Source organism: Streptomyces sp. GL_148 (genome assembly GCF_057834205.1).
This window is the reverse complement of sequence record NZ_CM174396.1, coordinates 8,235,946-8,462,507: the sequence shown is the minus strand read 5'-3', so window position 1 is coordinate 8,462,507 and position 226,562 is coordinate 8,235,946. Positions and strand designations below refer to the sequence as shown.

At 72.2% G+C, this 226,562-nt stretch carries 197 protein-coding genes, 1 tRNA gene and 6 pseudogenes (2 of these 204 only partly in view); 107 read left to right on the top strand and 97 right to left on the bottom strand.

Features of this window, described 5'->3' with window-relative positions; translation table 11 throughout:
• From AC3IYI_RS38155 to AC3IYI_RS38135, 5 genes are all read left to right on the top strand, one after another.
• A protein-coding gene (locus AC3IYI_RS38155; protein ID WP_489408011.1) for a SigB/SigF/SigG family RNA polymerase sigma factor crosses the window boundary here: on the top strand, positions 1 to 155 show its end. It extends 772 nt beyond the left edge of the window; the window shows 155 of its 927 coding nt (coding positions 773-927); its start codon lies beyond the left edge, outside the window; the stop codon is at positions 153 to 155.
• A 9-nt stretch (positions 156 to 164) separates the two neighbouring features.
• Positions 165 to 515, top strand: coding sequence for an STAS domain-containing protein (locus AC3IYI_RS38150; protein ID WP_489408010.1), 351 nt, complete (start codon positions 165 to 167; stop codon positions 513 to 515).
• Complete coding sequence (locus AC3IYI_RS38145; RefSeq protein WP_489408009.1) at positions 512 to 1,468, top strand: anti-sigma factor RsbA family regulatory protein; 957 nt, start codon at positions 512 to 514, stop codon at positions 1,466 to 1,468. The genes AC3IYI_RS38150 and AC3IYI_RS38145 overlap by 4 nt, the downstream gene beginning before the upstream one ends.
• A 206-nt stretch (positions 1,469 to 1,674) precedes the next feature.
• Positions 1,675 to 2,106, top strand: coding sequence for an ATP-binding protein (locus tag AC3IYI_RS38140; protein WP_489408008.1), 432 nt, complete (start codon positions 1,675 to 1,677; stop codon positions 2,104 to 2,106).
• A 205-nt stretch (positions 2,107 to 2,311) separates the two neighbouring features.
• Positions 2,312 to 2,677 carry a PRC-barrel domain-containing protein gene (locus AC3IYI_RS38135; protein ID WP_489408007.1) on the top strand — a complete coding sequence of 122 codons (366 nt, stop codon included), beginning with the start codon at positions 2,312 to 2,314 and terminating at the stop codon, positions 2,675 to 2,677.
• A 104-nt stretch (positions 2,678 to 2,781) separates the two neighbouring features.
• Here the strand turns inward: AC3IYI_RS38135 and AC3IYI_RS38130 are convergent, their stop codons facing one another.
• Positions 2,782 to 3,285: a hemerythrin domain-containing protein gene (locus AC3IYI_RS38130; protein ID WP_489408006.1), complete on the bottom strand. Its 504-nt coding sequence runs from the start codon at positions 3,283 to 3,285 to the stop codon at positions 2,782 to 2,784.
• A gap of 330 nt (positions 3,286 to 3,615) precedes the next feature.
• Between AC3IYI_RS38130 and AC3IYI_RS38125 the strand changes: the two genes are divergently transcribed.
• Positions 3,616 to 3,960, top strand: coding sequence for an SH3 domain-containing protein (locus AC3IYI_RS38125; RefSeq protein ID WP_489408005.1), 345 nt, complete (start codon positions 3,616 to 3,618; stop codon positions 3,958 to 3,960).
• A gap of 82 nt (positions 3,961 to 4,042) precedes the next feature.
• Here AC3IYI_RS38125 and AC3IYI_RS38120 read toward each other — a convergent pair whose 3' ends face one another.
• The 3 genes from AC3IYI_RS38120 to AC3IYI_RS38110 form a co-directional block, all read right to left on the bottom strand.
• Positions 4,043 to 4,339 (bottom strand): WhiB family transcriptional regulator, encoded by a 297-nt coding sequence (locus AC3IYI_RS38120; protein WP_489408004.1) that lies wholly within the window; start codon positions 4,337 to 4,339, stop codon positions 4,043 to 4,045.
• Between the two features lie 103 nt (positions 4,340 to 4,442).
• Entirely contained in the window at positions 4,443 to 4,676 is a 234-nt protein-coding gene (locus AC3IYI_RS38115; protein ID WP_489408003.1) for a hypothetical protein, read from the bottom strand.
• A 151-nt stretch (positions 4,677 to 4,827) separates the two neighbouring features.
• Positions 4,828 to 5,364, bottom strand: coding sequence for a GNAT family N-acetyltransferase (locus AC3IYI_RS38110; protein ID WP_489408002.1), 537 nt, complete (start codon positions 5,362 to 5,364; stop codon positions 4,828 to 4,830).
• A 72-nt stretch (positions 5,365 to 5,436) separates the two neighbouring features.
• Here AC3IYI_RS38110 and AC3IYI_RS38105 point away from each other — a divergent pair, with 72 nt between their 5' ends.
• Entirely contained in the window at positions 5,437 to 6,555 is a 1,119-nt protein-coding gene (locus tag AC3IYI_RS38105) for an SRPBCC domain-containing protein (RefSeq protein WP_489408001.1), read from the top strand.
• 14 nt (positions 6,556 to 6,569) lie between these two features.
• On the opposite strand, the gene AC3IYI_RS38100 is transcribed toward AC3IYI_RS38105, so the two are convergent.
• Positions 6,570 to 8,033, bottom strand: a complete 1,464-nt coding sequence (locus AC3IYI_RS38100) for an MFS transporter (protein WP_489408000.1) — start codon at positions 8,031 to 8,033, stop codon at positions 6,570 to 6,572.
• 194 nt (positions 8,034 to 8,227) lie between these two features.
• Between AC3IYI_RS38100 and AC3IYI_RS38095 the strand changes: the two genes are divergently transcribed.
• On the top strand, positions 8,228 to 8,845 hold the full coding sequence (locus AC3IYI_RS38095) for a TetR/AcrR family transcriptional regulator (RefSeq protein ID WP_489407999.1): 618 nt from the start codon (positions 8,228 to 8,230) through the stop codon (positions 8,843 to 8,845).
• Positions 8,846 to 8,959: 114 nt separating this feature from the next.
• Here the strand turns inward: AC3IYI_RS38095 and AC3IYI_RS38090 are convergent, their stop codons facing one another.
• Both AC3IYI_RS38090 and AC3IYI_RS38085 read right to left on the bottom strand, forming a co-directional pair.
• A complete protein-coding gene (locus tag AC3IYI_RS38090; RefSeq protein ID WP_489407998.1) occupies positions 8,960 to 9,928 on the bottom strand; it encodes a class I SAM-dependent methyltransferase in 969 nt (322 codons plus the stop codon).
• Positions 9,929 to 10,067: 139 nt separating this feature from the next.
• On the bottom strand, positions 10,068 to 10,700 hold the full coding sequence (locus AC3IYI_RS38085; protein WP_489407997.1) for a helix-turn-helix domain-containing protein: 633 nt from the start codon (positions 10,698 to 10,700) through the stop codon (positions 10,068 to 10,070).
• Between the two features lie 98 nt (positions 10,701 to 10,798).
• Here AC3IYI_RS38085 and AC3IYI_RS38080 point away from each other — a divergent pair, with 98 nt between their 5' ends.
• The 5 genes and pseudogenes from AC3IYI_RS38080 (at position 10,799) to AC3IYI_RS38060 (ending at position 13,828) form a co-directional block, all read left to right on the top strand.
• Positions 10,799 to 11,815, top strand: coding sequence for an NAD(P)/FAD-dependent oxidoreductase (locus AC3IYI_RS38080; RefSeq protein WP_489407996.1), 1,017 nt, complete (start codon positions 10,799 to 10,801; stop codon positions 11,813 to 11,815).
• Positions 11,816 to 11,873: 58 nt separating this feature from the next.
• Positions 11,874 to 12,044: pseudogene (locus tag AC3IYI_RS38075) on the top strand (MFS transporter); the annotation flags it as partial.
• A 5-nt stretch (positions 12,045 to 12,049) separates the two neighbouring features.
• Complete coding sequence (locus tag AC3IYI_RS38070) at positions 12,050 to 12,181, top strand: hypothetical protein (RefSeq protein ID WP_489407995.1); 132 nt, start codon at positions 12,050 to 12,052, stop codon at positions 12,179 to 12,181.
• Positions 12,182 to 12,217: 36 nt separating this feature from the next.
• Positions 12,218 to 12,784, top strand: a complete 567-nt coding sequence (locus tag AC3IYI_RS38065) for a GNAT family N-acetyltransferase (protein WP_489407994.1) — start codon at positions 12,218 to 12,220, stop codon at positions 12,782 to 12,784.
• A 210-nt stretch (positions 12,785 to 12,994) separates the two neighbouring features.
• Positions 12,995 to 13,828 (top strand): SDR family oxidoreductase, encoded by an 834-nt coding sequence (locus AC3IYI_RS38060; protein WP_489407993.1) that lies wholly within the window; start codon positions 12,995 to 12,997, stop codon positions 13,826 to 13,828.
• A 160-nt stretch (positions 13,829 to 13,988) separates the two neighbouring features.
• Here the strand turns inward: AC3IYI_RS38060 and AC3IYI_RS38055 are convergent.
• From AC3IYI_RS38055 to AC3IYI_RS38040, 4 genes and pseudogenes are all read right to left on the bottom strand, one after another.
• Positions 13,989 to 14,117, bottom strand: a pseudogene (locus AC3IYI_RS38055) (hypothetical protein); the annotation flags it as partial.
• A 101-nt stretch (positions 14,118 to 14,218) separates the two neighbouring features.
• Positions 14,219 to 14,863, bottom strand: coding sequence for a dihydrofolate reductase family protein (locus tag AC3IYI_RS38050; protein WP_489407992.1), 645 nt, complete (start codon positions 14,861 to 14,863; stop codon positions 14,219 to 14,221).
• A 222-nt stretch (positions 14,864 to 15,085) separates the two neighbouring features.
• Positions 15,086 to 15,412: a hypothetical protein gene (locus AC3IYI_RS38045; RefSeq protein ID WP_489407991.1), complete on the bottom strand. Its 327-nt coding sequence runs from the start codon at positions 15,410 to 15,412 to the stop codon at positions 15,086 to 15,088.
• A 211-nt stretch (positions 15,413 to 15,623) separates the two neighbouring features.
• Complete coding sequence (locus AC3IYI_RS38040; protein WP_489407990.1) at positions 15,624 to 16,118, bottom strand: MarR family winged helix-turn-helix transcriptional regulator; 495 nt, start codon at positions 16,116 to 16,118, stop codon at positions 15,624 to 15,626.
• A gap of 170 nt (positions 16,119 to 16,288) precedes the next feature.
• Here AC3IYI_RS38040 and AC3IYI_RS38035 point away from each other — a divergent pair, with 170 nt between their 5' ends.
• The 6 genes from AC3IYI_RS38035 to AC3IYI_RS38010 all read left to right on the top strand — a co-directional run bounded on the left by AC3IYI_RS38035 (position 16,289) and on the right by AC3IYI_RS38010 (position 23,272).
• Complete coding sequence (locus AC3IYI_RS38035) at positions 16,289 to 17,419, top strand: NADH:flavin oxidoreductase (RefSeq protein WP_489407989.1); 1,131 nt, start codon at positions 16,289 to 16,291, stop codon at positions 17,417 to 17,419.
• Between the two features lie 176 nt (positions 17,420 to 17,595).
• On the top strand, positions 17,596 to 18,804 hold the full coding sequence (locus tag AC3IYI_RS38030; protein WP_489407988.1) for a sensor histidine kinase: 1,209 nt from the start codon (positions 17,596 to 17,598) through the stop codon (positions 18,802 to 18,804).
• On the top strand, positions 18,801 to 19,475 hold the full coding sequence (locus AC3IYI_RS38025; RefSeq protein ID WP_489407987.1) for a response regulator transcription factor: 675 nt from the start codon (positions 18,801 to 18,803) through the stop codon (positions 19,473 to 19,475). The genes AC3IYI_RS38030 and AC3IYI_RS38025 overlap by 4 nt, the downstream gene beginning before the upstream one ends.
• Before the next feature lie 133 nt (positions 19,476 to 19,608).
• Complete coding sequence (locus tag AC3IYI_RS38020; protein ID WP_489407986.1) at positions 19,609 to 19,899, top strand: SHOCT domain-containing protein; 291 nt, start codon at positions 19,609 to 19,611, stop codon at positions 19,897 to 19,899.
• On the top strand, positions 19,896 to 20,699 hold the full coding sequence (locus tag AC3IYI_RS38015; protein WP_489407985.1) for an ABC transporter ATP-binding protein: 804 nt from the start codon (positions 19,896 to 19,898) through the stop codon (positions 20,697 to 20,699). The genes AC3IYI_RS38020 and AC3IYI_RS38015 overlap by 4 nt, the downstream gene beginning before the upstream one ends.
• Positions 20,696 to 23,272 (top strand): ABC transporter permease, encoded by a 2,577-nt coding sequence (locus AC3IYI_RS38010; protein ID WP_489407984.1) that lies wholly within the window; start codon positions 20,696 to 20,698, stop codon positions 23,270 to 23,272. Before AC3IYI_RS38015 ends, AC3IYI_RS38010 begins: the two co-directional genes overlap by 4 nt.
• Positions 23,273 to 23,459: 187 nt before the next feature.
• On the opposite strand, the gene AC3IYI_RS38005 is transcribed toward AC3IYI_RS38010, so the two are convergent.
• Positions 23,460 to 24,449 carry a hypothetical protein gene (locus tag AC3IYI_RS38005; protein ID WP_489407983.1) on the bottom strand — a complete coding sequence of 330 codons (990 nt, stop codon included), beginning with the start codon at positions 24,447 to 24,449 and terminating at the stop codon, positions 23,460 to 23,462.
• A gap of 41 nt (positions 24,450 to 24,490) precedes the next feature.
• Here AC3IYI_RS38005 and AC3IYI_RS38000 point away from each other — a divergent pair, with 41 nt between their 5' ends.
• From AC3IYI_RS38000 to AC3IYI_RS37990, 3 genes are all read left to right on the top strand, one after another.
• On the top strand, positions 24,491 to 25,750 hold the full coding sequence (locus AC3IYI_RS38000) for an FAD-dependent oxidoreductase (RefSeq protein WP_489407982.1): 1,260 nt from the start codon (positions 24,491 to 24,493) through the stop codon (positions 25,748 to 25,750).
• Positions 25,747 to 26,967, top strand: a complete 1,221-nt coding sequence (locus tag AC3IYI_RS37995) for a cytochrome P450 family protein (RefSeq protein ID WP_489407981.1) — start codon at positions 25,747 to 25,749, stop codon at positions 26,965 to 26,967. Before AC3IYI_RS38000 ends, AC3IYI_RS37995 begins: the two co-directional genes overlap by 4 nt.
• 381 nt (positions 26,968 to 27,348) lie before the next feature.
• Entirely contained in the window at positions 27,349 to 28,620 is a 1,272-nt protein-coding gene (locus tag AC3IYI_RS37990) for an amidohydrolase family protein (RefSeq protein WP_489407980.1), read from the top strand.
• Between the two features lie 125 nt (positions 28,621 to 28,745).
• Here AC3IYI_RS37990 and AC3IYI_RS37985 read toward each other — a convergent pair whose 3' ends face one another.
• Positions 28,746 to 30,404: a carbohydrate binding domain-containing protein gene (locus tag AC3IYI_RS37985; RefSeq protein ID WP_489407979.1), complete on the bottom strand. Its 1,659-nt coding sequence runs from the start codon at positions 30,402 to 30,404 to the stop codon at positions 28,746 to 28,748.
• Positions 30,405 to 30,663: 259 nt separating this feature from the next.
• Between AC3IYI_RS37985 and AC3IYI_RS37980 the strand changes: the two genes are divergently transcribed.
• Positions 30,664 to 31,197: a DUF4232 domain-containing protein gene (locus tag AC3IYI_RS37980; RefSeq protein ID WP_489407978.1), complete on the top strand. Its 534-nt coding sequence runs from the start codon at positions 30,664 to 30,666 to the stop codon at positions 31,195 to 31,197.
• A 42-nt stretch (positions 31,198 to 31,239) separates the two neighbouring features.
• Here the strand turns inward: AC3IYI_RS37980 and AC3IYI_RS37975 are convergent, their stop codons facing one another.
• Positions 31,240 to 31,680 (bottom strand): hypothetical protein, encoded by a 441-nt coding sequence (locus AC3IYI_RS37975; RefSeq protein ID WP_489407977.1) that lies wholly within the window; start codon positions 31,678 to 31,680, stop codon positions 31,240 to 31,242.
• A gap of 218 nt (positions 31,681 to 31,898) precedes the next feature.
• On the opposite strand from AC3IYI_RS37975, the gene AC3IYI_RS37970 reads away from it, so the two are divergent.
• The 3 genes from AC3IYI_RS37970 to AC3IYI_RS37960 all read left to right on the top strand — a co-directional run bounded on the left by AC3IYI_RS37970 (position 31,899) and on the right by AC3IYI_RS37960 (position 34,560).
• Positions 31,899 to 32,291 (top strand): VOC family protein, encoded by a 393-nt coding sequence (locus tag AC3IYI_RS37970; protein ID WP_489407976.1) that lies wholly within the window; start codon positions 31,899 to 31,901, stop codon positions 32,289 to 32,291.
• 93 nt (positions 32,292 to 32,384) lie between these two features.
• Positions 32,385 to 33,584, top strand: a complete 1,200-nt coding sequence (locus AC3IYI_RS37965; RefSeq protein WP_489407975.1) for an NAD(P)/FAD-dependent oxidoreductase — start codon at positions 32,385 to 32,387, stop codon at positions 33,582 to 33,584.
• An 85-nt stretch (positions 33,585 to 33,669) separates the two neighbouring features.
• Positions 33,670 to 34,560: a LysR family transcriptional regulator gene (locus AC3IYI_RS37960; protein ID WP_489407974.1), complete on the top strand. Its 891-nt coding sequence runs from the start codon at positions 33,670 to 33,672 to the stop codon at positions 34,558 to 34,560.
• A 96-nt stretch (positions 34,561 to 34,656) separates the two neighbouring features.
• On the opposite strand, the gene AC3IYI_RS37955 is transcribed toward AC3IYI_RS37960, so the two are convergent.
• The gene (locus AC3IYI_RS37955) at positions 34,657 to 35,319 is read right to left on the bottom strand and encodes a deoxynucleoside kinase (protein ID WP_489407973.1); all 663 of its coding nucleotides are present in this window, start codon (positions 35,317 to 35,319) and stop codon (positions 34,657 to 34,659) included.
• Between the two features lie 3 nt (positions 35,320 to 35,322).
• Positions 35,323 to 35,445: a hypothetical protein gene (locus AC3IYI_RS37950; RefSeq protein WP_489407972.1), complete on the bottom strand. Its 123-nt coding sequence runs from the start codon at positions 35,443 to 35,445 to the stop codon at positions 35,323 to 35,325.
• Between the two features lie 344 nt (positions 35,446 to 35,789).
• Between AC3IYI_RS37950 and AC3IYI_RS37945 the strand changes: the two genes are divergently transcribed.
• The 4 genes from AC3IYI_RS37945 (at position 35,790) to AC3IYI_RS37930 (ending at position 41,447) form a co-directional block, all read left to right on the top strand.
• On the top strand, positions 35,790 to 37,241 hold the full coding sequence (locus AC3IYI_RS37945; RefSeq protein WP_489407971.1) for a purine-cytosine permease family protein: 1,452 nt from the start codon (positions 35,790 to 35,792) through the stop codon (positions 37,239 to 37,241).
• Between the two features lie 50 nt (positions 37,242 to 37,291).
• The gene (locus tag AC3IYI_RS37940) at positions 37,292 to 38,461 is read left to right on the top strand and encodes an agmatine deiminase family protein (protein WP_489407970.1); all 1,170 of its coding nucleotides are present in this window, start codon (positions 37,292 to 37,294) and stop codon (positions 38,459 to 38,461) included.
• A gap of 157 nt (positions 38,462 to 38,618) precedes the next feature.
• Entirely contained in the window at positions 38,619 to 39,782 is a 1,164-nt protein-coding gene (locus tag AC3IYI_RS37935; protein WP_489407969.1) for an agmatine deiminase family protein, read from the top strand.
• Between the two features lie 249 nt (positions 39,783 to 40,031).
• Positions 40,032 to 41,447, top strand: a complete 1,416-nt coding sequence (locus tag AC3IYI_RS37930; protein WP_489407968.1) for an amidase — start codon at positions 40,032 to 40,034, stop codon at positions 41,445 to 41,447.
• Between the two features lie 35 nt (positions 41,448 to 41,482).
• Here AC3IYI_RS37930 and AC3IYI_RS37925 read toward each other — a convergent pair whose 3' ends face one another.
• The 3 genes from AC3IYI_RS37925 to AC3IYI_RS37915 form a co-directional block, all read right to left on the bottom strand.
• On the bottom strand, positions 41,483 to 43,453 hold the full coding sequence (locus tag AC3IYI_RS37925; RefSeq protein WP_489407967.1) for a DUF2264 domain-containing protein: 1,971 nt from the start codon (positions 43,451 to 43,453) through the stop codon (positions 41,483 to 41,485).
• Between the two features lie 82 nt (positions 43,454 to 43,535).
• Positions 43,536 to 44,267: a hypothetical protein gene (locus tag AC3IYI_RS37920; protein WP_489407966.1), complete on the bottom strand. Its 732-nt coding sequence runs from the start codon at positions 44,265 to 44,267 to the stop codon at positions 43,536 to 43,538.
• 192 nt (positions 44,268 to 44,459) lie between these two features.
• Positions 44,460 to 45,119 (bottom strand): TetR/AcrR family transcriptional regulator, encoded by a 660-nt coding sequence (locus AC3IYI_RS37915; RefSeq protein ID WP_489407965.1) that lies wholly within the window; start codon positions 45,117 to 45,119, stop codon positions 44,460 to 44,462.
• Between the two features lie 105 nt (positions 45,120 to 45,224).
• Between AC3IYI_RS37915 and AC3IYI_RS37910 the strand changes: the two genes are divergently transcribed.
• Positions 45,225 to 46,259, top strand: a complete 1,035-nt coding sequence (locus AC3IYI_RS37910) for an aldo/keto reductase (RefSeq protein WP_489407964.1) — start codon at positions 45,225 to 45,227, stop codon at positions 46,257 to 46,259.
• Between the two features lie 57 nt (positions 46,260 to 46,316).
• Here the strand turns inward: AC3IYI_RS37910 and AC3IYI_RS37905 are convergent, their stop codons facing one another.
• The 4 genes from AC3IYI_RS37905 to AC3IYI_RS37890 form a co-directional block, all read right to left on the bottom strand.
• Entirely contained in the window at positions 46,317 to 46,580 is a 264-nt protein-coding gene (locus AC3IYI_RS37905) for a hypothetical protein (RefSeq protein WP_489407963.1), read from the bottom strand.
• Positions 46,577 to 46,882 (bottom strand): DUF6247 family protein, encoded by a 306-nt coding sequence (locus tag AC3IYI_RS37900; protein WP_489407962.1) that lies wholly within the window; start codon positions 46,880 to 46,882, stop codon positions 46,577 to 46,579. Before AC3IYI_RS37900 ends, AC3IYI_RS37905 begins: the two co-directional genes overlap by 4 nt.
• Positions 46,883 to 46,946: 64 nt before the next feature.
• Entirely contained in the window at positions 46,947 to 47,621 is a 675-nt protein-coding gene (locus AC3IYI_RS37895; protein WP_489407961.1) for a TetR/AcrR family transcriptional regulator, read from the bottom strand.
• Positions 47,618 to 48,670, bottom strand: coding sequence for a redoxin domain-containing protein (locus AC3IYI_RS37890; protein WP_489407960.1), 1,053 nt, complete (start codon positions 48,668 to 48,670; stop codon positions 47,618 to 47,620). Before AC3IYI_RS37890 ends, AC3IYI_RS37895 begins: the two co-directional genes overlap by 4 nt.
• 152 nt (positions 48,671 to 48,822) lie before the next feature.
• Between AC3IYI_RS37890 and AC3IYI_RS37885 the strand changes: the two genes are divergently transcribed.
• The gene (locus tag AC3IYI_RS37885; RefSeq protein WP_489407959.1) at positions 48,823 to 49,734 is read left to right on the top strand and encodes an NAD-dependent protein deacetylase; all 912 of its coding nucleotides are present in this window, start codon (positions 48,823 to 48,825) and stop codon (positions 49,732 to 49,734) included.
• A gap of 56 nt (positions 49,735 to 49,790) precedes the next feature.
• Here the strand turns inward: AC3IYI_RS37885 and AC3IYI_RS37880 are convergent, their stop codons facing one another.
• Entirely contained in the window at positions 49,791 to 50,852 is a 1,062-nt protein-coding gene (locus AC3IYI_RS37880) for an oxygenase MpaB family protein (protein WP_489407958.1), read from the bottom strand.
• A 98-nt stretch (positions 50,853 to 50,950) separates the two neighbouring features.
• Here AC3IYI_RS37880 and AC3IYI_RS37875 point away from each other — a divergent pair, with 98 nt between their 5' ends.
• Positions 50,951 to 51,601 carry a TetR/AcrR family transcriptional regulator gene (locus tag AC3IYI_RS37875; protein WP_489407957.1) on the top strand — a complete coding sequence of 217 codons (651 nt, stop codon included), beginning with the start codon at positions 50,951 to 50,953 and terminating at the stop codon, positions 51,599 to 51,601.
• A gap of 330 nt (positions 51,602 to 51,931) precedes the next feature.
• Positions 51,932 to 53,314 carry an MFS transporter gene (locus tag AC3IYI_RS37870; protein WP_489407956.1) on the top strand — a complete coding sequence of 461 codons (1,383 nt, stop codon included), beginning with the start codon at positions 51,932 to 51,934 and terminating at the stop codon, positions 53,312 to 53,314.
• Between the two features lie 28 nt (positions 53,315 to 53,342).
• Here AC3IYI_RS37870 and AC3IYI_RS37865 read toward each other — a convergent pair whose 3' ends face one another.
• Entirely contained in the window at positions 53,343 to 54,980 is a 1,638-nt protein-coding gene (locus AC3IYI_RS37865) for a glycoside hydrolase family 13 protein (protein WP_489407955.1), read from the bottom strand.
• 47 nt (positions 54,981 to 55,027) lie between these two features.
• Complete coding sequence (locus tag AC3IYI_RS37860; RefSeq protein ID WP_489407954.1) at positions 55,028 to 55,990, bottom strand: helix-turn-helix domain-containing protein; 963 nt, start codon at positions 55,988 to 55,990, stop codon at positions 55,028 to 55,030.
• Between the two features lie 189 nt (positions 55,991 to 56,179).
• On the opposite strand from AC3IYI_RS37860, the gene AC3IYI_RS37855 reads away from it, so the two are divergent.
• Complete coding sequence (locus tag AC3IYI_RS37855; RefSeq protein WP_489407953.1) at positions 56,180 to 57,208, top strand: saccharopine dehydrogenase family protein; 1,029 nt, start codon at positions 56,180 to 56,182, stop codon at positions 57,206 to 57,208.
• A 38-nt stretch (positions 57,209 to 57,246) separates the two neighbouring features.
• On the opposite strand, the gene AC3IYI_RS37850 is transcribed toward AC3IYI_RS37855, so the two are convergent.
• Entirely contained in the window at positions 57,247 to 57,828 is a 582-nt protein-coding gene (locus tag AC3IYI_RS37850) for a hydrolase (protein WP_489407952.1), read from the bottom strand.
• Positions 57,829 to 58,098: 270 nt separating this feature from the next.
• Between AC3IYI_RS37850 and AC3IYI_RS37845 the strand changes: the two genes are divergently transcribed.
• Positions 58,099 to 58,707, top strand: a complete 609-nt coding sequence (locus AC3IYI_RS37845; protein WP_489407951.1) for a GOLPH3/VPS74 family protein — start codon at positions 58,099 to 58,101, stop codon at positions 58,705 to 58,707.
• Positions 58,708 to 58,784: 77 nt separating this feature from the next.
• Here the strand turns inward: AC3IYI_RS37845 and AC3IYI_RS37840 are convergent, their stop codons facing one another.
• A complete protein-coding gene (locus AC3IYI_RS37840) occupies positions 58,785 to 59,909 on the bottom strand; it encodes a terpene synthase family protein (RefSeq protein ID WP_489407950.1) in 1,125 nt (374 codons plus the stop codon).
• Between the two features lie 237 nt (positions 59,910 to 60,146).
• Here AC3IYI_RS37840 and AC3IYI_RS37835 point away from each other — a divergent pair, with 237 nt between their 5' ends.
• Complete coding sequence (locus AC3IYI_RS37835) at positions 60,147 to 61,181, top strand: hypothetical protein (protein WP_489407949.1); 1,035 nt, start codon at positions 60,147 to 60,149, stop codon at positions 61,179 to 61,181.
• A 97-nt stretch (positions 61,182 to 61,278) separates the two neighbouring features.
• A complete protein-coding gene (locus AC3IYI_RS37830) occupies positions 61,279 to 62,658 on the top strand; it encodes an MFS transporter (protein ID WP_489407948.1) in 1,380 nt (459 codons plus the stop codon).
• A 74-nt stretch (positions 62,659 to 62,732) separates the two neighbouring features.
• Here the strand turns inward: AC3IYI_RS37830 and AC3IYI_RS37825 are convergent, their stop codons facing one another.
• Positions 62,733 to 62,978 carry a hypothetical protein gene (locus tag AC3IYI_RS37825; RefSeq protein ID WP_489407947.1) on the bottom strand — a complete coding sequence of 82 codons (246 nt, stop codon included), beginning with the start codon at positions 62,976 to 62,978 and terminating at the stop codon, positions 62,733 to 62,735.
• Positions 62,979 to 63,235: 257 nt separating this feature from the next.
• On the opposite strand from AC3IYI_RS37825, the gene AC3IYI_RS37820 reads away from it, so the two are divergent.
• Positions 63,236 to 64,276, top strand: a complete 1,041-nt coding sequence (locus AC3IYI_RS37820; protein WP_489407946.1) for a vWA domain-containing protein — start codon at positions 63,236 to 63,238, stop codon at positions 64,274 to 64,276.
• Positions 64,277 to 64,302: 26 nt separating this feature from the next.
• Entirely contained in the window at positions 64,303 to 64,425 is a 123-nt protein-coding gene (locus tag AC3IYI_RS37815; RefSeq protein WP_489407945.1) for a hypothetical protein, read from the top strand.
• 30 nt (positions 64,426 to 64,455) lie between these two features.
• Here AC3IYI_RS37815 and AC3IYI_RS37810 read toward each other — a convergent pair whose 3' ends face one another.
• Both AC3IYI_RS37810 and AC3IYI_RS37805 read right to left on the bottom strand, forming a co-directional pair.
• Positions 64,456 to 64,848, bottom strand: a complete 393-nt coding sequence (locus tag AC3IYI_RS37810) for a YciI family protein (RefSeq protein WP_489407944.1) — start codon at positions 64,846 to 64,848, stop codon at positions 64,456 to 64,458.
• 116 nt (positions 64,849 to 64,964) lie between these two features.
• A pseudogene (locus AC3IYI_RS37805) lies at positions 64,965 to 65,504 on the bottom strand (RNA-guided endonuclease TnpB family protein); the annotation flags it as partial.
• Between AC3IYI_RS37805 and tnpA the strand changes: the two are divergent.
• The 3 genes and pseudogenes from tnpA to AC3IYI_RS37790 form a co-directional block, all read left to right on the top strand.
• Positions 65,503 to 65,802: pseudogene (gene tnpA / locus AC3IYI_RS37800) on the top strand (IS200/IS605 family transposase); the annotation flags it as partial. The pseudogenes AC3IYI_RS37805 and tnpA sit on opposite strands and share 2 nt — an antisense overlap.
• Before the next feature lie 209 nt (positions 65,803 to 66,011).
• Positions 66,012 to 66,596, top strand: coding sequence for a hypothetical protein (locus AC3IYI_RS37795; protein ID WP_489407943.1), 585 nt, complete (start codon positions 66,012 to 66,014; stop codon positions 66,594 to 66,596).
• 172 nt (positions 66,597 to 66,768) lie between these two features.
• The gene (locus AC3IYI_RS37790; protein WP_489407942.1) at positions 66,769 to 67,062 is read left to right on the top strand and encodes a hypothetical protein; all 294 of its coding nucleotides are present in this window, start codon (positions 66,769 to 66,771) and stop codon (positions 67,060 to 67,062) included.
• An 89-nt stretch (positions 67,063 to 67,151) separates the two neighbouring features.
• Here the strand turns inward: AC3IYI_RS37790 and AC3IYI_RS37785 are convergent, their stop codons facing one another.
• From AC3IYI_RS37785 to AC3IYI_RS37765, 5 genes are all read right to left on the bottom strand, one after another.
• Entirely contained in the window at positions 67,152 to 68,714 is a 1,563-nt protein-coding gene (locus AC3IYI_RS37785; RefSeq protein WP_489407941.1) for a multicopper oxidase family protein, read from the bottom strand.
• A gap of 107 nt (positions 68,715 to 68,821) precedes the next feature.
• A complete protein-coding gene (locus AC3IYI_RS37780) occupies positions 68,822 to 70,219 on the bottom strand; it encodes a M1 family metallopeptidase (RefSeq protein WP_489407940.1) in 1,398 nt (465 codons plus the stop codon).
• Between the two features lie 113 nt (positions 70,220 to 70,332).
• A complete protein-coding gene (locus AC3IYI_RS37775; RefSeq protein WP_489407939.1) occupies positions 70,333 to 71,466 on the bottom strand; it encodes an IS630 family transposase in 1,134 nt (377 codons plus the stop codon).
• A 246-nt stretch (positions 71,467 to 71,712) separates the two neighbouring features.
• Positions 71,713 to 72,354 carry a gamma carbonic anhydrase family protein gene (locus AC3IYI_RS37770; protein ID WP_243329589.1) on the bottom strand — a complete coding sequence of 214 codons (642 nt, stop codon included), beginning with the start codon at positions 72,352 to 72,354 and terminating at the stop codon, positions 71,713 to 71,715.
• Between the two features lie 174 nt (positions 72,355 to 72,528).
• Positions 72,529 to 73,428: a LysR family transcriptional regulator gene (locus AC3IYI_RS37765; RefSeq protein ID WP_489407938.1), complete on the bottom strand. Its 900-nt coding sequence runs from the start codon at positions 73,426 to 73,428 to the stop codon at positions 72,529 to 72,531.
• A gap of 58 nt (positions 73,429 to 73,486) precedes the next feature.
• On the opposite strand from AC3IYI_RS37765, the gene AC3IYI_RS37760 reads away from it, so the two are divergent.
• Complete coding sequence (locus AC3IYI_RS37760) at positions 73,487 to 74,302, top strand: NAD(P)-dependent oxidoreductase (protein ID WP_489407937.1); 816 nt, start codon at positions 73,487 to 73,489, stop codon at positions 74,300 to 74,302.
• Between the two features lie 45 nt (positions 74,303 to 74,347).
• On the opposite strand, the gene AC3IYI_RS37755 is transcribed toward AC3IYI_RS37760, so the two are convergent.
• Positions 74,348 to 75,004 (bottom strand): lysophospholipid acyltransferase family protein, encoded by a 657-nt coding sequence (locus AC3IYI_RS37755; protein WP_489407936.1) that lies wholly within the window; start codon positions 75,002 to 75,004, stop codon positions 74,348 to 74,350.
• A 202-nt stretch (positions 75,005 to 75,206) separates the two neighbouring features.
• Between AC3IYI_RS37755 and AC3IYI_RS37750 the strand changes: the two genes are divergently transcribed.
• Positions 75,207 to 75,635, top strand: coding sequence for a ribosomal maturation YjgA family protein (locus AC3IYI_RS37750; RefSeq protein WP_489407935.1), 429 nt, complete (start codon positions 75,207 to 75,209; stop codon positions 75,633 to 75,635).
• Here AC3IYI_RS37750 and AC3IYI_RS37745 read toward each other — a convergent pair.
• Both AC3IYI_RS37745 and AC3IYI_RS37740 read right to left on the bottom strand, forming a co-directional pair.
• Positions 75,632 to 77,212 (bottom strand): serine/threonine-protein kinase, encoded by a 1,581-nt coding sequence (locus AC3IYI_RS37745; RefSeq protein WP_489407934.1) that lies wholly within the window; start codon positions 77,210 to 77,212, stop codon positions 75,632 to 75,634. The two genes, AC3IYI_RS37750 and AC3IYI_RS37745, sit on opposite strands and share 4 nt — an antisense overlap.
• 95 nt (positions 77,213 to 77,307) lie before the next feature.
• Positions 77,308 to 78,033, bottom strand: a complete 726-nt coding sequence (locus AC3IYI_RS37740) for a DUF4232 domain-containing protein (protein WP_489407933.1) — start codon at positions 78,031 to 78,033, stop codon at positions 77,308 to 77,310.
• 378 nt (positions 78,034 to 78,411) lie between these two features.
• On the opposite strand from AC3IYI_RS37740, the gene AC3IYI_RS37735 reads away from it, so the two are divergent.
• Entirely contained in the window at positions 78,412 to 80,097 is a 1,686-nt protein-coding gene (locus tag AC3IYI_RS37735) for a peptide-N4-asparagine amidase (protein ID WP_489407932.1), read from the top strand.
• A gap of 20 nt (positions 80,098 to 80,117) precedes the next feature.
• On the opposite strand, the gene AC3IYI_RS37730 is transcribed toward AC3IYI_RS37735, so the two are convergent.
• Positions 80,118 to 80,927, bottom strand: a complete 810-nt coding sequence (locus AC3IYI_RS37730) for an alpha/beta fold hydrolase (RefSeq protein ID WP_489407931.1) — start codon at positions 80,925 to 80,927, stop codon at positions 80,118 to 80,120.
• Positions 80,928 to 81,351: 424 nt separating this feature from the next.
• On the opposite strand from AC3IYI_RS37730, the gene AC3IYI_RS37725 reads away from it, so the two are divergent.
• A complete protein-coding gene (locus AC3IYI_RS37725; RefSeq protein WP_489407930.1) occupies positions 81,352 to 82,305 on the top strand; it encodes a helix-turn-helix transcriptional regulator in 954 nt (317 codons plus the stop codon).
• Here the strand turns inward: AC3IYI_RS37725 and cynR are convergent.
• The gene (cynR, locus tag AC3IYI_RS37720) at positions 82,290 to 83,195 is read right to left on the bottom strand and encodes a transcriptional regulator CynR (protein ID WP_489407929.1); all 906 of its coding nucleotides are present in this window, start codon (positions 83,193 to 83,195) and stop codon (positions 82,290 to 82,292) included. The two genes, AC3IYI_RS37725 and cynR, sit on opposite strands and share 16 nt — an antisense overlap.
• 121 nt (positions 83,196 to 83,316) lie before the next feature.
• On the opposite strand from cynR, the gene AC3IYI_RS37715 reads away from it, so the two are divergent.
• Positions 83,317 to 83,916, top strand: a complete 600-nt coding sequence (locus tag AC3IYI_RS37715) for a carbonic anhydrase (protein ID WP_489407928.1) — start codon at positions 83,317 to 83,319, stop codon at positions 83,914 to 83,916.
• A gap of 100 nt (positions 83,917 to 84,016) precedes the next feature.
• Positions 84,017 to 84,487 (top strand): cyanase, encoded by a 471-nt coding sequence (gene cynS / locus AC3IYI_RS37710; protein WP_489407927.1) that lies wholly within the window; start codon positions 84,017 to 84,019, stop codon positions 84,485 to 84,487.
• Here the strand turns inward: cynS and AC3IYI_RS37705 are convergent, their stop codons facing one another.
• The 3 genes from AC3IYI_RS37705 to AC3IYI_RS37695 are packed head-to-tail and all read right to left on the bottom strand — an operon-like array spanning position 84,488 to position 88,043.
• On the bottom strand, positions 84,488 to 84,841 hold the full coding sequence (locus tag AC3IYI_RS37705; RefSeq protein WP_489407926.1) for a UBP-type zinc finger domain-containing protein: 354 nt from the start codon (positions 84,839 to 84,841) through the stop codon (positions 84,488 to 84,490).
• Positions 84,838 to 86,355 carry an ATP-binding protein gene (locus tag AC3IYI_RS37700; protein ID WP_489407925.1) on the bottom strand — a complete coding sequence of 506 codons (1,518 nt, stop codon included), beginning with the start codon at positions 86,353 to 86,355 and terminating at the stop codon, positions 84,838 to 84,840. The genes AC3IYI_RS37705 and AC3IYI_RS37700 overlap by 4 nt, the downstream gene beginning before the upstream one ends.
• Positions 86,352 to 88,043 carry an NAD(P)/FAD-dependent oxidoreductase gene (locus tag AC3IYI_RS37695; protein WP_489407924.1) on the bottom strand — a complete coding sequence of 564 codons (1,692 nt, stop codon included), beginning with the start codon at positions 88,041 to 88,043 and terminating at the stop codon, positions 86,352 to 86,354. The genes AC3IYI_RS37700 and AC3IYI_RS37695 overlap by 4 nt, the downstream gene beginning before the upstream one ends.
• A gap of 271 nt (positions 88,044 to 88,314) precedes the next feature.
• Here AC3IYI_RS37695 and AC3IYI_RS37690 point away from each other — a divergent pair, with 271 nt between their 5' ends.
• Positions 88,315 to 88,968: a TOPRIM nucleotidyl transferase/hydrolase domain-containing protein gene (locus AC3IYI_RS37690; protein WP_489407923.1), complete on the top strand. Its 654-nt coding sequence runs from the start codon at positions 88,315 to 88,317 to the stop codon at positions 88,966 to 88,968.
• A 24-nt stretch (positions 88,969 to 88,992) separates the two neighbouring features.
• Here the strand turns inward: AC3IYI_RS37690 and AC3IYI_RS37685 are convergent, their stop codons facing one another.
• The gene (locus tag AC3IYI_RS37685; RefSeq protein WP_489407922.1) at positions 88,993 to 89,862 is read right to left on the bottom strand and encodes an alpha/beta hydrolase family protein; all 870 of its coding nucleotides are present in this window, start codon (positions 89,860 to 89,862) and stop codon (positions 88,993 to 88,995) included.
• Between the two features lie 22 nt (positions 89,863 to 89,884).
• The gene (locus AC3IYI_RS37680; RefSeq protein WP_489407921.1) at positions 89,885 to 91,096 is read right to left on the bottom strand and encodes a serine hydrolase domain-containing protein; all 1,212 of its coding nucleotides are present in this window, start codon (positions 91,094 to 91,096) and stop codon (positions 89,885 to 89,887) included.
• A 361-nt stretch (positions 91,097 to 91,457) separates the two neighbouring features.
• Here AC3IYI_RS37680 and AC3IYI_RS37675 point away from each other — a divergent pair, with 361 nt between their 5' ends.
• A complete protein-coding gene (locus tag AC3IYI_RS37675) occupies positions 91,458 to 94,367 on the top strand; it encodes a collagenase (protein WP_489407920.1) in 2,910 nt (969 codons plus the stop codon).
• Positions 94,368 to 94,436: 69 nt separating this feature from the next.
• Here the strand turns inward: AC3IYI_RS37675 and AC3IYI_RS37670 are convergent, their stop codons facing one another.
• Entirely contained in the window at positions 94,437 to 94,985 is a 549-nt protein-coding gene (locus AC3IYI_RS37670; RefSeq protein ID WP_489407919.1) for a hypothetical protein, read from the bottom strand.
• Between the two features lie 290 nt (positions 94,986 to 95,275).
• Here AC3IYI_RS37670 and AC3IYI_RS37665 point away from each other — a divergent pair, with 290 nt between their 5' ends.
• The 6 genes from AC3IYI_RS37665 to AC3IYI_RS37640 all read left to right on the top strand — a co-directional run bounded on the left by AC3IYI_RS37665 (position 95,276) and on the right by AC3IYI_RS37640 (position 104,613).
• On the top strand, positions 95,276 to 97,015 hold the full coding sequence (locus AC3IYI_RS37665) for a glycosyltransferase family 2 protein (RefSeq protein ID WP_489407918.1): 1,740 nt from the start codon (positions 95,276 to 95,278) through the stop codon (positions 97,013 to 97,015).
• Positions 97,016 to 97,041: 26 nt separating this feature from the next.
• A complete protein-coding gene (locus tag AC3IYI_RS37660) occupies positions 97,042 to 100,074 on the top strand; it encodes an SGNH hydrolase domain-containing protein (protein WP_489407917.1) in 3,033 nt (1,010 codons plus the stop codon).
• A gap of 110 nt (positions 100,075 to 100,184) precedes the next feature.
• Positions 100,185 to 100,913, top strand: a complete 729-nt coding sequence (locus AC3IYI_RS37655; RefSeq protein ID WP_489407916.1) for an SOS response-associated peptidase — start codon at positions 100,185 to 100,187, stop codon at positions 100,911 to 100,913.
• A 329-nt stretch (positions 100,914 to 101,242) separates the two neighbouring features.
• A complete protein-coding gene (locus AC3IYI_RS37650; protein WP_489407915.1) occupies positions 101,243 to 103,072 on the top strand; it encodes an IPT/TIG domain-containing protein in 1,830 nt (609 codons plus the stop codon).
• Positions 103,073 to 103,222: 150 nt separating this feature from the next.
• Positions 103,223 to 103,723 carry a hypothetical protein gene (locus tag AC3IYI_RS37645; protein WP_489407914.1) on the top strand — a complete coding sequence of 167 codons (501 nt, stop codon included), beginning with the start codon at positions 103,223 to 103,225 and terminating at the stop codon, positions 103,721 to 103,723.
• Between the two features lie 8 nt (positions 103,724 to 103,731).
• Positions 103,732 to 104,613 (top strand): carbon-nitrogen hydrolase family protein, encoded by an 882-nt coding sequence (locus AC3IYI_RS37640; protein WP_489407913.1) that lies wholly within the window; start codon positions 103,732 to 103,734, stop codon positions 104,611 to 104,613.
• A gap of 40 nt (positions 104,614 to 104,653) precedes the next feature.
• Here AC3IYI_RS37640 and AC3IYI_RS37635 read toward each other — a convergent pair whose 3' ends face one another.
• The 3 genes from AC3IYI_RS37635 to AC3IYI_RS37625 are packed head-to-tail and all read right to left on the bottom strand — an operon-like array spanning position 104,654 to position 107,678.
• Complete coding sequence (locus AC3IYI_RS37635; RefSeq protein ID WP_489407912.1) at positions 104,654 to 105,406, bottom strand: amino acid ABC transporter ATP-binding protein; 753 nt, start codon at positions 105,404 to 105,406, stop codon at positions 104,654 to 104,656.
• 35 nt (positions 105,407 to 105,441) lie between these two features.
• On the bottom strand, positions 105,442 to 106,428 hold the full coding sequence (locus tag AC3IYI_RS37630) for an ABC transporter substrate-binding protein (RefSeq protein WP_489407911.1): 987 nt from the start codon (positions 106,426 to 106,428) through the stop codon (positions 105,442 to 105,444).
• Positions 106,425 to 107,678 (bottom strand): LLM class flavin-dependent oxidoreductase, encoded by a 1,254-nt coding sequence (locus AC3IYI_RS37625; protein ID WP_489407910.1) that lies wholly within the window; start codon positions 107,676 to 107,678, stop codon positions 106,425 to 106,427. Before AC3IYI_RS37625 ends, AC3IYI_RS37630 begins: the two co-directional genes overlap by 4 nt.
• Before the next feature lie 824 nt (positions 107,679 to 108,502).
• Between AC3IYI_RS37625 and AC3IYI_RS37620 the strand changes: the two genes are divergently transcribed.
• From AC3IYI_RS37620 to AC3IYI_RS37575, 10 genes are all read left to right on the top strand, one after another.
• Positions 108,503 to 109,408, top strand: a complete 906-nt coding sequence (locus AC3IYI_RS37620; RefSeq protein WP_489407909.1) for an amino acid ABC transporter permease — start codon at positions 108,503 to 108,505, stop codon at positions 109,406 to 109,408.
• Positions 109,409 to 109,627: 219 nt separating this feature from the next.
• Positions 109,628 to 110,587 carry an amino acid ABC transporter permease gene (locus AC3IYI_RS37615; protein ID WP_489411815.1) on the top strand — a complete coding sequence of 320 codons (960 nt, stop codon included), beginning with the start codon at positions 109,628 to 109,630 and terminating at the stop codon, positions 110,585 to 110,587.
• Positions 110,584 to 111,393, top strand: a complete 810-nt coding sequence (locus AC3IYI_RS37610; RefSeq protein ID WP_489407908.1) for an amino acid ABC transporter ATP-binding protein — start codon at positions 110,584 to 110,586, stop codon at positions 111,391 to 111,393. Before AC3IYI_RS37615 ends, AC3IYI_RS37610 begins: the two co-directional genes overlap by 4 nt.
• A gap of 94 nt (positions 111,394 to 111,487) precedes the next feature.
• A complete protein-coding gene (locus AC3IYI_RS37605; RefSeq protein WP_489407907.1) occupies positions 111,488 to 112,510 on the top strand; it encodes a transporter substrate-binding domain-containing protein in 1,023 nt (340 codons plus the stop codon).
• Positions 112,511 to 112,562: 52 nt separating this feature from the next.
• Entirely contained in the window at positions 112,563 to 113,330 is a 768-nt protein-coding gene (locus tag AC3IYI_RS37600) for a GNAT family N-acetyltransferase (protein WP_489407906.1), read from the top strand.
• Between the two features lie 77 nt (positions 113,331 to 113,407).
• Positions 113,408 to 114,448 carry an LLM class flavin-dependent oxidoreductase gene (locus AC3IYI_RS37595; RefSeq protein ID WP_489407905.1) on the top strand — a complete coding sequence of 347 codons (1,041 nt, stop codon included), beginning with the start codon at positions 113,408 to 113,410 and terminating at the stop codon, positions 114,446 to 114,448.
• 78 nt (positions 114,449 to 114,526) lie between these two features.
• On the top strand, positions 114,527 to 114,916 hold the full coding sequence (locus AC3IYI_RS37590; RefSeq protein WP_489407904.1) for a GntR family transcriptional regulator: 390 nt from the start codon (positions 114,527 to 114,529) through the stop codon (positions 114,914 to 114,916).
• The gene (locus AC3IYI_RS37585; protein WP_489407903.1) at positions 114,913 to 115,791 is read left to right on the top strand and encodes an ABC transporter ATP-binding protein; all 879 of its coding nucleotides are present in this window, start codon (positions 114,913 to 114,915) and stop codon (positions 115,789 to 115,791) included. Before AC3IYI_RS37590 ends, AC3IYI_RS37585 begins: the two co-directional genes overlap by 4 nt.
• Complete coding sequence (locus AC3IYI_RS37580) at positions 115,788 to 116,720, top strand: ABC transporter permease (RefSeq protein WP_489407902.1); 933 nt, start codon at positions 115,788 to 115,790, stop codon at positions 116,718 to 116,720. Before AC3IYI_RS37585 ends, AC3IYI_RS37580 begins: the two co-directional genes overlap by 4 nt.
• A gap of 152 nt (positions 116,721 to 116,872) precedes the next feature.
• Positions 116,873 to 120,280, top strand: a complete 3,408-nt coding sequence (locus tag AC3IYI_RS37575; RefSeq protein WP_489407901.1) for a molybdopterin-dependent oxidoreductase — start codon at positions 116,873 to 116,875, stop codon at positions 120,278 to 120,280.
• A gap of 10 nt (positions 120,281 to 120,290) precedes the next feature.
• Here the strand turns inward: AC3IYI_RS37575 and AC3IYI_RS37570 are convergent, their stop codons facing one another.
• From AC3IYI_RS37570 to AC3IYI_RS37550, 5 genes are all read right to left on the bottom strand, one after another.
• Positions 120,291 to 121,637 (bottom strand): radical SAM protein, encoded by a 1,347-nt coding sequence (locus AC3IYI_RS37570; RefSeq protein WP_489407900.1) that lies wholly within the window; start codon positions 121,635 to 121,637, stop codon positions 120,291 to 120,293.
• Between the two features lie 125 nt (positions 121,638 to 121,762).
• A complete protein-coding gene (locus AC3IYI_RS37565) occupies positions 121,763 to 122,242 on the bottom strand; it encodes a hypothetical protein (protein ID WP_489407899.1) in 480 nt (159 codons plus the stop codon).
• 45 nt (positions 122,243 to 122,287) lie between these two features.
• Positions 122,288 to 123,307, bottom strand: coding sequence for an SCO0930 family lipoprotein (locus AC3IYI_RS37560; RefSeq protein WP_489407898.1), 1,020 nt, complete (start codon positions 123,305 to 123,307; stop codon positions 122,288 to 122,290).
• Positions 123,308 to 123,421: 114 nt separating this feature from the next.
• A complete protein-coding gene (locus AC3IYI_RS37555) occupies positions 123,422 to 124,876 on the bottom strand; it encodes an NADH-ubiquinone oxidoreductase-F iron-sulfur binding region domain-containing protein (protein ID WP_489407897.1) in 1,455 nt (484 codons plus the stop codon).
• Positions 124,873 to 126,054 (bottom strand): hypothetical protein, encoded by a 1,182-nt coding sequence (locus tag AC3IYI_RS37550; RefSeq protein WP_489407896.1) that lies wholly within the window; start codon positions 126,052 to 126,054, stop codon positions 124,873 to 124,875. The genes AC3IYI_RS37555 and AC3IYI_RS37550 overlap by 4 nt, the downstream gene beginning before the upstream one ends.
• Before the next feature lie 380 nt (positions 126,055 to 126,434).
• Between AC3IYI_RS37550 and AC3IYI_RS37545 the strand changes: the two genes are divergently transcribed.
• Positions 126,435 to 127,712, top strand: coding sequence for a PucR family transcriptional regulator (locus tag AC3IYI_RS37545; RefSeq protein ID WP_489407895.1), 1,278 nt, complete (start codon positions 126,435 to 126,437; stop codon positions 127,710 to 127,712).
• Between the two features lie 125 nt (positions 127,713 to 127,837).
• On the opposite strand, the gene AC3IYI_RS37540 is transcribed toward AC3IYI_RS37545, so the two are convergent.
• Both AC3IYI_RS37540 and AC3IYI_RS37535 read right to left on the bottom strand, forming a co-directional pair.
• Positions 127,838 to 129,229 carry a DUF1996 domain-containing protein gene (locus tag AC3IYI_RS37540; protein WP_489407894.1) on the bottom strand — a complete coding sequence of 464 codons (1,392 nt, stop codon included), beginning with the start codon at positions 129,227 to 129,229 and terminating at the stop codon, positions 127,838 to 127,840.
• 9 nt (positions 129,230 to 129,238) lie between these two features.
• Positions 129,239 to 130,033, bottom strand: a complete 795-nt coding sequence (locus AC3IYI_RS37535) for a DUF4142 domain-containing protein (protein ID WP_489407893.1) — start codon at positions 130,031 to 130,033, stop codon at positions 129,239 to 129,241.
• 359 nt (positions 130,034 to 130,392) lie between these two features.
• Here AC3IYI_RS37535 and AC3IYI_RS37530 point away from each other — a divergent pair, with 359 nt between their 5' ends.
• The gene (locus AC3IYI_RS37530; protein WP_489407892.1) at positions 130,393 to 132,012 is read left to right on the top strand and encodes an alpha/beta hydrolase; all 1,620 of its coding nucleotides are present in this window, start codon (positions 130,393 to 130,395) and stop codon (positions 132,010 to 132,012) included.
• Positions 132,013 to 132,130: 118 nt separating this feature from the next.
• Here the strand turns inward: AC3IYI_RS37530 and AC3IYI_RS37525 are convergent.
• Positions 132,131 to 132,373, bottom strand: a pseudogene (locus tag AC3IYI_RS37525) (SRPBCC family protein); the annotation flags it as partial.
• Between the two features lie 78 nt (positions 132,374 to 132,451).
• A complete protein-coding gene (locus AC3IYI_RS37520; protein ID WP_489407891.1) occupies positions 132,452 to 134,617 on the bottom strand; it encodes an FUSC family protein in 2,166 nt (721 codons plus the stop codon).
• 182 nt (positions 134,618 to 134,799) lie between these two features.
• On the opposite strand from AC3IYI_RS37520, the gene AC3IYI_RS37515 reads away from it, so the two are divergent.
• The 3 genes from AC3IYI_RS37515 to AC3IYI_RS37505 all read left to right on the top strand — a co-directional run bounded on the left by AC3IYI_RS37515 (position 134,800) and on the right by AC3IYI_RS37505 (position 137,662).
• Positions 134,800 to 135,534 (top strand): TetR/AcrR family transcriptional regulator, encoded by a 735-nt coding sequence (locus AC3IYI_RS37515; protein ID WP_489407890.1) that lies wholly within the window; start codon positions 134,800 to 134,802, stop codon positions 135,532 to 135,534.
• The gene (locus AC3IYI_RS37510; RefSeq protein ID WP_489407889.1) at positions 135,513 to 136,730 is read left to right on the top strand and encodes a cytochrome P450; all 1,218 of its coding nucleotides are present in this window, start codon (positions 135,513 to 135,515) and stop codon (positions 136,728 to 136,730) included. Before AC3IYI_RS37515 ends, AC3IYI_RS37510 begins: the two co-directional genes overlap by 22 nt.
• A gap of 347 nt (positions 136,731 to 137,077) precedes the next feature.
• Entirely contained in the window at positions 137,078 to 137,662 is a 585-nt protein-coding gene (locus tag AC3IYI_RS37505; protein WP_489407888.1) for a TMEM165/GDT1 family protein, read from the top strand.
• Between the two features lie 56 nt (positions 137,663 to 137,718).
• Here the strand turns inward: AC3IYI_RS37505 and AC3IYI_RS37500 are convergent, their stop codons facing one another.
• The 4 genes from AC3IYI_RS37500 to AC3IYI_RS37485 form a co-directional block, all read right to left on the bottom strand.
• Positions 137,719 to 138,498 carry a VOC family protein gene (locus AC3IYI_RS37500; RefSeq protein WP_489407887.1) on the bottom strand — a complete coding sequence of 260 codons (780 nt, stop codon included), beginning with the start codon at positions 138,496 to 138,498 and terminating at the stop codon, positions 137,719 to 137,721.
• A 151-nt stretch (positions 138,499 to 138,649) separates the two neighbouring features.
• Positions 138,650 to 139,561, bottom strand: coding sequence for an RNA polymerase sigma-70 factor (locus AC3IYI_RS37495; RefSeq protein ID WP_489407886.1), 912 nt, complete (start codon positions 139,559 to 139,561; stop codon positions 138,650 to 138,652).
• A 122-nt stretch (positions 139,562 to 139,683) separates the two neighbouring features.
• The gene (locus AC3IYI_RS37490; protein WP_489407885.1) at positions 139,684 to 140,889 is read right to left on the bottom strand and encodes an NAD(P)/FAD-dependent oxidoreductase; all 1,206 of its coding nucleotides are present in this window, start codon (positions 140,887 to 140,889) and stop codon (positions 139,684 to 139,686) included.
• Positions 140,890 to 141,017: 128 nt separating this feature from the next.
• A complete protein-coding gene (locus AC3IYI_RS37485) occupies positions 141,018 to 141,383 on the bottom strand; it encodes an iron chaperone (protein WP_243340355.1) in 366 nt (121 codons plus the stop codon).
• Positions 141,384 to 141,518: 135 nt separating this feature from the next.
• On the opposite strand from AC3IYI_RS37485, the gene AC3IYI_RS37480 reads away from it, so the two are divergent.
• From AC3IYI_RS37480 to AC3IYI_RS37470, 3 genes are all read left to right on the top strand, one after another.
• Positions 141,519 to 141,965 carry an SRPBCC domain-containing protein gene (locus tag AC3IYI_RS37480; protein ID WP_489407884.1) on the top strand — a complete coding sequence of 149 codons (447 nt, stop codon included), beginning with the start codon at positions 141,519 to 141,521 and terminating at the stop codon, positions 141,963 to 141,965.
• Positions 141,962 to 142,315, top strand: coding sequence for an ArsR/SmtB family transcription factor (locus tag AC3IYI_RS37475; protein ID WP_489407883.1), 354 nt, complete (start codon positions 141,962 to 141,964; stop codon positions 142,313 to 142,315). The genes AC3IYI_RS37480 and AC3IYI_RS37475 overlap by 4 nt, the downstream gene beginning before the upstream one ends.
• Before the next feature lie 203 nt (positions 142,316 to 142,518).
• Positions 142,519 to 143,352: a class I SAM-dependent methyltransferase gene (locus tag AC3IYI_RS37470; RefSeq protein WP_489407882.1), complete on the top strand. Its 834-nt coding sequence runs from the start codon at positions 142,519 to 142,521 to the stop codon at positions 143,350 to 143,352.
• 321 nt (positions 143,353 to 143,673) lie between these two features.
• Here AC3IYI_RS37470 and AC3IYI_RS37465 read toward each other — a convergent pair whose 3' ends face one another.
• Both AC3IYI_RS37465 and AC3IYI_RS37460 read right to left on the bottom strand, forming a co-directional pair.
• Entirely contained in the window at positions 143,674 to 144,198 is a 525-nt protein-coding gene (locus AC3IYI_RS37465) for a rhodanese-like domain-containing protein (protein WP_489407881.1), read from the bottom strand.
• A 126-nt stretch (positions 144,199 to 144,324) separates the two neighbouring features.
• Complete coding sequence (locus tag AC3IYI_RS37460) at positions 144,325 to 145,356, bottom strand: helix-turn-helix domain-containing protein (RefSeq protein ID WP_489407880.1); 1,032 nt, start codon at positions 145,354 to 145,356, stop codon at positions 144,325 to 144,327.
• Positions 145,357 to 145,586: 230 nt separating this feature from the next.
• Between AC3IYI_RS37460 and helR the strand changes: the two genes are divergently transcribed.
• Entirely contained in the window at positions 145,587 to 147,818 is a 2,232-nt protein-coding gene (gene helR / locus AC3IYI_RS37455) for an RNA polymerase recycling motor ATPase HelR (protein WP_489407879.1), read from the top strand.
• A 31-nt stretch (positions 147,819 to 147,849) separates the two neighbouring features.
• On the opposite strand, the gene AC3IYI_RS37450 is transcribed toward helR, so the two are convergent.
• On the bottom strand, positions 147,850 to 149,373 hold the full coding sequence (locus tag AC3IYI_RS37450; protein WP_489407878.1) for a cellulose binding domain-containing protein: 1,524 nt from the start codon (positions 149,371 to 149,373) through the stop codon (positions 147,850 to 147,852).
• Between the two features lie 323 nt (positions 149,374 to 149,696).
• Between AC3IYI_RS37450 and AC3IYI_RS37445 the strand changes: the two genes are divergently transcribed.
• The 9 genes from AC3IYI_RS37445 to AC3IYI_RS37405 all read left to right on the top strand — a co-directional run bounded on the left by AC3IYI_RS37445 (position 149,697) and on the right by AC3IYI_RS37405 (position 159,444).
• On the top strand, positions 149,697 to 150,296 hold the full coding sequence (locus tag AC3IYI_RS37445; RefSeq protein WP_489407877.1) for an acyltransferase: 600 nt from the start codon (positions 149,697 to 149,699) through the stop codon (positions 150,294 to 150,296).
• A gap of 437 nt (positions 150,297 to 150,733) precedes the next feature.
• Positions 150,734 to 151,903, top strand: a complete 1,170-nt coding sequence (locus tag AC3IYI_RS37440) for a hypothetical protein (protein ID WP_489407876.1) — start codon at positions 150,734 to 150,736, stop codon at positions 151,901 to 151,903.
• Complete coding sequence (locus AC3IYI_RS37435) at positions 151,900 to 152,679, top strand: WecB/TagA/CpsF family glycosyltransferase (RefSeq protein WP_489407875.1); 780 nt, start codon at positions 151,900 to 151,902, stop codon at positions 152,677 to 152,679. The genes AC3IYI_RS37440 and AC3IYI_RS37435 overlap by 4 nt, the downstream gene beginning before the upstream one ends.
• The gene (locus AC3IYI_RS37430; protein WP_489407874.1) at positions 152,679 to 153,935 is read left to right on the top strand and encodes a nucleotide sugar dehydrogenase; all 1,257 of its coding nucleotides are present in this window, start codon (positions 152,679 to 152,681) and stop codon (positions 153,933 to 153,935) included. The genes AC3IYI_RS37435 and AC3IYI_RS37430 overlap by 1 nt, the downstream gene beginning before the upstream one ends.
• A gap of 4 nt (positions 153,936 to 153,939) precedes the next feature.
• Positions 153,940 to 155,067 (top strand): non-hydrolyzing UDP-N-acetylglucosamine 2-epimerase, encoded by a 1,128-nt coding sequence (wecB, locus tag AC3IYI_RS37425; RefSeq protein WP_489407873.1) that lies wholly within the window; start codon positions 153,940 to 153,942, stop codon positions 155,065 to 155,067.
• 93 nt (positions 155,068 to 155,160) lie between these two features.
• Positions 155,161 to 155,922 (top strand): YveK family protein, encoded by a 762-nt coding sequence (locus tag AC3IYI_RS37420; protein WP_489407872.1) that lies wholly within the window; start codon positions 155,161 to 155,163, stop codon positions 155,920 to 155,922.
• Entirely contained in the window at positions 155,919 to 157,460 is a 1,542-nt protein-coding gene (locus tag AC3IYI_RS37415) for an oligosaccharide flippase family protein (protein WP_489407871.1), read from the top strand. Before AC3IYI_RS37420 ends, AC3IYI_RS37415 begins: the two co-directional genes overlap by 4 nt.
• A 4-nt stretch (positions 157,461 to 157,464) precedes the next feature.
• Positions 157,465 to 158,589: a hypothetical protein gene (locus AC3IYI_RS37410; protein WP_489407870.1), complete on the top strand. Its 1,125-nt coding sequence runs from the start codon at positions 157,465 to 157,467 to the stop codon at positions 158,587 to 158,589.
• Positions 158,590 to 158,607: 18 nt separating this feature from the next.
• A complete protein-coding gene (locus AC3IYI_RS37405; RefSeq protein ID WP_489407869.1) occupies positions 158,608 to 159,444 on the top strand; it encodes a glycosyltransferase family 2 protein in 837 nt (278 codons plus the stop codon).
• A gap of 10 nt (positions 159,445 to 159,454) precedes the next feature.
• Here AC3IYI_RS37405 and AC3IYI_RS37400 read toward each other — a convergent pair whose 3' ends face one another.
• Positions 159,455 to 160,459: a glycosyltransferase gene (locus AC3IYI_RS37400; protein WP_489407868.1), complete on the bottom strand. Its 1,005-nt coding sequence runs from the start codon at positions 160,457 to 160,459 to the stop codon at positions 159,455 to 159,457.
• Complete coding sequence (locus tag AC3IYI_RS37395; protein WP_489407867.1) at positions 160,369 to 162,429, bottom strand: O-antigen ligase family protein; 2,061 nt, start codon at positions 162,427 to 162,429, stop codon at positions 160,369 to 160,371. The genes AC3IYI_RS37400 and AC3IYI_RS37395 overlap by 91 nt, the downstream gene beginning before the upstream one ends.
• 82 nt (positions 162,430 to 162,511) lie before the next feature.
• Between AC3IYI_RS37395 and AC3IYI_RS37390 the strand changes: the two genes are divergently transcribed.
• Positions 162,512 to 163,207: a hypothetical protein gene (locus tag AC3IYI_RS37390; RefSeq protein ID WP_489407866.1), complete on the top strand. Its 696-nt coding sequence runs from the start codon at positions 162,512 to 162,514 to the stop codon at positions 163,205 to 163,207.
• Positions 163,208 to 163,263: 56 nt separating this feature from the next.
• Here AC3IYI_RS37390 and AC3IYI_RS37385 read toward each other — a convergent pair whose 3' ends face one another.
• The 7 genes from AC3IYI_RS37385 to AC3IYI_RS37355 form a co-directional block, all read right to left on the bottom strand.
• Entirely contained in the window at positions 163,264 to 164,310 is a 1,047-nt protein-coding gene (locus tag AC3IYI_RS37385; protein WP_489407865.1) for a glycosyltransferase, read from the bottom strand.
• The gene (locus AC3IYI_RS37380) at positions 164,307 to 167,606 is read right to left on the bottom strand and encodes a DUF4082 domain-containing protein (RefSeq protein ID WP_489407864.1); all 3,300 of its coding nucleotides are present in this window, start codon (positions 167,604 to 167,606) and stop codon (positions 164,307 to 164,309) included. The genes AC3IYI_RS37385 and AC3IYI_RS37380 overlap by 4 nt, the downstream gene beginning before the upstream one ends.
• A 44-nt stretch (positions 167,607 to 167,650) precedes the next feature.
• Positions 167,651 to 168,766, bottom strand: coding sequence for a DegT/DnrJ/EryC1/StrS family aminotransferase (locus AC3IYI_RS37375; protein ID WP_489407863.1), 1,116 nt, complete (start codon positions 168,764 to 168,766; stop codon positions 167,651 to 167,653).
• A complete protein-coding gene (locus AC3IYI_RS37370; RefSeq protein ID WP_489407862.1) occupies positions 168,763 to 169,551 on the bottom strand; it encodes a NeuD/PglB/VioB family sugar acetyltransferase in 789 nt (262 codons plus the stop codon). Before AC3IYI_RS37370 ends, AC3IYI_RS37375 begins: the two co-directional genes overlap by 4 nt.
• Positions 169,548 to 170,714: a DegT/DnrJ/EryC1/StrS family aminotransferase gene (locus AC3IYI_RS37365; protein WP_489407861.1), complete on the bottom strand. Its 1,167-nt coding sequence runs from the start codon at positions 170,712 to 170,714 to the stop codon at positions 169,548 to 169,550. The genes AC3IYI_RS37370 and AC3IYI_RS37365 overlap by 4 nt, the downstream gene beginning before the upstream one ends.
• A complete protein-coding gene (locus tag AC3IYI_RS37360; RefSeq protein WP_489407860.1) occupies positions 170,711 to 171,718 on the bottom strand; it encodes an NAD-dependent epimerase/dehydratase family protein in 1,008 nt (335 codons plus the stop codon). Before AC3IYI_RS37360 ends, AC3IYI_RS37365 begins: the two co-directional genes overlap by 4 nt.
• 88 nt (positions 171,719 to 171,806) lie before the next feature.
• Positions 171,807 to 172,913, bottom strand: a complete 1,107-nt coding sequence (locus AC3IYI_RS37355) for a Gfo/Idh/MocA family protein (RefSeq protein WP_489407859.1) — start codon at positions 172,911 to 172,913, stop codon at positions 171,807 to 171,809.
• Between the two features lie 417 nt (positions 172,914 to 173,330).
• Here AC3IYI_RS37355 and AC3IYI_RS37350 point away from each other — a divergent pair, with 417 nt between their 5' ends.
• From AC3IYI_RS37350 to AC3IYI_RS37335, 4 genes are all read left to right on the top strand, one after another.
• The gene (locus AC3IYI_RS37350) at positions 173,331 to 174,197 is read left to right on the top strand and encodes a glycosyltransferase family 2 protein (RefSeq protein ID WP_489407858.1); all 867 of its coding nucleotides are present in this window, start codon (positions 173,331 to 173,333) and stop codon (positions 174,195 to 174,197) included.
• Between the two features lie 125 nt (positions 174,198 to 174,322).
• Complete coding sequence (locus AC3IYI_RS37345) at positions 174,323 to 175,687, top strand: MFS transporter (RefSeq protein WP_489407857.1); 1,365 nt, start codon at positions 174,323 to 174,325, stop codon at positions 175,685 to 175,687.
• On the top strand, positions 175,684 to 176,697 hold the full coding sequence (locus AC3IYI_RS37340) for a TolB-like translocation protein (protein WP_489407856.1): 1,014 nt from the start codon (positions 175,684 to 175,686) through the stop codon (positions 176,695 to 176,697). The genes AC3IYI_RS37345 and AC3IYI_RS37340 overlap by 4 nt, the downstream gene beginning before the upstream one ends.
• Before the next feature lie 56 nt (positions 176,698 to 176,753).
• On the top strand, positions 176,754 to 177,080 hold the full coding sequence (locus AC3IYI_RS37335; protein ID WP_489407855.1) for a hypothetical protein: 327 nt from the start codon (positions 176,754 to 176,756) through the stop codon (positions 177,078 to 177,080).
• A 100-nt stretch (positions 177,081 to 177,180) separates the two neighbouring features.
• On the opposite strand, the gene AC3IYI_RS37330 is transcribed toward AC3IYI_RS37335, so the two are convergent.
• From AC3IYI_RS37330 to AC3IYI_RS37320, 3 genes are all read right to left on the bottom strand, one after another.
• Positions 177,181 to 177,492: an SCO5918 family protein gene (locus tag AC3IYI_RS37330; RefSeq protein WP_489407854.1), complete on the bottom strand. Its 312-nt coding sequence runs from the start codon at positions 177,490 to 177,492 to the stop codon at positions 177,181 to 177,183.
• A gap of 62 nt (positions 177,493 to 177,554) precedes the next feature.
• On the bottom strand, positions 177,555 to 179,153 hold the full coding sequence (locus tag AC3IYI_RS37325) for a DEAD/DEAH box helicase (RefSeq protein ID WP_489407853.1): 1,599 nt from the start codon (positions 179,151 to 179,153) through the stop codon (positions 177,555 to 177,557).
• 348 nt (positions 179,154 to 179,501) lie between these two features.
• Entirely contained in the window at positions 179,502 to 179,705 is a 204-nt protein-coding gene (locus tag AC3IYI_RS37320) for a cold-shock protein (protein WP_053678014.1), read from the bottom strand.
• Between the two features lie 336 nt (positions 179,706 to 180,041).
• Between AC3IYI_RS37320 and AC3IYI_RS37315 the strand changes: the two genes are divergently transcribed.
• Positions 180,042 to 180,115, top strand: a tRNA-Met gene (locus AC3IYI_RS37315).
• A gap of 101 nt (positions 180,116 to 180,216) precedes the next feature.
• Here the strand turns inward: AC3IYI_RS37315 and AC3IYI_RS37310 are convergent.
• Together AC3IYI_RS37310 and AC3IYI_RS37305 are read right to left on the bottom strand one after the other, a co-directional pair.
• Positions 180,217 to 180,351 (bottom strand): hypothetical protein, encoded by a 135-nt coding sequence (locus tag AC3IYI_RS37310; RefSeq protein ID WP_489407852.1) that lies wholly within the window; start codon positions 180,349 to 180,351, stop codon positions 180,217 to 180,219.
• 844 nt (positions 180,352 to 181,195) lie between these two features.
• Positions 181,196 to 181,498, bottom strand: a complete 303-nt coding sequence (locus AC3IYI_RS37305) for a hypothetical protein (RefSeq protein WP_489407851.1) — start codon at positions 181,496 to 181,498, stop codon at positions 181,196 to 181,198.
• A gap of 378 nt (positions 181,499 to 181,876) precedes the next feature.
• Between AC3IYI_RS37305 and AC3IYI_RS37300 the strand changes: the two genes are divergently transcribed.
• Positions 181,877 to 183,442 carry an oleate hydratase gene (locus AC3IYI_RS37300; protein ID WP_489407850.1) on the top strand — a complete coding sequence of 522 codons (1,566 nt, stop codon included), beginning with the start codon at positions 181,877 to 181,879 and terminating at the stop codon, positions 183,440 to 183,442.
• Positions 183,443 to 183,578: 136 nt separating this feature from the next.
• Positions 183,579 to 184,064 (top strand): peroxiredoxin, encoded by a 486-nt coding sequence (locus AC3IYI_RS37295; RefSeq protein ID WP_489407849.1) that lies wholly within the window; start codon positions 183,579 to 183,581, stop codon positions 184,062 to 184,064.
• A gap of 297 nt (positions 184,065 to 184,361) precedes the next feature.
• Here AC3IYI_RS37295 and AC3IYI_RS37290 read toward each other — a convergent pair whose 3' ends face one another.
• The 5 genes from AC3IYI_RS37290 to chrA form a co-directional block, all read right to left on the bottom strand.
• Positions 184,362 to 185,279, bottom strand: coding sequence for a MurR/RpiR family transcriptional regulator (locus AC3IYI_RS37290; RefSeq protein WP_489407848.1), 918 nt, complete (start codon positions 185,277 to 185,279; stop codon positions 184,362 to 184,364).
• Positions 185,280 to 185,434: 155 nt separating this feature from the next.
• A complete protein-coding gene (locus AC3IYI_RS37285) occupies positions 185,435 to 186,727 on the bottom strand; it encodes a M14 family zinc carboxypeptidase (protein ID WP_489411814.1) in 1,293 nt (430 codons plus the stop codon).
• 137 nt (positions 186,728 to 186,864) lie between these two features.
• A complete protein-coding gene (locus tag AC3IYI_RS37280; RefSeq protein WP_489407847.1) occupies positions 186,865 to 189,141 on the bottom strand; it encodes a HelD family protein in 2,277 nt (758 codons plus the stop codon).
• A 170-nt stretch (positions 189,142 to 189,311) separates the two neighbouring features.
• Positions 189,312 to 190,076, bottom strand: coding sequence for a carbonic anhydrase (locus AC3IYI_RS37275; protein ID WP_489407846.1), 765 nt, complete (start codon positions 190,074 to 190,076; stop codon positions 189,312 to 189,314).
• A 233-nt stretch (positions 190,077 to 190,309) separates the two neighbouring features.
• Positions 190,310 to 191,719 carry a chromate efflux transporter gene (gene chrA, locus AC3IYI_RS37270; RefSeq protein WP_489407845.1) on the bottom strand — a complete coding sequence of 470 codons (1,410 nt, stop codon included), beginning with the start codon at positions 191,717 to 191,719 and terminating at the stop codon, positions 190,310 to 190,312.
• A gap of 257 nt (positions 191,720 to 191,976) precedes the next feature.
• Here chrA and AC3IYI_RS37265 point away from each other — a divergent pair, with 257 nt between their 5' ends.
• Together AC3IYI_RS37265 and AC3IYI_RS37260 are read left to right on the top strand one after the other, a co-directional pair.
• On the top strand, positions 191,977 to 192,462 hold the full coding sequence (locus AC3IYI_RS37265) for a Chromate resistance protein ChrB (protein ID WP_489407844.1): 486 nt from the start codon (positions 191,977 to 191,979) through the stop codon (positions 192,460 to 192,462).
• Positions 192,459 to 192,893, top strand: a complete 435-nt coding sequence (locus AC3IYI_RS37260; protein WP_489407843.1) for a chromate resistance protein ChrB domain-containing protein — start codon at positions 192,459 to 192,461, stop codon at positions 192,891 to 192,893. Before AC3IYI_RS37265 ends, AC3IYI_RS37260 begins: the two co-directional genes overlap by 4 nt.
• A 20-nt stretch (positions 192,894 to 192,913) precedes the next feature.
• On the opposite strand, the gene eno is transcribed toward AC3IYI_RS37260, so the two are convergent.
• The gene (gene eno, locus AC3IYI_RS37255) at positions 192,914 to 194,221 is read right to left on the bottom strand and encodes a phosphopyruvate hydratase (protein ID WP_489407842.1); all 1,308 of its coding nucleotides are present in this window, start codon (positions 194,219 to 194,221) and stop codon (positions 192,914 to 192,916) included.
• A gap of 176 nt (positions 194,222 to 194,397) precedes the next feature.
• Between eno and AC3IYI_RS37250 the strand changes: the two genes are divergently transcribed.
• Positions 194,398 to 194,820 carry a MarR family winged helix-turn-helix transcriptional regulator gene (locus AC3IYI_RS37250; RefSeq protein WP_489407841.1) on the top strand — a complete coding sequence of 141 codons (423 nt, stop codon included), beginning with the start codon at positions 194,398 to 194,400 and terminating at the stop codon, positions 194,818 to 194,820.
• Between the two features lie 17 nt (positions 194,821 to 194,837).
• Here the strand turns inward: AC3IYI_RS37250 and AC3IYI_RS37245 are convergent, their stop codons facing one another.
• Positions 194,838 to 195,473 (bottom strand): VOC family protein, encoded by a 636-nt coding sequence (locus AC3IYI_RS37245; RefSeq protein ID WP_489407840.1) that lies wholly within the window; start codon positions 195,471 to 195,473, stop codon positions 194,838 to 194,840.
• 194 nt (positions 195,474 to 195,667) lie between these two features.
• Here AC3IYI_RS37245 and AC3IYI_RS37240 point away from each other — a divergent pair, with 194 nt between their 5' ends.
• On the top strand, positions 195,668 to 196,804 hold the full coding sequence (locus AC3IYI_RS37240; RefSeq protein WP_489407839.1) for an SMI1/KNR4 family protein: 1,137 nt from the start codon (positions 195,668 to 195,670) through the stop codon (positions 196,802 to 196,804).
• Positions 196,805 to 197,024: 220 nt separating this feature from the next.
• On the opposite strand, the pseudogene AC3IYI_RS37235 reads toward AC3IYI_RS37240, so the two are convergent.
• The 7 genes and pseudogenes from AC3IYI_RS37235 to AC3IYI_RS37205 form a co-directional block, all read right to left on the bottom strand.
• Positions 197,025 to 197,864, bottom strand: a pseudogene (locus AC3IYI_RS37235) (DNA polymerase Y family protein); the annotation flags it as partial.
• On the bottom strand, positions 197,861 to 201,277 hold the full coding sequence (locus tag AC3IYI_RS37230; protein WP_489407838.1) for a DNA polymerase III subunit alpha: 3,417 nt from the start codon (positions 201,275 to 201,277) through the stop codon (positions 197,861 to 197,863). The pseudogene AC3IYI_RS37235 and the gene AC3IYI_RS37230, both read right to left, overlap by 4 nt.
• A gap of 207 nt (positions 201,278 to 201,484) precedes the next feature.
• A complete protein-coding gene (locus tag AC3IYI_RS37225) occupies positions 201,485 to 202,180 on the bottom strand; it encodes a 4'-phosphopantetheinyl transferase family protein (protein WP_489407837.1) in 696 nt (231 codons plus the stop codon).
• Positions 202,177 to 206,985 carry an aminotransferase class I/II-fold pyridoxal phosphate-dependent enzyme gene (locus AC3IYI_RS37220; RefSeq protein ID WP_489407836.1) on the bottom strand — a complete coding sequence of 1,603 codons (4,809 nt, stop codon included), beginning with the start codon at positions 206,983 to 206,985 and terminating at the stop codon, positions 202,177 to 202,179. The genes AC3IYI_RS37225 and AC3IYI_RS37220 overlap by 4 nt, the downstream gene beginning before the upstream one ends.
• A 130-nt stretch (positions 206,986 to 207,115) precedes the next feature.
• Positions 207,116 to 209,350 (bottom strand): MMPL family transporter, encoded by a 2,235-nt coding sequence (locus AC3IYI_RS37215; RefSeq protein ID WP_489407835.1) that lies wholly within the window; start codon positions 209,348 to 209,350, stop codon positions 207,116 to 207,118.
• 171 nt (positions 209,351 to 209,521) lie between these two features.
• The gene (locus AC3IYI_RS37210) at positions 209,522 to 209,956 is read right to left on the bottom strand and encodes a YdeI/OmpD-associated family protein (RefSeq protein ID WP_489407834.1); all 435 of its coding nucleotides are present in this window, start codon (positions 209,954 to 209,956) and stop codon (positions 209,522 to 209,524) included.
• A 157-nt stretch (positions 209,957 to 210,113) separates the two neighbouring features.
• Positions 210,114 to 210,527 (bottom strand): VOC family protein, encoded by a 414-nt coding sequence (locus tag AC3IYI_RS37205; protein WP_489407833.1) that lies wholly within the window; start codon positions 210,525 to 210,527, stop codon positions 210,114 to 210,116.
• A gap of 526 nt (positions 210,528 to 211,053) precedes the next feature.
• On the opposite strand from AC3IYI_RS37205, the gene AC3IYI_RS37200 reads away from it, so the two are divergent.
• From AC3IYI_RS37200 to AC3IYI_RS37185, 4 genes are all read left to right on the top strand, one after another.
• Entirely contained in the window at positions 211,054 to 211,593 is a 540-nt protein-coding gene (locus AC3IYI_RS37200; protein WP_489407832.1) for an ArsR/SmtB family transcription factor, read from the top strand.
• Entirely contained in the window at positions 211,590 to 212,876 is a 1,287-nt protein-coding gene (locus AC3IYI_RS37195; RefSeq protein ID WP_489407831.1) for an MFS transporter, read from the top strand. The genes AC3IYI_RS37200 and AC3IYI_RS37195 overlap by 4 nt, the downstream gene beginning before the upstream one ends.
• A gap of 139 nt (positions 212,877 to 213,015) precedes the next feature.
• On the top strand, positions 213,016 to 213,540 hold the full coding sequence (locus AC3IYI_RS37190; RefSeq protein WP_489407830.1) for a hypothetical protein: 525 nt from the start codon (positions 213,016 to 213,018) through the stop codon (positions 213,538 to 213,540).
• Between the two features lie 179 nt (positions 213,541 to 213,719).
• Positions 213,720 to 214,580, top strand: a complete 861-nt coding sequence (locus AC3IYI_RS37185; RefSeq protein WP_489407829.1) for a hypothetical protein — start codon at positions 213,720 to 213,722, stop codon at positions 214,578 to 214,580.
• 10 nt (positions 214,581 to 214,590) lie between these two features.
• Here the strand turns inward: AC3IYI_RS37185 and rox are convergent, their stop codons facing one another.
• Positions 214,591 to 216,015, bottom strand: a complete 1,425-nt coding sequence (rox, locus tag AC3IYI_RS37180; RefSeq protein WP_489411813.1) for a rifampin monooxygenase — start codon at positions 216,013 to 216,015, stop codon at positions 214,591 to 214,593.
• Positions 216,016 to 216,267: 252 nt separating this feature from the next.
• Here rox and AC3IYI_RS37175 point away from each other — a divergent pair, with 252 nt between their 5' ends.
• The 6 genes from AC3IYI_RS37175 to AC3IYI_RS37150 all read left to right on the top strand — a co-directional run bounded on the left by AC3IYI_RS37175 (position 216,268) and on the right by AC3IYI_RS37150 (position 224,327).
• The gene (locus tag AC3IYI_RS37175) at positions 216,268 to 216,837 is read left to right on the top strand and encodes a DinB family protein (protein WP_489407828.1); all 570 of its coding nucleotides are present in this window, start codon (positions 216,268 to 216,270) and stop codon (positions 216,835 to 216,837) included.
• A gap of 252 nt (positions 216,838 to 217,089) precedes the next feature.
• Entirely contained in the window at positions 217,090 to 217,818 is a 729-nt protein-coding gene (locus AC3IYI_RS37170) for a hypothetical protein (RefSeq protein WP_489407827.1), read from the top strand.
• A 253-nt stretch (positions 217,819 to 218,071) separates the two neighbouring features.
• Entirely contained in the window at positions 218,072 to 219,421 is a 1,350-nt protein-coding gene (locus AC3IYI_RS37165; protein WP_489407826.1) for a discoidin domain-containing protein, read from the top strand.
• On the top strand, positions 219,421 to 220,827 hold the full coding sequence (locus AC3IYI_RS37160; protein ID WP_489407825.1) for an MFS transporter: 1,407 nt from the start codon (positions 219,421 to 219,423) through the stop codon (positions 220,825 to 220,827). Before AC3IYI_RS37165 ends, AC3IYI_RS37160 begins: the two co-directional genes overlap by 1 nt.
• Positions 220,824 to 221,870: a hypothetical protein gene (locus AC3IYI_RS37155; protein WP_489407824.1), complete on the top strand. Its 1,047-nt coding sequence runs from the start codon at positions 220,824 to 220,826 to the stop codon at positions 221,868 to 221,870. Before AC3IYI_RS37160 ends, AC3IYI_RS37155 begins: the two co-directional genes overlap by 4 nt.
• Positions 221,871 to 222,005: 135 nt before the next feature.
• Entirely contained in the window at positions 222,006 to 224,327 is a 2,322-nt protein-coding gene (locus AC3IYI_RS37150; RefSeq protein WP_489407823.1) for a family 20 glycosylhydrolase, read from the top strand.
• On the opposite strand, the gene AC3IYI_RS37145 is transcribed toward AC3IYI_RS37150, so the two are convergent.
• Together AC3IYI_RS37145 and AC3IYI_RS37140 are read right to left on the bottom strand one after the other, a co-directional pair.
• Positions 224,320 to 225,594 (bottom strand): alpha-L-fucosidase, encoded by a 1,275-nt coding sequence (locus AC3IYI_RS37145; protein ID WP_489407822.1) that lies wholly within the window; start codon positions 225,592 to 225,594, stop codon positions 224,320 to 224,322. The two genes, AC3IYI_RS37150 and AC3IYI_RS37145, sit on opposite strands and share 8 nt — an antisense overlap.
• Positions 225,595 to 225,624: 30 nt before the next feature.
• Positions 225,625 to 226,562, bottom strand: partial view of a hydroxyacid dehydrogenase gene (locus AC3IYI_RS37140; RefSeq protein WP_489411812.1) — the 3' portion only. 40 nt of this gene lie beyond the right edge of the window; 938 of the gene's 978 nt are visible here — the last part of the coding sequence; its start codon lies off the right edge, out of view; it ends in the stop codon at positions 225,625 to 225,627.

The following is a 226,562-nucleotide window of genomic DNA, read 5'->3' as shown; positions in this document are numbered from 1 at the left end:
TGGACGAACGCGACCGGCTCATCCTGCGGATGCGCTTCGGACAGGAGAAGACCCAGGCGGAGATCGGCGCCGTGCTCGGCGTCTCCCAGATGCAGGTCTCCCGCATCCTGGCCCGGACCCTGGCGCGGCTGCGCACCGGCATGCTCGCGGTGTAGGAAAGGACCATGAACTCCCCCTCCGGCGCGGAGGCGGAAGCGGGCGGGTCGGCCCCGCTGACCGCCCGGCCGTGGCAGGACCGTCCGGGCGCGCGCCTGAGCGGCAGTTGCGACCTCGACACCCGCCAGTGCCTGTCCGCCGCGCTCGGCGCCGTGACCGCGATCCCCGGCCCCGTCGTCCACCTCGACCTCTCCGCCGTCGTCTTCCTCGACACGGCCGCGGTCGCCGCCCTCGTACGGGCGTCGGCCGCCCTCAGCGGGCAGGGGCGGCGCCTGTTGCTCCACGATCCGCCGTACTCGCTCCGCAGGGTCGTGGAGATGTTCCCGGACGAATGCGCCGCGCTGGAGGTCGCAGCATGACCACTGTTCCTGAGCCCGCCGGGCCCGGGGCCTTCGTCCATCCCGCCCTCTTCTACGAGGACCTCGACGCGTATGTGGCCGGCGTGGGCGCCTTCGTGCGCGCCGCCCTGTCGGCGGGTGAACCGGTCCTCGTCGCCGTCCCGGGCCCGCGCCTGGACGCCCTGCGCGAGAGCTTCGGCGCGAGCGCCTCGGACGTCACCTGGACGGACATGACGGAGCTGGGCCGCAATCCCGGCCGCATCCTGGCGGGCTTGCAGGATTTCGCCGACCTGCACGTGAGCCGGGCGGCCCGGATCGTCGGAGAACCGGTCTGGCCCGGACGTTCCCCCGCCGAGGTCCTGGAGTCCACCCGGCACGAGGCCCTCATCAACACGGCGTTCGCCGGCCGGCCCGCCATCGTCCTGTGCCCGTACGACGTACGGGGGCTGGCACCCGACGTGGTGACCGATGCCCGGCGCACCCATCCCACGCTGATCGAGGGAGGCCTGCACCTGCCGAGTCCGTCGTACACCGACGCCGCGCGGGTCTCGGCGGACTGCGACCGGCCGCTGCCCGAACCCGAGGGCGGGGCGCCCCGGTTCGGGTTCGCCCACGGAGGGCTGGCCGAGGTGCGCGAGTACGCGGAGGCCTGGGCCCGCGGGACCTCGCTGGCCCCGTCACGCCGCGGCGACCTGGTCCTCGCCGTCAGCGAGGCCGCGGCCAACTCCCTGTCCCACGGGGGCGGGAAGGGCACCCTGCGCCTGTGGGCCACCGCCGGCGCCGGTGCGGGGGTCGTCGCCGAGATCCACGACGCGGGCCGCCTGGCCGACCCCCTCGCGGGGCGCCGCCGCCCCTCGCTGGCCTCGGCCGACGGCGGCCGCGGACTGTGGATGATCCACCAGCTCTGCGATCTCGTCGAGGTCCGGGCCCTGGACGACGGCTTCACGCTGCGGCTCCACATGGCAACGCCCTGACACAGGAGGTCACCTACACTCGGGTTCGGGCTCGGGTGTCTTCGGGCCGCTCGGGGGCATGCGGACAGTCCGGGACGACACCGACCACTACGTCGTCGGCGCTCCCGGGAACGGCGAACGGCCAACAGCGAACAGCGAACAGGGCAGAGTCGGCACGGGGGTGCGAGAGCACGGTGGAGACCATCGGACCGGAAACGGGAGATCCAGTGAGCGCCGGGCTTCCCGGCGGGGGCCAGCGGCGGCGGCTCGCCCTGACGGGTGTCGGGGGCGCGGTGGCCAAGGGCCGCGACTTCACGCGCCGGGCCCTGCGCGACTGGGGCTGGGACGGCACCGAGACCGCCGAGGACGCCCTGCTCCTCGTGTCCGAGCTGCTGACCAACGCCTCCTTGCACGCGGACGGCTGCCGGGAACTCGTCCTCACGGCCGGGGAAACCCTGCGCATCGAGGTGTGCGACGGCACGACGGCCCTGCCCCTCCTCCACCCGGCCCCGCGGCGCGGCATGCCGGGCGGCCACGGCCTGCACATCGTGGAGCGACTGTCCGACCGCTGGGGCACGCACACCCATGAGCAGGGCAAGGCCGTCTGGGCCGAGATCGAGGCGGCCCGTCTGGTGTCCGGCAGGCCCGCGGCCCGCTGACCGCGCCGTCGCCCGTGGCCCGTACCCCTAGCGAGGAGTGGCCCGTAGCCGCGTACGTACGGGCGGCCCTCCGGAGCGAATGAAGGGCCGAAGCCGGGGCAGGCGATGTCGTACGGGACACCGGCAGTGCCCCGTACGACATCGGAAGAGAGGGACGGCAGGCCCTGCCCCGCCGCCCCCTGTCTGGCGAAGGAGTTGTTTTCGCGTGACTGAGCATGTGTGGAGCTACAGGTCGACCGCGGGCCACCTGACCGGTACCGATCTGACCGGGTACACGGTCGAGGCGACCGACGGGAGCATCGGCAAGGTCGCCAAGCACTCCGACGAGGCCGGTGACGCCTACCTGGTCGTGGACACAGGTATCTGGATCTTCGGCAAGGAGGTCCTCCTCCCGGCGAGCACCGTGATCATCGTCGACGTCGACAAGGAAAAGATCTACGTCGACGGCACCAAGGAGCAGATCAAGAACGCTCCGGAGTTCCACCGCGAGAAGCACCTCGCCGACCTCGGCTACCGCGAGGAACTCGGGACCTACTACTCCATGGGCGGCTTCGGCGGCCGCATCATCTGACCCGCCGCATCATCTGCCCCCCGGAGTGCGGACCGGGCCCGGACTCGACGAGGCCGGGCCCGGTCCCGCGCCCGGCCCGGCCCCCGGCCGCGCCGCCGTCGCCCTCATCTCCGCACCACCGCGCGTACGTTCTCGATGCTGCCGCAGTCGGCGTCGAGCTGCCGCTCCCGCTCTTCCATGAAGGCCGCACCGAGTTCGGCCCTCCGCTCGTCCGGTACGTTCTCCCGGGCCCCGTTGAGAATCGTGCGCTCCTCCTCGTCGAGGTGGTGGGAGACCGCCTTGACCAGGTCCTCGAGGCGCCCGTCCCAGTCGTCGGAACCCACTTCGGACACCTCCAGCAGCGCCAGCAGGGCCTCGTTGCCCTCGGCGTGCTCCTCGGCCCCGTGCTCGACCTCCGCGTTGTCCACGTCCCTGAACCGCTTCAGCGCGCCGTACACCTCGGCTTCCTCGGCCTCGCCGTGCGCGATGAGGAGCGCGGACAGCTTCGCGAGCGCGTCCTTGCGGTCGGCCTCCACGCTGCGCATCCGGCGGAAGAGGTCCTCCATCGTGCGGTGGTCCTTGAGGATCAAGGCGACGACGTCCTGGTCCTTGTGTGCGTCCGCGGCCATGCCACGTTCCTCCTCTGCTTGAGGGTCTCGCTCCGCAGGGGCGCCTGCTCGATGCCGGTCGGTTCAAACCTCGGGCCCGGGGTGGCTCCCCCCTGCGGGTCTGCCGGCCGCCCGGCAGGACGGCTGCGCGCCGCGAGACGCGGATCCCGCTCAGCGGCCGGCCGGGAAGGCGGTCAGGGTGGCGGGCTCTGGGCCATCCGGAGCACAGGGGGGCGTGTTCCCTCCGGGACACCGGTGATCCGTCGTACGGGCGGTGAATAGTCGGATCCGGGCGGTCGGCCGCACGGGCTGCCGGCCCCGCGCCCAGGCGACACAGGGAGAGTGGACCCGATGGTGAAGAAGGCATTGCTGACGTACGCCTTGGCGGCCGGAGTACTGATCGGGCCACTGAGCACGGCAGGCTGGGCGGCCGACGGGCTCGCCGCCGGGTACGGGCATGGCAAGTCCGGCCCCGTGGGCGTGGTCGAGTCCCGCGCACCGCTCAACGTCCGCGAGAGGCCGACCGTGTACTCGGACGTGGTGAAGCAGCTGCATCCGCACCAGCGGGTGCTCCTCGTGTGCCAGAAGCGCGGGGGCTGGGTGGACGGCAACCCGGTGTGGTACCGCCTGCACGGCTCGAAGGGCTGGGTCTCGGCCCGCTACGTCCACAACCTCCAGCCGGTCCGCCCCTGCTGAGAGCCCGCGACGAGCAGTGACATGCCGTGAAGGGAGCGGCCCCCGGTGTTCGGGGGCCGCTCCCTTCACGGGTTGCCGGGGCTCAAGCGGTGGAGGGCAGTGCGCGCCGCTTGCCTCCCCTTGTACGGAGTTCACGCCTCTCGTGCGCGGTGAGCCCGCCCCAGACGCCGAAGGGCTCTCCCACCTCCAGCGCGTGGCGCAGGCAGTCGCGCTGCACCGGGCACAGGGCGCACACCTCCTTCGCGGCCGCGTCCCGCGCCTCCCGCTCCGCTCGCTGCTCGCCCGCGGGGTAGAAGAAGAGGCGCGAGCCCAGTTCCCGGCAGGCGGCGTCCTCCTGCCACAACCAGTGGTGCTCGGCACGACCCGGCAGACGCGACACATTTCCCACCTCGGAACCTCCATCGGAGACGGCCCGGATCCGGAGCGGATCCGGACCTGATTCGGATGTGTGATCTCATCTCGTCTGACCCGGGACGCTCGCTTCAAACAGCCTGCCCGCGTCGTGCCCGGCGGCTCCGCCGGGCGAGTGCGGCAGCGGCCAGTACGGCGGCGGCCGTGACTAGCGCGGTCGGGTGGCTCCGCACCGTGGTCGCGCCCCGGACGGCCTTGCCCCGTGCGGAGTCGAGCCTCCTGTCCTCCACGAGGCGGGCGACGTGCGATGCCGCCGTCTCCCTCAGCCGCTCGGCGGTCTCATGGACGCGCGTCGTCATCGCCATCACCGGGGTTTCCCTTTCCCTAGAGTCCTCCGCCTGACCGCCTCGCTGACGGGCACGCTGCGCGGATACCCGGCAACGGGCTGATGACACGGGCGAGTTGCTCTGGAATTCGGCCGCGGCGCCTCGGCTCGCGTCTACCCCCGGGCGGCGTTCAGGCCGACAGGTCGAGCTCGTAGACCTGCCCGATCAGATCGGCGCCGAAGCTGTGGTGCGGCTCCTCCTCCACGAGCCGGAAACCGGCGGCCAGATAGATCCCGCGCGCAGCCACCAGGGTGTCGTTGGTCCACAGCCGGATCCGCTCGTAGCCCGCCCCGCGGGCGAAGTCCACGCACTGTGCGACCAGGCGCGAGCCCAGGCGGTGGCCGCGGGCTACGGGGTCCACGAGGAGGATCCGCAGCTTCGCGGTGCCCCCCTGGGCTTCTGCGCCGCCGTCTCCGCCGCCTTCGCCGTCTTCGTCGGCCACGCAGAACACGCTGCCGACCCGGCGGCCGTCCAGCTCGGCGATCCAGGCCGCCTCGCGGGAGGGGTCGCGGCCGGCCGCGTAGTCCGCGACGATCCGCGCGACCAGGGCCTCGAAGCTGATGTCCCAGCCGAATTCCTTCGCGTACTGCTCGCCGTGGGCCATCACCACCCAGCCGAGATCGCCCGGCTCCCCCAGCGGCCGGATCACCGCGCGGACCTCGTTCATGGGGACCCTCTCTCTGAACCACTGAGCCACTGAGCCACTGAAACGACTGTTTCAGTAAAGCATAATGTCCGGATGAGCCCCTCCGCCCGTGACGACTCCGCCCGCGTCGACTCTGCCCGCAAGCAGCAGCTCCTGGAGCTGGCCTACGCCCACGTGCTCGACCACGGTCTGGCGGACATGTCCCTGCGGCCCCTTGCCGAGGCGATCGGCAGCAGCCCGCGCGTCCTCCTCTTCCTGTTCGGCAGCAAGGACGCCCTGGTGCAGGCACTGCTCGCGCGGGCCCGGCAGGACGAGACGGGAATGCTCGAAGCCGTGCACCGGGCCCGGCCGGAGCACGGTCTCGCCCGCACGGGCGAACTGGTGTGGAACTGGCTGGCCGACCCGGGACACCGCAAGGTCCTCACCCTCTGGGTCGAGGGCTACTCACGCTCGCTGAGCGGCGACGCGGGGCCCTGGGCGGGGTTCGCGGAGCGGACGATCGCCGACTGGCTGGAGGTCTTCGCCGCCGCCCAGCCGCCGGCCCGTCGCGACACGCCCGAGGGGCTCGCCGAGCGCACCCTGCTGCTGTCGGTCCTGCGCGGGGCACTGCTGGACCTCCTGGCGAGCCGCGACGAGCAGCGCACCACGGCGGCGGTGACAGCCCACCTCCGCACCCTGGAGGCTCCCGCCGACGACGCGCCGGTGCACCGGGTCCGGCCCGGGAACGGGTCCGCCGGCAGGACCGACCGCGCCGCCCGGACGATCGCCGCGCCGCGGGCGGCCGTCTACGCCGCCCTCCTCGACCGCGCGTCCCTCGAAGCCTGGCTCCCGCCCGAGGGGATGAGCGGGCGGATCGAGCGGTGGGATCCGCGGCCGGGCGGCGGGTTCCGGATGGTCCTCACCTACCTCGACACCTCCCTCGATCCCGCCGGCAGCCCCGGCAAGACCTCGGAGGCGACCGACGTGGTCGACGTACGGTTCACCGGCCTGGTTCCGCCGGAGCGCGTGGTGCAGCAGGCCGAGTTCGAGTCCGACGACCCGTCGTACGCCGGCACCATGACGATGACCTGGCACCTGGCCGCCTCCGGTGAGGGCACCGAGGTGACCGTCACCGCCACCGACGTTCCGCCCGGTATCGACCAGGCGGACCACGAGGCGGGCATCGCCTCCTCGCTGGCCCACCTGGCGTCGTACCTCGAAGCGGCCCGATGACCTGAGCGGCGGCGCTACTTGCCGACCGAGGTGGGGGCCGTTTCGGTCAGGAGGCCCGCCTGGTCCCGCAGTTCGAGCTGCTGCGGCCTGAAGGCGGGGATCAGAGCGGCGATGGCCCCCGACAGCAGGGCGAAGCCGCCGCCCATGAGCAGACCGGTGCGGAAGCCCGCCTCGGAGGTGAAGGTGAATCCGCCTGCCGTGGTGGTCATCTGAGCCAGGACGACACCGACGACGGCGGCGCCGACGGAGGTGCCCAGGGAGCGCATGAGGGCGTTGAAGCCGTTGGCGGCGCCGGTTTCGGTCAGGGGTACCGCGCTCATGATCAGAGCGGGCATGGCTCCGTAGGCGAGGGCGACACCGCTGTTGATGACCATGACGGCGACCATCAGCCCGGCGGCCGTGCCGGAGAAGAGGAGCGCGACGCCGTAACCCGCGGCCAGGACGAGCGCCCCGCAGACGAGGGTGACCTTCGGGCCGTGGGCGTTGGTGAGCTTGCCCCCGAGGGGGGACACGGCCATCATCATCAGCCCGCCGGGGAGCATCCACAGGCCGGCCGCCAGCATGGACTGGCCCAGGCCGTAGCCGGTGGCGGCGGGGAACTGCAGCAGCTGCGGGACCACCAGCATGCCGGCGTACATGCCGAAGCCGATGGAGACCGAGGCGAGGTTGGTCAGCAGGACCCGCGGGCGGACCGTGGTGCGCAGGTCGACCAGCGGGTCGGTGGTGCGCCATTCGAACCACCCCCAGGCAGCCAGGACCACCACGGCGGTGGCGATCAGGCCGAGGGTGGTGGCCGAGCCCCAGCCCCAGTCGGCGCCCTTGGACACGAACAGCAGCAAGGACACCAGGCCCGCCGCGAGGCCCAGCGCGCCGACCACGTCGAAGCGCTGGCCCTTGGCCGCAGCGGGCCCCTCGGGAACGAAGGCCACGATCATGACGGCGACACAGCCGGCGAGCGCCGCGGACCCCCAGAACAGGAAGCGCCAGCTCGCGTACTGGGCGACGGCCGCGGAAACCGGGAGGCCGATGCCGCCGCCGATGCCCATGGAGGCGCTCACGAGGGCGATGGAGGAACTGAGCTTCTCGGCGGGGAGGATGTCACGGAGCAGGGCGATGCCCAGCGGGATCATGCCCATGCCGACGCCTTGCAGGCCCCGCCCGATGACCATCTGGACGACACCGCCCGCCAGTGCGCACACCACCGATCCGATGATCAGCGGTATGCAACAGGCCAGGAGCATGCGGCGCTTGCCGAGCATGTCGCCCAGGCGCCCGCTGATCGGTACGCACACGCCTGCGACCAGGAGGGTGGCGGTGACGACCCAGGCGGAGTTGGAGTGGGAGGTGTGGAGGATGTTCGGCAGGTCGGCCAGCAGCGGCGTGACCAGCGTCTGCATGACGGCTGCGGCTATGCCCGCGAGTGCGAGCGTCGCGATCACCTTGCCGGTGCGAGGGGCGGCCGTGGGCGGCTGTTGCATGAAGGGTCCTAGAGGCATGGGCCGCAGGCCCGGCCGGCCGGGCCTGCGGGGCGCACGAGGTACGGAAGGGGTCGGTCCGGCGTTGCGTGGGTACGAGGTCGGCGCACACCACAATCAGTAGTCAACTATCAGTTCGCGGCGGGTGGCGTGTCAACCGGATCCGATCGTCGACTATCAGTTGTATTCTCGGCAGCGTGCCGACCGAAAGCCCCAAACCCCTGCGCGCCGACGCCGTGCGCAACATCGAGAAGATCGTCAGAGCGGCACGCGACGTGTACGCCGAGCTGGGACCCGATGCGCCGCTCGACGAGATCGCACGGCGGGCCGGGGTGGGGATCGCCACGCTCTTCCGCCGCTTCCCCGACAAGGCGGCCCTGCTCCGGGCCGTGCTCGACCAGCAGTTCACGCAGGACGTCCTGCCCGTCATCGACCGCGGACTGGCCGACGACGACCCCCGCCGCGGCCTGACCGTCGTACTCGAAGCCGCCCTGACCTCGGCGGCCGACGAACACCACGTGCTGACGGCCGCCCGCAACGCCGGCGTCCTCTCCGCGGAGGTCAGCGGCCGGTTCTTCGACGCGCTCGACCCGCTGGTGAAGCGGGGGCAGCAGGCCGGGGTGATCCGCGGGGACCTGGTGCCCGACGATCTGAAGAGGATCATGAGCATGCTGGTCAGCGTGCTGTGGACCATGGACCCGGCCGAGGAGGGCTGGCGCCGCTACGTGGCCCTGGTCATGGACGGCCTGAGCCCGGCCGCTGCGAGCCCCCTGCCCCACCCGGCTCCCCCACTGCTGCGCCGGCCGCAGGAGTGACCGCCTTCGGGCCGTAGAAGCCGGTGATCGCGGTCGGGACGGCAATGATGGAGGCCCAGCTGTCGAGGCGGCGAGGCGCCGAGGCGCCGAGGCCGGGGGCCACGCCGGCGCGGATCAGTTCTTGCGGCGTGCGGCCCAGACGGTGCGCTCGGTCCGCACGGCGAGGTCGTCGCGGCGCAGGATGCTCTCGGGGCCGTCGGTGTCGAGCAGCCGGTCCAGCGCCGCGAGGTCCTCCGGGGTGAGCGTGTCCACGATGCTGCGGCGAAGGCGCTGCAGGCTGCCGAGGGCGTACGCGCGGACCGCCTCGCTGCGGGAGCCCGCGATGTTCACGCTGATCACGCGGTCGCCGTCCAGGGCGAACCCGGCCGCGCTGAGCTTCGGGCCCCAGTCGGCGCCGCGGTGGGGCACGTGCTCGGCGTGGTAACTCTCGCTCGCGGTGTGGCAGCGCTCCTCCAGTCCGGGTCGGCCTTCGGGTGCGTCCGCGGGCAGGAAGCGGGGGAACCCAGCCAGCTCGACGACGGCGAACAGTCCGCCGGGGGCGAGCAGTTCGCGGACCGTGCGCAGGGCCTGGTCCGGGTCGGCCATGTGGTGCATCGAGGCCGAGGCCCACACCAGGTCCGGCGTACCGAGGTCGGGCCACTCGGTCTCATCGAGGTCGGCCTGCACGGTGCGGACGCGGTCCTCGACGCCGCGGGCGCACGCCTTCTCCCGCAGGCGCTGCAGGTGCAGCGCCGAGGAATCGACTGCGGTGACGTGCGCGTCGGGGAACCGGTCGAGCAGGGCGAAGGTGCCGGCTCCCGTGCCGCAGCCCAGATCCACTATGTGGCGAGGGGACTCGCTCAGGGGCAGCCACATGGTGATGTCGGCGATGTGCTCGGCGAGGACTTCCGCGTCCAGGTCGAGGATCTCCGCCTGGCCCTCGAGGTCGGCCCGGGCATGTCCGTGCTGGGCATGGCCGTGATCATGGCCGTGCTGGGCATGTCCGTGATCATGGCCGGGCTGGTCATGGCCGTGGTGGCCGCGGCCGTGCTCGTGCCCGGAATCGGTGTCGCCGTGCTGGGGTGCGTGCTGTGCGTGGGTCATGGCTTCACGGTAGGACGCCCATGCGCTTGCCGCATCGATCCTTGCCGGTTAGGCAAGAAGATGGCCTCGTAGCCCCCAGGACGCGCAAAACGCGCGCGCCGGACACCCCGTACAGGCCGGGAAGAGCCACCGCTCATCCTCACTGACCCGCCCCCTGCGCAGCGCCTTCGCCTCCTCCGTCGCCGCCCGCGTCACCGACGCCGCTGTCCCGCTGGTGGCCGCGGCGGGCATCCCGGTCGAAGATGCCCAGGATCTCGCACGGTCCCCCCTCGGCGCCCATCGCGTGCGGCATCATCGTGGGGAACTCGGCGGCCTGGTTGGTCTCGACCCGGATGCGGCGGTGCCCCAGCATCAGGATCGCGGTGCCGGACAGGACCACGAGCCATTCGCGCCCGGGGTGGGCGCGCATACGGGAGGGGTTGTCGGGCGGCGGTTCGGTCATGCGCTGGCGGATGACCGTCATGCCCGGCTCTCCTTTGATCGGCCAGCGCATCTGCCCGCGGGCGGCGTCGATCATCGGGCTGGTGACGACATCGTCGGTCGCGGTCTCCACGAGCTGGTCCAAGGTGGTGTCCAGTGCGCGGGCGAGCGTGACGAGGCTGTCGAGCGCCAGGCGGCGCTGGCCGTTCTCGATGCGGCTGAGCGTGGACTGGCTGAGCCGGGCACGCGTGGCCAGTTCCTCCAGGGACCAGCCCTGCGCCACCCGCAGCGCGCGGATGCGTTTGCGCACCAGGCTGTCCAGATCACCGTCTTCTTGCGTCATAGGCAACATCGTATGCTCGTACTGCAAGTCGCGGTTAGCGTTGCGTCCAGACGGCCCCGGACCACCGGGGCCGGCACGAAGGAACATCCGGAAAGGAACCCGAGGACATGACCGCGACGACTACCGCATACGCGACCGACGCACTGCCGGACGGGACCGTCGACGCCGTGGTGATCGGCGGCGGCGCCGCCGGTCTGAACGGTGCGCTGATGCTCGCCCGCTCCCGCCGTTCGGTCGTCGTGATCGACAGCGGCACCCCCCGCAACGCGCCCGCCGAGGGCGTGCACGGCCTGCTCGGCCTGGACGGCACCCCGCCGGCGGACCTGTACGGGCGGGGCCGTGAGGAAGTACGCCGCTACGGCGGCCTCGTCGTCTCCGGCGAGGTCTCCGCCGCCGAGCACGCCGATCCGTCCGCCGACGGCGACCTGCGCTTCACCGTCACCCTGACCGACGGCCGCGTCCTGACGGCGCGCCGCCTGCTGGTGGCCACCGGTCTGCGCGATGTCTTGCCCGAGCTGCCCGGGCTGGCGGAACACTGGGGGCGCAGCGTGGTGCACTGCCCGTACTGCCACGGCTGGGAGGTGCGCGACGAGCCGATCGGCGTCCTCGCCACCGGACCCGCATCGATCCACCACGCCCTGCTGTTCCGTCAGCTCACCGACGACCTCGTCTACTTCACGCACGGCACCGAGCTGGACGACGAGACCCGTGCGCGCTTCGCCGCACGCGCCATCCGCATCGTCGACACCCCGGCCGAAGAGGTCGTGGGGGACGGCGCCGGCGGCATCCGCGGTGTGCGCCTGGCCGACGGAGCGGTCGTCGACCGCCGCGTCCTCGCGGTGGCGACCACGCTCGTGGCCCGCACCGAGGGCCTGGCGGGGCTGGGCCTGCCGATGGAGGAACTGCCCGGCGGCGGCCGACGCTTCGCATCCGGCGCGGCCGGCGCCACCGACGTGCCGGGGGTGTGGGTGGCGGGCAACGTCACCGACCCGATCGCCCAGGTCGGGGCCTCCGCCGCGGCCGGGGCGCTGGCCGGCGCGCACATCAACGCGCTCCTCGCCGTCGCCGACACCGACGCGGCGGTCGCGGCCCTCGCCTCGGCAGGGACCGCCGCCACCGCCTGAGGCCGTTCGGCGGGCGCGCGCGAGGGCCGGCTCCCGCCCTCCCGCCCCACCCCCCGTCCTCCCCGTCCTCCCCGGCATGCTCGCCGTGGGCATCGGCATGGGCCTGGCGATGACGCCCTCCACCGAGGCCATCACCGGCCCCCTGCCGCGAGAGCACCAGGGCATCGCCTCCGCACTCAACGACGTCACCCGCGAGTTCGGCACCGCGCTGGGCGTGGCCCTGCTCGGAGGTGGGTGGGCGTCGCCGTCATGGGCGTCCTGTTCCTCTACGTCCTCGCCCTCGCCCTCGCCCTCGGCCCGAGGAATCCTGCCCCGGCGCCCGCCCAGGATCCGGCGGCGGACCCCGAGGTCCCCTCCGTGAGGTGACGGGGAGAAATATCCGGCTATGTCATCATCGAGTTCATGAGTGAAGTCGAGACCCTCCCCCTGCGACTGACCCACCTCGATGCCGTTCTCGATCTCGGCTACCGGTCCTTCGACGTGAAGGCGATGCCCTACACCTCCTGGTCGCTGTCGTCGGTGGCGGCGCACTGGGACGCCCAGCCGGACGCCTGCTGGATCGCACGCGACGAGGAGGGGCTGCTCGGCTTCGTCCTCGGATCGCTGTCCTACGACGAGCGCGAGGACTGGGGCTACCTCGAGTGGATCGCGCTGGAGGAACGCGCCCGGGGCCGGGGAGTCGCGAGTTCCCTGGTCGAGCACTGCTGCGCCGCGCTCTTCGCTGCGGGAGCGTCCCGGATCATCACCGACGTGGAGAGCGGCAACGCGGCTTCCGCCGCGATGATGCGGCGCAACGGGTTCAGCGAGAAGGTCACCGTCACCCTGTTCGTCCGCCCGAACCCGCGCGAACACGCCGGCGCGGCCTCGTACTCCCCCCAGGATCCGGCCAGGTCCCGGCTGCGCCGCGCCGCCCGGGCCGCGGGAGGCCCGGCAGGCTCAGGCGCGGCAGGCTCAGGCCCCCTCACGTAGGCCCGCTCACGTAGACCCACTCCCACGGGCGTCCGGTCCGGCATGCCCGGAGACCGCAGGGCCGCGGGCCCCGCCCGGCGCGTGCGCGCGCCCGGACGTGCGCCTGCGCGCCTCCGCGCGCCCCCGCAGCAGGGATGACCGCGCATCGGAGCCCCCACGAACATGAACTGCCGCCATCATCCGGAGCAACTCGGCCATCACGGGGGAACCATGGGACGACGCTGGCTGGTCACGGGATGCTCCTCGGGGCTCGGGCACGCGCTGGCGACCGCGGCGGCCCGGGCCGGTGACGAACTGGCCGTCACCGCCCGCAAGACCGCCGATCTGGAGGATCTGGCCGCCGCCTGGCCCGGCCGGATCGTGCCGATCCCGCTCGAGCTGCGGGACGACGCTTCCTGCGAGGAGGCCGTCCGCACCGCGGCCGAGCGCCTGGGAGGCATCGACATCCTCGTCAACAACGCCGCCGTCGGGCTGTTCGGCGCGGTCGAGGAGGTCTCGGACGCCGAACTCCGCGACCAGTTGGAGACCCTGGTCGTCGGCCCCTGGCGGCTCGCGCGCCTCGTCCTGCCGCTGATGCGGGCCCAGGGGCACGGCCACATCCTCAACGTCTCCTCCGTGGTCGGCCGGATGGCCTTCCCCGGTCTGGCGGCCTACACCGCTGGGAAGCACGCCCTCGAAGGCATGACCCGGACCCTGGCCATGGAGGCGGCTCCCCACAACATCCGCGTCACCGTCATCGAACCCGGCATGTTCGCTACGCGCTACGGCACCTCCATGGCCGAAGCCGCCCACCGGGTCCCTGCCTACGACGCCACCAACCGCGAGATGCTCGAAGGGGCCCGGGGCCTCGCGGACAGCCCCGAGACCGGACGCCCGGAGTACTTCGCCGAGCGGGTCCTGGACATCGTCGCCGCCGAGGGCCCGACACCTCTGCGGATCCCCGTCGGCGACGACGCCTACGGCTACATCGACGCCTCGGACGAGGCGGACCGCGCCGATCACGCCGCGGCCCGACTGCTCGTACAGGGCCCGCCCCAGGTCTGACGGCGGGGCCGCGGGCAGCATGCGTGAGGGGGTGGTGGCGCCGTGGCGCCACCACCCCCTCCCGCCATCTCACCTCGTGTCGCGTCAGCGGAGGCCCGCCTGACTGCGCGACGCGCACGCAGGCGCCCTTGCCGGCGATCTCGTGCATCTGGCTGATCGTGCTGCCGACCTTGATCTTGCTGTACTTGGTCTTGGTCATCTTGCCGTTGGACGTCAGGCCGTCCAGGAAGACCTGGCCCTTGATCTCCAGCTTGCCGTTCACGAAGTCGAACGAAGCACTGCTGTAAGGCTTGTTGCCCTTGCACTCGTAGTGCCGGTAGGCAACGCCGCCGGAGTCGTCGCGGCTCTTGAGATTTTACGAGGACGAACGTGACCCGCCGCCACCACCCGTCACTTTCGCCAGAACAGATGGTGCGTCACGCCGCTCGGGCTGGGCACGACGTCGAGGTGGAAGCGGTCGAGCAGCTCATCGGGTGACTCCCAGAGTCGTACTCCGGATCCGAGCTTCACCGGCGAGACCGCCACGTGCAGGGTGTCGACGAGGTCGGCGTCAAGGAACTCCCGGATGGTGGTGGCCCCGCCACCGAGCCGGACGTCCTTGCCCTGCGCCGCTTCCCGTGCCAGTTCGAGGACCGCGGCCGGGTCGCCGCCGACGAAGTGGAACGTGGTGTCGGAGAGCGTGAACGAAGGGCGCTCGTGGTGGGTCATCACGAACACCGGGGTGCGGAACGGGGGTTCGTCACCCCACCAGCCGCGCCAGTCGTGGTCTTCCCAGGGCCCGCGCTGGGGTCCGAATTTGTTGCGGCCCATGATCTCGGCACCGATGTTGCGTGCGTAGTCTCGCGTGAGGTAGTCGTCGAGGCCCCGGCTCCCTCCGGGGTCGGTGCGCATGGGCCAGCTCGCGGTGGCGCCGGCCCAGGAGAACAGCCTCTCGGGATCGACATGACCGAATGGCCTCTCGAGGGTCTGGTCCTCACCGGCACCGATCCCGTCACTCGAGACGTTGAAGTTCTGGACCCTCAGCAGCTGAGCCACGTGCTCCTCCTGTGTTGTCGACAGCGATGGTGAGACTTGCCGGGCCGGCAAAACTCATCGCTGCGTTCACGACCGGTCAGAAACTGGGTACCCAGAGTACCGACCTGCGAGGTTTGCGCGGTTTGGGCATACCGCCGATCGCGTTCGGTCCTTGACGGCGAGGGCTGCCGCAATGGGCCCACGCCGGTGGAGGGATTCGTCGCGCGATCGGCCGATCCAGTCCTAGGCGGACCTGCGGCGCAGGGCCATGCGTACCCCGAGAACGATCACGAGCACGACGATGACGAGGAGCACGACGATGAGGAGGGTCTTGAAGAGCCCGCCCTTCTTCTTGCTCTTCTTTTTCTTCTTGTTGCCGGTGGTGGCCTGGACTTGGGACGACGTCGGCGCGCGAAGTACGGTCACCACGCCGGCGCCGGCCGGGAGAGGGCTCCGCGGGAGGGCCGCAGCCGCGGGGGCCTGACGGACGGACGGTGCGGCTGCCACGGCGGTCGCCGCCGGGCCCAGCAGCAGCCCGGCGAGCACGAAGAGCGGTACGAGTGCGGACACCGCCGCACGGGACCGCTTCCTCGGAATACGATTCTCTGTCACTGCATCCCCTGTTTCTTCGATGTCCCCGCCGAGGGCCCGGTAGAAGCCGGACCGAAGGGGCCTTGCAGCATCGTCGGGGAGTGCGACCGCCCCGGCAAGGAGATGAGCGGGGGAACACCCTCTCCGGGCACCTTCGACGGCCTGCCGGCCCTCACCGTGAGGGCGTCGTTTACGAGCCGCCGCCCGCCTCTTCCTCCGTGCGCGGCCAGTACCGTCCTTCGAGGGCCTCGGCGCTGCGGTTGAGCCGGATCAGGACGTCCTCCAGCTCCCGCACTTCCTCGGGGGACCAGTCGGCGACCACCCGGGCCAGGCAGGACTGGTTGACCTCGCGGTCTTCGGCGAGCCGGCGCCCGCCTTCAGCCGTGATGCACAGCTTGCGGGCCATGCCGCCTTCCGGGTCGGAGACGCGCTCGGCCAGTCCCCAGCGCAGCAGTGCGGCCGTCTGGCGGTTCACGGTCGAGGTGTCGAGTCCGAAGGCCTCCGACAACTGTCCGATGGACATGGGGCCTTGTGTGTCGATCCGGCTGAGCAGGAGGTACGCCGACCGCTCCAGGCGTTCGGGATCACGCTCGCGCCGGGCCAGCACCTGGTGCCGCGAGAGCAGCATCAGCTCCCGCTCCAGCTTCTCCAGCACTGAGCCTCCCCGCTCCTTCCGACGCCCCATTATCGCGAAACCCGTGAAGCCGGGGAACGGCGGACCCCCGTACGGCTCGGCCTGCGGGGGTCGCCGTACGACGGCCGGACCTCGCGATATGCATGATACATAGCCTATGTACTATGCACTTCTCGTTGTCACCCGACGAGCCACAGCTTCAACCCGGAGGACCAACCCCCATGACCGTCACCACGTCCATCGCCTCCCGCGCGGCCGAGATCCTTTCCCGGCCCGTCAAGCTGAACGGCCTGACCGTCCCCAACCGCATCGCGATGGCACCGATGACGCGGATGTTCTCCCCCGGCGGCGTGCCCGGCGAGGACGTGCGGGCGTACTACGCCAGCCGGGCCGCCGCGGGCGTGGGCTTGATCGTCACCGAGGGCACCTACGTCGGTCACGACTCCGCCGGGCAGAGCGACCGGGTGCCGCGGTTCCACGGCGAGGACCAGCTGGCAGGGTGGGCGAAGGTCGCCGCGGCCGTGCACGAGGTGGGCGGCACGATCGTGCCTCAGCTGTGGCACATAGGCATGGTGCGCAAGCAGGGCGAAGCACCGTATGCCGACGCCCCTGCCATCGGCCCCTCCGGCATCCGTGTCGACGGCACCGAGGGGACCGGCAAGGCGATGACCCGCACCGACCTCGACGACGTCATCGGCGCGTTCGCAGACGCCGCCGCGGAAGCCGCACGGATCGGCTTCGACGGCGTCGAACTGCACGGCGCCCACGGCTACCTGCTCGACCAGTTCCTGTGGGAGCGGACCAACCGCCGCACCGACGTCTACGGCGGCGACGCGGCGGCCCGTACCAAGTTCGCCGCGGAGATCGTGGCCGCGGTCCGCGAGCGCGTACCGGCCGACTTCCCGGTGATCTTCCGCTACTCCCAGTGGAAGCAGGAGGCCTACGACGCACGGCTCGCGCAGACCCCGGAGGAACTGGAGGCCATCCTGGCCCCGCTGGCGGCGGCCGGCGTCGACGCGTTCCACGCCTCCACCCGGCGCTACTGGCTCCCGGAGTTCGAGGGCTCGGACCTGAACCTGGCGGGCTGGACCAAGAAGCTCACCGGCCGGCCCACCATCACGGTCGGCTCGGTCGGCCTCGACGGCGACTTCCTCCGCGCCTTCGCCGGCGAGGGAGCGGCGCTCGGCGACATCGACAACCTCCTGGACCGCATGGAACGCGACGAGTTCGACATGGTCGCCGTCGGCCGGGCGCTGCTCCAGGACCCGCAGTGGGCCGCGAAGGTCCTCGGCAACCGCTTCGACGAGCTGAAGCCGTACGACGCGGTGTCCCTCCGGTCGCTCAGCCGATAGCCGATAGCCGTGGGCAGGCCCTCGCCCGCAGGGCGGCGGGCTACGGGCGGCGGGCGGCGGGCGGGCGCCGGGCTCGACCCCGCCGCGCGTACACCCGCGTACTACCTGGGGAGTACGTCTGAAACGCTACGCCGGAGTGACGCCCGGGAGGGTGGACGCCGCCTAACGTGGGCGGTATGGAAGAGCAGCGCGAGCGCCCGGGGGTCCCTCCGTGGCAGCGATGGGTGGAGCGGACCGGGCGGGGCCCGGCCTGGCGCTCCTCGCTGCTCGTGGCCGCCTTCGCCCAGGTCGGCTCGGGGTGGGCTGCACAGGAACAGAGCGGGCGGGTGGCGCTGGACGGGTTCGCGCGGCTCCTGCTGTTGCTCGGGCCCCTGCTGCTCGTCTGGCGACACCGGTACCCGGTGGCCGTGGCGTACGGGGTCAGCGTCGTGACCCTGGTGTACATCGGCGCCGGGTTCCCGTACGGCCCGGTGTTCATCAGCCTGGCCCTGGCCTGCTTCGCCGCAGTCGTCGCCGGACGCCGCAGAGCGGCCTGGGGGGCCGTGGGGCTGCTCTGGGCCGGCCACCTGCTCATCGGGCACTTGCTCTACCGCCGGCTGCCGCCCGCCGGGGACGGGCCCGCGCCCTGGGCGCAGGAAGTGGGCATCACCGCGTGGGTCCTTGCCATCCTCGCCGTCTCCGAGCTGGTGCGCATACGCCGGGAGCAGTGGGCCCTCGCCCGGGCCGAGCGGTCGGCGGCCGAGAAGCGCCGGGTGAATGAGGAGCGGCTGCGCATCGCCCGCGAACTGCACGACGTCCTCGCCCACAGCATCTCGGTGATCAACGTCCAGGCGGGAGTGGGGCTTGCCCTCCTCGACTCCGACCCCGAGCAGGCCCGTTCGGCGCTGACCACCATCAAGGCGGCCAGCAAGGAGGCGTTGGGCGAGGTCCGGCAGGTGCTCGACACCCTGCGCACTCCCGGCGACGCGCCCCGCGCGCCCGCACCCGGTCTCGACCGGCTCCCCGAGCTCGCCGAGCAGGCTGCTGCGGCCGGGCTGAGCGTCGACATCGCAACGAGCGGGGATCCCCGGGCGCTGGCGCCCGGCGCGGACCTCGCCGCCTTCCGCATCCTGCAGGAGGCACTGACCAACGTCGTGCGGCATTCCGGTTCACGCAGCGCCCGCATTCACCTCTCCTGGCAGCCCCGCGTCCTGGAGTTGCGCGTGGACGACGACGGACCGGCCACGGGCGATCCGGCGGGCGGCAGCGGCACCGGTCTCGTGGGCATGCGCGAGCGGGCCGCGGCCCTCGGTGGCACCATCGAGGCCGGCCCGCGCCCCGACGGCGGCTTCCGCGTGCTGGCCAGGCTCCCGCTGAAGGCCGTCCCGTCCCAGGAGGATCCGTGATCCGTGTTCTGCTCGCCGACGACCAGCTCCTCGTCCGGGCGGGGTTCCGGGCCCTGCTCGACGCGCAGAAGGACATCGAGGTGGCGGGAGAGGCCGCCGACGGCGACGAGGCCGTGCGCCTGGTGCGCGAGCTGCGTCCGGACGTCGTCCTCATGGACATCCGGATGCCGGTCTGCGACGGGCTCGCCGCCACCCGGCGGATCACCGAGGACACGGCGCTGGCAGACGTCAGGGTGGTCATGCTCACCACCTTCGAGCTCGACGAGTACGTCTTCGAGGCGCTCCGGTCCGGCGCCTCGGGATTTCTGGTCAAGGACACCGAACCGGAGGAACTGCTGCGGGCGGTCAGGGCGGTGGTGGAGGGCGATGCGTTGCTGTCCCCAGGTGTCACGCGCCGCCTGATCGCGGAGTTCGCGGCCCGCTCCAAGCAGCCCGCCGCCAACGAGGCGGGACTGGGCATGGACCGGCTCACCGAGCGGGAGCGCGAGGTGATGGCGCTGGTCGGCCTGGGTCTGTCCAATGAGGAGATCGCCCGCCGCCTGGTCGTCAGCCCGCTCACCGCGAAGACGCACGTCAGCCGGACGATGGTGAAGCTCGGCGCCCGTGACCGCGCCCAGCTGGTCGTCCTGGCCTACGAGTCGGGGCTGGTGCGGCCCGGCTGGCTCGGCTGACTCCCCCAGCCCGCCCTCGTACTCCCCCGGTGGTACGCGCGGTGCAGCCGGCCGTACGACGACCCGGACCCCCTCCCGGCGCCAGTCTCGGAGTGTGACGCACACGTCCACACTTCCGAGGAGCTGAACCGAGATGAACACCCTCACCACCCTCGCGCACGACGGGCCCGGCCCGTGGATCCTGTTCTTCCCCCTGATCTGGGCGGCCGTGGTGGTCGGCGCCGTCACCGTGCTGCGCCGCACCGTGTGGCGCGGCCGCCGGGCACCGTGGCAGGCCCGCGGCGCCGCGTACGGCGAGCAGTCCCCGATCTCGGTCCTCGGCCGGCGGTTCGCCTCCGGCGAGATCGACGAGGACGAGTACTGGCGGCGGCTGTCCGTCCTGGACGAGCAGTTCGGCCGCGCCTCCAAGGGCGGTGTGGCATGAGGAACGCCACCGTGCCGGGCGGCGACGACGACGGCAGTGTCGCCGCCGCCGCCCGGGTCGTCGATGCCGTGAAGGTCTACGGTCGGGGCGACACCGAGGTCCGGGCCCTGGACGGGGTGAGCGTCGACTTCCCGGCCGGCCGCTTCACCGCGATCATGGGACCCTCCGGTTCCGGCAAGTCCACCCTGATGCACTGCGCCGCCGGTCTCGACACCCTCACCTCCGGAGCCGCCTTCATCGGCGGTACGAGCCTCGGCGCACTCGATGACCGAAGGCTCACCCTGCTGCGCCGCGAGCGCGTCGGCTTCGTCTTCCAGGCCTTCAACCTGATTCCCACCCTCACCGTCGCCGAGAACATCACGCTCCCCCAAGACCTCGCGGGCGGCCGCGCGGACGGTGCCTGGCTCGACGGCCTCATCGACGTCGTCGGACTGCGCGACCGGCTGCACCACCGGCCCGCCGAGCTTTCCGGCGGCCAGCAACAGCGCGTCGCCGTGGCCCGCGCCCTCGCCGGCAGCCCCGATGTCGTCTTCGCCGACGAGCCCACCGGCAACCTCGACTCCCGTTCGGGTGAGGAGGTGCTCGGGCTGCTGGGCCGGGCGGTGCGCGAGATGAACCGTACGGTCGTCATGGTCACCCACGACCCGGTGGCCGCCGCCCATGCCGACGAGGTCGTCTTCCTCGCCGACGGGCGGCTGGTCGACCGGATGGCGGGTCCCACCGCGGACCGCGTCCTGGACCGGCTCAAGTCCTTCGACGCCCGCCCGCTGACGGCGGCGGCCCTGCAGGAGGAGTCATGAGCACCAGCAGTGCCCGCACCGTGCTGCGGCTCAGTACGGCCTCACTGCGTGCGCACAAGCGGCGGTTCGCCGGGACCTTCATGGCCGTGCTGCTCGGCGTCGCCTTCCTCGCCGGGACGCTCGTCATGGGCGACACCCTCCGCGCGAGCTTCGACAGCATGTTCGCCGGTGCGGCGAGCGGTACCGACGCGGTGGTGCGCAGTTCGCGTGTCGTGACCGTCCCGGGCGAGGCCCAGGGCACCCGGCAGCCCGTGCCGACCTCACTCGTGGAGGAGATCCGGCGCACCCCGGGCGCGGCCGCCGCCGCCCCCGCCGTTCAGGGCGCGGGGCAGCTCGTCGGCTCCGACGGCGAACCGATCGGTGGCCAGGGGCCGCCCACGCTCGCCGGGAACTGGATCGCGGACCCGGAACTCAATCCGTACCGGCTCGCGGAGGGCCGGGTGCCGGAGCGGACCGGGGAGGTCGTGGTCAACCGGGCCACGGCGGACAAGGGCGGGCTGAAGCTCGGCGACACGACGGTGCTGCGCACGCCCGACCCCGTCCCGGTGACGGTCGTCGGCCTGGCCACCTTCGGCGGCGCGGACGGCATGGCGCAGGTCACGTACACGGGGATGACCCAGGCGGACGCGGAGAAGTATCTGACGCCGGCGCCCGGCCAGGCGGCGTCCATCCAGGTGCGCGCCGGTCCGGGGACCAGCCAGGGCGAGCTGGTGAAGGCGCTCACCGCGGTGCTGCCGCAGGGCGTCGAGGCGATCACCGGAGAGGAATCGGCCCAGGAGAACACCGACATGATCTCCGGTCAGTTCCTGACCCTGTTCACCACCATGCTGCTCGTCTTCTCGGGCATCGCCCTGCTCGTCGCCACCTTCAGCATCTACAACACCTTCGCGATCGTCGTCGCCCAGCGCACCCGAGAGAACGCCCTGCTGCGCGCCCTGGGTGCCTCCCGGCGTCAGGTCGTCGGCGGCACGCTGGCCGAGGCCGCCGTCGTCGCGTTCATCGCCTCGGCCGCCGGGCTGCTCGGCGGCGTCGGCTTCGCCGCGGGGCTCCAAGCGCTCTTTCCCGCCATCGGATTCCCGTTCCCCGAAGGGGACTTGGTGATCAGCGGCCTGTCGATGCTGGTTCCCCTCGCCGTCGGGGTCGTCGTCTGCCTCGGCTCGGCCGTGCTGCCGGCCGTACGGGCCGGGCGTACGGCGCCGCTGGCCGCGCTGCTCGACAGCGCGGTGGACCACTCGGGGGCCTCGCGGTCCCGTACGGTCACCGGCGCGGCGCTGGGCACGGCCGGCATCGGCCTGATCCTGGCCGGGGTGCTCGCCGTTCCGTCGCTGTGGCTGTCCGGGGCGGGCGCGGCGCTGGCGACGGCCTCGTTCGTCGTGCTGGGTCCGGTGGCGTCCTCGGCCGCCGTGCACGTGCTCGGCCGTCCGCTGGAGCGGCTGCGTGGGGTGACCGGCGCCCTGGCGGCGCGCAACGCACGGCGCAGCCCCAAACGGACCGCGTCCACGGCGACCGCGCTGATGATCGGCGTCGCCGTCGTCTCCCTGTTCACCGTCTTCGGCGCGTCCCTGAAGGCGACCATGGACCGGACCGTCTCGCGTTCCTTCGCCGGGGACGTGGCCATCAGCGCCCCGGCCTTCGGCGCGGGCGGCAGCGGCCTGAGTCCGAAGCTGGCGCCGGCCGTCGCGGCGCTGCCCGAGGTGGCGGTCGCGGTGGGCCTGGGCAAGGGAGTCGCGGAGGTCGACGGCGAGGGGCGGGCGCTGACCGTCACCGAACCGGCCGCGCTCGCGGTCGGCCTCGACCTGGGCACGGTGACGGGAGGGTTCGACGCGCTGGGGCCGGACGGGATCGCGGTCTCCGAGAAGGAGGCCTCGCGGCACGGATGGCGGCCCGGCAGCACGGTCGAACTCGCCTTCACCGACGGGCAGAAGCAGCCCTTCACGATCCGCGCGGTGTACGAGCGGTCGGAGCTGGCCGGCGACTACGTCATCACGCGGGCGGCCTGGGCGCCGCACCGCGCGCAGGACACGGACTCGCTGGTGACCGTCACCTTCAAGGACGGGGTGTCGGCCGCGGCGGGTGTGGCGGCGGTCGAGAAGACGGCCGATCTGTACGGCGGCCCCGAGGTACAGACGCGCGACGCGTACGCGCAGTCGTCGGCGGGCGGCATCGACATGATGCTCACGCTCGTCTACGCGCTGCTCGCCCTCGCCGTGCTGATCGCTCTCCTGGGCATCGCCAACACGCTGACCCTCGCCGTCCACGAGCGCACCCGCGAACTGGGGCTGCTCCGGGCGGTCGGCCAGACCAGGGCGCAGCTGCGGGCCATGGTCCGCTGGGAGTCCGTCCTGGTCGCCGCGTTCGGCACGGCCGGCGGTCTGGCGCTGGGCGGCGTCCTCGGGTGGGTCCTGGTGAAGGCCTCGGACGGGGCGAGCGACAGTGCGTTCGCGTTCGCCGTCCCGCCGCTGCAGCTCACGATCGTCGCCCTGGTGGGCGTGGCGGCGGGTGTCCTCGCGGGTTGGCGCCCGGCACGCCGCGCGGCGCGCCTGGACATCCTGCGCGCGGTCGCGACCGACTAGTGCTGCGGCCGGAAAGGTTTGCCGGGTCGCGGCGTTCGGTGCGGTGCATCGCAAGGCGGAGGACCGCGCCTCGTACTGGACGTACCGGCGTGGTCCGACAACACGGCGAGGTGCCGTGCCGGGCGTCGCGACCCGGTGAACCTTTCCGGTCACAGCACTAGGTGGGCGTTCCGCCGCGCGTGGCGGGTCACTCCTCGGAGGCGGTGAGCTTCTCGGCCTTCCGGGCCGCCGTCTCCGCGCGCCTCCGTGCCTTCGCGGCCGCTCGCGCGGCATCCCGCGAGCCGGCGGCCGCGGCCGCGCTCGCCGCCCGCGCCTCCTCCAGGTGCTCCGCCGCGGTCCGAACCTCCTCCTCGGCCTGCGCCACCGCCGCCGCCGTGCTGTCCGCCAGGTCCCGTGCCGCGGCCTGTACGGCGTTCAGGCGGTCCGCCTCTGCGCGGGCTTCGGCCAACTCGGCCCGGATCGCCTCCACCCGCTCGCGCTGGGCCCGCGCCGCGCTCGCACCCGGGGCCGGCGTCCGCTCGGTCGCGGGGCCCGCGGTCCGGGCCGCGGCCGCCTTCCGCCGGGGCGGAGCCGCGCCGGGCTGCGGTTCGAGGCCGGCGAAGCCGGACGCGGGGTCCGGGGCCTTCACCAGGCGGCCCGCCGCCCACCGGGCTGCGACATCGGGATCGGCGAGGACACCGTGGAGGATCCGCTCGACCTCGTTCAGCACCGGATCGCTCACCGCCTGGCCGACCTCGGCGGCCAGGGAGCGAGCCGTGCGCGCGAGGCGGCCGATCACCACGTGCTGGTCGTGCGACAGCTTCCGCAGCTGCTCGGCGTCCAGGGTCCGGTGCGCGGATCGCAGCGCCTCGCCGAGTGCGAGGAGTTCCTGGGCCGCCTCCGGCCGGAGGCGGGCCGGCAGCCCGGCCGTCCACGCCGCCACCGTCGGTTTGCGCAGCGCGGCGATCGCGGCGGCGACGTCCCGGTCCCCGGCTTTCCGGGCCCTGGCCACGTACTCGTCCCGGGCCGAGGTGAACTCCGAGGGCCGCACCGCGTACAGCTCCAGCATCACCGACTGCAGGTCCACGTCCATGCGCGACAGGATCCCGCCCCCGGCCACGCCCCGGCCGACACCCCGCAGGACACCGCGCGTCGCCGCCCCGTGCGGAGCAGCGACGAGCAAGCTGGTGGGGTACACGTCATCGGGTTCGGCCGATGCCGTCGAAGGGATGGGGCGCCGTGGAGCGTACGACCTGCTGTGTGGTGGGAGGCGGGCCCGCCGGAATGGTGCTCGCACTGCTGCTGGCCCGGGCCGGGGTGGAGGTCACCGTGCTGGAGAAGCACGGCGACTTCCTGCGCGATTTCCGCGGCGACACCGTGCATCCGTCCACCCTGTCGCTGCTGGACGACATCGGCCTCGCCGAGCGGTTCGCCCGGCTGCCGCAGCGGCGGGTGACCTCGGTACAGCTGCCCATCGGGCCGGACCGCTCCCTCGTCACGGTCGGGAACATCGGGGCGCTGCCCGGGAAGTACAACTACGTCGCGATGGTGCCGCAGTGGGACCTGCTCGACCTGCTCGCCGATGAGGCGCGCAAGGAGCCCTGCTTCCGGCTGCGCATGGACACCGAGGCGACGTCCTTCCTGAGGGAACACGGTCGGGTCTCGGGCGTGCGGTACCGCACCGCGGACGGCGCCGCCGGTGAAATCCGGGCCACGCTGACCGTCGCCTGCGACGGCCGCGGATCCTTGGCCAGGGTGCTGCCCGAGCTCGGCCTCGAGGACTTCCCGTGCCCGATGGACGCGTGGTGGTTCCGGATGCCGCGCCACGAGAGTGATCCCAGCGGGCTCGTGGGAGGCCTGGGCGAGCGGTTCTTCAGCGCGCTCATCGACCGCGGCGACTACTGGCAGTGCGCGGGGCTCATCCCCAAGGGAACCGATGCCGAGCGCCGCGCGGAAGGCCTGGACCGGTTCATGGCCCAGTTCACCGAGGCCGTCCCGTGGCTGGCCGACCGGGCGCACTCGGTCTCCTCCTGGGACGAGGTCAAGCTGCTCGACGTACGGCTGGACCGGCTGCGCCGCTGGCACCGGCCGGGGCTGCTGTGCATCGGCGACGCCGCCCACGCGATGTCGCCGGTCTTCGGCATCGGCATCAACCTCGCCGTACAGGACGCGGTGGCGGCCGCCCGCCACCTCGTGGGGCCGCTGCGCGCGGGGACGGTGGGACTGCACGACGTACGCCGCGTGCAGCGCCGCCGCATGCCCACGACGGTGGCGACCCAGGGCCTGCAGCGCCTGGCCCACGCCCAGGTCATCGAACCCCTGTTGGCCGGGCGCACCGCGTTCGGCCACCCGCAGGCGGCGAAGCGGCTGACGGAGCTCGTCACCGGCTCGCGGTGGCTGAACCGGGTGCCGGCCTACTTCATCGGGTACGGGGCCCTGCGCGAGCGGCCCCCGGCGCAATCCCTCCGCGGCGGCTCCGCGGTGCGGGAGGCGTCATGAGCGAGCGACCCGTCCTCCTCCCCTACGCCGATCCTGCCTTCGTGGCGGACCCGTTCCCGCTGTACCGGCACCTGCGCGAGGACGGCCCGGTCCGCCGGGTCGTCATCTCGGGCGGCCTGGAGGCCTGGCTCGTCACCCGCTACGAGGACGGGCTCGCGGCCCTCTCGGATCCCCGGCTCAGCAGCGACGTGCGCGACGCCTCGGACACCCGGCTCCTGAAGCAGCTGCCCGACACGGAGCGCGAGGCGATGCTGGGCAACATGCTGCGCAGTGATCCGCCCGACCACACGCGCCTGCGCCGCCTGGTGTCCAAGGCGTTCACCGCCCACCGCGTCGCCGGGATGCGGCCGCGGATCCAGGCCGTCGCCGACCGGCTGCTGGACGCGGTCGTGGCGGCCGGCCGCGCCGACCTCGTCGCGGACTTCGCACTGCCGCTTCCGGTCACGGTGATCAGCGAGCTGCTCGGGGTGCCGGTGGACGAGCGGCACGAGTTCCAGCACTGGACCGACTGCATGACCATGCGGGGCGCGGAGCCGCCGGACCCCGCCGTGGTGAACGAGGCGTGGCAGCACATGCGCGCGTACGTCACCGACCTCATCGGCGCCAAGCGGGCGGACCCGGGCGACGACCTGCTCAGCGCCCTCGTCTCCGCCCGGGACGAGGAACAGCGGCTGACCGAGGACGAGCTGGTCGCGATGGTGTTCCTGCTGCTGGCCGCCGGCTACATCACCACGGTCAACCTGATCGGCGGCGGCATCGCCATGCTGCTCGCCCACCCCGGCCAGCTCGACCTGTTGCGCTCCGATCCCGAGCTGCTGCCGGGCGCGATCGAGGAGTTCCTCCGCTACGACGGCCCGGTCAGCCCCGGCATCGCCCGCTTCGCGCGCGAGGACGTGGAGATCTCGGGCATGTGCGTCCCGCGCGGCGCGACCGTGCTGATCGGCGCGGCCCTCGCCCACCGGGACCCGGGGCGGTTCCCGGATCCCGACCGCCTGGACATCACCCGGCCGGACAACGCCCACCTGGCGTTCGGGCACGGCATCCACTACTGCCTGGGCGCGCCGCTGGCCCGTCTGGAGGGACAGATCGCCATCGGCACCGCCCTGCGGCGCCTGCCGGGCCTCACCCTCGCCGTATCCCCGGCGGAGATCCCCTGGCGCCCCGGAGGCCTCCGGGGACCTCTGGCCCTGCCGGTGACGTTCACCCCGCACGGCTAGACCCTGCCGATCTCCGCCTGATCCGACGGCCCGGAGCGGCGGATGGAACTTCTACAAAATGTTGACGCACCTCTATCGGAAAGCCGCCTCCCCGATGGACGATTCATGTAGCCTCCCCCGTCGATCTGACCACCCGTCAATGCGCGAGGAAGGCCGTTCCCACCCGCGTTCGTTGGGAGGCCACACGCCATGAACCCGCTCAGCGAGTGTCCCGAACCCGCTTCGCCCCCGTTACCGGACGTGCCCCCGCCTACGCCGAAGGCAGGGGCCCCCAGCCGTCGCGGCATCCTCTGCGGCCTCGGAATGGCCGCAGCCGCTCCGCTCACCCTCGGCGCCGGGAGGAGCCGGCCGCACGGTGGAACACCCCCGGGGCGGGCCATCGTGCTCAGGAACGCCGCCCTCGTGCTCACCATGGAACCCGCCCTCGGTGACGGCCCTCTTGGCGCGGTCGAGCACACGGACGTCCTCATGCAGGACGGCGCCATCGCGGCCGTGGGGAAGCGGCTGCCCACGGCGCCCGGCACACAGGTGATCGATGCCGCCGGCCACCTGGTGATGCCGGGATTCGTCGACGTGCACACCCACCTCTGGCAGTCGTCGATGCGGGGCGGCTGCGCGGACCGCGACCTCTTCGGATGGCTGGCCGACTGCAACCGGGCGACGTTCTCCCGGATCACGCCCGCAGACATGTACCGCTTCGTCCGCCTCGGCGCCCTCGACTCCGTGCAGTCCGGCGTGACCACGCTCGTGGACTGGGTGGACGCCCTCCCGTACGACACGACGGTCCAGTACGTACGGGCCCTGGCCGGCACGGGCGTGCGGTTCACCTACGCGATGTTCCAGGCCGAGCGTGAAGCCTCACTGATCACCCGGACGAAGAAGGAGCTCATCGACCCGCTCCCCCTCGCCACGGCGCAGGTCGCCACCCACGCGGCACGGGCCATCAGGGGCCTCAACCGGCTGCATTGGGAGATCGCCCGAGACCTCGGCGTCATGCTCAACAGCCACCTCCTCGAACGCGCCGAGCAGCGCGCCGACGACCCGATCGGCACCCTTACGGACATCGGCGCGCTGGGGCCCCGGCTGCTCATGAACCACGCGATCCACCTCACGGACGACGAGATCGCCGCGATCGCAGCGCACGACGTACGGGTCGCACACTGTCCGCTCAGCAACATGCGCCTCGCCTCGGGGATCATGCGGCTGCCGGATCTCGGCCGACGCGGCGTCAAGGCCGGGCTCGGCCAGGACGGCGGGACCAACGACTCCTCGGACTTCTTCGCCCTCATGAAGGCGGCCATCGGCCTTCAGCGCGCACGCTCGCTGGAGGCCTCGGTGTTCCCCCAGGTGCACGACGTCCTGCGCCTCGCCACGCTCGGCGGCGCCGAGGCGATCGGCATGGCCGACACGGTGGGATCCCTGAGGCCCGGAAAACGCGCCGACATCATCGTGATCGACCCCGCCTCGCTCAACTTCGCGCCGCGATTCGACTGGATCAACCAGATCGTCTTCAACGGCCGCCCGGAAAACGTCCGCGCGGTCTTCGTGGACGGCCGCCCCCTCAAGCTGGGCGGCCGCCTCGTCGACGTCGACACCGACCGCGTCGTACGGGAAGCGGAATCCGCGGCCACCCGCCTGCGCGCCGTCTCCTGAGACCGGGCGCTGCCCCCGCATCAGCAGGGACCCGGGGGCTCACCGCTCCCCCGGGTTCCTGCCCGCTCGTTTCCACGTCCCCCTGAAGGTCAGGGGCTCAGGGGTTCAAGGGTTCAGCGCTGCGATCAACGACCTTGGAGGGACTTGACGTTGTCGCCGAAGGTCCAGCCCTTCGAGCCGTCCCAGTTGACCGACCACGTCATGAGCCCCTTCAGCGAACCACCGAAGGCGTTCCACGACTGGCTGACCAGGCTCGGCGTCATGTAGCCGCCGCCCGCTCCGGGCTGGGCCGGCAGGCCGGGCACCTGCTTGTCGTAAGGCACCTTGATCGTGGTGCCCTGGATGGTCAGGCCGTTGTTCAGGCACGTGGTCTGGGCGGTGAAGCCCTGGACGGTGCCGGCCTGGTAGGAGTCACCGGAGCAGCCGTACATGCTGCCGTTGTAGTACTGCATGTTCAGCCACCACAGCCGCCCGTTGTCGGCGTACTTCTTGATGATCGGCAGGTACGAGCCCCAGATCGACCCGTAGGTGACGCTTCCGCCGGTGACGTACGCGGTTTCGGGAGCCATCGTCAGGCCGAAGCCCGCGGGCATCTGGGCCAGCACGCCGTCGATGATGCGCACCAGGTTGGCCTGGGAGGCGGACAGCGTGTTGATGTTGCCGCTTCCGGTCAGGCCGGTCTCGATGTCGATGTCGATTCCGTCGAAGTTGTACTTCTTCAGGATCGGGACGACGGTCGCCACGAACTTGTCGGCGACGGTGCTGGAGCTCAGGTCGATGCCCGCGGTGGCACCACCTATCGACATCAGGATCGTCGCCCCGGCCGCCTTGGCCTGGCACATTTCGGCTGGGGTCGAGACCTTGACGCCGGCGTCCATGCCGTCCTGCCACAAGACGGTGCCGTCCGAGAGGATCACCGGGAAGGCGGCGTTGATGACGTTGTAGCCGTGCGCGGCGATCCGGCTGTCCGTGATGGGGACCCAGCCCATGCCGGGGTGGACGCCGTTCGCGGCGCCGTCCCAGTTCTCCCAGTAGCCCTGCAGGACCTTGCCCGACGGCTTGGGCTTCATGGGGCAGGTCTCGCCCGGCGGGGCGGTGGTCGGGGGCGCGGTGGTCGGGGGCGCGGTCGTCGGCGGGACGGTCGTCGGCGGCGGCGTGCTGGTCGGCGTGGGGCTGCTGCCGCCGGGGCCGGTGAGCGACACGTCGTCCGCGTGGTACGCGGGCTGCCCGTACCACCCGTGCAGGTAGACGGTCACCGTGGTGGTGCTCGGCCCCGTGGTGAAGCCGACGCTGAGCTGGCCGTACGACGGACTGTTAGGCGTCCAGGTGGACGGGGCACCGGTGATCCCGGTGCCGGTGGCTCCCAGGTAGACGTAGCTGCCCTGGACGTAAGCACTCAGCGTGTACTGGGAGTTGGGCTGCACGCTGACGGTCTGGACGCACTGGGCGTTGTCCTGGCCGGTCGGCGTGGCCTTGAGTGCGGAGGAGCCGGAACGGACCGGACTGCCGACGACCACGCCGGAGCCTCCGGAGCAGGTCCAGGCGGAGAGACCACTCTCGAATCCGGAGTTGACCATTAGGTTGGTGGCGACGGCCCCGGTCGTCGCAGCCCCGGCCGCGACGGAGCCGGCCACGGCAATGCCGGTTCCTATGACGGCGGCGGCGCTCACCCCGGCGAGGGAGCGGTTCAGGACGCTCGTTCCGCGATTGGCGCGTCCGGCCCGGTTCACACGAGGGCCGGCGTCAGCCGTCAGGCGCGGAGTACGTGATCTCCGACGGAACATGGTGCGCTCCATTCCCGCCGAGCGCCGTGGACATGACCGACGCGTGGGGGCGTGACGCCCGGCTCTGGGTGAGGTGGGGACAGGTGGGGCTGGTCCGGACCGGATCGTAGGAGGAACCGCAGGGCCGGTCAATAGGTCTGGACCAATAACGGAGAAGTGGCCTGTCGGGATCGGGACCCGATCCGCCACATCGGCCCCATCAGCTGGAACGTAGGGTCGAGGGATGCGTGCACAGGGGTGGGCGAGACGGATCGGCGCGATGGCTGGGGCGAGCGCCCTGACGCTGATGCCGGTGGGATGCGACTCGGTCATGGAGTCCATCGGGGAGTCCCCGCCTTCAGGCAGGGCCGAGCCCTGCCCCGAGGGCGGAGTACGGCTCGCCGAGGGAGAGGTGAACGCGGCGATGGGGCTGCGGGCGTCCGACTTCCAGCTGGTCAACTGCGGCTCGGCGGCATACGTACTGGAGGGCTACCCGGAGGTCCGGCTGCTGGACGGGCAGGACCGGCCCCTCCAGGTGGACATCGGGCACGGGACGAACGGCGTGACCACCCCGACCGCCGGCAGTGACGCGCCGCCGCAACGGGTGACGCTCCAGCCGGGCCAGGCCGCCACGACGGGACTGCTGTGGCGCAACCTGGTCACTGACTCGACCGTGCCCGCCACCGAGGGGCGGGTGCTGGAGCTCGTCCCCAAGCCGGGCGCGCCCCGGCTGACGCTGCGGCTGAAGGCGTCCGTGGACCTGGGCAACACCGCCAAGGTGGGGCTGAGCCCCTGGTCGGCGCTCGCACGCTGAGTCCAAGCCCTAGCGGGGCGCGTGGCGGGGAGGGATCCCCGGTCAGCGGCGGCCGGTGGCCAGGACGATGAGGAACTGGCCGCCGCCGGCCTGGATGTCGGCGGTCACCGGCATCCCCGGTACCAGCCGGGAGAACCGGTCCACCAGCCAATCCGCCGCCTCTTGCGCATCCTTCTTGGTCGGACAACGGCCCACCATCTCGCGTCCCCCCTTGCGCTCCAGCCTCTCGGCAACGGCGATCAGCGGCGCGGGTTCGACCACGTAAAGGCGCTCTGGCCAGGGGATGACCACCTTGACCGCGCCCTTGCGGGTGTTGCACCCGCGGTGCGCGAGCCGTTCGGTGACCTTGGCCTTCCGGTCGGCGGTCCGGCTGTCGACGCTGGGCCCCCGCGGGTCGTTCACCGACTCGTCGGGGTCGACCGGTTCGTCACACACCCAGCACTGCCAGCCGTCACGCTCTGCTACATCATCAAGGAGACTCACGCGAGCAAACTACCTCCCCGGCCGCCACCCCGCTCGCACCAGGGCCCTGGAAACGTCACAGCCGGTGGCAGGTGGCGCGGGGCGGCATGGAAGCTCGCCCGCCCCCGGATCGTGAACCGCTGGGTTAACTGTCGTTGCAAGACGAGACGTTGATCCACTTCCCCGCCGCGCCGATCCTTGACCGTGTCGGAAGGCGACCACCGGGAGGAGATCGATCCATGAACGTCATCGCGTCGGCGGTGTTGCTGACCGTCGGCGATCCGGCGGCATCGAGCCGGTTCTTCACCAGCCATCTCGGTTTCCGGGAGGTGCTGGTGGCGGAGGGTTTCATCCACCTCTCGCGCGACGACGCGGCCACTGACCTCGTCGTGCTGCAATCCGATCCACAGCCGCACCCCGGGCCGAGACAGCCGTCGGCTCCGCAGGCCGAGGTGGTGGTGTCCTTCACGGTCACCGACCTCCCCGGCGAGTACGAACGGCTGCGGCGAGAGGGTGCGCACATTGTGGTGCCGCTCCGTCAGGAGCCGTGGGGCGAACTCGTGTTGCACCTCGCCGACCCCAACGGCGTGCTGATCCAGCTCGTGGAGTGGGTGGCGCCTGCCGGCGCCTGACCTTTGTGATGCAGGCCACGCGGCTGGATCTGTCACATGGATCGGGCCGCCGGTGTCTTGTGCCCGGAACCCTTTGAAAGATGGAGACACACCATGAACGAGAAGAACACCGAAGTGGTCGTCATCGGCGGCGGGTACGCCGGTGTCATGGCGGCGAACCGCCTGACCCAGCGGGGCGACGTGACGGTGACACTGGTCAATCCGCGTGCGGACTTCGTCCACCGGGTGCGTCTGCACCAGTTGGTGGGCGGGTCCGATGCGGCGGTCATCGCGTACTGGGACGTCCTGGCCGAAGGGGTGTCCCTCGTCGTCGACACGGTGGAACGGATCGACGCGGACGACCGCAGCCTGGCGCTGGCCTCGGGCGCCACGCTCGCCTACGACTACCTGGTCTACGCGGTGGGCAGCGGCAGCGCCGACCCGGGCGTGCCGGGAGCGGCCGCGTACGCGTACCCGATCGCCACGCTGGAGGACGCGCAGCGGCTGCGTCCGGCCCTGGATGCGGCCCCGCCGGAGGCTGTGGTGACCGTGGTCGGGGCGGGTCCGACGGGCATCGAGACGGCCGCCGAGCTGGCGGAGCAGGGCCGCGCGGTGACCTTGGTCTGCGGTGGGGTGCTCGGTCCGTACCTTCACGCCCGGGGCCGCCGCTCGGTCGCCCGACGGCTCGCCCGGCTCGGCGTGAACGTTCTCGACGGCCCCGGCACGAAGGTGACGGCGGTGAGCGGCGACGCCGTGCAGCTTGCCGATGGACGCGAGCTGCCGAGCGGGGTGACGATCTGGACGGCCGGCTTCGGCATACCGGACTTGGCAGTGCGCAGCGGACTGAGCACGGACGTCCTCGGTCGCCTCCTGACGGATGAGACGCTGACCAGCGTGGACGATGGACGCATCGTCGCGGCGGGCGATTCGGCGGCCCCGTCGGGCCTGCCGCTGCGGATGAGCTGCCAGGCCGCGATGCCGATGGGCGCACGCGCGGCCGACACGGTCCTGAGCCGGCTCGCGGACGAGCAGCCCGCAACCCTCAACCAGTCGTTCGGTGCCCAGTGCATCAGCCTGGGCCGACGCGACGGCATCTTCCAGTTCGGCAACCGGTCGGACGTCGCGGTGTGGTTCAACATCGACGGCCGCCCGGGCGCGAAGCTCAAGGAACTCGTCTGCAAGGTCATCCCGAAGCACCTCGCCGACGAGGCCGGCAAGCCCGGCTCGTACAGCCTGCACGTCACGTCAGGAGACTCGCGCCGGCGCCAACTGGAGGCCACGCGCGCCGAAACGCCGACCGCGTCCAGAGCGTGATCACGCCTCACCCGGAGAGCCGGATGAATGTAGAGTTCCGCGCTGTTCGATAACGCAGGGTTGTCGCCGGAGAACTGCGGAGCCGGTGGAGCTGCGGGACATCGAGATCTTCCTGGTGCTGGCCGAAGAGCTGCATTTCGGCCGGACCGCGGAGCGGCTGCAGGTCTCCCCCGCGCGCGTGAGTCAGGCCATCAAGAAACAGGAGCGGCGCATCGGTGCCGAACTGTTCAGCCGCACCAGCCGGACCGTGCTCCTGACCGAGATCGGCCGACAGCTCCGCGACGATCTGCAACCGGTCTACGCAGGCCTGCACGCCTCCCTGGATCGTGCCCGGCTGGCCGCCCGCGGCATCACCGCACAGCTCCGCGTCAGCATGCTGCCCTTCAACGTCGTCGATCTGCACCCCTACTGGAAAGCGTTCCGATCCCGGTATCCGCAATGGGGACTCCAGATACGCCAGACGACCTTCACCGATGTGTTCGGCCAGCTCCGCTCCGGTGCCATGGACGTCGTCGTCGCCTGGCTGCCCGTGGACGAGGCGGACTTCACCGTCGGGCCGGCCCTGTGCACCGACTCCCGGGTCCTTGCCCTGGCTGCCGACCACGAGCTCGCGGGACGGGACTCCGTGCCCCTCGAGCTGTTCGCCGACTTCCCCCACGCCACGGCCCTCGGCCTGCCGGACTACTGGGAGGACAGTCACCTGCCCTTCCACACCCCACGAGGCCGGACGATCGAGCGCAGCATGTCCGCGGACACCGCCCACGACCTGATCAGCATGGTCGGCATGGGCGAGATCATCCACAGCTTTCCCGGCCATGTCACCAGGTACTGGGGGGCCATGCCGAACATCGGATGGCTTCCCGTCCCCGACCTGCCGACCATGACCTTCGCCCTGGTCTGGCAGACCGAAGCCGAGAACGACCTCATCCGCGCCCTGGCCCACACGGTGCGCGATCTGGGCACGTTCCGCTTCTGACCCGCCGAAGCCGCCGGGCAGGGCGAGCAGGCCGATCGTCGTCAGGTGACTCGCCCGGATTCGGCAGAATCCGGGCTGAGTCATGACATCGCGCCGTCAGACTTGGAGGCGGCTCTCCGCCAGGGCGTCCTTGACCTCGCGCACCACGCGGGCCGCGTCGTCGGAGCTGTGCACCACGTCGGTGTGATTCATGTCGATGACGAGGACGTCGCTGGCCGAGTAGTGCTTGTGCACCCAGTCGTCGTAGCCGGACCACAGGGTCCGGTAGTACTCGACGAGGCTCTCGTCCTGCTCGAAATCGCGGCCCCGCAGGCCGATGCGGTGCAGCACCGTCTCGAAGTCCGCCTTGAGGTAGACCATGAGATCGGGTGCCTTGCGGTACGGCAGGCCGTCGATCTCGCGCATCATCTCGCCCAGCAGCCCCTCGTACACCCGCATCTCGAGGGAGCTGATCCGGCCCAGGTCGTGATTGACCTTGGCGAAATACCAGTCCTCGTAGATGGAACGGTCCAGGACGTTGTCGCCCTGCTTGTACGCCTCCTTGATCGCGGCGAACCGCGTCTGCAGGAAGTAGAGCTGCAGGAGGAAGGGGTAGCGCTTCGCCTGGATCTCCTCGGGGCTCGCCGTGTAGAAGAGCGGGAGGATCGGATTGTCTTCCACGCTCTCGTAGAAGACTTCGCTGCCCAGCTCCTTGGCGAGCAGCTCGGCGACGCTCGTCTTGCCGATTCCGATCATGCCTCCGACGCAGATCACTGGCATACCTCACTTCTCCCTGGGGATCTTCTTGTTCGCGGGCGCGTGGGCCGGGCGCCCCACCCCACTGAGCCGCGTGGCGGTGGTCGCTCGATTCCCCATGATCTTCGCGATCTTCATGATCAGCGTCATGCGGTGCCGGTCCGAGCCGAGGCCCGGACGCAGGACGCCCTCCTCGACCGGCCGGACCGGCCCGTTCCGCAGAGCCGCGTACGGCGACGAGCCACCACCCCGCGGCCGCCCTGAAGCATAAATGACTCCCGGGGGCCTTTCGGGCGTGGAGGACGACGCCCCCTCCCCCGCCCGGGCATCGCGCGGGCGCAGCGACATCCCCGGCCCGGTCTCCGTCAGTTTTCAGCCCGTCAAAAGCATTGACTGAAATTTCCGTCAGTCCCTACTGTGAGCGCACCCCGACCGGCCCTGGAAGGTCAGGGCCGCTGACGGCTTCACGCAAGCCCCCGTGTACAGGAGCCCCAATGGCCCCAGTTGACTCACACCCGCACAACTCCGCATCTCCTGCGGGCATCGAACAGCACTCGATCGACTGGGTGCCCCTCTCCGAACGGCATGGCAAGCCCTCGAGCGTCGGGGCCATCTGGTTCGTCGGCAGCCTCAACCTCACCGGCCTGGCGACCGGCGTCGTGACGCTGTCCATGGGGGCTTCGCTCGTCTGGACCGTGGTCGCCACGGTCCTCGGCTCGCTCTTCGGGACGTTCTTCATGGCGTTCCACTCGGCCCAGGGTCCCCAACTGGGCTTGCCTCAACTGGTGCAGTCGAGGGCTCAGTTCGGCTACCTGGGCGCCGCACTCACGGTGTGGGTGTTCGCGCTCGTCAACTACATCGCCTTCAACACCTCCGACGCCCTGCTGTCCGGCCAGGCCATGAACCTGCTCACCGGAGTTCCCAACGGACTCGGCTATCTGCTGGCCGCCGCGGTGGCGACCGTGATCGCCCTGTTCGGGTACGAGTGGATCCACCGCCTGAACAGGTGGCTCACCTGGCCCTTCGTCGTGGTCACCGCAGCAGTCACCGTGTCCGCCCTGTTCGGCGGAGGGCTACCGGACGGCGTCTGGGACGCCGGCCCGCTCGACCTCGCCCCGTTCATGCTCGTCTTCGTCTTCGTCGCCGGCTTCCAACTGGGCTGGGCGCCGTACGTCTCGGACTACTCGCGCTACCTCAGACCCGACGTCCCCGTGCGCAGCACCTTCTGGTGGACCTACCTGCCCAGCGCCGTCTCCGGGATCTGGGTGTTCATCCTCGGCGCCGTGGTCTCGGCCGCCGCGCCCAAGGGCACGGATCCGGTGACCGCCCTGAAGCTGTCGGCTGACCGGTTGTTCAGCGGATTCGGCACGATCGCCGTCGTCGTCCTGCTCGTCGGCCTGCTCTCCATCATGGCGATCAACCAGTACGGCGGCAGCCTCACCATGATCTCGATCCTGGACTCGTTCCGGCCGGTCAAGCCGACGCGGACCCTCCGGGTGGCGACGATCGGGATCATGCTGGCGGCCGTCGGAACGGTCTCCACCCTTGTCGGCATCGACCAGTTCAACTGGTTCTTCGCCAACGTCGTGGTGGTGCTGACGTACTTGTTCATCCCCTGGACGGCCATCAACCTGGTCGACTTCTTCTTCGTCCGGCGCGGCCTGTACGTCGTCAAGGAGATCTTCAACCCGCACGGCATATACGGCCGATGGGGCTGGCGAGGAAATCTCGCCTACGGCATCGGCCTGGCCTGCATGGCGCCGTTCATGGTCATCACCGGCCTCTACGTCGGTCCCGTCGCGGAGCTCCTCGGAGGCGTGGACTGCTCGATCGCCGTCGGCCTCCCCGTGGCCGGCCTCCTCTACTGGGCCTTCGCCCGGAGTCTCGATCTGGCCACCGAGCGCCAGATGGTCCGAGAGGAGGGACTACTGGCCCCACCCCACTGAACATCCCGCAGTGCACGGACAGAACGCACCCTTCCCACAAGGAGCACCACGTGAAGACAGAGCACAACGGCGCCACACCGGGCATGAGCCGCAGAACCCTCCTGACCCGAACCGGAGCAGTAGCGGCCGGTTTGGCGGTGGGGCCCGTACTCGGCGGCATGCAGCCGGCCCAGGCCGCATCCTGGCGCGTACCGGGGGAAGAGACCTCGCACAAGCGAACCTGGATGGCCTGGCCCTCCAGTTACACGATCTGGGGCAGCACGCTGTCCAAGATCCAGACGGACATCGCCAAGCTCGCCAAGGAGATCGCCAAGTACGAGCCGGTCACGATGTGCGCGGACGGCTCGTCAGCCGCATCGCAGGCCCGGAGCATGTGCGGGTCCACCGTCACGGTGATCAGCTCGGTTCCCGTCTCGGACTGCTGGATGCGGGACACCGGACCGCTGTTCCGCGTCGACGGCGCCGGCGGCCTGGACTCGATCGGCCTGAACTTCAACGCCTGGGGCGAGAACGCCACGAGCTTCTACGGCATCCCCGGCTCCGCCTACAACAAGGACCGCGTCGTCGCGCAGAAGCTCGCCGCTTACACGGGCGTCGCGTTCACCAAGGCCGCCGTGGTCGGCGAAGGCGGCGGTGTGGAGTACGACGGCGACGGCACGCTGATGGCGACCGAGAGCTGCTGGGTGAACAGCAACCGCAATCCCGGCAAGACGCGCAGCCAGATCGAGGCGGAGCTGCTGGCCCGGTTCGGCGCCACGAAGATGATCTGGCTGCCCGGCGTCTACGGGGAGGACGTCACCGACGGCCACATCGACGGGACCGCCCGCTACATCAAGCCCGGTGTGGTGATGGTGCAGCTGAACGGCGCCGTACGGCCGGCCGTCTGGACCCAGAACGCCCAGGCCATCCGCGACGTCCTGGTGAACGCGACCGACGCCAGAGGACGCCGGCTGCAGGTCCTCACCATCGAGGGCCCCGACACCTTGCCCCGCATAGCGGCCGGCAAGCGGGCCGACTTCCTGAGCTCGTACATGAACTGGACGGTGACCAACCAAGCGGTGATCACCACCCAGTTCGGCGACACCGCCAAGGACGCGGCGGCCAAGACGGCCATCGCGGCCGCCTACGGCAGGCCCGTCGTACAGCTCAACCTCGACTACCTCTACGGCAACGGCGGCGGCGGCGCGCATTGCGTCACCATGCAGGAACCCAACCGCTGAACAACCGGCCCGGGTCCGCCTCGAGGCCCGGGCCGGCCTCCGATCATCCACTCCCTGACTAAATTTTCAGTCACATCGGCCAATCCATTGACTGAATTTTCAGTACGGACCAGGATGTGAGACGCATCTCTCTTGCTCTTGTTCACCAGGGAGTCCCATGACCAACACCCCAGCCACGTCCCGACGCAGGCTGCTCCAGTTCGGCGTGGCGGCGCTGCCGCTCGCGGCCCTTGGCTCCGCCCTGCCGACGGTCGCCCGGGCGGCCACGGCCGACAGCGGCTCCACCGCGCTGCGGATGCCTGCGGAAGAGGGCCGGCACGTCCGTACCTTCATGGCCTGGCCGGCGCTTTCCTCCGTGTGGGGCAACAGCCTCGGCGGGGTACGCAGGGACATCGCGAACGTGGCGTACGCGATCTCGCGCTACGAGCCCGTCGTGATGCTGGCCCGCGCCGGTCAGGCCGCGGATGCCCGGTACCTGTGCGGGAGCGGCGCCTACTACGGAATCGATGTCATCGAGATAGCCAACGACGACCTGTGGATCCGGGACTTCGGCCCCACCTTCGTCGTGGGCGCCGGTGTGATCGCCGGGGTGGACACCAACTTCAACGGATGGGGGAAGGCCGGCACGTCGTACGCCCAGCCCTTCGCCAACGACGCCGTGGCCGCCGAGACGCTCCTCGGTCAGTACGGGGTCAACCGGATCCAGGCGTCGTTCGTGGGCGAGGGCGGCTCGCTGGAGACCGACGGCCAGGGCACTCTGCTGGCCACGGTGAGCTCGATGGTCAACAGCAACCGCAATCCGGGCACGTCGCAGGACCAGGTCGAGCAGGCCATGAAGGCGGCGCTCGGCATCGACAAGGTGATCTGGGTCCCTGGCCTGGCCGGCCAGGACATCACCGACTGCCACATCGACTGCCTCGCCCGCTTCACCGCGCCCGGCAAGGTCATCCTGGACAAGCCCGGCCCGGGCGCCGACAGCAAGTGGATCGCGGTCTACGAGGAGACCGCGCGGATCCTCAAGAGCGCCACCGACGCCCAGGGCCGCGCGCTGGCCATCACCGAACTCCCCGGTCCGGACCGCAGCGCCATCCGCGGGCAGGGCAACGACTTCCTGTCGAGCTACACCAACTACTACACGGTGAACGGCGCCGTCATCGCTCCGCAGTTCGGTGACGGCTACGCCGACGGCCTGGCCTACACCATCCTGCAGTCCGCCTATCCCAGCCGGAACGTCGTCCAGCTCAACATCGACAACATCGCCTCCGGCGGCGGAATCCACTGCGCCACCCAGTCGCAGCCGGTCGTACCCCCGCTGGTCTGACACCTCGGAACTGTCCGTCGGCGTCGGGCCGAGCACCCGACGCCGGCGGGCGGGTCGCGGTGGTGACCCGCTCGGCGCTTGTGCCGCCTGGAATGCGTCGGCACACACGGGCGCGCAGCGGCAGCGCTTCGCTCGGAACGGGTGCCCAATCACCCTGTCCCATCGATGACTTGCGAAATCCTCGCGTGTTACCTGCTGGTAGGGAATGATGGCCCGACGACCATCCACACGACGGGGGCTGACGCAGCGGTGACGACTTTCGACGAACGGACCCTCGTGCACGCGTTCCGGGACGACGCGCTGGGAGAGCACGACGCCGTCGGTCTCGCCGCGGCGATCCGACGGGGCGAGGTCTCCCCCGCCGAGGCCGCGCGGGACGCCGGGGCGCGGGTGCGGGCGGTCGACGCACGGCTCGGCGCGGTCCAAGTGCACGTCGACAGCCCGGCGCATGCCGTCGGGACGGGCGGTGCCTTCGCCGGGGTGCCGACCTTCGTCAAGGACAACACCGACTTCCAGGGGCTGCCCACGGGCCACGGCAGCGCCGCCTTCCGGCCGAGGCCGGCTCGGCGGCACGCACCGTTCACCCGGCAGCTCCTGAGCAGCGGCGTCACCGTTCTGGGCAAGACCCGGCTGCCCGAATTCGGGTTCAGCCCGACCACCGAGTACGACGGTGCGGAGCCGGTGCGCAACCCCTGGCACACGGACTACTCGGCGGGCGGTTCGTCCGGCGGCAGCGCGGCTCTGGTGGCCGCCGGCGCCGTGCCGATCGCCCACGCCAATGACGGCGGTGGCTCGATCCGCATACCCGCGGCCTGCTGTGGACTCGTCGGGCTCAAGCCGTCCCGTGGACGCGTCGTGCCCAGTGCCCTGGGCCGCCAACTGCCGCTCGACATCATCTCCGACGGAGTCGTGAGCCGTTCCGTGCGGGACGCCGCCGCCTTCCTCGCCGCTGCCGAGACGTACCGGCGGAGCCCCGGACTGCCGCCCGTCGGCCTGGTCGAAGGCCCCTCGGCGCGCCGGTTGCGCATCGGCTTCGTGCTGGACTCGCCGAACGGTGTCCACTCCGACGCCTCCACCCGTGCGGCGGTCACGGAGACCGTGGAGACGCTCGGACGGCTCGGACACACCGTGGAGCCGGTGGAGTTGGGCATGGATCCGAGTTTCACCGACGACTTCCTCACGTACTGGGGGATGCTGTCCTTCCTCCTCGGCGTGACGGGCCGGACCCTCGGCGCGGACTTCGACCGGCACCGCATGGACGGCCTCAGCCAGGGGCTGCGCGAGGAGTACCTGAGGAACTGGCGGCGCACTCCCGGCGTGCTGCGGCGGCTGAAGCGTACGAAGGAGGCCTACGCGGCGTCCTTCCGCGGGCTCGACCTCGTGATGTCGCCGGTGCTCGCCCACACCACGCCGCCGATCGGCCACCTCAGCCCGACCGTTCCCTACGCGAAGCTGATGGAGCGGATCCTCGCGTACGTGGCCTTCACGCCGGTCGACAACATCGTCGGTACTCCGTCGATCTCGATGCCCGCCGCCAGCGCGACGCCGGACGGGCTGCCCGTCGGTGTCATGTTCGCCGCCCGTCCCGGTGGTGAGCGCAAGCTGCTGGAGATCGCCTTCGAGCTGGAGGCCGACCGGCCGTTCCGGCGCATTCAGGACCAGTGACGTAGCCGGCAGGAGACGTGCGGGGCCTGCGGCCGCTACCCGGTGGCGCTGACCGGTGGCGGGTGCTCCACGCTCAGGGGCTCGAAGGCGATGCGGGTCAGCGATCCGTCGTCCGCCCATCGCACCTCGATGGAGCTGTGGTCCGCCGTCACCCCGATGAGCGCCTCGGCGATCGGCGCCGGATCCGGCTCGCCGGTGCCGGTGCCGGTGAGCGCGACGAGCGCCGCGTACAGGCCCGTTCCCCCGGCCTCGGCCGTCAGCCGGGGCACGCTCGCCCATCGTGTGAAGGCGGTCCCGGCCGGCGCCCTCGCCGCGTCCCGCGCCTCCCAGCCGTGGACCGGGTGGAGCTCCGAGCGCAGTGGGTCCTCGGGCCCCGTGGCCCAGCCCGTCTGTTCCACGCGGGCTCCGTACGGGGCTCCGTGCACCCGGTGCACACGCAGTTCGTGCCGGCCACGGACGAAGGTCACGCTCTCCACGCGCAGGCCGGGGACGGTCGGCGCGCCCGTCGGGAAGACCGGCCGGTGCCAGGACGCGGCCCAGCCCCAGCCGTTCCCCTGTCCGGTGCCCAGCGGGTGGATGCGCCGCCGGGCACTGCGGGCGCTTGCCACGACCACGGCGAGGTGGTTGTCCGGGGTGTTGGCGCCCGTGGTGGGGCCGCTGCGGGTGGAGTAGGCCTGGCGGGAGTAGAGCGGGTCCTCGTCGCGGGCCGCTTCCGGCTGGTCCGGCCCGACGTGGTCGCTCCCGTGGTTGTGTAGTCGTACGATCCCGTCGGCGCGGGTGGTCTGGATCAGCAGCCCGGGCGCGGTCAGCGCGAGCACCCGGTCGGGTCCCTCACTGGGCGCGGGCTCTTCCGTCGCCGTCCACAGCGGGTGCGTCGCCGGGGCGAGCAGGCAGACGAAGGCCTTGGAAGCCCAGTACGGCGAGGCCGGCCCGGAATAGCGCTGCAGGGTCGCCTCGTGCGGGCCGTGCCAGCCGAGGCCCAGCAGGCCGTCGGAGCCGACGGCGCCCCGGTCGAGGAAGTAGCGCAGTGATCCGCTGATCAGGCGGCGCGAGGTGCCGGGGGTGAGCGGGGTGTGGCCGGTGGCGGCGCCGAGGCCGACGGCGGACGCGGCGCCGAAGCGGTAGGTGAGGGAGCGCCCGAAGTGGATCGGCGCCCCGTCCGCCCCGAAGAGGAGGGAGAAGCCCTCCAGGTGGGCCCGCAGGCGGTCACCGTGCGGGGCCCGCCGGTCGGCCCGGTCCGGCGGGAGCGCCGGGTCCGGCGGGAGCGCCGGGTCCGGCGAGGCGTCGAGGTGGGCCAGGTGGGCGTCGAGCACCGGATACAGGTGCAGCGCCCAGCCGTTGTAGTGGTCGAAGGCGCGGCCTTCGCCGTCGGCGTACCAGCCCTGGCCCGCGTACCAGCCCTCCAGGAGGTCGAGGGCGCGGCTGCGGACCCTGGCCGTCTCGTCGTCGCCGCGGCCCACGGATTCCAGGAATCCGGCCACGGTGTAGGGGAAGAGGTACCAGTTGTTGGGGGCGGGCACATGGCGCAGGGCGCCGCGCAACCACGCCTCCGTCCGGTCCCGCACCGCGCTGTCGAGGCGGTCCCACAGCCACGGCCGGGTCAGCCTCAGCCCGAGGGCCACCGAGGCCGACTCGACCATGGGCTGGCCCCCCGCGTGCACGTCCCGGATGACCGGCCAGGACTCCGCGTCGTCACGACCAGGCGTCCGGGTTCCCGCCGCCAGGCCGTCCGCGTACCGCTCCAGCCAGCCGTACGGGTCCGCTCCCCCGGCCCCGGACACGCGGAACGCCGCGGCGAGGAAGGTGCGTGCGTACCCTTCGAGGCCGTCGGAGCGCACCCCGGAGGCGGACGGCCGTCCCGGCAGGTCGAGCAGGGCCCCGCGCGGCGTGGCCCACCGCCAGGCCGCGCGCAGCAGCCCGTCGGCCACCGCTTCCCAGTGCGCGCGCGTGTAGCCGGTGTGGGGGCTCAACACGCGGTCTTCGCGGGGCAGTCCGGGAAGGGTCATGCGGGGATCTTGATCGAATGGCCACAGCGGGTCAAGAGAGCGGATCAAGGCGGGTCGAAACGATCGAGCGGTGGTCGGACGGTCAGGCCGAGGCGTCCCAGGCCGTCGTCAGCCCGTCCAGCCACGCGGGCGGCAGCTCCGCCGCGTCCCACTCCTCCCGCAGCGCCTGCGGCTCGGCGACGAGCCGCTCCAGTACGGCGATGCTCGTAGCGGAGTGAACGAGCGACAAACGGCCGTGCACGGTGATGGCGCTGCCCGCTCCGAACCTCGCGAACAGCCGCCCCAGCCGGTCCCGGTGTGCCTCGGTGAACTCCGTCAGCCGCCCCGCGTAGCGGGCCCGCTGCCTCGTGCTCATCGTGGCGAGCACGGCGGTGAGCACCTCCTCGGTCGCCTCCGGATCCAGCTCCGAGACCTCCGCGAACGACAGGTACAGGGGTGTGAGCGCCACTTGTGCCCGCTCCACCTCCATGCGCCTGGCCCGCGGGCGCAGTCCGGCCGCGTCCTGTTCCCCGTCGGGGCTCACCACCCGGACCAGGGTCCGCTCGGTGACGGCGCCCAGCTCCGCCAAGAGGTCCCCGGCGCCGTCGAGCCATCCCGACTCGTACGGCTCGCCCTTGTCCCCCGGCGCGCTCCGCTCCACGCCGCTGAGTTCCTCGTGCGCGAGCGCGAGCGTGCCCGCCTCCAGCAGACCGATCAGTTCGCGCGCGTCACCGGCAGGGACCCCTGCTCGTGCGAGGAGCTGCAGGAGCGTCGTCCTCGCGTTGTCGACACTGACCTCGTCCGGCCACTGCCGTCCCTCGTCGGCCCCGCTCATCAGATCCTCTCCGTTCTCGGCCACCGCACCGCCCAGCGCTTCATTGTGACCGAGCGCCGTCGGGGAGGCCGGACCCGGCTGTCCCCTGTTCATCCCCGCTGTTGCGGGAACTGGCTTCCTGAGCTGGGACTCTATGCGGCGGTGGGCCGATGTCGAGCACTTTCCCGGCATCCGGCAATCTACCCATAACCACTACACCTCCCGTACGTACGCCCCCGTGCGGGCGGCCGCCGCGGCGGCGGCGGCGGAGCGGTCGGCCGCGGCGTCGTCGAGCGGGAGGGCCGTGGTCAGGAAGCGGTAGTAGAGGGGGGCGGACACCGCGCGGATCACCTCGTGCGGGTCGGTGCCCCCGGGCACCTCGCCGCGGGCCAGGGCGTCCCGGACGCACGGCGCCCACTCCTCGACGCGCACGGCGTAGAAGCCGTGCAGCGCTTCGGCCGCCTCGGGGTCGCCGGCGGCGGCCGCGATCACCGCCTTGAACAGGGCCCCCTGGCGGGGATTCGCCAGGGTGCGGCACACCAGCCGGGCGTTGGCCGTCAGGTCTCCGAGGAGCGAGCCCGTCTCCGCCCGCGGAACGGACTGCTGCGCCATGTCCAGCAGCACGTCCGCCATGAGGCCGCCGACGGTGCCCCACCGGCGGTAGACGGTCGTCTTCCCGACGTCGGCGCGCCGCGCGACGTCGGCGAGGTCCAGGTGGGCGAAGCCCCGCTCGGCCAGGACGTCCTCGGCGGCCCGGAGCACTGCCTCGCGCACCCGCGCCGTACGCCCTCCGGGCCGCGCACTGCCGGGCCCGGCGCCTGGCTCGGAGCCTGGTTCGGCCACGCGGTCCGGCCCGGCTTCGGCGAACTCCATAACGGGACTCCAGTTCCATTAACTGTCGGGACTTGCTACGCTCGGGCCATCTTAACGAAACCACGGTCCCATTAAATGGAGCCGCGGGTGAGGAGAGGATGCGTCATGGAGTACAGGCGGCTGGGTGCGTCCGGGCTTCTGGTCCCGGAACTGAGCTTCGGAGCGGGCACCTTCGGCGGGCAGGGGCCGCTCTTCGGCGCCTGGGGCGACACCGGCGTGCAGCAGGCGCGCCGCCTCGTGGACATCTGCATCGACGCCGGCGTCACGATGTTCGACACCGCCGACGTCTACTCCGCGGGCGCCTCGGAGGAGGTCCTGGGAGCCGCTCTCAAGGGGCGCCGGGACCAGGTACTCATCTCCACCAAGGCCGGTCTGCCCATGGGCGACGGCCCGGGCGACGCAGGGACCTCCCGGTCCCGCCTGATCACGTCCGTGGACGACGCGCTGCGCCGCCTGGACACCGACCACATCGACCTCTTCCAGCTACACGCCTTCGACGCCGGCACTCCCGTCGAGGAGGTGCTGTCCACCCTGGACGACCTGGTCCGGGCGGGGAAGATCCGCTACACCGGCATCTCCAACTTCTCCGGATGGCAGGCGATGAAGTCACTGGCCGCAGCCGACCTGCACGGCCGCCCTCGCTACGTCGCCCATCAGGTCCACTACTCCCTCGTCGGCCGCGACTACGAATGGGAGCTCCTGCCGCTCGGACTCGACCAGGGTCTGGGCGCGATCGTCTGGAGCCCGCTCGGCTGGGGCCGGCTCACGGGCAGGATCCGCCGCGGTCAGCCGCTGCCCGCCGGCAGCAGGCTGCACGACACCGCCGACTACGGCCCGCCGGTCGAGGACGCGTACCTCTACCGCGTGATCGACGCCCTGGACGAGATCGCCGCGGAGACCGGCCGGGCCGTCCCCCAGATCGCCCTGCGGTGGCTGCTCCAGCGGCCGACCGTGTCCTCCGTCATCATCGGCGCCCGCAACGAGGAGCAGCTGCGCCAGAACCTCGGCGCGGTGGGCTGGACGCTCACCCCGGAGCAGATGGCGAAGCTCGACGCGGCGAGCACCCGCACAGCCCCCTACCCCTACTTCCCGTACCACCGGCAGGAGGGCTTCGCCCGCCTCAACCCTCCGGCGGTCTGAGCCGACTGAACGGCCCGAGCAGTCCGAGGGGCCTGAGGGCGCCCTCCGCTCCGGCCTTCAGCCGACGAACCACAGGATGTTCAAGACGGACAGGCGGTGCAGGGGCCGGTTGATCCAGTACGTGAGGGACACCCGGCCGACGGAGGCCAGCCGCACGTCCTGCCCCTCGGGGTCGTCGGGGTTCCACTGGGGGAACCCCCAGGGATCGGCCACGGCGGCGTCCAGGACGTCCCAGACCGTGTCCCCGGCGTGCTCGGGCAGGGTGTCGAGAACCTTCGCGGCCGGCCCGGAGAAGCGGATCGCGTACGGCTGTCCGGTCACCGGCGCCCGCTCCGCGGCTCGGCCGCCTCCACGAAGCCGCTGTCGTCGTAGCCGGACGCGACGAAGGCGTCGACCGCCGCGGCCGAGGCGAGGCGGGCCTGCCAGTCCTGGAGGGTCTCGTACAGCGCGGCGAGGGAGAACGTGCGGCGGGACTCCTCCAGCGCGGCGGTCCACTCCCGCTCGAAGGCCGGCACCCACTGCGGGGCACGCCGGTCGGTGCGCAGCTGGTCGAGGAGTTCGGCCGGGGCTCCGGGTGCGGGGGCGTACGGCGTGACGGTGGCGTGGTCGGGCTGCGCGCTCATCGGCTGTTCCTCCCGGCGGGTCGTACCCCCACGGTACGCGCGCGGGAGGGCGCATGACGCTCGCTCACGACGACCGCATCGAGGAGTTCCCGGGTGAGCCATCATCAGCCGCTCGAACAGCGGGCTGCGCAGGAAGGAGGAATGCGGCTACCGCGGCTCTGGTGAGGGTTTGGTAGCGGTGCTCCGCCGTCTCGGCCGTGAAGTGGCCCGCGAGTTCCAGGGTGATCGAGCCGTGCGCGGCGGCCCAGATGACGTCCGTGACCTCGTCGACGTCCACGTCCGGGCGGAAGACGCCGTTCGCCGCGCAGGCTCGTACGGCTTCTCGGAGGACTTCCAGGCTGGCGGCGGCGACCTCGCGGGCCTCCGGGGTGGGGGCGAAGCCGGGGATGAGGCCGGCGAACATGACCTGGTAGAGGTTGCGTTCGGTCAGGGCGTTCTCGCGGTAGGCGCGGCCCAGGTCGGCCAAGTGGGTGGGCGGGTCGGCCGATGGAGGGACGGCCTCCAGGCTGCGGCGCAGGCGGGCGAAGCCTTCCTGGTACAGGGCCTCGGCGATGCCGTCCTTCGCGCCGAAGTGGCGGTAGAGGACCGTGGTGGAGCAGCCGGCCGCGGTGGCGATGCGGCGCATGGTCAGGGCGGCCGGGCCTTCCGCCGCGAGGAGTTGGGCGGCGAGGTCGAGGAGGGCGGCGCGCAGCGCTTCATGGCCTTGGACCTGGGCACGGGAGTAGAGGTCGCCGCTCATGCCTGCTGCCAGTCACCGAGGGGGCGGTAGATCGGGATGCCGGCTTCGGTGAGTGCGGTGCGCTTGGCGAAGTACTCGTCGCCCATCGGGTCCAGGCCGCGCAGGGGCATGGTTCCGCGCCAGATCGTCAGGTCCTGTGGTGCGAGCTCTTCGGCGCGTGCGAAGTGCCGTTCGGCTTCTGTCGCCCGGCCGGCCCGGTGGAGCCACAGGGCCAGGGCCGCTTCGGTGCGGGCCTGCTGCTGGCCGGCCGTGGCGCGGCGGGTGTGCCGGGCGACGTCCTCGTGGGACAGTCCGCTGTCGCCGGTGAGGACCCAGCGGTCGAGGGCGGCCAGCGCCGCGCCGGAGTCCAGGCCCGACAGTTCGCGGAAGAGGTCGGTCGCGAACTGGGTGTCGTTGGGGCGGGCCACCTTCCCCTCTTCGTCGATCCACAGGACGGTCGGGACGTTCAGGACGTCGTAGAGGTCGGACACGGCTCCGTCGGTGTCGATGAGTGCGGGGTGGGTGACCGCGGCCTCGGCGATCCACGGCGCGGCGTCGGCGGCGCGGCGGTCCACCGCGACGCTGAGGACGCTGAAGCCGTGCCCGGCGAGTGCGGCGTGGCGGCGCTCCCATTCGGGGAGGTCGTAGCGGCAGCCGCACCACGAGCCCCAGAAGACCAGGGCGACCTTGCGGCCGCGCAGGTCGCTCAGCGAGTGCGGCACACAGTCGACGTCGGGGAGGGTGAAGTCCGGGGCGGTGGCGCCGGCGAGGGCCTGTGCGCGTTCTTGCGCGGAGACTCCGAGGGCGATGACCCCGGTGTCGGTCGCGACCGGGCGGTCGAGGAGGCCGGCGAACGCCACCGGGTCGAGCAGACCGTCGTGTTCGGCCCGGGCGGCGGCGGAGGCGGGCACGCAGAGGTCGCCCCGGCACCAGCCGTGCGGCTTGCGGACCCAGCCGAGGGCCTCTTCGGCCGCCTCGGGGGTCAGGAGGATCCGGCCCGCCGGGCCCGCCTGTGCGGCTACTACCGTTTCCCTGCCGTCGTCGAGGATCGTGATGTGCACGCCGTCCATGGCAACCCCCTGCTGCGTCCGCGCGAAAACTGCGTCTCACAAAAATAACAACGTTATCGGCTTACGGCAAGGGCCATCGTGAGGGTGGACGATGCCCGGACGCCCGCAGTCGGCCCCGTGCCGATGTCCGGGCGCTTCCGTACCCTGGCGGCATGCGTACGCGTCCCACTTTGAGCTGGACCCCGACCGCGGACCTGCCGCCCGGCACCACGGACCCGGGGCCGGTCGCCGACGCGCTGCGGGCCGGCGGGGTGCTGGTGCTCAGCGGGGCCGGGATGTCCACGGAGTCGGGCATCCCCGACTACCGGGGTGAGCGCGGCAGCCTGAGCCGGCACACGCCCATGACGTACCAGGAGTTCACTTCCAGCGCTCGGGCCCGGCGCCGCTACTGGGCACGCGGCCACCTCGGCTGGCGCACGTTCGGGCGGGCCGTGCCCAATGCCGGGCACCGGGCCGTCGCGGCGTTCGGGCGGCACGGGATGCTCTCGGGCGTGATCACCCAGAACGTCGACGGACTGCACCAGGCCGCCGGCAGCGAGGGAGTGGTGGAACTCCACGGAAGCCTGGGCCGGGTCGTGTGCCTCTCCTGCGGAGCCCTCAGCCCCCGCCGGGAACTCGCCCGACGGCTGGAGGAGGCCAACACCGGCTTCGCGCCGGCGGACGTCGCACTGAACCCGGACGGTGACGCCGACCTCACCGACGACCAGGTCGGAGACTTCCGCCCGGTGCCCTGCGCGCTGTGCGGCGGCATCCTCAAGCCGGATGTGGTGTTCTTCGGCGAGACCGTCCCGCCGCAGCGGGTCGCACACTGCCGCGAACTGGTCGACGCGGCGACCTCGCTGCTGGTCCTGGGCTCCTCGCTGACGGTGATGTCGGGGCTCCGGTTCGTGTCCCAGGCGGCCCGGGGCGGGAAGCCCGTACTGATCGTCAACCGGGACCCGACCCGCGGCGACCGCCACGCCGCCACCCGGGTCGCACTCCCCCTGGGAGCGACCCTCACCGCCCTGGCCGACGGCCTGGGCGTCCCCCTCGACCGGCAGGCCACGGACCACGCCACGACATGATGCGGTCCGCCGACGCCCGGAACCGGGCGTCGGCGGGCGGAGCTCCCCGTCGCGCGTCAGGCCAGCGGGCCCAGTACCTCCTGGGATTCGACGAGTCCCTGGTCGCTCGCAGGCTTCCCGTCGCCGAAGACCCGTACCGCCTGGCGCGCCCGGAACTCGGCGTGCGCCTCGGCCGGCTTCGCGTAGCCGTGGCGGGTGCGGGCCTGTTCGGGGGTGAGGACCTCCTTGGTGCGGGGAGGTACGCCGAGCTTGACGGGCGCGACCACCTTGACCGTGGAGGGGGAGAGCATCCCCAGCAGGAACAGTTCGACCCGGGGGCTGAGGTGGGCGAGCGCGAAGGACGTCCGCATGACCGGTACGACGAGGACGTCCAGGAGGCGGGACTGCCGGATCTGCGCCATCTCCCGCATCCAGCGCGGCATGGTGGCGATGGTGGCGATCCGGTGCGTCCTGGCCACGACCATCCGCGCGGGCCTCATCCACCACGGGGTCGGCGGGAGGACGAGGTCGGTGTTCAGGAGGTGGTTCATGGCCTGCCGGGCGATCGGGCTGGCCTCCAGCCGCGGGCGCATGCGCTCGAAGTACGCCCGGATCCCGGCGCGATCGCGCGGGACGTCGTCGGGCGAGCAGGTCTGGAACTCCGCGGCGAGGGCGCAGGACTCCCAGTACTCCGCCTCCTCCTCGGCGGTGAGCTTGCCGGGCCCGTACTTCTCGTAGGCGTACAGGATCGAGTGCCAGCCGGTGAGCTGTATCCACAGCTGCGAGGCGGGGTCGTTGGCGTCGTAGGTGCCTTCGCCGTAGGGCAGTTGACCGATGGCCTTCGAGTGGACCTTGACCAGGACGTCCGCCGCCTTGCACACCTGATCCGAGCCGGCGAAGGCCACCATCGCGAAGTAGCGCAGCGTGCGGTCGTAGCGGGTGCGCGTGCGGTCGTAGATGCCCTGGGTGCCGTGGACCGCGGCCACCAGCGGCGGGTCGAGTTCCTCCACGACCACGGAGCGCTGGAAGCCCACCGTGGGAGCCGTCGGGTAGCTCCACACCTTCCAGACCACCGATCCGGGACCGAAGAACCCGTAGTCCTCGTGCGGTTCGACCTCTTTGCCGTGCAGTCGGGCCATCAGACCGCTCCCTCGTGTTCCTGGCAGCGGGTGCGCACCGCTCCCCCAATAAGACAGGACTGTCTTAAATTAAGACACGACTGTCGTAAGATGCCAAGGTGTCGACACCGACGCCTCCGAACGACAGGCCGCGCACGCGGCGCCCCTACGCTCCGCGCGTCCCGATCGCCGAACGCCGCGAGCAACTCCTCGACGCGGCCCTGGCCGTGATCGTGAGCGACGGCTACGCCCGGGTCTCCATCGACGCGATCGCCAAGCGGGCGCGGGTCGCGCGCTCGGTGGTCTACGGGGCCTTCGACGACCTCGACGACCTGCTGCTCACCCTCCTCGACCGCCAGCAGGAACGCGCCTACACCCGCCTGCTCACGAGCGTTCACGACACCCGCCGCACCCACGACCCGGTCGACTTCGCCTGCGAGGCGGTCCACCGGATGGCCGCCATGCTGCGGGAAGACCCGGACACGTGGCGCCTGATCCTGCTGACTCCGGCGACCACTCCCCCGGCCGTCCACGCGCGCATCGAAGCGGACCGGGAGCGGTTCCGGCGCCGGGTCGCCTCATGGATCGAGTCCGCGCCGGCCCCCGAAGGGCCCGCACCGGACCCCGAGGTCCTCGCCCACGCGCTGGTCGCCGCCGCGGAACACTTCGCACGCCTCGCGCTCACCTCCGCCGACGCGATGGATTCCACCCGGCTCGCCGGCCAACTGCGGCTCCTGCTCGGCGGCATCTGGCCCTCGCCCCCGGCGTAGGCGACGCCCCCGAGGAGTGAAGCGCGCCGCGGAGCAGCGCCGCCGCAACGCCACCACCTGCGACGTCACCTCCGTCTGCCGCCACGCCCGGTGCCCCGCGATCCACGCCGGACCGGCCGCCACCGCCCCATACTGGGCGGGCGCGGGAACCTGGCCGCGCGATCCGCCCCACCCGCCCCGGGACCAGGCCCGCAGTCCGCCCCACCCCGTGTTCCGGGGTGCTCGAACCGCCGGGAGCAGGAGTCGACCCCGCACCTGCGGCCTTCGCCTGAAGGCCCGCCCCCGCCCCGCAGGCGTTACGTCGTCGCGGCCGTCGGGTGCGCCGGGGGGATGGTCAGCCTGGACCAGACCGTCGTCGCGGTGGCCCTCGATCCGATGGCGCAGGGCCTCGGGCTGACCACCTTCACGATGCACGGCGTGGTCATCGTCTACGTCCTCGCGCTGGCCGCGTTCGTACCGGTCGGAGGGATGCTGGCCCGCAGGATCGGCCGGCTGACCACCTTCCGGATCGGCACCGCGGTCTTCGCCGCCGCGTCGGGGCTCTGCGCGCTGGCCCCGTCGGGTGACGCCGCCGAGCCGTACCTCGTCACGGTGAGGGCCGTACAGGGCATCGGTGGTGCGCTGATGCTGCCGGTGGCCACGTCTGTGATCACGGACGTGTACGAGGAAGAGGCCCGGGGCCGGGCCCTGGCCGTCTACGCCGGTCTGGCACAGCTCTTCCTCGTCCTCGGCCCGATCGTGGGCGCGGTCCTCACCCACCTCCTCGGCTGGCGCTCCGTCTTCCTCGTCAACCTGCCCGTCGGCGCCGCGTGCCTGTGGATGATCACCAGGGCGCGGCTGAGCAATCGGGCGCAGGGCGGCTCCCTGTCCGTGGTCCAGCCCCTCGCGGTGGTCTTCTCCCTGGTCGTGCTCGTCCTCGGGCTCTACCAGTGCGGCGTCTGGGGCTTCACCGATGTCAGGACGCTCACCGGGCTCGCGACGGGCGCCGTGGCGATGGGCGTGGCGGTGCGTCTCATCCTGAGGTCCCGCCACCCCCTCCTCGACCTGCGGCTGCTGGGCATCCGTCCGTACGCCGTGGCCGTGGCGCTCACCTTCCTGGTGCAGGCACCCCAGCTGATCGTGCTGGTGCACGGCACGGTGTACCTGCGCCAGGCGATGGGCCTCTCACTCCTGGCCACCGGGATCGCCCTGCTGCCCCTGGTCGCGGCCTCGGCGGCGGGCACCTTCCTCTCCGGGTTCCTACTGGACCGCTCCCGCTCGGTCCGGGTGCCCGTCCTGCTCGGTCTGACGGCCGCCACCGTCGGCGCGGTGGCCTGGACGGCCGCCCTGCCGTCGCGCGAGTACCTCTGGCAGGTCCCGGGGATGCTCCTCGCGGGGGCCGGGATGGGCCTGCCGGTCCCCGCCCTGAGCGCCGAGCTCATGCGCGCGGTTCCCCCGGGCAAGCGGGCCGACGCCTCCGTCCTGCGCCAGAGCATCCGGCAACTGGGCGGGGCGGTGGGGCTGGCGGTGGCCGGGGCCGTCGTCCTGGCCGCCAACGAGAACTCCGCGGACGAGGCGGGCGTCGTCACCGTCGCCGCCACCTCCGCGGCCTTCACCGTCGCGAGCTGCGTCCTGGCCGTCGCCCTGCCGCTGGCGGCCATCGCCCTGCCGCGCAGGCCCCGTACGGGCGGACACCGGGGCGCGGGCCGGGGACCCGGCCCGCCGTCACCGTAGGGCACGACCAGCCTGCACGGCGGTTCCTTCAGCGCAGCCAGACCGCGGCGTCCCGGGGCAGGGCCCCGTTCTCCAAAGGCCCGCCGGTGATCAGGACTTCGGTGTGCTCCGGCAGCGGAACCGGGCCGCCCGAGAGGTTCACCAGGCAGCGTACGGAGGACCCCGCCGCGGTGCGGGCGAAGGCGAGTACGCCCGGCTGGGCGGGCAGCCAGGCGAATTGCCCTTCGAGCAGGGCCGGTTGGGTGGATCGCAGGGCCAGGGCCCGGCGGTAGAAGCCCAGCATCGAGTCCGGGTCGGCGCTCTGCTCGCGCACGCTCCGGGCGGCCCACTCGGCCGGCCGGGGCAGCCAGGACTTCGAGTCCGGCGCCTCGTCCCCCCACGGGAGGGGTACCCGGCAGCCGTCCCGGCCGAGGTCCTCGCCCCCGGTCTGGAAGAACGTCGGGTCCTGGCGGAGCGCCGGCGCGATGTCCTCGACCTCCTCGAGGCCCAGCTCGTCGCCCTGGTAGACGTAGACGCAGCCGGGCAGGGCCATCGTCAGCAGGGCCGCGGACCGGCCCCGGCGCCGCCCGAGGCCGAGATCGGCGGGGACGCCGTGTACGCGGCGGCCGTCGAGCGCGTACGAGGTGTCGCCGCGCCCGTACCGGGTGACGTGGCGGGTGGTGTCGTGGTTGGAGAGCACCCAGGTGGCGGCGGCGCCGACCGGGGCGTGCTCGGCGAGTGTCGAATCGATTACCTTGCGCAGCGCCGCCGCGTCCCAGGGGCTTTGGAGGAAGGGGAAGTTGAACGCCGTGTGCAGCTCGTCGGGGCGCAGGTAGCGGGCGAATCGCTCGGGGTCGGGCGTCCACACTTCGCCCACGAAGACCGGATCGTGGTCGTAGGCGTCGAGGACCTTGTGCCAGGCGCGGTAGATGTCGTGGACGCCGTCCTGGTCGGCCCAGGGGCCGGGGCCGCTCTCGTGGTCGGGCAGCGCCGGGTCCTTGACGAGGTTGTCGGCGACGTCGATGCGGAAGCCGTCCACGCCCCGGTCGAGCCAGAACCGCAGGATCGACTCGAACTCCGCCCGGACTTCGGGGTTTTCCCAGTTGAAGTCGGGCTGTTCGGGGGCGAACCGGTGCAGGTACCACTCGCCGGGTGTGCCGTCGGCCTCGGTCACCCGCCGCCAGCCGGGGCCTCCGAAGGCGGACTGCCAGTTGTTGGGCGGCAGTTCGCCGTGTTCGCCACGGCCGGGCCGGAACCAGAAGCACGCGCGTTCGGGCGAGCCGGGGCCGGCCGCGACGGCCTCGCGGAACCAGGGGTGCTGGTCCGAGCAGTGGTTGGGGACGATGTCGACGATCACCCGGATGCCCAGGTCGTGCGCCTCGGACAGCAGCGCTTCGGCCTCCGCCAGGGTGCCGAACACCGGGTCGATGTCCCGGTAGTCGGCGATGTCGTACCCTCCGTCGGCCATCGGGGACGGATACCAGGGGCTGATCCACACCGCGTCCACGCCGAGCCCGCGCAGGTACGGGAGCCGCGCGCGGATCCCGGCGAGGTCACCGATCCCGTCGCCGTCGCCGTCGGCGAAACTGCGGGGATAGATCTGGTAGATCGCGGCGCTCCGCCACCAGGCGGAAGGTGCCGCGGATCGGGGTTCGCCGGCCACGGGGAAGGTCTCGGGAGTCGCCATGCGGCGAATCTAGGGAGGGCCCTTCGGCGGCGTCAACGGTCGAACGCTTACGCCGTCGGGTGGGCCGGGGCCGCCCCCGAGCGGAAGGTCCGGCGGTAGGTGTCCGGCGGGACGCCCACCGTGCGGGCGAAGTGGCGGCGCAGGGTGGTGGCGGTGCCCATGCCGGTGGCCGTCGCGATGGTGTCGACGGTGTCGTCGGTGGTTTCCAGCAGTTCCTGGGCGTGGCGGATGCGCTGGGTGTGCAGCCACTGCAACGGGGTGGTGCCGGTCACCGACTTGAAGTGGCGGCCCAGGTGGCGCGAGCTCATCCGGGCCCGGCGGGCCAGGTCCTCCACGGTGAGCGGCTCGTCGAGGCGTTGCAGCGCCCACGGGAAGAGGTCGGCGAGCGGATGGTTGCCGGGATCGGGCACGGGGGTCGTGACGAACTGCGCCTGGCCGCCGCCGCGGTGTGGCGGGACGACCAGACGGCGGGCGATCTTGTTCGCGGCCGCGGCGCCGTGGTCGAGGCGCACCAGGTGCAGGCAGAGGTCCATGGCGGCGGCCTTGCCGGCGGAGGTCAGCACGCTGCCGTTGTCCACGTAGAGGACGTCGGGGTCCACGGTGACGAGGGGGTGGCGTCTGGCCAGTTCCCTGGTGTGTCCCCAGTGCGTGGTCGCGCGTTTGCCGTCCAGCAGTCCGGCGGCGGCCAGCACGAAGGCGCCCGTGCACAGGGAGGCCACGCGCGCGCCGGCCCCGTGAGCCGCGCGTACCGCGTCGATGAGCTCGGCCGGCGGGTCCCGGTCGACGTCGGCCCAGCCGGGGACGATCACGGTGTCCGCTTGCGCGAGGTGGTCGAGTCCGTGGTCGGGTTCCATGCGGAAGCGGTCGATCTGCACGGCGCCCGGCCCGCAGATCGAGAAGCCGTACCAGGGGTTCACGAGGTGGGTCAGGTCGGAGCCGAAGACCTCGCAGGCCAGGGACAACTCGAAGTGCAGCATGCCGTCGGTGACGGCCAGCGCGACAGTGGTCATGTCCGGAAGTGTACGGGTCATGTCGTTCCGGACAGTGGTGGGCGGCTGGTGTTCCGCGACAGGATGTCCATGACGGAGCGGGGCGGGACGGGCCTTGAGGGCCTGCGGCCCGCGGCGTCATACGGGTACGGGTACAGGTACGGGTACGGATACGACTTCCGGTACGGGCGATTGCAGGGGAGCGGGACCATGGGATCAGGTCAGATGGTGGCGGTGTTCGGCGCGTACGGGCACACCGGGCGGTTCGTGGTGGCGGAGCTGGTGGAGCGCGGGTTCGTGCCGGTCCTGTCGGGCCGCGACGGCGAGAAGCTGAAGGCGCTGGCGTACGAGACCGGCCTGGAAGCCCGCCCGGCGACGGTGGCCGACCCGGACGCGCTGGACCGCGCGCTGGCCGGCGCGGCAGCTGTGATCAACTGCGCGGGGCCGTTCGCCTCGACGACCGGCCCCGTGATCGAGGCGGCCCTGCGGGCGCGGATCCCCTACCTGGACGTGGCCGCCGAGCTCGAGGCCAACATCGACACCTTCGCGCACTTCGCCGACCGGGCGCGGGACGCCGGTGCCGTGATCGTCCCGGCGATGGCCTTCTTCGGCGGTCTCGGCGACCTGCTGGTCACCGCGGCGATGGGCGACTGGGCCGAGGCCCAGGAGGCGCACGTCGCGTACGCCCTGAGCAGCTGGCACCCCACCGCCGGGACCCGGCTTTCGGGCGCGGTCTCGCGGGAGCGGCGCGGTGAGCGGCGCATGCGCTACGCGGGCGGGCAGTGGGAGTACCGCACCGACGCCCCGCCGACCCTCGAGTGGCGCTTCCCCGAGCCGATGGGGGCCCGGCAGGTGATCGGGGAGTTCACGATGGCCGACGTGGTGACCGTGCCCAGCCACCTGCCGATCCCGGACGTCACCACGTACATGACGGTCGAGGCGGTACGCGACATCGCGGCCCCCGGCACGCCGGCGCCGGCCGCGGCCGACGACAGCGGACGGTCCGACCAGACCTTCCTCGTCGACGCGGTCGTGCGCTCGGGCGGCGCCGAACGCCGCGCCGTGGCCCGCGGGCAGGACATCTACGCCGTCACGGCCCCCCTCGTCGTGGAGGCCCTGGACCGGGTCCTGAGCGGCCGCATCCGTACGGTCGGCGTCGCCTCCGCGGGCGAGATCTTCGACGCGCCCGACTTCCTGCGCGCCCTGGCCCCGCACATCACCCTGGAGCTGCTCCCGTAGCGGAGGAGGCACTGTCGTGGAGGGGGCTCTGCTCGGGGTCAGCCGGCGAGGCCCTTGAGGGCCGTCAGGATCTCGTCGGTGGAGCGGACCAGCCCGATCCGGGGGAAGATCTTGCCGAAGCTGTGGGCGTGGGCGTCCGCGTCCATGTCGGTGGTGGCGTCTTCGGCGAAGACCACGTCGTAGCTGTGCTCCCAGGCGGAGCGGGCGGTGGACTCGACCCCCATGCTGGTGGCGATGCCGGCGAGGACGATCCGCCTGATGCCGCGTCGCCGCAGCTGGAGGTCGAGCTCGGTGCCGGTGAAGGCGCCCCAGTGCCGCTTCGTGACGACGATGTCGTGCGCGCCGGTGGTCAGTTCGGCCGAGAGTACCGAGAACTCGGCCGGAGGCGCGGTGCTCAGACCGGGCCGGTCGGTGTGGGTGGTGGGCAGGTCGCCCCCGTCCGGGGACCAGGCGACTTTCACGAGGACCACGGGCAGGCCGGCCGCACGGAAGGCGTCGGCGAGCCGGACGGCCTTGGAGAGGATCCGCTCGGCGGGGGTGACCACGGGCTTGGCCATGATCCCCTCCTGAAGGTCGATGAGGACCAGGGCGGTGTTCTTGTCGAGCGTGATCTCGGACATGCGAGTGTCTTCCTTCGCTGGCCGTACCAGTACAGGTACAGGTCTTTCCCTCTCCCACAACGCGACAATAACGAACATACGGTGGCTTACTACTGTTTCGCGCTCTCGGCGTTACCCCGTTCCCGAAGGAAGCGGCTCCGCCGCCGGCGTCGGCCTTCCCCTGGGTGAATGTGACGTCTTGCGAACGGACGGGGGCGGGGTCGCCCACAGGTGGCCGAGCTGATCGATAATTGGCCGGCGCCCTGCCTGCACGGTTGAGAGGAGCCCTTGATGACGACACCGCGGGACTTGTTGATCATTGCCATGGACGTGGAGTCCGGCCGGACTGCCGAGCAGGGCGAGCTGTCGCTCGCGCTCGCGGGGGCCGAGGTGGTCGACCTCCTTGCCGCCCGGGCCATCGGGCTGGACGGTGATCACATCGTGCCGGGTGAGGAAGCGGCACTGGGTGATCCCTTGCTGGACGCGGCAGCGGCGTCGCTCGTACGGGAGGCGCCCTACGAGTCCGTCGCCGACTGGCTGTGGCGCAGAGGGCTCGGCCTGTCCGCGAGCTACCAGGCCGTGTTGGAGGAGGAAGGGCAGCTCGTACGGCAACGCCGCCGCGGGTTCTCCCTGCGGGCCGGTGAGCTGGTGCCGGCCGATTCGCCTGCCCGTCGTCGGGCCGAGGAGCGGTGGAGGTCGGAGGATCCTGTCCTCGTTCTCCTGGCGCAGGCGCTGGAGGGCGGCGACGGCCGGGCCGGGGACGCTCCGGACGTGGCCGACGACAGCGTCGCGACGGTGTTGGCCGCCGTCAACGACGCATTGGTGGAACTGGCGTCCGTACGACAGCGCCGGGCCATCGAGAACGCGGCCTTCGACAACATCTGGCGCAGCGGCGGATGACGACCGAGTCCGGCCCCGGACCGGTCCGGCGCAGGGCGCTGTGGGGCCCTGCGCCGGGTCCCTGATCCTGATCCTGATCAAGGAGTCGCCGGCGGGGCACCGTCGACCGCCCACCACCATGCGATCGATGCGATCGGCGGGGCCGAGAGGGGGATGCCGTCCGGTGGGCGGGCCGCGGTCCCGACTCGGCGGGGCTGGTGGTGGGTACCGTCCAGTTGCCCGGGGTAGTAGCGGGAGGTCGCCCCGCACCAGTCCCGCACACCGCAGATGTACTGGGTGAGTGCGTCCAGATGGCCTTGGATCCGCGGGTCCGCCGGGGCCTTCGCGGTCTGCTGACCCAGCTGCAGGAACCGGTGCATGATCGAGTCGCGGAGCGTGGAAGCGGCTTGCAGGCCCTGTCCGGCTCCAGGTCTGGGTCTGGATCCAGCTCCGGCTCCAGACCCAGGTCCAGGTCCGGCCGGGCCGTTCAGGAGGGCTACCAAGTTGCCGCTGCGGCTGCCGCGTTCGTTCTCCTTCGCGAAGGAGTGGATGTCGGTGTCCACGACCACGATCCCCGCCGCCATCTCGGTCAGTGCACGGATGCGCCGGTCCTCCCACAGCGCTGCGGGCAGTGCCGCACCGACCGCGTCGAGCAGCACGGGTACGGCCAGGGCGGCTCCGGAGTGCAGGCGGGTGAGCAGGTAGTCGCTCACGTCCTGCGGGTCTCCCGGCGCGGTCGTGTCGGCGCCGATGCGGGCCTCGGCGAGGAAGTAGCCGCGCATCGCGTCGACCCACCTCCTGACCTGCACCGGGGTGGCGATCGCCTCAACTCGGAGCCGGATGTCGCGCAGGGCCAGGCCGAAGGGGTCTGTGTCGAGGGGAACCTCGGGGGCCTCGATCGTCCGCTGGAGCCGGGCGACCATCGTGTGCATCTCGGTGGGGGTGAGACTCGGGAGGTCCTCGTCGCAGAGGTCGTCGAAGGCGAAGACCCACACGGCGAGGTCGCTGAGCAGCTGGGTCGCGACCGGGTCGGCGTACGGTGCGATCCTCACCGCTATCCGGTTCAGCCCCGTGGCCAGCCGCGTGCTGCGCTCCGTCCCTCCGGCCAGGCCGAAGCGGCTCATGAACTCCGCTGAGCGCGCGTCGAAGTCGTCCGCTCCCGGCCGACGGGCACGGCCACGGCCCTCGACGTGTTCGGCTTCGTCCGTCCGTGTTCCTGTCATCAGCGATCACCTCGTGTTCGGCCCATCTCATTGAACGCTGGACGTTCCCTGGGCCACAACGGCAACCGGGAGCACTCGCGGGGCGCCAGGAGCGCGACACGCGCCGGCCGGGCCGCCTGCCGACCGCCCCCCGGAACACCGCACCCGGGTTCCCGCGGGCGCGGCAGAGCAGCGGGGCCGGAACGTGCCTAGGCTGGAAGAGATCGCTGGGAAGGCAGCCGCGGATGAGGTGAGGCCATGGCAACGAAACGCGGAACCGCACTCCACCGGAGGCGTCGGATCCCCACCGCCTCCGTCGTCTCCGCCTTCGCCGCCACGTGTCTGCTGTCCGGGTACGCGGGTTCCGGCCACGGATCTGCCCTCGCGGCGGCCGCCCCGGTTGCCGCCGGCCCGCAGGACGGTTCCTGCCGGACCGCCTTGCCGGACAGCTTCTGGCACGCTCCCGTGGACACGCTTCCCGTGCACCCGAGCTCGGACCGGTACGTCTCCTCGATCGGTGCCGCGGAGCCCCTGCACCCCGACTTCGGGGCGGGGCTCATCGACGGTGAGCCCTTCGGCATTCCCATCACCGTCTCGGACACGACCGTGCCGGAATCGAAGGTCTCGCTGGACATCGCCGAGGAAAGCGATGCGTCCGGGTACCGGATTCCGCAGAACGCCGGAATCGAGAACGGCCCGGAGAGCTCCGGGGACCGCCATGTCGTCGTCTGGGACCGTGCCCTGTGCAAGTCGTACGAGCTCTGGAACGCAAGCGCGCAGGGCGGCAACGCCTGGCATGCCGGCTCGGGCGCGGTCTTCGACCTGCGGAGCCACGAGCTGCGGCCGGCCGACTGGACGTCGGCCGATGCCGCCGGCCTCGCCATCCTGCCGGGCCTGGTGCGCTACGAGGAGGCCGCGGGCGGGCTGGTGGACCACGCGATCCGGATGACGGTGCCCCGTACGGACCAGAGTTACGTCTGGCCGGCGAGGCATCAGGCGGGCTCCGCGGCGGACGCATCGCTGCCGCCCATGGGACTGCGGCTGCGGCTCAAGAGCTCGGTGGACACCTCGGCGCTGGGCCCTCAGGCCCTGGCCGTGGCCGAGGCGTTGAAGAAGTACGGGGCCATCGTCGCCGACAACGGGTCGGCCTGGTACCTCACCGGCGAGGAGAACCCTGGTTGGGACAATGCCCAGCTCAACGCGCTCAAGGGCTTCAAGGGTTCGGACTTCGAGGCCGTCGATGCCTCCGGGCTCCAGCAGTCGCCGGACTCCGGAGCCGTGGCGCCCCGCTGACTGCCGACGGCCTGATGGCCGATGGCCGATGGCCGAGCCGACCGCTGACCGCTGACCGCTGACCGCTGACCGCTGACCGCTGAGAGGAACGCCCCTCATGCGCGCAGAGACTTCCACCTCGGCGCGCAAGGGGGCCTTCATCGCGGTCGCCGTCGCCCTGTTCTGCATCCAGCTCGACTTCTTCGCGCTCAACCTCGCCATCCCGGGGATCGCCGCGGAGCTCGGCGTCACGGTGTCGGCCGCGCAGTGGACCTTGTCCGCGTACATGCTCGCCATCGGCTGCTTCTTCATCATCGGCGGCCGGGTGGGGGACGTCTTCGGTCGGCGGGGCACACTGCTGGCCGGAACCGCCCTGTTCACCGCCGGAACCGTGGGGTGCGCGCTGGCTCCCGGCCTCGGTCCGCTGGTCGTGGCCCGGATCGCCCAGGGGGTGGGCGCGGCGTTCGTCTTCCCGGTGGCCGTGTCCGTGATCACCAACACCTTTCCCGAGGAGTCCCGCGCCAAGGCCCTGGGCGCCGTGTTCGGCGTCGCCAACATCGGGACCGCGATCGGGCCCTTCGTGGGCGGAGGGTGCACTGAGGGGCCGGGCTGGCGCTGGATCTTCTGGCTGATGGCGCCGCTGAGCCTGTTCTCGCTGCTCACCGCTCTCGCGTACGTCCCGGACTCGCGCGATACGACGGCGCCGCGCGAGCTCGATCTGCTCGGGTGCGCCCTGATCGTCGGTGCGCTGGCAGCCCTCACCCTGACCGTGGAGCGCGCGGACGCCTGGGGGTGGAGCAGTGCTCGCGTCATGCTCGGCTTCGCGGTGGCGGTGGTGAGCGGCTGGCTGTTCCTGGTGCGGGAGCGGCTGGCCCGGCACCCGCTGATCGATCTGGGGCTGTTTCGCGACGTCCCGTACGTCCTGGTCACCGGGATGGGCACGCTCACGAACATGGGTTACGGCGTGACCGTCTTCCTCGCCACCCTCTACCTCCAGGGCGTACGGGGGCTCTCGCCGCTCCTGGCCGGTACGGTCTTCCTGGCCCCGGCGCTGCTGGTGGCGCTCAGCGGGCCGCTGGGAGCGCGGCTGGGCCGGCATCTGCGGCCGACCACGGTGATGGCGCTGGCCGGAATCGGCGCCGGCACGGGGATGTACGCGCTGACGCAGGTCACCGCCTGGTGGCTGTACGTACCGGTGTTCGCGTGGTGCGGCCTGGGCCTCGGGCTGGGGTGGACGTACGCCAGCGTGGCGACCCAACAGCTCGTCCCTCCGGCCAGGGCCGGGGAGGCATCGGGGGTCCTGCTGACGTTCCTGGTCACCGGGGGTGCGATCGCGCTGGCCGGAGCGGCCGCGGGGATCTCGGCGATGACGCCGCAACGGTCGCCCGAGGACGCCTACGACGCGATCCTGCGGCTGGGCGGTGTGGCCGTCCTCGCCACGGCGGTGCTCGTCCTGGCCGTACGGCGTCGGCTCGCGGCGCAGGGCCGGAGCCACTGACACCGCTCACACCGCCGGGGCGGTCGGACGTCGCCGTCCGACCGCCCCCGCTCGCCGGCCCGGGCCGGACGTTCTTACTTGGCGCCGAGGTGGGCACCCTTGAGCCACTCCGCCTCGCCTTCCTTCGCGCAGGTGGAGGTGTAGGCGGGGCCGAAGGCCGCCGGGACTGCGGCCGCGGACGAGCAGTTGGACGAGAAGCCCTTGTGGCCACCCGAGAAGTAGTCGATGTCGACACCGTCGTTGGCGAGGGCCGCGCCGGCGCCGCCCAGCAGGATGCCGGCGGCGAGGACGGAGGCGGTGACGGCAGAGCGAATACGCATTGGTTCCCCTAAGGACTCAAGGATCTGGGGACGCTCCCCTGGGTGGGTGCGTCAGCCGATTCAACGCCCGGCGGAGCCGACAGGAACGACCGTTCACTCGAACGCCGCGGGCGAAACGTTTCGACACCCCACAACACCCCTCGCGCGGCGGCGTTCGCACCTGAGCGGGACGCCCTCGTCCGCCATCGGAGCCAAGATCGATTGTCAGTGGTGGATGAGACGGTAGGAGCATCCAGTCGGAACGAGGGGGAGCTTCCATGTCCGGAAACCAGAACTACATCAACCACGTTGCTCTTGTGTTGGATGCCAGTTCGTCCATGTCGCACCTGAGCCGCAAGGTCGTCGAAGTCGCCGACCAGCAGATCGCGTACCTGGCCCGGCGGTCGGGTGAACTGGACCAGGAGACCCGCGTCACGGTGTACGTCTTCGCGGACAAGGTGGAGTGCGTCGTCTACGACAAGGACGTGCTGCGGATGCCGTCGCTGAAGCAGCTGTACCGGACCGGTGGGATGACGGCGCTGCTGGCGGCCTCGCTGAAGTCGCAGCGCGAGCTGGCCCAGACGGCGCAGCTGTACGGCGACCACAGCTTCCTGACGTTCGTGCTGACCGACGGGCAGGAGAACGCGAGCCACCGCTCCCCGGACGCGCCTGCCCGGGATCCGCGTGAACTGGTGAAGGCCGTGGCCGAGATGATCGCGACGCAGGAGGACAACTGGACGCTGGCCGTCCTCGTGCCGGACCAGATGGGCAAGCGCGAGGCCATGCAGTGCGGCTTCCCGAAGGAGAACATCGCCATCTGGGACGCCACGAGCACGCAGGGTCTCGAGGAGGCCGGGCAGGTCATCAAGGAGGCCACCGAGAAGTTCATGGTGGGCCGCGCCAAGGGCATCCGGGGATCGCGGGCGGTGTTCTCCACCGGCGGGGACGCGGTCAACAAGGACACCATCAAGGCGGCCGGCCTCGCCCCGGTGGATCCCTCCGCGTACCAGCTGCTCCCGGTGGCCCGTGACGCGGCGATCCGGGAGTGGGTCGTCGAGTCGGGGCACACCTACCGCACCGGTGGCGCGTTCTACCAGCTGAGCAAGCCGGAAAAGATCCAGGCGAAGAAGCAGATCGCGGTGCTGGAGAAGAAGACGGACCGGGTCTACACGGGGCCGGAGGCCCGAGCCCTGCTCGGCCTGCCGGCCGTGGAGGCACGGGTCAAGCCCGACCACAACGACGATTTCACGATCTTCGTGCAGAGCACCAGCGTCAACCGGAAGCTCGTACCGAACACCAGGCTCCTGCTGATGGTCTGAAACCGGCGCCGGGGCCCGATGGCGGGGTGACGGGGACCGCGCGCCGTACCGGCGTGCTGCGGTCCGTGAGCCGCGCTCTGCCCGCCATGGTCCAGGACCTGGACCGGGTGCTCGCCGTGCCGCCCAGGACGGCCTCGCCCTCGCCGTAGTGATGGGCAGGCCGTCACGGCGTGCTCGGCTCAGGCCTGGGTCGGGTCTGCGGGGATCGGGTGTACTTCGACCGGGTCGCTCCCCGGCTTTCCTCCCGGGCCGGGGCAGGCCGACGCCCGTGCGGCGATCTCCAGGGCCCGGTCCTCGCTCTTGACGTCGACCAGCCAGTACCCGGCCAGGATGTGTCCCTCCTGGGCCGGGCCGTCGGTCACCTGCGGTCGCCCGTCGCTTCCGGCCCGTACGGTCTTGACCAGCGAGGGACCGCCGAGGCCCTGGCCGTCGACCCATTCGCCGGCGGCGGTGATGTCCTCGTTGAGGGCACCCATGTGGGCGAACATGGCCTTCATGTCGTCCTCGGAGTACGAGGACATGATGGCGTCCCACTCGGCGGCAGGGACGTTCATCTGGATCATGTACTTCATGTTCCTCACCCTTTCGGGGCGGCTGCTAGGGATTCGGTCTTACACAGAGGTAGACAGCCAGTCGCCGCAAAACTCATCGGCACTCCAAGCACCACATCACGGAAACCTGATGATCGCCCCCAGGGGCGGGCGATGGTGGTGGTCGTCTGGTGCTGCCAGTCCAGGGCCCGGCGCTTGGCTTTCGCTCGGAGTCCTGCGATCTGGTCGTAGGTGCGGTGCAGCCGGCGGCTGGTGCGCTCGCCTGGCTTGCGGTGGCGCTTACGCCGGGCGGCGCGCTGCTCCAAGCGCAGGAGCTTGGCCTTCTCCTTGCCGGTCAGCCACTCGCCGTGATCGCACGTTTCGCTGTCCGAGAGGGCGAGGGGCACGGTGACGCCCACGTCGATGCCGGCCTCCGGCCCCTGATGGGGTGCGGGCTTGGCCTCCAAGGTCTGGACGCGGAAGGCGATGTGCCAGCCGAGCGCGTCCTTGATCAGCCGGGCCCCGGTGATCCGATTCTCCGCGTTGGCACGCTTGCCGACGGGCAGGCCTTTCGTCCACCGGAAGCGCACCCGGCCCGCCTTGGGAATGTTGGCCATGCCCCAGCGGCGGTGCACGCGGGTGATGTTCAGGTCCCGGGCATCATCCGCCACCAGGCGTGCAGCAGGTTCCAGGTGTATGTCACCGCGCTGGGACCCGAATCCCGATGTCAGAACCGGTCGCCATGTTGTCTACAACCTGCACGTTCACTTGGTTTTCGTCACCAAATACAGGCGGGCGGCGTTCACCGATGCCATGCTGACCCGTACCGAAGAGATCATGCGGGAGGTCTGCGCCGACTTCGAGGCCGAGCTGAAGCAGTTCAACGGAGAACAGGACCACGTGCACCTGCTCGTGCACTACCCGCCCAAGGTCCAGCTCTCCAAGCTGGTCAACTCCCTCAAGGGCGTCAGCTCCCGCAGGCTCCGCCAGGAGTACGACAGCCACGGCCTTCACCCCCGCCCTGAAGGGCGGAGCACTGGCCAAGATCAGAGGTAGACGGCCTGGAAGACGGGAGCCGCCCGCTTGCCCTTCCGTCACACCCAGGGGTCATGCTCGGCGAGCCCGCAACCCTCCGGCGGTCCCTTCCGAGTTCGCGTAGTCCACCCGCCTCCGCCGGTCCGGACCGAGGGCCGCAGAATGTGTCCATGACTGAAGGACTCGACGCGATACTGCCTCGCCGTCGCACGGGGAAGGAATCCCTCCACCTGGACGGCTCCGACCACGGGAGCCTGCTCGACTTCTGGGCGTGGGCGTATTCGGGGCTCGTCGGCAACACGCTCCGCGGAGCGCTCGCCGAGTACATCGTCGCCCTCGCGCTCGAGGTGGCCGATGAAGGCACTCGGGTGGACTGGGACTCGGTGGACATCCGGGTGCCCGGTGGACCCCAGGTCGAGGTCAAGTCGGCGGCCTACCTTCAGGAGTGGGGTCAGGCCCGGCTGTCCACCATCACCTTCTCCATCGCTCCGGCGGAAGGCTGGGACGCGGTCACCGGGGCAGTGGACCCGGCCCGCCTGCGCCGCGCGGACGTGTACGTCTTCTGCCTCCTCAAACACCAGGACAAGAAGACCCTGGACCCCCTGGACCTCACCCAGTGGACCTTCTACGTCCTCCCCACCTCCGTCCTCGACGAGCACAGGCCCGGCCAACGCACCCTGAGCCTCTCCTCCCTCCTCACCCTGAACCCGGTGCGCGCCGACTTCACCGGCTTGCGGGCCGCCGTACTCAGCTGACGGGTGAGAATGAAACCGCCATGGCTTGGTGAGACGTGAGTTGAGGAGCGACGTGCAGATACGGGTACGCATACGGGTACGGGTACGAACGGCCTCCCTGATCGTCGGCTGCTCGCTTCTCCTGACGGCATGTACGGAACGCGAGGGTGCCGTTTCGTCGGCCGGGCCGACCGTGACGAGTACGGCCGCGCCGTCGACCGCCCTCGCGCTGGCCGAGCGGTATCAGCGAGCGGGCGGGGACGAGAGCGTGTACGCCATCCAGCAGGAGGCAGGTCCCGAGGAGGCTCCGCTGCTGATCCTGCGGACCACGCAGATCGAGTCGGAGAACTCCCTCTTCGAAAAGCAGCGGGATTCCGTTGTCTCGTACCTCAGGCAATTCGAGCAGCTCTCCACGGCCAAGGGCTACCGCATGGACGTATTCGGCCGGGACGGGTCCCTGCTGCACCGATGGGATGCCCGCCCCTAGGGCCTGTCGTCAAACTCCAGGCGTCGCGAGGCAGACGGGAGTTTGACGACAGGCCCTAGGGGACGCTCTGACACCGCCCCGCCCCTCTGCTAGTGCTGGTGTGCGCCGGAGGCGGGCGGGAGTGTGGGGGCGGGTGTCGGGCGGCCTGGGTCCGCCACCGTGAACTGGCCCATCATGCCCTCGTCCTCGTGGTAGAGGAGGTGGCAGTGGTACATGTACGGGGTGTCCGGGTCCGAGGGGCCGTCGAAGCGCAGGGCTATGCGGACCGTGGCACCGGACGGGATGAAGACGGTGTCCTTCGGTCCGCGCAACGGCGGGGGCGGGGCCGAGCCGTTGATGTCGAGTATGCGGAACTGGACGTCGTGGACGTGGAAGTTGTGCGGCATCCCGTCGTTGTTGCGCAGGGTCCAGGTCTCGGACGTGCCGCGGGTGACCGTCTCGTCGACCCGGGACATGTCCATCTTCCGGCCGTTGATGCCGGACATCTTGAGATCGAAGAAGCGGCCGCGCACCGAGTCCTCACCGGTGGGGAGCGCCGAGGCCACCAGTGCCTCCGGCAGCTCGGCCGACGGTCGCAGGGTGGGCGCCGCCCGCAGCTGCATCACGTCGAAGGAGTCGTCGCCGCCGCCGAAGCGCTGATTCCAGAAGTCCAGGCCGGCGTCCAGGGGGTACGAGCGCAGGACCGTCCGCTCGCCCGGCCGTATGCGTACGACGACTTCCGCGCGCTCCCCCGGCGACAGGCGCAGGCGGTCGGCCGTGTGCGGGGCTTCGAGAAGGCCGCCGTCCGAGGCGATCTGCCGGAAGGCCCGGCCATCGTCGAAGCCGAAGGTGTAGACGCGGGCGGTGGAGGCGTTCAGCAGGCGCAGCCGGACCAGTTCGTCCTGCACGGTGACGTACGGGTCCAGCGTGCCGTTGACCATCGTCCGGTCGCCGAGGAACCCGACGTTGCGCATCAGCTTGTGGCCGTGGTCGAACGTGGCGCCGTCGAAGGACACGTCCTGGACGATGACCGGGATGTCGTCGACCCCGTACGTCTTGGGCAGGGTCAGGGCCGTCGACTGCGCGTCGTCCAGGAGGAACAGGCCCGCGAGACCGCGCTGGACGTGCGACTCGGTCGCACCGTGCGGGTGCGGGTGGTACCAGAGGGTCGAGGCCGGCTGGTCCACCGTCCACTCGGGGGTCCAACTGCCGCCCGCCGGGACCATCTGGTGCGGGCCGCCGTCCATCTTGGCGGGCAGGTGCATGCCGTGCCAGTGGACGCTGGAGGCCTCCGGCAGGGCGTTGGACACCTTCACCCGGACCTTCTCCCCCTTCGCCGCGCGGAGGGTGGGGCCGAGGTGGCTCCCGTTGAACCCCCAGGTGGGGGTCTTGGTCCCGGGCGTGAACTCGGTCTCCCCCGTCCGCATCCGCAGGTCGAAGACGCGTGTTCCGTCCGCTTCCACGGTGGACGCGGCGAGGGGCGGCACCGCGAGGGCATTGCGGAAGTCCACCGCGCCGACGGTGGACACCTTGGCTCCCGTGTAGAGCCAGGTGAAGAGCACGCCTATGACCAGGGCAAAGGTCGCGACCAGCGAACCGAGGATCAGCAACGCCCGCTTCCACGGCGACATCCGGCGCTTCCCGCCGGTCCCGTTCTTCCCGTTTCTCCACATGGGAACGACGCTACGGACGGTGCTCGCGCCGGACATCGGGGACCGACCCGGGGCCGACCCCGACACCGCCCCCGAGGTCGTTCAGGGGCGCTGTCGGGGTCGAGTGGTCAGTGGATCCTGTGTTCCGTCCAGAACGGGGTGAGGTCCCGGGGCGTTGCCGCCTGGGCGGCGCGCTTGAAGTCCGTGGTGGTGGAGACGCCCAGCCAGTGGTCGCGCACGTAGCCGCGCAGCATGGCCGTCATCGCCGGGGTGCCCAGGGTACGTTCCAGATCGTGCAGGGCGCAGGAGCCGCGGAGGTAGACGACGCGGACGAACTCCGAGCGGTGTCCGGCCGCGTAGTAGGCCATGGAGTGGGTGAGGGCCGCGGTGTCGCTGGGCCAGGCTCCCTGGTCGTCCCAGCAGGTGGTGGTGTCCAGGCCGTAGTACGACTGGTTCGCGTACTGGGCGAAGGATTCGTCCAGCCAGGGCGAGGTGAACTGGTCGTTGCCGACGATGCCGTAGAACCACTGGTGGGCGATCTCGTGGACGACGGCCGACCCCTCCGGTTCGGTCCAGAGCAGGACGAGGCCCGGGAACTCCATGCTGCCGAACTCGTCGAGGTTGTCGCTCATGACGAGGTCGAGCTCGCCGTAGGGGTAGCGCCCGAAGCGCTTCCCGAACGCGTCGACCGAGCCGACGGCGTCCTTCAGGTCGGTGGCGACGCCCTCGGGGGAGGTGGCGGCCGTCCAGTAGGCGTTCAGCCGTACCCCGCCGGGCGTGGTCACCGTCTTCGACAGGAAGGGGCCCGCCGCCCACGCGAAGTCCCGTACCCCGTGCGCGACGCTGGTGCTGACCGTGCGGCCGGGTGTGCCCGCGCGGCGGGTGGTGGTGCCCGTCGCGGGGACGAGGAGCGCGCTGGGGTGGTCGAGGACCACGCGGAAGTCGCCGGTCAGGGTGTAGAAGCTCTCGCCGAAGCCGACGTCCGGGTCGAGGTGCCGGCCCTGGGCGTCGCGTACGGACAGCAGGGGCAGCGCGTTGCCGAGGTAGCGGTGCGCGCCGTCCTTGCCGAAGCGGTGGACGCGGTCCGGGACGGTGATGTCCACGTCGAAGGAGAGGGTCGTCCGCGCCCCGTACGGGAGCGGCGCGGGCAGGTCGATCTGCAGGGCGGTGCAGTCGACGGTGAGCGGGCGCGGGGTGCCTCCGGCGACCCGGCCCACCCGGACGGGGGACGGCGCCTCGGGGGTTCCGCAGCCGTCTGTGCCGTTGCCCCACAGCCTGACGTCGACCGAACGCAGCGGAGTGCGGGCGGAGTTGCGGAAGGACACCGTCTGGCGGCCGGTCCAGTGCGAGCCGTCGGTGTCGCCGCGCAACGACACCTCGTAGGAGGGGCGGTCGGGCGTCGCCGTCGCCGTCGGCGCGGGTGCCGCGGGGTCCGGAGGGGTCTGGGCCGTGGCCGTCTGGGGGACGCAGAGCAGGACGGAAGCGAGGGCGAGCAACAGGGCCCGCCGAATCCTGAGCGAGATCATGGCAGGCACGCTAGAACGTCCGTACGCCCGGAAGGGTGAGTTCCAGTGCACTTGCCGCGGACGCCCCGCCGGGCGGCGCCCGTACGGGCCGGGCAGGCCGAGCTAGTGCCGCATCAGGCAACTTTTGCCCCGTCGACGACGGCGCGTAGGCGCCGGTGGTCGGCGTGGCGGTTTCGCCAGATGATGTAGCGGCGGATCATGCCGCCCTGCTCTTTGTGGCTGGCGTGGTCGGTGCCGTCGAGGGTGAAGTAGCGCAGGGCAGTGAACTGGGCCTCGATGCGGTTCAGCCAGGAGGAGTTGGTCGGGGTGTAGGCGATCTCGACGTTGTTGGCCTCTGCCCAGTCCGCCACCCGGCGGCACCGCTTGGTGGTCAGGTGCGGGGAGTAGTTGTCACACACGATCGCCAGGCGGACTGTCGGCGGGTAGAGGGTGCGCAGGTAGCGGCAGAATCCCAGGAACTTCGATCGGTTCTTCGTCTTCTTGATGTGGCCGTAGAGCTTGTCCTTGGCCAGGTCGTAGGCGGCGAACAGGTGCCGCACCCCGTGTGGGCGGTTGTAGGTCGCCCGCCGCCTGCGGCGTGGTTCACGGTCGGGGTCTTTGTGCCTGCCGCCGCGTTCGGCCCGCTGCCGGCCCGGGTGCGGTTGCGGGTTCAGCGGGCCGAACTCGTCCAGGCAGAACACCACCTCCGGCTCACCGTCCTCGGGCATGACCTCGCCGTCGGTGATGGCGTACAGGTGCTCGACGCGGGCCTTCTTGGCGGCGTGGTCCGGATCGCGGGAGGTCTTCCAGGTCTTTATGCGTTGAAACGAGGCGCCCTCCTCGCGGAGCAGGACCCGCAGGCCCTCGTGGCTGATGTCGTCGACCACCCCCTCGGCGACCAGGAAGTCGGCCAGCTTGGCCAGGCTCCAGGTTGAGAACGGCAGGCCGTGCTCGGCCGGCTTGGACTTCGCGATCTTCTTGATCTCCCGGCGCTCGGGCAGGGTGAAGGTCCTCGGCCGCCCGCCCGCGTACTTCGGATAGGGCGAGTCGAAGCCGTCAGCCTTGAAGTTGTGGATCACATCCCGGACCCGGTCCGCGCTGGTGAACGTCACCTCGGCGATCTTCGCCACGGGCATGCCCTGCGCGGACAACAGCACCATCTGCCCCCGGCGCCAGGTCACCACCGACCCGGTGCCCCTACGGATGATCAGCGGCAGCCGCCTGCCCTCGTCGTCATCGATCTGACGGACCCGCACTCGCGCTGCCACCGGCACAGCTTGCCGGACGCGTCCGCCGGAGTGAAATCCGGACGGCGCGTCACCTCACCACAGCACAAGGGTCTCTGATACGGCGCTAGTGCTGTGACCGGAAAGGTTCACCGGGTCGCGACGCCCGGCACGGCACCTCGCCGCGTTGTCGGACCACGCCGGTACGTCCAGTACGAGGCGCGGTCCTCCGCCTTGCGATGCACCGCACCGAACGCCGCGACCCGGTGAACCTTTCCGGCCACAGCACTAGCCGAGATTCAGAACCTCATCGTCCGCGTGCGTGCCGAACTCGGCGACGCGCACCTCCGCGATGCGCTCGTACCGGCTGATCCGGTCGGTCCACTCCGCGTCGACGCCGAACGCCACCTGCGCGAAGCCCACCCGCCCGACGGCCTCGGCCAGGCCCGGATCGCCAGGGGCCAGCAGCCGCACCGGCGCGTCAAGCGCCACGGTGTGCGGCGGCACGAAGTACTCGTCCGGCAGAACGGTGCGCGCATGGACGAGCGCGCCGACAGCGACAACCGAGCCGGCCCCCAACCGTGCACACTGCAGGACCGTCGCCGCGGTCGCCACATAGACGCATCTGCCGACCTCGCAGCCCAGCAGCGTGGCATGCGGCCCCACGAAGACGTGGTCGCCGACAAGCACCGGCTGATCGCCGGCGACCGCAGACCCGCGCAACACCGCGTTCTCGCAGATCACCGCCGCCTCCCCGACCTCGATCCGAGACCCCTCGGCATCGAGCACCGCACCGTACATCACCCGCGCCCTTGGCCCCACGCGGACATCACCGACGAGCGTGGCCGTCGGGGCGACGTAGGCGGTGGGATGGACCTGCGGTTCATGCCCGCGGTGCCGGATGCGGATTCCCTGCGCTTCAGCGATCATGAGCGGATTCTCGCCCGACTGACCGCGAGCATGCTGGCGGATTTCCGACGTCGCGTTCGCCGAGACATGTGCCATCCGCGATCTGAGGCACTACAGGACGAACGTTGGCCGATACGGAACTAGCACCAACGCGCGGATGCTGTACGGCTGTTGGTGCGTGGACGGATGGACGGGCTAGGCCGTCAACTCGGCGGCCACTGAGCGCAGGAGCGCCAGGAAGGCGGTCGTCGCGGGTGAGGGGGCCGCGCCGCGGGGGGTCGCCGCGTACACCTCGCGGCGCGGGGAGTCCTCCGCCCGCAGCGGGACCAGGGCGATGTCGGCGCGGGCCGAGGAGGCCGCCAGCTCGGGCACCAGGGTGACCCCCAGGCCGGCCGCCACGAAGCCCTGTTTGGCGATCCAGTCGGCGGCCAGGAAGCCCATCCGGGGCTGGAATCCCCGGGCCAGGACGCCGGCCATCAGGGTTTCCTCGGGACGGCTGCTCGCAGCGATCCACTTCTCCCCGGCGAACTCCGCCAGCCGGGCCGAGCGCCGTCCGGCCAGCGCGTGGCCACGGGGCACCGCCACGTACATCCGCTCGTCCAGCAGGTGGTGCAGTTCGCAGCCCTCCAGCGGCTGCCCGCAGGCCGTCCCGACCACACCGAGGTCCAGCTCCCCGGCGGCCAGCAGCGCCAGCTGCCGGGCGGATCCGCCCTCGGTACGGGTCACGCGCACCGCGGGGTGCCGGGCCCGGAACGCCGCCAGGGTGCGGGGCAGCAGGGCGGCGTCGGCGGTGGAGAACGCACCGATCCGCAGGCGGCCCCCGCCCAGGGCGCGCAGCGCACCCAGTTCGGCGCGGGCGGTGCGCAGCCTTTCGTCGACCGCCTCGGCGTGCGGCAGCAGGGCCCGGCCGGCCTCGGTGAGCCGCACCCCGCGCGGCAGCCGGTCGAACAGTGGGGTGCCCCATTCCTCTTCCAGGGTCTGCACTTGCCGGGACACCGCGGACTGGGTGTAGCCCAGGACTTGGGCGGCGGCGGTGAAGGAGCCGTGGCGGGCCACGCTGCGGAAGACCTCGTAGAGGTCATGCGGGATCGGCATGGGAGGCATGCTATTCATTCGCTTGTCGCATGACTGGGGCGGACCTAGCGTCGAAGCCATGAACACCACCGCGGACACCACGCCGCACGTCGCCTTCCTCGGTCTGGGCAGCATGGGCGCGCCGATGGCCCGCCGACTGCTCGCCGCCGGCCACCGGCTGACCGTCTGGAACCGCTCCCCCGACAAGACCCGCGCGCTCGCCGAGGCCGGCGCGGTCCCGGTGGCCACACCCGCCGAGGCGGTCCGCGAGGCGGACCTCGTGATCACCATGCTCGCCGACCCGGCGGCCCTGCACGCCGTCGCCGAGGAGCTGCTGCCCGCCCTGCGGCCCGGCATCCACTGGATCGACACCTCCACCGTCGGCCCGCAGGCCGTACGGGACTTGGCGGGGCGGCTGCCCTCCGGAGTGCTGCTCACCGACGCCCCGGTCATGGGCAGCGTGGACCGGGCTGCCTCCGGTGAGCTGTGGGTGCTGGCCGGAGGCCCGCTGCCCGGCCCGGTCCGCCGGGTCCTGGACACCCTCGGCGAGGTGACCGAGTGCGGTCCGGTGGGCTCCGGCGCCGCGCTCAAGCTGGTCCTGATCAACGCGGCCATCGGCGGCGTCGCGCTGGTCGCCGAAGCCCTGGAGCTCGGCGCCTCGTTGGGCCTGCCGGAGGAGCTGCTGCGCTCGGAGCTGGCCCGCGGGCCGCTGGCCGGTGCGGTGGCCCGGGCCTACGCCGAGGGCTCCCACTTCCCCGTGGCGCTGGCGGCCAAGGACGTGGGCCTGGCCCGCCGCCACGCCCAACTGCCGGTCCTGGACGCGGTGCACACCGCCCTCACCGCCCGCCCCGAACTCGCCGCCCGCGACCTGGCGGCCCTGCGTCCGGTCCGCTGACGGGGTGTGTCGGAGCCCGTCGGAGCAGGGCTTCTTCCGGGCGGCTTACGGCCGGCCGACTCCGGCGAGCCCGGACAGCGCCGTCTGCCAGGCCGTGGTGACCGCCCCGTGGGCCGCGGCCGTTGCCTCGGAGAGGCCGTCCGGCAGGAACAGGGGCGCGCCCACGTGAACGTGCAGGCGTGGCCGGCGGACCGGGGCCGTGAGGACTCCGGCGAGCTGCTTGGCCGTCGTCCCGGAGCTCACACGGCGGGCGCCGGCCTGACCGACGGGGCGGACGGGTGCTCCCGTGGCCCGGGCGAGCCGGGCCAGGCCGCTGCGGAAGGGCAGGGGCGCGGCTTCCCCGGAGTCGCGGCGGGCGGGGATGCCGCCTTCCCCGTACATCAGCACGCACCGCCCCGCCGCCAGCGCCTCGGCGGCGTCGGCCAGGGAACTCGCCGCGCGGGCGGTACCCCGGTGGACCGGGATGTGCCCTTCGCGGGCGAGCGCGCCGCCGAGCACCGGGACCCGCCACAGCCCGGCCGTGGCCATGACCACCGGGTCGACGCCGAGCCGGCGCAGAGCGGCGACCACGATGACGGGGTCGGCCAGACTGGTGTGGTTGGCGGCCAGGATGGTCCCGCCGACGACGGGGCCCGACGTGTCCTCGGAGACGGTCATCCGCCCGAACACCGGGGCGAGGGCGGCGGCGACGCGGCTGATCATGGAATCGAACCTCCGAGGTGTGCGGTCTTCGTGCCCCCAGCGTGTCGGCCGTGGCCCGGTCCGGCATGAGTCGCCCTACTCAACCCGCCTGGGTACGTGCTCCACGCGGCCCCTTCCGCTTCCCTGCGGGAGCGGGAGCTCGAGCGGGCGCGGGCGCGATGGCCGGAAAGGAGGGCGGCGGCCGTCTGGCAGGGTGGTCCACGTGACCCTCTACGTGCCTGCGAGTCGTGACCATGCCGGACCCCGCCGGGCCCGGACCCGTCTGGCGGCAGCCGCTGCGGTGGTGGTGACCGTTGGCGCGGGGTTGGGGCTACGGGCCGTGGCGACGGGCGACCTGGCCAAGTACGGCGGAGACGCGCTGTACACCGTACTGATCTTCGCCTTCATCGTGCTGGCCCTGCCGCGGGTGACCGCCCTGAAGGCTGCCGCGGGCGCTCTCGCGGTGAGCTGGATGGTGGAGTTCCTCCAGCTCACCGGGGTGCCGGCGGAGCTTTCCCGGCACAGTGCGGTCGCCCGCCTCGTCCTCGGGTCCACCTTCAATCCGCCCGACCTGTTCTGGTACGCGGTCGGCGCGGCCGTCGGCTGGCTGGGCCACACCGCGGCGGGGCGTCTGTCGCCGCAGACGGCCTAGCGACTGCGGGTCAGTGCCGCGGGGGCGCCCGCAGACTGGGCCCCTTCGGTCTCCAGGGTCAGCCGGTCGGGCTCCGCCAGGGTCAGCACGTAGAGGTTGTTCTTGGGGCAGTCGAAGGCGGCCGCGGGGTCGGTCGGATGGCTGGTCACCGCTACGAAGACCGCCTTGTCCCCGGTCGTCTGGCGCACTTCCAGGGCCTCCGTGCACCCCAGGTTCCGTCCGGTGGCGACCTCCTTCACCTCGCTGACCTGGCGGCCCACGAGGTCGCCGACGGACCCTGAGTTCAGCGTGACCGTGACGGAGAACGCGCCCGTCCTGGCCCTCGAGACTCCGTCCGCGTCGGGTGTCCCGGGGCCGGTGCCGGTCCACGTACCGACCCACGACCGCGGTAGCGCCGACGCGGAAGCGGACGGGGTCGCCGATCCGTCCCTGCCTCCGCCCCCGCCCCCGCCCCCGCCCCCGCCCCAAGGCATCTTGATCACGAGGGTGGCCGCGACGACGAGGGCTGCGGCGCCGACGGCCGCACCCGGCACCCAGGGCGCGCGTCGTGGCCCGGCGGGAAGGGCGGAGGGCAGCGGCGGGGTCGCCGCGAACACCGCGGGAGGTGCCGGGGGAGGCGTGGGCACGAGCACAGGCGCAGGCGCAGGCGCAGGCACAGACACGGGGAGCGGGTCGGACGCGGCAAGGATGCGGCGTAGTCCGGCCTCCCGGTGGTTCGTCTCCGCCGCCAGCGAAGACGGTAGCGCCCCACTCCAGTCCTCCCCTGCCGAGCCGACCCCGGCCAGCGCCTCGTCGGCGGTCGGCCGCTCCTGCGGATCCTTGGCCAGGCACTCCCCCAGCAGGGAACGGAGCCCCTCGGGAACTCCGTCGAGGGCGGGCTCGTCGTGCACGATCCGGTAGAGGAGGCCGGGGAGTTCCGGCTCCTCGCCGTCGGCCAGAAAGGGGCTGCGGCCGGTGGCCGCGTGGACGAGGACCGCGGCGAGCGAGAACACGTCCGCCGGGGCCTCGGCCACGGATCCGGCCGCCTGTTCCGGCGCGAGGAATCCGGGCGTGCCGATGACCGATCCCGTCCGGGTGTGGCGCGGGTCGTGCACGGCACGCGCGATGCCGAAGTCGATGAGGAAGGGCCGCTCCCGGCCGAGCAGCACGTTCCCCGGCTTGATGTCGCGATGGACGACGCCCGCCGCCCGTACGGCCACGAGCGCGGCGAGGAGTTCCCGGGCCAGGCTCCACAGGGCCGGCTCGGCCAGCGGTCCGTGCCGGTGGACCCACTCGCCCAGGGAGGGCGCGGCGACGTACTCCGTGGCGAGCCACTGCGGGGACGCCCCCGGAGCACTGAAGTCCACCACCGAGACCGTCCACGGTGAACGTACGCGGTCGTTGGCGCGTATCTCCCGCGCGAAGCGCTCGGCGAAGTCGCCGTCCCCGCTCAGTTCCCGGCGGACGGTCTTGAGGGCCAGCGGCCGGCCGGACGCCGTGCGGGCCAGGAAGACCTCGCCCATGCCGCCCTCGCCGAGCCGTGCCAGCAGGCGGTACCCGCCGATCTCCGGCGGGTCGCCGGGCCGCAGTGATTCCACCGACTCCCCCTGTCCACAAGGCCGTTGTCCGTACGCGCGGGGCGCACGGACCGGCCGGTGGAGCCACCTTAGAGGACCTGCAGGGGGCCGGATCGTCAGGACGACATGATGAAGCGCAGGGCCAGACCCGAGGCGGTCATCCAGTGGGTGACCTTGGCGAAGTCGTTGTAGTACACCGTGTCGACGCCGGGGAAGGCGACCTTGACCGGCTGGCCCAACGTGCTCCCGGGCCGGCGGTCCTGGAGCTGGACGGTCATGGTCTTCGCCGGGGCCTCGTCCATGGGGCCGTTCAGGAGCAGGGCGGCGTGCGTCTGCTTGCCCGGAGCGATGGTCTCGAACGGTGTCCCGGGAGTCGGGGCGCTCTCCTTGATCTCGGGAACCAGCCGCCGGGCGTCACCGAGCTGGACGAGGGGATAGTGGTAGACCTTGCACGCCTTCTTGCTGGTGTTGGTGAGGGTGAGGAGGATGTGCCGGACGCTCTGGCCCTTCTCGTCCTCGGTGCTGGTGGTGATCGAGACGTCGCCCGGGGCGCAGAGGGCGACGGCCCCGCCACCACTGCCGCCGGTGCCGGTCGCTCCCGGGGTCGGCTGCGCCGAGGGCGTGTCGCCGGGCTTCGGCGTGCTCGGGGAGCCGGTCTCGCTCGGCGTACCCGAGGTGCTCGGCGTGCCCGGGCTGCTCGGCCGGGCGGTGGGCTTGCCGTCGTCCGGCCCGTCGCCCCCGCTCGGCGAGCACGCCGCGGACGCGAGCAGCGCGGTGACCGTCGCGGCCCCGATGACGTACGTCTTCCAGCCCCTGTGGCTCGTGCGGGCAGCAGTGTTCATGGTGTTCCCCCGTTGTCGGCCCTACGCGGCCGCTGTCGACTCCCGATGATGAGCACAGACCGCGGTGGCCACGAAAGGTTCGGCGGCGGGCCGCCGTGGCCTCCGCCTCGCTCCGTACCGGCACCTCAGCCGGCCTGCATGAGCAGATTCCCCTCATCCACGGGGCGTCAGACACCTGTTACGAAGCAGGGACGAGAACGGCACGCTTCGGTCAGATGACGGGCCGACCGGGCGACGACCGTACGGGGGGCCGACGGCGAAGGCGAAGGCGAAGGCGACAGCGGGATGCGGTGCCCGCCACCCATACCTACGGGATCCGGCCAAGGCCGGGTCACCGCGCTGGCGCCCCCGGGCCGGGCCGGGTTTCACTGCGGGCCCATGAGACGACACAGGTTCACGGGCGCGCTCGGCGCGCTCGCCCTCGCGGCCGCCACCCTCACGGCCGCGGGCCCGGCAGCGGCGGCCGGACCCGGCGGCACGCCCACGCCGGACGCAGCCCCCGCAGCGGCGGCGACGGGCGCGCAGCCGCCCGCCGAGTTCGGAACGGACTGGCACGATCCGCTCACCGCCGCACCGCCCGTGGCCCGGCCCGCGACCCGGTCCTGCCAGGTGCCCCTCGCCGAAGCGCAGTTCCGCGACTTCACCCCGTACCGGGGCTCCTACGCACCTCCCACCGCCTGCGGCCCGTCCGACTGGGCGAAGGTGGTGCTCCGTCTCGACGGCAAGGTCAAGGGGCGCCAGTACGACCGCCTCGGCAACCTCTCCGTCGGTGGCGTGGAGCTCTTCCGCACCTCCACCCCCCAGCCCTCGCCGGACGGCATCGCCTGGTCCGTCGAGAAGGACGTCACCCAGTACCGCGACACCCTGAGCCGCCCCCAGCCCGTCGAGATGCTCATCGGCAACGTCGTGAACGACACCTACACCGGTGTCATCGACGTCAAGGTCACCCTGACGTTCTACGCGGCCGAGGGCGGCACGACAGCCGGCCGCACGCCGGAGCGGGTCGTCCCCCCGGACCGGGTCCTCCCGCTCACCACCCCGGCCGTCACCCTCCCGCGCAACACGGAGCGCCTCCTCGCCGAGGTCTACGCCACGGGCTCCGGCGGCGGCTGCGAGGAGTACTGGTACCTGACCGCCCCGGACCCGGCCCCGTACTCCTGCAAGGCCGCCGGCGGCCCCCACCGCGAGGTCCGGATCTCCGTCGACGGCAGGCTCGCCGGCATCGCCGCGCCCTTCCCCACCGTCTGGACCGGCGGCTGGTCCAACCCGTTCCTCTGGTACGTCACCCCGGGCCCGCGCGCCTTCGACGTGCAGCCTCTCCGCTACGACCTCACCCCGTACGCCGCCCTCCTCAACGACGGCCGTCCGCACCGCATCGAGGTCTCCGTCGCCGGAGTTCCGGACGGGCAGAGCGGCTGGAGCACCCCCACCAATCTGCTGCTCTGGCAGGACGCGGGCCGTGAGGTCGTCGGCGGGGCCCTGACCCGGGAGGAACAGAGCGATCCGGCCAACTCCTCGCGCTGGACGCCCGCGGCGCCCGGCGCCGAGCACCGGGTGGACACCGAGGGCGGGCACCGGCTGACCGTGGCCGGGTACCTGGACACCTCGCACGGCCGGGTCACGACCACGGTCAGCCGCGCGGTGCACCACGGCTCCGTCCACCGCTGGACCGAGGGAGAGGACCGGGACGCGCTCACCGCGACCTGGACCGACGAGGAGAGCGTGACGCGCGGGGCCGTCACCACGCGGACCAGCCGCACGTACACCATGGACGGCGAGACCACCCTCGGTGCGGGCGACCGGCTCCGCACCGTCCTCGCGCTCGGCGACCGTGCGGACACCGTGGTCCTGCGCGGGGGCCGGGAGACCGGCCGGTCCCGGCTCGACGACCGGTACACGGGCGACGCGACCTACACCGCGAACGTCCCGCGCGACCAGCGGCACGCGGTCGCCACCACCTCCGCCCGCTACAGGCTGTACGGGACCGGGGTGCCGGGCGGCTGCTACGACCGCACGGTGGCCACCGCCCAGGGCGCCGTCACCCAGGACCGCCGCCGCTGCTGAGCGCGGCCCTCCCCGGCCGGCTACGCGTCCAGGACCAGGCCGTTGAAGAAGGCGGTCAGCACGGGCGCCAGGGCCTGCGGGTCCACGGCGTGGTTCTGGCCGGGGAGGGTGTGCAGGGTGTAGTTCTCGCCGTGGGAGGCGAGTTCCTTCGCCGCGTGGGCCATGTACGTGTCACCCGCGCCGCCGTGGGCGACCAGGACGGGCACGCTCACCGAGGACCACCGGTCGGTGGGCAGCGGCCGGCCGGACATGGTGGCGGCCATCAGCCGGCCGTCGTAGGGAAGGGACGGGGCGGCGGCCTCCCAGGCGGCCCAGACCGGGGTGTTCCGCATCCTGGCGATGTCCTCGGCGGGCATGGCCAGGCCCGTGGTCAGGAAGTGGGTGAGCGCCTCGGTGGCGCTCCCCCTCGCCAGGGCGGCTTCCACGCGGTCCACGTAGTCGGCGGGCAGCGGCGGGCGGGTCCCGTCGACCACGAACGGCGGCTCGTAGAGGGCCAGGGCGGAGACCGAACTGCCGCGGGCCACGGCTTCCAGGGCCAGGACGGCTCCGGAGGACATCCCGAAGAGCAGCACCGGCCCGCCCACGTGCTCGATCAGCGCGTCGAGGTCGTCGACCTCGCGCTGCACCGCGTAGACGGGGTGGTCGGCGCTTTCGCCGCGGCCCCGGCGGTCGTAGTTGACGACGCTGAACCCGTCTGCCAGGAGGGCGGCGAGCGGTGCGTGCCGGGCCCGGGTCATCAGGGTGCCGCCGACGAGGATGAGTACCGGACCCGTGGCGCCGTGGCGCTCGGCGGCGATCGCCGTGCCGTCGGACGAGACCACCGTGAACATGTCGATTCCCCCAGCATTCGCTTCCGTTGTTCCGCGCCCCGGGCGCGGAGACCCGGTACCGGCCGCGTCCGGCCGGACCGCGAGCCCCCCACCCCCGTGGGAGGGCTCCGCTCCGTCCGTGCCATCCGTGCCGTCCGTGCAGTCCGTACCGGGCGGGAACGATCACCACACTATGGCAGGGCGGTTCACCTCCCCCATGGCCGCACGCGCCAGCAAGGGGACCGATCGCGCCACGGGGGGACCCTGCGCGCCATGTTGGGGACAGCAGGCCCCTAACCCCCACGATGACCTGGCACTTCGGACTGGACTATGCTCAGCCGCTGTGGTCTCGCATGCACATCAGGGGACAACCTCCTCCGCCCTTACCCGTCTGAGCGTCAGCGTCGCGCGGCTGGTCGGCACACCCCCGCACGGATACGCCCACTTGCCGGGCACGGCGCCCCAGCACCTCAACGACGACCTGTGCCGCACCCCCGCGGCGACGGCCATCCGGATCGCGGAGCTCACGACGGTCCAGGCCCACTGGACCGAGATGTCCGTGCTGCTGGCACAGGAGTCGGGCATCGGCACCTTCGGGGTCTGGGACTACCTGATCACCTCCGCGCCCACTCCGCTCGAGGGGATCCGGGACGCCGCGGCCTACTTCGCCGCCGTCGCCGACCCCCTGACGGACGGCATGCGGATCACCGAGGACGGCGAGCGCGTCACCATCAGCCACGTCAACCGGGCCGACATAGCCTACGAGGCGGCCTGCGGCATCCGCGGCTACGCCCTCGGCCTGTACCGGCGCCGCCTCGGCGAAGCCGCGGGGCGCAGCCTCGTTCCCCTGCACGTCTCCCTCGCCGCCAAGGCGCCGTTCCGGCACGACTCCCTCATCGAGCTCTACGGCACCCGGAAGATCGAGTTCGAGGCCCCGGCCAGCTCGATCACCTTCCGCACCGCGGACCTGAGCACTCCGACGCCGCACGCCCAGCCGGGACTGTCGGCCGTGCTGCGCCGGCACGCCGAGCAGACCCTCGCCAGCGCGATCCCGCTGCACGACTGGCTGGATCTGTTCCGTACCGCCCTGGCATCCGCCCACGACGACGGTGCGCCGACGCTGTCCTCGGTGGCGCGGCGCATGACCATCAGCGCGCGGACCCTCCAGCGGCGCCTCGAAGAGCACGGAACGACGTGGAGCGAGGAGGTCGAGACCGTGCGCCGGGACCACATCGCCCGGCTGCTCCACGACACCGACCTCAGCGTCGACTCGATCGCGGCCCGGAGCGGCTACGCCGACGCCCGCGCCCTGCGCCGGGCCGTCAAGCGCTGGTACGGCAGCACGCCCGCGGCCCTGCGCCGCGCGGGGCGCGGCGATGCCGCTCAGGCCGGGGTGTAGCCGCGGGCCCGGACGTGGTGGTGGGCGAGTCGGGTGAACGCGCCTGCGGCCGCGCTCCGGTAGGCGTTCTCACGCCGGAGGAGGGCGACCGTGCGGGTGGGCAGGGCCGGTTCGAGGGGGACGGGCGCGAGGTGGGGGTGGTCCTCCGTGACCGCGTCGGGGAGGACGGTGGCGAGGTCGGTGCGCTGGACGATTTCGGTGAGGGTCTGGACCGAATCGGCCTCCACCGCGATGCGCGGCCGTACCCGATGACCGGTCAGATAGGCGTCGATATGACCTCGCGTGGCGAAATCCCCGCTGAGCAGGGCTAGTCGACGGTCCGCCAAACTGGCTACGGACAACGCCGGTTGCGGACCGGCGGCGGGCCGGGCGGCGGTGACGAGACTGAGGGTCTCGGCGTACAGCGGGGTCGCGGTGATACCGGGCAGGTGCGGGCCGTCGAAGGCGATCCCCAGGTCGAGCTCGTCGGCGAGCAGACCCGTTTCGATGCGGTCCTGGGCCATGTCCTTGACGTCCAGGGTGATGCCGGGGTGGCGGGCGTGGAGCTCCGCGGCCAGCGGCCCGACGAGGTAGGCGGTGAACGTCGGCGTCACGGCCAGCCGGAGGTGGCCGCGCGAGAGATCGGCGACGTCGTGGACGGCACGTTCGGCTGCGGCGAGGTCGCGCAGGGCCCGGCGGGCGTGGTGGACGTAGGTTTCGCCGACATCGGTGAGGCGGACGCCCCCGCGGCCGGTGCGGTCCAGGAGCTGGACACCGACGGCGCCTTCGAGCTGCTTGATCTGCTGGGACAGGGTCGGCTGGGAGATCCGCAGTTCTTCGGCGGCGCGGGTGAAGCTGCCGTGTTCGGCGACGGCGAGCAGGTAGCGCAGGTGACGGAGTTCCAGAGCCATGGACCGAGTATAGATGGCATCTATAAGAAGTATGGGCAATGCGTCTTGGACGCTATAGGTGCAGGTCGTGCATGGTGGATCTCGTCGGCCCCACGGGTCGGCGTCATCGAAGGGAGTGACCATGCACGACCTCATCGAGGGCGTTGCGCAGTTCCGGCGGGAGGTCTACCCGGCCAAGGCGGAGCTCTTCGCCCGGCTGGCGGCGATCCACCGGCCTCGCACCCTGTTCATCAGCTGCTCCGATGCCCGCGTGGTGCCGGAGCTGATCACCCAGAGCGAGCCGGGCGAGCTGTTCGTCATCCGTACGGCAGGCAACCTCGTGCCCGCCCACGCCCCCGGCACGGACGGGGTGGCGGCCAGCATCGAGTACGCCGTCGCGGTCCTGGGGGTGAGCGACATCGTGGTGTGCGGGCATTCCGCCTGCGGCGCGATGACGGCCCTGGCCGAGCGGCACGACCTCAGCGCCGCCCCGGCCGTCGCCGGCTGGCTGCGCCACGCGGACGCCTCGCTCGCCCGTACCGGCGCCGAGGACGACGGGCGCAGGGTCGATGCCCTGGTACGGGAGAACGTGCGGGCGCAGCTGGCGAACCTGGCCACCCACCCGTCGGTGGCCCGCGCCCTGGCCGCGGGGTCGGTGACCCTGCGCGGCTGGGTCTACGACATCCGGGCCGGGGGCGTCGAGGAGCTCGGCTCCCCCCGCCCGGTCTCCCCCGCGGCCTGACCGCCGCCACCCCTCGGGTCCTCGACCCGCATTCCCCACCCCCACCCCATCCGCCGCTCTCCCCACCCCCCTGAGCGGCTCACCGAAAGGACGCCCTCTCATGGTGCACGCCCAGTTCGACAACACCGCCCGTCAGGCCCTGGCCGTCAAGGCCGTGGACGCCAAGATCCGCGAGGACCTGACCTGGCAGCGGATCGCGGACGCCGCGGGCCTGTCGGTCGCCTTCGTCACCGCGGCGGTCCTCGGCCAGCACCCGCTGCCCCGGGCCTCGGCCGAGGCCGTCGCCGCGCTCCTGGGCCTGGACGCCGACGACGCGCGACTGCTGCAGACCATCCCGACCCGCGGCTCCGTCCCCGGCAGTGTCCCCACCGACCCGACGATCTACCGCTTCTACGAAATGCTCCAGGTCTACGGCACCACGCTGAAGGCCCTGGTCCACGAGCAGCTCGGCGACGGCATCGTCTCCGCGATCAACTTTAAGCTCGACGTGAAGAAGGTCGCCGACCCCGACGGCGGCGAGCGCGCGGTCATCACCCTGGACGGCAAGTACCTGCCGACCAAGCCCTTCTGATCAGCGATGGAGCCGGCGGGTCCAGTCCTCGGGGAGCCGGTCGGACGGGCCCGGCACCGGCTGATCCAGCGGATGGCCGGACGGCGGGGTCAGCTCGGGGCCCGACTCGTAGAGCTCGTCGGCGGCGTAGTCCCAGAACCAGGCCTCACCCGGTTCGTAGCTCTGCACCAGGGGATGGCCGGTGGACTTCCAGTGGGCCGTGGCGTGCTGGGCCGGCGAGGAGTCGCAGCAGCCGATGTGGCCGCACTGGGCGCAGCGCCGCAGGTGGAACCACCAGCCGCCCACCGCATCGCATTCGACGCAGCCGCTGCCGGAGGGCGGGACGCTCGGGTCGACTCCGTCGATGGCGGTCATACGGGCTCCTCGGAGGGCTCGGGGTCGGTGACGCGATCGGTGTCGGGGTCGGGGTCGACGTCGGGGTCCGTGGCGGGGTCGGACTCCGGGGCGGTCAGCGGGAGCAGCACCTGGAAGCGGGTGTCTCCCGGGGCCGACTCGACCTGGAGGCTCCCGTGGTGCTTGTTGACCACGATCCGCCAGGAGATCTCCAGGCCGAGACCGGTGCCCTCGCCGACCGGTTTGGTGGTGAAGAAGGGGTCGAAGATGCGGCTGCGGATCTCGGACGGGATGCCGGGCCCGGTGTCGCGGAATTCCACGAGCAGCCGGTCGCCCTCGCGCGCCGTGCGCACCGTCAGCGTGCCCTCGCGGTCCGTGCTCCCGATGGCGAAGACGGCGTTGTCGATGAGGTTGGTCCACACCTGGTTGAGTTCCGCGGGGTAGGCCGGCACGTCCGGGACGGAGCGGTCGTACTCCTTGACCACCCGGATCCGGGGGCCGATCTTGCCGGAGAGCATCAGCAGGGTGCTGTCGAGGAGTTCGTGGACGTCGACGACCCGGTGCGGGGCGCGGTCGAGCTGCGAGTACTGCTTGGCGGCGTCCACGAGGTGGGAGATGCGGGTCGTGGAGTCGTCGATCTCGTCCATCAACAGCTCGGTCTCCACCGTGTAGTTCAGCCAGCCGATGGCCGCCGGCAGCAGGTCCCCGGCCACGTGCGCCGCGACCTGCTCCAGCCAGTCCGTGTCCAGGCCGGCCTGGACGAAGACCGGTGCGATCCGCCAGGCCTCGGCGACGCCGTGGTCCTCCAGCCAGTCGGCGAGTTCGTCCTCCCGGTCGGAGGCCTCGAGCGGGCTCAACGCCGGTGCCTTGGCGACGCGTTCGACGGTGCGTTCCTGGATTTCGATCAGTTCCGCGATCGCTTCGCGCGGGTAGTTCCCCTGGGAGATGTGGGCCAGTTTGTGCCGCATCTTTCCCACGCGTTCCCGCAGGGTGGCCGTGGCCCGGACGGCCGCCGCGGCCGGGTTGTTGAGCTCGTGGGTGAGGCCTGCGGACAAGGAGCCCAGCGCGAGGAGCCGTTCGCGCTGGCCGATGACCTGCTGGGTGCTCCTGGCGCCGAAGAAGAGCCCCTCCAGCAGGTGCGCGGCCATCGGGAACCATTCCCGCATGACGTCCGCGAAGGACTGCGCGGGCAGGACGAAGAACCGTGTCGGTTCGGTCACCCGCATCGAGTTGTTGTACGTCTGCGGGACCTGGTCGCCCAGGTAGGCCTGCATGGCCCCCGCGTACACCCCGCGCTGGGAGGTGCGTCCGACCTCCACCTCGTCGCCGCCGACCCGGCGGGACAGGACGACGGTGCCCTCGATCATCACGTAGAAGCAGGTGGCGGGGTCGCCCTCGGCGTAGACGGGGCCGCTGTCGAACCGCTCCACGCGGCCCTCGGCGCACAGCCGCCCGAGCTGCTCCGGGGTGAGTTTCTCGAACAGGAAGAGCGAGCCGATCTCCTGCGGGGAGCAGGGCATCGCCTGCCCGCTCACGACTCCTCCAGGTACCGGTGGACGAGCATCACGGCCATGGCTCCCTCTCCGACGGCGGACGCGACCCGTTTCGCCGACCGGGCGCGTGCGTCGCCCGCCACGAACACGCCGGGCACGCTGGTTTCCAGGTGGTAGGGCGGCCGGTCCAGCTCCCACGCTGCCGGCGGCCGCCCGTCCGGGGTGAGGTCCGGCCCGGCCAGGATGAAGCCGTGGTCGTCGCGCAGCACCGTACCGTCCAGCCAGTCGGTGAGCGGGGCCGCGCCGATGAAGACGAACATCCACTGGGTGTCGACGAGTTCGGTCCGGCCGGTGTCCACGTCGCGCAGCGTGAGCTGCTCCAGGTGGCCGTCGCCGTGCGCCGATTCGACGGTGGTGCGGGTGCGCACCGTGATGTTGGGCATCTCCTCGATCTGCTGGATCAGGTAGTACGACATGGAGGCGGCCAGGGACTCCCCGCGCACCAGCAGGGTCACCGATTTCGCGCCGCGGGCGAGGTACACGGCCGCCTGTCCGGCGGAGTTGGCGCCGCCGACGACGTACACGTCCTGTTCCAGGCAGGAGGAGGCCTCGGTGAGCGAGGAGCCGTAGTACACCCCGCGGCCGGTGAGGCCGTCGCAGCCCGGCGCGCCGAGCTGGCGGTAGGAGACGCCGGTGGCCAGGATGATGCTCTGCGCGCCGATCGCCGAGCCGTCGGAGAAGCGGACGACGCGGGCCGCGCCGTTCACCTCCAGTCCGGTGACCTCGCGTGCGGTGAGGATCTCGGCGCCGAACCGGCCCGCCTGGCGGCGGGCGCGTTCGGTGAGCTGGGCGCCGGACACTCCGTCCGGGAAGCCGAGGTAGTTCTCGATGCGGGAGCTCTGCCCGGCCTGTCCGCCGGTCGCGGACCGCTCGACCAGCACGGTGCGCAGCCCCTCGGAGGCGCCGTACAGCGCGGAACCGAGCCCGGCCGGTCCTCCGCCGATCACGACGAGGTCGTAGAAGTCGGCGGTCGGTGTGGTGGCGAGCCCCACGTGGGCGGCGAGGCCGGGTGCGTCGGGTTCGATCAGTACGGTGCCCCCGGGGGTGATCACCACGGGCAGCCGCTGTCCGTCGGCCCCGGCCGCCCGCAGTAGTCGTTGTCCCTCCGGCTCCTCGCAGGAGTACCAGCGGTACGGGACCTGGTTGCGGGCCAGGAACTCCCGCACGGTCGACGAGGGCGCCGACCAGCGGTGTCCGACCACCTTGGTGGCGGGCACGGGCCGGTGGTCGCCGGTGCGCCAGGCGGTGAGGAGGTCGTCGACGACCGGGTAGAGCTTCTCCTCGGGCGGGTCCCACGGCTTGAGGAGGTAGTGGTCGAGGTCGACCACGTTGATCGCGTCGATCGCCGCGTTGGTGTCGGCGTAGGCGGTCAGCAGGACGCGGCGCGCGCCCGGGTACACGGTGAGGGCTTCTTCGAGGAACTCGATGCCGTTCATCTGCGGCATGCGGTAGTCGGCCAGGATCACCGCCACCAGGTCGCCGCGGAGCTTCAGCTCGCGCAGCGCCTCCAGCGCGGATTCGCCGGATTCGGCGCGCACGATCCGGTACCCGGAGCCGTAGCGTCGCCGCAGGTCCCGGGCGATGGCCCGGGACACTCCCGCATCGTCGTCCACGGTCAGGATCACGGTCCGTGTCGGCTCGGTCCGTGTCGTGTCGGCGGCCTCTGTCATGGCTCTCCCGCCCCGGGCGGCCTGGACTGGCGGCGTCGCGGCGAGCCGCCCGCACCCGGTTCCCGTCCATCCTAGGGTCGATCGTCCGGGTCCGCGCGGACGGGCACGGGGGCCGGACGGCCGGGCGGGCGGGCGCGATCCGGGGCGGGGCCGATCCGGATCGAGGCAGCCCCGGATCGAGGCAGCCCCGGCGCGGCGGTCCCGGCGGGCAGCCACCCCCACCGGCGGAAATCGCGTACCGCGGCGGCGGCCGGTGGATCAGACTCGTCCCATGGCTGACATGGTGGCGTTCGGGGATGCGGTGACCGCGTGGGCGGCCGGTGACGCCTGTGGGCTCGGTGACGTGGGGGACGCCCGGGAGGCGGCAGACGCGGCGCGCGGGCTGGCCTCGCGGCTGCCCGTACGGACCGTCGTGCTGCTCGAAGGGGCGAGCGACGCCGAAGCGGTCGAGGCGCTGGCCGCGCGACGGGGCCGGAACCTGGCCGCCGAAGGGGTCTGCGTCCTGCCGATGGGCGGTGCGATGAGCGTCGCGCGGTTCGCCCGGTTCCTCGGACCACAGGGTCTGGACCTGCGCCTGACGGGCCTGTGCGACGAGGCGGAGCGCGACTTCTACGCGCGCGGCTGGGAGCGGGCCGGCGCCGGGCCGCAGGGATTCTTCGTCTGCGCGGCGGACCTGGAGGACGAGCTCATCCGCGCGCTGGGCGTGCCCAGGGTGGAGGAGCTCGTCCGGGAGGAGGGGGACCACCGAGCCCTGCGGACCTTCCTGCGCCAGCCCGCGCAGCAGGGCCGCACGGCGCAACAGCAGGTGCGGCGCTTCCTCGGTACGAAGAAGGGGCGCAAGATCCGCTACGGCCGCGTCCTCGTCGAGGCCCTCGACGAGGACCGCGTACCGGCGCCGCTCGAAGGCCTGCTCGCGAGCCTGTGACCCGGCCCGCGGCGGGTGGCCGGGTCAGCCCAGCTGCGCCAGGAAGAAGGCGGCCGCCTCCTCGCCGGCCCGGACCCGGGCGGTCGGGTCGGCGGGCTCCGGGGCGAAGAAGTCGTCGTGGCGGACGGCCGGGCCGATCGAGCGGCCGCTCGCGGTGGGGATGTACTCCAGGTAGGGCCGCGTGTCGGCCTCGTACGGGGTGATCGTGTCCGCTCCGCCCCAGCGGATGGCCACCGGTATCCGGACGGCTTCCAGGCTCTCGCGGGTCACCAGGGAGCCGAGGCCCGGAGCCACCTGGAAGACCGCCCGTACCCGGGGATCGGACAGGTCTCCCCCGCCGTCCTGCAGGGTGCGCCGCGCGGCCTCGTCCTGCGGGTGCTTCGCGCGCAGGGCCTCCAGCACTCCGGGGAACTCGGGGATCTCCGGTAGCGGCGCCTCGCCCGTGAACACGGCCCACAGGATCCCCGGATCGATGCGGGCCCCGGCCAGCGCCGCGGCCGTGTAGCCGCCGATGGAGAAGCCCGCCACTCCGACCGGGCCGAGGGGCTGTTCCCGGGCGAGCGCGTCGAGGGCGAAGGAGATGTCCCGGGGCCGTTCCCAGGCGTGGAGGAAGCCCTCGGGGTCGTAGCCGTCGACGAAGTTGTTGCCGTGGTGGTCGAGGGCCACCACCCGGAACCCCGCCGCGTGCAACGGGCTTACCAGCCACTCCATTTCGCTGCCCGATCCTCCGGTGCCGTGCGAGACGACCACGAGCGGGGCGTGTGCGTCCTGCGACGTACGGCTCGGCTCCCACACGTACAGGCGGACCGGCCGCGGACGGGCCGGCTCCCGCAGGTCCGGGCGGGACTCGTCGTACAGGACACGTATCAGCGGCTCTGGCGCGAAGGCGATCATGGCGGGATCGTACAGAGGCGGGTCAGCGCATCTTGAGCATGTGTCCGGGGGCGAGGGCGGCGGAGATGCGTTCCGCAATGGTCTGGGCCGAGTTGCCCGCCGGGCTCTTGGGGCCCTGGGTCACGGTGACGGAGATGGCGAGCTTCTCCGCGGGCAAGTAGGCCTGGATGGCCGCGTAACCGGAGAAGGACGGGTTCGTCAGGATCCAGCCGTCGACGACGATCACACCCAGGCCGAAGTGGTGGGCCTGCGTATTGGTCAGGAGGCACACGCTGTCCGGGCAGGAGTCCGTCGGGTGGCCCAGCCCGATGGTGCCCGGGTCGAGCTGGGTCTTGAAGGCCTTCGCGGACAGCAGCTCGCCGGTCCCGACACCGCGCGCGGACCGGTCCAGGTCACAGATGTTCTGGACGAGGACCGCACCGGGAGTGGTGGTCCACGAGGGGTTCCAGAAGGTGGACTCCTCGTAGGTGCCGCGCTCGGAGGTGAAGGCGTGCAGGACCGGTTCCGGGATCTGCGGGGTGTACTGGTTGCTGGTCCCGCTCAGACCGAGCGGTCCGTACACGCGCTCCTTCAGCAGCCGGTCCAGCGGAAGCCCGCTGATCTTTTCCAGGGCCTCGCCGAGCAGATTGAAGTTGGCGTGCGAATAGCTCCAGTTGGTGCCCGGCTCGTAGAGGAGCGGTTTGTCCGTCGCGATGCCGATCACCTCGGCCGACGTCCACTGGCGGAACGGTTTGGCCTCCAACTCGGCTAGGAAGGCGGGGTCGGTGACGTAGTCGTGCAGGCCGGACGTGGAACTGCCCAGCATGCGCAGGGTGATCTCCGATCCGTGCGGCACGTCCGGGAGCCAGCGGGAGACTGGGTCGTCGAGTGAGGCCTTGCCCTCGTCGACGAGTTGGAGCAGCACGGCGCCCATGTAGACGATGGCCACGGACCCCGTACGAAATTGCATGGACGGCTCGGCCGGGACTCCCGTCATCGATTCCCCGAGAGCCGTGGTGAGCACCTCGCGGTCATCGGAGGACACCCTCAGGACCACCGAGTTCAGGGCGAACTCCCGCTGGGCCTGCTGCGCGATGGTGAGGACCTTGAGCGCGTCGCCCCGGGCGGGGCCGGGAGAGTTCACGCAGGCCCCCGGAGCCGCGGCGGCCGGCTCCACGCCCGCGGCCGTCCCCGCCGGAAGGGCCGCGCCCATCAGACCGGCGATGCACAGCAAGACCGTACGAGTACGCCTCACGCTCCCAAGTATGGGCGCGCCCCGCGCGCGGCGCATGTGGGACGTCCGAGTGCGTCTTTACGAAGCCGGCCTGAGCCGGCCGGCGGAATCCGCCGCTCCCCCTGACGGGAAATCAGCACGAGCCGGACCCAATCGGACAGATGTTCCACCGGCCTCATGCCTGACGGTCAGTCAATTGCCGAGAACTGCCCCGCGGGGGCTTCCAGAGCCATGTGATGTGTGCCATGTTACATCGCACACTGCATAGCCGTGTACACGACAGAGTTGAAATCCCCGCCAACTCCCGTCGACGTCACGGTCCGCACTCACCAATCGCCGCGTTGCCAGCGCGGCCGCAGACCGGCTCGGAGGCCCACCCCCCATGCGAAGTTCCCCCACCACGAAGGGCCGTACCCGGCCCCTCATAGCCGCACTGGCCTGCTCTCTGGGCCTGACGATGCTCGCCCCCGCCGGCCAGGCCTTCGCGCGCGAATCGAAGCCCGCCGCACCTGCTCCGGCCTGGAAGTCAGGCGCCGCACCGCAGCCCTCGACCCCGGCCGCCGCAGCGGCCGCCCTCCGGGCCGAGCACGCCGCACGTCCCGACGCGGACCTGTCCGAGCGCGCCCCGCTCCGGGCCACCAAGGAGCACGCGCGCACCGAACAGCAGTCCTCCAAGGCGAAGTTGGCGCCCGGCGCGGCTGCCGCCGCCGAGGCCCTCGCCGCGGCCTGCAACGTCGCGGACTTCACCTCGAAGACCGGGGCCGCGCTGGTCCAGCAGATCAAGGCCTCCGAGATGGACTGCGTCAACTCGCTGTTCCTACTCAAGGGCAGCGACGCGCAGGCCGCCTTCCGTGAGGCGCAGATGGTCTCGGTGGCCGACGCCCTGCGCACCGTCTCCGCCACCTACCCGGGTGACAACAGCACCAAGGCCGGGCAGCTCGTGCTCTTCCTGCGCGCCGGCTACTACGTCCAGTGGTACAACGAGTCCACCGTCGGGGCCTACGGCCCGGCCCTGAAGAGCTCGATCCGGGGCGCCCTGGACACCTTCTTCGCCGCCCCGCGCGCGGCCGACGTGACCGATGCCAACGGCCCGACCCTGGGCGAGAGCGTCATCCTGATCGACAGCGCCCAGGAGAACGCGCGCTACCTCGGCGTCGCCAAGCGGATGCTGACCGGCTACAACTCCTCGTACAACAGCTCTTCGTCGATGGTTGCGGCGGTCAACAACGCCTACACGGTCCTGTTCCGCGGCCACCAGAGCGCCGAGTTCCTGCCCGCCGTACAGGCCGACCCGAGCATCCTGACGGTGCTGCGCGACTTCGCCGTCACCCACGACGCCCTGCTGGGCACGGACAAGAGCTATCTGGCGGCCAACGCCGGCCGGGAACTGGGCCGTTTCCTCCAGCACTCGGCGCTCCAGGCGACCGTACGGCCGCTCGTCAAGCAGCTGCTGGACCGTACCTCGATCACCGGCCGGACCTCCTCGCTGTGGGTGCCGCTCGCCGAGATGACCTCCTCGTACGACGCGGCCAACTGCTCCTTCTACGGGACCTGCGACCTGCCGGCGCGGGTGCGTGCCGCCGTCCTGACGGTCAACCACACCTGTAGCCCGAGCCTGCGGATCGTCGCGCAGCAGATGACCGCCGCCGAGCTCGGCGCGAGCTGCACCAGCCTGGCCAACCAGGACTCCTTCTTCCACAACGTGGTCAAGGACAGCGGCCCGGTCGCCAACGACAAGAACACCGTGCTCGAGGTGGTGGCCTTCGACTCCAGCGCCGACTACCAGACCTACGCCGGTGCCATCTTCGGGATCAGCACCAACAACGGCGGCATGTACCTGGAGGGTGACCCCGCGGTCACCGGGAACCAGCCGCGCTTCATCGCCTACGAGGCGGAGTGGGTCCGGCCGGAGTTCCAGATCTGGAACCTGAACCACGAGTACACCCACTACCTCGACGGCCGCTTCAACATGTACGGCGACTTCAATGCGGGGATGACCACGCCGACCGTGATGTGGGTCGAGGGCCTGGCCGAGTACATCTCGTACTCGTACCGGGGCGTCACCTACGACCGCGCCGTCACCGAGGCCGGCAAGAACACGTACAAGCTCAGCACGCTGTTCGACACCACCTACGACAACTCCGACTCCACCCGCGTGTACCAGTGGGGCTACCTGGCGGTGCGCTACCTGATCCAGTCGCACCCGCAGGACGTGGCCGCGCTCCTCGGCCACTACCGCGCCGGCAACTGGGCGGCCGCCCGCACCCTGCTCACCTCCTCCATCGGCACCCGCTACGACGCCGACTTCGCGGCCTGGCTGGTCAAGTGCGCGGCCGGAGACTGCGGCGGCCCCACCAACCCGCCGGTCAACCAGGCCCCGGTGGCCGGATTCACCTCCGCCGTGAACGCCCTGGCGGTCACCTTCACCGACACCTCCACGGACGCGGACGGCACCATCGCCTCCCGCGCCTGGAACTTCGGTGACGGCACCACCTCCACCTCGGCCAATCCGGCCAAGACCTACGCCGCGGCCGGTACTTACACCGTCAAGCTCACGGTCACCGACAACAAGGGCGCCACCGCCACCACCAGCAAGCCGGTCACCGTCGGCAGCGCCGGGCCCGGCGAATGCACCAGCCCCGACGTCCGCGTGCTCGGTGACAACTGCCACCGCTCCAACGTCTCCGCCACGACCGGCAACTACGGGTACTTCTACCTGGACGTCCCGGCCGGCACCGGATCCCTCAAGATCGCCGTCTCGGGCGGCACCGGCAACGCCGACCTCTACTACAGCCCCAACGGCTGGGCCACCACGAGCAACTACACCGCCCGCTCGGCGCAGAGCGGCAACAGCGAGTCGCTGACCATCAACAACCCGGCCGCCGGACGCGTCTACATCAGCCTGTACGCCGTCCAGGGCTTCGCGGGCGTCACCGTCTCGACCCAGTTCGGGACGGCTCAGGTGGAGTGCGCGGACGCCGACATCCGCGTGCTGGGCGCCGACTGCAGCCGCTCCAACGTCTCCGCGACCGCCGGGAACTACCGCTACTTCTACGTGAACGTCCCCGCCGGCACCGCGTCCCTCAAGATCACCGTCTCGGGCGGCACCGGCAACGCCGACCTCTACTACAGCCCCAGCACCTGGGCCACCACGAGCAACTACACCGCCCGCTCGGCCCAGACCGGCAACACCGAAACCCTCACCGTCAACAACCCCGCTGCCGGCTACCTCTACGTCAGCCTGCACGCCGCCCAGGACTTCGCCGGAGTCACCGTCTCCAGCCGCTTCTGAGCCAGAGCCCGTACGGCACACCGGCCCCGGCCCCCACCCTTCTTCGCAGGGGTGGGGGCCGGTTCCGTACTACCCTTCGGTCCAGAACGGCCGGGCCCGGAGGGCCGCGGCGCGGACCGCGGCCCCGTCCAGGAGCAGGGCGGCGTCCCGCAGCCCGCGTTCCGGCCACGCGCACGACAGCGCGAGCGGGCCCGGCGGGGGCAGCGGCGAGATCCACAACGTCAGGCGTACGTCCTCGCCGTCCCCCGGGCCGCCCCAGGCGGCCTCGTAGCCGCTGACGATCATCGCGGACCCCCGCCCGTCCCGCAGACCGGCCTCGTCGTCCTGCACGACTTCCGTGCCGTCGGCGAGCCGGAGGCGGAAGCGGGGTTGCGCGCGCCCGGTGAAGTCGACGGGCTCGGGCGGCGGTCCGCCGGGGTCCGGCGAGGATCCGCGGGCATGGGCTTCCACGTCGATCTCCAACCCGCCCGGGTGGGCCAGCACCTGCCGGGCGACCACCACGACCCCGTCCGAGCGCCCGATCACCACCGGCCCCTCGACGTGTCCACCGATCATCTGCGGCGGTGCCTGCCACTCGGGCGGACCGCCGGCGCTAACGTTCCCCGGATTCTCAAGCACGGCCGCAGCGTAGCCGGTTGGGGGCCGCGCCGGTGTGGCCGAGCCGAAGGTTGTGCAGGGTCCGCCCCGGCCAGGCAAGTCTTCGATGTCTGTTCACTCCCCCGTGACCTGCACCTTCCCGGCGGGAGGCGGCGCGGCCGGTCGAATGATCGGAGCACAGGTCTGGACCACATGAGATGCGCCAATCCCGTGGCCGATTGGACGTGTTGGCCGCGCTGCAACAAATGGTCTATACCTCTGGCGCTATGGTGGCCACCTGAAAAGGGCACATAAACAGCCGTGGGGGCTTTATGACCTTGTCTCATCTTCCGCAACCTCCTTCCGACGACGAGCTCTACTGGTATTTCGGCCCGCAACGACGCTGGGTCCTCATCAGCACGAGCCTCGCCTTCGTCTTCACCGCTGCGACCATGTTCACCTTCGCGCTGCGCACTCCGGCCCTCTGGGCCTTCCTCGCCGTCCTGGGGCTCAACCTCGTCGCCCTCGCCCTCTCCTCGGTGAACAGCCTGCGCCAGCGCAGGCTGACCCGCCCCTCCCACGAGGTGCTCGTACGCGCCTGGCAGCCCGCCCGACTGCCGGGCGTGGACCTCTACTTGCCGACCTGCGGCGAGCCGCTCCCCGTCCTGGACAACGCCTACCGCGCGGTCTCGGCCGTCGACTGGCCGGGCGCGCTGACCACATGGGTCCTGGACGACGCCGACCGGCCCGAAGTCGCCGCGCTGGCGGCCTCGTACGGATACGAGTACGTCGTACGGCCCGATCGGGGGCACCTGAAGAAGGCCGGGAACCTCAACCACGCACTGACCCTGAGCAGCGCCGAGTTCATCGCGATCCTCGACGCCGACTTCGCACCCCGGCCGGACTTCCTGCGCCATCTCGTGCCCTATCTGGCCGACCCGTCCGTCGGGATCGTCCAGAGCCCCCAGTGCTTCGACACCGAGGGAACCATGGGCTGGATCCAGCGGGCCGCGGGCTCCGCCCAGGAGTGGTTCTTCCGCTGGATCCAGCCGTCCCGGGACGCGAGCGACGCCGCCATCTGCTGCGGCAGCAACGCCGTCTACCGGCGCGCCGCCATCGACCTGGCCGGCGGCTTCGCCCGCCTGGACCACAGCGAGGACCTGTACACCGGCCTCGCCCTGCACGCGCAGGGGTTCCGCACCCTGTACGTGCCGGTGCTCGTCGCCAAGGGCACCTCCCCCGACGAGGTCACCTCCTTCGTCAACCAGCAGTACCGGTGGGCGATGGGCAACCTCCACCTGCTCACCTCGCCCGTCCTGCGGGGGATGGGCGCGCCCTGGCGGATGCGGCTGTGCTTCTACGAGGGCGTCGTCGGCTACCTCGCCGCCGCCGTGAACACCTTCGCGGCGCCGCTGCCGCCCCTGGTGATGATGTTCTGGTACCCGGACGACATCCGGCCCTGGCACGTCCTGCCGCTGCTCGCCCCGCTGTGGCTCTGGCACGTGCTGCTGCCGCGGATCAGCAGGACCCGCTGGCGGGTCGAGGTGATCCGGGCGAACGTCCTGACGAGCGTCGCCGCCGCCACCGCCTTCCTGCACACGCTGCGCGGCCGCAGCGCCGACTGGGTGCCCACCGGCGCCCGCGGCCCCGCCCGTTCCGGCGGGATGGCCCGCCGGGTGGTGGGCGTCTCGCTGCTCTGGCTGGTCCTCTCCAACGGCGCGGCCGCGGCGGGCCTGGCGCTGGCCGTGGCCCGCAACGGCTGGGAGCCCAACTGGGGTCTGCTCCTCTACTTCCTGGTGCAGTGCCAGATCAACGGCCCGCTGGTCCGCGACCTGATCGCCGAACTGCGGCCGACGACATCCTCCAGGCGCGAGGCGACCTCCGCCGAGGGCGGCGGACCGGCTCCGGCCGGCGGCCGCCCGCGCAGCCTCGTACGGGCCTTCGCCGACCGCTCCCGCACCGGCGTGCTCCCGCGCCGATGGCCCGAGACGCTCGCCGCTTCGGCGGTGCTCCTGCTCACCGGCCTGGTGGCATCCGGGTTGGTCAACCCCATGCTTCCCTGGCTGAGTTGAAAGGCTCCACCACCATGCACTCCCCCGTGCCACGTCCCTCGCCGTCCTCGCTGACGCCCGATGCGCGGCGCGAGCCTCCGCGCGACGCCGCCCCGCCACCCGGCCCCCCTGGTTCCCCGGCCCCCTCCGGCGGCGAGTCCGGGCCCAGTCCGCACCGCTCGGCGTTCCGGCCCGACATCGAGGGGCTGCGCGCCGTCGCCGTCCTCGCGGTCCTCGCCTTCCACGCCGGGGTTCCGGGGCTCGCGGGCGGTTTCGTCGGCGTGGACGTCTTCTTCGTCGTCTCCGGCTACCTCATCACCGGCCTGCTCGTGCGCGAGGCGGTCACCACCGGCCGGATCCGGCTCCTGGACTTCTTCTCCCGGCGGGCCCGCCGGCTCCTGCCCTCCGCCGCCGTCGTCCTCGGCGCGGTGGCCCTGGCCGGGACCTGGCTGACCGTACCGCTGCGCCGCGCCGACCTGGAGTACGACGTGGTCGTCGCGGCGCTCTCCGCCGCCAACTGGCGGTTCGTCGCACAGCGGACCGACTACCTCGCCGCCGGGCACGAGCAGAGCCCGCTGCTGCACTTCTGGTCCCTCGCCGTCGAGGAGCAGTTCTACCTCGTCTGGGCACCGCTGCTCGCCCTGATCGTGCTCGGCGCGGCCCGGGCCGTGCGCCGCGGCCGCGCCGTGCGCTGCGCCGTGGCCCTGGCGGCCGTACCGGTCGTGCTGGCGGCGTTCGCGCTGTCGCTGCGCTGGACGGACCACTCCCCCTCCCTCGCGTACCTCGCCACGCCCTCGCGGGTCTGGCAGTTCGGCGTCGGCGCCCTGGTGGCCCTGCTGCCCTGGCACCTCATGCGCGGCCCGCGCCCGCTGCGGCTGCTGTGCGGCTGGGCCGGGGGCGCGGCGATCGTCTGGAGCGCCGTCGCGTACGACGCGGCCACGCCCTACCCCGGCTACGCGGCCCTGGTGCCGACCCTGGGCGCGGCCGCCGTGATCCTCGCCGCGATACCCGGCCGGGGCGAGCGCAGCACACCGGGGATCTACGGGATCGGCCGGCTGCTCGCGGGGCGTGGTCCCCGGGCGGTGGGGCGGCTCTCCTACACCCTGTACCTGTGGCACTGGCCGGTGCTGGTCCTCGCCGAGGCCCGCTTCGGCGCCCAGGACTGGCCGGTGAAGGCCGCGCTCACGCTGGCCGCCGTCCTCCCCGCCTACGCGACCATGCGCTGGGTCGAGCAGCCGCTGCGCCGCAGCCGCACCGTCTCCGAACTCCCGCGCCGTGGACTGTCGGTGGGCATCACCGCCGTCGTCCTGCCGGTGGTCCTCGCGCTCGTCGTGGGCACCACGACGCTGAACCTGCTGGGTCCGGCAACGCCCGTCCACCTGGGCGGGCTGCCCCCGGGCGCCGCCTCCGGCCCGCACCTGCTCGCCCGTACGGGCTCCGCGCCCCTGGAGGCCGGCCCGATCGTGCCGGGCCCCGCGCAGGCGCGGGGGGACTTCCCTCCGGACGGGGAGTGCGAGGTGGCCCCGGCCGTGACGCGCAGCCCGGACTGCCTGTTCGGCGCGGTGGACAGTGCGGACCGGATCGTGCTGCTCGGTGATTCACACGCGGGCCAGTGGTTCTCGGCGATGCTGGCCATGGCCTCGCAACGGGGCTGGGCGCTGCAGGAGTTGGTGAAGCAGGGCTGCCCGCTGCCGCAGCTCGCGGTGGACAGTCCCCAGCTCGGCCGTGCCTACCGGGAGTGCGACACGTGGCGCGCCGACACCCTGGAGCGGCTGCGGCAGCAGCCGAAGCCCCGGCTCATCGTGATCTCCTCGCTCAACCGCTACACCGCCGATTCCGGACTCCTCGCCGAGGCCTGGGAGAAGACTCTCGAACCCCTGCGGGCGATCGGTGCGCCGATCGTCTACATCGAGGACACCCCCGTACCGGGTGCGGACGTCCCCGCGTGCGTCTCCGGCAGCCCCGAGGAGCCCGCCGCCTGCGCGTTCAGCCGTACGGACGCCCGGCAGCCCGATCCACTGGCCCGGCGGATCGCCGCCGGCGCCCTGCCCGGCGTACGCGCCGTGAGCGTGAATCCGGTCCTGTGCCCGGGCGAGGGACCGACGTGCCCGGCCGTACTGGACCGCATCCTGCTCTACCGGGACGACGCCCATCTGACGAACGTGGCGGTCGTCGTCCTGACCCCCCGGCTCGAACGGCTCCTCACGGATTCCGGGGCGCTTGCTGCCCGGGGCGCGACCGGGTCCGTATCCGGTCAGGCGCGGCCGGCGGGGTGGACCGAGGTGTTCCGCGACGAGTTCGACGGTCCCGCGGGCAGCCCGCCGTCCTCCGCGAACTGGCTGCACGACACCGGGACTTGCTATCCGGGATGCCCCGCGGCCCAGTGGGGCACGGGTGAGATCGAGACGATGACCGACTCGACCGACAATGTCCGCCTCGACGGCAAGGGGGCACTGGAGATCGTCCCCACCCGCACGGACGGCGCGTGGCGCTCGGGCCGCATCGAAACCCGGCGCTCCGACTTCGCCCCGCCGCCCGGCGGCATCCTGCGGATCGAGGCCGCGATCGCCCTGCCCGAGGTGACCGGCGCCGGGGCGGCGGGCTACTGGCCGGCGTTCTGGACCCTCGGGGCGCCGCTGCGCGACGGGTACACGGGCTGGCCGGGCTTCGGGGAGCTCGACATCATGGAGTCGGTCAACGGCCGGGACAGCGTCTTCGCCACCATGCACTGCGGGACCCTTCAAGGCGGCCCGTGCCAGGAGCCGACGGGCCTGAGCTCGGGCCCCCAGCCGTGCGGGGACTGCCGTACGGGGTTCCACACGTACGCCGTCGAGGTCGACCTCTCCCCCGGCGCCGAGGAGGTGCGCTGGTACCGGGACGGCCGGGTGCACCACCGGGTGGCCGCCTCCCGGATGGACCCGGACACCTGGAAGCGGGCGGTGGACCACGGCCTGTTCCTGATCCTCAACGTGGCCATCGGCGGCGCCCTCCCCCAGGCCGACGGCGCAACCCCGGGCCCGGCCACCGAACCGGGCCACCCGATGCGGGTCGAGCGGGTGGCCGTCTCCACGCGGGGGTGAGGCGTCAGTCCACGCCGAAGCCGCGGAAGGTCCCTGATCCATCGGCGACTTCGGCCCCTTCCCGGGCGAGCTCTGCCCCACCCGCCCGGGAAGGGTGGGACAGTGGAGGCATGTGTGGTCGATACGCCTCCTCCCGGGCACCGGAAGACCTCGCCGGCCTCTTCGAGGCCCGGCTCGATCCGGGCCCGGCGCCGGGGCCCTCGTGGAACGTCGCTCCCACCGACGAGGTGTGGGCGGTCCTGGAGCGCGCCGACCGGGACACCGGCGAGCTCGGGCGGCAACTGCGTCCGGTGCGGTGGGGGCTGGTGCCGTCCTGGGCCAAGGACCCGGCCGTGGGCTCCCGGATGATCAACGCGCGGGTGGAGACCGTCCACGAGAAGCCGGCCTACCGGCGGGCCCTGGCCAAGCGCAGGTGCCTGCTGCCCGCGGACGGCTTCTACGAGTGGGTCGCCGTACCCGCCACCGGGACGGCCAAGGCCTACAAGCAGCCCTACTTCATCCGGCCCGAGACCGGGTCCGTCATGGCCATGGCCGGGCTGTACGAGTTCTGGCGCGACCCGGCCGTGGCCGACCGGGACGACCCGGACGCCTGGCTCACCACGGCCACGATCATCACCACCGAGGCCACCGACGCGGCCGGCCGCATCCATCCCCGGATGCCGCTCGCCCTCGACCCCGGCGACTACGAGGCCTGGCTCGACCCCTCCCACGAGGACACGACGGATCTCCGCGCCCTGCTCCACACCCCCGCCGGCGGCCGGCTCGCGGTGACCGCGGTCTCGACCGCCGTCAACAGCGTCCGCAACAACGGGCCGCAGCTCATCGACCCCGCCGGCTGATCGACCCCACCGGCTGACGGCAGCGGCGGCGACACCACAACCCCGCATCCTCTCGGAAATTCGTACGAGTCCGGTAGCCGATTTCGGGGTTTCCAACGGTTTGGCGGGACGATCCGGCATTTGGTGCCCGCCGCGCCCCGGCCGCTGCGATGCTTCCGCCGGTATCACCGGGCCGCCGTCCTTCCAACGGGCCCCGGAATACCGGCGAACGGGCGGCGCCGCCGGAGCAAGCTGCACTCCGGTTCGCCGTACGGGAGCGTCCGGCCGCGGCTTCCCGGGAGTATGCGACTCCGGCCGCTGCCGGGCGGAGGCGAGAGGGGGAGACTTCGATGTCTTCGACTGCTGTGTTACACGGACCGCGCGCACCGTGGCGGCGCCGGCTGCTGGCGGTGGCCGCGTCCTCGGCGCTGGCCGCGGGCGGCCTGACGGTTCTGGCGCCCCCGGCGTCGGCGGAGGGGGTGTGCGCCGCCCCGGTCCTGGTGGGTGCCACGACCACGATCACCTGCCCGGCGGGGGGTTCCGGAAGCGTCACGGTGCCCGACGGCGTCTCCAGCGGCGTGGTGACCCTGGACGGCGCCGGGGGCGGGAACGCCGCCGACGGCACCGCCGGCGGCAAGGGCGCGCACCTCGTCGCGACCGTCCCCGCCACGCCCGGGCAGACCTTCAACGTGACCGTCGGCCGGCGCGGTGCCAACGGCACGGCGAGTGTGCAGTTCGGCGTTCCGGGATCAGGCGGCGCCCTGGTCGCGGTGACCACCAGCGCGGGCGCGCCCCTGCTGACGGCCGGTTCGGGCGGCGGCGCGGGCGGAGCGGGCATCGGCTCTCCCGCCTACCCGGGAGCGGCCGGCGGTGACAGCGGCAGGCCGGGCGCCGACGGCAACGGCCTGGTTCCCGACGCGCAGGGCGGTACGGGCGGCGGCCCGGGCACCGACACGGCCGGCGGGGCCGCGGGGACCGGAGGGCCGGGCGGCGACAACGAGGGCCCGGACGGCTCCCCGGGCGCCTACCCGAACGGCTCCGGCGGCTCCGCCGGCCAGGGCGTGTTCAGCCCGACGGGCGCCGGCGGCCGCGGCGGAGCCGGGTACGGCGGCGGAGGCCGGGGCGGAGGCGGCGGCAGATACGGCGCCACCGGTGGCGGTGGCGGAGGAGGCGGTGGCGGATCCAGCCTGGCCTCCGGGACGGTTCCCGGCTCATCCGTCGCCCTGACCGACGGCGCCAACGCCGGTGACGGCCGGATCGTGTTCGCCTTCACCCTCCCGCCGACGGTCACGGCCGTCGGCCCGGCCGCCGGACCCACCGGGGGCGGTACGGCCGTGACGGTCACCGGCACCAACCTGTCGGGCGCCGTCCTCACCTTCGGCGCGGGCAACCCCGCCACCGACGTCACGTGCACGGCCACTTCCTGCACCGCCACCGCTCCGGCCGGGACCGGCACCGTGGACGTCCGGGCCACCACCCCCGGCGGCACCAGCACTCCGTCCCCCGCTGGCCGGTACACCTACGTCCCCGTCCCCGTGGTGACCTCGCTAAGCCCCGCCGTCGGCACGACGGCCGGCGGTACGGTCGTCACCGTCGGCGGCACCGGCCTGGACGGCGCCACCGCGATCGTCTTCGGTTCCGGCAACACGGCCACCGGCCTCTCCTGCACCCCCACGGCCTGCACCGCGACCGCGCCCGCCCACGCCGCGGGCCCGGTGGACGTCCAGGTCACCACGCCCGGCGGCACCAGCGCCGTGACCGGCGCGGGCCGGTACACCTACCAGCTCCCGCCCGCCGACATCGACGTGGACCTGACCGCACAGCCCGGCTTCAGCCTGCTGGTCCCCTACCTCACCTACACCCTGACCGCCCGCAACACCGGTCCCGGTACGGTCACTTCGGCCACGCTCACCGCGAGCCTGCCGTCGGGCGCGTCCGCCAACACCCTGTCCCCGGGATGCACGGCCGCCGGATCCACCGTGACCTGCGCCTACGGGACCATCGCCAACGGCGCGTCCGTCACCAAGACGTTCCGGGTACCGCTGGGGCTGCTCTCGCTGGGGCGCGTCTCGGTCTCCGCCACCCGTACGGCGTCCGCGCCGACCGATCCGGGCCCGCTCAACGACAGCGCGACCGCCAGTTGCACGGTCGTCTCCGTCCTCCTGGCCACCTGCCCCTGACCGTAGCCTCCTCCCGCGCCAACGGGAGTCCGCACCCACCCGATGGCCGCCGGCCCGCCTCGTCACGAGGCGGGCCGGCGGCGCGTCCGGGCGGCGCTCAGGAGGGGTCGGCCGGCTCCCGGCCGGTCGGCTCCCCGCTCCACCCTGTCCATGTCCGCCCACGGAGCCCTGCCGCCGGCCCTGGCCCGCATCCACCCGCGCCACCGCACCCCCTCCTTCGGAACCCTCCTCGTCGGTGCGGCCGCGGCCTGCCTGCTCGTCCTCTTCACGCTCGTCTCCGGCGACTTCCTCGGCGACGCCATCCTCTGCATCGGGCTGCTCATCGCCTGCTACTACGGCACCACCGCGCTGGCCTGCGTCTGGTACTTCCGCAAGCGGCTGCGCGACTCCCCGCGCGACCTCCTGCTGCGCGGCATCCTGCCGCTGCTGGGCGGTGTGCTGATGCTGGCGGCCTTCGCCCGCAGCGCCTACGACATGTACGACCCCGCGTACGGCAGCACCTCCTTCCACGGCGTCGGCGGGGTCTTCCTCCTCGGCGCCGGCTCCATCGCCGCGGGCGCCCTGGCCCTGCTCATCGCCCGCACCCGGTTCCGCCGCTTCTTCCGCGAAGGCCGCACGTCGGTCGCCGCGCTCACCGTCACCGAGGACTGACCCCACCCATGCGCACTCTCGCCATAGCCGCCCTGCAGACCACGCCCGTGGCCCACGACCTCGAAGCGAGCTGGCAGCGCTTCAGCGACCAGGTCCGCGCCACCCGCGGGCTCTTCCCCCACGTACAGCTCGTCATCGCCCCCGAACTCCTGCTCGCCGCGGAGGGCCCGCTGCTGGGGCCCGCGCCCGACGACTGGATGGAGCAGGCCGCCGTCACGATCCCGGGACCGCTCACCGACCGGATCTGCGCCCTCGCCCGGGAGACCGAGCTGTGGCTGGTTCCGGGGAGCCTCTACGAGCGCGCCGAGGACGGCCACATCTACAACACGGCCATCGCCGTCTCGCCCGAGGGGGAGATCGTCGCCCGCTACCGCAAGGTCTTCCCCTGGCAGCCGTACGAAAAGGCCCGGCCCGGCCACGAGTTCACTGTCTTCGACCTCCCCGGCATCGGGCGGGCCGGCCTGGCCGTCTGCTACGACGGCTCCTTCCCCGAGACGGTCCGCCAACTCGCCTGGCTGGGAGCGGAGATCGTCATCCAGCCCACCCTGACACCCACCCGGGACCGGGAGATGGAACTGGTCTGCGCCCGCGCCAACGCCTGGACCAACCAGGTGTACGTGGTCAACGTCAACGCCGCCGACCCGGCCGGGGTCGGCGCCAGCGCGATCGTCGACCCCGAGGGCACCGTCCGCCAGCAGGCCGGCCCCGGCGAGGAGGTGCTCGTCGACGTACTGGATCTCGACACCGTCACCCGGGTGCGCCGCTACGGCTCCATGGGAATCAACCGCCCCTGGGACCAGCTGGCCCGGTACGGGGAGTCGATCGCCCTCCCGATGTACGGCGGCGCGGCCTTCCGTACACCGCACTGGCTGGAGGACGGGACCGCGTGACGCGGGGCGCCGTCGCGGCGGTCTCCGCTTCGGCGGTCCCTCACCACACCTTGGCGAGGAAGGCGCGGGTGCGGGGGTGCTGCGGATCGTCCAGGACGGCCCCCGGCGCGCCTTGCTCCACGACGACGCCACCGTCCATGAACACCACGGTGTCGGCGACCTCCCGGGCGAAGCCGAGCTCGTGGGTGACCACGAGCATGGTGGTTCCGGTGCGGGCCAGGTCCTTGATGACGTCCAGGACCTCGCCGACCAGCTCCGGGTCGAGCGCCGAGGTCGGCTCGTCGAAGAGCAGCACCTTGGGTTCGAGCGCGAGCGCGCGGGCGATGGCGACCCGCTGCTGCTGCCCGCCGGACAGCTGCCGAGGGTAGGCGTCCGCCTTGTCGCTCAGGCCCACGCGCTCCAGCAGCCGGCGGGCCGTCGCCTCGGCCGCCTCCCGCGGGCGGCGCAGCGCGGAGACCAGGGCCTCGACGAGGTTCTCCAGCACGGTGAGGTGCGTGAAGAGGTTGAAGTCCTGGAAGACGAACCCGATGTGGGTCCGCTGCTTCCGCACCTCCTTCTCCTTGAGTTCGTGCAGTTTGCCGCGGTGGCCGCGGTAGCCGATCAGCTCGCCGTCGACGCTGATCCAGCCGCGGTCGACCTTCTCCAAGTGGTTGACGGTGCGCAGGAGGGTGGACTTCCCCGAGCCGGAGGGGCCCAGGATCACGGTGACCTCTCCGGCGCGGACCGTCAGGTCGACCCCGCGCAGCACCTCCAGGGGTCCGAAGCTCTTGTGGACGCCTCGGACCTCGACCATGACCCGTCCCTGAGAGGGTTCCCGCCCGGGCTCCCTCACGTGTGCTCGGCCGGGTTGATCTGCGAGGTGTCGATCGCGGAGGGCGTGGTGCCCCATTTCTTCAGGATCCGCGCGTAGGTGCCGTCCTTGATCAGCTCGTTGACGGCGGCCTGGAACGCGGGGGTCAGCGCGGAGCCCTTCTTGAAGGCGAAGCCGACGTCGAGCCGGTGGTACTCGCCGAGGAAGGTGGTCTGCGCGGCGGGCTGCGCGGCCTGGTGGCGCAGGCCGTTGATCGTCGACATGACGACGTCGATCCGGCCCTGCTGGAGGGCGGTCGTCACGGCCCCGGGATCGGAGAAGACCCTGACCTCGTACGGCTTCTTCCCGGCGGCGGCGCAGACCTCCTTCTGCCCGGTGAGGGTCTTCTCGAAGGTCGTGCCGGCGCCCGTGCCGATGGTCAGTCCGCACAGCTGGGTCAGGTCGGAGACCTGCGCGGTCAGTACGGTGCTGCCCGTCCGGACCGCGAAGCCCTGGCCGTCGTTGATGTAGGTGACGAAGTCCACGGATTTCAGGCGTTCGGTGGTGACGCCGAAGTTGCCCGTACCGACGTCGTACTTGCCGCTGCCCAGGGCGGGGAGGATCGTCTCGAAGGAGGCGTCCTGCCGCTCCAGCTTCACGCCGAGGACCTTGGCCACCGCGGCGGCGATGTCGATGTCCTGGCCGGCGGGCGGCTTGTCCTGCCCGTTCGGGTAGTACGCCGACGGAGGGGATCCGACGGAGCCGCCGAGCCGCAGGCTGCCCGCCTTGCGGACCTCGGCGGGGAGCAGGGCGGCGATCGGCTCCACGGCCCGTACGCCGGCGACCGGATCGTCGGCCGGCACGGGAGAGCCGAGGGCGGCGGCCGACGCAGGGGCCGCGTCGCCGGAGCCGCAGGCCGTCAGCGTCGCCAGGAGGGGGAGGGGCAGGAGGACGAGCGCGGTGCGCAGGTGCCTGCGGAGCCCGGCGCCCTTCCCCGGCCCGGTCTTGTTCACCGGGAGGCTCATCCGCGCACCGCCGTCAGGGTCTGGTGGGGGGAGCCGGCCTCGGGCCGGGCGCCGGATGCGGCGTCCCGTGCCACGTCGGGCCCGACGTCCCGCGCGGCGTTCCGTGCCGCGTCCCGTGCCGTGTCCCGCGCGGCGTTCCGCGCCGCGTCCCGTGCCGCGTCCCGCTTCGCGACTTCCTCGCGGACGAGCGGGATCACGTACCGGCCGAAGTCGACGGCGTCGCCGAGCAGGTCGTAGCCGCGGGCCGACAGGATGTCCACGCCGAGGTCGTGGTAGTCCAGCAGCGCCAGGGCCACCGTCTCCGGGGTGCCGACCAGGGCGTTGGAATTGCCCGCGCCCCCGGTGGCGGCGGCGGTCGGGGTCCACAGCGCCCGGTCGTAGCGCTCCTCCGCCTCCGCGATGGCGATCAGGCGCTGGGATCCGGTGTTCTGGGGCGCCCGGGCCTGCGACACCCCGTTGCGGTGGGGCTGCGCCGTCCCAGCCCGTCTGCGCTGCCTGATGGCGCCCACCGTGCGGTGGGCCTTCTCCCAGGCCAGCTCCTCGGTGGGGGCGATGATCGGGCGGAACGCGACCTGGATGCGGGGCGCGTCGGTGCGGCCCGCGGCCCGCGCCGCTTCCCGTACGGCCTCGATCTGCTGGGCCGTCTGCTCCAGCGGCTCGCCCCACAGGCAGTAGATGTCGGCCTCCGCGCCTCCGGCCGCGTAGGCGGCGGGCGAGGAACCGCCGAACGAGACCTTCGGGCGCGGCTGCTGGACGGGGAACACGTCGCTGACGAAGTCGTGGAAGCGGTAGTGCTCGCCCTCGTGGTCGAAGGGCTCGTGGGTGGTCCAGATCTTCTTGACGATGCGGATGTACTCGCGGGTGCGGGCGTAACGCTCGTCCTTGCCGAGGACGTCGCCTTCGCGGCCCTGCTCGTGGTCGTTGCCGCCGGTGATGAAGTGCACGGCCAGGCGGCCGTCGCTGATCTGGTCGAGGGTCGCGAAGGTCTTGGCGGCGAAGGTGGGGTACGAGACGTTGGGCCGGTGGGCCAGCAGGATCTGCAGGCGCTCCAGCTTGCTCGCGATGTACGCGGCGGCCGGCGCCGGGTCCGGGGTGCCGGACCCGTAGGCGAACAGCACCCGGTCCCAGCCGTAGTCCTCGTGCGCCCTGGCGAGCCTGAGCGTGTACTCCTTGTCGAAGGCGGCGCCGGATCGTGCGGTGGTTTCGGAACCGTCGTGGGTGGCGGCTATGCCGAGGAACTCCACGGGCATGGGTGTGGCCTTTCGGAACGTGCGACGGATCGCGGGCTGGGCAGGGTGAACCACTCGCGGAGCAGCCTTGGGTGACGATCCGTCAGCCGAGCGAGTGCGGGACGGACCGGAACGGGGCGGTACGGGTGAAGGGCAGCAGAGCGCAACGTGCGGGCGTGACGACGCGGGGCGTCGGGGGCAGGTACGGCGGCAGCGCGTGTCCGGGTTCGCGACGGCCTAGGGCCTGTCGTCAAACTCCCGTCTGCCGCGCGACGCCTGGCACGCGCTCTCGCCGCACCAGACGCCGCGCGGCCGCCCTTCGGGCGACGACGGGAGTTTGAAGACAGGCCCTAGCGGCGGTTACGGCCCGCAGGACGGCTGCACGAAGGAAGAGCTCGGCCCGCGACGGGGTCACCGAGGGAGGGAAGGGCCGGTCGGACGGCCCGCTGCCGCGTCAGGCGCAACAGGCCGCGGACCACACCCGACCGAAGTCGATGTAGTCGCGCGAGACCAGGCGCTGATGGGCGTTCATGCGACTACTTGACCAGTACGAACCGCTCTTCGTCAAGCAAGGGCCCGAATGCCGGACGGGCCCGACGTCCCCTGGACCGCGCACTGTTGACAGGTTCGTGCGGGGCACGAAACGATCGGCGGCGGACCGGCTCCGTCGCGCTCGGAGGCCGGTCGGGCCGTGTTGAGGGACACGGCGAACGTGACGACGACCCGGTACCCGCGCCCGACAGTCCGGCAGCCCGGCAGTCCGGCAGTCCGGCGGTCCGGCATGCGCATCGATTCCGTGCCGCACAGCCGCGCCCGCGATCCCTCCCACTCCCCGGAGCACCTCCATGCCCACCGCTTCCGACGTCTCCGACGCGCCCCGCGTGTCCGACACCTCCGCCTGGTCCGCCCCCGGCGCCGAGCCGCCGCCGATCGTGCCGCGCCGGCGCGTCGGCCGTCGGCTGTCCGCTGCCGCCGCACTGCTGGTCTTCGCGCTGGTACTGGCCTCCGTCGTCCGCAACGACGCCTTCCAATGGGGCCTGGTGGGCCGGTACTTCACCACCTCCGCCGTGCTCGACGGGCTGCTGCTGACCCTCTGGCTGACCGGCGTGGTGATGGTGCTCGGGTTCCTGTTCGGCACCGTCCTCGCCGTGATGCGGCTGTCTGCCAACCCGGTGCTGCGCACCCTGAGCTGGGGCTACGTGTGGATCTTCCGGTCCACGCCGCTGCTGGTCCAGCTGCTGTTCTGGTTCAACATCGGCGCCCTGTACCCGACGCTCGGCCTGGGCATCCCCTACGGCCCCCAGCTCTTCAGCGTCACCACGGTGAACCTGCTCGGCCCCACGCTCACCGCCGTCATCGGCCTGACCCTGCACGAGACCGCGTACGCCGCCGAGGTGGTGCGCGGCGGCATCCTCTCCGTGGACCCCGGCCAGACCGAGGCCGCGCAGGCACTCGGGCTGAGCAGGCGCCGCACGCTGTACCGGATCGTGGTTCCCCAGGCGATGCGCTCGATCGTGCCGACCGCCGGGAACATGCTGATCGGCACCCTCAAGGGCACCAGCATCGTCAGCGTGCTGGCCGTGCACGACCTGCTGTATTCGGTGCAGTTGGTCTACAACCAGAACTACCAGGTCATCCCGCTGCTGATGGTGGCCACCCTCTGGTACGTCGCCGTCACCACCGTGCTGAGCGCGGGCCAGTACTACGTGGAGCGGCACTACGCCCGCGGCAGCTCGCGCGGCGGCCGCTGAGTTTTATTTCACCAAGAGGCGTTATATGTACGGCGGATGAAATCGGAACACGATTTCACGCATCCCGATATCCAGGCCGTTGACACCCCTTCTCCGGGCTGCCTAGCTTACGCCGCAGACAAAGAGAACAGATATCGGCGGCCTCCTCCTGTTCGGCTCGACGGCTGCTTTTCGATTCTGCGCCTATTTCGAAGCCGTGGAGTGTCCTTGACCGAATCACTGCTCCTCCCCGCGCCCGCCGGCCCCTCCGGGCCGCCAGGGCCGCCCGGGCCCGCCGAGCGGGTCCTCCCGCTGCGCCGGCCCGGGCGGTGGGTCGCCGGCATCGCCGTCCTGGTGCTGGTCTCGCAGGCCGCCCACGGGCTGATCACCAATCCCTTCTACCAATGGGACCGCTTCGCGTACTGGTTCACCCGCCCGGTGATCCTGGACGGGCTGCTCATCACCCTCCAGGTGGCCGTGTACAGTGCGGTCCTCGGCCTGGCCGGCGGCATCCTGCTGGCCCTCGGACGGCTCTCGGGCAGCCCGGTGCTGCGGTCGGTGAGCTGGACCTACATCTGGCTCCTGCGCTCCGTGCCGCTGATCGTCGTCCTGCTCTTCCTCTACAACCTCAGCGCCCTGTACCCCACCCTCAGCATCGGTGTGCCGTTCGGGCCCGCCTTCCTGACCTTCGACGAGTCGCGGATCGCCACCGACATGGTGGTCGCGGTGGTCGGCCTGAGCCTGAGCGAGGCCGCCTACGCCGCCGAGATCGTCCGGGCCGGCGTGCTCTCCGTCGACCAGGGCCAGCACGAGGCGGCCGCGGCCCTGGGACTGCCCAAGCGGTACCAGTTCGCGAGGATCGTCTTCCCGCAGGCGCTCCGCTCGATCGTGCCCTCCTACGTCAACCAGCTGATCGGCCTGCTGAAGGCCACCTCACTGGTCTTCTACGTGTCCCTGCTCGACCTGTTCGGCTCGGTGCAGAGCCTGGGCAGCACCTATCCCGGCGACGTGGTGCCGCTGCTGCTGGTGGCGACCGTCTGGTACGTGATCCTCACCAGCCTGGTCTCCGTCGTGCAGTACTACGTCGAACGGCACTACGCCCGCGGAGCGCTGCGCACCCCGATGCCCACCCCCCTGCAGCGAGCCCGCGCAGGCCTGCGCGACCTGCGGATCCGCCACCGGAAGGAGACGGCCCGATGACCGCGAACGCGAGTACCGTCGCCGCCACGCCCTCGCGGCCGGCCGCCGGCGCCGCCATCGAGGTGCACGACGTGCACAAGTGGTTCGGCGGCCGCCGGGTCCTGGACGGGGTGAGCCTGACCGTCGCACCCGGCACCGTCACCGTGATCCTGGGGCGCTCCGGATCCGGAAAGTCGACCCTGCTGCGGGTCCTCAACCACCTGGAGAAGCCCGAGGCCGGCCACGTCAGCGTCGGCGGCGAGCTGATCGGCGTCCAGCGGCACGGAGGCCGGCTCAAGGAACTGAGGGAACGGGCGATCCTCGCCCAGCGCGGCCGGATCGGCTTCGTCTTCCAGAACTTCAACCTCTTCCCGCACCTGACCGTGCTGGACAACGTCGCCGCCGCCCCGGTGGCCACCGGCAGGCTGTCCCGGCCGCAGGCACAGGCCCTGGCGCAGGAGTTGCTGCGCCGCGTAGGGCTCGGAGACCGTGGCGGCGCCTACCCGCGACAGCTGTCCGGCGGGCAGCAGCAGCGGGTGGCCATCGCGCGGGCCCTCGCCCTGCGGCCGGGGGTCATCCTCTTCGACGAACCCACTTCGGCGCTCGACCCCGAGCTGGTCGGCGAGGTGCTCTCCGTGATCAAGGACCTGGCCACCGGGGGCACCACCCTCGTGATCGTGACCCACGAGATCGGCTTCGCGCGCGAGGTCGCCGACGAGATCGTCTTCCTCCACGAGGGCCGCATCGTCGAGCAGGGTCCGCCCGCGCAGGTGCTGGACCACCCCGCGCACCCGCGGACCCGGGAGTTCCTCAGCAAGGTGCTCTGACCGGCCTTGCCCCGCCCTGTCCACAGCTTCCCCTGTCCACAGCTTCCCCTCCCCGCGGTTTCCCCGCATCGCCGAACACCCGAAAGGCAACGCCATGCACCGCCCGTCCCTCCTGCGCAACAGACTCGTCCGCGGCCTCGGTGCCACGACCGCCGCCGTCGCCCTCGCCGCCGGACTCACCGCGTGCGGCGGCGACGCGAAGGCCACCGGCACCGCGTCGGGCTCCGACAAGGTGACCATCGGCGCCTTCTCCAACGGCGCCGCGCAGCAGGCAGAACTGACCGTCCCCGTCGTCGAGTCCCTGCGCGCACAGCTCCCGAAGGCCGTGCGCGACCGCGGTGAGCTGGTCATCGGGGTGGGCGCCCTGCCCGCCGGGTCCCCGCCCCTCAACTACGTCGGCACCGACCAGAAGACCATCACCGGTTCGGAGCCCGACCTCGGCCGCCTGGTCGCCGCGACCCTGGGCCTGAAGCCCGTGGTGAAGAACTCCACGTGGGAGAACCTCTTCGTCGGCATCGACAGCGGCAAGGCCGACGTGGCCTTCACCAACGTCACGGTCACCGAGGAGCGCAAGAAGAAGTACGACTTCGCGTCCTACCGGCAGGACAACCTGGCCTTCGAGGCCCTGAAGGAGAACACCTGGGAGTTCGGCGGCGACTACCGCAACCTGGCGGGCAGGACGGTGTCGGTCGGCAAGGGCACCAACCAGGAGAAGATCCTTCTGGAGTGGCAGAAGAAGCTCCAGTCCGAGGGCAAGGACTTCACGGTCAAGTACTTCCCCGACGCCAACAGCGTCTACCTGGCCCTGAGCGGCAAGAAGATCGACCTGAACTTCGGCCCGAACCCGGCGGTCGCCTACCACATCGCCCAGACCGCGAGCGGCAACGCCCCGACCCGCAAGGCCGGTTCGTCCTCCGGCGCCGGCGAGACCCTCCAGGGGCTGATCGCCGCGACCGCGAAGAAGGACAGCGGACTGGCCGAGCCCGTGGCCCAGGCCATCAACCATCTCGTCGGAACCGGCCAGTACGCGCAACTCCTCACTGCCTGGCACCTCTCCGACGAGGCCGTGACCACCTCCCAGGTCAACCCGCCCGGGCTGCCCCTCACCAACTCCTGACCCCGCGGCCGTCCCCGGCCCGGGCACCCCACGGAAGGAGGGTTCCGCCCCCATGAGCACCAGCACCACCACCCCGAGCCCGGTGACCCCAGGGATCCCAGCGGCCCCGGCGGCCCCGCACGTCCTCGACAACCCGGCCTGGGCTTCGCTGTCCGGCCCGCACGCGGCCTTCGCCGTGCGGGCCGGCGGCCACGCCGCCCGCTACGCCGCGGACGTCGCCGTGTTCTCCGCGATCGCCGATCCGGCCGACCCCCGGTCCTGGGACGCGCTGGGCTCCCTGGCCGGCCCCGACGGGGTCGTCGTGCTCTCCGGGGTGCTGACCCCGCCCCACGGCTGGGAGACCGTCGGCTCGACCCCGGGGGTCCAGCTGGTCGACACGTCGCTGCGCGCCGAGCCCGCCCCCGAGGCGGTGCGGCTCGGACCGGCGGACGTGCCCGAGATGCTGGAGCTGATCGGGCTGACGAAGCCGGGGCCCTTCCTGCCCCGCACCGTCGAGTTGGGCACGTACCTCGGCATCCGCCACCGGGGCCGGCTGGTGGCCATGGCCGGGGAGCGGCTGCGCCCGCCCGGGTGGACGGAAATCAGCGCGGTCTGCACCCGTCCAGGCTTCCGCGGCAGGGGTCTGGCGACGCGCCTGGTCCGCGCCGTGGCAGCGGGCATCCGGGACCGGGGAGACGTACCGTTCCTGCACACGGCCGCCGAGAACACCGGCGCGATCCGCCTGTACCAGTCGATCGGTTTCACCGTGCGCCACAGGCCCTTCTTCGTGGCCTTCCGGGCGCCGCGCGGCACGGATGGCATTGCCGCCACACGCATTTAACAGTGCCGAATTCCTTTTCACACTCCCGCCATTCCGCGGCCCTGATTGCGGGTATGCCCTTTTCGAGGAGCGCCGACGTGAAATTCCTGGCCATCACCCTGATCACGGACGGCACGGATCCGGCGACGGGCCTCCCGACTCCGACGCGTGAGCGGTTCCGGCAGGTCGTCGACGCCGCGCTGCTGGCGGAGGAGCTCGGCTTCGACGGGTTCGGGGTCGGCGAGCGCCACGAGCGGCCGTTCCTGTCGTCCTCGCCGCCCGTGGTGCTCTCCCACATCGCCGCGCTGACCCGTCGCATCCGGCTGTACACCGCCGTGACCACCCTGAGCCTGCTGGACCCGGTGCGGGCGTACGAGGACTACGCGACCCTCGACCACCTCAGCGACGGCCGGCTGGAGCTGATGATCGGCAAGGGGAACGGCACCGCGCAGCGCGACCTTTTCGACGTGAGCTCCGAGGACCAGTGGGAGCGCAACTCCGAGGGCTACGAGCTGTTCCGGCAGATCTGGCGCGAGGAGAAGGTGACGGCGCAGCCCCGCTTCCGGCCCGCGCTGACCGGCGCCGAGGTGCTGCCCAGGCCGTACCAGAAGACGCTGCGGGTCTGGCACGGAAGCGCCACGAGCCGGGAGTCCGTGGATCTCGCGGCGCGCTACGGCGACCCGCTCTTCTCCGCGAACGTCACCCATCCCATCGGCCCGTACGCCGCGTTGATCCGCCACTACCGCGAGCGCTGGGAGCACTACGGACACGATCCGGCCCACGCGGTCGTGGGCGCGGGCACGGCGGGCTTCCACACGGCGCCCACCTCGCAGGGCGCCGTTGCCGCGTACCGGCCGGCGTTCGCCCGGTACCTCGCCGCCCACGCGGCGCAGGGCCTGCAGCCGGTGTTCCCGACCCTGGAGGACTTCGTCGAGCGGAGTTCCGCCCTGATCGGCAGCCCCGAGCAGGTGATCGAGAAGGTGCACCGCTACCACGAGGAGTTCGGGCACACGGTCCTGCACCTCCAGGCCGAGCCGGGCGGGCTGAACGAGGCCCAACACCGCGACTCCCTCGCGCTGTTCCAGTCACGGATCGCTCCGTTGCTGCGCCGCTCGATTCCGGACCCCGCCTTCGCGTGAGGTAGCGAAGGACTGTTGACAGAAGCATCCCCCTGCACCACCCTTTCACTACTTGCCTAGTGAAAGGGTGGTGTTGTCGTGCTCGAGTACCGCATCGACCGGCGTAGCGGCATCGCCACGTACCTGCAGATCGTCCAGCAGACCAAACATGCCCTGCGCCTGGGCCTGTTGGAGCCGGGCGACAAGCTGCCGACCGCGCGCGAGGTCGTCGAGGCCACCGCCATCAACCCGAACACCGTCCTCAAGGCCTACCGCGAACTGGAACGCGAAGGCCTCGTCGAGGCGAAGCGGGGCCTGGGCACCTTCATCCGCAAGTCCCTGGGCGGCGCCCCGGCGGAGTCCCCGCTGCGGGCCGAACTCGCCGACTGGGCGCGGCGGGCACGGGAGGCCGGGATGGAGCGGGACGACGCGGCCGCGCTCTTCTCGGCCGTACTGGAAGAGCACTTCAAGGGGGACGAAGACGTATGACGCACACCGTGATCGAGGCGGAGGGCCTCGGCCTGCGTTACGGACGCCGGGGAGGGTGGGCGCTGCGCGACTGCTCCTTCCGGCTGCCCGAGGGCCGGATCTGTGCACTCGTGGGACCCAACGGGGCTGGAAAGTCCACCCTATTGGCCATCGCGGCCGGCCTCGTGTCCGCGACGGAGGGCCACCTTCGCTCGGTGCCGCGCGAGGAACTGGCCTACGTGGCACAGGACAAGCCGCTCTACCCGCAGCTCACCGTCGGCGAGACCCTGCGCATGGGCCGCGAGCTCAACCCGGGCCGCTGGGACGCGAGTACGGCGGAGCGGATCGTGGAGGCGGGGGACCTCGCCCCGCACGCGAGGATCCGTACGCTCTCCGGCGGGCAGCGCACCCGGGTCGCCCTGGCCCTGGCCCTCGGCAAACGCCCGAGTCTGCTCCTGCTCGACGAGCCGATGGCCGACCTCGATCCGCTCGCCCGGCACCGGCTCATGGGCATGCTGATGGCCGACGCCGCCGAGAACGGCACCTCCGTGGTGATGTCCTCGCACATCCTCACCGAGCTGGAGGGCGCCTGCGACCACCTGCTCCTCGTCGACGGCGGCCGGATCCGCCTCTCCGGCCCCATCGACGAGGTCGGCGCGGCGCACCTGCTGCTCACCGGCCCCGCCGCCGCCCGCGACGAACTCTCCGCTCACACCGTCGTCGAAGCCCGCACGACGGGCCGGCAGCTCACTGCGCTCGTACGGCCGCGGGGCCCCGTCGACAGCAACACCTGGCAGACGACCCACCCGTCCCTGGAGGAACTCTTGCTCGCCCATCTGCGCGCGCCCGACGCGCCGGCGTTCGCTGTCGACGCCACCGAGGGGGTCTCGGCATGAGCACGCTGACGCTGAAGGGGCCGTACTGGGTCACGGTCCGCCAGCACCGGCGCGTGCTGTGGGCGGTGCCCGCCCTCGTGACCGCGAGCCTCGCCGCAGTGATCGCGCTGCGCGTGTTGCTCGGGGATCCGGACTCCGACCGGAAGTACCAGACGGCCCCTTACTACACGTGGGAGCTGCTCCGCCTCTGCATGCAGTATGCAGGTAACACCCTCCTGCTCCTCCCGCTGCTGGTGGGAGCCTTCGTCGCCGGCCCCATGGTCGCCCGCGAGCTGGAGAGCGGGACCTGGCGGCTCGCCCTCACCCAGTCGACGACGGCGAAGGCCTGGCTCGGCTCGAAGGTCCTGGTGGCGGCAGCGGTCTCGGTACTCGCTTCAGTCGCCCTGATCGGGGTCTACCGCTTGGGCTGGGCGGCGGTGGGCGGGACCTGGCAGCTCCACTGGGCCGACCGCGGTCCCTACGAGGCCACCGGTCCGGTGCTCGTCGGCTACTGCCTGCTCAGCTTGGCCCTCGGCGCCCTGGTCGGGCAGTTGGTCCGACGGACCCTGGTCGCCATGGCGCTCACCGGACTCCTCACGGGCCTCGTGCTGTTGGTTCTCGGTGCGCTGCGCTGGTCCTTCCTGCCCGTGGTGACGAGCACCGCCCCCTTCCCGGGGAACTCATTTCCACTGTTGCCGCGCTCCGCCTTGATGATGGACACCGGGTTCCTCACCGGCACCGGCGAGCGCCTTTCCGAGAATGCCTGTTTCGAGCGGACGCAGAGCGTGACCGACTGCCCCGCCGACTTGACCATCACCGCCCGGTACCTGGACTTTCACCCGGCCTCGCACCACTGGCCGACCCAGCTCATCGAAACCTCCATCCTGCTCGCCCTGGCCGCCGCCGCCCTCTACGCCGCCTTCCGCCTGGTGCACGCACGACACCCCTGAACCTCCTGTGAGCAGCCTGAAGGCCCGTTCGACCCGGGGCGAAAGCCCCGGGCCGGCGGGTCCTCCGGTGCTCCGCTCGCGACCATCGCCGCTGGTCAGCGCCGCGCCACGGCCTGTCCAATGGAAGGAGGTCCACGAGGCAGGAGGCGGCCGTGTCCGAAGAGAAGAAGGGTTTCTGCGCCCTCTGCAAGTCGCGCTGCGGCGCGATCTTCACCATCGAGGACGGCCGGCTGACCGGCGTGCGACCGGACCCCGACCATCCCACCGGTACCGCGATGTGCCCCAAGGGCCGCTCCGCCCCCGAGATCGCGCACAGCACCCGGCGGCTGACCACCCCGCTGCGCCGGACCAACCCCAAGTCCGACCCGGACCCGGGCTGGGTGCCCGTCTCCTGGGACGAGGCGATGGAAGAGATCGCCGAGAAGATCGGGGCGATCGCCGCCGAGAGCGGCCCCGAATCGGTGGCCTTCGCCGTGGCCACACCCTCCGGGACCATGGTCTCGGACGCCACCGAGTGGATCGAGCGCTTCGTACGCCTCTTCGGCAGCCCCAACACCGTGTACAGCGCGGAGATCTGCAACTGGCACAAGGACTTCGCACACGCCTTCACCGTCGGCTCGCCGATCCCGCCGCCCGACTACGCGAACGCGGACCTCACCCTCCTGTGGGGCTTCAACCCGGCCAAGACCTGGCTCGCCCAGTCCGCCGCCCTCTCCGCCGCCCAGGCGACCGGCATGAAACTCGCGGTCGTGGACCCGCGCCGCTCCACCAGCGCGCTGCGGGCCGACCACTGGCTGCGGGTCCGGCCCGGCACCGATGCCGCGCTCGCCCTGGGCCTGGCCCACCTGCTCATCACCGACGAAGGCTACGACGCAGCCTTCGTACGCGCCTGGACCAACGGCCCCCTCCTCGTCCGCGCCGACAGCGGAAGGTTCCTGCGCGCGGCCGAACTCCCCGGCACACCCGACGAGCGCGCCGGCTTCGCCGTCCTCGACGAGGAGACCGGCCTGGCCGAGCCGTACGACACCGCGCGCGCCGCCGACCGCCCGGAGCGCTTCGCCCTCCGCGGAACGCGGGCGGTCGCCCTCCGCGACGGCTCGGTCGTCGACTGCGCGCCCGCCTTCGAGCGGTACGCCGACGCCTGCGCGGCCTGGCCTCCGGCCCGGGTCGCGGCCACCACCTGGATCCCCGAGCGGGAGATCCGCGCCCTCGCCGCGGAGATCGCGGCCGCTCCCTCGGTCACCTACTACGGGTGGACCGGAGTGGGGCAGAGCGCGAACGCCGCGCAGACCGAACGGGCCCTGGCCACCCTCTACGCACTGACCGGCTCCTACGACGCCCCGGGCGGCAACCACGTCGTCCCCGCCCCGCCCTACAACCCGGCCACGTCCTTCGCCCAGTTCGCCCCCGAACAGCGCGCCAAGGCCCTCGGGCTCGACAAGCACCCGCTGGGCCCGCCGGCCTTCGGCTACATCAACTCCGGCGACCTGTGTACCGCCATCGAGACGGGCCGCCCCTATCCGGTCCGCGCCCTCGTCGGCTTCGGGTCCAACCTGGTCGTGGCCCAGCCCGACTCCGACCGCACGGCGCGGGCCCTGGGCGCGCTCGACTTCCAGGTCCACCTGGACCTCTTCCACAACCCGACCAGCACGAGCGCCGACATCGTCCTGCCGGTCAACAGCGCCTACGAGCACGAGGCCCTGCGCTTCGGCTTCGAGGTCAGCCACCGGGCCCAGGAGCACGTCCAGCTGCGGCCACGGATGGTCGAACCGCAGGGCCAGTCCCGCAGCGACACCGAGGTCGTCTTCGATCTCGCCTGCCGCCTGGGCATGGGCGCCGACTTCTTCGGCGGGGACATCGAGGCCGCCTGGAACTGGCAGCTCGAACCCCTCGGCCTGACCGTCGAGGAGTTGCGCCGGCGCCCGGGAGGCGTCCGGGTGCCCCGCGAGGAGTCCTACCGCAAGTACGCCGCCCCCGTAGCAGGCGAAGGCGACACCGTGACCGGCTTCGCCACGCCCACCCGGCGCGTCGAGCTGTACTCCGAACGGCTGCTGGAGCACGGATACCCGGCCGTACCCGAGCACCACGACCCCGCGCCCACGGACGCGGCGTACCCGCTCGTGCTGACCTGCGCCAAGCACGGGTACTTCGTCCACAGCCAGCAGCGTTCCCTGACCTCGCTGCGCCGCCGGGCCACCGACCCGTCCGTGGACCTGCACCCTCGAACCGCCGCCGCCCACGGCATCGGCGAAGCCCAGTGGGTCGAGCTCGCCACGCGCCTCGGCTCCATCCGGCTCCGCGCCCGCTTCGACGACTCCTTGCACCCCTCCGTCGTCGTGGGCGAGTACGGCTGGTGGCAGGAGGCCACCGATCTCGCCCTCCCGGGCTCCGACCCGACCGCCGCCACGGGCAGCAACTTCAACCGGCTCATCGACCACACCGAGACCGACCCGCTCAGCGGTTCCGCCCCGATGCGGGCGGCCACCTGCCGGATCGGCCCGATTCCCGGAGACGGCACCTGGACCGGGACCCGCCCCTTCACCGTGACGGCCCTCACCGAGGTGAGCTCCGGCATACGCGCCCTGCGGCTCGCCCCGCAGGACGGCGGAGCCCTGCCGGACTACCGGCCCGGCCAGCACCTGACCGTGCGCGCCGAGATGCGGGACGGCACCGTCCAGGACCCCTCGGACGGCCGCAGCTACTCCCTCACCGGACCCGCCCTCGCGGCCGGCCGCACCGACTACGGGGTCGCCGTACGCCACATCCCCGGCGGATCGTTCTCCACCCGGGTCCACGAGGAGCTCCGGGTCGGGGACCGGCTCCACCTGGCGAGCCCGGGCGGCGTCTTCGCCATCCCCACGCACACCGACAACCCGGTGGTGCTCCTCGCGGGAGGGATCGGCATCACCCCGTTCCTCAGCTACCTCGAAACCCTCGCCGCCACCGGCGGCACGGTCCCCGAGGTCGTCCTGCACTACGGCAACAACAACGCGGCCGACCACCCCTTCGGGGACCGGCTGCGCGAACTGGCCGCCCGCATCCCGGCGCTGATGATCGTCGACCACTACGCCGCTCCCGGCGCGGACGAGGTCCTGGGCCGCGACTACGACCGCACCGGGTTCATCACCGTCGACGACATCGACCCCGGCCTCATCGCCCGCCGCGCCCGTTTCTACGTGTGCGGACCGCAGCCCATGCTGGACGCCCTCACCGGTGCGCTGATCGCGCGCGGTGTCCCCCGCTTCGAGGTGTTCAGCGAGAAGTTCCGCCCGGCCCGGCGGGAGGTCACCGTGCCCGACGACGCCGAGTACACCGTCACCTTCGCCCGGTCCGGACGCAGCGCCACCTGGCGCAAGAACGACGGCCCGCTCCTCGCCCTCGGCGAGGCCGCCGGGGTCGCGATGCCGAGCGGCTGCCGGGTCGGGCAGTGCGAGAGCTGTGCCTGCACGGTCCTCAAGGGCACGGCGGCCCACCTGGTGACCCCGTCGGAGGACCTGCCCGACACCGACGTCCTGACGTGCCAGTCCCTGCCCACCTCGGACCTGGTCCTCGACCTCTGAGCCGGAGCCGTCAGGAAGAAGTGCTCTCTTCCTTCTCCTCCAGCCCCTCCAGGCTGTCCATGAAGGAGGAGACGGAGAACACCGCACGGCCGGGGCCGGCCGGACCGTAGCCGGGCGGGGAGCTCAGGCCGAACTCCTCCAGCGTCGCCCGGTAGGTCTCCAGCAGGCGGACGTGGTACTCGAGGGGCGCGCCCAGCGGATTGGCCTTGCCGAGCGGGGTCGTCGGCTCCGGGCACCAGGTGGTGAAGCGCGGGACGACGCCGTGCGACATGAAGAACCGCAGGCCCTCCTGGGTCGACGCGATCGCCTCGCTCACCTTGGTGAAACCGAAGGGCTCGGCCATCTCGATGCCCGCCACGAAGTTCGGGATCACGTTGCGCGGTCCGAACACCTCCGTGGAGTCCAGGATCCTGCGGTGCCATTCGTCGCGGCCGACGTAGCGCTCCTTGCCCGGGCAGTGGAGCTTGAACAGGTACTCGTCCCACACCTCGAAGTTGGGGTGGTAGATCTTGACGCCGTGGTCGTGGAAGCGCTGCACGGCGTCGCGGGGCAGGGCCTGCGCGACGACCTTGCCGGTCCAGCGGCCGGGGAAGCGCTCCTCGATGGCCTTCGCGTACTGGCCGTAGAAGTCCGCCTCGTCACGGCCGCCGACCTGGGAGGTGATCGAGCCTCCCGTGAGGGTGTAGGCCCGGGAGATGCCCGCCGTGTCGTACCGGTCGATGATCTCCAGCGCCTCCAGCACCTCATCGACGGGCTTGACCCCGGTGTAGGGGCGGCCGGCCGCCTTGTGCTGGCGCCAGTTGTGGTTGATGTCGCAGAACTGGCACTCCTCCTTGGCGCCGAAGTACTGGCACACCCGGAAGACCGTCAGGTAGATGAGGTAGCCCCACTGGATGGTCGGCGCGACCTCCATCACCGACTTGCCGTTCGACAGCTTGTGCCGGTAGTACTCCGGCATCGGCGGCAGGCCGACGTCCGCGATCCGTGCGCCGTCCAGGTACAGGCCGAGCGCGCCGTCCTCCCCGCCGCGCACCACGTACGGGGAGTCCGGGTTGACCCGTACGGAGACCACGGTGCGGCGCAGTTCGTACGGGCCGCCCGTGAGCACGATCTCCTCGGGGGGCCGGTTCAGCGCGGCGGCGCCGAGCTCCGGGAGGGTGCGGTGGTCGAAGGAGAAGATGAAGTACGACTTCGGCTTGACGTCGCCCGATGCCCCGTCGGCGCCTCCGCTGAGCGCGGACTCGTCGAAGGCCATGCCGCCCCGCAGGAGGTCTTCCTTGATCACGGCTTCCCGGGGCACGTGCGGGAAGCGCCCCATCAGGTCCTCGATCAGCGCGGTACGGCTGGGACTCTCCATCTGCGGCTCCATTCCAGGCTCCTGCCGGACCGCGGCGGTCCGCCCCCTTGGCGTTCCGCGCGGCGCGGCGTTGATCTCACTCTAGTGAGTGCGCCCGGGCCCGGGCGCAGCGCCTCCTGCGGGCATCAGCTGGAACTCCGGGAAGTTTGCGGGAGCCGTTCGCCGGCGGGTCCGTGGGGCAGGAACGCCGAGGGGTGGGCGCCATGGCTGTGTCCGGGCACCGAGTCCAGGGTTCCGCCGAGGCGGGTCCGGGCCGGGGTGAGGGCGTCCGCCGAGGGTGCCGTGATGATCCAGCGTTCTCCGACGAGGTACGTGCCACCGTACGGCCGGGACTCCGACAGCCACGCGGCCCGGCCCCGGGCCGTGCTGAAGGTGGCCAGCCGGAAGGCCTGCGCGCCCACCGTGCAGGCACCCTCGCGCACCTCCTGCGCGTCGACCGTCACCTCGGGGCTGCTGCAGCCCAAGGCTGCCGCGATCCGGTCCAGCGGCTCGGGGGCGGGGGGCTGGGGCGCCGCTCGACCTTCGCCTGCGCTGGCGACGCTTCCCGTGCCTGCGGTGCCTGCGGTGCAGCCGACGCAGAGGAGGGCGGCGAGCAGGGCGATCACGCGGGGCGCCCGGGGCGCTCCCACTCCCGTGTCTCGCACGGCCGGTCAGCCCGCCGCCGGGATCTTCTTGCCCGCATTGTCCACCGCGAACCAGAGACCTTGTACGCCGTGTCCGTTGGTCTGGCCCGGTGCGGTGTCTCCGGTGAAGAGGTAGACCGGCCAGCAGTCGATCGTCAGTTGACGGGTTCCGTCGGGACGTTCCACTGATCCGACCAGCCCGGCGGGAATTCCGACGGCCTTTTCCCCTTCCACGGGTGCGGCGGGCTTCCACGTGTTCAGGCAGGCGTCGAGGCAGCCGAATTTCATCGGCCAGGCGCTGTCCTTTGCGAACCGGTAGAGGGTGCGCCCCTGGGCGTCCACCATGAGCTTTCCGAGTTTCGCGTCGTTCACGGCGGAGAGCGGCGCGGATTCCTTGCCGGCGTCCGCCGTCTTTCCGGCATCCGCCGCCTTGCCGCCGTCCGCCGCCAGCGCGTGCCACGTGCCGCCGACGCCCTCGCCCTTCGCGTCGCCCGGCCGGGTGTCCTTCGCGTACCGGTACACGGGCCATCCCGCGAGGGTGAGCTGGCGGGTGCCGTCAGGCCGCTCCACCGAGCCGACCAGCCCGGCGTCCATGCCCGCCGGGGCCTGGGCCCCGTCCGCCGGGACCGCGGGCCAGAGGGTGGCGCAGGCGCCCTCGCAGTTCGACCGGGGCGGCTGGGCGGTGTCCTTGTCGAACCGGTAGAGCGTGCCTCCGGCCGCGTCCGTGACCACGCTGCCGACCTCGGGGATCTCCCGGACCGCCAGCTTTCCGGCCGGGGTCGGGTCCTCGTCGGTGGGGTCCGAGTCCGAACCCGCCCCGGCCTCGGCGCCACCCTCCGCGTCCGCGTCCGCATCCGCTTCCGCTTCCGGTCCCGCGCCGTAGCCCTCGCCGTCTCCGGCGCCGTGACCCACCGCCCGTTCCGCCCCCGCCGCCCGTACGGTCACCGTACGGGCGGCGCCGTCGTCGCTGCCGCATCCCGACGCGAGCAGAAGTACCGTCAGCACCGATCCTGCGGCGGCCGTGGTCGCCCGGTTCCTGTTGCCCATGATTCTCTCCTTCGATTTCCGTCCGGCGCGCTTCCGTCGGGATATTCATAAGGTCTGCGGGGGCCGCCGCATTCGATGGAGCGGGAATTTGTCAGATCACGCCAAAGCGTGAACTCATTCCTGGATGCGGAGCGCGAGTGCCGGACAACGGCGCACCGCGCGCAGTGCTTTCGGCCGCAAGGGACCGGGGACCGGCATGACGCCGCGCGCCGGATAGCCGTCCTCGTCGAGCCGCACCACATCGGGCAGCAGGTCCACGCAGAGGCCGTGGCCCTTGCACAACGTCCAGTCCACGACGAGCCGTTCGGGGCTCTCGTCAGCGGGCAGCGGCAGTGCGCCCAGCACGCGCCGCCCGCAGCCGCTGCCGAGCGCGTGGTCACGGAACTCGTCGGGGAAGACGGCCAGCGCTGAGGCCACGAACGAGGACGTGCCGTCCGGGTGCGAGCAGGCTCCCCGGCCGCGCACCCCCCGCATCCGTGCCTGGACCGCGTCGAGGGCCGCCCCGCCCCCGCCCGCCACGAGCCGTTCCACGGCGTCGGCGAGCGAGGGCAGGCCCCGTACGCACGGACCGCACTGGCCCGCCGACTCCCGTGCCAGCCAGCGCGCGACCCGGGCCACCTCGCCCGCCGGGCACGTGTCCTCGGGCAGCGGCAGTACCGCGCCGGCTCCCAGTACCGCGTCGTGGGCCGCCAGCGACTTCCGGGAGACCAGCGCCTCGCGCGCCGCCCCCGGGTCCAGCCAGCGGCCGTGGAAGCCGCCGATCAGCACACCCTGTCCGGGCACGGTGCCGCACAGGTCCAGTACGTACGCCAGGGACGTGCCCAGGGGCACCTCGACGACGGTCGTCCCGGCGACGGTCAGCAGGGTCGTGCCGGGTTCGTCGGGCAGCCCGGCCGTGCCGTACGCGGGCGCGCCCAGGCGGGCGGCGACGGCGAGCTGCGCGTACGTCTCGGCGTTGGACAGCAGGGTGGGCAGGCCGCCGAGGCCCCGCTCGCTGGTCCGCGTCCGGTGCCCGGAGGGCAGGGCGGGCCCGCCGTCGAGGCCGTTCACGAGGGCGGTTCCCTCGCCCGTGACGAAGCGTTCGGGGAGCCGGACGACGCGCACGCGCCGCCCGGCCGGGCCCCGCTCGGCGACGGCTTCGGTGAGGGAGCGCTCCACGTCGGGCCGGGTGACGCCGACGACCACGTCCTCGGCGCCGAGCGCGGCGGCGGCCACCAGCGCGCCGTCGAGCACGAGGTGCGGCACGTAGAGGAGCAGGGCGGCGTCCTTCAGACAACTCGGTTCGCCTTCGGTCCCGTTCACGACCACGGCGCTGCGTCCGTCCTGCCCCCTGGCGGACCGGATGACGGCCCGGAGCTTGCGGGCGAAGGGGAAGCCCGCTCCCCCGCGCCCGCCCAGGGCGATGCCTTCGGCGAGTTCGACGAGCTCCTCGGAGGGATAGCGGGGCAGCGCACCGTGCACGCTCAGATGGCCGGCGCGGTCCAGGCGCTCGACGGCGTCGAGTCCGGCCAGCAGCCGGGGCCCTCCCACGCAGCCGAGGGCGGGCCGCGTCCCGGAGCCGCCGTTCACCGTCCGCTCCGCACGCCGCCGCACGCATCGGGCGACGGCGAGACGGACGGCGGGACGTAGGGCGGGACGTACGGCGGGACAGGCGGCGAGACGGACGGCGGGACGTGCGGCCCCGCGCCCGGATCCGCCGCCGGATCCGGGCGCGCGGGGAACACCGTGGCGCCCGGCTGCCGGGTCAGGCGCGCGGTCAGCAGCTCCGCCGCCCACTCCGCCGGCCTGCGCACGAAGGGCGCCGGGCGGTGCGGCGGCGCCTGCCCGGGCACCCGGGACGGTACGGACGGCGCGTGCGGCGGGGACTGCACCGGTGGCGCGGCCGGTGCGCCGGACGGCCGCGCGGCGGCGAGCGCACGGAGCTTCGCGCGCAGCCGCAGCGCCAGCAGGCCGGCGACGGCGATCAGACACAGGGCGTACCCGGCGCTCACCCAACCACTCGCGGCACGCCCGGACTTGAGCCCGTGCACCAGCGAAGCCCCCCACGCGGGGTACGCACCCATGTGCAGGGCCCGCCACCACAGCGACCGCCCCCGGGTGGCGAAGGCACCGCGGACGGCGCCGGAGACGGCCACGGCGACGAACCCGTAACCGGCCAGGCTGCCGAGGCCGATGAGCAGCGGGCGCTGGCCGTCCGCGAAGGGCAGGACCACGGCGGCGGCGTCGGTCCGGGACCGCCCGACCTTGATCCACACGTGCAGGAGCAGGAACCCGAGGCCGGCGACGGCCAGGCCGCGGTGCGCGGCCTGGGCGACGAGCCGGTGCCCGGAGGCGAGCAGTCTGCGGTCGGTCGCCGCCATGCCCCACAGGACGGCGCCGGTGAGGGAGACCAGCGAGAGCACGCCGGCCGCGTGGTCGAGGAAGTCCCACAGGCGGGTCAGCGCGCCGGCCCGGGCCGCCACGAGCAGGGCGGTCAGGGCCGCGAGGGCGGCCGCGCCCAGGGCCGTGGGGTGCGGCCCCCCGGGGGAGGACAGCAGCGGCGGACGCCGCACCGCCCGCCGGCCGGAGGCGCTCGGCGCCGACGGGGCCGCCGGCGTCGACTTCGTCGGGGAGACGGCTGCGGGTGCCGGGCCGGACACCAGGACCGGTACCCGCCCGGATGGGGCTCCGGCGTGGCGCCGGGTACGGCCTCTCGTGCGGCGGGCCCGGTGCGAACGGCCGGGCAGGCGGGGCTGGAGCAGGGGCATGTGGTCTCCCATACGTCCGGACCCGAGCACTTCCACCTCGCGCTCGGCGCCCGGCGGTCGACGTCGTAACCGCTCCTCGGCGGGCGGGAGATGGGCGCCTGGCCCACCGGGCCGGCCGGGAGCGGGGGCCGGAGTGCAGAAGCATCGTGGAGGTATGCAAGCCCTCCACGGGATTTATCGAAACGTGATAATTTCTGGCCCTCGCACAGCCATCGCATCGAACATCCCCGGAAGATTCCCTTCCAGTGGTGCGGTTGCGACGGGGTTGACGCCTGATCCGCCGCCGCACCTCCCCGACGGCGATCGAGCCGATGCCGCGGGACTGCGGGCTTGCCACCGTCCCACGGGGCAGGCCATACCCCGGCTTGAACGAGGTAACAATGTGCGAACTTCTGAACCGCATCTGGTCCCGCCCGCGCGGCGAGTGGACCCGGGTCCTGCGCAAGGAACTGCCCACGCTGGCGGCGGGAATGGTGGAGGAACTGCGGGAGACCGTCCCCGGATTCTCGGCGCTCGCCCGGGACATCGGAGACGAGGTGGTCAGACGGAGGATGGAGGGGGCCCTACTCACCGCCCTCGGCTACCGCGAGGGCGCCGGCGGCACCGGGGCTACGGAGACCCGCACGGGAGACGGAGCCGACTCGGCCCACGCCCGGGAGCCCTCGCACCACCACGCACTGACCCGGTCCGGCTCCGGGCCCACCACCACGACGGCCGCGGCCTTCGAGGCCGAGCACGCCCGGCCCCACCCGCACGCCCACCCACCCGCACACCCGCACGCGGCCTTCCGCGGCGGGGAGTTGCCACCGCTCCAGGCCGTGCCCTTACAACGGTTCGGCTCGGTCCGCGAGGACGCCCGGCGCGAGCTCTTCGCCGCGCTCACGGGTGACACCCCGCACCGCGAAACGGCCCTCGCCGAACTGGCCGAGCTCGCCGGACCGGCCGGCTGGCCGCTCCCCGTCGCCGTGCGGGCGGTCGCCCTGGCCTCGCCCGGCGAGACACAGCAGCTCGCGGCCCTCCTCGACGACTGCCTCGGCGGCATGGTCGCGGGCCAGCCCTGCCTGCTCGTCCCCACCGCCGACCCGGAGGCCCGTACCGCCCTGGACGGCGCGCTGCGCGGCCGGCTCGCCGTGGTCGGCCACCCGGTGGCCCCCGGCGACACCGCCTCCTCCCTGCGCTGGGCGGTACGGCTGCTCGCGCTGGTCCCGGCGCAGGCCAGGTCCGGACCGGACGCCCGGACGGTCTTCGTGGACGACCACCTCTCGACGCTCCTGCTGCTCCAGGACGAGCCGCTGGCCCACGCACTCGCCGCACGCTGGCTGCGGCCGCTGGCGGACCTCACCCCGCGCCAGAGCGAGCGGCTCGAAGTCACCCTGCTCGCCTGGCTCGAGGGCGGCGGAGCTCCCGAGGCGGCCAAGGCGCTGAGCGTGCACCCGCAGACGGTCCGCTACCGGATGCGCCAGCTGGAGAAGCTCTTCGGGCCCGGCCTGCGGGATCCGCGCACCCGCTTCGAACTGGAACTGGCGCTGCGCAGCCGCCGGTTGATGGCCCAGGTCCGGCTGCGGCCGGGCCGGGGCAGCCGCCGGGCGCGCGTGGTGGCCGCCGACTTCCGCCCGTCTCCGGGCGACGGCCGCATCGCCCGCGTCAACGGCCTCTAGGTAGACGGGAGCAGGTAGACGGGGACAGGTAGACGTCAGCGGGTAGACGTCAGCGGGTAGAGCGGACGGACGAGGCGGTGCCGGCCACGGAGCGTGCTCCGTGGCCGGCACCGCCTCTCGTCGGGTCAGCGGCAGCTGCGTCCGCCGTTCACGCAGCGCACCGCCCGGGCCATCAGCTCGTCCGGCATGACGTTGATGAAGTCGCCGTGGTCGGTCACCGGCTTGTGCAGCTGCTCGGGAAAGCTGTCCACCGCGAAGCGGGCGCCGGGGGGCGTCGCGTAGACGATCCGCTGCACCAGTTGCGGGACGGCCTTGAAGCCCGCCGGGCAGGAGCCGTCGCGGGCGGCGAAGGCCACGTGGGTGCGGTGGTTGGCGCTGTCGGTGTTCTTTCCGTCCCAGCAGCTCTGGAAGGAGAACGTCCGGACCACGTCGGTGCCCTTGGGGCAGATCGGGTACTTGTCCTTCAGCTGGCGGTTCTCGAAGCCGGTGCAGCTCCACGAGGCGTTGGCGTTGGGCGGGCCGTTGGTGAAGGCCTTGGCGTCGCCCGTGATGATCCTCAGGAAGCGGGGCATGGCGGTGACCCGGGAGACGGGGCTTCCCCTGAACTGGATGGTCACCTGCTTCGGGCGCAGGATCGTGCCCACGTTGGCGTCCTGGCCGCCGCCGGGGGCTCCCGCGTCCTGCTCGGCCTTGCCGTCGCGCAGCCGGAGCACCGGCCAGTAGTAGGTGGACAGGTCGCCGTTCGTGCAGGTGGTCGCGGAGGCCGCGAGGCTGTTGTTGGTGGAGAAGGCGTCCGTGGTCCTGTTGCCGACGTAGTCGTGCATGTGATGGGCGCCGTTGCTCACCCCGGGCGCGACGATCACGTTGTCGGGGTTGAGGTGGCGCTCTTCGTTGCGGCCGCACTCCACGGAGAAGGAGCCCTTGGAGGCACCGGACTTGGGGGCGGGGCGCCGTACGTTCGGTTTCACCGAGCCGATGGGGACGAAGTCGGCGCGGGCCGGTCCTCCCTTCAGGACGCCGGTCGCGCCGCCCCGGGCGGTCTCCTCTTCGGCGGCCGGTGCCTCCCGCATCGCGCAGGTGCTCAGCTCCGCCAGCCCGTCGGGGCGGGCGGTGGTCCGTCCGATCGCCTCGGAGACCCGGCCGATCGACGCGCCGCGCCGGTCCTTCAGCTCCCCGAGCAGTGCGTCCGCCGGCGCCCGGCCGGTGGCGAGCCGCTGGTAGGCCTCGGCGATCTGGGTGTCCAGGGCGGCGAGTTCCCGGTCCACTTCGCCCCGTGCCTGATCGGGAACTTCGCGCAGCCGATCGCCCACGTCGGGGCAGTCGATGGTGGCCGTCACCGGCGCCGGGCGCGCCGGGTCCTGGCCCGCGGAGGCCACCTGGCCCGCGGTCAGCACCCCGCCGACCCCCAGGGCGAGTGCGGACACCGCGGCGAGCGCCTTGTACAGGGGACGGGCCTTGCGTTTTCGCCCTGCCCCGTCCTGGCGCGCCGGGCCTTGCGTGGAGTCGTTGTCGCGCATGTGATCACTTCACTTCCTCGGTCGGGTGTCGGTCGGAGGGGGGTCCGTGGGACGGACGGCCGTGGGAGGGACGGCGGGAGGGGTGTCCGCGAGGCCTTCGAAATCGACCAGTCCGCTGGCTTCGAGGACCGCGATGTGGTCCAGGACCGTGGCGTTGGCGTCCGTGGCGAGCTCACGGACGACGGAGTTGCGTGTCTGCGCCCGCACTTGGGCGACCAGCGTGAACACCTTGCCGTGCGCCCGCCGCAACAGCTGCACGAACAGCCGCTCGTACGTGGTCCCTTGGGCCCGGTCCAGCTGGTCGAGCCAGGCCTGCTGCTGGCCGGACGGCCGCTCCGGGAGTTCGACACCGAGCGCCTGGCCCACCTCCAGGACCCTGCGGTCCAGTTCGGCGTGCCCTTCGACGAGGTGTTCACCGGCCGTCCGCACCGATGCGCGGGTCCCCCGCTCCTGGGCCTGCCGGCCCGCGGGCAGCTCCCACAGGCCGGCGAGGCGGACCTTGCGCACGAACTCGCGGTCCTGCGGGGTCAGCGGCCCGAAGGCCGTGTTCATCACCCCGGCGCCGTCGTCATCGCCGGAGGCGGAGGCAGGCGCGGGCGCGGGGGCGGGGGCGGAGGCGGGCGAGGAGGCGAGGGCGGACCCCGCGGCCGGGGCGGCCGCGGCGGTTCTCCCGCCGAAGCTCCGTACCGGTATCAGCAGCGCGATCAGCGTGAGGGCGAGGGCGCCGATGACGATGCCCGTCCCCATCACGTGTCGCGAAGCGACCGACATGCCGCCGACGTTCGTCCGACGGATTGACAGCACTGTGCCTCCTTGGCTCCCGGGACGGCCCGGGAGGCGCACGGAGCACGCCGCTCCCCCGGACCCCGGGTGCCAAGGGACGCTAGTGCCGGCCGCGGCTCCCCCACCGAAGGCCCATCCGGACTGGACAAACATCCGGGCGACCCCCCGAAAGACTGCTACGGTGCCGCCCGCCCGGGGCACCGTGCGGCCCGCGCTCTGACGCCTGACGCGAGGACAAAAACCCCGGCGCGTCGGCCAGTTGTCCGGATTTCCGGTCATTCGCGAGGAGTAGAGGGCCCCGCCCCTCAGGTGGATTCGCCCGGACCGCGGGGTGACCCAGGGTGGGGTCGGACCACCGCCCACCCGAAAGGAACGCCCTCGTGCGCAAGAAACGACTGGCATCCCTCCTGGCCGCCGCCGGGCTCCTCGCGAGTACCGTGCCGCTGCTCGCGGCCGCCCAGGCCTCCGCCCTGCCCACCGACACCGTGCTGTCCACCGGCACCGTCCAGGCCGACGCCGCGTACCTGCGGCAGAAGCCTGACTGGCGCCGGTGCAGCGCCGATCAGCCGGCCTCGTACGAGTGCGCCTCCATCAAGGTGCCGCTCGACTACCGGCGGCCCCGGGGACGCACCCTCGACCTGGCGATGTCCCGGGTGAAGAGCACGAACCCCGCCAAGCGGCACGGGGTCCTCCTGATGAATCCGGGCGGGCCGGGCGGAACCGGACTCGATCTGCCGCTGGCTCTGGGCGAAGTGGCGCCCGCGGAGGTGAGCGAGCAGTACGACCTCATCGGCTTCGATCCGCGCGGGGTCGGCGCCAGCAGCCCCATCAGCTGCGGGCTGGCGGACGACGAGCAGGGCATCGACCGGCCGTACCGGCCCGGGTCCTTCCCCTCCGACGTGGCCTGGGCGCGCTCCATCGCCGAGAAGTGCCGGGAGAAGGCCGGCTCCGTGCTCCCGTACGTCACGACCCGCAACACCGCCCGCGACATGGACACGATCCGTGCCGTCCTGGGCGAGCGGAAGCTCTCGTACCTGGGCTATTCCTACGGGACCTACCTCGGCGCGGTGTACACGCAGATGTTCCCCGGCCGGACCGACCGCTTCGTCCTCGACAGCGGGGTGGACCCGGACCAGATCTGGCGGGGCATGTTCCAGGTCTGGGCGACGGAGGCCGAACCGGCCTTCGCCCGGTGGACGCAGTGGGCGGCGCAGCGCGCGAGCGAGCACCACCTCGGCGAGAGCCCGGCGGCGGTGTCGAAGACGTTCTGGGACCTGGTGGCGCGCGCCGACCGGGATCCGATCGTCTTCCAGGGGCAGAAGTTCAACGGTGACGACATCCGGGGTGCGCGCGGGCTGTTCTTCTATCCGGCGCAGGTCACCCCGCTGGTGGTGGCCCTGAAGGAGGCCGCCGAGGGGAAGCCGGCGACCACTCCCGGCGTCTCCGGGCCGGACTTCGACATGAAGCGGGCGCTCGCCGGCACCTCCGGGGCCCCGGCCGAGCCCGCCTCCGACAACTCCATCGCCGTCTTCTGGAGCGTGGTGTGCGGGGACACGGACTCCTGGCCGCGCGATCCCGAGCGCTACCGGCGCGACGCGGTCCGGGACAAGGCCGCGTACCCGCTCTACGGGGACTTCGCCTCGAACATCAAGCCGTGCGCCTTCTGGCCGCGGCCACTCGAGCCGCAGACCCCGATGAAGGCGCGGGCCGGCGTGCTGACCGTCCAGAACGAGTGGGACTCGCAGACCCCGCTGGTCAGCGGCCAGGGCCTGCACCGGGCGCTGAAGGGCTCGCGGATGGTGCTCGCACAGGGCGGTGAGGGCCACACGGTGTACCTGGCCGACCCCACCTCCTGCGTCAACACCCCGGTCACCGCGTACCTGACCACCGGCCGGCTGCCGGCCGAGGACATCACCTGCCGCGCGCCGTCACCGGGCGCGGACAGGCAGGGGGCGCCGGCCGAGCCGCTGCCGATTCCGTCCGGGCCCGGACGGTTCTGACCCGGCCCGGTCCTCCCCGGCCAGGACACTTCTGACCCGGCCCGGTCCTCCCCGGCCAGGACACTTCTGACCCGGCCCGGTCCTCCCCGGCCAGGACACTTCTGACCCGGCGCGGTCCTCACACCGGCCGTGGGGACGCCTCCACCGCCGCCTTGATCCGGCGGCCGAAGTCGGGGGCGTCCTTGCGCGCCGCGCTCAGCGCGAGGCCGACCGGGCGGCGTCCGAAACCGTGCCCGGTCAGGGTGTTGAAGACGCGCAACCGCGTCCGCCCTCCGGGGAGTTCCGCCAGGCCGTAGCCGCCCTCGGCCGTCAGCGGGTTCTTGCTGAGCTCCGACCAGCGGATCCTTCCCGCCGCGTCGAGTCTGCCCACTGCCGGCCCCACTGCCCGGACCCGCCTTCCACGATCGCCGAGCCTGCCTCCGGGCGCACCGCCGCACGCTCAGGCCCGGCCTGAGGCACCGGCCCCGGCGCCCGCCCCGACCCCCCGGTCGAGCAGGGCCAAGTCCGCGGTCAGCTCGTCCAGCCAGGCCATCGCGCTGTAGAACACCGGCGGCGCATCTTCGGGTCCCGGCCGTCGCGGGGCGGGGCCGGCAGGCCAGGGGTCCCTGGGCCCGGGGTCTACGGGCCCCGGGTCCGTGGGCCCGGTGGCGTGTCCGGGGTCCGCGGCCGCTGCCGCCCGGCGCAGGCCGGCCGCCACCCAGGCCCCGTACTCCCGCACCACCGCCTCCTCGCGCGGCCCGGGCGGGGCGCCGGGCGGTCTGCGGCCGCCCCACAGGACGTGGTGGCCGGTCATCATCGCCGCGTGCCAGTCCTCGCCCGGGGCGGTGGCCGGATGCTGTCGCTCCGTCTGGTACTGGGCGTACGCGCTCTCCGCCATGGCCAGCGCGTGCCGCACCCGCCGGTCGGGCTCCACCGCGCGGGACCGCCCGAAGGCGGCCGTGGCCGCCCGGACGTCGTCGGCCGCGGCGTACAGCAGCCCGGCCACGGCGCGGCCCAGTTCGTCGTGGGCGCCGCGCGGCCAGGCCAGCAGTCCGCACACCATCCCGATCACGCTGCCGACCAGGACGTCCAGGAACCGGACCTCGGCCAACTGCCAGGTGACGGGGGCGAGCTGGGCGAAGGCCATGGCGACCACCAGGGTGAACACGGCCTGCGCCCAGCCCACGCCGCGCACGGGCCCGACGCAGAACGCGAACAGCATCAGCGGCGGCAGCACGATCGCGTACACCGTGCTCGCCTCCCCGGCCAGCGCGAGGACCCCGCCGGCGGCGACCGCGCCCACCAAGGTGCCGATCAGGGCCGCCCGGACGGTGGCCCGGGTCTGCTCGGCGTTGGTGCGGGTCAGGCTGAGGACGGCGAGCATGGCCCAGAAGCCGTGCGGCAGGGAGTCCAGTCCGGCGACGGCGCGGGCCACCGCGAGGGCCAGGCCGATCCGGACGGCGTTCTGGAAGTGCACGGACCGGGGCCCGGTGTTCGCTGCCAGCCGGTACCACCAGAGCCGTACCGGCCCCTCCTCGGCGTACCAGAACCGGTCGGCCGGCCCGGCGACCGGCCCCGCCTGCGGCCCCGCGGTGTCGGCGGCCCCCGCACGCCCCCGTACGGCGATCCCGGCGGCGCCGCGCAGGACGAGCGCGGCGTCCGCCAGCTCCACCAGCGCGGCGTTGCGGAACCCGGGCCCGGGACCCGTCACGGGGGTCCGGGCGAGGGAGACCTGCAGGTCCCGCAGCCGGGTGGAGTCCGTCGCGGGCGGGCTCCCCGCCCCGAGCAGCCCGGCCGTCCCGGACGCCGAATCGCGCACGGCCCGTACGAGCTCCAGCCCGTCCGGCCCGGCCCGCGGGCCCGGCTCCGGCGGGGGCAGGGACTGGAGGCGGGCCAGCAGGGTGCGGGCCGCCAGCCCGGTGTGGGCCAGCGCCCGTTCCCGTACGCCGGGTCCCGCGGGCCGCTGCGCCTCCTCGACCCGGGAGGGCCGCAGGGCCTGCGCCCGCTCCGCGGCACGGGCGGACTCCGCCGCGGGGAGGGTGTGGGGCGGCCGCTCCAGCGCGGCGGCGCACCCGGCCGCCTCGTCCGCGGCTGCGGCGGCCAGGTCCCGGTAGCCGGGGACGACCGGGTCGGGCAGCACGGTGGCCTCGGCGAGGATCAGCAGCAGCACCCCGGCGACGGTGCCGGTCAGCCGCTGGCCGAGGGTGTCGGGGGCGTACGGCGGGAAGCTGGGCAGGATGTACAGCAGCTGCAGCCCGGGTGCGGCGCCCGCCGGGCGGGGTCCGGCCGCCGAGGAGAAGGCCACGCAGAAGCCGATGACCAGCATGCCCGCCACGGCGGCCCAGGTCCGCACCGACAGCCAGGTGCCCAGGACCACCAGCGCGCAGGCGGCGGGGAGCACCCGGGCGACGACCAGGGCCCGCTGGTGTCCGCTGCCCGGTATCCGGGAGAGCCCGGCCAGCGCGACGGCCGCGAAGAGCGCGTAGGTGGCCTCGACGGGCCGGTCCAGCCCGTACAGGAACCCGTAGAAGCCGATGCCGGCGGCGAGGGTGACCCGGACGGCCCGCCGCGCGGCCGCCGGCAGGGGGCCGGTGCCGGTACGGAGCTCCATCAGGGCGGCACGCACCCTTTCAGCGTGCCACCGGGCGCCCCTGCGGTCCTGCCGTATCGCTTGACACTTCGTCAGGGTGGGCGCAACTTATATCGGCGGCCCGATATAACTCGGCACCCGACGCAGCTCGGCACCCGACCTAGCTCGGCACCCCATACGACTCGGCGTCCCGATACGACCAGCACCCCGGAGGCCCGGTGGAGCCGTCCCGCACACGAGAACAGCCCCGGCGCCGCACGCCGCGGGCGCAGCGCACGCCGCAGGCGCAGCGCAAGTCCGAGAGCCGCGCCCGCCTCATCGACGCGGCAGCCGGCCTCTTCGCCCGCAAGGGGTTCCACGGCGTCTCCGCCGAAGCCGTCGCCGAGGCGGCAGGGCGGACCACTGGCGCGCTCTACAGCCACTTCGGCGGCAAGGAGGGCCTGCTGCTGGCACTCCTGGAGGTCTGGAAGGAGCGCACGAGCGAGGAACTGGCCGCCGAGATCGAGGCCGGGGACCCGGCCGACCCCGCCGTGCACTTCTCGGCGATGTGGGGCAGCCTCACCCGCCCGCACCCCGAGCACGGCGACTCCTGGCTGCTGCTGGAGACGGAGCTGTGGCTGCACGCCGCCCGCGGGCCCCTCATCGGGGACCGGCTCGCCCAGCGGTACACCGAGATCCGCGCCCAGCTCGGCGAGGGCCTGGCCGACTGGGCGCAGGCCACCGGAACCCCCATGACCCGTACACCAGAGGAGACCGGCGCCCTCGTGCTCGGCATCCTCCTGGGCCTCGCCATGCAGCACCGCCTCGAACCGCGCGCCGTCCCCGACGGGCTCGTCATCGAGGCCCTCGGCGCCGTCCTGGGCCTCGGCAGCCCGTCCGACCCGGATCCGCGCCACCCCGATTCCGTCCGTCCGACGAAGGGAACCGCCCCGTGCCGCCCACCGGCGAGATAGACCTCCTTGAGGACACCTGGGCCCGTGAGGTCCCGCACGCCCAGTTCACCCGGCTGCGCCGGGAGGACCCGGTCCACTGGCACGAGGTGCCGGGCCCGCACGCCGGCTTCTACGCCGTCACCCGCCACGCCGACGTCAAGGCCGTCAGCCGCGACCCCGAGCTGTGGTCCACCGAACTCGGCTCGTTCATGATCCGCGACCAGAACCCCGAGTCCCTGGAGACCCTGCGCCTGGTCCTGCTGGGCATGGACGCCCCGCGCCACTCCCGGTACCGCTCGCTGGTCAGCGCGGGTTTCACCCCCCGGGTCGTACGAAGGCTCGCGGTCCGGATCCAGGAGCGGGCGGTCGCCCTGGTGGAGCGCGCGGTCACCCCGGGCCGGGACATGGACTTCGTCGCGGAGGTCGCCGCATGGCTGCCGATCCAGACGATCTGCGAGATGGTCGGCGTGCCCGAGGGGGACGAGCGGCTGATCTTCGAGTGGAGCAACCGGATGGCGGGCTCCCAGGACCCCGAGCTCTCGGCCGGCAAGCACGACAGCGATCTCGCGGCCGCCGAGATCTACGCCTACTGCGACGCGCTCGCGGACGAGCGGCGGGCCCGCCCCCGGGAGGACATCCTCTCGACGCTGGTCCACGCCGAGGTCGACGGGGACCGGCTGTCGCCGGACGAGATCAACATGTTCTTCGTACTGCTCTGCGTCGCGGGCAACGAAACCACCCGCAACCTGCTCTCCGGCGCCCTGCTCGCCCTGATCGACCACCCCGCGGCGCGCGCCGAACTGGCCTCGGCCCCCGAGGACGAGGCCCTGTGGACCACGGCGACGGAGGAGTTCCTGCGCTGGGGCGGTTCGATCCACAACTTCCGGCGGACCGCCACCCGTGACACGGTCCTGAACGGGCGGCCCGTCGCCGAGGGGCAGAAAGCGGTCACGTACTACACCTCCGCCAACCGCGACGAGGAGGTCTTCGCCGACCCCTTCGTCTTCGACGTCCGCCGCACCCCCAACGAGCACCTCACCTTCGGCGGCGGCGGCCCCCACTTCTGCCTGGGCGCCGGCCTCGCCCGCACCCAGATCAAGGCCCTGGTCCGGGAGCTCCTGCGCCGCCATCCGGAGGTGTCCCTCACGGGGGAGGTGCGCCGCTTGCGCTCGGACTTCATCAACGGGGTCAAGTACCTCCCGGTCCGCTTCGGATAGCCGGGACGGCCGCCCCGGGACCCTCCGGCCCTCCTGGGACCTCCGGCCCTCCCAGGACCTTCGGCCCTCCCGGGGCATCCGCGGCCGCTGTTACAGTTGTCGGCAGCGAAGGGGAGTAGTCCCGAAAACCGCTGGTCGACACACTGGACGCCCCGACGGGTCCCGGCCACCGGGCCACCGCGCTTCACGTGCGGGGCGGACGAGACCTTCGGCCAAGGCATGACCCGTCCCACATCACCGTGTGGGCCGCTTCGTCGTGCCGGGCCGAGTGGTTCTTCCCGTCGCCCCCTGCTGGGTGCCGATCCGAGCCATCAGAGCCCGGCTCCAGCAGAAAGCAGCATCCCGGAATGACTCTCGACCCCGTGGCGATCTTCACCGCCTTCGGTCTGATCTTCCTCGCCGAGCTCCCCGACAAGACCATGTTCGCCTCGCTGGCCATGGGCACCCGGATGCGGCCGCTGTACGTATGGTTCGGCACCTCCACCGCGTTCATCGTGCACGTGGCCATCGCGGTCGGCGCCGGAAGTCTGATCGGCATGCTGCCGAACATGGCCGTCAAGCTCGTCTCCGCCGCCCTGTTCGCCTTCGGCGCCGTCGTCATGATGCGCTCCGGTGCGGACGACGACGACGCGGACTCGGCGGCCAAGGCCGTCACCGGTTTCTGGCCCGTCTTCACCACGGCGTTCATGGCCGTCTTCATCGGCGAATGGGGTGACCTGACGCAGATCACCACCGCCAACCTCGCCGCCACCAACGGCTGGCTGCCCACCGCCATCGGTTCCGCCGCGGCCCTCATGTCGGTCTCCGCCCTCGCCCTGATCGTGGGCCGGTTCATCGCCAAGCGGGTGCCCCTCAAGACCGTCCAGCGCTTCGGCGCCCTGTGCATGGCGGGCCTGGCCGTCTGGACGCTCATCGAAGCCTTCACCGGCTGATCGCCTGATCGACTGATCGCCTGATCAGCCGATCGGGGCTGATCGTCCGGTCCGGGTCACTCCGCCCGCGGCGCGGCCTTGAGCAGGGCGAAGACCGCCCCGCTCGGGTCCGCCAGCCAGGCGATCCGCCCGACGTCGGGCACGTCCGCGCCCGGCATCAGCACCGAGCCGCCGCTGGTCCGCGCGGTGCTCACCACGGCGTCCACGTCCGCGACCGCGAAGTACGGCACCCAGCGCGCGTCCGTCTCCCCCGCCGTCAGCGGCGCCACCCCGCCGAAGGATCCGTCCTCCTGGTCCCCCTCGGCGGTGCTGAGCACCTGGTAGGTCATGCCGGGCGCCTCCATCTCCCGTGAGCGCGTCCCGAAGAGGGCTCCGTAGAAGGCGAGCGCCGCCGGCGGATCCGGCACGTGCAGTTCGACCCAGCACAGCGCGTTGTCGGCGGAGGTCAGCTCCAGTCCCGGTGTCCGGCCCGGCTTCCAGATGGCGAACTCGGCGCCCTGCGGGTCGGTGTACTGCCCGAGCCACCCCTCCCCCATCACGTCCATCGGCTCGACGCGGACGGCGCCCCCGCCGTCGCGCACGCCGCGGGTGGTGGCCTCCACGTCGTCGGTCCGGAAGTACACGGTCCACGCGGAGGTCGCCCCCGGGTCGAGCTGCCCGACCGCGGCGACGGTCTTCCCGTCCGCCTGGAAGAACCCGTACCCGCCGGTCTCGGGTCCGAGCAAGTGGAACTCCCAGCCGAAGACGGCCCGGTAGAAGGCCGCGGCCCGGGGGATGTCGGGGCTCCCGAGGTCGAGCCAGTTGGGCGAGCCGGTGCGGTAGTCGGTACCGAGCATGGGGTTCCTCCTGCGACGGGGTTTCGCATGCGAGGTACCCGCGCGACGGCCCCTCACCCCGCCGCCGCCTCCCATCGCCACACGTACGGGTCTCCCCGGCGCACCGCATTCGGCCGGTCCGCGCCCCCGCCGGGCAGGTGCCACCCGGCGCTCACCGCAGGGTGGGCGTGGTCTCGGTGGCGACGTGGGACAGCTTCTCGGGGTTGCGGACGAAGTAGAGGCCGGTGATGCGGGTGTCCTCGACGTGGAAGGCGATGACTCCGTCGAACTCTCCGTCGATGTGGACGGAAAGGGCCGGGGTGCCGTTGACCATGGTGGAGGCGAGGGAGAACGAGATACCTCCCTTGGCGGCCTTGCCCGACATGCCGGCGAAGACGCGGGCCACGCTGATCGCGCCGACGATCGGCCGCAGTGCGGCGTGCTTGATGCCGCCGCCGTCGCCCATGTAGACGACCTCGGGGGCGAGCACGTCCAGGAGGCCCTGCAGGTCCCCGGTTTCGAACGCCCGCTGGAACGATTCCACGGCCGCCCGGGCCTCTCTCGCGGAGACCGTCTGGCGGGGGCGGCGGGCGTCGACGTGCTTGCGGGACCGGTGCGCGATCTGCCGGACGGCCGCCGGCGTCTTGTCGACGGCGGTCGCGATCTCCTCGTAGTCGAGGCCGAAGACCTCGCGGAGCACGAAGACGGCCCGCTCGGTCGGCCCGAGCGTCTCCAGGACCAGCATCATCGCCATCGACATGCTCTCGGCCAGTTCCACGTCCTCCGCCACGTCCGGCGTGGTGAGCAGCGGTTCCGGCAGCCACTGGCCGACGTACGCCTCCTTGCGGCGGCTCATGGTGCGCAGCCGGTTCAGCGCCTGGCGGGTGGTGATCCGCACCAGGTAGGCGCGCCGGTCGGTGACCGTGTCGAGGTCGACGCCCGCCCAGCGCAGCCAGGTCTCCTGGAGGACGTCCTCGGCGTCGGCCGCCGAGCCGAGCATCTCGTAGGCGACGGTGAACAGCAGGTTGCGGTGGGCGACGAAGGTCTCGGTCGCCGGATCGGGGGCCTGCGCGGGTGTGTCCACAGCTGGTTCTCTTCCGTCAATTCCGTCAGGTTCCGTCGGTCTCCGGGCAGTTCGGATCCTGCCATGATCGACTCAAGATCGACTCAAGATCGACTCATGATCACCGGACCGCCCGGCCCGGCTCAAGCGGTCTGTGCGACAGGGGCGTTGATCCCGCCCTGCTCGGCCTCCAGGCGCCGCTTGCGTGCGTCGCCCCCCTTGAGGCGGTGCAGGCCGTACGAACCCGGCTTGCCCGCCTCCCCGGCCAGGTGCTTCACGATGCTCTGGCACACCAGCTCCTTGACCTTCGCGCCCGGTGTGCCCGCGATGTGGAACCACAGAGCGGTGTCGTTCCGGTGGGCGAACTGGAAGATGCCGGCGCCGCGGCCCAGGCTGATGCACTGACCGAAGAACATCTGGTTGAGGGGCTCGGGCCGCTCGTCCGCGATCCGGCTCAGGACCGTGTCCGCGGCCCGTGCGCCGAGCGGCATCGCGGCCTGGCAGCTCATCCGCAGCGGCAGGCCCGACGGCGCCGCCGAGTCCCCCGCCGCCAGGATCCGTACGTCGTCCACGCTGGTCAGCGTTTCGTCCGTGAGGAGGCGGCCCAGCGCGTCGGTGCTCAGCCCGCTGCGCACGGCCAGGTCCGGCACGCTGAATCCGGCGGTCCAGATGGTGACCGGGCTGGGCAGCTCGCGGCCGTTCGCGAGGCGTACCGCATCACGGGTCACCGCCGTGACCTTGGTCTCCGGGCCTTCGAGCACGGTCACCCCGAGCGCCGTCAGCCGCCGGGCCACGGAGCGCCGCCCGCGGGCGTGGAGGTACGGGCCGAGGACCCCGCCGCAGACCAGGGTCACGGCCCGGCCCTGTTCGGCCAGTTCGGCGGCGGTCTCGATGCCGGTCGGGCCGGCGCCGACCACCGTCACCGCGGCCGTCCGGGGCGCGGCGTCGAGGACCGGCCGCAGTCGCTGCGCGTCCTCCAGGGTGGCGATCGGGTGGGCGAACTCCGCCGCTCCCGGCACGGTCGGGTCCGCGCTGCCGCTGCCCACCGCGTAGACGAGGTAGTCGTAGGAGACCCGGGCTCCCGAGGCCAGGGTCACGCTGCGTTCGGCGGCGTCGATCCGTTCGACGGAGTCGACGAGCAGGGCCACCCCCTCGGCCAGGACCTTCTCGTACGCGACCACGGCGTCGTGGGTCCCGCCCGCCAGCTGGTGCAGGCGGATCCGCTCCACGAAGACCGCACGCGGATTGACCAGTGTCACCGTGACGTCCTCGCGCTGCTTCAGGCGGTTGGCGGCCATCACTCCGGCGTATCCGCCGCCGATCACGATCACGTTGGCGTTCTCGGCCATGGTGTCCATCTCCTTCGTTTCGAGGGTTCGGACACAAGACACCGGCCGGCCGACGGTTGTGACAGCCTGCGCTCAGAATTCTTTTCGGTTGTTCCGAAGGCCTCTCACCCTGCCTCTCACCGCGGCGGTCAGCAGACCTTCCCGGGACCGGCCGCCGTGGCCCGCAGCAGGTCCTTCAGGAGGACGAAGTCGATCTTCTCCGGCCTGCGGAAGCGCAGGCAGCCCTTGCCCATGTCATGGCCCGCGAGCCGCTCCGCGAAGGCTTCGCGGACGTCGCCGCGCATCAGGTAGAAGGAGATGTACTGCTTCTGGCTGGCGAAGGCGATCTCCCCGACGCCTTCCCGTTCGTACGCGGGCATCCCGTACGCCATCACTTCGGTGAATCCGCGCAGCTCCGTCCGGCACAGCTCCCGCAGCCGGGTCAGTGCCTCCCTGCGCTCCTCGGGTACCTCGGTGAGGTATGCGTTCACGTCTTCCGCCTGGCTCTGAACCATGGATCCGAGCGTAGGCGAACCCGCGCCCCCCGTCCTCGTGCAACCTCACGGTTGCGCGATGGGCAGTGACGTGCAACTCTGTAGTTGCACTAGTTGCACCGAATCACTCAACCGCTTGCGACGAAGGAGTCCCTGATGAACGCGGACCGGATCGAACGCGACACCCTGATCGAGGCGCCCCTGGACCGGGTCTGGTCCCTGGTGGCCGAGCCGGGCTTCTGGGTGGCCGACGAGGGGTCCCTGGCCGGCACGGTGGCCAGGGAAGGGGAGTCGATCGTGGCGAAGAACAGCGAATACGGCGAGTTCCCGGTGCGGGTGGAGAAGGTCGACCCTCCGACCTACCTGGCGTACCGGTGGGCCAGCGCCTTCCCCGGCCAGGATCTCCGCGAGGACAACAGCACCCTGGTGGAGTTCACGCTGAGCCGCGAGGGGGACAAAACGCGGCTGCGCGTCGTGGAGAGCGGGTTCGCGGCCCTGGCCGGGTCCGAGGAGCTGCGCGGCAAGGCGCTGAAGGACAACACCGGCGGCTGGCCGCAGGTGCTCGACGCCTTCAAGAAGCGCGCCGAGCAACCGGCCGCGTGAGCGAGGAACTACCCGGCCCCGACGAGGCGGTCGACCACGTCCTCGTCGCACTGGCGGACCCGACGCGGCGCAAGCTGCTCGGCCTGCTCGCCGCTCACGGCGAGGTCAGCGCGACCACCCTGGCCGAGGGGCTGCCCGTCTCCCGGCAGGCGGTGGTCAAGCACCTCGCCGTCCTGGACGCCGCCGGGCTGGTCACCGGCAGCCGGGTCGGACGCGAGGTCCGGTACACCGTGCGGCCCGCGGCCCTGGACGCCACGGCCCGGTGGATGGCCACCCTCGCCGCCGACTGGGACCGACGGCTGGCAGCCGTCAAACGGATCGCCGAGGCGGCGGAGCGGGATGCGCGCTAGGGCCTGTCGTCAAACTCCTGTCGTCGCCCGAAGGGCGGCCTCGCGGCGTCTGGTGCGTGCTCTCGGCGTGCCGGGCGGAAGCCCGCGTACTGGCCCGTACGTGGGCTTTCGCCCGGTGCGGCGAGAGTGCGTGCCAGACGTCGCGAGGCAGACAGGAGTTTGACGACAGGCCCTATGGCCGCCACGGCCCGATAGTGGGAACTGTGAGCGACTGGCCAGAGGGAACCGGACGAGCCGCGCGAGCCGCGGCGAGCGGCGCGGACCACGGCGGCGGGCAGGAGCCCATCGCCTGGTCCGGGCCTGAGGGCGCACAGGCCTTCGCCGCCGTGGAGGCGGCCACGGACTGGCTGCTCGGATACCCCTTCGTCTTCCGGGCCCTGGCCCGGTGGATCGGCAGCGGATCCGTCCTGGTGGACTACGGATGCGGGCCGGGCAAGGTCGCCGACCACGCGGCCCGGCAGCTCGGAGCGAAGGTGCTGGGCGTGGACACCTCCCCCGAGATGCTCGCGCTGGCCCGCGGCTCGGGGACGGCGGTCGCCGAATACCACCTGGTCACGGACGGGCGTGCGGCCTGCCTGGCGGACGGCAGCGCCGACGCCGTGATGTGCAGCCACGTCCTGGCTTCGCTGCCCACCGAGGAGGCCGTGCTCGCGGTGTTCCGGGAGATCCGCCGGATCCTGCGGCCCGGCGGCCCCTTCGTCCTGCTGGCCACCGATCCCGCGTGCAGCGGGACGGAGTACGCCTCGCTGAGCATCGGCGACGCGGGTGCCACGTACGGCCCGGGCGACGAGCTGCCCGTACGGCTCCGGCGTACGGACGGCAGCTGGCAGGTGATGCGAAACCACGCGTGGCCCGTGAATTTCTACCCGCCCCTGCTGGAGCGGGCCGGATTCACCCTCCTCGTCCAGCACCGCCCGACGGTGGAAGAGGCCCTCGGCCTCCCCGGCCTCGTCGACGCGGACCTCGCCGCCGGCCGCACCTGGGCGGCGGAGCGGGCCGGTCCTCCCCTGATGATCACCACGGCGCTGGCGGTCTGAGGGGGCACGGGCCCGCCGCACCTCAACGCAGCTGGAGCACGCTCCGGACACCGGCGTGGTCGGAGGGCCACAGACCTGACGGGGTGCGGTCGGCCTGGGCGGCACCCACCCGGTGGGCCGTCAGAGCCTTGACCTTGCCCCGGAAGAGCACGTAGTTGATGCGCTGAGTGCGTGTGGAGGTGGCGTTGCGCAGGTCGGCGTCGTGGCAGCCGGGCCGAAATCCAGAATGACTGACGGCAGGTCGCGATCCGGGTGTGAGCTGGACGGCCTACGGTGCGCCTGAACGGCGCCGGAGTCACCTCCGGCATCGTGCAGGCGGGCTCAGCAGGCGCAGGAGATGCCCGAGCGCGGGGCGGTCAGGTCGTCGATCGCGCGCTGGTCGGCGCCCTGGGCGGTCTCGAAGGCGAAGCCCTCGCGGACCCAGTGCTCGAACCCGCCGAGCATTTCCTTCACCTGGTAGCCGAGGCGGGCGAAGGCCAGCGCCGCACGCGTGGCGCCGTTGCAGCCGGGTCCCCAGCAGTAGGTGACGACCGTCAGCGCCGGGTCGATCAGCGTCGGCGCCAGCTCCGCGATCCGCGCCGTCGGAAGGTGCAGCGCCCCCGGGATGCGGCCCTGGTCCCAGGCGGCCTCGCTGCGGGAGTCGACCACCACCAGCCCCGGGACACCGGAGAGCAGGTCGGCCCGTACGTCCGAGACGTCCGCCTCGAAGGCGAGCCGGGCGGCGTAATGGGCCGCCGCGACGCCCGGAGCGGCGGCGGGGACGGAGAGGACGGCGCTGGTGGGCTCACTGGAAACGGCGCTGGAGATCGGGGTGGCGGTGGAGACGCTGGCGGCGGTCGCGGACATGGGGGAACTCCTTGTGCGGGGCGAAGGGCTGGGGTTCAGTCACCGGCCCGGGGACTCCCTTGCGGTGATGACTCCATCCTCTGGTCCTGCCGCCCCCGCGACGAGTGGCGTAAACGCCTCCACTCGTCAAGATCCCGCCAGGGGTGCGGTGACCCTGACGAACGCCTTCCGGTAGGCCGTCGGCGTCGTGCGCATCTGCCGGCTGAAGTGGTGGCGGTACGTCGCGGTGGAATCGAAGCCGACCGCCGCGGCCACCTCGTCCACCGTCCCCTCCCCCGACTCCAGCAAGGGCAGGCTCGCCGCGATCCGCTGGGAGACCACCCAGCGGATCGGGCTCACACCGTTGCGACGGGTGAAGTGGCGGAGGAAGGAACGCTCCGACATGTTCGCCGCGCGGGCCAGGGCCGGGACCGAGAGCGGGCCGTACAGTCGCTGAAGGGCCCAGGCCATGCTCCGGGAGATGCCGTCGTCGGCGCCGTCGGGGCCTATCTCGCCGACCGCCGCCTCGATGAACTGGGCCTGCCCGCCCTCGCGATGGGGTGGTACGACGAAGCGGCGTGCCACGGTGTTGGCGACGGCGGCGCCGTGGTCGGCGCGGACCAGGTAGAGACACAGGTCGATGCCGGCGGCGCTGCCCGCGCTGCTCAGCACGTCGCCGTTGTCGACGTAGAGGACGTCCGGGTCGACCTCGATCTCGGGATGGCGCTCGGCGAGGGTGCGGGCGTAACGCCAGTGGGTGGTGGCCCGGCGGCCGTCGAGGAGGCCGGTCGCGGCGAGCGCGAAGGCGCCCGAGCAGATGGAGACCAGGCGCGCACCCCGGGCATGGGCCGCGAGGAGGGCGTCGACCAGCGACGGCGCGATGACGCCGCCCGCCGGGGAGACGCCGGGGACGATCACGGTGTCCGCGGCGGCGAGCGCGTCGAGCCCGTGCTCGGCGCGGAGCGTGAAACCGCCCACCACGCGCAGGTCCCGGCCCGGTTCCGCCGAGCAGACCCGCAGCTCGTACCAGGGCAGGTCCCCCAACTCGGGCCGGGCGAGGCCGAACACCTCGACCACCACGCCCAGTTCGAAGGGCGCCATGCCGTCGAAGGCGAGTACGGCCACCACATGGGCCGGGGCCGGCTTCGTGAGGTGAAGGGATACGGCCTCGGAAGTCATGGCCGTACTGTAGCCAGGCGCCCTGACCAGGACTGACCTGACCTCATGAGGCCTCATCGGGCCGGTGAAGGAGGAGGAGATCAGAAGGGTGAAGAGGAGTACGCACTCCTTGCCACTTACAACATATAGCGCACTGGGGGGCTTGCGGCAAGACCCCCCGGCTGGGGCAAAATCGCGGACCTAGGCCAGAACTTGCCGGAAAATGGGAGATTTACTCAGTGCGTGCTGATATGTCAGCTCTTGGATCACACGGTTCCGTCGAGTCGGCGGCGACGACCGCCACCAGTGCGTTCGAACTTCCCGACCGCCTCTCCCCCAAGGCCGACCCGGCTCTCATCGACGGCGACGAACGGCATTTCGCTGCCGTCTCGCACTGCCTGGAGCAGACGATCGCCGAACTGTCCGACCGTCTGGAAGCCACGCGCAAGGCGCCCGGCGGCATCGGCCGGGAGGCGATGGACCGCGACGCGGAGATCCACCGCCTGACCAGCCGGCTGCGCACCCTGCGGCGCTTCGGGCTGGACCTGTGCCTGGGGCACATAGTGCCCGCCGACGGTTCCGATCCCGTGTACATCGGGCGCCTCGGCCTCACCGACAGCGCCGGGAACCGGCTGCTGCTGGACTGGCGCTCCCCCGCGGCCGAGCCCTTCTTCGCGGCGACGCACGCCGTCCCGATGGGCCTGGCGAGCCGTCGCAGGTACCGCTGGACCCGTGGCCGGATCAGCGACTACTGGGACGAGGTCTTCGCCGCCGACGGCCTCGAAGGGCGCGCCGCGCTCGACGACCAGTCCGCCTTCATCGCCAGCCTGGGCGGCAACCGGTCGGCCCGGATGCGCGACGTGCTCGCCACCATCCAGACCGACCAGGACGCCATCATCCGGGCCGGATCGCGGGGCGCCCTCGTCGTCGACGGCGGTCCGGGTACGGGCAAGACCGTCGTCGCCCTGCACCGCACCGCCCACCTGCTCTACTCCGACCCCCGGCTCGGGCACCGTCGCGGCGGCGTGTTGTTCGTCGGTCCGAGCCGGCCCTACCTGGCCTACGTCTCGGACGTGCTGCCCAGCCTCGGCGAGGAGGGCGTCCAGACCTGCACCCTGCGCGACCTCGTCACCGAGGGAGCCGACGCCGGGGTCGAGACCGACCCGCGCGTGGCCCTCCTCAAATCCTCCGCGGACCTGGTGAAGGCGGTGGAGGCGGCGGTCCGCATCTACGAGGAGCCGCCCACCGAGGGGATGACGGTCTCCAGCCACTGGTCCGACATCTGGCTGGGCGCCGACGACTGGGCGGCCGCGTTCGAGGCGGTGGAACCGGGCACCCCGCACAACGAGGCGCGCGACCAGATCCTGGAGGAGCTGCTGACGATCCTGATGGAGAAGGACGACAGCGACGTCTCGCCCCAGCTGCTGCGCCGTTCGCTGCTCCAGGACCGGGACCTGATCACCGCCCTCAACCGTGCCTGGCCGATGCTCGACGCGGGCGAACTCGTCGGAGACCTGTGGTCGGTGCCCGCCTACCTGCGCAAGTGCGCCCCGTGGCTCGGCCGCGATGACGTGGCCCTCCTCCAGCGCGCGGACTCCCAGGCCTGGACGGTGTCGGACCTGCCGATCCTGGACGCGGCACGGCAGCGGCTCGGCGACGCGGAGGCCTCCGTACGCAAGCGCCGCCACGAGGCCGCCGTCGCCGCCGAGCGTGCGCGCAGGTCCGACGTCATCGACCGGCTGCTTCAGGACACCGAGATCGACGAGAGCGAGGGCGCGGTGGGGATGCTGCGCGGACGGGATCTGCAGGACGCGCTGATCGACGGGGACGCGCTGCCCGGCGCCGAACCCGACCTGCTCGCCGGCCCGTTCGCCCACATCATCGTGGACGAGGCGCAGGAACTGACCGACGCCGAGTGGCAGATGCTGCTGACCCGCTGCCCCTCGCGGAGCTTCACGATCGTCGGGGACCGCGCGCAGGCCCGGCACGGGTTCACGGAGTCGTGGCGGGAGCGGCTCGAACGGGCCGGGCTCGACCGGATCACCATGGCCTCCCTGAGCGTCAACTACCGCACCCCGGAAGAGGTCATGACCGAAGCGGAGCCGGCCATCCGCGCGGCACTCCCCGACGCGAACGTGCCGGCGTCCGTCCGGAGCAGCGGCATCCCCGTCACGCACGGCAGCGTCACGGACCTGGCCGCGGTCCTCGGCGACTGGCTCGACGCCCAGGCCGACGGGGTCGCCTGCGTCATCACCGCCGACGCCGCCGACGCCGTGGACGCGATGGACGTCCTGGACGCCGCCGCGCTCCCGGCGGCGTCCCGCGTCCGCTTCCTGACTCCGACGCTGTCGAAGGGACTCGAATTCGACCTGGTCGTCCTCATCGACCCGGACGCCTTCGGCGAGGGCATCGAAGGCGCCGTCGACCGCTATGTCGCGATGACCCGCGCGACGCAGCGCCTCGTCATCCTCACGAGCTCCTGAGCCGGCCCGGCCGCGTGGCGGCGATCACCGCCTAGCGGAGGGCCCCCAAGGCCTTGGTGAAGGCCAGGGGCTGCTGGAGGATCGAGCTGCACGTCGCGTCCGCGTAGTTCACGACTCCGGCCGGGCACTGCCGGTCGCGGGTCGCGGACCACATCGCCAGCCTGCCGATTCCCTTCTCGCTCGCGAAGTCCACGAGCTGGGTGGCGTCGGCGAGGGTGAAGATCTCGCTCGTGACGTCGTTGACGCCGATCATCGGGGTGACGGCGACGGTCTTCCAGGCCGCCGCGTCCGAGAGGCCCAGTACTCCCTTGAGCTGGGCCTGCGTGGCCGTGGCGGCCTGGATCGCGTACCGGCCCATGTCACCGCTGTAGGCGGGGCCGTAGTCCATGGCCATGATGTTGACTCCGTGGATCCGTACGCCGGCCTTCTTCGCGTCCGCCAACAGGGCCACGCCCGGCTGCGTGAGCCCTTCCGGCATCACGGGCAGGGTGAAGGCCACGTCCAGCCCCGGGTGGGCGGCCTGGAGCAGGGTGATGGCTTGGGCGCGCCGGGTGTTGGCGGCGGTGTCGGGCAGGGCCGCGCCCTCGATGTCGAAGTCGACCTTGGTCAGCCGGTACTGGTCGACGACCTTGCCGTAGGCGGCGGCCAGTTCCCGTGCGGAGCCGCAGTTCAGGGCCAGTTCGTGCCCGGCGGCGCCGCCGAAGGAGACGCGTACGTCCCCGCCCTTGGCCCGCAGGGCGCCGATCTGCGCGGCGACCTTGTCGTTTCCGAGCTCGGTGACCCCGCCCCACAGCGGGGCGCAGCCGCCGCCTGAGGTGATGAAGGCGAGGTGGAACTCCTTGACACCGGTCTTGGCCGCCGTGTCGACGAGGTCGTAGGCGGGGTGGAGCGAGGTGTCGACGTACGGCGCGAAGCGCGCGCCACCGGCCGGGTTTCCGGTCGGCGGCGGGGTCGTGGCCGTCGCGGTGGGCGGGGCGGGCTTGGACGGCTGCCCCGTGGGCTTGGGCGCGGGGGTCGCGGGAGCGCTCGTACCGGCCGTCGGCGCCGGTGTCGCCCCGGTGGTGGGGGCGACCGTGGGGCGGCCGCCCGGCGGGGGTGTCGCGCCCTGGTCCGCCGAGCACTTCGCTCCGTTGATCCGGCAGTTCGTCGGGTTGGCCGCGTTTCCGGCGTTCGCGCTCGCGCTCGTGACGAAGCCGATCGTGACGGAGGCTCCCGCGGCCAGCTCCTTGTTCCATGCCGCCGGCTTCACGGTGACGCGGCGGCCGCTGACCGTGTGCGAGCCGTTCCACAGGGAGTCGATCGCCGTGCCCGCGGGCAGGTCGAACTCCAGGGTCCAACTGGTCTGCGTCCGGCTCGTGTTGTTGGTGATCACGTACGTGCCAGTGTAACCGCCGCTCCAGGAGCTCGACTTGGTGTACACCGCGCCGACCGAGGCGGCCTGGGCCGTACCCGTGAGGGCGAAGGCGGCGGCCGCGATCAGCGCCGCCACCGCCGTCCCGCCCACGGCCTTCGCCTTCGTGCTCGTCCTGCGCCGGTGACCGGTCGTGCTGCCCATCGCGTGCCTGCCTCTGAATTGCCGGGGGTTCGGGGTTTTTGGGGGTGCGGCAGCACGCTAGCCGCCCCGAAACGGACATTTGATCGATTCGGGGTGATGGTCGCGAACCTTAGGTTCCACTTAAGGAAGCGATCGGGCGACCTTAAGGCGGCCGGGCCGCCCGCGCGGCCTAGGTCGTCTCTTTCGACCTAGGGGTCGCCAAGTCCACTGGGTGAACAGTCGGTTGATCTCCGGCGCGAGCGGGGCCGATGCCGCATATGCTCCCTCCGTACCTCAATGCGACGTACATCCGAGCGCCTCGCGAGCCGTAAGGGGACCGCCCCGTGAGTGTCCGAATTCAACCCTCCTCCCAGGTCGACGAGACGGCCGAACTCGGGGAGGGGACCACCATCTGGGATCTGGCGCAGGTGCGCGAGGATGCCAGGCTCGGACGCGACTGCATCGTGGGACGTGGAGCGTACGTCGGTCCCGGCGTACGGATCGGCGACAACGTCAAGCTGCAGAACTACGCGCTGGTCTACGAGCCCGCCGAACTCGGCGACGGGGTGTTCATCGGCCCGGCCGCGGTGCTCACCAACGACTTCTACCCGCGGGCCGTCGACCCCGACGGCCGTCAGAAGCGCGGCGGCGACTGGGAGGCGGCCGGGGTCGTGGTGGCCGAGGGCGCCTCCCTGGGGGCCCGGTCGGTGTGTGTCGCGGGGGTCCGGATCGGGCGGTGGGCGCTCGTCGCGGCCGGCGCGGTCGTGTCGCGGGACGTAGCGGACTTCGCGCTCGTGGCGGGAGTGCCCGCCCGGCGCATCGGCTGGGTGGGCCGGGCCGGAGTCCGCCTTGTGGAACGCGACGGCGAGCCGGGCATCTGGGAGTGCCCGCGCACCGGCGCCCTGCACGACGAGACCGACGGAACGCTGGCCGAGCGCACCTGACGCAACGTCGGCAATTTGGGTCAATGGCATTTCCTCAAAACCACAATCAATGAACATCCTTGGGCATACCTTGTCCCTGTACACGGGATCTGAGCAGGCAACAGGCTGTGTTCAGTGGGGGGTTGTACACGACGAGGGCAATCGCAGACGAGGTGACGGCCGGCGCGGAACCATGCGCCCGTCCGCCGCCGCTCGTCCGCGCGCGCCCCGATCCGGAACTTCGCTGGAGGGGGATCCAGCGGGCCCGGACTGCTCGTGCCATCGGGGGGATCACACCGTAGGCACGCGCACCGTCATGCGCAGTCCCCTCCGCCGGACGACGACCGCCGGGTCTGTCCTAGGAACGATTCAGAGGGGGTAGGTGTGTTGGAGCAGTACGGCTACAGCTCGGACATACAGGGCGAACAGGACATGCGGGGAACCGGGGTGGGGAACCGGTGACCGCCAGACGATTAGAAGCACTGGCCCACGAGGACCCGTCGCTGCACGCCCTCGCCGAGCGACTGCTCACACTGGCCGAGGCGGGGCTGCCCGAGATGTACCTGCCGGGCGCGGAGACCTTCGTCTTCACCCGGGTGGGGACCGTCTCCCCCGAAGGCGTGAGGCGCGTGGAACGGCGCGGTACCAGCACCCGGTACGCGGCCATCACCGCGCTGGGCGCGCGGTTCCTCCCCGAGGAGCGGCAGCGCGCCCTCTTCGACGGCCGCAGCGCCGGGGAGTTCACGGCGCTGCTGGTGGAACGGCTGCCCGCGGTGACCAACCTCGGCGACGCCGCGCTCATCGCCTGGGCCGCCGCCGAGACCGGCCACCCCAAGCTCGCGGACGCCGTGGCGAGGGTGGCCGAGCTGGACGTCCTCGGACGTCCGCAGTACACGGTGGAAGCCGCCTGGGTGCTCTCCGCCCTCACCGCGGCCCGGACCTCGGTGGACGTCGAGTACCGGCTGGCAGCCGCCCGCGACCGCCTGCTGGCGGCCCGGATCGGGGACGGCCCGCTGTTCCCGCACGCCACCGGGCCGGGGCTGGTCCCCGGGTACCGCTCCCACGTGGCCTGCTTCGCCGACCAGACCTATCCGCTCCAGGCGCTGGCCCGGCTGCACGCCGGCGCCCCGGACCCGCAGGCCCTCGCGGCCGCCGACGCCTGCGCCGCCCGGATCTGCGCCCTGCAGGGGGACGGCGGACAGTGGTGGTGGCACTACGACGCCCGCACGGGCGGCGTGGTGGAGGGCTACCCCGTCTACAGCGTGCACCAGCACGCCATGGCCCCGACGGCCCTCTTCGACCTGGCCGAAGCGGGCGGCACGGACTTCGGCGCCCAGATCCGCCGGGGTCTGCGCTGGATGACGGAGGTGCCCGAGATCAGCGGGCCCGACGGCACCCCGCGCGAGCCCATGATCCGCGAGGAGTACGGGGTCACCTGGCGCAAGGTCTACCGCGGCGATCCCGCCAAGGCCGTGCGCGCGGCCCGCGGACTCACCACCAAGGTCGCCCCGCGGGCCCGGCTGGCCCCGCTCGACCGGATCTTCCGCCCTCTGGCGGTGGACCGCGAGTGCAGGCCCTACGAGTTCGGCTGGCTGCTCCACGCCTGGCTCGGGGGGCTCGGGAGATGAACCACAGACAGTCCCTCTTCGGAGTGGCGCTCGACCCCCTGACCATGGACGAGACGGTCCAGCGCTGCCTCGACGCCGTACGGCGCGGTGAGCAGATCGAGATCGGCATGGTCAACGCCGCCAAGCTGGTCAACATGCGCCGCGACCCCCGCCTCGCCGCGGCCGTCGCCGGCTGCGACCTCGTCCTGGCCGACGGCCAGGCCGTGGTGTGGGCCGGCCGCGTGCTCGGGGTCCGGCTGCCCGAACGGGTCGCGGGAATCGACCTGTTCATGCGGCTGCTGGCAGCGGCGGAGACCGCGGAGATCCCCGTCCACCTGCTCGGCGCACGGCAGGACGTACTGGACCTCATGCTCGGCCGGATCGCCGAGCGGTTCCCCGCCCTGCGCGTGGCGGGCAGCCGCAACGGCTACTTCGAGGACTCCGAACAGGGCGAGATCGCCGACGCGGTGGCCGCGAGCGGCGCCCGCATGCTGTTCCTGGGCATGACCTCGCCCAAGAAGGAGATCTTCACCGCCGGCTACGGCAAGCGCACCGGCGCCCACGTGGTGCACGGCGTCGGCGGCTCCTTCGACATCCTGGCCGGCATCACCAAGCGCGCCCCCCTGGTCTGGCAGCGGATGGGGCTCGAATGGTTCTACCGGACCCTCCAGGAACCGCGCCGCCTGGGCAGGCGCTACCTCACCACCAACGCCGCCTTCCTCCTCATGACGGTCCGGGAACTCATCCGCCGCACACCGTCCACACCGTCTGCCGGTTCCGCGAACAGGAGTCACTGATGCGCGTCGTCGTCGTGGGACAGGGATACGTCGGCCTTCCGCTGGCCATCAGGGCCGCCGAGGTCGGACACCAGGTGGTCGGTTACGACGTGGACGCCCGGCGGGTCAAGAGCCTCGCCGCCGGCGAGTCGTACGTGGAGGACGTCTCCTCCGCACGGCTGAGCCGGGCGCTGGAGCTGGGCACGTACCAGGCCAGTGACCAGGCCCGGGACTGCGGCGGCTTCGACGTCGCGGTCGTCACCGTCCCGACCCCCCTGCAGGACGGCGCCCCCGACCTGCGCTACATCGAGGAGTCCGCGCACACCCTGGCCCGCTTCCTGCGGCCAGGAGCCACCGTCGTGCTGGAGTCGACCACCTACCCCGGCACCACCGAGGAGCTGTTCGGCCCGATCCTGGAGGACGGTTCGGGCCTCACGGCCGGCGTGGACTTCCACCTCGGCTACAGCCCCGAGCGCATCGACCCCGGCAACAAGGTGTGGGGCTTCCAGCAGACGCCGAAGGTGGTCTCCGGCGTCAACTCCCTCTCCCTCAAGGCCGTGGAGACCTTCTACGCGGGCCTCGTCGACACCACGGTGCCGGTGCGCTCCCCCAAGGAGGCCGAGCTGGCGAAGCTGCTGGAGAACACCTTCCGGCACGTGAACATCGCCCTGGTCAACGAGATAGCCATGTTCGCCCGCCACCTCGACATCGACGTGTGGCAGACCATCGAGGCCGCCTCCAGCAAGCCTTTCGGCTTCATGAAGTTCACCCCGGGCCCCGGCGTCGGCGGTCACTGCCTGCCCATCGACCCCTCGTACCTGTCGTGGCGGGTGCAGCGCGAGCTCGGTCAGAACTTCCGCTTCGTGGAGCTCGCCAACGACATCAACAGCCACATGCCCGAGTACGTGGCGCGCCGCGTCATGGACGCGCTCAACGCCAAACGCCGCTCGGTCAACGGCTCCCGGATCCTGCTCCTGGGACTGGCGTACAAGAAGAACACCGGCGACGCCCGGGAGTCTCCGGCGGTCCGCGTCTCCCAGCTACTCCTGGACATGGGTGCCAAGGTGCGCGCGGCCGACCCCCACGTGGTGGAGAGCATCAAGGTCGACGCCCGCCTCTCGCGGGTGGAGCCGACCCGCAAGGAGCTGGCCGCCGCCGACGTGGTCGTCCTGCTCACGGACCACGACTCCTTCGACTACCCGATGATCACCGAGCACGCCTCGCTGATCCTCGACTGCCGCAACCGGCTGTCGGGACCCACGGTGGAGGTGCTCTGACTCCATGCCCAGAATCATCTGCGTGGCCGGGGCCCGGCCCAACTACATGAAGATCAAGCCGGTGATGGACGCCCTGGAGGGACGCGGCGCGGAGGTCGTCCTCGTCCACACCGGCCAGCACTACGACGAGTCCATGAACGACGTCTTCTTCCGCGACCTCGGCATCCGCTCCCCCGACCGCTATCTCGGGGCCGGGTCCGGCAGCCACGCCCTGCAGACCGGCCGGGTGATGGAGGCCTTCGAGCCGCTGCTCGACGAGCTGGTCCCGGACGCGGTCGTGGTGGTCGGGGACATCAACTCCACCCTGGCCTGCGCCCTGGTCACCGCGAAGGCCGGGCCGCTGCTGGCCCACGTGGAGGCGGGTCTGCGCAGCCGGGACTGGAGCATGCCCGAGGAGGTCAACCGGGTCGCCACCGACCGGATCAGCGACTACCTGCTGGCCCCCTCCCCCGACGCCGCCGCGAACCTGCGGTCGGAGGGGTACCGGGAGGACCAGATCCACGTCGTCGGCAACGTCATGATCGACACCCTGTTCGCCAACCTGGAGCGGGCCCGGCGCTCCGACGTCCTCGACCGCTACGGGCTCACCCGCGGCGGGTACGGCCTGGTCACCCTGCACCGGCCGGCCAACGTGGACGATCCGGACGCCCTGCGCGGCCTGCTGAAGGCGCTGGGCGAGATCGCGGGCCGCTGCCCGCTGCTGTTGCCCGTGCACCCCCGGGCGGCCGAACGGCTGGCCGAGATCGGCGTCCCCGGCGGCATCCGGCTGGTGCCGGCCGCCGGATACCTCGATTTCATCGCCCTGCAGGACTCCGCCCGGGTGGTGCTCACCGACTCCGGGGGCGTCCAGGAGGAGACCACCGCCCTCGGCGTGCCGTGTGTGACCCTCCGGGAGAACACCGAGCGGCCGATCACCGTCGAGCAGGGCACCAACGTCCTGGCGGGCACCGACCCGGACCGCATCACGGCCACGGTGCACCGGGTGCTCGACGATCCGCCCGCGCCCCGCTGCCCCGAGCTGTGGGACGGCCGCGCGAGCGAGCGCATCGCGCAGGTGCTCTTGGGGGGCGGGAGCGCGGCGACCCGGCCGCGCCCCACCGACCTCGTCCCGGGCACCGCGCCCGTCGTCTAGTGCTGTGGCCGGAAGGGTGTGCCGGAGCACGGCGAACCCTTCCGGCCACAGCACCGTTTCCACCTCTGTTCCACCTGGATCGAAAGAAGGCTGATGGACCTCGCGGAGATCTGGCGGGTCATGCGCAGGCGCTGGTACGTGCTGCTGCCCGGACTGCTGCTCACGGCCGCGCTCATCACAGGCGTGTACCTGCTGGTCCCGGTGGAGTACCGGTCGCAGAGCACGGTGACCCTCCTGAACTCGAAGAAGGCCACGGTGGCCTTCGACGGCAACCCCTTCCTGAGCACCCAGGCCTCCCTCACCGGCATGGCCGACGGGCTGGCCCGCAACCTGAACTCCGACGATTCCAAGGCGGACCTCAAGGCCCAGGGACTGACCGGCCTGTACGAGGCGAAGATCGCCGACAACGCCCAGGGGCCCTTCATGTGGCTGAGCGTCACCGGCACCGACCCGGCGGCCGTCCTGAACTCCGACAAGCTCTTCACCGCGTACGCCGAGAAGCGGCTCCAGGAGTTCCAGGCCCAGCAGTCGGTGACCCCCGAGGCGATGATCCGCATGGCGACGATCGTGCCCCCGCAGAAGCCGGAGCCGCAGACGAAGACCCGGCTCCAGTACCTGGTCATGGCGGCGGCGCTGGGCTTCGTCCTCAGCCTGGTGGCCACCTTCTTCGTCGAGGCCCGGCGCCGCAAGGCCGACAAGCCCGGCCGCCGCAAGCCCCTGGAAGGCGAGCAGGGGCCGCCCGAGGACCCCGGTCCCGGTCCCGACGCCCACCACAACGGCGCCGTCGACCCCACGGCGACCATGGCGCTCAAGGTGCTGCCCTCGTCGGCCTTCCCCTCCAAGGCATCGCCGTGACCTCGCCCACCACGGACACCGCCGCCCAGGACCCACCCGAGCACCCACCCGAGGTCCCGCCCGAGGTCCCGCCCGAGGCGCCGTCCCTGGGTCGCAAGGTGGGATCCGCCGCCCGGTGGAGCCTGGTCAACACCATGGTGATGCGGCTGGGCAACTTCGTCACCGGCATCATCCTCGCCCGCTTCTTCCTCGGTCCCGAGGCCTGGGGCGTCTACGGGATCGCCCAGACGGTCCTGCTGGTCCTGCTCTCCGCCAACGAGCTCGGGGTCTCCCTCGCCATCGTGCGCTGGGAGGGCGACCCCCGCCGCTTCGCCCCGACCGTCCTCACCCTGAGCGCCGCCTCCAGCCTGCTGCTGTACGCGGGCCTGTTCGCGGCGGCCCCCCTGGTGGCCCGGGTGCTCGGCTCGCCCGAGGCGTCCGGCGTGCTGCGCGTGATGTGCGTGTGCGTGGTCCTCGACGGGCTCTCGCAGGTGCCCGCCGGCTTCCTCACCCGGGAGTTCCAGCAGGGCCCGCGGATGGCCATCGACGCCGTCAACTTCGTCCTCAGCACCTCGGTGACCCTGCTGCTCGCCGTCCAGGGCTGGGGTGCGATGAGCTTCGCCTGGGGCTCCGTCGCGGGCAACGTGGCCGCGCTCGTCGGCTGCTGCCTCGCCGCGCCCGGCACCCTGCGGTTCGGCTGGGACCGGCAGCAGGCCCGGGCCCTACTGCGCTTCGGGCTCCCGCTCGCCGGGGCCAGCATGCTCGCGCTCGGCGTCGTCAACGTGGACACCATGGTGGTGGGCTCCTCCCTCGACCAGCTGGCCCTCGGCTTCTACGTGCTCGCCTTCAACATCTCCGGCTGGCCCGTCCGGATCATCTCCGAGGCGGCCCGCCGGGTCTCCTTCGCCGGGTTCTCCCGACTGGCCGACAGCGACACCGGAGGGGGGCCGGGCGCACTGGCCGTCGGCTTCGGCCGGGCCCTCGGCGTGGTGATGACGGGCACGGTCCCGCTCTGCGTGCTGCTGGCCGCCCTCGCCGGGCCGATCGTCGAGCTCGTCTACGGGGAACGCTGGCTGCCCGCCGCCGCCGCACTGCCCTGGCTGATGGGGCTCGGACTGGTCCGGATCGGCTGCGAACTGGCCTACGACTGCCTGGTGGCCATCGGCCATCGCCGCTCCCTCATCGGGGTCCAGGGGCTGTGGCTCGCCGTCCTGGTCCCGGTCCTGGTGGCCGGCGCCGGCGCGGGCGGGATCGAGGGGGTGGCCCAGGGCCACGTCCTGGTCGCCGGGGCCGTCGTGGTGCCGGTGTTCCTCTTCGCCCTGCACCGGGGCGGCGTCGGGCTGGGCACCGTGGCGTGCGCCTGCGCCTGGCCGTTCCTCGGCGGCGCCGTGATGGCGGCCGTGGTCCTCGGTCTGGAACGGCTCCTCGGCGACGGCGTCCTCGCGCTCGTGGCGACCGCGGCCGCCGCCACCGTGTGCTACGCCGTGTGCGTCCTGCCCAGCCTCGGGTTCCTGCGCGGGGCCGCACCGGCCGCCGCGGCCACGACGACGAAGGACTGACACCATGGCACGCGTGCGCAAACGGCTGTGGGCCTGGCTGCTGGCCGGATTCTTAACTGTCGCGGCCCTGACCCTCTACCAGGCCGAGCGGACGGGCCGCAGCGAGTCGGCGGCCGATTCCTGCCCGGAGAGTGCCCTCGAATGCCCCGGCGAGGAGAAGCCCCTCCCCCTGCCCGTGCCCGTCGAGCCCTCCGTCTCGCCTTCCCCATCCGGCAGTCCGAGCCCGTCGGCGACCCCGGCCTCCCCGTCACCCACTCCCCCGCCGGGCAGCAGTGCACCGCCGCCGCCCACACCGGGCCCCGTCTGCAACGCCGCCTCGCCCGGCGCCTGCGGCTTCCCCGACGCCCGCTCCACCGGTCCCCGGATCGCGCTGGAGCGGCACGACACCGGGAACATGTCGGTCAAGACCAACGGCACGGTCATCAAGGGCTGGGACATCCGCGGTTCCCTGGACGTCTACGCCGACGACGTCACCGTGATCGACAGCAGGATCACCTCGACCAACTGGTGGGGCATCAACCTCCGTCCGGGCTTCAAGGGTCTGCGGGTCCTGCACACCACGATCACCGCCCTGCCGGGCAAGGGCCCCGACAACGGGGGCGTCGACTACGCGGTCTCCAACATGGGCGAGAGCTCCGTCGAGGTGGGCTGGTGCGACGTCTCGGTCTTCGGCAACGCCCTGTCCATGGGCCAGGGCAACCTGCACGACAACTACGTCCACGACATCGTCGCCTTCCGCAACCTCGGCGGGGAGTGGCAGCACACCGATGCCGTGATCAGCGGCGGCGGCAACAAGGGCCGGCTGACGATCCGCCACAACACGCTGCTGAACTCCGTCCCGGTCGACAAGGGCGCCAGCGCGGCGCTCGGGCTCTTCGCCGACACCGGTGTGGTCTCCAACGTGCTCGTCGACAACAACTGGCTGGCCGGAGGGGCGTACGCGCTCTACGGCGGCGGCCCGGGAGCCACCGGCATCCAGGTCACCGACAACGTGTTCTCCACCCAGTACCACCCGCACAGCGGGCTCTACGGGGCGGTCGCCGCGTGGAACGCGGGCGGCGCGGGGAACGTGTGGCGCGGCAACCGCATGTCGGACGGGCGCCCCGTCGTCCCCGAGCCCTCCCCCTGACCACCGAGAGGACATGACATGCGCCGCATCGCCCGGGCCCCCTGGGAACTGCTCAAGCGGGCCTTCGGCTGGCTGGTGCTCTTCGAGGCCAGGAACAAGCTCCTGCTGGCCCCCTCGGCCCTGCGGCTGCGGCGTTTCGAGAACGCCGAGACCGGCAGGCTGCGCTCGCTCCTGGGCCGCCCGCCGGCGGCACTGGTCGCCACCGTGATCGCCACGCACCGGCGCCCCGAGGCCCTGCGCGCGGCGGTGCGCTCGGCGCTGGCGCAGACCGTGGCCGACCAGGTGGTCCTCGTCGTGGACGACGGTGCCGGGCTGCCCGAACTCCCCTCGGATCCCCGGCTCTTCGCGGTGTCGCTGGCCCGGAACACGGCCACGGCCGGCGTGGTGCGCAACGTGGGGATCCGACTGAGCCGGTCCCGGTACGTGGCCTTCCTGGACGACGACAACCTGTGGGAGCCGGACCATCTGGAGCAGGCCCTGACGGTCCTGGAGTCGCCGGGCGGACCCGACGCGGTGTACACGGCGCTGCGCAGGATGCTCCCCGACGGATCGCAGCGGGACGTGCTGTCGGTTCCCTTCGACCGCCGCCGCTCGGCGCACGAGGCCTTCCTCGACACCAACGCCTTCGTGGCGCGCCGCACCCCGGCCCTGTACTTCAGCCGGCTGCGGCGCACCCCCGAGGTCCTGCCCCGCGAGGACTGGGAGCTCGTACGCCGCTACAGCCGGCGCCACGAGGTCCGCCACCTGCCCCGGCCGACCGTCCGCTACCTGGTCAACCCTGAGAGCTTCTACACCGCCTGGGAGGGGCCAGCGCCCACCGGTCCGGCGTCCACCGGGCCGACCCCCGCCGTCTGAGCCGGTCCGGTCAGGGCCCCGGGGTGGCGCGCAGGGCGGTCCGGCTGGCCAGGGCCCGCGCCGCGGCCCGGCTCGCCGGGCGGCCGAGCGCCGCCCGGGAGGTCTCCCGTAGCAGCACGGCCGCGCGGAAGGCCGCGGTGGCCGGCGCCGAGTGCCGGCGTCCGTAGAGGCGTACCCGGTTGAGGGTCAGCAGGGTCCACAGGCGCGGGGAGACCTGCGAGTCCCCGCCGAGGTGGACGGCCGAGGCGGCGGGTTCGAGGCGGGTGGCGAAGCCGTGGTCGCCGGCCCGCAGGCAGTACTCGGTCTCCTCCGAGTACAGGAAGAACGATTCGTCCCAGGCTCCGCACGTGTCCAGGCACTCCCGGGAGAGCGCCATCAGCGCACCGGACGCCCAGTCGGCGACCGTCTTCTTCCCGTACGCCGACGGATCGGTGACCAGCTCGCTCCACCGCGGGAAGCGTCCCGCGCGACGGTTGCCGATCACGGCCTCGCCGAGGGCCCGGGTCACCCGGGACTCCCGGCGCAGCGAGTGGTGGAGCGTCCCGTCCTCCTCGTACAGCAGCGGGACGCTGATCCCCACCCGGCCCCGGCCGGCCACCGGGTCGCCGAGCGCGCCGACCAGGAGTCGCGCGCAGCCCTCTCGCATTCGGATGTCCGGGTTGCACACCAGGGCGGCGCCAAAGCCGCCCTCCCAGTCCGCGGCGGCCGCCAGGGCGGCGTTCACTCCGGCCGCGTAACCGGCGTTGCGGCCGGTCTCGACGACGGTGGCCTCGGGAGCCAGCGACCGGATCAGGTCCACGGTGCCGTCGGCGGAGTCGTTGTCCGCGACGACCAGCCGCCAGTCGACCCCGGCCATGCCCTGCGGCAGGGAAGCGAGGAACTCGGGGATCACCCGGGCGCTGTTCCAGGTGACGACGACGACGGCTACCGGACCGGCTGCATCCTGCCGGTCGGGGCGGTCGGCGGCTGGGGAGCCGGGAACTGCGCTGTCGCGGGCTGTGCTGTCGCAGGACACGGGGACTCCAGGGTTCGGGGCTCGGGCGCGGCGCGCCGGATGAAGCCGAGGTAGCTGCCTCCGGCGGCGATCGTCAGGAAGAACATCCCGGCGAACATCGGGAAGCTGAGGGCGTCGAAGGTGGCCGCGCTGACGAGGGCGACGAGGGCCGAGGCGAAGAAGGCCTGGCCGAGCTCCCGGTCGGACTCGTCGGCGGCGAGACGGCGGATGGCGCCGCCCTGGTGGATTCCGGTGAGGAACAGCGCGAGGAGCGCGAGCAGACCCAGCAGGCCCATCTCCGCCAGGGTCAGCATGTACTGGTTGTCGGTGAAGAAGTAGAGGTCCGGGGTGAAGGTGCCCAGGCCCCGGCCGAACAGCGGGCGCTCCTCCAGGTAGGGCACGATCGCGCTGTACTTCACGGTGCGGGCCTGGGTACTGCTGTCGGAGTTCGACACGAAGGACGCGAAGAGCGTGGTGATCGTGCCGATCAGTCCGGGGACCAGGACCTTGAAGACGGCCACCGAGCCGAGCAGCAGACCGAAGGTGGTCCAGCGGCGTTGCGGCTTCCACCGCGGCACCATCACCAGCACCACGATGAGCGCCCCGATGATGGAGGTCCGCGACACCGTCAGCGGCAGGGCCCCGCCCATCAGCGCCACCGGCGCCCAGCGGCGCCAGCGGCTCAGCTGCGCCCGGACCGGATCGAAGGCCTGCTGGATCGCGAAGGGCAGCAGCAGGGCGAGCATGCCGCCGAACTCCAGCGGCTGCGCGGTGGTCGAGCGCGGCCTGGTGAACGCCCCGCGGTCCAGGGTGGTGATCTGCGCGACGCTCGACTGGAGCCCGGGGATGCTGATCTTCTCGGCGATGTTCGTCGCGGTGAAGAAGTCGTAGTAGCCGATGGCGGCGACCACCGCCCCCATCACGACGGCCCGCCGCAGCAGCACGTCCAGGCGTGCCCGGTCCTGGATCCCGGCGGAGATCAGCACCACCAGCGATACCCAGACCAGCAGTCCGATCAGCCCCCGGTCGGCGCCCAGCACCTCCTTGTGCGAGCTTCCCCGGGAGGCGTCTCCCAGGTACGAGGCCAGGACCGACACGGCCAGCAGCCACATGACGACCCGGGGCAGCCGGGTGCCGGGGGCCGGTCTGATCCGGCCGGTCAGCCAGGTCGCCAGGTACCAGAACAGGGCCAGGAGCGCGAAGACGTTGGCCGGGGTGCCGACGCCGCCGAGGCCCGGCAGGGTCAGGTTCGAGGGGATGAAGAAGGCCAGCCCCAGGTAGCCGGTGAGGAGCGCGGTGGCGTCCAGTTCGCGGTGGCGCGACCGCTTGCGCACGCGCGTCTTGGCCGTCCCGGCCGCGGCCTCGGCGGCCTCGCGCCGGCGCCGGCGGCCCGCCAGCAGGCTCTCCATGACGAAGGAGGCGGTGAAGCCGGCGATCAGGCCGGCGATGATCACGGCCAGTACCTGCTGGTAGCGGGTCTTGAGCTGTGGTTTCGGGGTCTGCGGCAGCACCACGGGCGCCGTCTGTACGAAGTACGCGGGCTGTACCTTGGCCGCCGCCTGGAGCGCGTTGAGCTGCTCCCCGGCGAAGTCGGTGAGGGTACTGGTCTCCTTGAGCACCTTGTTGCGGTTGGTGCCGGTGACGGTCAGCGTGAGCATCGGACCCGAGGCGTTCGCGGCGAAGCCGACGGTGTAGGGGTCGGTCACCCCGAGACCGTGCAGGTCCCGCGCCGCGTCCGCGCCCGACAGGGTTCTGATGAGCACGTCGGCGGTCACCACGAGCGAACCGCCCGCGTTCGCGATGGGGTTGCCGAAGGCGGGGGCCAGCTGGGCCACGGCCGCGGAGTCGAGCAGGGCCACCGAGCTCTGCGACTGGTAGGACACCGGGACCGACTGGTACAGCTGCGCCCCCGCGAGGACCCCGCACAGCGTCAGGGGCCCCATGACGTACCAGCGGCGCCGCAGTACCGCTCCTATCTCACCGATGTTCACGAACGCTCCCTCGCAACTGCCCTGGAACCGTTGGCGTGTTGCCCGGCGTCCTGGGAAGATCGAACACGACGGAAGGAATCCTGTGTCGCCTGGTGAGCTGTTCCGCACGCTGCGCCGCCGCTGGTACGTGCTGGTCCTGGCGGCAGTGGTCGCGGCCGCCGGGGCGCTCCAGGTGCTCCGGCCCACCACGACCTACGTGAGCACGGCGATCGTCGTCCTCAAACCGCCGGTGACGAGCAACCAGCCGAACCAGCTCGCCAATCTGCAGCCGCCCCTGGCCGCCGTCTCCCTCGCCGCCGTACAGCAGCTGGACTCCTCCGACGGGGCGACCGAACTGCGCGCCGCCGGGGTGGCGGGCTCCTACCGGCTGATCCCGCGCAACAGCGGCACGAGCGTCACCCCCCGCTACCTGATTCCCTCCCTCCAGATCCAGGCGGAGCACACGGACCCGGCCACGGCCGACCGTTCGGTGCGAGCAGTCGTCGAGGTCTACGGAAAGCACCTCTCGGACATGCAGGCCGAGCAGCGGATCCCGGCGGCGGGCCGGATGAGCGTCACCCTGCTCGTACCGCCGTCCGCGGTGGCACAGCTCGGGACCAAGAGCCGCGGACTGGCCGGGACGGCGGTACTGGCCCTGGTCGTCGGGGTGGCCTGCACGGTGTGGACGGACCGGTTCCTGGCGGGCCGCGCCCGGCGCCGGCGCGAACGCGCCGACGCCGGAAACGGCGGGCAGGAGCGGGACGGGAGCCCCGTGCCGGCGGCCGCGGCGGCCCGCTGAGAGCGCGGGCCGCCCGGCCGCCAACGCCCCTGGTACGGGGCGGTGGTGCGGTGTCATCAGATCCCTCGGCGCTTCCAGGACTGCCACCAGAGCCATTCGCGTCCCCGGTCGGCGACGGCGGACAGCACCAGCGGCTGGAGGTAGGGCATCACGCGGGCCCCGATCCGCCGGCGCCGGCGCAGTGCCCCGTACTCGGCGAGCGAGGTGTACTGCGGCAGGCATTCGGCGGCGAAGGCCTCCAGGTCCTCGACCGGGACGACCCCGGTGCGCCCGCGGTCGTAGGCCCGGTAGGCGCGCCGCAGGGCGTACCGGGCGAGCCGGGTGCGGGCCGCCGTGGACAGCCGGCCCGCCTCCGGGAGCAGGCCGCCGCACTTCTCCAGCACCGAGTCGAAGGCGACGAGGCGCTGGCGCAGGTCGTCGAGCTGTCCGCCGAAGTCCGTGGTGGACATGTTGTTGCCGTGGACCCGGTAGAAGGCCTGGTCGGCTCCCCGGACGTAGCCCACGTCGGCGTGGGCCGCGAGCCGCATCCACATTTCGATGTCCCCGGCGTGCGGAAGCTCCGGGTCGTAGCCCCCGACCTTGCGCTGGAGGCTGGTGCGCACGACGACCTCGGGCGAGGTGATGCACCCGGTGCCCTCCCGGAAGCGCCGCTCCAGCCACCACCGGCCCGGATAGACCACCGAGCCGGTGCTCCGGGTACGGGCCTCGGGCAGCGGCCCGCCGTGCTGGAACCGCAGCGGCCTGCCGTAGGCGAAACCGGCCTGCGGGTGGGCGTCGAGCAGGGCCGCGGCGCGCACCAGGGCGCCGGGGACCAGCCGGTCGTCGGCGGAGAGCAGGGCGACGTAGTCCCCGTCCGCCCACTCCAGCAGGCCCTCGTTGTAGGTGGCGATGTGCCCCTGGTTCTTCTCGTGGACCCGGACCTCGATCCGCGGGTCGGCCGCCGCGAGGGCGCGCGCGACGTCCGCGGAGTCGTCGGGGGAGGCGTCGTCGATGATCAGTACCCGTACGTCGACGCCTTCCTGTTCGTCCAGGACGCTCTTGACGCAGTCGGCCAGGAAGTGGCCGTACTTGTAGCAGGGGATCACCACGCTGACGGTGCTCACTGGCCGGACACCTCCGTCGATCCCTCCGCGAGCGGGGCGGGAGGCGTGGTGGTGAAGACCGGGCCGACCCAGTAGTTCACCGATCCGAAGGTGTTGCTCGGGAAGACCGTGGCCGCCCCGTACTTGTAGAGGCCGTTTCCGGTGCCCGCGCCGCCGCCGTCGGCCGGGGCCACCAGCGGGTAGGAGCGGTGCGCGGCGCTGAAGTAGCCGCCGTCCACGGAGTACTTGCCGTTCGGCGCGTGGTACGAGGCCACGTACTCGGTGTTCGCGGTGATGGCCACCGGGGTGGTGAAGTGCAGCTGCTGCCAGCCGGACACGGTCTCGCTGCCGAAGGTTCCGGTGGCCAGGAGCGTGCCGGTGGCGGACCAGAGGCTGCCCGTGTGCGTACCGGTGTTCCCGGGGCCCTTGTAGAAGGTGACGCCGGTGACGTAGCCGCCCACCGAGGACTGGAAACGGGTACCCAGTTCCACGGAGTTGGTGTCGTCGCCGACGTTGGCGGTGGTCGGGGTGGCGTTCGGACCCCACAGGGTGCAGGGGCAGGTCACCGCCGGCGGGGTCGCGCTGGTGGTGAAGGTCCAGGTGACCGGCTCGGCCATGGTGTTGCCCCACAGGTCGGCGGCCTGCACCGAAGCCGTGTAGGTGGTGTTCAGCGCCAGTTCGGAGGACGGGGTGAAGGTGGCGCTGTTGGACACGTCGAGGATCTTGCTGCCCGGGACGTTGGCGCCGCCGGGGCCCTTGAGGGTGAACACCAGGGCGTCCATGTCCACGGCCGAGCTGAAGGTGGCCTTCACCGTCGTGGTGATCGCGGTGCCGGTCGCCGCGGACTGCGGGGTGGTCGAGGTGACGGTCGGGGGCGTCGTGCTCGCGGTGGCGGTGTCCAGGACGGCGTCGACCCAGTAGTTGCTGCCGGACGAGGCGGTGGACGGGAACCCGCCGGTGCCGCTGTAGCGGTAGACGCCGTTGCCGCCGTCGGTGCCGCTCTTCAGCGCGGTGAACGGAGCCAGCCCGGCGCCGGCCGAGGCGAAGGTGGTGTCGAAGGAGTACCCGCCGTTGGGGGCGAAGTAGGAGGCGATGTAGGTGGTGTTGGCCTTGACGGGGATCGGCGAGGAGAAGTTGAGCTGCTGCCAGCCCGATGCCGTCTCGTTGGTGAAGGTGCCGGTGGCCAGGCGCTGGCCGGAGCTGCTCCACAGGCTGCCCGTGTGGGTGCCGGTGTTGGCCGGGGACTTGTAGAAGCGGACGCCCGAGATCGAACCGGGCACCGAGGAGCGGATCTTCACGCCGAGTTCCACGGCGCTGCCGTCTCCGGCGTTGACGGTGCCCGGGACTGCCGCGGCGGGCCAGACGGTGCAGGGGCACTCCTGGGGGCCCACGGTCAGCGGCACGGTGGTGGTGGCGCCGATGTTGACGCTGTCGTCCACCGCACGGACCTTGATCTGCGCGGAACCGGGGGTGGTCGGGGTCCACTTGTAGCTCCAGGACCCGACGCCCGTGGTGGCCTTCCAGGTGGTGCCGCCGTCGGTGGAGACCTCCACGCGGGCCACGACTCCGCCGCCGCTGTCGGAGGCGGTGCCCGTGATGGTCACGGGCCGCAGGGCGGGCACCGTGGCGTTCGCCGCGGGGCCGGTCACGGTGATGACCGGGCCGGTGTGGTCCGCGGAGGCGGTGGCCGCGACAAGGTTGCTCTGCAGGAACCCCGGCTGGACCCCCATGTCGGCGAAGATGTTGACCGTCGCCTGCTGCATCCGCTTGTCCTCGGTGACCACCGCGTCGTCCGGGTTGCCGGTCGGCATGTTGGTCAGGCCCCAGGACCACTGCACGGTGCCGGAGCCGAAGACCAGGGCGCCCGAGGTCTGGTCGCGGAAGGCGACCAGGCTGTGCGTCGCGGTCCCGTTGCCGTACGTGTTCCCGTAGTCCAGGCGGTACTTGCCGTCGTTGATGTCCACCGTGGTGGACGACATCGCGATCTGCCCGGCCGGGCGCGCCGCGTCCTCCACGTCGCTGTCCCACTCGTAGCCGAGCGTGCCGACGGGGAAGGTGGCGGTCTGGGAGGGGGTCAGGTTCGCGACGGTGGTTCCCCGCCACAGGCGCATCTTGGCGTACGCCCCGGGGACGGTGATCGCGTCGCTGCGGTAGCCGTTCACGCTGAACAGCGATCCGGTGACCTGGTTCTGCGGCTGGTAGGGCCGGCCGTTCGTGGCGCTGGCCGGGTCCATGAAGGTGCCCGTCCAGATCCCGCTCGGGTCGGGGATTCCGTTGGGCTGCGGGAAGGAGAGCTTGGTCTCCTTGTAGCAGACCAGGGTCCGGTTGGCCGTGTTGGCCCCGTCGATGCTGGGGGCCAGGCGGGTCTTCCAGAAGACCTCGTTGCCGGCGAAGTAGGTCTGGTTGACGCCCGCGTGACGGGCGTTCAGGGCGTTGGTGAACTGGTCCTGGGTCCAGTACTCGTCGTGCCCCGAGGACATGAACACCTTGTGGTTCTGCAGCTGGGTGGCGCCCCTGGTCGACATGTCGATGCCCGACATGTAGCTGACGTCGTACCCGTTGCGCTCCAGCCAGGCGACCATCTGGTACTCGGATCCGTAGATCCCGTTCTCCCCGCCGATGTCCATCGGCCGGTTGTAACTCACCTCGTAGGCACGGCCGTCGGGCGCTGGACCGGCGCCGTCGTACAGGTCCTGGCCGCCGTAGTTGTTGTACGCCTGCCAGGTCTGGTCGCTGGTCTGCACGACGATGTCGGAGTGGCTGGCGTCGTTGCGGACCACGAACGGGTAGGGCATGACCCCGTTGCCGTCCGCCTGGTCGAAGTTGGCTATGTAGAGGCCGGAGACGGCGTCGGAGGGCACCGTCCAGCTCGAGGTGACCGGCCAGTTGCCGCAGTCGACCAGGCCGGTGGAGGGCTTGGTGGTGCAGCTCTGCGGGTTGCCGTTCTGCGGGAAGTTCGCCGGGTGGGTCTGGGCCGCCTGGGCGGCGGTCGACATCAGCCGGGCCCCGTCACCCCCGTAGTGGCCGAGCCGGTAGACCGAGACCTTGTACGCCGTCGGCGACTGGATCTTGAACTGCAGGGTCTCGCCCGCCTGCACGCTCGTCTGGGCCGGGAAACCCTTGATGTCGCCGTAGGCGCTGGGCGCGAACCAGTCGGACATCGGTGTGCCCGCCTTGGAGTTCTCGCACACGATCGCGTTGGAGCCGGGGCCGCACGGGTCCGCCGCGACCGCCACCGATGGCGGCAGCGCCGCCGCCATCAGTGCTGCCACCACGGTGAAGAGCCCGTACCGCAGCAGCCTTGTCCGTCTGTTCATCCGAACCTCATTTGGGAGTGGCTTGGTGATTCGACGCCGGAGCGTCAGCGCAGCGCTGCTGAGAGCGCGTCCACGACCCGCTGCTGTTGGGCGGCGGTGACCTGCGGGAAGAGCGGGAGGGAGAGCATCCGGTCGGCGGCCAGCTCTGCGTGCGGGAAGGCCCCGCGGCCGTGGCCGAGGTGGGCGAAGGCCGGGGTGAGGTGGACCGGGGCCGGATAGTGGACGCCGGCGCCGATGCCCTCCGCGTTGAGCTTGCCGACGACCGCGTCGCGGTCGGCGCCGCTGACCCGGATGACGTACAGGTGCCAGACGTGGACGTTGCCCGGCGCCGTGACCGGCAGGGTGAGGCGTCCGGTGGCCGCCAAATCTCCCAGCAGCCCGTCGTAGCGGGCGGCGGCGGCCCGACGGGCCTCGTTGCCCTCGGCGAGCCGGGCCAGCTTCGCCCGCAGCACCACGGCCTGAAGACCGTCGAGCCTGCTGTTGAAACCGGCGACGTCGTGCCGGTACTTGGCCACGCCTCCGTGGTTGGCCAGCGCCCGGACCAGGTCGGCGGCCTCCTCGTCGTCGGTCACCACCGCGCCCGCGTCCCCGTAGGCGCCCAGGTTCTTGCCCGGGTAGAAGCTGGTCGCCGCGATCCCGCCGCTGCCGGGGGTGCGGCCCTCGCGGGAGGCACCCTGGCTCTGCGCGGCGTCCTCGACGAGCTTGGCGTACGGGGGCAGGCCCGCGGCCAGGCCGGCCGTGTCGGCGCACTGCCCGTACAGGTGGACCGGGACCACCGCGCGGGTGGCCTGGGTGACCGCGTCGAGCGCGGCCTGCGGGTCCAGCAGCAGGGTGTCGGGGAGGCAGTCGGCGAGCACCGGCCGGGCGCCGATCCGGGCGACGGCCCCGGCGGTGGCGATGAACGTGTTCGCGGGCAGCACGACCTCGTCGCCGACGCCCACCCCGCTCGCCCGCAGGGCCAGTTCCAGGGCGTCGGTGCCGTTGGCCACGCCGACGCAGTGCCCGACCCCGGCGAAGGCCGCGTACTCGCGCTCGAAGGCCCGGACCTCCTCGCCGCCGATGAAGGCGGTGTCGGCCAGGACGCGGTCGAATCCCGCACGTAATTCGTCCGCGACCTCGGCGTGCGCGGCCTTCAGGTCGACGAGCGGTATCTGGTTCATGCGGCTGTGCTCCCCATCCGTGTCTCCGGCCTCCGGCCGGGCTCCAACTCATCGGCCCGCAGCTCGTCGAGCGCCGGGCCCCCCGCCTCGCGCAGCCGGCGGGCGGGGCTTCCGGCCCACACCTCGCCGGCCGGCACGTCGGCCAGGACGGTGCTTCCCATCCCGGTCAGCGACCAGGCGCCGACCTCCGTGTACTCCCGGACCAGCGCGCCGGCGCCCACGTAGGCCCCGCGCCCCAGCCGTACCCCGCCGCCGAGGCGGACGCCGGAGGCCAGGGTCGCGAAGTCCCCGACCTCGTCGTCGTGGGTGAGGACCACGTGGGGCATGACCGCCACGTGGGACCCCACCCGTACCGCCGCCGTCAGAACGCAGTGCGCGAGCAGCACCGTGCCCGCGCCGAGGACCGAGGAACCGGAGAGCGCCGCCGTGGGGTGGACCACGGTGGCGTACCGGCTCTCGGGCAGGGCCAGGCGCCGCACCAGGCGGGCCCGCACCCCGTAGTCGCGGGGGCTCCCGACGCAGACCACCACGCGGGCGTCCGGGCGTTCGTGCACCAGGGCGCTGCCGCCCAGCACGGGAACGCCGTCGACGTCCCGGCCGTGCAGGGCCGGATCGTCGTCGAGGTGTCCGGCCAGCCGCCAGCGCGCGACCCGGCCCGCCGCCAGGTCCGCGGCGGCCGCGTCCCGTACGGCCTGGGCGGTCTCCCGGGCAAAGCCGCCGGCGCCGACGATCAGCAGGCTTGTCGTCGGCGCGGTCGCGGTGGCGGGAGGGTGCGGCCCGCTCATCCGCCGTCGGCCCGTTCGCGCAGCACCGCCACCACCCGGTCCTGCTGCTCCTCGGTCATCGTGTGGAACAGCGGCAGGATCAGCGAGTCGCGGGTGATCCGCTCGGTCACCGGCAGCGACGCCGCACCGTGACCGGCGTACGCCGGCTCCAGGTGGGAGGCCATGATCCCGCGCCGGGCCGAGATCCCGGCCTCGGCCAGCACCGCGAGCAGCTCGTCGCGGCCGACGGGGAAGTCCTCGGCCAGGAGCACCCAGTACGACTGGAAGTTGCCCTCGCCGTGACCGGGGTCCCGGACCGGGGTCAGGCCCCGGACCCCGGCGAGGAGCTGCGCGTAGCGGGCGGCGAGGAACCGCCTGCGGGCCACGATCTCGTCCAGTTTGCCCAGTTGCACCAGGCCGACGGCCGCCTGGATGTCGGTCATCCGGTAGTTGTAGCCGACCTCCAGATAGCTCTCGGCGATCGGCTTGCTGCTCGCGTGCCGCTGCGCCGCGGACACGTTCATGCCGTGCTCGCGCAAACGGCGCAGCCGCTCCGCCCACGCGGCGTCGTCCGTGGTCACCATGCCGCCCTCGCCGGTGGTGATCACCTTGCGGGGGTGGAAGGACCAGGCGGCCAGCAGCGCCCCCTGGCCGACCGATTTGCCTCCGACGGTGGCTCCGATGCCGCAGGCGGCGTCCTCCACCAGGGCGAGGCCCCAGTCGGCGCATGCGGCGCGCAGGGCGTGCACGTCGGCCGGGACCCCGCCCTGGTGGACGGCGATCACCGCCTTGGTGCGCGGGGTGCGGACGGCGTCCACGGTTGCCGGGGTCAGGTTCCCGGTGGCCTCCTCGACGTCCGCGAAGACCGGGTGCGCGCCCACGTAGCGCACCGCGTTGGCCGTGGCGATGAAGGACAGCGAGGGGACGACGACCTCGTCGCCCGGACCGAGGTCCAGTGCGATGAGCGAGAGGTGCAGGGCGGTGGTGCACGAGCTCACCGCGATGCCGTGCTCCGCGCCCACCCGCTCGGCGAAGGCCCGTTCGAACTCCGCGACCCTGGGGCCCTGGGCGACCCAGCCGGACAGGACCGCGTCGGCGGCGGCCCGCGCCTCGTCCTCTCCGAGCCACGGGATCATGACGGGGATCCGGGCGGGAGCAGCGGCGGAGGCGTTCTGGGCGCTCATCGGCCGGCCTCCGCGGCGGCCGCATCACCGGCAGCCGCGTCCGCGCGCTCGGCCCGCCACCAGTCGACCAGGTCCCGCAGCCCGGTGCGCAGGTCGATCTTCGCCGTGAAGCCGAGGCGGTCGGCGGCCTGCGAGGTGTCCGCGAGGCGGCGGGTCACCCCGTTCACGGCGCGGGCCGGTCCGTGCTCCGGCGTCAGACCCTCGGCGCCCATGGCCTCCAGGAGGCCGTTCGCCAGGTCGAGGAGACTGGTCTCGGAGCCGCTCGCGATGTTGAACACCTCGTCGGTCAGGTCCGATTCGGCGGCCAGCAGGTTGGCCCTGGCGATGTCCCGGACGTCGACGAAGTCCATGGTCTGGGTGCCGTCGCCGAGGATCAGCGGCGGTTCGCCCGCGGCGATCCGCTCCATCCAGCGGATCAGCACCTCGGTGTACAGCCCGTGGATGTCCATCCGGGGGCCGTACACGTTGAAGTAGCGCAGCGCGACGTAGTCCAGTCCGTACATGGAGTGGAAACTGCGCAGCACGCCCTCGTTGAAGGCCTTCGCGGCGCCGTAGAAGGTGTCGTTGTTGTACGCGTGGTGGCGCTCGGTGGTCGGGAAGGACTCCGCCATCCCGTAGACCGAGGCCGAGGACGAGGCGATGACCTTGCCCACGCCGGCGGCAGCGGCGGCCTCCAGCACGTTGAACGTCCCGTCGACCATCACCTCGTTGGCCAGCCGCGGCTCCTCGGCGCACTGGGTGATCCGGATCGCCGCCAGGTGGAAGACCAGATCGGCCCCCTCGGTCGCCTTGCGCACCGCGGCTATGTCCCGTATGTCGCCCTCGACCAGGTCCACCACGCCGCTCGGCAGGGCGCGGGCCAGGTTGGCACGGCGCCCCCGGACGAAGTTGTCGAGCACGACGATCTCCCGTGCCCCGTTGTCCACCAGCAGGTCCACCAGGTGCGAGCCGATCGTGCCCGCTCCGCCGGTGACCAGAATCCTCTTGCCTCGTACGCTGCTCAACGCCCTGCCCCTACTGAGTCGGTCATGGTGTGCCCTGCTGTGCCCGGCGCGCCGCACGCGGCCGCATACCGGGAGGGGTCTGGAGAGGTCAACGTCCGGTGCGCAGTCCGACGACGGCGCCCTTGAACTCCAGGCTGCGGGAGGCAGCTTCGAGGATGTCGAGGACCTGGAGTCCGGCCCGGCCGTCGGTGAGCGCCGGCCGCCGCGTCCTGATCGCCGCGGCGAACTCCTCGACCATGCTGCGCAGGGCCTCCTTCTCACCGAGCGCGGGTGCCACCATGTCGCCGGTCCGGTAGGAGACGAGCATGTCGCGGCGCTCGTCCGCGCCGATCTCCTGCGGGGCCGTGAGGTCGACCCCCCGGTCGAACACCGCGACCCGCTGCGTGGGGTTGAGGTCGTCCCACACCAGGGTGCGCTTGGAGCCGCCGACCATCGTGGTGCGGACCTTCACCGGGGACAGCCAGTTGACGTGCACGTGCGCGATGGCGCCGGTGTTGAGCTGGAGCGTCAGGTAGGCGACGCAGGACTGGCCGGCCCCGATCGGGTCGGCCCCGTGTGCGGCGACGGCGACCGGGTGCACGTTGTCCGGGAGGATGAAGTCGAGGACCGAGAGGTCGTGGGGCGCCAGGTCCCACAGGACGTCGATGTCCTTCTGGACCAGCCCGAGGTTGATCCTGACCGAGTCCACGAACTGGATGTCGCCGAGTTCGCCGGAGCGGACCATGTCCCGGATGCGGGCCACCGCCGGGGTGTAGCAGTAGGTGTGGTCGCACATCAGCGTGAGGCCGCGTTCCTCGGCCTCGTTCACCAGCCGCAGTCCGTCCTCGTAGGTGGCGGCGAGCGGCTTCTCCACCAGGACGTGCTTGCCGGCGCGCAGGGCGGCCAGAGCCACGTCGAGGTGGGTGCCGGCCGGGGTGGCCACGGCGACGGCCTCGACGGCGGGGTCGTCCAGGACCGCCGCGTAGTCGGCCGTCGCCTGGACCGTCGAGTACCCGCCGAGCACCTGCCGTGCCCGGTCCACGTTCAGATCACAGAGCCAGCGGAGCCGGAAATCCGGACTCGACTGGAAGTTGCGGACGAGATTGGGGCCCCAGTAGCCCGCTCCGACGACGGCGACCCCTAACGGCTCGGTCCGTCCCGCACCCGCACCTGCGCCCTCGGCGTCCCGCCCGGCGTCCTTCGCGGTGTCCTTCACAGCGTTCCCTTTCCTTCCGCGCACGCCCGCGGGCGTGTCGACGACCCATGGCCGGAACGCGTGCGAAGGAAGGGGGTGCCGTCGAAGGCATGCCGGGCGCCTGCGCGACCCGTGCGTGACCCGCCGACGGTGATGGCCCCCACGACCGATGCCGTACGTGTTGCACGTACTTCCGCCCCCCGGCCGTCCGGCACCCCTCGCGCCGGCCGGCCACGGACAGGCGGCCTGTTCCCCCAAGCCGCCGAACCCGTAACCTGCCCCAACTACCCTGCGCCGACTGGATCGCAGCGTGGACCACGGCGGTGCCGAAGCACGCCCAATCCGGTCGGCTGCGTTCAATCTAGACCACCGGGCGTACCCCCGGGGAGAGTTGGAGGAAACGGTCGGTACGGGCGTTCGGGCATGCATACTTCCGGGGTGACCAGCATCGTGATCCCGGCCCACAACGAGGGCCGGGTCATCGGCCGGCTCCTCGACGCGCTCCTCGCCGAGGCCCCGGCCGCGGGACCCGACATCGTCGTGGTGTGCAACGGCTGCACGGACGACACCGCCGCGGTGGCCGCCGCCCGGGGCCCCCGCGTACGCGTGGTCGAGATCCCGACTCCCTCCAAACACCGGGCACTTCGGGTGGGCGACGAGCACGCGCGCGGCTTCCCCCGCATCTACGTGGATGCGGACGTGGTGGTCGGCGCGGCCGACGTACGGGCCCTCGCCGACGCCCTCGCCACCAGCCCGGCCCTGCTCGCCGCGGCCCCCGGCCGGGACATTCCGCTTACCGGCTGCGCCTGGCCGGTCCGGGCCTACTACCGCGTCTGGCAGCTGCTCCCGGCCGTCCGCGAGGGGCTGTTCGGACGCGGGGTCATCGCGGTGACCGAGCCGGGGCACGCCCGGCTCGCCGCCCTGCCGCCGCTGATGGCCGACGACCTGGCCGCGTCCCTGGCCTTCGCACCGGGAGAGCGGCGGGTGGTGGAGTCGGCCAGGGTCGTGGTCCTACCGCCGCGCACCTGGGGCGACCTGATCAAACGCCGGGTGCGGGCGGCGACTTCCTCCGCCGAGCTGGAGCGGTTCCAGGCCGCGCGGGCTTCCGGGCCGGCGGCGCCCGCGCCCTCCGCGCGCACCGGTACGGGAGACCTGCGGGCGCTGCTCCGGACCCAGCCTCGACTGCTGCCCGGGGTGGTGGTGTTCGTCGTGGCGGCCCTCGCGGCCCGCCGGGGATCCCGCAGGGCCATCCGAACCGGGGACTTCTCCACCTGGCTGCGCGACGAGAGCAGCCGGCAGGGCTGAGCGGCAGGATCCCGCCGTAGCCCGCCCAGTTGGCCCGTACAACCATTAGGGTGCCATTCGCACGCACGACTGGCTCACCGCTCAGATGGTTCACCGCTCAGACGCCGGACCGGGAGTTCGACAGCATGTACCTCGCGGACCGCTCCGCGCCCGAGGAGGCGAAGACCGCCGCCGACGGATCCCCCGTCCGCGGACCAGCGGTCGCCTCGGCCGTCCTCGCACTGGGCTCCGTCAGCCTGATCACCGACGTCTCCTCGGAGATGGTCACCGCCGTCCTGCCGCTCTACCTCGTCGCTGGACTGGGCCTGAGCCCGCTCGGCTTCGGCGCGCTCGACGGCCTGTACAACGGGGTCAGCGCGCTGGTGCAGCTGACCGGTGGCCACCTCGCCGACCGGATCCGCAACCACAAGCTGATCGCCGGCATCGGCTACGGACTGTCCGCACTGTGCAAGCCGCTGCTGCTGCTCGCCCACAGCCTCGGCCCGGTGGCGCTGATCCTCGCCCTGGAACGCACCGGCAAGGGCCTGCGCACCGCCCCGCGCGACGCGCTCATCTCCCTCTCCACGCCCCCCGAGTTGCAGGGTCGGGCCTTCGGCGTGCACCGCGCGATGGACACCACCGGGGCCCTGCTCGGGCCCCTCGCCGCCTTCTTCATCCTGAGCGTGACGGTCGACGGGTACGACGCCGTCTTCGGGGTCAGCGCCTGCGTGGCCGCACTCGGCGTCGTGGTGCTCCTGCTGTTCGTCCCGTCCGGCGCGGAGCCGGGACCCGCCCGCCCCGAGCCCGCCGCTCCCCCGGTACCGGCCCCGCGGCAACCGGCTTCCCAGGCGTCCGCCTCCCCGAAGCCGGACGCGGTGAACCTGCGCGACGCGCTGGGCCTGCTGCGGCTGCCCCGGCTGCGCGCCCTGGCGGGCTGCGCCGCCCTGCTCGGGCTCACCACCGTCAGCGACGCCTTCCTCTACCTGCTGCTCCAGGACCGCACCGGCATCGGCGAGCGGTGGTTCCCGCTGCTCCCCCTGGGCACCGCTGCCGTGTTCCTACTGCTGGCCGTGCCGGCCGGCGCGCTCGCGGACCGCATCGGCCGGCGCACCGTGTTCCTCACCGGGCACGCCCTCCTGCTGGCCGGCTACGGGCTGCTCCTGTGGGCCCCCGGCCTGCCCGCGCTCCCCTACCTGGTCCTCGCCCTGCACGGCATGTTCTACGCCGCCACCGACGGGGTGCTGCCCGCCGCCGTCGCCGCGACCGTGCCGGCGAAGCTGCGGGCCACCGGCATCGCGCTCGTCGGCACCGGCCAGGCCCTGTCGCGCTTCGGCTGCTCGCTGGCCTTCGGCGCCGCGTGGACCGTCCTGGGCTCCGGCCCGGCGCTCGCCGCCGCCGCGGCCGGCCTGTGCTGCTGCGCGGCCGTCGCCGGCTTCGTACTCCGCCCCACGGCCCCGGACGGCGCCACCGCCGGGGCCCCACACCCCCGACGCCCCCGAGGAAATCGATGACGCGCTCACGCCGGCTGCTCGTACTCGCCCTGGCCGTACTGCTCCTCGGCGGCGTGGCCGGGGTGCTGGTGGTGCGCGCCGCCGCCCGGTCCGAGCAGACCCGCGCGGGCGACCCGACGGCCGCCCCGGGCAAGGTCACGCTCGACCGGCGCGGCGGCCTGGCCTTCCTCAACGGCGCGCAGGGCCCGCACCGCGGAGCCCTCGTCTCGGTACCGGACCGCTCCCGGCAGGACGAGCGGACCGCGTCGGGCCTCACCTGCCTGCGGTTCCACGCCGCGGCCGGCACCGGCGTGTGCCTGAGTTCCTCTCCGGGCACCCTCGCCCAGGACAACCGGGCGCTGATCGTCGACTCCGAGCTGCGCACGCTGCGCGCGTTCCCGCTCGCGGGCACCCCGTCCCGGGCCCGGGTCTCCCCGAGCGGCCGCTTCGCCGCCTGGACCGTCTTCGTCGCCGGGGAGTCCTACGGCTCCGCGTTCTTCTCCACCCGCACCTCGATCGTGGACACCCGTACCGGGGCGCTCGACGCGGACCTGGAGAAGTTCGCCATCGAGCTGGACGGCCGCCCCTACAGCGCGAGCGACGCCAACTTCTGGGGAGTCACCTTCTCCAAGGACGACGACACGTTCTACGCCACCCTGGGCACGAACAGCCAGACGTACCTGGTGAAGGGGTCGATCGCGCGGCGCAGCGTGACCACCCTCGCCTCGAACGTCGAGTGCCCCTCCCTGTCCCCCGACGAGACCCGGGTCGCGTACAAGAAGCGGGTGCAGCGCGGGGCCTTGCTGTGGCGCGAACACGTGCTGGACCTACGGACGTTGCGGGAGCAGCCGATGGCGGAGAAGCGCAGCGTGGACGATCAGGCGCTCTGGCTCGACGACCGGACCCTCGCCTACGCCCTGCCCGCCGAGGGCTCTCCGGACACCACAGACCTCTGGACGGTCCCGGCGGACGGCACCGGAGCCCCCCGCGTACTGGCCCCGGCGGCCTCGTCGCCCACCCGGCTGGGTTGACCGGCCGGGCTGACGGGAACCGTACCCGGGGGGCCCGCAGAATCGTTGGGGCGGGCATGGGCACTCCACACGCCGTCTCCCCGTCCCCGGCCCGGCACCGGGCACCCGAGCGCGCCCCCGCCGCGATGGCACGGGGCATCCCCCGGCAGCAGTCGGGCAGCGCCGCCCCCTCGGGCGGGGCGGTCGTCTTCGAGCAGCTCGCCCGCGAGTGGGAGGCGCGCGGGGCCACCGTTCCCGGCCGTCCCGACCCGCTGTGGGAGCGGCTGATCACCTACGCGCACTTCCAGCGCGAGACGGAGGCCACGCTGCGCAGCCTGCGCCTGGACGGAGCCGAACCCCCTCCGGCCCCCACCTCGGCGGGCCCGCGCTGGACCCGGGTGTGAGCCGGGCATGAGCCGGGGGCGTACGGAAAAGCCCGGGGCCCCGGTCGGTGGTGGCCGACCGGGACCCCGGGCTCCGTACGCGCTGTTCCTGCGGCTCCCGCTACACGCCCGAGGGGGCGCCGAGCATGGCGGACGCCTTCTGGAGCGGGGTCAGGCCCTCGGCGGGCGCCGGGACCGTTTCGAGCGGGCGACAGGTGAAGCCCAGTGCGGTCAGGGCCCTGACCACCTCGGCGGCGGTGAAGTCGCGGCGGTCCTGGCGGGTGATGACGGCTCCCACCTGCTTCACGGGGTAGGACCGGCGCCCTATGACCACGGAGTCACCGGTGATCGGTTCGGGCTTGACGCCCTTCATCGATTCCAGGACTCCGGCCTTGGTCAGGTCGAACGGAAAGCGGGCGATGACGAAGCGCATGCTGCCTCACAGGTAGAAGAGAACCGTCCGTGCCCGGTCCGGCAGGATCCGGGCGGGGCTACCTAAGCCGCCGTGGTGGCCGCGGACTGGCGCTGCGGCCCCCGGGCGCTGGCGGAGGTCCTGCTGCGCCGGTCCTGTGCGGGCCGGCTGCGACGACCCCGGGAGGCGCCGCCGGCGGCGCCCCTGGGCCGCTCGGTGACGGGGGCGGTGATGACGACCGGGACGCCGGACGGCGCCTGGGCGCCGGTGATCCGGCTCAGCTCGGCCTCGCCGGAGCGGACCTGCGCGGTCTGCGGGGTGATGCCCGCGGCCTGCATGAGGCGGACCATGTCGCGGCGCTGGTTGGGCAGGACCAGGGTGACGACGCTGCCGGACTCGCCGGCGCGGGCGGTACGGCCGCCGCGGTGCAGGTAGTCCTTGGGGTCGGTCGGCGGGTCCACGTTGACGACGAGGTCGAGGTTGTCGACGTGGATGCCGCGGGCCGCGACGTTCGTGGCCACGAGCACGCTGACGTGTCCGGACTTGAACTGCGTGAGGGTACGGGTGCGCTGGGGCTGCGACTTTCCGCCGTGCAGCGCCGCGGCGCGCACGCCGTTGCTCAGCAGGTGCTCGGTCAGCCTGTCCACGCCGTGCTTGGTGTCCAGGAACATGATCACGCGGCCCTCGCGGGCGGCGATCTCGGTCGTGGCGGCCTGCTTGTCGAAGTTCTGCACGTGCAGGACGTGGTGTTCCATCGTGGTCACCGCGCCCTGCGAGGGATCGACGGAGTGCACGACCGGGTCGGTCAGGTAGCGGCGCACCAGCAGGTCGACGTTGCGGTCCAGGGTGGCGGAGAACAGCATCCGCTGGCCCTCGGGACGCACCTGGTCGAGGAGCGCGGTGACCTGGGGCATGAAGCCCATGTCGGCCATCTGGTCGGCCTCGTCGAGGACGGTGATCGCGACCTGGTTCAGCCGGCAGTCACCCCGCTGGATGAGGTCCTTCAGCCGGCCCGGGGTGGCGACGACCACTTCGGCTCCGGCGCGCAGCGCGCCGGCCTGCCGGTGGATCGGCATGCCGCCGACGACGGTGGCGATCCTCAGCTTCACGGCGCGGGCGTAGGGCGTGAGGGCCGCGGTGACCTGCTGGGCGAGCTCACGCGTGGGGACCAGGACCAGTGCGAGCGGCTGGCCCGACTCGGCCTGCTGTCCGGCGGTACGGGCCAGCAGCGCGAGGCCGAAGGCCAGGGTCTTGCCGGAGCCGGTACGGCCGCGTCCCAGGACGTCCCGGCCGGCGAGGCCGTTGGGCAGCGTGGCCGCCTGGATCGGGAACGGAGTGGTCATGCCCTCACGGGTGAGCGTGGTGAGCAGCTGGGCCGGCATGGCCAGGTCGGCGAACGCCTCGACGGCGGGCAGCGCGGGGACCACGGTGACCGGCAGGGCGAACTCGCCCTGCGGTGCGGCGGGACGGCGCCCGTAGCCGCCGCCACCCGAGCGCTTGGGGCCGCCGCCACCGCCGGAGCGGCTGGGGGCCGAGGAGCCGAAGCGGCTGCCGGAACGGCTGGAGGAGCCGGAGGAGCCGCCGTACGAGCCACCGTAGGAGCTGTTGGAGCCGTAGGAGCTGTTGGATCCCCCCGAACGGGAGGACGAAGAGCGGTCATTCATGCGGGTCGTGCGGTTCATGCAGAACCTTCCTCGATACGGCGCACATCGAGGAGTTCTCGGCGGCGGAAATCTGGCCGCACGAGGATTCACAAGAATGAGCCGGAGCATAAAAAATATGACGGAGTTGAATCGAACTTCGATCGACCCGTCAGATAAGGATTATCACCCTATGTGTCGGCGAAATATGCGCCGCATGCGGGGTGGGGAGCCGAGGAATGCATCCATCGGCCGAACGGTGGGGCGCTGGGACAGGTTTCCCCGTCGCGCCGCTCACGCGGGCCCAGACGGCCCGCAGATCCAAAAACGCAACGAGCTGGGGCCCGCACCCAAGGTGCGGGCCCCAGCTACGCGGTTAACGCGTGAACGTCAGGCGGTGACGATGTTCTCGGCGGTCGGGCCCTTCTGGCCCTGCGCGATGTCAAAGCTGACCTTCTGGCCTTCCTGAAGCTCACGGAAGCCCTGCGAGGCGATGTTCGAGTAGTGGGCGAACACGTCAGGACCGCCACCCTCCTGCTCGATGAAGCCGAAGCCCTTTTCCGCGTTGAACCACTTCACGGTGCCATTAGCCATGTTTTTAACTCCTTCGGGGCACAGCCCGGAGATCCGCACTGTGCGAATCTCAAGTCGCCGATGATTGCCCAGCCCGGAAAACGCCGGAAAAACAAGAACACTCGCCCTTCTCCTACGAAGAGGAGTGGGCAGAGGTGCTCGAAATTTTGGGAACCTCAACTGCAACTCAAACCACAGTAGCACGCCGAGACCGGATCCGCGTGAAAATTAAATCCATCCGTTTCGGTGGTCCGAAATTCTCGCCCGACCCGTGTTCATTATCTGTGTTGGCGAACCCCGATTTTCGCCGGTGGTCGGAAGCGGGCCCGGGATCCCGTACAGTGATGTTCACAACGACGCGGGGTGGAGCAGCTCGGTAGCTCGCTGGGCTCATAACCCAGAGGTCGCAGGTTCAAATCCTGTCCCCGCTACGAAAGGTCCGGCCCCCTTGACGCCCAGGCGTCAAGGGGGCCGGACCCATTTCCCGCCCGTGTCAGGGCGGATACGACCGCCCCGGTGGCGACGAACCCGGCTACTTGATGCGGGTGCCCAGGAAGCCGGCCGCGGCGAAGGCGACCGCCGTGGCGGCGAGTGAGACCGTGTCGGAGCCCAGGGAGAGCACGGCGGCGAAGACCACCGTCGGGCCGAGCTCCATCGCGGTGTTCATGACCCCGCCGGCGAGTCCCGCCTGATGGGGGCTCCACCCCGTCGGTGGCGAGCACCGCGGCCCCCGCGAAGGCGGCCGCCGTGCCGGCGGGCAGCAGGAGCAGGCCGGGGAGCAGTCCGCAGGCGTACGGGATCTCCGCGGCCAGGCCGGTGAGCGCGAGGAGTGCGAGTCCGGCCGCGGCGACCACGAGCCCGGCGGTGGTGACGCGGGGCGCCCCGTACCGGGCCACGAGGGGACCCGCCACCCGGCCGGCAACGAGCAGCGCCACTGCGAAGGGGAGGAACGCGGCCGAGGTCCGCAGCGCCGACCAGCCGAGTTTCCTGCTGGAGGTGGAGCGAGAGGAGGACGAAGGTCACGGCCGTTCCGGCGGCGGTCAGGCCGATGGCCGAGAGGGCGAGGACCCGGCGCCGGTCACGGAGGAATGCGAGCGGGAGCAGGGGGTCGCGGACCCGGCGTTCCACCAGCGGGAAGGCCAGCAGGAGGGCTGCCGCGGTGAGCAGGGTGACCAGGACATCCGTCGATCCCCAGGACTGGACGTCCGTGAGGACGAAGCCGTAGCTGGCGAGGCTGATTCCGGCGGTGGCCAGCAGGGCGCCCGGCAGGTCCAGGGAGCGGCCCTCGCCCGCCGGGGTGGCGGGCAGCAGCCACGGCGAAGAGGAGCAGTCCGGCGGTCAGCACCCGGCGCCCGCCGAACCGGTCGGTGAGGCGGCCCCCGAAGAGCAGGAGGCCGGCGAAGCTCAGCCCGTAGCCGGCGCTCAGGAGCATCCAGGGCGGCCCGCCCGGCGCCCGGCCCGGCCTTCGCCCGACTCGGCACCGTGCAGATGACGCTGATCTTGCGGCTCGTTCAGATGGCCAGGGTCTCCCCCGCCGGGTGGGCGCTCAGCTCGACCACCTCGACACAGCGCCGGAGCTTGGCCTGGGCGCGGGGCGAGTCGGCCACGGGGACCACGATCTCGCACACCGCGAGGCCGCCGCCCTCGGCGGCGGCCCTGAAGGACAGCGCCCTGACGGACAGGTGGTTGAGGACCGCGGAGATGCGGATGAGGGCGTGACCGCCGTCCCGGACGGTGATGGTCAGCGTGTGGCAGGCGGTGTCGCCGGTGCGCACGGCGTCGTCGACGGCGGGGAGAACATCGCTGCGGGTCATGAGGGGTGGGCTCCTGTCCTGGGGCGGAGTGCGTGGTCCCGGCTGCGTGGTCCCGGAAAGCAAGAAGACCCCTCGCGGATGCGAGAGGTCTGCGTGCGGGCGGTGGGCTGCTGGGGTGGTCTCAGTTCAGCTCCGGGCCGGCACGCCGGCGCTAATCTTCTGCTGGCGCATGCGGAGGAGTCTGGCACGCCGCCGCCGACATGTGACACCGCATCTCACGATGCGGGCGGCCCCGCGCGGTGGGCCCCTGGGGAGCCCCCCGGCCCGGCACCCGTCCAATGGCGCACCCCGGTCGCGACCCGCCGTGGCGGGTGGTGGCCTGGGTGGGTGACCGTACGGCCGACCGGGGCCCGTGCGGCCGGGGCAAGGAGACACATCGTGGCCAAGGCCTATCTGGTGGGTGCCGGCATCGCTTCCCTGTCGGCGGCGGCGCTGCTGATCAGGGAGGGCGGGTTCGCGGGCGCGGACATCACGATCCTGGAGGCTCAGGGCCGCACCGGCGGAAGCCTGGACGCCGCGGGAGACCCCGAGAACGGCTACACCATGCGCGGCGGCCGGATGTTCGAGCTGCACTTCGAGTGCACCTACGACCTGCTGCGCTCCATCCCCTCGCTCGACGCTCCGGGCACCTCGGTCACCGAGGACACCTTCGCCTTCCACGAGGACTTCGCCTGGAACGACAAGGCCCGCCTGGTCGACTCCTCCGGCCTGCGGGTCGACACCCGCTCCATGGGGTTCTCCGAGCGCGACCGCCTGGACCTGGTCGCGTGCGTGGCCTCGCCCGAGTCCCGGCTCGACGGCAAGCGGATCTCCGACTGCTTCACCCCCGGGTTCTTCACGACCAACTTCTGGTACATGTGGTGCACGACCTTCGCCTTCGAGCCCTGGCACTCGGCGATCGAGTTCCGGCGCTACCTCAACCGGTTCGTGCACCTCTTCAAGACCTTCGACACCATGTCGGGCATCTACCGCACCCGCTTCAACCAGTACGACTCGATCGTGCGCCCGCTCCAGAGCTGGCTGCGGAGCAACGGCGTCGTGTTCACGATGAACACCACCGTGACCGACGTGGAGCTGGCCGACGGCGAGGGCACCACCGTCATCGCCCTCGCCTGTACGCGGGAGGGCTCGGCCGTGCGTATCCCCGTCGCCGACGGGGACCTGGTGTTCGTCACCAACGGATCGATGACCGCGAACTCGACCCTGGGATCCACCGACACCCCCGCCGTGCTGGACACCTCCGCGCCGGACGCCTCGTGGCGCCTGTGGCAGACCCTGGCGGCGAAGCGCCCCCACCTGGGCGACCCTTCGGTGTTCGACTCCTCCGTCGAGGACTCCACCTGGGGCTCCTTCACCGTCACCACGCAGGACCCGACCTTCTTCAAGGCCATGGAGGAGTTCTCCGGCAGCGAGGCCGGCAAGGGCGGTCTGATCACCTTCAAGGACTCCGGCTGGCTGCTGACCATCGTCCTGAACCACCAGCCGCACTTCCACGAGCAGCCCGAGGGCACCTACGTCTGGTGGGGGTACGCCCTGTTCCCGGGCAAGGCGGGCGACCACGTGGGCAAGACGATGGCCGAGTGCACGGGCCGCGAGATGCTCACCGAGGTGCTCGGGCACCTGCGCCTCGAACAGAGCGAGCAGATCCTGGAGTCCTCGGTCGTCGTTCCGGCGCTGATGCCCTACATCACCAGCCAGTTCCTGGTGCGCAAGGCCGGCGACCGGCCCGAGGTCGTCCCGGAGGGCTCCACCAACCTGGCCTTCATCGGCCAGTACGCCGAGGTCCCGGACGACGTGGTGTTCACCGTCGAGTACTCGGTGCGCACCGCGTGGACCGCGGTGGCCGGGCTGCTGCACCTGGACCGGCAGCCGCCGCCGGTCTACAAGGGCGGCCACGATCCCAAGGTGCTCCTCGAAGCCCTGCACACGATGCACCGCCGCTGAGCCTCGGTCACGCCCGTCACGCCCGTCGCCCCGTCGCGCTCGTCGCCCCGGCCAAGTGGCCCTGGCCTGCGGGCGGCGACACGGCGGGCGCGACCGGGTACCGTACGCCCCTCGACGACAGAGAGGTGCGGCCATCGTGACCCGAATCCCGGACGTGGGCGATGTGGTGGGCGATTTCTCGCTCCCCGGCGGCCTGCTCAGCGAGACCGCGTTCGTCCGCGGGCAGTACGCGCTCGGCGAGCAACGCGGCAACCCGGTCGTTCTCGCCTTCTACCCCGGCGACAACACCCCCGTCTGCACGACGCAGCTGTGCTCCTACTCCGACGGGCTGGAGGCGCTCTCCGCGTGCGGCGCCCAGGTGTGGGGCATCAGCCCGCAGGGCGTCGACAGCCACGAGGACTTCGCCCGGGCCCGCGGCCTGCGGATTCCGTTGCTCGCCGACACCGACCGCACGGTGGCCCGCGCCTTCGGCATCGCCGCTCCCGTGATCGGTCTGCGGCGGGCCGTGTTCGTCATCGCGCCGGACGGCACCCTGCACTGGAAGCACGTCGGGACCCTCGGCATGAGGTTCCCCTCCGCGGACACCATCGCGGAGCAGCTCGCCGGCGTGGCCGCCGGCTGACACGCCGGGTCCCCGGCCGTCCGGTGGAGAGGTGCTGGGCGGCCTCGGCCCAGGGGTTGGCCGAGGCCGCAGAGGCATTGCGGGATCCGAAAGCCGGACGGGACACCTGGCGTGACGTGAGGAGGTGAAACGTCACGCCGGTATCTGGTTCTAGGACGGTGTGGGGACACCTTCCTTGGCATCTCGACGGATGACCGCGCCGGGCATCAGTAAACATATATACCGCCGAGTAGGCAAGGGTATGAAAATATTCATGTGCAAGAGTGGTGTGAATATGACACCTCACCCCAGTTCGCCCTAGAGGAAGAAGCCGTGCTGGTCCGCGGCCTGCTCATAGCTTTCGAGCCGCGCCTGCGTCCGCTCGGGGTCCGCGTCCGCCATCGCCTGGAGCAGCGCCGCGGACAGGACGCCCGGCGCCGCGTACGAGTCGAAGACCAGCCGCGAACCGGTACCGGCCGTCAGCGCCACATCCGCTTCGTCCACCAGCGGCCCCAGCGTGCGGTCCGTGATCAGCGCGATCCGCAGCCCCGCACCGCGGGCCACCCGCAGCGCCGCCAGGGTCTCCTTGGCGTGCCGGGGCATCGCGAAGGCCAGGACCCAGCTCCCGCCCGCCGCCCGGGCCTGCAGCAGCGCGTCGGAGGCGACGCTGCCGCCGCCGGTCACCAGGCGCACGTCGGGGTGGATCCGGCGGGCCGCGTACGCGAAGTACTCCGCCAGCGAGACGGAGATCCGCAGCCCGAGGACCGTCAGCGGCACCGACCGGGCCAGCTCCCGCCCGATGTCGAGCACCTGGTCGGTGTCGGCGAGCAGCTGCCGGACAGTGCGCAGGTTCTCGATCTCGGCGTCGACGGCCGCCTGCAGTTCGTTGCGCCGGGTCTGTTCGGGGCTGTCCGGGGCGCCGGCCACCGCGCTGAGCGCGATCGGCTGGAGCACCTCGCGCAGGGCCGGATAGCCGCTGAAGCCGAGGGCCGAGGCGAAGCGGGTCACGGAGGGCTGGCTCACGCCGGCCCGTTCCGCGAGTTCGGTGATCGAGAGGAACGCCGCCTCGGTGAGGTGGTCGACGAGGTACTGGGCGATCCGGCGCTGGCCCGGTGAGAGCGGGTGCCCGTCGAACAGCGCCCGGACCCGGTCGGCCGGGGCCCGCTCGTGGTCGACCGCCTGCCCGCTCGGCGTGATCGCTGCCGCCTGTGCGCGCGCCTGCTGCCCCGATGACACCGGCGGACCTCCCTTTCGTGCCACTCCGTGATCCCAACATAGCTCACGGCATCCGGCTGACCAGCGCACTTCCCCCCTGTGGCCGGCCGTGGGGGACGACCTGGGCGCCGCGGGTGCGCACGGGTTCCGCCGCCTCGCCCCCAGGTGACGAAACGTCAGCAGGTCTGCACCGACTGTCCCGTTGCGATCCGGTGCGGGGCCCGGCCGTCGAGGAGGAGCACCACGAGGGCCCGTAGGGGCTGGCTCAGCGGAACGAACGCGCCACCGCCGGCGGCGGGTACGGCCCGTACGCCGTGGAGGGCGAGGCGGCTGCCGGTCTCGGCGTACTGGGCCGGGGTGAGCCGGTAGCCGCAGGGCGGGTCGGCGAGGATCTCGTCCGCGCCCGCGGGGGCGTTGTCCGCACCGCCCAGCGGGACCGGGCCCACCGCGCTCGCCGCCGCCCGGCGGGCCCCCTCCGAGGCCGCCGCCAGGGGGCCCGTACGCGTGGAGACGTAGGCGAACAGGCCGCGCAGCGCTGCCAGTTGGGAGTCGACGCGGCGGCGGTGGTTGAGGGACGGGTCGGCCCGCTCCGCATCCCCGGCCGCGCCCGCGAGTGCTTCGATGCGGCTTTCGATCAGCAGCGCGACCGCGTGCTTGACGCCCGCCGTGTTGCGCAGGATCCGCTCCTGGCCGTCGCCCGCGGACTGCCCGACCGGGGTGCCGGTCACGGGGTCGGTGCGGATGCCGTAGGTCCCGGTGGAGTGTCCGGCCGCGTGGGCCGCACCGCGTACGTACGCGGCGGACAGGACGCGGGACTGCGCGTACACCGCGGGGCCGGTGTTGAGGTTGCGCGGCCAGAGGTCGAAGAGGTCCTTGTCGTAGGTCCCCTGCGTCGCCCGGTACTCGTGCAGGTCGTACACGAGGTGCGGCCGGCGGTCGCGCAGCACCGCGGCCATCGCCCGCGCCTCGGGCGAGGTCAGGGCCATGTGGTCGCGGTTGATGTCGGTGCCCCCGGCGTTGGAGCGGGTGCCGGCCGCCCGCCCGTCCGGGTTGGCGGTCGGGACCACGAGCAGGGTGACCGCCTCCAGGAGGCGCCGGGCCGCCGCGTCCCGGGCGTGGGCGAGGTCCCGCACGGTGCTCAGGCAGGCCTCGCGCCCCGCCGGCTCGTCTCCGTGCTGGCCGCACACCAGCAGCACGGTGACGGGGCCCCGGCCCAGGCTCACCAGCCGCAGCGGGCGGCCGCGCAGGGTCGTACCGATGGTCCGGACGGTGGCGCGCTCGCCGCGGCGCCCCACTGCGCGCAGGAGGTCCCGCTCCTGGGACTCGCTGGTCCAGTGCGCTCCGTACGCGGCCTCGAAGCCGGTGCGGGGCGCCCCTTCGGCCGCACGCACCGGGCCGGGGGTCAGGGCTGCCACCGCGAGCACGGCCGTCAGGGTCGCGGCGAGCACGGACAGGCCGCGCGCCGTCATCTTCTCGATCACGCCCTGGTTGTAGCGGGACGCGGACCGCGGCGGCGGGGATTCGCTCCTGAACTCACCCGGGTGGCCGGGTGAGTTCCTCCGGTACGGGACTGCGCGCCTCCGCCGAACGGCACTCCCCGGTCCTGCTACGGCTGGGCGTCCAGGCCCTCCGGGAGCCGGCCGGTGTGGAGCACCCCCAGGGTCTGGGTCGCGCGCGTCAGGGCCACGTAGAGGTCGCTGGGTTCGTGGTCGGCCGGTTCCACGACGATCACCGTGTCGAACTCCAGACCCTTGGCCTGCCGCGGAGCGAGCAGGACCACGGGGTGGGTGAGGTCGGGCTCCTCCCCCGCCCGTACGCCGGGCAGCGCGGCCGCCAGTTCCTCGTGCAGCGGGCGCGGGGCGATCACCGCGAGGCGGCCCTCGGCCGGCGCGCCCTCCCGTACCGCGTCGGCCACCGCCGCGGCCAGGTCGTCGGTCCGCTCCACCCAGGGCCTGCGCCCCGTGGAACGGACCGAGCTCGGCGGCTCGAAGCCCGGGTGGCGGGCCCGGAGCACGGCTGCCGCCAGTTCCATGATCTCGGCGGGCGTACGGTAGTTGACGCCGAGGCGCACGAGCTCCCAGCGGTCTTCCACGTAGGGCGCCAGGATCTGCCGCCAGGAACCGCAGCCGGCCTCGTCGCCGGTCTGGGCCGGGTCGCCCACCAGCGTCATGGAACGGGTCGGGCAGCGCCTCATGAGCAGGCGCCAGGCCATGGCGGACAGTTCCTGCGCCTCGTCCACGATGACGTGCCCGAAGGCCCAGGTGCGGTCGGCGGCGGCCCGTTCGGCCGCGCTGCGGTGGTCGGCCTCCTCCTGCCGCTCGGCCATCCGCTCGGCGTCGATGATGTCGTGGGCCGCGAGGAACTCGTTCTCCGCGTCCTCGAACTCGTACGACTCCGACCCGGCCGACAGGTCCAGCACGCCCTGCGCGTACGCGACGCGTTCGAGGCGCTCGCGCTCCTCGGCGGCGCGCAGCGCGGTGTCGTCGACTCCGAGCAGCTCGGCGGCCTCGTCGAGCAGCGGGACGTCGGCCGGGGTCCAGTCCGCGTCGCCCGTCGTCGTACGCCGGATCAGCCCGGCCTCCCGCTCGGGGAGGTGGGTGGGCTCGGCGAGGTAGTCGGAGATCAGCTGCCGAGGGGTGAGCGGGGGCCACAGCGTGTCGATGGCGGCGTGCACCTCGGCGCTGGTCGCGATCTCCTTGCCCAGCTGGGCGATGTCGTCGGGACCCAGCAGGTTGGGGCCGCCGTAGGGGTCGGCGCCGAGCCGGTCGGCGAGCTGTTCGGTGAGCGCGTCGATGATCCGGAAGGCGAAGTACGGGCGCGCCAGGTTGTGCGGCAGTCCGGTCGCGCGGGCCCGGTCCCGGGCCTCGTGGGCCATGGTCCGGTCGAGCAGCAGCGTCCCGTAGTCGTCGTGGTCGATTTCCAGGGCCGGTTCGGGGACCAGGTCGGCGTCCTCGCCGCTGCCCGCGGGCACGGTCTCCGGCAGCGCCTGCCGGTCGCTCACGACGCGGGCGAGGATCCCCGCCATCTCCGCGCGCCCCTTGACGGCGGCGGCGCCGGGGCGGTCCACGGCGCTCGCGCGCACGCCGGGGAACAGCTCGCCGGGGGTGGCGAGCAGCACCCCGGTCTCGCCGAGGGCCGGGAGGACCTCGCCGATGTAGCCGAGGAAGGCCGGGTTCGGCCCGACGATCAGTACGCCGCGCTTGGCGAGCAGCTCGCGGTGCGCGTAGAGCAGGTAGGCGGCCCGGTGCAGGGCCACGGCGGTCTTTCCGGTGCCCGGGCCGCCCTCCACCACCAGGATCCCGCGGTGGGTGGAGCGGATGATGCGGTCCTGCTCGGCCTGGATGGTCTGGACGATGTCGTGCATCCGGCCGGTCCGGGCGGCGTCGAGCGCGGAGAGCAGCACCGCGTCCGCGTCGGCCCCCTCGTGGCCGGTGCGCTCGGTGTCGGCGAGGTCGAGGATCTCGTCGTGCAGGGCCGTGACCTCGCGGCCCCGGGTGGTGATGTGGCGGCGCCGGCGCAGCCCCATGGGGGAATATCCGGTCGCGAGATAGAACGGCCGTGCGACGTCGGCCCGCCAATCGAGTACGAGGGGCGTGCGCTCCCCGTCGTCCTGCCTGATTCCAATGCGGCCGATGTGATGGTCCGAACCGTCGGAGAACTCCAGCCGGCCGAAACACAGACCGCTTTCGCCCGAGTTCAGAGCGGAAAGCAGACCGGACTGTTCAGCGACCACGACATCCCGCTCCAGGCGCGCCTGGAACCCGCTGCCGGCCTCGCCGAGCGCACCCTGCACGGCGCGTTCGGCCTGCACCCGCAGGTCGTCGAGGCGCGCGTAGAGATCCGTGATGAATTGCTGCTCATTCCGGAATTCTTCGGTTGACAATTCCACTCCTGACGCGGTACGGTGTCCTCATAAGCTTTTTCACGTCTTAGCTCTGCCTTGATGTGAAACATCAAATATACGCAGACAAACACCCCGGCCGTCAATCGGTCCGGGGTGTTTTTGCGTGGCCATGGGCTTTGTACGTGGCGCCGATGATCTGTGAACTGGATTTACTCGGTGCGCAGCATGCGGACCTTCTGGTCGGCCAGGTCGTAGCGTGCGACCGCCACGGCGAGCCGGCCGGTGGCTATCCTGCGGGCCAGGTCCGGCTCCGCCGCCAGCAGGCCCCGGGTCCGGCGCGCGTGGGCGTCGATGGTGGCGGCGACCCGGGCCTCACCGTGCTGGCCGTGGTCGATGGAAGGCCGAATCTGCTCGGCCAGGTACTGGATGTGGGCGGGCAGCTCGGTACCCGTCTCGTCGGCGTGGACCGCGGCGCCGACGGCCCCGCACGACTGGTGGGCGAGGACCAGGACCAGGGGGACGTCGAGCTCCAGCACCCCGTACGCGATGCTGCCGAGCACCGCCTCGTCGAGCACCTCGCCCGCCGCGCGGACGGTCAGCAGATCACCGAGCCCCTGGTCGAAGACGAGCTCCGGCGGTACCCGGGAATCGACGCAGCCCAGCACGATCGCGAACGGGTGCTGCTCCCGCGCGACCTGGAGGCGTACGGAACGCGACTCGTGCGGGTGCTGCTGGCGGTACGCCGCCCAGCGCCTGTTGCCGGCCGCCAGGCGCCACAGCGCCTCCTCCGGGGTCTGCGGACGGCCCCCGCCCAAGCCTTCGGCGGAGGCCTCGGAGGCGGAGGCCGGGAAGACGGAGCCGAGCCCGAGGACGGACCCGACGGACCCGACGGCCGCCGTGCCGGCCAGGGCGGAGCGCAGGAGGACGCGACGGCTGGGTGAACTGGCGGAAGGCGCCTGTGTGTTCGAGGACATTCGGGGACGCTAACCCCGCACCGGCACGCCGGGACCACCCCCGGACGGAATTGGCGGGTTCCTCCCGGAGCCCGGCTCGATCGGAACGACGGTGTTGTAGGGAACGCTTGCCGGCCGCCATGCCGACCGGCACGTTGCTCCAAACCCGGCGGTACCCGGATCCGCGTTCGCGGACGGTCCCGACCTGCGTCTGGACGCGCTCGGGCGGCCGACACGGCCCACCTCCTCGTGGCTCAGATGCCGGGGAGCCCGATCAGGGCCGCGCCCAGCCCGAGGGCGGCGCAGATGCCGAGGGTGCGCAGGATGCTCCAGCGGAGCTTGAAGATCAGCAGCGCCGCGATCACGGTGATGGCCAGGGCTGCGGGGCGCAGCGTGGTGAGGTCGGGCAGGGCGAGGTGCAGGGGGCCGAACGTCTTGTCGTCCACGTCAGTGAAGAGGGCGTGTTCGGCGAAGTAGAGGGCGAGGTTGGCGATGACGCCGACGACGGCGGCGGTGATGCCGGTCAGGGCGGCGGAGATCCTGCGGTTGCCGCGAAGGCGTTCGATGTAGGGGGCGCCGAGGAAGATGAACAGGAAGCACGGCACGAAGGTCACCCAGGTCGTGAGCAGGGCGCCGAGGAGGGCTGCGGCCCAGGGGTCGAGGCCGCCGGGGTCGCGGTAGGCGCCGAGGAACGCGACGAACTGAACGACCATGATCAGTGGGCCGGGAGTGGTCTCGGCCAGGGCGAGGCCGCTGACCATCTCCTTGGCGCTGAGCCAGCCGTAGGTCTGCACGGCCTGCTGCGCGACGAAGGCCAGGACCGCGTAGGCGCCGCCGAAGGTGACCAGCGCGGTGCCGGAGAAGAACAGTCCCTGGGTGGTGAACACGCTCCCGGTGCCGGTCAGCAGGGCGACGGCAGCCAGCGGGACGGCCCACAGCAGCAGGCCGGCTCCCAGGATGCGCCAGGTGCGGCGGCGGCTGGGCTGCTCGTGGTGGAGGGCGTCGTCCGGGATGAGCGGCGGCGGGCCGTCGTCGGCTCCGTGACCGGCCGGGGGCTTGAGGGCGTCGGGCTTGTAGCGGCCGATGAGCCAGCCGGCGAGGGCGGCCGCGGCGATGACGGCGGGGAACGGCACCGAGAACAGCGCCAGCGCCGCGAAGGAAACGGCGGCGAGGGCTATGAGGAGCGGGTGGCTCAGGGAGCGCTTGGCGACCCTCGAGACGGCCTGGACGACGATGGCGACGACCGCGGGCGCAAGACCGGCGAACACGCCGACGAGGGCCGCAGTCGAGCCGAAGGCGACGTAGAGCGCGGACAGGGCGAGCAGGGCCAGGACACCGGGCAGGACGAACAGGGTGCCGGCGATCAGGCCGCCGCGGGTGCCGTTGAGGAGCCAGCCGGTGTAGATGGCGAGCTGCTGGGCCTCTGGGCCGGGCAGGAGCATGCAGTAGCTCAGGGCGTGGTTGAACCGCTGCTGGCCGATCCAGCGTTTGTCCTCCACCAGGGACCGCTGCATCACCGCGATCTGACCGGCCGGGCCGCCGAAGGTCTGCCACGAGATCGCGAACCATGCCCGGGTCGCCTCCCGCAGCGGAATGACATCGCCACCGGCGGGGGCTTGATCGGCTGTACCCGGGGGGCTCGGGGGCTGGTCGGTGGTGGTCACCGGCACTCTCTTTCGTCCTGGCGAAGCCGTACGAGACGGCGGTGGACGGGACGGCCCGGGCGTACGCGACCGCGTACCTCCACCCCTCCCATTGCTGTGTAACCATGGTTACATCACGCGTCGGATCGCTGAAAGGGCAGGACTCGAGGGATGGACGTGAACAGCTCGTTGCAGCCTCGGACTGCGGCTGCGACTGCGACTGCGGCTGGGGCTGCGGCTAGGACTGCGGCCGCGGCAGACCGGCCGGGAAGCCGCGCGTGAACGGGCCCGAGCGGCAGTGGGCGCTGCTCTCCTACCGCCTGCCGCGCGAGCCCTCCACCCCGCGGATCACCGTCTGGCGCAAGCTCAAGCGCCTCGGAGCCGGACAGATCAGCGACGGCCTGGTCGCGCTGCCCGCAGGTGCCCGCACCCAGGAGCAGTTGGAGTGGATCGCCGAGGAGGTCACCGACTTCGGCGGCACTGCCACCGTGTGGATCGCCCACCCGGCCGCCGCCGGCCATGAACAGCAGCTCGTGGAGGACATGACCCGGGCCCGGGCCGCCGAGTACCAGCAGGTCCTCGCCCAGGCCGAAGACGCACGCGGCACGGACGAAGCCGAACGGCGGCGCACACTGGCCAAGCTGCGCGCCGAACTGCGGCGCATCCAGCGGCGCGACTACTTCCCCCCGCCCGGCCGCCATGCCGCCGAGAGCGCCGTCGAGGCCCTGCACCCCGCCAACACCACGGAAGAGAGCACCCCATGAAGTGGGCCACCCGCGCCGGCATCCACATCGACCGCGCCGCCTGCGCCTGGCTGATCGGCCGCTTCATCGACCCCGAAGCCGAGTTCGTCTTCGTCACCGACCCCGCCCAGGTCCCCGCCGACGCCACCCCCTTCGACATGCGCGGCGCCGAACTCGGCCACCACCACGGCGACTGCAGCTTCGAGACCGTCCTGCGCGTCCACCGCCTCACCGACGACCCCGCCCTGCAACGCATCGCGCAGATCGTCCACGAAGCCGACATCGACGACGAGCGCTTCCACGCCCCCGAAGCCCCCGGCCTCGACGTCGTCCTGCGGGGCCTGTCCATCACCGGCGACGACACCCACACCATGGCCATCGCCAACCCAGTCTTCGACGGGCTCTACGCGTACTACCAGCGCGCCGCGACCCTGGGCCACGAACCCGCCTGACACGACCAAGACCCTGCTGTTCACGCCCGACGGAGCGCGGCGCGGCCCGCGTAGCGCGCCGAGGTGCCCAGCTCCTCCTCGATCCGGATCAGCTGGTTGTACTTGGCCGTCCGGTCGGAGCGGGAGAGCGAGCCGGTCTTGATCTGACCGCAGCCGGTCGCCACCGCCAGATCCGCGATGGTGGTGTCCTCCGTCTCGCCCGAGCGGTGCGACATGACGGCCGTCCAGCCCGCCTCATGGGCCGTGGCGACGGCGGCCAGTGCCTCGGTCAGGGTGCCGATCTGGTTGACCTTGATCAGGATCGAGTTGCCGGCGCCGGTGGCGATGCCCTCGCGCAGCAGCGTCTCGCTGGTGCAGAACAGGTCGTCACCGGTGAGCTGGCAGCGGTCGCCGACGCGGGCGGTCAGCTCGCGCCAGCCCTCCCAGTCGTTCTCCGCCATCGGGTCCTCGATGGAGAGGATCGGGTAGGCGTCGATCAGCTTGACCAGGTAGTCGACGTTCTCCGAGGGGGTGCGCCGCACCCCTTCGCCGGCGTAGTCGTAGACCCCGTCACGGAAGAACTCGGAGGACGCGGGGTCCATGATCAGGCCGATGTCGGTGCCGGGGCGGTAGCCGGTGCGCTCGATGGCGGCCATCACGAAGTCGAGGGCCTCCTCGGCGGTCCGCAGCGCGGGCGCGAAGCCGCCCTCGTCGCCGACGCCGGTGGAGTGTCCGGCGGCCAGCAGGTCGCGGCGCAGGGTGTGGAAGACCTCGCTGCCCATCCGGACGGCTTCGGCGAAGGTGTCCGCACCCACGGGCGCGATCATGAACTCCTGGAAGTCCAGCGGATTGTCGGCGTGGGCTCCGCCGTTGACGATGTTCATCATCGGCAGCGGCAGGAGGTGGGCGTCGGCGCCACCGAGGTAGCGGTAGAGGGGCTGGCGGTGGGCCGCCGCGGAGGCCTTGGCGACGGCGAGGGAGACACCGAGGATCGCGTTGGCGCCGAGCCGGGACTTCGTGGCGGTGCCGTCGAGGGCGACCAGGGCGGCGTCGAGGCCGGCCTGGTCCGCCGCGTCCCGACCGCGCACGGACGCCGCGATCTCCCCGTTGGCGTGGGCCACGGCTTGGTCGACGCCCTTGCCGTGCCAGCGCGTCGAGTCCCCGTCGCGCAGCTCCACGGCCTCCCGGGCGCCGGTGGAGGCGCCCGAGGGGACGGCCGCGCGTCCCAGGGACCCGTCCGCCAGGACGACGTCGACCTCGACCGTGGGGTTGCCCCGGCTGTCGATGATCCGGCGGGCGGTGACGGTCTCGATGGTGACGTCGACGCTTCCGACTGTCTGTGCGGACATGGTGGTTCCTCCCCGTCTGCGCGTGTCGTGGCCCCGGCTGCGACGGCGCTGACGCTGAGCCCGACAAGGCAAAACCCTACAGCAATGCTGTTCAGTTACGCTGAACAGCATGGCTGCGCAGCACGACTGTGCAGGTCAGGTGCACAGCAACGCTGTGCAGCGGGGTAAAGTGCGGCATGCCCACCTCGGAAGCCGCCGCCCTTGCCGCAGAACTGCGCACCGCAATGGGCAAGCTCACCCGGCGCGTCAAACACGAGGACCGCATCCCGCTCGGCCAGGTCGCCGTCCTCGGCACGCTCGACCGCGACGGCGCCATGACCACCAGCGACCTCGCCGCCGACCAGCGCGTACGCCCCCAGTCGATGGCCCGCGCCGTGGGACTCCTCATGGAGCAGAACCTGATCACGCGTCGCGCGCACCCCACGGACGGCCGCAAGTCGCTGGTCGAACTGTCGGACGCGGGCCGGGCCGCACTCGAAGCGGAGCGCGGCCGCAGGGCAGGCTGGCTCGCGCAGGCCATCGAAGCCGAACTCACCGATGAGGAGCGGTCGGTGCTGGCGCACAGCGCCGCCCTGCTGGAGCGGCTCGCCACGCGCTAGGGCCTGTCGGGCCTTGGTCAGATCGTGACCGGGCCGTGGGCGGTGGCGAACTCGACCGAGACCAGGCCCGGTTCCTCATCCTCGACCCAGGTGACGTCGATCTGGTCGAGGGGGTGGTCGGCCGGTTCGCCGAGGAATTCGGCGATGGAGGCGGCGTCGCCGGCGATGGAGACCCCGTGGATGGTGGTGGAGGTGCGCGGGTCGGCGCTCGGGCGCTCCTCCGTGGGGACCAACCACTGGAGGAAGTAGGGCAGTTGCGGCTCCTCCAGCAGTTCCAGCAGGCCGATCTGCTTCCACCTCAGGTCGAACCCGTCGGGGCGGACACGGTGGCCCTCGGCCGAGGCGCGGCCGAGGCGGGCCTCGACCGGGGCGATGTCGTCGACGGAGACCACCCAACCGAGCCAGCCGCCGCCCTCGGCGGCGCGGCGCGCGACCGCCCGGCCGAAGGGTGCGCGGTCGGCGGCGGGGTGGTCGAGTGTGGTGACGACCTCGACGTAGGTGCCGCCGCTCAGCGGGAGAATGAAATTGCGGGTGCCGAATCGCGGGTGCACGCCCCCGTCGACGAACCCGGCGCCGAGGGCCGATCCGATCCACTGGACGGTCGAGACGAAGCTGTCGCGGGCCACCGCATAGGACACGTGATCAAGTAGCACTGCGCCATCATCACCCGACAACCCGCACAAATCCCGACGCCACGCCCACCGCCCCGGCCGCGTCCACCGTGGATTCAGCCGTGGAGCGGATCGATCATCGCCATCCCGGCGGGCGAGGCCCAGTCGAGCCGCTGCTGCGGCGAGCCTCGACCTCGAGCAGGGGCCAGGGCCGTAGCGGTCACTATGCTGCTGGAATGAGCGAACAGGCGTCCGAACCGCTGACCCTCGAAGCCGCCCGGGACCTTCAGAACGCGCTCCGAGCCGAGATCGCCCCTGGCCTCAGCGAGCGGGAACTCGACGCGGTCGAGGCGCGGTTCGGCTTCGCCTTCTCGGCTGACCACAGGTTTTTCCTTGCCGCCGGGCTCCCGCACGGGTCGCGAAGCTGGCCCGACTGGCGGGGCGGCGACCCCGAGGACCTCGCCAGGCGACTTTCGCAACCGATCGAGGGCGTGCTCTTCGACGTGGAGCACAACCGCTTCTGGCACCCGGCCTGGAGTCCGAGGCCGGCAGGGACATCCGACGCGCTGCAGATCGCACGGTCCGAGCTGGCGGCCGTCCCGCAGCTGGTCCCCGTCTACGGCCACCGCTACCTGCCCGGCACGGCAGGCGAATGCGGCCACCCCGTGCTGTCCGTCCACCAGACCGACATCATCATCTACGGGAACGACCTCGCCGACTACGTCCGAAACGAGTTCATCGGCCGGGCGAGCAGCCTTCCCGCCCGCTCGACCGTCGATTTCTGGTCGTACTTCGTCCACGGCGGTCCCGGCACCGACGTCGCCCTGCCCACCCCGCACACCCCCTACGCCGTCACCGCGGCGGAGGCCGTCGAATACCTGCGGATGCTGGCACTGGAGCGCCTGATCGGCCGACAGCACTACCCGCACCAGCTGATCGAGGCAGGGCTCACAGCACTGGTCCTCGACGTCGGGACGGAGTCGCTACCGCTGCTCGCCGGCCTGTCACGCGCCGAGCATGAGAGCGCCGACGTGCTCTTCGACCAGGTACTGGCCGAGCTGGATCTGCCCGGGGGCCTTCCCGCCGATGACACCGATGTTCCCTGGGAGGCGGCACGCTGGGAACTCGTGCGCTGGTGGCTCCGACTGATCGTGAACGGGAGCCTGGCCCCCGCGGCCGGCGGCGACCTGATCACGTACGAGGGCTGGGGCGCACTGGCCCGGCCTCGGTCACTTCGGCCGCTGGTCGACAAGGTCGACGCGTACAACGACTGGGAGGCCGTCCGGCGGCCCAGCACACGTGAGCCACTGGCCGGAGCGATCGTCGCGGAGGCCGAGCGTCTGCTCGCCGGTCCCTGGCCACCGCTGGACTGAGCACCCTGACAGCAGGGCACTCGCCCGATAAGGCCCGCCGGGGTCCTGGCCTCGGGGCCAGGAGCGAGGCCGGGTGTACGGCGCCGGGGCCGAAGCGCCGGCCGACCCGGTCGATGACCGGTTCCAGCGCGCGGGCGTTCTCCGTGGGCCGGTCGAAGGTCAGTTGCTCCGAAGCGCCGGCCGAGCCGGTCAGCTCGCCGACCCGGGCGGTCACTGCCCGCACGCGCGCCCGTTGCAGCCCGAGTGCGGAGAACAGTCCGTACAACGTCTGCTGGAGGGAGGGCGTGTGCGCGGTGGGCTCGCGCAGCGTACGCGACCGCGTGCTGGTAGACCGGTCGGCGTAGGTGACCTGCAGCTCGACCGTCCGGGCGACCTGTCCCGCGATCCGGAGCCGCGCCCCGAGGTCCGTGGCCGCGCCGAGCAGGGCGCGGCGGATCTCGGCCGGGTCGAGGACGTCCCGTTCGAAGCGCCGGGCGCTGGTGATGGCGGCGGGAGGTCCGCCCGGGCTGACGGTGCGGCGGTCGATCCCCCGGGCCCGCTCGTGCAGGAGGCGGCCGGTGGAAGCGCCGGCGATCCGCTGCACCGTGGTCAGCGGAAGGGCGGCCAGATCACCGATCGTCTCGATTCCGTACCGGAGCAGCGAGCGCTCCAGGACGGACCCGACCCCGGGCAGTGCCCGCACCCGGCAGCCGTGCAGGAACCGCTCCTGTTCGGCCGGGTCGTCGGGCAGCACCCGGACGGTGCCGGGCGGGGCGGTGTCGGCGGCAAGGGTGGCGAGGAGACGGTTCGGGCCGATCCCGCCCGTGCTGACCAGTCCGTACCGGGCTGCGAGCCGGGTCTGGAGCCGGTCCGCGAGCTCTGCGGGAGACTGACCGAAGTACCGCGTGGCACCGGCCAGGTCCAACAGCGCGCCGTCCGGGGGGAGCGCCTGGACGACGGGGGTGATGTCGCCGAGCACCGTGAACAGTTCGCGGTAGGTCTCGAAGCCGGCACGGTGGAAGCGCAGGTGAACAGTCGCCGCCCTGGTACTGGTACTGGTACTGGTGCTCGTACTGGTCATCCGGCGCTCCCCTGACTGGCGTGCCACAGCCTCCCGGCACCGCCGCCGCCCTGTCCGCCGGGAGCCGGCAGGGCTGCCGAAACGGCGTCGCCGTCGGAGCACGGGGGCTCGCCGGCGAGCAGCGTACGGACGGCCGCGGGACCGCCGTCCCGGTGGGTGTCGGCGATGTCCTGGAGGTTCCAGGCGTGGGTGCCGATGACGGAGACGGACTTGCCGCGGCGGGAGACGGTGCCGCGCGCGAGGAGCAGGAAGTGGTGGAAGAGCGGGTAGGCGGCCTGCTCGTGGGTGTCGTCGAAGAAGGTCAGGTCGATCTGACCGGCCGGGCTGCCGTCGTCCAGGGAGACGAAGATGGTGCGCCGTCCGGAGCGCATGGGCGGGGTCTGGATGGCTACCTTCGCGCCGGCCACCAGCACGGTCTCGCCGGATGGCTGGTCCTTCAGCCGATGGGAGGGGGTGACTCCGAGCTCGGCCAGCAGGGGGTGCAGCGGTTCCATCAGGTGCCGGGAGGCGTCCATGCCGATGACCTCCAGCTCGGCGTCCAGTTCCTCGCTCGGCGTCATCACCGGCAGACCGCTCGGCCCGGGGTACGAGCCTGCGCCGGCCGGGGTGAGGGTGAGCTGACCGGCTCCGGGGGAGGTCCGCTGGTGGCGGTGGAGCTCCTCGATCTGCAGGAGCAGGTCACGGCGACCGGCTCCGGGGGCGAGGGTGGCGAAGGCGCCGATCCGCGCGAGGCGATCGGCCACCGGGTGGGCGGGCCGGGCGCGGGCCCAGAAGTCGGCGAGGTCCGTGTACGGACGGCCCCCTTCGATCCGGGCGGCCTGCTCCTCGGTGATGCCCTGGACGTCGGCCAGCGATAGCCGCAGGCCCAGCCTGCCGTCCGGGAGCCGCTCGGTGCGGTAGCTGGTGGCGGAGTACTGGACATCGAGCGGCAGGATCGGCACGCCGCGGCGCCGGGCGTCGGACAGCACCAGCCGCTTCGGGTACATGCCGGGGTCGTGTTCCAGCAGCCCGGCGTAGAACGGCGCCGCGTAGTGCGCCTTCAGCCAGGCCGACTGCAGGGTGGGCAGCGCGAAGGCCGTCGCGTGCGCCTTCGCGAAGCCGTAGGCCCCCATGTTCTCCAGCATCCGCCACACCGCGTCGATCACCTCCGGCCGGTAGCCGGCCGCGGTGGCGCTCTGCCGGTACCAGGTCTGGAGCTTCGCCAGGCGCTCCGGCTGGGCCAGGGCACGGCGCGCCTCCTCCCCCATGGCCAGGTCGCTCCGGGTCATGGTGGCGAACAGGCCCGCCACCTGCTCGTTGTAGATGACCACCCCGTAGGTGGAGCTCAGCCACCGCTCCAGGTCCGGGTGGGGGTAGGTGACGGGCTTCTTGCCGTGCCGGCCGAGGAGGAACGGGCGGATCATGTCCGCCTGGACCGGGCCCGGGCGGAACAACGAGATCTCGGCGACCAGGTCGGCGAAGGTCTCCGGCTGGAGCCGGCCGAGGAGGTCCTTCTGGCCGGGCGACTCGAGCTGGAAGACGCCCAGCGACTCTCCTTCGCGCAGCAGCTCGTAGGCGGCCGGGTCGCTCAGCGGCACCTGGGTGCGGTCGTCCAGGTCGATGCGCTCGCCGGTGGTGCGTTCGATCTCGCGGACCGCGTACGCCATCGAGCTCTGCATGCGTACGCCCAGGACGTCGAGCTTCAGCAGGCCGAGGCCGTCTTTTTCGACGTCTTCCTTGTCGAAGACGGTGGCGGGGAAGCCTTCGGTGGCGGTGGGGACGACGGGAGTGCGCCCCAGCAGGGTGGCGTCGGAGAGGATGACGCCGCAGGGGTGCATCGCGGTGCCGCGCGGGAGCGCGTCGAGGCCTTCGACGAGGTCCCACAGCCGCCCGTAGCGCTCCGCGTGGGCCGCGACCTGCCGCAGCTCCGGGAGTTCGCGCAGTGCGGTGCGGGCCTGGCGGGCGGGGATGTGCGGGAACGCCTTGGCGAGGCGGCCGACTTCGTCCGGGGGCAGGCCGAGGGCCAGCCCGGCGTCGCGGATCGCCCACCGCACCCGGTAGGTCTCCGGCATGCTGAGGGTGCAGACCCGCTCGGTGCCGAACCGGTCCATGATCCGGCGGTAGACGTCCAGGCGGCGGGCCGATTCCACGTCGATGTCGATGTCCGGCAGCGTGCCGCGGCGCAGGTTGACGAACCGCTCCATCAGCAGCCCGTGCTCCAGCGGGTTGGCGAAGGAGATGCCGAGCAGGTGCACCACCAGGGAACCGGCGCCGGAGCCCCGGGCCTGCACCCGGATGCCCATCTCCCGGATGTCGTCGACGACTTGGGCCACGGTCAGGGCGTACGAGGGCCAGCCGAGCGTGTTCAGCACCCGCAGCTCCTCCTCCAGGCGGGTCCGCATGGTGGCGGAGCGGTCGTAGCCGTGGCGGATCATCGCCGCCTCACAGCGTTCGCGCAGGGTCCGGGCGGACGTGCCGGGGGCCAGCCCGATGACGTGTTCCTCCGGGAAGTGGACCCGGCCGATCCCGAGGTCGGCGTACGGGTCGAGGCGGCACTCGGAGGCGGTGCGGGTGGTGGTGGCCAGCAGGTGTGCGGCCCCGCCGTTCTCCTGTCCGGCCGCCCGGGCGACTTGCTCGGCGAGCTCGCCCATCTCGGTGGCGCTCTTCAGCGACCGCTCGCCGTTGCAGGTGTGGCCGGGCCGGATGGGGGTGAGCAGGCGGGCCGAGTCCAGTACGTCGGCGACCGGCGCCTGCTCCCGGGTCGCGTAGCGGACCGCGTTGGTCAGGACGGCGAGCAGGTCGAGGTCGGCGGCCAGTCCGAGCGTGCGGGCGGCCAGCCGGAGCGAGCCGGACCCCGTGCCGGTGCGGCGGTGGTGCACGGCTTCCAGTCGCAGGTGCGGCCCGAACGCCTCCCGCCACGGTGCGAGCAGCTCGGCCGCCCGGTCCGGGCGGCCGTCGGCGAGCGCCCGTACCGGCTCGGACGCCGGTCCCAGCAGTACGGTCAGCCCTTCGGCGTGCTGCTGGACCGCGGGCCAGGGGACGATCGGCTGCCCGCCGCCGGCCTGCTGCCGGGCGGCCCAGGCGGCGGTGATCAGCGCGCACAGGTTGGCCCAGCCGGCGCCGTCGCGCGCCAGCAGGGTGACCCGGGGCGCGGAGTCGGCGACGAAGGCGCCGCCCCGGGCCGGAACACGGCCCTTCGACGGCGCCCGGCCGGCCGGGTCGAGGGGCGGGACCGCGAGGTCCGCACCGAACAGTGGCCGGATCCCGGCCTTCGCACAGGCCTGCGCGAACCGGACGGCCCCGGCCACCGTGTCCCGGTCGGTCAGCGCCAGCTCTCGCAGGCCCTGCTCCGCCGCCCGCTCGACCAGCCGGCCGGGCAGCGCCGCGCCGTAACGCACCGAGTATCCGGAGGCGACATGCAGGTGCGCGAACATCGCGTCACCACCTCCAGCTCCTGGTCAGCCCCCGATCGTCGACACCCGACTCCCCGTCCGGTCTCTCCAGCGTAGACGGTATTCGATAGTCTGTTCGACATGCACGTCAAGGCATTACCCCAGGTGGAGTAGGCATCACAGACCGTTCCCGCCTGTTCCGCTTCCTGCTGCCTCCGGGTGCGTGCGGCGCCCAGGACGGGAATGCCGTCACGCCCGTGCCGCGGCCGGTGACCCGGCCGGTACCGCGAGGACGAGGGCGAGCACCGCGTCTCCCGCCTGCCACGCCATTGCGCGGCGCCGTCCGCCGAGGACGGGCGGCCACAGGGCCAGGATCGCGATGCCCCGCGCGGCGGTCCCGAAGACACCGGTCCGGTCGGCCTTGACCGCCGCTTCCTTCAGCGCCCAGGCACCGGCCAGCGCGTCGGGCCGGTCCGTACCGACGAGGGAGAGTTCCCCGGGGGAGAGCACGTGGTCCGCGACCCGCCGTACCGCGGCTGCCGAGGAGATCTCGCACAGGTCCACTCCGACCGGCTGCGGTGCGAGGGCCGCGGCGACGTGGTGGGCGGTGTGACTGATGGAGACGTGCAGGGCGGGCACCGGGCTGCCGTCGACGAGGAGGCGGGGGCTGCCGTCGTCGCGCGGGAGGATCTCCACGTCGGCCGCCGGGGCGGCGAGGAACTCGCCGACCAGGCGCTTGGCGAGGAGCCGTCCCGCCGCCCACTCGGCCTGCCGCCAGGCCGGCAGCGCCCGGACCACCTGCCGCTCGGCCGGTGAGAGGGGCGCGAGGGGCACAGCCCGGTGGAGGTCGGGGCGCCGGGCCACGAGGACCCCGGCCCCGCCCCATCGGCGGACCTGTCCCGGCACGGTCGGCGGGAAGACGGTGTGCACGGCGGCGGGGGTCACGCGGCGGCGGCGGGGGCGTCGGTGGCCGTGTCCGCGTCCACGTCCGTGTCCGCATCCAGCTGCCGCAGTGCGCGCTCCAGCACGGTCACGGCCTGCCGGATCTGGTCGGGCATGTGGTCACAGGTGATGAAGAAGCGCAGCCGGGCCATTTCCTCCGGTACGGCCGGGTACAGGATGGGGTTGACGCTGATGCCCTCCTGGAAGAGGGCCTCCGCGAGCTTCAGGGTCTTCAGCGAGTCCCCGACGATGCAGGGGACGACCGGTGTGTCGTGGCTGTCCCCGACGTCGATCCCCGCCTCGCGCGCCAGGCGGACGAACAGCGAGGCGTTGGACGCGAGACGCGTGACGCGCTGCGGCTCGGCACGCAGCAAGCGCAGGGCCGTCAGCGAGGCGGCGGTGTCGGCCGGGGTCATGCCGGCGCTGTAGACGAAGCCCGGCACGGTGTAGCGCAGGTAGTCGACGACCGCGCGGCCCCCGGCGACGTAACCGCCGCAGCCGGCCAGTGCCTTGGACAACGTGCCCGACCACAGATCGACGTCCGAGCGCTCGATGCCGTGGTACTCGCCGATGCCCCCGCCCGTCGTGCCGATGGTGCCGATGCTGTGGGCCTCGTCGATCATCAGCAGTGCGCCGTGGCGGCGCTTGACCTCGACGAGGGCGGGCAGGTCGGCGATGTCGCCGTCCATGCTGTAGACGCCCTCGATGACGATGAGCACCCGCCGGTACTGGTCGCGGACCTGGCCGAGTACGGCGTCGAGTGCGGCGGCGTCGTCGTGGGGGAAGGGCCGCCGGGTCGCGCCGGAGAGCTTGCAGCCCTGCAGGATGCTGTCGTGGGCGAGGGAGTCGTGCAGAACGAGGTCCCCGGGGCCGACGAGGTGCCCGATCACGGTGACGTTGGTGGCGTGCCCGTTGGCCAGGGTGAGCGCGGATTCGCATCCGAGCCGGTCGGCGAGTTCCGCTTCGAGTTCCAGGTGGAGCGGACGGCTGCCGGACAGCAGCCGGCTGGCGGACACCGACGTGCCGTAGCGCTCGACCGCCTCCTTGGCGGCCGCCTTCACCTTCGGGTCAGTCGCCATGCCCAGGTAGTTGTAGCTGGAGAAGGAGACGAGTTCCCGGCCGTCGACGACCGTCGTGTCCGACATGCCGCCCTCGTGGACGAGGAAGTACGGATTGGCGAGCCCCAGCCCGGCGAGCATGCCGATCCGCTCACCGTGGGCGGCCACCTCCGGGAAGCAGTCGATCCGCGTGTGCTCCTCCGGCGCGGCCGGGTCGTCCGTCCGCTGGTCCGCGGGCGTCGGGACCACGCGCAGGCCGGGGAGGTCCGCGGCCGCGGGCGGGTCGGGGGCGGCCGTGACCGGCGGCGTGTCGGCTGACGTCTCGGGCGGGGGCCCGTCACCCTGTCCGGCGCGCTGCCCCGGGACGGCGGTCGCCGCCGTGGCGTCCGGGGAGCCGCCCGTGATCAGCGCGGCGAGCCGGGCGACGGTCGGCCGGTCGGCGGCCCGCTCGTCGAAGGTCCACTGCGGCCACTGCCGGTTGAGGGAGGTCAACAGGTCGGTCAGCATCAGCGAGTCGAAGCCGAGGTCGTCGATCAGCAGCTGGTCGTTGCTCAGCTGTTCCACCGGGAAGGCGCTGATCCGGGCCACCTGCGCCAGCACGGCTGCGGTGACCTCGCCGGTCACCTCGCCGGCCGCCGCGCGCGGGGCGGGCGGAGCGGGCGCAGCGGCGGGGGCCGCGGACTCCTCGGGGGCCGCGGCAGCGGGCGCGGCCGGGGCGGTGGGCACCGGCGTGGGGAGCGTCCCCGTGAGGCGGGCGAGCAGCTCCGCCTGCTGCTGGACCAGCTGGAGCAGTTCGTTCATCGGGGTGTTCGCCGGGTCGTACGTCGGGGCGTTCATCGAGGTCTCCTCGGGCTGTGCGGGCTGGGCCTGTACGGGCTCGACGGAGCGCACGGGCTGCGGCGGGAGAGAGGCGGCGGCGGGGTCCCGCCGCATGGCGCGTCTGGCCGGCACCCAGTAGGACTGGGTGGCGAGCCCGGCCACCGGCAGGTCCAGCAGCCGGCGGTCCTCCTCGGCGATCAGGGCGCGCGGGTCGACCGGGACGCCCAGGACCGCGAGCCGGGCGAGGGCCAGGGCGAAGGTGCGCCCGCCGTCGGCCGGCCCCTCGACGGGGACGACATGGACGTCGTCGTGGCCGGTGAGGTTGCGGCGGACCGAGGTGAGGAGCGAGCTGCCGCCCGTCACCTGGAGGAAGACGCGGGCCCCCTGGTCGTAGGCGGTGCGGACCGCGTCGCCGAAGAGGACCGGCGCGGACGCGTGACGGGTCCACAGCTCGCGCAGCCGGCCGGGGTCGGTGCAGACCTCGGCGTTCACGGACGAGACGAACGGCAGGACGGGGGCCGCGATCGGGCGGGCGGCGAGACCCGCGCGGATGGTGTCCTCGACGGCGGCCAGGTGCGGCGAGTGGAAGGCGTTGGACACGTCGAGCGCCGCCGTGACGACCCCGGCTTCCGCGCAGGCCTCGCGCAGGGCGGCGAGCCCGTCCGGGGTGCCGCTGACCACGATCTGCCGCGGCTGGTTGAAGCAGGCGAGCCACACGCCGTCGATCCCGTTCGTGAGCCGGCGGCAGGTCTCCTCGTCGGTCTGCACGGCGAGCATCCCGCCCGCGAAGCGGGACTCCGCCTGCCGGAGGGTCGCGCCCCGGTGGACCAGCAGCCGGACCGTGTCCACGTTGGTGAGCGCTCCGGCGGCCGCGGCCGCGGCGAACTCCCCGGCGCTGTGCCCGAGGGCGAGGTCGGGACGGATGCCGCAGTCGGCGAGGACGCGGGTGGCGGCGATCTGGACGGTACCGAGCAGCGGCTGGCACACATCGGTGGCGGCGAGCCGCTTCCTGAGCTCCTCGGTGTCGCCGTGGGACCGGGCCTCCTCGCCGTACAGCAGGCCGGAGAGGTCGAAGCCGACGTCCCCGCGGGCCACGGCGTCGAGGACGGCAACGGCCGACCGGAAGGCGGGGAACCGCTCGTGGAGGTCCCGCATCATGCCCGGGCTCTGGCTGCCCTGACCGGGGAAGAGGAAGGCCACGCGGCGCTGCGCGGCCGGCAGGGGGGCGTCGGCGGCGAAGGCGCCGTCGCCGAGGTCGCCCCGGGCGCCGGCCAGGAGCTGCTCACGGGCGTGGCGCAGCCGCTCGACGAACGCGTCCGTGCCGGTGGCCACGATCGCGAGCCGGGCCGTCAGCGGTTCCCGGGAGCCGAGGGTGTGGGCCACGGCGGCCAGCGGGGCGCGGTCCGCCGTGTCGAGTGTGTCGAGTACCTCGAGTACGTCTCCGATGTGCCGGTCCAGCAGTTCGGCGTTGCCGGCCGAGAGGAGGACGAGGTGGGGTCCGGTGTCTTCGGTGCGGTCCGGGAGGTGACCGGGGGCCGTGTCGGGCTGCCGCTCCTCCAGCACGACGTGGACGTTCGTGCCTCCGAAGCCGAACGAACTGACGGCGGCCCGTCGCGGGGTGCCGGCGGTGTCCGGAAAGGGCAGTGCGGTGGCGGCGAAGCGCAGGCCGGCGGCGGAGATGCCCAGGTCCGGGTGGGGGGTGGTCTCCGGCTGCGGCACGATCGTGCGGTGGTGGACGACCAGGGCCGTCTTGATCAGTCCCGCGATGCCCGCCGCGGCCAGGGAGTGCCCGATGAGGGCCTTGCCCGCGCCGAGGTAGCACAGGGCGGGGTCGTCGTCCGGGTACTCGGTGCGCAGTCGGCGCAGGGCCTCGGACTCGGCCCGGTCGCCGGCCGCGGTGCCGGTGCCGTGGGCCTCCAGGAAGCCCACGGAGGAGGGCGCGACGCCCGCGTCCTCGTAGGCCCGGCGCATGGCGCGCAGCTGGCCTTCGGAGGTGGGGACCAGCGGTCCGGGGGACGCGCCGTCGTTGGCCGAGCCGATGCCCTTGATCACCGCGTATACGCGGTCGCCTTCGGCCAGCGCGTCGGCCAGCGGCCGTATGACGACGACGCCGGCGCCTTCCCCGAGGACGAAGCCGTCGGCGCCCTCGTCGAACGGGCGGCACACCCCGGCGGCGGACAGGGCGCGGAGTCTGGAGAAGCCGACCAGGCTGTCGGGGGTGAGGTTGAGGTACACGCCGCCGACGAGGGCGGTCCGGCACCTGCCGGACCGCACCTGGGCGATCGCCTGGTCGAGGGCGACCAGCGAACCGGAGCAGGCGGCGTCGACGGCGAAGCTGGGACCGCCGAGGTCGAAGTGGCGGCTGACGGTCCCGGCCGCCATGTTGAGGAGGCTCCCCGGCAGGGTGAAGGCGTCGATGGTGCCGAGCTGCCGCGCCCGCTCCTTGGCGGCGTCGGCGTCCGCGTCCGCGGGGACGGCAGCGCCGTCCGCCGCATGCGCGTCCTCGGCCAGGGTGATGGCCCGGAGGGGGGCCGCCATGAGGTCCTTGTAGTCGGACACCGATATTCCGAAGAACACCCCGGTGTTCTCGCGGTCGAAGTCGCCGCGGCCCAGCCCCGCGTCGGCGAGCGCCTCGCGGCTGACGTCGAGCATCAGCCGGTGCTGCGGGTCCATGGCCCGGGCGCGAGCGGGAGGTACGCCGTAGTGCGCCGCGTCGAAGCGGTCCAGGTCCTCCAGGAAGGCGACCTGGTCGGTGTACGAGGCGTTGGGGGCCGACCGGTTGCCCGGCTCGTGGAAGGTCCCGTGGTTCCAGCGTTCCCCCGGGACGGCGGAGAACTGACGCTCCGCGCTCATCAGGAGCTTCCAGTAGGTGCGGATGTCGGGGGCGCCCGGAAAGCGGCAGCCGAGTCCGACGATGGCGATGTCAGTCATGGGTCTTCCTTGTCGTAGCGCCCTGGACGGAAGGCGGCCGGGGCTGGGCGGTGCTGGAGGGTCGGGATGATCGGGATGGTCGGGATGGAGCGGGGCTGGACCGGATGGGAGAGGGGGGAGCGCCTGGTGGTCAGCGGCGCGCGTGGGCGTGGGTACGGACGACGGTGCGGATCGGGGAGCAACGGCCCGGGGCGCACCGTCTCGCGGTGGCCGGTGGCGGCCGGGGTGCCGGCTGCGGCACTTTGGGCTTCAGCGCCTTCGGTGCCCACCAGTTCAGGCCGCCCGCCAGGCGCATGAGCGCCGGTACGAGGACGCCCCGCACGAGCGTGGCGTCGAGGAGGACGCCCAGACCTGCGCCGATGCCGAAGAACTGCAGGAGGGAGACCTGGGAGGTGCCGAAGCTCAGGAGGGTGAACGCGAGCAGGGCGCCGGCTGTGCTGACGATGCCTCCCGTCCGGGCGATGCCCGTGACGATCGAGTCGGTGTCGTCCTCCCCGGCGTCGCGCGCTTCCTTGATCCGGGCCAGGACGAACACCTCGTAGTCCACCGAGAGTCCGAAGACGATGCAGAACAGCAGCACCGGCATGGTCGTGCTGAGCGGTCCGGGCGTGAAGCCGAGCAGGCCGCTCAGATGGCCCGTCTGGAAGATCCACACCATTGCTCCCAGGACGGCCGTCAGGCTCAGGGCGTTCAGCGCGATGGCCTTGAGCGGCAGGAGCAGGCTCCGCGTGAAGCCGAAGAGCAGCACGAACGTGGTGACGGTGATCAGGGCGAGCGCCAGCGGAATCCGGTCCCCCACCGTGTCCTTGGCGTCGACCAGTACCGCGCTCGGTCCGCCGACCAGGACCTCCGTGCCCGCCGGGGCGGGGATGTCGCGGACGTCGTGCACGAGCTGCTGGGCCTCCCGCGAACGGGGGTCGACCCGCGGCACCACGGAGAGCTGGGCCGGACCGTCGCCCTCGGACCCGGCGACCGGGGAAACCTGTGCGACCGCGGCGACCTGGGCCACCTGGGGAAGCGCGGACAGCCTGCGGACGTAGTCCTCCCGCGCAGACCGGGGCGCCGTGCCCGTCACGGAGACGGTGAGCGCGTCGGCGCCCTTCACGTCGAACGCGTCGCGCACCAGGTCGCCCGTCTGCCGGCCGGCCGCGCTCGTCGGTAGCGCCCGGTCGTCGGGGGTGGCGAAACCGGCGTGCGCGAACGGCGCGGCGAGGACCACCAGCAGGCCGATCACCGGCAGCGCCGCGAGCAGCGGGCGGCGTACGACGATCCGCGCCAGCCCCTCCCAGAAGCGCGATCCGGAGCCCGTACGGGCCCGGCGGCGCCACGGCACGGGCCAGGCGTTCACGTGCTTGCCGAGCAGCGCGAGCAGAGCGGGCAGGACGGTCACGGCGCTCACGGCGGCGATGGCCACCACGGCGATGCCCGCGTAGGCGAAGGAGCGCAGGAAGTACGGCGGGAACACCAGCAGCGTCGCGAGCGCGGCGGAGACCGTCGCGGCACTGAAGGCGATCGTGTAGCCGGCGGTGCGCACGGTCCGGATGGCGGCCGTCCGCGGCAGGTAGCCGGCGGCGAGCTCCTCGCGGAACCGCGAGACGATCAGCAGCCCGTAGTCGATGCCCAGCCCCAGGCCGAGCGCCGTGGTGAGGTTCAGTGCGAACACGGACACGTCGGTGACGGAGCCGAGGACGCTCAGGACCAGCAGGGTCCCGGCGATGGCGAGGATTCCGATCAGCAGCGGCAGCGCGGCGGCCACGACGCTGCCGAACGCCAGGACCAGCAGGATCAGGGTGCCCGGCAGCACGACGGCCTCGGCCCGCTTCAGGTCGGACTCCGCGATGTCCTGGAGCTCGGCGTCGGTGAGCGCCGACCCTCCCACGTGCACGGTCAGGGCCGCGTCGGGAGACCCGTGGGCGCCGGGGGCGGTCAGTTCCTCGCTCAGCCGCTCGACCCGCGCACCGAGCTGTTCGCCCTCGCCGTCCACGTGCGCGACCAGCATGGCCGCGTCGCCGTCCCGGCTGCGCAGCTCCGCCGCGCCGCCGGTCCAGTACGAGGCCACGGCGCTCACGTGCGGCTGGGCGGCGAGGCGGCGGGTCAGGTCCTCGCCCTCGCTCCGGGCCGCCGGGCCGTCGACGGAACCGTCGCGGGCCTGTGCGACGACGACCAGGTTGGGGGAGGCCCCCAGGCGCTCGGCGGCCACGAGGGCGGCGCGGCTGGACTGGGACCGGGGATCGTCGTACCCCTGCGTCTTCAGCCGGCCGGTGGCCTGCGCACCGAACACGACGGACAGCGCGAGGAACACGAGGGCGGCGAAGAGGACGAGTCCGGGACGGCGGGTCACGAAGACGCCTGCGCGACGGGACATCGGGGTCTCCGATCCGGGTGGCGGATCGTCCTGCTCTGGTGCAGGACGATGGATCTCCACCGTGCCCCGGTCGGGGACGGGGCCGTAGCCCCGGCTATTCGTTACTTGACAGGAGTCCTCCGTACGTCGTCACCGTCGCGCGATGTCGTCACCGTCGCGCGCCTGTGGGAGTCAGCCCCGCAGGGTGGCGATGGCCTTCTCGATGCGCCGTTGGCGCGTCTCGGGCATCTTCGCGCTCTCGATGGCCCGCACGTGCTCGCGCTTGCGGCTGTCCGTGAGGTTGTCGTAGGCGGCGCGGGCGGCCGGGTCGTCGTCCAGGGCCTGGGCGAAGTCCGCGGGCTCGACGGCGACGCGCGGCTCGGTGTCGAGCTCCAGCTCGACCTCGATCTCCTCGCCGATCTCGACTTCCGAGGCCCGCCGGTTGGCATGGCTGAGGCCGATCAAGTGGCGGCCGCGCAGGAAGGCGACCCGGCTCCTCCAGGAATGCCCGTTGATCGTGATCGTCACCGGCGGCCGCGAACCCTCGCCGAGCGCTGCCACCACCTCGGGCGGAACCAGCAGCCCCCGCATGGGCTCAGGTGGCTCAACGACGGACTGAAACTTCAAGATCTTCTCCTGTTCGTTCTGCCGTTCCCCGCGGATCCCGCCCGCCCGGCTCCGATCGCCGCTCCCGCTTCCCGCGGGCGTCTCACAGCCGTCCGGGACGGCAGCGGCACGCTCCCCGCGCCCGCCGTTCCGGACGGCTGTGAGACGAAGATCGCGGCTACTCGGCGTAGGGCTGGTCGGTTCCCTGGGCACTGTAACCGAGACTCCAGATGTAGCCCTCCGGGTCGGCGAAAGTGCCGCCGTACCCGCCCCACGGCAGGGCGCCGGCGGGCTTGAGGACCTTGGCGCCGGCCTCCTGGGCCTCCGCCATGATCTCGTCGACCCGCGCCTCACTGCGGACGACGTAGGTCAGAACCAGTCCGCTGAAGCCGCTGCCCTCCTGGTCCGTGCCCACCTGGTCGGCGAGGCCTTCGCGGCTGTAGAAGCCGACGGGCGAGGCGCCGTCCGATGCGAAGAACACCGAGATGCCGAAGTCGTTCGCGACCTTCCAGCCGAGCCCCTCGGTGTAGAACTGCTTGGCCCGGTCCATGTCCCGGACACCAAGAAGGATCGAGCTGACGTGCGCTTTCATGCCGTACTCCTTGCACTGTGGATGTAGTCGTGCCGGACATGCGGGCCGGGGCCCGGATGTCACATCGGCGTGTGTTCGCCGGTCAATCGGTATGAAGGGGCCAGGAGTCGGGACGGCGTCGGGGCGAGCGGCGCGTCCGGGTCGTCGTGCGGAAGAGAAACCGTGTGACTGGCGAGGCCCATGATGAGTAGCCTAGGGGCGGCTCCGTGAACGCGCTTCTCGATTCCTGATCGATCCGGATCCACCCCGGACGTTCACGCGCATGCCACGCCGGAGCGCCTTCGCTCCCCCGATGGTGCACCCGATGCCCCGTCAGCAGCCCTCCAGGGGCAACGGAGACTTGACGCCGGCCCTTCGCTCCGACGCGGGTACGGCCCTTGACGCCGTCGGAGGACCGTCACCGGCGCGGACCCCGACCTGGACGGCACTTCGCGCTGGTCCTGCAGATCGCCGATGACCAGCCCGCGCCGAAGCCCGGACGAAAACACCCTTGCCCAATGGTCAAGAAGTGTTGACCATTGGGGCCATGCCTACCGATGATCTTCCCGAGACGTTCCACGTCACCACTGACGAGCAACTGCGTGCCGTTTCCAATCTCACGCGTCACCGGATCATGGCCGTGCTCCGCTTCGAGCCCGCGACGATCACGCAGATCGCCGAGCGAGTGGGCCTCGCGAAGGGGAGTTCCAGCTACCACGTACGGCTGCTCGAGCGGGCCGGCCTGGTGAAGGTGGTACGGACGCGGAAGGTCCGGGGGGTCACCGAGCGGTACTACGCCATGGCCGCGCGGACGATCGCACTGCCGGACCCGGGCGAGGGAGGGCCGGACGTGCTGATGCGGCATGCGGTGGCGGACCTGGAGGCAGCGCCCGCGGAGGGCGAGCGGCACGTACGGATGGCGCACCTGCGGCTCACCGACGAGCAGTTCGCGGAGCTGGGGGCGCGGCTGCAGGAACTGGCGGACGAGTACCGGGAGCTGTCCGATCCGTCGCTGCCGGACGCGTCACTCGTCTTCGCACTGTTCCACCCCGCATCGCGCGAGCAGGCCGAAGGGGACGCCAAGTGACCTCAGACATACGGAAGTTGCCGACCGGGTTCGGGCGACTGTGGACCGCGCAGACGATTTCCTCGCTCGGTGACGGGGTGTCGCATGCCGCACTGCCGCTGCTCGCGCTGACGTTGACGCGGGATCCGATGGCGCTCGCCGTCGTCACGGCCACCGGAACGCTGCCGTGGCTGCTCTTCGGGGTGCTCGGCGGTGCGCTGGTGGACCGCTGGGACCGTCGGCGCACGATGTGGGTCGTGGACGCGGCGCGTGCGGTGCTGCTCGTGATACCGGCGGCAGCGGCCCTGCTCGACGTGCTGAGCATTCCGCTGCTCGCGGCCGTCGCCTTCCTGCTCGGCCTCGGCGGGCTCTTCTTCGACACGGCCGCCACGGCCTACCTGCCGGATCTGCTCGGCCGCGACCCCGTGCTCCTGGAGCGCGCCAACTCCCGCCTGCGCGGCGCCCAGACCGCCGCGTCCGGCTTCGCGGGGCCGCCTGCGGGCAGCGCCCTGCTCGCGCTCGGGCGGGCGGTTCCGCTGCTCGCCGACGCGGTGTCGTTCGCGCTCTCCGCACTGCTCGTACGGTCGCTGCCCGCCGTACCCCGGCCCGTACCGCAGGCCCGCGAGTCGCTGCTGCGCCAAGCGCGGGCCGGCGCATCGTACGTGTTCCGGAATCAGTTGCTGCTCGGGCTCGCACTGCGTCCGGCGGTCGGGAACGTCGCCTTCCTCGCCGTGGAGACCGTACTCGCCCTCTTCGCGCACGATCGTCTCGGCATCGGCGCCTTCGGCTTCGGCCTGCTCCTCACGGCGGAGGCCACCGGCGGTCTGCTCGGCGCGGGCATCGCCTCCTTCCTCGGCCGACGGCTCGGCACCGGCACCGCGCTCACCTGCACGGCCGCCGTCGAGGGACTCGCCATCCTGGGCCTTGCCGTCGCCCCGAACCCGTACGTCGCCGGCCTCGCGCTCGCCGTCTGCGGAGCGGGCATGGGCGCCACGATGGTGCTCGCCCCTTCCCTCCGACAGGCGGTCGTCCCCGCCCACTTGATGGGCCGGGTCGCCTCCACCTCCCGCATGCTCGCCATGTGTGCCGCCCCGTTCGGCGCCTTCCTCGGCGGCTGGCTGGCCACCACGTACGACATCCGTACCCCGCTCTACGCCGCCGCCGGCCTCCTCCTCACCATGACCGCCATCACGGCGAACATGACCAGCAACCGCCAGGTCGAGGCGGCGCTGCGGGCCGCCGCCCCGGCCGGTGATCCGGCTCACCCGGAATCCCGGGATCCCGTCCGGAACGGCGCCCTTTAGGACGCCGCGAAGGCTGCTTCCCTCCAGCGGCTGAGCGACAGCCGTCCCCTGGAAATTCGCGAGCCGTGCGCCCGCCACCCGTCCTACTGTGTACCGCTGCCGTCCCACGCAGGGGCGGCCCGACGGGAGGAGCGACTGAGTGCCGGACGCGTACGAGGTCATGTTGGACGCCGAGCTGAGGAAGGCGTTCGATGTGTGGTCCGGCTACCTGGACGCGCGTACGGGCGAGGATCCGCAGGCCCGCGCCGGACTGCGTTCCGCCTTGGCGTCGGCGCGCGCAGCCGCGGCGGCGGGTGATCCGGAAACCGCGCGCGCCCTGGTGGTGGACATGTACGACGACGCCCGGGGTGCCGCCCTTCCCTGGGCCCCTTCCCTGCCGCGCCCCTGCGAGGCGGACCAGCAGTCGCGTGATTACGCCAAGGATGTGCTGTCGCAGGTGCTCCCCCTGCGCCTGCGGGACGATCTCGCTCTCATCGGGCTCTTCCTGTGGGTCACGAACCGCCGCCTGCGGGCCGCCCCCGGCCTGGACGCGTCCACCCGCGAGGACATCCTCTACGTCACCGCCCGCGCCGAGATGGCCCTCGACCTCGCCCGACCGATCGCAGCGCAACACGAACTCGACCGGCTGAAGGCGATCGCGCGACGTTGCGGCGTGGAGCCCTGAGGCACGCGCCCTGACGGCCGGCCGTGTCGGTGTCAGTGGCCCCGTTTACGGCTTTCGCCATGGACGATCGACGGCCTTCTGGGACCGGCCCCGGATCATCCGGACCGTGCTCGAAGGAGACCTCGGACCGATCGCATAGCCGATGCTGCGCGTGTGCGGCGCATGCTTAGAATCCAGCCATGCCGATCACCTCGTCCATACCCGTCCTTCACGGCAAGAAGGGCACTGATCTCCGCGCCGCGGAACAGGAGTTGGTCCTGCGCCGGTCGCGCCGGGAACACCGCATCCCTTTCGCCGCGATCGCGGGCGTCCACGCGGAAAGGCGGGCCCTCGAGATCAGGCTCACCGCACCCGCCGCGACCGAGCCGACCGTCTACCGGGTCGAGGACGTCAGCGAGGCCGCCGCCACCGCCTTCGCCCGGGCAGTGAACGCCGTGCTTGCGCCGGCCGGCGCCGCCGGTTCCGTCGTGGTCGACGGCTCCACCCTCGTCACCACCCGCACCGCCGAGAGCGAGCCGGAGACCAGGACCCCGAGGGAGGCGTTGCACCGGAAGGTCAAGTGGCTCGCGGCGGGCTCCGTCCTCGTGATCGTCGCGATGAGCGTGCTCGTCGGGTTCGTCGCGGACCCCGTCAACATCGTTGGCATCGTCCTCTTCGGTGGTACCGGCTTCCCGCTCCTGATCTCGGCCGTCGTGCTGGCCCCAGAGGGCCTCAGGCCCTGGCGCCTCCCCCGTCACGGCATCACGGTGACGGCCGATTCCGCTCACGACTCCGCTCGGCCGTGGCTCTACCTGTACTCGGATCTGGACGGGAACGTGTGGAAGTACCTCGACTCGAGCGGCCGCGCGAGCGTCGAGGTCAGCTACGACCCGCGTGACCCCCGCAAGGCCGTTCGCGCCGACGGCGCGGGGCGGTGGGCGGCGGGGATCCTCCCCGTGGGCGCGGGCATCGCCGGCCTGATCCTCCTCGTCATGTTCTTCGCCACCCCCTTCATCGACTTCGGCCCCACAGGCGAGGAGTACAGGAACCAGTACCGGTAGGGACGCGCGCTCAGGCGGAGGCGGCGCCGAACCACCTCGGCAGGTGGGCGTCGAGGTCGTGCTGGTCTTCGCCGACCCATGCCACGTGGCCGTCCGGGCGCAGCAGTACGGCGGGCACGTCCAGTTCCTCGCTGACGTCGACGACGTGATCGATGCGGTCGGCCCACCCGGCGACCGAGAGTCGGCCGGTCTGGTCGAGCAGGAGTCCGCGGCCGGTGTGCATCAGCTCGTAGAGGCGCCCGCGCTTCAGCTCCACGTCCCGCAGCCTGCGGCCGAGCAGTTCGTGGCCCTCGCCGAAGTCGTAGCGGACCTCGACCGCGGTGATCATCCCCGTCACGTACCGGTTCACCTCCTCGAAGTCCATCAGCTTCGCGAACAGCTCCCGCAGCGCGGTGGGACCCGCATCGCTCCCCATCAGCGTGATCTGCGCCCGGGTGTTGTCCAGTACGGCGGCGCCCACCGGGTGGCGTTCGGCGTGGTAGCTGTCGAGGAGATCCTGTGGGGCCCAGCCGTTGACGGCGGCGGCGAGCTTCCAGCCGAGGTTGAAGGCGTCCTGCACGCCGAGGTTGAGTCCCTGTCCGCCGGTCGGCGGGTGGATGTGTGCCGCGTCGCCGGCCAGCATCACGCGGCCGACCCGGTAGCGCTCGGCCTGTCGGGTGGCGTCGCCGAAGCGGGACAGCCAGCGCGGCGAGTGCACGCCGAAGTCGGTTCCCCCGAAGGCCCGTAGCTGCTGCTTGAACTCCTCCAGCGTCGGCGCGCTGCGGTCCTCGGACACGCCGTCGGCGGGGACGATGATGCGGCACGACCCGTCCTCGCCCGCGTGGACGCCGAAGCGGAGCTGGGTCTTGTTGACCTCCGCGACGACTGCGGCGATCGTCTCCGGATCCGCGGCCACCTCCATCTGGCCCAACAAGGTCTCGACCGTGGCGGGTTCGCCGGGGAAGTCGACGCCGAGGAGTTTGCGCACCGCGCTGCGCCCGCCGTCGCATCCGACGAGGTAGCGCGAGCGCAGGCGCGTGCCGTCCGCCAGCTCGACGGTCACCCCGTCCTCGTCCTGGCTCAGGCCGACCGCTTCGCTGCCGCGCCGGATCTCGGTACCGACTTCGACGGCGTGCTCACCCAACAGCCGTTCGGTGACGGGCTGCGGGATGGCGAGACCGTACGGGTGCGCCGTGTCCAGCCGGTCCGGCCACGGCTTCATGATGCCGCCGAACAGGCCGCCGACCTGGAACTTCTCACTGACGGCGAGGAACCGGTCCAGCAGGCCGCGCTGGTCCATCAGTTCGACGCTGCGCGTGTGCAGGCCCTGACCGCGAGACTCTCCGGTCGGCTCGGTCAGCTTCTCCGCCACGACCACGCGGACGCCGTGCAAGCGCAACTCGGCGGCCAGCATCAGACCGGTCGGTCCACCGCCGACGACGGTCACGTCCGCCACGTCAGTCACGTTCGTCATCTCCGTCATCTCCGCCACGTCGGCGACGTCGGTCGTGTGGGGTACTTCGGTCATCACGCAATCACCATTTCCGCAGGTTCCGCCTCAGGCCAGTGATTCTGCGTCACCACCGGGGCCTTGCCGCAAGCCCCCCGGTGCGCTATAAGTTGAGAGTGGCAAGGAGTGGAAACACCTCCTTGCCATTCTGCGTTCCGGGGGAAATCTGCTGGCGAGACCGGCCCCTAGCGGGCGAGCATGGAACGCATGAGTGATCAAGGCGAGCGATGGACCCGGGCGACCGTCTACCCCGACATGTGGGCGGACCCGGACGACGACCCCCGCACCAGCGGAGAGAGCGGTGTGGAGGGCGAGCTCGCCACCTTGCAGGAGTTCCTCACGGACTACCGCCTGACCCTGCGGATGAAGTGCGAGGGCCTGGATCCGGACCAGCTGGCCCGGCGGTCGGTCCCGCCGTCGACGATGTCGTTGCTCGGTCTGGTGCGGCACCTCGCCGAGGTGGAGCGGGACTGGCAGAACTGGATATCCGACGGCGATCCGCTGCCGAAGCTGTACGGCCGGCGCGACGGGGACTTCGACGGAGCCGTCGCCGAGCAGGACGCGGTCGACGGGGCGTACGCCGATCTGGAGCGCGAGCAGGCCGCGACCGACGCCGCGCTGGCCGCGCACCCGGATCTGGGCGAGCGGCTGGGGAAGGACCGGATCGCGGTGCGGGAGCTGATGGTGCACCGGATCGAGGAGTACGCGCGCCACTGCGGGCACGCCGACCTGTTGCGCGAATGCGTCGACGGGAGGGTGGGCCAGTGACCAGAGCCGGCCGGACCGGGAGCGCCCTGGCCGGGAGCGGGTCGCCGGTCTCCTCGCGCTGGGGACGACCCGGACCGCGGTGGTCCACCTGCTCACCATGCTCCTTCCGCCCGCCGCGCTGATCCTGGTCCTGCTGGTCCTGTGAGGGAGGCCGGGGAAGGGCCCGGAGGGAGCGGAAGGGGCGCGCACGGGGACGGGCGCACCCCGTGTGACCATGGCTCCCTCCGTACATCAGCACCTCATGGGGGGACCATGCGCACCCGTACCACCACCGCCTCGGCCGGCCTCGCCGCCGTGCTCGCGGCGGCCCTCGTCCTGTCCGGCTGCTCGGCGTCCCGTGGGGGGAGCACGGCCGGGAAGGGGGCAGCCGGCACTTCCCCGTCGGCAGCGGCCTCCCCCGCACCGGTGCCGGCCGGCTCCGGGTACGAGGGGCCCCGGCCGCAGGACCAGAACCTGCTGGCCTGGACCGGGGATCCGAACGACGCGGGGCACGTCACCGCCCAGTCCGCGGCCGGGGTCGGCGGACGGGTCACCCTGGTCCGCATGGTGCTGCGCGAGCAGCTCACCTGGTCCAACATCTGGCTGGGGCTGGCCGGCATCGACCCGAACGCCCAACTGTCCAACTGCTACCTCGGCGTGTACGACGCCAAGGGCGCCCTGGTCGCGTCCACCGCGGACGTCTCCCCGCAGTTGATGACCGACGCGATAGCCAAGCCGTTCCCCCTCGCCAAGCCGTTCACCGCCGCCCCCGGCACGTACTTCGTCGCCCTCCTCCTCAACGGCACCTGGGCCACGAACGCCCTCACCCTCAAGGCCACGGGCGCCGGGATCTCGGTGAACGCGGGTCTGAACCCGCCGAGCCTGCGCTACAGCACCGTCCTGACCGGTCAGACCTCGCTCCCGGTCAGCGTGAACCTCGCCGAGCAGTCCACCAGCACGATCAACACCGGCTGGGCCAGCCAGTGGTACGCGATCTCCTGAACGCTCCTGAAGCTGCTGTCACTCCTGAAGGCTCCTGAGCTCCTGCCCGCGAATGACTGGTAGGAAAGTTTCCTGTTTGCTAGCATCCCGCTTCGGCGGCTCGGCGCGGTGCCCGTTCCCGTGGGTATGACGCGCTCAGCGAGAGCTCTGACCCGGCCGCTGTGACCACGCCGTCCCTGCCCGCACCCGGGCAGGGACGCGGGGTCTCGTACCGGTGCCAGCTCTCGCCACCCACCAGGCCAGGGAGTCAGGAATGCGCCTGAACACCCCAAGCACGCCTCATGTTTACACATCGCGCCGCACGATCGGTGTGGTCATCACCGCCGTACTCCTCCTCGTAGGCGGCCTGTTGCTCGCCTATCCCGAACGGGCCGGCGCCGCCGCCGACCCTCTCATCTCGCGCGGCAAGACCGCCACGGCGTCCTCCGTGGAGAGTTCGAGCTTCGGTCCGCAGAACGCCTTCGACGGCAGCTCCACCACCCGGTGGGCCAGCCTCGAGGGCAAGGACCCGCAGTGGATCCGCGTCGACCTCGGCGCGAACGCCACCGTCACGCGCGTGGCGCTGCGCTGGGAGGCCGCGTACGCCAAGACGTACCGGGTCGAGATCTCGGCCGACGGCGCCACCTGGACCCGGCTCGCCAACGAGACGGCCGGGAACGGCGGCACCGACGACTGGACCGGCCTCTCCGGCAAGGGCCGTTACCTGCGCGTGTACGGAACCGCCCGCGGCACCTCCTACGGGTACTCCCTGTACGAGGTCGAGGTGTACGGCACCCTCGACGGCGGGACTCCCCCGCCGACCGGCGCCTTCACCGTGGTCGCCGCCGGCGACATCGCCGCCCAGTGCACCGCCTCGGACAGCTCCTGCGCCCACCCCAAGACCGCCGCGCAGGCCCAGAAGATCAACCCGAAGTTCTATCTGACGATGGGCGACAACCAGTACGACGACGCCCGGCTCTCCGACTACCGGAACTATTACGACACCTCCTGGGGCGCGTTCAAGGACAAGACCCGTCCGGTGCCGGGCAACCACGAGACCTATGACCCCGCCGGGCCGCTCGCCGGCTACAAGGCCTACTTCGGGGCCGTCGCCTACCCTCAGGGCAAGAGCTACTACAGCTTCAACGAGGGCAACTGGCACTTCATCGCCCTCGACTCCAACTCCTTCGACCAGCAGGCCCAGATCGACTGGCTCAAGGCCGACCTCGCCGCGAACACCAAGGGCTGCGTCGCCGCCTACTGGCACCACCCGCTGTACTCCTCCGGCGGGCACGGCAACGACCCGGTGAGCAAGCCCGTCTGGAACATCCTGTACGGCGCCAAGGCCGACCTCGTGCTGGGCGGGCACGACCACCACTACGAGCGGTTCGCCCCGCAGGACCCGAACGGGAACGCCACCGCCGACGGGATCACCGAGATCGTCGGCGGCATGGGCGGCGCCGAACCGTACGACATCGAGGACGTCCAGCCCAACAGCCAGAAGCGGATCAGCGGTACCTACGGGGTCCTGAAGCTGGACTTCACCGACGCGGGTTACAGCTGGACCTACGTCGCCACCGACGGAACGACCAAGGACACCAGCCCGAAGTACACCTGCCACTGATGTACCTGGCCACCACAGGCCGCCGGGCCGCTCCGGCCCCGCCCCCCACCACGGGGGCGGGCCGGCGCGTCCCCGCCGCCGTCCTCGCGCTCGGTACGGTCAGCCTCGTCACGGATGTCTCCTCCGAGATGGTCAGCGCGGTGCTGCCGCTCTACCTCGTCCTCGGTCTCGGCCTCTCCCCCCTCCAATTCGGCTTCCTCGACGGGCTGATGGGAGGAGCCGGCGCGGTCGTACGGCTGCTCGGCGGGCACCTCGCCGACCGCGGCCACCGGTACAAGCACGTCGCGGGGATCGGCTACGCCGTCTCGGCCTGCTCCCGGCTCGGCCTGCTGCTCGCGGGCGGCGCCACCGGCGGGATCGCGGCGGCCCTGGCCGCCGACCGGGTCGGCAAGGGCATCCGTACGGCGCCCCGCGACGCCCTGATCACCCTCAACAGCCCGCCCGAGGAGCTCGGCCGGTCCTTCGGCGTACACCGGGCCATGGACACCACCGGCGCCCTGCTCGGCCCGCTCGCCGCCTTCGCCCTGCTCTGGGCGACCGCGGGCGCGTACGACGCGGTGTTCGTCACCAGCTTCTGTTTCGGTCTGCTCGGCGTGCTGCTCCTGGTCCTCTACGTTCCCGGCCACCACCGCCCGGCAGCCACGCCCGTCCCGGCTCCGCCCCGGAGCAAGGCCTTCGGGGCGCTGCGCGACCCCGCCTTCCGGCGGATCCTCTGGGCCGCCGCCCTGCTCGGTGGAGCCACCATCGGCGACGCCTTCGTCTACCTCCTGCTCCAGCGCCGACTGGGCCTGGACCCCGGCTGGTTCCCGCTGCTGCCGCTCGGCGCGGCCGCGGGCTACCTGCTCCTGGCCGTCCCGGTGGGCCGGATCGCCGACCGGGTCGGCCGCCGGTTGCCGTTCCTCTACGGACACCTCGCCCTGCTCGGCGCCTACCTCGTCCTGCTCGCGCCGGGCGGCGGGCCGGCCCCCCTCCTCGTCGCGGCCGTCCTCGCGCTGCTCGGGATCTTCTACGCGGCCACCGACGGGGTGCTCATGGCCCTCGCCGGGCCGGTACTGCCCGCCGGGGGCCGAGCGGGCGGGCTGGCCGTGCTCCAGACCGGCCAGGCCCTGGCCCGGATGCTCGCCGCGGCGGGCTTCGGCGCCGCGTGGACGGTGTGGGGGCCGCGGCCCGCGCTCTGGGGGGCGACGGCGGTGCTGCTCGCCGCGCTGGCGGGCGGCTGGGCACTGCTGCCGCGCGATCCGGGCACGCCCGGCGATCCGTGCGGTCCGCTCGATCCGTCCGGTCCGGCAACCTCGGCCGCCCCGGCCGCCCCGGCCGCCCCGGCCGCTCCGGGTGCCGCGCCCGCCCAGGCCACCACCGCCCTGGGGCCGGGGCAATCCCCCACCCGTGAGAGGAGCACCTCATGACCACGCCGCTCACCACCCCGGCGCCCGCACGCCGGCTCGGCGCCCGGGCCCGTACCGCCGTCACGGCCGCCGCGGTCGTCCTCCTCCTGGGCTCCGCCACCGGGTACGCCGTGCACGCGGGGCACCGCCCGGCCGGCCAACGGGGCGTCGCCGCCGCCTCCTTCGCGCTCGGCGGTCCCGCCCTGTACTTCCGGGACTCCGCCACGGGCCGGGTGGCACACCAGCCCCTGTCCGCGTCGGCGGGCGGAGCCGGGCGCACCACGGGCGGTCCCGCCTGCGACCGGTTCCACGCCGCCGGGGGCACCGCCCTGTGCCTGCGCGCCGAGCCGGGGGTGCTGCCGAAGACGTACGCCGTCGTCCTGGACCGGCAGCTGCGCGAAGTGAGGCGGACGACCGTGCCGGGCGTTCCGACCCGGGCCCGGGTGTCCGCGTCCGGGCAGATGCTCGCCTGGACGGTGTTCGCCACCGGGGACTCGTACTCCACCACGGGCTTCTCCACCCGGACGGCCGTCCTCGACCTGCGCACGGGGTACCTGGTGAAGTCCCTGGAGGAGATACCGCTCACCATCGACGGTGTCCGCTACCACTCCCCCGACGTCAACTACTGGGGCGTGAGCTTCGCCCGCGACGACAGCCGCTTCTACGCGACCGTCTCCACGAAGGGGCGTACGTACCTCGTCGAGGGGAACATGAGCGACTGGTCGGCGAGGACGCTGCGGGAGAACGTCGAATGCCCCTCCCTGTCGCCCGACAACACGAGGGTCGCCTTCAAGAAGAAGGTGTCCGACGACCCGGCCGCACCCTGGCGGCTGTACGTCCTCGACCTGCGGACGATGGCCGAGACCCCGCTCGCCGAGACGCGCGGCGTGGACGACCAGGCGGCCTGGACGGACGACGGGACGGTCGCCTACGCCCTGCCGGGCGCGGACGGACGCGCGAGCGACGTCTGGACCGTCCCCGCGGACGGCACCGGAGCACCCCGGCTCTCCGTCGCGGGCGGGTCTTCCCCGGTGGCGGTGGCGGACGCGGCCGAGGCGCGGTGATGCTCGATGCTGCTCATTCGGCCGTCACTTCGAGCATCTCTTGACATAGACCTGACACTGCGTTGCACTGTGGCCACTTCCCTCCGGCAGTCAAGGCCGGAGGGACATGCCGCCGTGAACACCTGGGGACTCGCCATGCGTCTGCTCAGATTCCTGACCGCCTCCGCCCTGGCATTAGCCGCGTTGTCTCTGCCCTCCGCCGCCGGAGCCGAGCCTCTGCGAGCGGGGGCGGCCGTCGCCGCCACGCCGCCGCAGACCGTACCGGCCCTGCGGCAGTGGACGGCCGGCAGCGGGGCGTACGGCTTCACGAGTACCAGCCGGATCGTCGTCGATCCCGCGTACACCGCGCAGCTCTCCGACGAAGCGGCCACGTTCGCCGAGGACTTGGGCGCGCTGGCCGGACGTCCGGTGGCCGTCGTCACCGGGAGCGCCTCCCCCGGCGACATCACCCTGAGCCTGGGCGACGGCTCGCTGCCCGCCGAGGGGTACCGGATGACCGTCGGCCAGTCCCTCGCCATCCAGGCCGGGACCGACGCAGGGGCCTTCAACGGCACCCGTACCGTGCTGCAGTTGCTGCACCAGTCCACCGCCGTGCCGGCCGGCACGGCGGTGGACTGGCCGACCAAGGCCGAGCGCGGGCTGATGATCGACCAGGGGCGGAAGTTCTTCACGGTCGACTGGGTCAAGCAGCACATCAAGGAGCTGGCCTACCTCAAGCTCAACTACTTCCACTTCCACCTGTCGGACACCTTCGGCTTCCGCCTGGAGAGTGCGACGCACCCGGAGATCGTCTCCGCCGACCACTACTCCAAGCAGGACATCGCGGACCTGATCGCACTGGGGCAGAAGTACCACGTCACGATCGTGCCCGAGATCGACACCCCGGGGCACATGAACCAGATCCTGGCCGCCCATCCGGAGCTCAGGCTCAAGGACAGTTCGGGCACGGCCAGTTCGGAGTTCATCGACCTGTCGCTGCCCGGTTCATACACCCTGATCAAGGACCTGGTCGAGGAGTATCTGCCGCTGTTCCCGGCCCCGTACTGGCACATCGGCGCCGACGAGTACGTCACCGACTACGCCAGGTACCCGCAGCTGCTCAGTTACGCCCGCGCCCACTACGGCGCGAACGCCACCGCCAAGGACACCTACTACGGGTTCGTGAACTGGTCCGACGCCCTGGTCCGCGCGGCCGGCAAGACCACCCGGATGTGGAACGACGGCATCAAGGCCGGGGACGGGACCGTCACCCCCGACGCCCGCATCCTCGTCGAGTACTGGTACAGCTACGGACTCACCCCCCAGCAGCTGGTCAACGCCGGGCACACGGTCGCCAACGAGTCCTGGACGCCGACCTATTACGTGCTCGGCGGTGCGAAGCCGGACACCAAGTGGATGTACGAGACCTGGACCCCGGACCGGTTCGAGGGCGGAAACACCATCGGCGATCCCTCGAAGAACCGCGGTTCGCTGATCCACGTGTGGTGTGACAGCCCGAACGCCGAGACGGAGACGCAGATCGCCGCCGGCATCATGTACCCGCTGCGCGGGCTCGCCCAGCAGACCTGGGGTTCACCGAAGCCCGTGGCCACCTATGCGGCGTTCACGCCGATCGTGGCCGCGATCGGGCACCATCCCTCCTGGCCGGGGATCGCCCAGCCGGGCAACCTCGCCCGCAACCGCCCCACCACCGCGTCCAGCACCGAGACCGCCAACTTCCCGGCCGCACTGGCGACGGACGGCGATCCGGGCACCCGGTGGTCGAGCGCGTACACCGACCCGCAGTGGCTGCAGGTGGACCTCGGGTCCGCCCAGGCCGTCAACCGGGTGGTGCTGCGCTGGGAGGCCGCGTACGGGAAGGGCTTCCAGATCCAGCTCTCCGACGACCAGAGCACCTGGCGCACCCTGTACTCCACGGCCACGGGCACCGGCGGGGTCCAGGACCTGACCGGCCTGTCCGGCTCCGGCCGCTACATCCGGGTGTACGGCACCCAGCGCGCCACCACCTATGGCTACTCGCTGTACGAATTCGAGGTGTACGGAGGCCAGTTGAGCGGGACCCGGACCCTCACCGCGGCCGGGAAGGCGCTCGACGACCCGGCGAGCTCCACCACGTCCGGTACCCGGCTGATCACCTGGACCCCGCACGGCGGCCCCAACCAGCAGTGGCGGCTGACCCTCACCGGCGACGGCAGCTACACCATGACCAACGGCTCGTCGGGGCTCTGCGCGGACGTGGCGGGCGGCTCCACCGCTCCGGGTGCGGCCGTGGTCCAGGCCGTCTGCGGCAGCGGCGACAGCCAGCGCTGGGTGGTCACCCCGCTCGGGTCCGGCGACTATGCGGTGGCCAACAAGAAGAGCGGGCTGCTCCTGACCACCGCGTCCGGCGCGGACGGGGCCCTGGCGAGCCAGCAGTCCAACAGCGCTTCGGTCTACCAGCGCTGGCAGATCAGCTGACCTCGGGCGGGGTTCCGGTGACCTCGGGCGGCGCTCCGGCTGCCGACACCGAGGCCAGCCGGGCCCCGGCTCCGGTCAGCCGGATCCGCAGTTCCCGCACGGTGAGGGGCTCCACCCGGTGGACGCGCCGGATCCCCACCGTGTGGCCCGAGGCGATCAGCCGGCCGTCCGCCCAGACCTCGTGCCCGTCCACGCGCTGGCCCCCGGTGAGGTCCTCGCGCAGTTCCACGTGGTCCACGCGGATGGGCCGACCGAAGTCCGCGAGGAGATCGTCTCCCCCGGCCGTGAGGGCGGCGGAGACGGGATCGCCGAGGCGCCGCTCCAACTCTGCGGTGAACGACAGGAGTCGGGCCCGGTCGGCTTCGTCGATCAGTCCGCGCCGGTCGGGCGGGACGCCCAGGAGCAGCCCGGCGCCCAGCCCCACCGAGGAGTACCAGATCTCCAGCAGGTCCTCGCGGCTCTTGAGGGTGTGGTGGTTTCCCGGTTGCCAGAACCAGTCGGCGCGCAGGGGGACATCGCACTCGGGCGGCAGGTAGGCGGCCGAGCCGAGCTCGGCCTGCCGGTCGTCGTACAGGCTGATGCCCGTGGAGTGCGTGACGTAGCGGCAGGGGTCGGCGGCGAGCCCCTCCTCGTTTCCGACCCAGCGGATCGTGGGGCGGCCCATGTTGAAGACCATGGCGTCCGGCTGGTGCCGGTCGATCACGGCCATGACCGCGTCCCAGTCGTAGGTACGCCCCTCGGAGCCCGCGCCGTCGAACCACAGCTCGCACAACGGGCCGTAGCGGGTGCAGAGTTCGGTGAGCTGGCGGAGGTAGAAGGAGTCGTAGTCGGCGGGCTGCTCGTAGCAGTCCGCGTTGCGGTCCCAGGGCGAGAGGTAGAGCCCGAGGCCGAGGCCCGCCTCCCCGCAGGCCTCGGCCAGTTCGGCGACCACGTCGCCCGCTCCGTCCTTCCAGGGCGAGGAGGCCACGGAGTAGGCGGTGGTGTCGGTCGGCCAGAGGCAGAAGCCGTCGTGGTGCTTGGCGGTCAGCACGACGTACTTCGCTCCGGCCAGGGCGGCGGTACGCACCCACTGGCGCGCGTCGAGCTGCGCCGGCCGGAAGGTGGCCGGGTCCAGCGTCCCGTCGCTCCACTCGACGCCGTTGAAGGTGTTGATGCCGAAGTGCAGGAAGATTCCGAATCCGGCTTCTTGCCAGGCGAGTTGCCCCGGGGTGGGCAGGATCAAGGTCTCGGCGGGACCGGCGGGGGGAGCTGAGGGACCGAGCGTCATGGGAGGCTTTCGGGGTTCGTCGGCGGGCGTTCAGGCCGAGTGGGCCAGGCTCGCCGGGTGGACGGCGTAGGCGAAGGGGAGTCCTCGGGCGTACCGCTCCAGCTCCTCGGCCGCGCAGGCCGCGAGACGTCCGAGTTCGTTGCCGAGGGATCCGGCGATGTGCGGGGTGAGCAGCACGTTCGGCAGGTCGTAGAGCGGCGATCCGGCCGGAAGTACGTCGGGGTGGGTGACGTCGAGGACGGCGTGCAGCCGGCCGCAGACGAGCTCCGCGGTGAGCGCCTCGGTGTCGACCAGCGTTCCGCGTGCCGTGTTGACGAGGGTCGCGCCGTCGCGCATGAGGGCGAGGCGGCGGGCGTCGATCAGATGGCGGGTCTCGGGGGTCTGCGGCGCGTGCACGCTCACCACGTCGCTGCGGCCCATCAGTTCGTCCAGGTGAACGGGTTCCACTCCCAGGGCCCCGGCTTCGTCCCCGTCCAGGTACGGGTCGTGAACCAGTACGTGGGCGTCGTAGGAGCGCAGCAGCTCGATGACGCGGCGGCCGATGCGCGAGGCGCCGATGATGCCGACGGTCCTGCCGTAGTTGCCGATACCGGGGTACAGCGTGAGCGGGTTGAGCTGCGTGCGGGCCTCCCGGTAGGCCCGGGCGGTGGTGAGGACGCGCTTGTTGGCGAAGACGATCGCGGCGACCGTGAACTCGGCGACGGGCTGGGCATTGGCCTCGGCCGCGCTCGTGACGGACAGCCCGCGCCGCCAGGCCGCTTCCGTCATCAGCCCCTTGACGGTTCCGGCGGTGTGCACCACCGCGCGCAGGGACGGGAGGAGGTCGAGGGCATGCTCGGTGAGGGGCGGGCAGCCCCAGCCGGTGAGCAGGACCTCGGCTTCGCGCAGCCGCGCGGGGTCGGCCGCGGCGAAGTCGGTCACCAGGAGCGCCGGGTCCAGCAGCGCGGTGGCGCCGAGCCGGGCCAGGG

Bases quoted from the DNA above. Each gene is read 5' to 3' on its own strand.
- AC3IYI_RS38150 (WP_489408010.1), top strand. From the start codon at position 165: ATGAACTCCCCCTCCGGCGCGGAGGCGGAAGCGGGCGGGTCGGCCCCG.
- AC3IYI_RS38145 (WP_489408009.1), top strand. From the start codon at position 512: ATGACCACTGTTCCTGAGCCCGCCGGGCCCGGGGCCTTCGTCCATCCC.
- AC3IYI_RS38130 (WP_489408006.1), bottom strand. From the start codon at position 3,285: ATGGCCGCGGACGCACACAAGGACCAGGACGTCGTCGCCTTGATCCTC.
- AC3IYI_RS38125 (WP_489408005.1), top strand. From the start codon at position 3,616: ATGGTGAAGAAGGCATTGCTGACGTACGCCTTGGCGGCCGGAGTACTG.
- AC3IYI_RS38115 (WP_489408003.1), bottom strand. From the start codon at position 4,676: ATGGCGATGACGACGCGCGTCCATGAGACCGCCGAGCGGCTGAGGGAG.
- AC3IYI_RS38110 (WP_489408002.1), bottom strand. From the start codon at position 5,364: ATGAACGAGGTCCGCGCGGTGATCCGGCCGCTGGGGGAGCCGGGCGAT.
- AC3IYI_RS38105 (WP_489408001.1), top strand. From the start codon at position 5,437: ATGAGCCCCTCCGCCCGTGACGACTCCGCCCGCGTCGACTCTGCCCGC.
- AC3IYI_RS38100 (WP_489408000.1), bottom strand. From the start codon at position 8,033: ATGCAACAGCCGCCCACGGCCGCCCCTCGCACCGGCAAGGTGATCGCG.
- AC3IYI_RS38090 (WP_489407998.1), bottom strand. From the start codon at position 9,928: ATGACCCACGCACAGCACGCACCCCAGCACGGCGACACCGATTCCGGG.
- AC3IYI_RS38085 (WP_489407997.1), bottom strand. From the start codon at position 10,700: ATGTTGCCTATGACGCAAGAAGACGGTGATCTGGACAGCCTGGTGCGC.
- AC3IYI_RS38080 (WP_489407996.1), top strand. From the start codon at position 10,799: ATGACCGCGACGACTACCGCATACGCGACCGACGCACTGCCGGACGGG.
- AC3IYI_RS38065 (WP_489407994.1), top strand. From the start codon at position 12,218: ATGAGTGAAGTCGAGACCCTCCCCCTGCGACTGACCCACCTCGATGCC.
- AC3IYI_RS38060 (WP_489407993.1), top strand. From the start codon at position 12,995: ATGGGACGACGCTGGCTGGTCACGGGATGCTCCTCGGGGCTCGGGCAC.
- AC3IYI_RS38040 (WP_489407990.1), bottom strand. From the start codon at position 16,118: ATGGGGCGTCGGAAGGAGCGGGGAGGCTCAGTGCTGGAGAAGCTGGAG.
- AC3IYI_RS38035 (WP_489407989.1), top strand. From the start codon at position 16,289: ATGACCGTCACCACGTCCATCGCCTCCCGCGCGGCCGAGATCCTTTCC.
- AC3IYI_RS38030 (WP_489407988.1), top strand. From the start codon at position 17,596: ATGGAAGAGCAGCGCGAGCGCCCGGGGGTCCCTCCGTGGCAGCGATGG.
- AC3IYI_RS38020 (WP_489407986.1), top strand. From the start codon at position 19,609: ATGAACACCCTCACCACCCTCGCGCACGACGGGCCCGGCCCGTGGATC.
- AC3IYI_RS38015 (WP_489407985.1), top strand. From the start codon at position 19,896: ATGAGGAACGCCACCGTGCCGGGCGGCGACGACGACGGCAGTGTCGCC.
- AC3IYI_RS38010 (WP_489407984.1), top strand. From the start codon at position 20,696: ATGAGCACCAGCAGTGCCCGCACCGTGCTGCGGCTCAGTACGGCCTCA.
- AC3IYI_RS37995 (WP_489407981.1), top strand. From the start codon at position 25,747: ATGAGCGAGCGACCCGTCCTCCTCCCCTACGCCGATCCTGCCTTCGTG.
- AC3IYI_RS37985 (WP_489407979.1), bottom strand. From the start codon at position 30,404: ATGTTCCGTCGGAGATCACGTACTCCGCGCCTGACGGCTGACGCCGGC.
- AC3IYI_RS37980 (WP_489407978.1), top strand. From the start codon at position 30,664: ATGGCTGGGGCGAGCGCCCTGACGCTGATGCCGGTGGGATGCGACTCG.
- AC3IYI_RS37970 (WP_489407976.1), top strand. From the start codon at position 31,899: ATGAACGTCATCGCGTCGGCGGTGTTGCTGACCGTCGGCGATCCGGCG.
- AC3IYI_RS37965 (WP_489407975.1), top strand. From the start codon at position 32,385: ATGAACGAGAAGAACACCGAAGTGGTCGTCATCGGCGGCGGGTACGCC.
- AC3IYI_RS37955 (WP_489407973.1), bottom strand. From the start codon at position 35,319: ATGCCAGTGATCTGCGTCGGAGGCATGATCGGAATCGGCAAGACGAGC.
- AC3IYI_RS37950 (WP_489407972.1), bottom strand. From the start codon at position 35,445: ATGACGCTGATCATGAAGATCGCGAAGATCATGGGGAATCGAGCGACC.
- AC3IYI_RS37945 (WP_489407971.1), top strand. From the start codon at position 35,790: ATGGCCCCAGTTGACTCACACCCGCACAACTCCGCATCTCCTGCGGGC.
- AC3IYI_RS37935 (WP_489407969.1), top strand. From the start codon at position 38,619: ATGACCAACACCCCAGCCACGTCCCGACGCAGGCTGCTCCAGTTCGGC.
- AC3IYI_RS37925 (WP_489407967.1), bottom strand. From the start codon at position 43,453: ATGACCCTTCCCGGACTGCCCCGCGAAGACCGCGTGTTGAGCCCCCAC.
- AC3IYI_RS37920 (WP_489407966.1), bottom strand. From the start codon at position 44,267: ATGAGCGGGGCCGACGAGGGACGGCAGTGGCCGGACGAGGTCAGTGTC.
- AC3IYI_RS37915 (WP_489407965.1), bottom strand. From the start codon at position 45,119: ATGGAGTTCGCCGAAGCCGGGCCGGACCGCGTGGCCGAACCAGGCTCC.
- AC3IYI_RS37910 (WP_489407964.1), top strand. From the start codon at position 45,225: ATGGAGTACAGGCGGCTGGGTGCGTCCGGGCTTCTGGTCCCGGAACTG.
- AC3IYI_RS37900 (WP_489407962.1), bottom strand. From the start codon at position 46,882: ATGAGCGCGCAGCCCGACCACGCCACCGTCACGCCGTACGCCCCCGCA.
- AC3IYI_RS37895 (WP_489407961.1), bottom strand. From the start codon at position 47,621: ATGAGCGGCGACCTCTACTCCCGTGCCCAGGTCCAAGGCCATGAAGCG.
- AC3IYI_RS37890 (WP_489407960.1), bottom strand. From the start codon at position 48,670: ATGGACGGCGTGCACATCACGATCCTCGACGACGGCAGGGAAACGGTA.
- AC3IYI_RS37885 (WP_489407959.1), top strand. From the start codon at position 48,823: ATGCGTACGCGTCCCACTTTGAGCTGGACCCCGACCGCGGACCTGCCG.
- AC3IYI_RS37880 (WP_489407958.1), bottom strand. From the start codon at position 50,852: ATGGCCCGACTGCACGGCAAAGAGGTCGAACCGCACGAGGACTACGGG.
- AC3IYI_RS37870 (WP_489407956.1), top strand. From the start codon at position 51,932: ATGGTCAGCCTGGACCAGACCGTCGTCGCGGTGGCCCTCGATCCGATG.
- AC3IYI_RS37865 (WP_489407955.1), bottom strand. From the start codon at position 54,980: ATGGCGACTCCCGAGACCTTCCCCGTGGCCGGCGAACCCCGATCCGCG.
- AC3IYI_RS37860 (WP_489407954.1), bottom strand. From the start codon at position 55,990: ATGACCACTGTCGCGCTGGCCGTCACCGACGGCATGCTGCACTTCGAG.
- AC3IYI_RS37855 (WP_489407953.1), top strand. From the start codon at position 56,180: ATGGGATCAGGTCAGATGGTGGCGGTGTTCGGCGCGTACGGGCACACC.
- AC3IYI_RS37850 (WP_489407952.1), bottom strand. From the start codon at position 57,828: ATGTCCGAGATCACGCTCGACAAGAACACCGCCCTGGTCCTCATCGAC.
- AC3IYI_RS37845 (WP_489407951.1), top strand. From the start codon at position 58,099: ATGACGACACCGCGGGACTTGTTGATCATTGCCATGGACGTGGAGTCC.
- AC3IYI_RS37840 (WP_489407950.1), bottom strand. From the start codon at position 59,909: ATGACAGGAACACGGACGGACGAAGCCGAACACGTCGAGGGCCGTGGC.
- AC3IYI_RS37835 (WP_489407949.1), top strand. From the start codon at position 60,147: ATGGCAACGAAACGCGGAACCGCACTCCACCGGAGGCGTCGGATCCCC.
- AC3IYI_RS37830 (WP_489407948.1), top strand. From the start codon at position 61,279: ATGCGCGCAGAGACTTCCACCTCGGCGCGCAAGGGGGCCTTCATCGCG.
- AC3IYI_RS37825 (WP_489407947.1), bottom strand. From the start codon at position 62,978: ATGCGTATTCGCTCTGCCGTCACCGCCTCCGTCCTCGCCGCCGGCATC.
- AC3IYI_RS37820 (WP_489407946.1), top strand. From the start codon at position 63,236: ATGTCCGGAAACCAGAACTACATCAACCACGTTGCTCTTGTGTTGGAT.
- AC3IYI_RS37810 (WP_489407944.1), bottom strand. From the start codon at position 64,848: ATGAAGTACATGATCCAGATGAACGTCCCTGCCGCCGAGTGGGACGCC.
- AC3IYI_RS37795 (WP_489407943.1), top strand. From the start codon at position 66,012: ATGACTGAAGGACTCGACGCGATACTGCCTCGCCGTCGCACGGGGAAG.
- AC3IYI_RS37785 (WP_489407941.1), bottom strand. From the start codon at position 68,714: ATGTGGAGAAACGGGAAGAACGGGACCGGCGGGAAGCGCCGGATGTCG.
- AC3IYI_RS37780 (WP_489407940.1), bottom strand. From the start codon at position 70,219: ATGATCTCGCTCAGGATTCGGCGGGCCCTGTTGCTCGCCCTCGCTTCC.
- AC3IYI_RS37770 (WP_243329589.1), bottom strand. From the start codon at position 72,354: ATGATCGCTGAAGCGCAGGGAATCCGCATCCGGCACCGCGGGCATGAA.
- AC3IYI_RS37765 (WP_489407938.1), bottom strand. From the start codon at position 73,428: ATGCCGATCCCGCATGACCTCTACGAGGTCTTCCGCAGCGTGGCCCGC.
- AC3IYI_RS37760 (WP_489407937.1), top strand. From the start codon at position 73,487: ATGAACACCACCGCGGACACCACGCCGCACGTCGCCTTCCTCGGTCTG.
- AC3IYI_RS37755 (WP_489407936.1), bottom strand. From the start codon at position 75,004: ATGATCAGCCGCGTCGCCGCCGCCCTCGCCCCGGTGTTCGGGCGGATG.
- AC3IYI_RS37740 (WP_489407933.1), bottom strand. From the start codon at position 78,033: ATGAACACTGCTGCCCGCACGAGCCACAGGGGCTGGAAGACGTACGTC.
- AC3IYI_RS37735 (WP_489407932.1), top strand. From the start codon at position 78,412: ATGAGACGACACAGGTTCACGGGCGCGCTCGGCGCGCTCGCCCTCGCG.
- AC3IYI_RS37730 (WP_489407931.1), bottom strand. From the start codon at position 80,927: ATGTTCACGGTGGTCTCGTCCGACGGCACGGCGATCGCCGCCGAGCGC.
- cynR (WP_489407929.1), bottom strand. From the start codon at position 83,195: ATGGCTCTGGAACTCCGTCACCTGCGCTACCTGCTCGCCGTCGCCGAA.
- AC3IYI_RS37715 (WP_489407928.1), top strand. From the start codon at position 83,317: ATGCACGACCTCATCGAGGGCGTTGCGCAGTTCCGGCGGGAGGTCTAC.
- cynS (WP_489407927.1), top strand. From the start codon at position 84,017: ATGGTGCACGCCCAGTTCGACAACACCGCCCGTCAGGCCCTGGCCGTC.
- AC3IYI_RS37705 (WP_489407926.1), bottom strand. From the start codon at position 84,841: ATGACCGCCATCGACGGAGTCGACCCGAGCGTCCCGCCCTCCGGCAGC.
- AC3IYI_RS37695 (WP_489407924.1), bottom strand. From the start codon at position 88,043: ATGACAGAGGCCGCCGACACGACACGGACCGAGCCGACACGGACCGTG.
- AC3IYI_RS37690 (WP_489407923.1), top strand. From the start codon at position 88,315: ATGGCTGACATGGTGGCGTTCGGGGATGCGGTGACCGCGTGGGCGGCC.
- AC3IYI_RS37685 (WP_489407922.1), bottom strand. From the start codon at position 89,862: ATGATCGCCTTCGCGCCAGAGCCGCTGATACGTGTCCTGTACGACGAG.
- AC3IYI_RS37675 (WP_489407920.1), top strand. From the start codon at position 91,458: ATGCGAAGTTCCCCCACCACGAAGGGCCGTACCCGGCCCCTCATAGCC.
- AC3IYI_RS37665 (WP_489407918.1), top strand. From the start codon at position 95,276: ATGACCTTGTCTCATCTTCCGCAACCTCCTTCCGACGACGAGCTCTAC.
- AC3IYI_RS37655 (WP_489407916.1), top strand. From the start codon at position 100,185: ATGTGTGGTCGATACGCCTCCTCCCGGGCACCGGAAGACCTCGCCGGC.
- AC3IYI_RS37650 (WP_489407915.1), top strand. From the start codon at position 101,243: ATGTCTTCGACTGCTGTGTTACACGGACCGCGCGCACCGTGGCGGCGC.
- AC3IYI_RS37645 (WP_489407914.1), top strand. From the start codon at position 103,223: ATGTCCGCCCACGGAGCCCTGCCGCCGGCCCTGGCCCGCATCCACCCG.
- AC3IYI_RS37640 (WP_489407913.1), top strand. From the start codon at position 103,732: ATGCGCACTCTCGCCATAGCCGCCCTGCAGACCACGCCCGTGGCCCAC.
- AC3IYI_RS37635 (WP_489407912.1), bottom strand. From the start codon at position 105,406: ATGGTCGAGGTCCGAGGCGTCCACAAGAGCTTCGGACCCCTGGAGGTG.
- AC3IYI_RS37630 (WP_489407911.1), bottom strand. From the start codon at position 106,428: ATGAGCCTCCCGGTGAACAAGACCGGGCCGGGGAAGGGCGCCGGGCTC.
- AC3IYI_RS37625 (WP_489407910.1), bottom strand. From the start codon at position 107,678: ATGCCCGTGGAGTTCCTCGGCATAGCCGCCACCCACGACGGTTCCGAA.
- AC3IYI_RS37620 (WP_489407909.1), top strand. From the start codon at position 108,503: ATGCCCACCGCTTCCGACGTCTCCGACGCGCCCCGCGTGTCCGACACC.
- AC3IYI_RS37610 (WP_489407908.1), top strand. From the start codon at position 110,584: ATGACCGCGAACGCGAGTACCGTCGCCGCCACGCCCTCGCGGCCGGCC.
- AC3IYI_RS37605 (WP_489407907.1), top strand. From the start codon at position 111,488: ATGCACCGCCCGTCCCTCCTGCGCAACAGACTCGTCCGCGGCCTCGGT.
- AC3IYI_RS37600 (WP_489407906.1), top strand. From the start codon at position 112,563: ATGAGCACCAGCACCACCACCCCGAGCCCGGTGACCCCAGGGATCCCA.
- AC3IYI_RS37585 (WP_489407903.1), top strand. From the start codon at position 114,913: ATGACGCACACCGTGATCGAGGCGGAGGGCCTCGGCCTGCGTTACGGA.
- AC3IYI_RS37580 (WP_489407902.1), top strand. From the start codon at position 115,788: ATGAGCACGCTGACGCTGAAGGGGCCGTACTGGGTCACGGTCCGCCAG.
- AC3IYI_RS37570 (WP_489407900.1), bottom strand. From the start codon at position 121,637: ATGGAGAGTCCCAGCCGTACCGCGCTGATCGAGGACCTGATGGGGCGC.
- AC3IYI_RS37560 (WP_489407898.1), bottom strand. From the start codon at position 123,307: ATGGGCAACAGGAACCGGGCGACCACGGCCGCCGCAGGATCGGTGCTG.
- AC3IYI_RS37550 (WP_489407896.1), bottom strand. From the start codon at position 126,054: ATGCCCCTGCTCCAGCCCCGCCTGCCCGGCCGTTCGCACCGGGCCCGC.
- AC3IYI_RS37545 (WP_489407895.1), top strand. From the start codon at position 126,435: ATGTGCGAACTTCTGAACCGCATCTGGTCCCGCCCGCGCGGCGAGTGG.
- AC3IYI_RS37540 (WP_489407894.1), bottom strand. From the start codon at position 129,229: ATGCGCGACAACGACTCCACGCAAGGCCCGGCGCGCCAGGACGGGGCA.
- AC3IYI_RS37505 (WP_489407888.1), top strand. From the start codon at position 137,078: ATGACTCTCGACCCCGTGGCGATCTTCACCGCCTTCGGTCTGATCTTC.
- AC3IYI_RS37500 (WP_489407887.1), bottom strand. From the start codon at position 138,498: ATGCTCGGTACCGACTACCGCACCGGCTCGCCCAACTGGCTCGACCTC.
- AC3IYI_RS37490 (WP_489407885.1), bottom strand. From the start codon at position 140,889: ATGGCCGAGAACGCCAACGTGATCGTGATCGGCGGCGGATACGCCGGA.
- AC3IYI_RS37485 (WP_243340355.1), bottom strand. From the start codon at position 141,383: ATGGTTCAGAGCCAGGCGGAAGACGTGAACGCATACCTCACCGAGGTA.
- AC3IYI_RS37480 (WP_489407884.1), top strand. From the start codon at position 141,519: ATGAACGCGGACCGGATCGAACGCGACACCCTGATCGAGGCGCCCCTG.
- AC3IYI_RS37465 (WP_489407881.1), bottom strand. From the start codon at position 144,198: ATGTCCGCGACCGCCGCCAGCGTCTCCACCGCCACCCCGATCTCCAGC.
- AC3IYI_RS37460 (WP_489407880.1), bottom strand. From the start codon at position 145,356: ATGACTTCCGAGGCCGTATCCCTTCACCTCACGAAGCCGGCCCCGGCC.
- helR (WP_489407879.1), top strand. From the start codon at position 145,587: ATGTCAGCTCTTGGATCACACGGTTCCGTCGAGTCGGCGGCGACGACC.
- AC3IYI_RS37450 (WP_489407878.1), bottom strand. From the start codon at position 149,373: ATGGGCAGCACGACCGGTCACCGGCGCAGGACGAGCACGAAGGCGAAG.
- AC3IYI_RS37435 (WP_489407875.1), top strand. From the start codon at position 151,900: ATGAACCACAGACAGTCCCTCTTCGGAGTGGCGCTCGACCCCCTGACC.
- AC3IYI_RS37430 (WP_489407874.1), top strand. From the start codon at position 152,679: ATGCGCGTCGTCGTCGTGGGACAGGGATACGTCGGCCTTCCGCTGGCC.
- wecB (WP_489407873.1), top strand. From the start codon at position 153,940: ATGCCCAGAATCATCTGCGTGGCCGGGGCCCGGCCCAACTACATGAAG.
- AC3IYI_RS37420 (WP_489407872.1), top strand. From the start codon at position 155,161: ATGGACCTCGCGGAGATCTGGCGGGTCATGCGCAGGCGCTGGTACGTG.
- AC3IYI_RS37410 (WP_489407870.1), top strand. From the start codon at position 157,465: ATGGCACGCGTGCGCAAACGGCTGTGGGCCTGGCTGCTGGCCGGATTC.
- AC3IYI_RS37405 (WP_489407869.1), top strand. From the start codon at position 158,608: ATGCGCCGCATCGCCCGGGCCCCCTGGGAACTGCTCAAGCGGGCCTTC.
- AC3IYI_RS37380 (WP_489407864.1), bottom strand. From the start codon at position 167,606: ATGAACAGACGGACAAGGCTGCTGCGGTACGGGCTCTTCACCGTGGTG.
- AC3IYI_RS37375 (WP_489407863.1), bottom strand. From the start codon at position 168,766: ATGAACCAGATACCGCTCGTCGACCTGAAGGCCGCGCACGCCGAGGTC.
- AC3IYI_RS37370 (WP_489407862.1), bottom strand. From the start codon at position 169,551: ATGAGCGGGCCGCACCCTCCCGCCACCGCGACCGCGCCGACGACAAGC.
- AC3IYI_RS37365 (WP_489407861.1), bottom strand. From the start codon at position 170,714: ATGAGCGCCCAGAACGCCTCCGCCGCTGCTCCCGCCCGGATCCCCGTC.
- AC3IYI_RS37345 (WP_489407857.1), top strand. From the start codon at position 174,323: ATGTACCTCGCGGACCGCTCCGCGCCCGAGGAGGCGAAGACCGCCGCC.
- AC3IYI_RS37340 (WP_489407856.1), top strand. From the start codon at position 175,684: ATGACGCGCTCACGCCGGCTGCTCGTACTCGCCCTGGCCGTACTGCTC.
- AC3IYI_RS37335 (WP_489407855.1), top strand. From the start codon at position 176,754: ATGGGCACTCCACACGCCGTCTCCCCGTCCCCGGCCCGGCACCGGGCA.
- AC3IYI_RS37330 (WP_489407854.1), bottom strand. From the start codon at position 177,492: ATGCGCTTCGTCATCGCCCGCTTTCCGTTCGACCTGACCAAGGCCGGA.
- AC3IYI_RS37325 (WP_489407853.1), bottom strand. From the start codon at position 179,153: ATGAACCGCACGACCCGCATGAATGACCGCTCTTCGTCCTCCCGTTCG.
- AC3IYI_RS37320 (WP_053678014.1), bottom strand. From the start codon at position 179,705: ATGGCTAATGGCACCGTGAAGTGGTTCAACGCGGAAAAGGGCTTCGGC.
- AC3IYI_RS37310 (WP_489407852.1), bottom strand. From the start codon at position 180,351: ATGAACACCGCGATGGAGCTCGGCCCGACGGTGGTCTTCGCCGCCGTG.
- AC3IYI_RS37305 (WP_489407851.1), bottom strand. From the start codon at position 181,498: ATGACCCGCAGCGATGTTCTCCCCGCCGTCGACGACGCCGTGCGCACC.
- AC3IYI_RS37285 (WP_489411814.1), bottom strand. From the start codon at position 186,727: ATGACGGCGCGCGGCCTGTCCGTGCTCGCCGCGACCCTGACGGCCGTG.
- AC3IYI_RS37275 (WP_489407846.1), bottom strand. From the start codon at position 190,076: ATGTCCTCGAACACACAGGCGCCTTCCGCCAGTTCACCCAGCCGTCGC.
- AC3IYI_RS37260 (WP_489407843.1), top strand. From the start codon at position 192,459: ATGAAGTGGGCCACCCGCGCCGGCATCCACATCGACCGCGCCGCCTGC.
- eno (WP_489407842.1), bottom strand. From the start codon at position 194,221: ATGTCCGCACAGACAGTCGGAAGCGTCGACGTCACCATCGAGACCGTC.
- AC3IYI_RS37250 (WP_489407841.1), top strand. From the start codon at position 194,398: ATGCCCACCTCGGAAGCCGCCGCCCTTGCCGCAGAACTGCGCACCGCA.
- AC3IYI_RS37240 (WP_489407839.1), top strand. From the start codon at position 195,668: ATGAGCGAACAGGCGTCCGAACCGCTGACCCTCGAAGCCGCCCGGGAC.
- AC3IYI_RS37230 (WP_489407838.1), bottom strand. From the start codon at position 201,277: ATGTTCGCGCACCTGCATGTCGCCTCCGGATACTCGGTGCGTTACGGC.
- AC3IYI_RS37220 (WP_489407836.1), bottom strand. From the start codon at position 206,985: ATGACTGACATCGCCATCGTCGGACTCGGCTGCCGCTTTCCGGGCGCC.
- AC3IYI_RS37215 (WP_489407835.1), bottom strand. From the start codon at position 209,350: ATGTCCCGTCGCGCAGGCGTCTTCGTGACCCGCCGTCCCGGACTCGTC.
- AC3IYI_RS37205 (WP_489407833.1), bottom strand. From the start codon at position 210,527: ATGAAAGCGCACGTCAGCTCGATCCTTCTTGGTGTCCGGGACATGGAC.
- AC3IYI_RS37200 (WP_489407832.1), top strand. From the start codon at position 211,054: ATGCCTACCGATGATCTTCCCGAGACGTTCCACGTCACCACTGACGAG.
- AC3IYI_RS37185 (WP_489407829.1), top strand. From the start codon at position 213,720: ATGCCGATCACCTCGTCCATACCCGTCCTTCACGGCAAGAAGGGCACT.
- AC3IYI_RS37175 (WP_489407828.1), top strand. From the start codon at position 216,268: ATGGAACGCATGAGTGATCAAGGCGAGCGATGGACCCGGGCGACCGTC.
- AC3IYI_RS37170 (WP_489407827.1), top strand. From the start codon at position 217,090: ATGCGCACCCGTACCACCACCGCCTCGGCCGGCCTCGCCGCCGTGCTC.
- AC3IYI_RS37165 (WP_489407826.1), top strand. From the start codon at position 218,072: ATGCGCCTGAACACCCCAAGCACGCCTCATGTTTACACATCGCGCCGC.
- AC3IYI_RS37160 (WP_489407825.1), top strand. From the start codon at position 219,421: ATGTACCTGGCCACCACAGGCCGCCGGGCCGCTCCGGCCCCGCCCCCC.
- AC3IYI_RS37155 (WP_489407824.1), top strand. From the start codon at position 220,824: ATGACCACGCCGCTCACCACCCCGGCGCCCGCACGCCGGCTCGGCGCC.
- AC3IYI_RS37150 (WP_489407823.1), top strand. From the start codon at position 222,006: ATGCGTCTGCTCAGATTCCTGACCGCCTCCGCCCTGGCATTAGCCGCG.
- AC3IYI_RS37145 (WP_489407822.1), bottom strand. From the start codon at position 225,594: ATGACGCTCGGTCCCTCAGCTCCCCCCGCCGGTCCCGCCGAGACCTTG.